Consider the following 208407-nt stretch of genomic DNA (forward strand, 5'->3'; position numbering starts at 1 on the left):
TTTATATTTGGTATATATTATTACAGAGTGTTTTATATAAGATGAAAAGGTTTTATATAAGATGAAAAGGTAAGAATATAAGGAATAAGACTTTAAAAGTGAACTGAGTGCAAAATATGAAGCAAAATTATTTTAGATCAGGGAAATTATAAATAAAAAATGAACTCAGTTCAAATAATAGACAAAATGGTTTAAATTAAACACAATCATTACAACAATAAAGAACATATGTTTTGATGTTTCATGTGAAACATTTTACAAGATATTGTGTCTGAAAGAGTTTAGTGACACAATTCTTTACTACATCACTTGAGTTATCTATGAACTAACGTTATAATTGACAGACAAATGATATTTTATGAGTTTATGAGGTTATTATGGTATTTAATTACACATACAGAATTGGTCTTGAGGACTGTGGAAGAGAAAATAAGGCAACTAATAAGGCAATTCTTACTATTCTTGAGAATATTGCCGGTTTACATTCGGCAACTGTTGGCCTTGGCCTCAATGAAATAAGTGAAACGGGCTGTGCGTGGGTAGTTCTTAACTGGCAAATGCAGATTATTAAACGTCCTGAATATAATGATGAATTAACTGTATATACATGGTCAACATCAGCTGATAAGCTCTTTGCGGAGAGAGATTTTAAGATTACGGACAAAAATGGCAAAACTATCGTTATTGCTACTTCACGCTGGATATATATGGATATGAACAGAAGGAGACCGGTAAGAATTACTCCAGAAATTATGAATAGATATGAATCTGAACCAGAAAGACGTGTATTTGCTGAGAAAATAACGAAAGTTGACCTTCCTGATACAGATTATGATGAAATTCTATATAATATTCTAAGAAGAGATGTGGATTATCTTGGACACATGCATAATATAAGTTATCTGGATGCAGCATATGACGTTATGCCAGAAGAATATTTTTATGGACCACAATTTAACTTTGTAAGTATCGAATATCGTAAAGAATTGCTGAAAAATGACGAGGTTAAGGCACATTTTTACCAGATTGACAATGGATGTATAATATCACTAAATACGGATAAGATAAATTCAGTAATTACACTGAAATATTGACAATAATTATTAAACAGGAACTTATTGCATGGAAACTGAATGTATTAAGGACATGTCAGGTACATGGAAAGGAGATTAATTATGAGTCTGATTAATAAGGAAAAGGTTTTAAATGGGGTTGGAAAGGCTGTAGATGCAACTAATAAGGCAGCTGATAAGGCTTCTTCATTTGTTAAGGAAAAGGGAATTGATAAGAAGGCTGTGAAGGTTGCAAAAACTGCTGAAAAAGGTATAAAAAAGGCAGGAAATAAGCTTGGAGAAGTAGCTGGAGAGATTGTTGCAGGTTACAAGAGTAAGGCTGGAGGAGCTTCATCTAAGGCTTCAGAAACATCTTCAAAAGGTAGAACAGCACCAGATATCATCGTAGATGCTAAAGATATTACAGAACATTCGAATGATGAGGGACTATAATGAGCAATGATTTTTCACAGGGAAAAGTCTGGAAGAATGTTATTAATCAGGCGATTCCTCTAATGGTCGCACAACTTATACAGATTCTGTATAATGTGGTGGATCGTATATATATCGGACGTCTTCCAGTTATTGGAAGCAATGCTTTGACGGGAATCGGTCTGGTTTTTCCTATTACGACACTTGTTGCGGCATTTACTAATCTGTTTTCAACAGGTGGTGTGCCGCTTTTTTCTATGGCAAGAGGTGCTAAAGAGGAAAAGAAAGCTGAGCTCATATTAGGTCAGGTTGTTTCATTGCTGACAATTACATCAATTGTTCTTATGGTTTTATGTTACATTTTTAAAAGACCTGTGCTTTTCATTTTTGGGGCAAGTGAAGAAACATATGTATATGCTGACCAGTATCTTAAAATATATCTTCTTGGTACAATGTTTTCAGTACTATCAACGGGGCTTAACGGCTTTATTAATGCACAGGGGTATCCCCAAAAAGGAATGATGACTGTTATGCTCGGCGCAGTTATTAATCTTATTCTTGATCCAATATTCATATACGGATTACATATGGGAGTCTATGGTGCAGCGATAGCTACTGTTATAAGTCAGGGAGTTTCATTTGTATGGGTTGTAAGCTTTTTTATCGGGAAGAAGACGTTTTACCATATAAAAAAAGAAAATTTGATTCTGAAGGCTGGTATGGTTGGGAAGATAACATCTCTTGGTATATCGGGATTTGTTATGCAGGGAACTAACTGCCTTGTGCAGATTGTCTGCAATAAAATGCTGTTTATGTATGGTGGAGACATGTACGTTGGAATTATGACTGTAATTAACTCTGTCAGGGAGATTCTTTCTGTTCCAGGAAGTACGCTTGGAAGTGGTGCACAACCTGTTCTTGGGTACAATTATGGAGCAAAACAGTATGAGAGAGTCAGAAAAGCTATAAGATTCACGGCGGCAATAGGATTTTTATATATGCTTGTTGTGTGGCTGGCTGTAATTATATTTCCTAAAGAAATTCTGTCGGTATTCACAACTGATAAGACTATGATAAGTTTAGGAGAACATGCATTAAAGCTGTATTTCTTTGGCTTTTTCTTTATGTCGTTCCAGTTCGTGGGACAATCAACATTTACAGCATTAGGATGTGCCAAGAGAGCAGTATTTTTTTCAATATTCAGAAAAGTAATTATTGTTGTACCACTTACAATTGTACTTCCTATGTTGGGGCTTGGCGTTGAAGGCGTGTTTATTGCTGAGCCAATTTCTAACGCAATAGGGGGTCTGGCAAGCTTCACAACTATGTATTTTACACTTTACAAAAAGCTTCCAGAATAGTATTCTAAAGATGAAGATAGCAAAGATGCCATCGCTTCCATGCAGGGAGCGATGGCTTTTTTAAGATATATTGAACATTTAGATGAACATCTGAAATAAAATGTTTTGAATTAAATAGAAAGAAGGATATTGTATGGATATATTTGACATAATAGGTCCTGTGATGGTTGGTCCGTCAAGTTCACATACTGCCGGAGCAGTACGAATCGGATATATAGCTGGCAAACTTATGGGAGAACCTATAGCAAAAGCTGAGATACTTTTATACGGGTCGTTTCTGGCAACTGGAAAGGGGCATGGAACAAGAAAGGCCCTTGTGGCAGGATTGCTTGGAATGAAGCCTGATGACATGAGAATTCCAAATAGTTTTGAGATTGCTAAGGAGCATGGCATAGAAGTTGTTTTTGGGAAATCAACATTAAGAGAGGCACATCCGAATACAGCACAGATTCTGCTTACATCAGTAACTGGGAAAAAACTTGAATTGAGATTTCATATATTCCAAGGGATTTAATAACTGTTATATTTTATTATCAAATATCTCTCAATCCCTTGAAAACACAAAGTTTATCGCAGGTGAGCTTTCCCTTATTGTTTCCCTTGCGTTATATCGTCCCACCAGTGTTTACGAACTCTGATAAGGGCAAAAACAAGGGCAAGAAAATTATATAAAACAGTATAACACAAAATAAAAGTGACATTGTGAACTGATTGAAATGCTTCTGATTTTTGCAACAAATGATTGATTTAACGATAAGGAGATTTAATACGATGAGAACAATATTTGCAGAATACAATCCCAAGCGCAACAGTATTGATGTTTACACCTCTGTTGGCTATATGCTCCGCATTGACTGTTCTCCCACCGCAAAGGATTGTATCAAGTGCCGCCCTAAATGTGTGCCGCGATCTCCGGCAGCTTCCCGCGTCCATGCAAACTCAATATCGGCGGTTTCCAGCCCGCAGCCGAAAGAGGACGCAAGCAGCTTCCCGTCTGTCTTTTCGGGATTTAAGATATAGTCTATCGCAGCCTTTAAGGTTGATTTAATAGGGTGCGTCTTTGTAACCGCCATATCTCGTCCACCGCCTTTTTAATGTCCTCTATATCCTGCCTGTAAACCGTCCCCGTCGCATTGGCGCGTTTTGCAATTTGGTTGATGTTCCGGCTCACCGCTTGCAGTTCCCGGATATATGCTTTTGTGTCGCTTCGGTCAACGACAAGAATATACCCGTCTATCGCCATTTTACGGAAGTATGCCCCATACTGCTTTATGGGAAGCTGCTTCATCTTCTCGTCGATCAGCCGCTTTTCTTCTTCCGTAACGTAAAACTTCATCTGTATATTTCTCTTTCGGTTTTCCATTTCCGCACCGCCTTTCGGTATAAGGGTTTGGGATTATCCAACAAGCATTTTCCGCAAACGGGTACTCGTTTGCTGTGCTTGCTATCTACTCCATACCCCCACCGAAAGGCGGTATTTGTTGCGCGTTCCTTTGATTTTGGACGCAAAAAAAGATTGCAGCCGCCATGCGCTGCAATCTCCCGATTTCTCATATTGTGAGGTTAATCCTCTGCTTTTTCGACTTCCGTTATCTCCCTTGCTGTTGCGGTTACAATCCGTATGCCTTTATCGCTCATACCGTCCAGCAGCGCGTCAAGCTGCCGCCGCCCGGTGGATTTCTCCGCATTGCTGTTCGGGAAGAAAAATTGATCTACCGAAATATGATACCGGGTTACAAGGTCATAGAATACCTGTAAACTCGGCTGTTGTCCCTTGTTCTCGATATTCGCAAGGTAGCGCGGGGAAATATATAACTCGTCGCTTACCTTTTTGCGGCTCTCGCCGTATTCATTTCTCGCGGCTTTTATAGCTGCCCCGAAAGCCTTAAAGTCGTACAATGGTACGGGTCTTTTTGCCATTTTCATTCACCCTGTTACATTTTACAGTTCACCTTTCTTTTTGGATATGTCCACACAATTCATATCATTAGGTTAAATACTTCCTGTTGTGTATTGACAGTAGACTGATTTTCTGATAAAATAAAATTTATGTAAAAGGAGGTGGCGTTTATGTTGCATAGCATGCGTATTAGATAAGCATTGAAAAAAAGGATTTTCCCATTTTCAACATGGGCTTTTTTGTCATGCTTATTTTGCGGATGCTATACAAAAAACTAACGACGTATAGATATAGTATAGACATAGTGCAAGCTATGCCTTAGTTTTGTTGTACTGCTCTGTGCATTATAAATGCAGGTCAATGCTCATGTTGAGGATTGACCTGCATTTTTTTGTGTAAAAAGGACGAGTGAAATATAATGCTTAAAAAATATTGGATAAAATGTCCGATTTGTAACGGAAAGACGAGAGTTCAAGTATTTCATAATACTGTATTAAAAGATTTTCCTCTTTTCTGCCCTAAATGCAAATTGACGCATATCATTGATGTAGAAAAATTAGAGATTGTAATCAAAAATACAGAAAAACAAACTTTTATTATTTAGAAGAAAGGATATAAAAATGAAACGTTTACCTAAATATACGCCTGCGGAAGTACGGAATGATCCATACGGATTTACTTACAAAGAAATGTCGGAAGTTATTGGCGAGAATGAAGCAAAAGCCTTATATGAAGAATTATATAAGCAATTACCACGCAAAAAAAATCTATCAATGTTGGTAAAAAATATTTGCAAAAGCAGTGATACTGAAAAGTATGTTTACGAACTGAAAGACAACAAATACATTGAAACGGTTTTTATCAAGCGGCGAGATGGTGGAACTGTTTGCGTGAGCACACAAGTCGGTTGTCCTGTTGGTTGTATTTTTTGTGAGTCCGGGCGAAATGGCTTTGTTCGTAATCTAACATCGTCAGAAATCGTACAACAGATTATATTGTTGCGTCGAAAAGTAAACCGTATCGTTTTTATGGGTATGGGAGAGCCTTTATTCAATTATGACAACTTGATAAAAGCAATCCATATTCTCCGAGATAGATATGGGCTCAACTTTCCAACCGACGGCATTACCATATCAACAGTTGGTCCGGTCGATCAATTAAAAAAATTGCGCGAGGAACATCTTAAAATTCAGTTGACAATATCTTTACACGCAGCAACACAATCTGCAAGAAATCGTATTATTCCTCACATGCGCATATATGCTATTGAAGATGTTGTTAAGCAAGCCTTATCCTATTCTGAAAGGCATAATCGCAAAATTGTCTTTGCGTATTTGCTTTTACCGGGTATAAATGACCGGCCCTCAGATGTAAGACAACTTGCAAAATGGTTTCGGGGCAAAAAAGTTATGATTAACGTGTTACAATACAACCCAACAAGCAATTCAAGAATTAAAGCACCACAGAAACGGGAAATAGTTGCATTCAAACATCAATTAGAGCAAGCAGGACTTGAAGTTACTATGAGAGTTTCTCATGGCAGAGAGATTAACGCGGCTTGTGGACAGTTAGCTAACACATATAATAAATTCAAAAAAAAATGATTAAAAGTGCCAGACGCATAGACGCAGAGCCGATAACGCATTAGGTCAAAAAACCTATGTGTTATCGGCTTTTTTATTTAATATTGCGCAAAAGCCGCTGTTCCCTATTATAGAATGGATTGCGGGTAGTGTATTAAAGTCGCCCTTTTTTAAGGATACGGCGGTATCGGGGAGGTATCGCCGTGTCCATTTTTATTTACTGTAACCCGCCTAATGCTTTGCGGTCAAAAAAAGCTATGCTCCGCAAGCGGGATATTCCGGCTATGAATGTGAACTGTCAATACATTTAGCTACTGCTTACATTTCCTTTGCGCCCGTCCGCGTCTTGCGGACGGGCGCATTTTGCTTTTTTCAACTTTTTTCTGAAAAGCGCACTCAAGAGCCATCTCCCGAACGGGTACGGAGCGAAAGGGGCAGAGAGGACAAGCCCTTAACTCCCGTCCTCTACTCCACGCGGGAAGGAGGTGAACTCTATGGAGCTATCTTCTTCCGACAAGGAAAGAATACAACATCAGTACGACGCATTAGCAAAGAAAACTTTGGTCGGCGAAGCGAAAAGCCACCGCCGCACTCTTGCGAAACGCGCAGCACGCGAAGTTACTTTTTCGGATTTGAGCGAAAGCGAACTCGCGCAGCTTTTCACAACGGACGAATACGAAAGCGATTATTTCCGTTTTCAAGTGTCCGGCTTTGATGTACTCGTCAAAAATGAACTGCTTGCCGAAGCCCTTAACGCTTTGCCCGAAAGGAAACGCGACATTATCCTTTTGTCCTACTTCTTGGATATGAGCGACGCGGAAATTGGCGAACTGCTGAATGTTGTACGCACGACGGTTTTCCGGCACAGGAAATCCGCGCTTGCGAAAATCAAACAGTATTTGGAGGGAAAAGCAGATGATGAATACCGTTAGGAAGTCTGAAAATCTGTTGCCGTTCCCTGTCATTTCCGCAGCGGCAAACGGCGACACAACCGCCATGTGCGCGATCTTGAAGCACTACGAGGGTTACATAGCGAAACTTTGTACCCGCACGCTGAAAGACGACGCGGGCAATACCTATTCCTATGTGGACGAGGAAATGCGTAACAGGCTGCAAGTGCGCCTTATTACCCGCACCCTTGCTTTTCATGTAGGATAATCTTTTAGCCCATGCGGGGAGCGTGTCCCCTTTCCACGCTTCCCGTTATGGGCTATTTGTCGTTCCGCAAAAGCATATCCGCTGTTGATGTGCTTTTGCAGGCCGACAAAGCCTATTGTTCTTTGACAAAGAAAGCGGCCTTTGGTGCGCAGCATAACAGGCAAACGGGTACATTCCGTCTGTACCGAGCCAGTCGGCGGGTACGCCATGACAGCTTTTCCCCATAGGGGAAAAGCCGAGCGAGAACTACCGCGCCGTAAAACAGGTTTAGCAGCTTGTGGGCGACGACATACAAGGCGGCACAATGATACTCCCGCGTTGAACACCCTCAAAGTATTGCGCGGCGCACCCATAAGCATGGGCCGGGGTGAAACTCCCGTGAGGTTGCAGCTAACAACCGCCCGTTTTTGCCTTTTGACGAATATAGTTTATCCATACAGGAAAAGGAGGTTTTTCTAATGGATAAAAAACAGACAATTACAACCGAACGCAAAATAGGGAAAATCACCTATCTTGTTCAAGCGTTGCCGAGTGAAAAGGCAACCGATACAATCCATAAAAAGATTGAGAAACTCATTGTAAAGGATTTGCAGAAAAAGCCCGGAAATCCGGGATTTTTAGCGTCCGAGTAGTGCATTAGGCGGCGGGATATGGTATAATGATAGCAACACATTATACCTGTTTATTCGGCTGTCGGAAAGGAGGACTAATGTTACAGTCGAATAAAATCACCGCCCTTTACTGCCGTTTAAGTCAAGAGGATATGCAAGCCGGAGAAAGCGGAAGCATACAGCACCAAAAAATGATACTTCAACGCTATGCGGACGAACACCATTTTTTGAACACAAAGTTTTTTGTGGACGACGGATTTTCCGGCGTGAGTTTTGAGCGCGAGGGGCTGCAAGCGATGTTGCAGGAAGTGGAAGCCGGACGAGTGGCGACGGTCATTACCAAAGACCTTTCCCGTCTTGGCAGAAACTATCTGAAAACGGGCGAACTCATAGAGATTGTATTTCCCGAAAACGGAGTACGCTATATCGCGATCAACGACGGAGTTGACACAGCGCGGGAGGATAACGAGTTTACCCCCTTGCGGAACTGGTTTAACGAGTTTTACGCCCGCGACACAAGCAAGAAAATCCGCGCAGTTAAACAGGCACAGGCGCAAAAAGGCGAGCGCGTCAACGGGGAATATCCATACGGCTATATCCCAGACCCGAACAACCGCCACCACCTTATACCCGACCCGGAAACCGCGCCGATTGTCAAACAGGTTTTCGCTATGTTTGTTAGCGGCGTGCGTATGTGCGAAATCCAAAAATGGCTTGCGGAAAACAAAGTCTTGACGATTGGAGCGTTGCGCTATCAGCGTACAGGACAGGCGCGGTATCAGCGGGCAATGATCGCCCCCTATACTTGGCCGGACAAAACGCTCTATGACATATTAGCAAGGCAGGAATATTTAGGGCATACCATAACCGCGAAAACTCACAAGGTATCCTACAAGTCGAAAAAGACCCGGAAGAACGAAGAAGAACAACGCTATTTCTTCCCAAACACCCATGAGCCGCTTGTTGACGAGGAAACCTTTGAACTTGCGCAAAAGCGGATTGCTACCCGCCACCGCCCGACAAAAGCAGCGGAGATTGATATTTTTTCCGGCTTGCTGTTTTGCGCTGGTTGCAGACATAAGATGTATTACCAACAGGGCGTAAATATCGAGCCGCGCAAGTTTTCCTATTCTTGCGGCGCATGGCGCAACAGGGCAAGGACAGGCAGCGAGTGTACCTCTCATTATATCCGCAAAAACGTACTTCTTGATTTAGTGCTGGAAGATATGCGGCGGGTTTTGCGGTATGTTAAGGAACACGAACAGGACTTTATCTGTAAAGCTACCGAGTACGGCGACATGGAAGCGAGAAAGGCATTAGCGCAGCAGCAAAAGGAACTTTTCAAAGCACAGGCGCGTATGACCGAACTTGACACGCTTTTCCGCAAGCTGTATGAGGACAACGCATTAGGCAGACTGACAGATGAACGGTTTGTGTTTCTAACTTCCGGCTATGAGGACGAAAAGAAATCCCTTGCCGCAAGGATAGACGAGTTACAACAGCAGATCGCAACCGTTACCGAGCGAAAAAGGGATATATCAAGGTTTATTCAGATTGTCGGGAAATACAGCGACATACAGGAATTGACCTATGAAAACGTCCATGAGTTTATCGACCGTATTTTGATACATGAATTAGACCGGGAAACCAACACCCGGAAAATCGAAATCCATTATAGCTTTGTCGGACAGGTTGATACCGAGCAGGAGCCGACGCAAGTTGTCAACCATGACCGCCGCAACATGGTAGATGTAAAAAGTATCGCTATCTAACCCCAGCAAATGTCAGCCCCGTTATTTTATCCGTTTCCTCAATTTTAGCCGTTAGCATTATGATTGGATAAGTGTATTTCTTTCGGATAAGCTGGCAAAGTGAAAAGCCGTTCATATCCGGGAGCATAATATCCAGAATGGCAAGATCAATGTCGCCGCTTTCAATACACGACATGGCATCCGTTGCGCAGTAAAATTTATAAACGACGTAATTTTCGTTTTTCAAGTAGACCTCCAACAGATCCGCTATATCTTGCTCGTCATCTATAATCAATATCTTTTCAGACATATTTTCAACTCCTTTGCTCATATTTCCAATTAAGTATAGCAAATACAACATCTAAATTCACAATGGATTGCCTGAGAAATTATTAAGATTTTCCTAACTTTCGAATTTAGGCAACTCAAAATGCTAACGTAATTTACATATCAGTTTTTTATGTGTCATACATATTCTCCAATATACTTCCATATAATGCACAGATTGACTTCACAATTGCATGCCATGAAATATCAGCAGCATAAGAATAATTTTTTTGATATGTTTTCCATAAGGTCTCCATAACCGGACTTGATTCAATTTCATCAAATATTTCTCTTATATCCTCAGCTTCTATCAGGTCTAATGTTCCCCTTTTTTTGGCTGTAGCCACAAGTGCAGTCCATAAAACTTGTTTTTGGAGTTGTTCTCCATACAACTTTTGTAAAATATAAATATCATAAAAATCTCTCATTCGTGTATTTGTAACGTTTCGACTAACAACAGTTTCCAATTTTTCAGCCAATACCGTTTCCAGATTATATGCCCATACCTCAATAGTGCGGTCTTCAAGCATAAGATTAAATTTGTACTTGATTTCTCTTGGTGTAATTACATCCCCTGTAGAAATATCAATCTTTAATGGTGTGATTACACCATCAAATTTCGTTTCCATGCTTACACGAACACCAGGATAATCTGCTTCTTCCATGATTTCCGATATCCGTTTGACCCGAAATGAAACACCATCGTCCAGTGGAATTGATATAATTTGGGATATAATCATTTCTACATCCTCCACACTAACATTAGTGCCTTTTATGGTAGCATCCAGATCCATAGTAGCTCTGGCATCCAGACCAACCATTGCCGCCACAAGCATTCCACCTTTTAATATAAACTGGTTTTTATACTCTGATAAAGAAATTCGTTCTAAAAAACGTTCCATCATATAATTCCGCATCAAAATCTGTGCATCTGCGGATTTTTTCTTTGACATATTACGAATTAAATCCTTTAATTGTCTTGCCGTTGTTATCATCTAAAGTAACACCTCCAAATATGGTCTAAGTATGTTTTCAACATGAAACATAGCTGCGTATTTCATAAGCATCCGTAAGTTTTTATCCTTACGTTTTGCATATTGTTTCAATGCGTCTTGAAAGACCTGCATTTCAACATTTTTTCTGCTACGAAGCAGATCACAAATTGTTCTCTCCATGTCATAAACGGGAACGGAATGTCCGAATGATGTCTGCATAGCTATGATTCCTATTTCATGTAAATCCTTTTTTACTGTGTACACTTGAAAACCGTCTTCCTGCAAACGACTTGGATTATATCCAGTTCTTACTGTTATGGTGTATTTCAAAGGCTCTCTGTCCGTTAAATCATGAAAAAACAATGCAGTTTCATGAGAAAATACAGCTTGACCACAACGTAAATGCAAAAGGTACATTGCATCTGTCCACGTATCCGGCGATACATACACACCATGAGCAGCTTGTTCTAATCCTCGTTCCTTCACATATGCATAAAACACAGACTTACTAATTCCATTATTTAGAACTTGAAATGTCTGAATTGTCCCTCCACATTCACGCAACAACAAATCTAATTTTTCAAACTGAGTCATATGCTTTCTCCTTTCGTGCTAATATGATAATATATATTAGCACGAAAGTAAAGACATATAGTACCAATAAAATATCGGTATTTTTGTTTTAATGATATCCCCTTGTTTCTCGCCATCCCTTTACATACCACCTGATTCCAACATATACCAGTTGCACGAATAATAAGAGAAATAGCAGATTGATTGGCAATGTTGTCTTTATCCACTTCCCAAAGTAGATAGCTGTTGCCATGCTTATAAGTATTACCATTATGGTAATCATATCCCAACAGCACTTCTTATATAACTCTGCAATCTTTATCTCTATAAATGCTACAAGTATTCCAGCACCCACCAAACATCCACCGCAGATCAGTATTCTTATCAGCCAATATACAATTCCGGCAACGACAGGATTGGATATTCCATTACTAATCTGTGCCATGTTCTTTCCTGTCAGTATAATCCACCCTGCAATGGTCTGTATAAAAGTGGCGATTGTATCAAAGAATACCACGCAATCAGAAATAAATATTTTTGACCGTATCATCTGAAAAAGAGTAGTTGATACGGAATACCATATCAGCAGAAACATCAATGCTTCATACATGGCTGTTTTTGTTTTATATCTGCCTGCCAGTTTTTCTCTCTGCGTATCATACTTTTCCTTGGCTTTCAGATAAGCTGTCAGGTTACAGTTCCCACACTTTTGATAGAGTACTGGCTTTTCAACCGGTATCTCTACTTTTTTCTGATGAGAGAGTGCATAGTCCCGTTCCTGTTCTGCCTGCCTTAGCTTATCTTGACATTCCTCTGTCATGATTTCGGCAGCGTGCGTTTTCTCTTTCTCTCTCTGCAACAATTCTTTTGTTTTCCTCAAGTCGTTCTTTAAGGCTTGAATGTTCCCTGCTCTGTTCTCGCTGTTTAACCTCTCGTTCAAGGTCAGCGATTCGTCGAGCTGCATTTTCAGTTCCCGGATAGTCCTGTCTTTCTGGTCGAGTTCTTCCTGCATCTGCTCTGTCAGCAGAAGCAACTCTTCCAGTTGATCGTCGCTCTTTGAGTTTCTTAATTCGTTCATCAATCGACCTTCCTTTCTCTAATTGCTGTTCAAGTTCAGTAATTCGCTGTTCTGTTTCTGCAATAGCCGGTTCTCGCTGTTTAATTTCTGTGCCAATTCCTGCCATTGCTGATTTTCGTCTGTAAGCTTCTGTATCTGGTCTGTCTTTTCTTCCAGAAGTATCAACAGTTCTTCTGTATCCGGCAAGATTTGAAGCAGTTCTGATAATTCGCTCTCTAATTGCTGCAATCGTTCTTCCTGCTCCTGAAAGCACATCAGCTTCTCGTCCTTTTCCTGTATTTCCTGAAGCATCTCTGCCATGATATTCTGCTGTTCCTCTATCTGTGTAATCATTGCTTCCATCATGGGAATTACTTCTTTGCTTTCTTCTAATGTCATTCAACCACTCCCTCCACATCGACAATGCACCGGATACCTTACCAAAGGTTTCAATTACCTTTTGCAATAGTGCATTTTGTTTTTTAATCATCTGGTTTTCCTCTACCTTCCATGAACCATTCCATATCTGTCCGGTGAGATATTTTTCCTCAATCTTTCTTGCATCCGCACCCTCATGAATCGTAGGGATTTTTAATTTGCCCTGTCTTTCATAAGAGCGGTGGTCAATCTGATTGTCTATGGATAAATGCCGGTTACACATCCCAGCCCATTCGCTTCGCCATAACTCACAATTCTTTGGATTATTCCAGCCGGTAGCATCGGTCAGAACCCGTTTCCATTGTTTTCGGTTTCTTGCCCCGACTTTCTGTACTCCGTTTTCATCAAGTACCGGAATGCGGATTCCATGCCGGTCAGGATTTTTCTTATCCTGCCACCAGTCCGGGTGGGATTCATCAACCACGATATTTCCGTCAGTATCTCTGGCAAAATCCCAGTCCTTGACTTCTTTGCTGCCCCATGAATGATCCAGATTGAATGGTCGCATGGTTACAAGTAAATGCACATGTGGGTTTCCATCGCCCTTATCGTGTATGCTCCAGTCGACACACATTCCCTTATCCACGAAAGTCTTTTGAATATATTCGGTTGTATAATCAATCTGTTCCTGTCTGCTCCATTCTTTCGGCAGGGAAAATTCAAATGAGCGTCCAAGCTGTGCATCTGCATTTTTTTCTATCTTCAATACCTCATTCCATAGACGCTGTTTCTGAAATGTGATTTTAAACTTTTCCAGTGCGGCATCTTTATCATCCGCTCTTTTATAACGGATAGACTGTTGAAACCTTTTTATATTTTCTTCCGGTACATGCAGCCATTCAGGAGGTGCATTTTCGCACATCATCAGACTGGTGTAGACGACTTCCTTTTTGGAAGTATAGTAACTGATTCTGCCTGTTTCCTCATTCTTCATCACATCTCCATTAAGATATGCCGATGCGGATATGACAGATTTTCCTTTACTGCGCCCGACAATCTTTACTGTAAAGTGAAATATCGCCATGATACGATTCCCCCTTTCTGCCGTATCCGGCATTGATTTCCGACAGCATCTTCTTCTGGTTTGGCAGAAGTGAAGCTGTCGGAACGCCCTCTGCGCAAGAGTGCCCCCTGCGGCATGAGCAGGTCTGGCTGAAAGCCCCGCCGACGGAACGAGCCCGGCAAGCGTAAGCGCAGACCGGTTGCCACTTGTGGCAAACTTATAAGGACGACCTCTGGTTGTCCATAAGTGCGCCCTTCATTCAAAGGCAATGAAGGGAATGGAAAAACCACTCCCTCCGCCATTACACTTCCTCCATATCTGTAAGTGGCTCTTTCTGCATCGCCTTTGAGAAAAACTTTCCGTTTGTTTCCTGCCTTTTTAAGAAGCCTATCAACTTTGGTAAATCTTCCTCCTCAATCGGACAGCCAAGAACCGATTCCACTGCGCCACCAATCTGACAGAGCCTATGGGTTCGTTTTTTACTTTCCTCTGCTTTCTTTCGCTTTTCCAGTTCCTTCCGCTGTGCAATGAGCTTTTTTGTAGCTTCAATGCTTTCCTGTTCCTTTTTCTCTAATGCACGTATTCTTTCTTCATAAGTCTTTGTTGATTTCGCCATATCGTCTTCATCCTTTCTTTTTCCGATAAACAACAGTTCCCGGTTGCATATCAGGAGAAGCACATGGTATAATCCTCTTGCGTGTAGGTATATCATGGCTTCGGTCTGATAGAACCTTTGGCGGTTTCTTAGGAAGCCGCCTTTTTAAGTTGCCACATTTCTTGTGACAGCTTTTACATTTCCTTTATCCCTCAGATCACGCCCCTCGTTGGCTTCCATGAACTTTTCCAGAATGTCAGTTTTAATAAGGACTTTTCTTCCGACCTTTAATACCGGAAGCTTCTTCCATTCAACCAGCTTTCTCAAAGTGTTTCTGCCAATTCCTGTATAGTCGGCTGCTTCCTCGATGGATAATGCAATCTTTCTTTCCGTCATCTTGTCACCTCCTTATAAATTGCATTATGCAATTTTTGTTGTGCTGTTAGTATAGCGGTTTTATATTGTGTTGTCAAGCGTTATGAAATTTTAAAAATAATTATTATATTGCATATTGCAATTATGTGAGGTACATGCTATAATTCATACATACCGAAAAAGGAGGCAATCAGCATGAAAGATAAAGAACTACGCAAGCTGATAGGTAGCAGGGCAAAACAGCGTCGTCTGGAATTAAATCTGACACAGCCTTATGTTGCAGAGAAGATGGGAGTTACCGCTTCCACAATCCTGCGTTATGAGAATGGTTCGATTGACAATACCAAAAAGATGGTGCTGGAAGGTCTTTCGGAAGCACTTCATGTATCTATTGAATGGCTCAAGGGGGAAACCGATGAATACGAAACCGATATTACGGATAAGAAAGAATTACAGATTCGTGATGCAATGGGCGATATTCTCAAACAGTTACCTCTCGACCTTAGTAAAAAGGAAGATGCTTTTTCCAAAGATTTACTGCTGTTGATGTTAAAGCAATATAACCTGTTTCTTGAATCATTCCAGTTTGCCTGCAAGAATTACAAGGGCAACACGAATGAAGCGGATATTGCAAAGGCAATGGGATTTGAATCGAATGATGAATATAACGAGATTATGTTTCTCCGGGAGATCACCCATACCGTTAATGCCTTTAATGATATGGCAGATATTGTAAGGCTCTATTCCAAGAAACCGGAAATGGCAGAACAAAGGCTTGAAAATCTTTTATCAGAAGTTTTGTATGAGGATTCCGATTCGGTATAGAACGACAACCGGAGTTATGATACAATGAGCACGAGCAAGTCAGGCTGTTTACAGATTTGACGAGCGGCGAATTGGCTTATGGACTTGTCCATAAGATGCCTACACGCAAGAAGCATTTCATCAGTTCCGATTGTCTGATATCGAAAGGAGACACACGATTATGGCAAAAGGATCTGTAAGAAAAAAAGGAAAGAAATGGTACTACCGCTTCTATGTAGAAGATGCAAGCGGCAATCTGGTTCAGAAAGAATACGCTGGAACAGAAAGCAAAAGTGAAACGGAAAAACTGCTCCGTCAGGCAATGGACGATTACGAAAGCAAGAAATTCATTGCAAAGTCGGAAAATATTACAGTTGGAGAATTACTTGATATATGGGCAGAGGAAGAATTAAAGACCGGTACTCTCAGTAATGGGACAGTCCAGAATTACCTTGGTGCTATTACCAACATCAAGAAGCATCCAATTTCAGAGAGAAAGTTGAAAAATGTAACATCTGAGCATTTACAAGCCTTCTTCGATCTGCTTTCCTTTGGTGGCACTTATCCAGATGGTTCAGAAAGAAAAGGTTACAGCAAAGATTACATTCGTTCTTTCTCGGCAGTATTACAGCAGTCATTCCGGTTTGCAGTATCACCAAAGCAATATATCACTTTCAATCCGATGCAGTATATTAAGCTGAAATACCAGACGGATGAGGTTGACCTGTTTTCTGATGATGACATGGATGGCGATATACAGCCAATTCCACGAGAGGATTATGAAAGACTGATTGAATTTCTACAGGATTACAATCCACCGGCAATACTTCCAATCCAGATAGCTTATTATGCAGGACTTCGTATCGGTGAAGCCTGTGGTCTGGCATGGCAGGATGTAAATCTTGAAGAACAGTGCCTTACGATCAGACGCAGTATCCGATATGATGGTTCAAGGCACAAGAATATCATCGGACCAACCAAACGAAAAAAGGTAAGGATTGTTGATTTTGGAGATACACTGGCAGAGATTCTTCGCAATGCCCGAAAGGAACAACTTAAAAACCGAATGCAGTACGGAGAACTTTACCACAAAAACTACTACAGAGAAGTAAAAGACAAAAACAGAGTTTACTATGAGTTCTATCATCTGGACGGAACAGAGAATGTTCCAGAAGATTATAAGGAAATATCCTTTGTCTGCTTAAGACCGGATGGAAGTTTGGAACTGCCAAGCACGTTAGGAATTGTTTGCAGGAAGATTGCTCAGAAACTGGATGGATTTGAAGGATTTCATTTTCACCAGTTGCGACACACCTACACAAGCAACCTTCTGGCAAATGGAGCAGCTCCGAAAGATGTACAGGAACTGTTAGGACACTCAGATGTCAGTACCACAATGAATGTCTACGCCCATTCCACAAGAAAAGCCAAGCGGGAATCCGCAAAGTTACTTGATAAAGTGGCAGGCAACGACTAAATAAAACTTTCCCTTATTTCCCTTACGATTATCTCATAAGGGCAAAAATAAGGGAAAATACATATCATTTCACTAATGAATGGGCTGAAAATCCTGTAAAATAGGGAAAGTTAGAAAGATATTTCGGCAAACTTGAAATTGTAGGGGAGTCGCTTGGTGGTTCGAGAATTAATATTGCACAGATTGACGGAATTACTACGAATTTCTCAGGAGATTACCCGACTCTGGTTGTTCATAATATGGATCAGCCAGGGCATGTTGCGGAAGTTACTTCAATGCTTGCACATAAATCTGTCAATATTGCCACAATGCAGTTATACAGGGCCAACAGGGGCGGTAATTCTGTTATGGTGCTTGAATGCGACCAGGAAGTACCAGAGGACGGAATTAACTGGTTAAGGCATGCGGAAGGGGTTGTTAAAGTGACTTATCTTGGTATGATGTGAATGCATGATATGACAATGTGATATAACATTTTAATCAAAGATAAATGTTGTAATTAAATATAGATATTGAATATAGTAATTGGAGTTATCAAAAGCAGGAGGTTTTATGGCAGAATATCATTCAATAAGTGACCTTGTAAAATTAAGCATAGATAATAATCAGGAAATCTGGCAGGTTGTTCTTACGGGACAGGCACAGGACAAAATGATGTCAGAACGTGATGTATTTGCACAGATGAAGCAGATGTACCGGGCAATGAAAAGCGCAGATGAATTATACGACTGGCAGCTAAAATCGCCCAGTGGAATGGCAGGAGGCGACGGATACAGAATGCGTCAGTATAATGAGTCGGGCAATAATATCTGTGGAGATTTCATAGGCATGGTTATGGAGAAGGCACTTAAAATGGGCGAATCCAATGCATGCATGAAAAGAATTGTTGCTGCGCCTACCGCGGGGTCGTGTGGCGTTATACCAGCCGTGTTGTTGTCTTATGAAAAATGTTTTAATGTTACAGAAGAGGAATGTGTTAAAGCACTTTTAATTGCTGCAGGAATTGGAGCAGTGATTGCTGAAAATGCATCTATTGCAGGAGCGGCAGGAGGCTGTCAGGCAGAGATTGGTTCAGCAAGTGCAATGGCAGCTGCTGGACTTGCATATATGCAGGGAGCAGACAGCAAAGGCTGTGCCAATGCGCTTGCACTTGCGTTAAAGAGCATGCTCGGACTTACATGTGATCCAGTGTGTGGTCTAGTTGAAGTTCCATGTATTAAGAGAAATGTTTCTGGGGCTGTCAATGCGATTACAGCAGCACAGATGACAATGGCAGGTATTAAAAGCGTAATTCCTGCTGATGAGGTCATAGATTCCATGAGAAGAATAGGAGATGACATGCCAGCATGTCTTAAAGAAACCGGAGAAGGAGGACTGGCAATAACACCCACTGCAAGGGGGTATAAAGAGGAAATAAATAATATTGACAACTAATGTCATAAAAATTGACAAAAATTCGACAAAAATACTGTTTTTTTTCGAAATTTAGCAAAAAATCTGTTGATTGACATAAATAATATGCTATAATATAAATGAAAGCGAGAAAAATTGAATTTGTTTGAATGAGTTTGATTGACTTTGCTGATAACATTACACAAAGATATAAGGATAACTCCATAATTCCTTATATTTGACTATATTTCTATCCCCTCTACTCATCCCCGGTTCCCCCAGAACCGGGGAAGTTTTTTATATGCTGGAATACTGTAGCAGTAAGCTATGAGAATGTACATGGAAAGTACACTGCGGAGAAATAAAATGTGTTATAATATCCCAACGTTGTTATATTTAATGATATGCACAGAATTTCTAAGATGGAGTTAATCATGACAAGAAAAGAACTTAATGAAATTAAATCACAATATACATTAGAGAATTGTGGAATATTAAGATTATGCGGCTGCTATGTTGATGGCGAGCGAAATAAAATAACACAGTTTAATGAGAATTTTCTTAATCTTCCAGAAGAAGAGAAGCACAAATATTTTGATATATTTAAGAAGACTCTTTCAGGTACACCGGGAAAGAATCTTATTGATATGAAGTTTAATGTTGATGCATATGCTGATGAAGGTGCAAGAACATTTTTAATGAACTTAAGAGACAGTGGTCTTAAAGATGAACGACTTCTTGATGAATTCTATGACAGGATTATTAATAATTACAGTTATGTTGGCAATTATCTGATTATTCTTATTAATCAGGTGTATGACATTCCAACGGTTACGACTGATAATATTGAGATGGAAGATGCATCTGATGAGGTTTACAGCTACATTTTATGCAGTATATGTCATGTTAATCTTTCTAAGCCGGGGCTTGGCTATGATGAGGAGGATAATAATTTCCACGATAAGAAGCAGAATCATATGGTTGATGCGCCTGATGTAGGATTTCTGTTTCCTGCATTTAATAAGAGAAGTGCAGATGAGGATATGACGATGTTTTATACTAAAGATGTGAGCGAGTTTGAAGACGGGCTTCTTGACTGCCTTCTTGACTGCGCAGTTCCGCTTCCTGCCAAGCAGCAGAAGGAAACATTTACATCGCTTGTAAGCGAAGCACTTGGTGAAGAAGCTGACCTTCAGGTTGTGAAGAATATCCACGAGAATCTTGAGCAGATTATAGAGGAGAAGAAGCAGGAAAGTGCGGCGCCTGTTATGCTTGATAAAAATGAGATGAAGGATCTGCTTGAAAAGAGCGGCGTTAAGGAAGAAAGGCTTGAGAATTTTGAGGAACATTTTGAAATGGCTGCTGGAGAGCATGGAAAGCTGGTTGCATCAAATGTTTCATCTGGAAAGAAATTTGAAGTAAAGACGCCAGATGTTGTAATTAAGATTAATTCAGATAAAACTGACATTGTAAGTACTCAGGTTATTGATGGAAGACAGTGTCTTGTAATCCAGATTGATGAAAGACTTGTGGTTAATGGCATTTCAGTTAATCCGGATACAGGTGAGGTTATAGACAGAAATGTGGAAGAGTATATAGAATAATGAAGATGGAAAGGATGAGGCTGTATGACATTGAAGAAGTTGCTGCATAATTTCAATGGACATCTTCACACAGTTAATGCGCACAGAAGACTGGTAAGAAAATACTGCTTTAAACTTGGAATTTACAGGCAGGGGCTGATGCATGATCTGTCAAAGTATTCGCCATCTGAATTTATACCGGGAGTGAAGTATTATCAGGATGGACACAGAAGTCCCAATAATGCACAGCGTGAAGATGAGGGGGTTTCTAAGGCATGGCTGCATCATAAAGGCAGAAATAAGCATCATTTTGAATACTGGATAGATTATGATGTTGACGGTAGCAGAACTGTACTTGCCGGTATGAAGATGCCGGTCAAATATGTTGCTGAGATGTTCTGTGACAGGATTGCTGCCAGCAGGATATATAACAAAGAAAAATATAAGGATTCAGACCCTTTGGATTATTATATTAAAGGACTTGGACATTATATTATGCATCCGGAAACAGATGCGCTTCTTCATAAGCTCCTACAGATGCTTGCAGACAAAGGTGAAGAGTATACATTTGAATATATAAAGAAAAATGTGCTTAAGAAGTAGTGTAAGAAATAAAATGATATGAAAAGATACAAGTTCCCCGGAGTGTTGTTATAGATACAATACTCCGGTTTTTTTCTAGATTTTTTCAAGTGCTGATACAAGGTCTTTTAATTGTGCATGTATTTTCTTACGATTGATATCAGAATATCCAACTCCATTGGCAATTCTGTAAAGGTATTCCTGAAAGTTCTGCACAAGCTGTGGATGATTAAAATCAAAAACCATGCTTGGGAAAGCAGTTCTTATTAAAAGTGCCTCAGAACTTTCGTTGACGATTATGCATACATTGTCGTCAGGTTTGTATTCAATCGGAACGAAATAATAATCAGGATGAGTGTCCATTATATTGATTATATTCCTAAGATGCATGGCATATGTTTTAGGAGTGTAATATACAGGAACATTCTGTTTCATAACAGGAAAAATTACAGGAACACGACCTGTCATAATCTGTCTGACGGTTGCCAGGGGACAGATATCAATATTCCGTGTGCCATCAGACAATATTTCACGCTGGTAAGCTGCTTTCATACTAACGCCGAGGCTGTCAGGATTGTCAGATAGGAATTGTGCTATAAGTTCTGAAGGCATTGCAGCAGGAGGAAGGCAGAGACCTTTCTGTATATGTGATGCATGGGTGTTTAGGAATTTCTGGAAACACGTTGAGACATCTTCAGCGGATTCGTATATATTCATTGTTGGACGACAGTATGATAAAAATGTCTTGAATTCAACTTCTTTGGTTGAGACAATTGCTGACTCTGCAGTAAGTACAGTAAATGTCTTGTCAGGAATCGAAGAAAGACAGTCTGAATATACGGCTGCATACCCTGGATATATTATGCTTATCTTAGAAAAAAGATTATCTCTCATTCTTGGATAATAATATGATTTTACATGACCTGTAAGAAATGCAGGAATCCAATAGAAGAATTCTTCAAAAAATTGTGTTGTGTTAACAGGTGATGGTGAGATAAGGCATATTTCATACCCATAATCTAACAGCTTCATAATAAGTTCCTGCAGGAAATCTATAATGTCTTTGTTGTCAAATATACTGTACACATCATCATCTACCCATACATATATTGTTGCCGGGTCTTCGAGCGTCAGAAGGTAGTTAATGAAACTGAGAATCGCCTGGCGTTTTCCGGTACAGCTGTATAATACACTTGTCGCATTAGGTACAACATCAATTGTTCTTATGCCTTGTGTTGTGTTAGTTGATGACGATGAAATATTCTCATTGAGAATGCTGTCAACGAGATTACTTGGAACGGGAAGCTCATCAGCAAGCCATTGATAAAGCATCTCTGAATATTCGGATACAGGTCTTGAATGGTAAAACGGGAGTAATCTGCTGCAAGAGCCAGTGCCTTACGCTGGTAGTTAAGTTTTATTAATCCGGCAAAATAGTCCGCCATACGTCTTAGGACGTCTTTATTGCGGGGACATTTTCTTTTGCCATTGCGGTATAGGCTGACTGCGGAATTATCAATGTTGATTGCCGTAGCAAGCGTAGTGTTATTAGTGTTGGTTATGTCCATTAGGAATTTGAATTTGTCATTAAAAGTCATAATGTCTCCTTAAGCAAATGCGTGAACGCCGGAAATAATAAGTGTTGTCAGTGTACGGGCCATATCGTCAAGTGAAGTCTGGTTAGGATTAGTTATCCACTCATAATATGCAGAAATCATTCCACCAGCAACAAAGCTGGAAATTAATGGGTATTGTTCTGGAGGAACGTTCATCTTGATGTCGTTATCAATAAGCTCTTTAAGCAGAGTTTCCTGCAATGCTTTCTGAAGTCTGTTAAATAACATATTACCATTGTCAGAGGCAAAAAGGTCTCTTGCTATATCAGCGTCAGACATAATCGTGTTAAGAAAAGCGAACAGAGTCTGTGGTGAAAGCATGTTGTAGTCCTCAGACATAGCGTACATAAGGTCTTTGAGAGATGATATAAGTTCATTGATTCCCTCATCAAGAACATCGTTAACTGTTGAGTAATATGTGTAGAATGTTTTACGGTTGATATTGGCAGCCGCAGCAAGTTCAGTAACAGTAATTGAATTGAGTTTCTTCTTCTGCATAAGTTCAACTAAAGCTTCATATATTGCTCTCTTAGTCTTTAAAATTCTGCGGTCAGGTTTAGCTTCTGTAATAGGATTAGTATCTGATAATTTCTCCATACAAACCTCCAGTCAGTTAATTATTAACTCCATATGAAATACCTATAAAAATTCGATAAAATGGGCATTTGTCAGCCAAATGTATTGTACATCAAATGATAAAAATAGTAAACAAAATGCGACAAAATGTTACATAAGTATCAAAAAAGAAATAATTGACCTTTGATAATATTTGTTAAAAAACATACAATGTTGATTGGAAGTATATTGTGTGTTATTGGAACATGTGTGTATTAATTGTTAAGCTAGTAGAGATGCACAATAAATGTTAATCACAACAAGAGGTTAATCTTATGAAAAAGAAAAATACATTTATTAATGTAACAGCCAGTATGGGAAGAGGTCTTTTATATGCTTACCTGTATATTATGTTCAGACCGAAGATATGTTATCAGAGCAGAAAGGCGAAAGAGGAGATTGAAAAGGGCGGAGTCATATTCATTGGAAATCATGTGGGACACAATGATGGTCAGATGTTTTATATGCTTTTTAGAAACAGTGTCCTCATAATAGCCAAAGACTGGGCTGACAAAAAGATTCTGAAATGGCTTACAAGTGGTGGGAAGTTCATATCGGTTGACCGTTTTGGAACAGATATCACATGGATAAGAGGGGCTTCAGAACATCTTCGTGCAGGTGATAATATGATTATATTTCCAGAAGGACATACTTCCAAGACAGGGGTTATGGACGAATTCAAGCCGGGTTTTGCGATGCTGGCAGTAATGTCAGGGGCGAAGATTGTTCCGGTATATAATAATGGGGAATATCATAAGCTGTTTGGGAAGAGACTTAAGCTGTACGTTGGCGAGCCAATGGAACTTACTAAAGAAGGTAAGGGACTTAATGCTGAGTATCTTGCAGGGGAATGCAAGAGATTCCGGGCGGTTGTGAAGCAGCTCGGAAAGTAGTGGCAGGACGGACGGGGCTGCGGCTGCCACCGGATTTCAATAAAGTAAAAAAGGAGCAAATCATGAATAATTATTTTTATAACATGGTAGATACTGATGAAATGGCTACTTTGAAATATATTCCAACTATTCCAAAGTTTCTTGAATTTATTAATAAGCAATATTCTGATTATCCAGCCATAAGTGACAAGGTTACTACATATACATATGAGGAGCTTGTTTCAAGAGTTGCTAAGAGAGTTACGTTCATTAATTCATTAGGGCTTGAGAAGGGTTCTAACATAGCAGTACTTGCAAAAAACGATCTTGATGCAATGGAACTTTTCCTTGCAATTCCGGCGGCAGGACATGTACTTATTATGCTTCCTAATGCACTTAACGATAAGGCACTTGCGGGAATCAGCATGAAGTTTGACCTTGCCGGTATGTTCGTTGGTAAGGAATTTACAGAGGTTACAGCTAATCTTCCTTGCAAGACATGGTCAAGCAATTCTATTGGTGAGAAAGAAAGTGCATTTGCAGATGTTGAAAAGGATACTACAGCAGCCATATTCTTTACAGGCGGAACTACAGGAGCACCTAAGGGTGCAGTTCATAGCCACGGCTCTATTATGAGAGGTTCATTTAACGGTGTATTCGGACCGGGTAACATTCTTCATAAGAGATATATAGCTATGCTTCCTCTTTCACACATATTTGGTGCGATTATGGGTTATATGGCTAAGCTCTACACTGGCTCACTTACATACACATGTACTGATATGAGAGCCGGTATCGGTGATATTCCTATTGTAAGACCTACAACACTTGTACTTGTTCCTGGTCTTGTTGAGATTATCCTTAACATTGCCAAGCTTAAGGGGAGAGCATTCTTAGGAGATCTTGAGCTTATTATGTGTGGAGCTGCACCTGTTCCTCCAAGACAGATGGCAGAGTGCCGTGAATTAGGAATCACATTATGCGCGGGTTATGGACTTACAGAGTGTGCCAACCTGACATCAGGCAATTGCGATACAGATAAGAAGCCTGAGTCTATGGGACACATTTATCCGGAACAGCAGGTTAAGGTTGTTGACGGAGAACTCTGGATTAAGGGTGACAATGTAATGAAGGAATATTACAAGGATCCTGAGCATACAGCAGAAGTATTAGAAGATGGATGGTTTAAGACAGGTGACCTTGTGGAGTTTGATGATAATGACTGGATATACATCACAGGACGTATCAAGAATCTTATCATTCTTCCTAATGGTGAAAATGTATCGCCAGAAGAGATAGAGGAATTGTTCTACAAGCAGCCGCTTGTAAAGGATTGTCTTGTACAGGAGATGGAAATGAATGGAAACACGGTTATCGGTGTTGAGATTATTCCATATATGCCTGAATTAGAGGGTGCATCCGAGAAAGAAATCCAGAACAGATTGCAGGAAACTGTTAATGAGGTTAATAAGGAACTTCCACCATTCAAGAGAGTGCTTAAGATGAAGGTGAGAACAGAGGATTTTAAGAGATCTGGAGCGATGAAGATATTGAGAAATCAGGGGTAGTGACCGCTGCGTCCGAAGCCGAGCGGGAGCGTGTTTTTGGAGCATAAACCCATAAACCGCAAACCGTCTGAGGACGCCGTCTGCACACCACACCCACTGGATTTCATAAAATAAATAAAAAGGAGATTTAATCATGGTATTTGAGAAGTTAAAGGAAATTTTTGGAAGGGTTATGCCACAGTGTGATCCATCAACTATTACAATGGACAGTGTTCTTACAACAGATTTAGGAGTTGATTCTCTTAATATGATGTTGCTTGCAATAACTGTTGAGGATGAGTTTAAGATTAGATTCAGTTCTGATGCCAAGCTTGAAACTGTTAAAGATATTGTCGATTATGTAGAAGCTAACGCTAAATAGAGGTCACTTATGAGTGAAGTAAAGACAGGGCTTGTACTGGAAGGCGGGGCTATGAGAGGTATTTTCTCAGCCGGAGTTCTTGATTATATGCTTAAGAAAGACATTTATTATGATTACGTTATCGGGGTGTCTGCTGGAGCAGGTAATGCTGTGAATTATGTTTCCAGACAGGAGGGAAGAACTAAAAAGATAATTACCCATGAGAATGCAGAAACCTATTATGGAGTCGGACAGCTTTTTGAGAATAAGAAGATTCTTAATCTTGAAATGCTGGTAGCCGAATATGCACTTAAAGACATTCCTTATGATTTTGACACTTTTTTCGCTTCTAAAACAGAGTGCGAGAGCGTTATTGTAAATTGTGAGACTGGAAAGGCTGAGTATAAGGGCAATTTTAAGACTAAAGATGAATTCTTGAAGTGTCAGATGGCAAGCTGCTCTGTGCCATTTATATGCGAACCTGTTGAAATTGACGGCTATCATTATCTTGATGGAAGCATCATTGATTCGATACCGGTTGAGAGAGCAGTTAAGAAGGGGTGCGACAAGATTGTTGTTGTACTTACCAAACCAGAAGGTTCAAAGCCTACAGATTATTCTAAGGTAAAGAAGCTGATTGAGTGGAGTTACAAAAAATATCCGGAGCTTTGTGAGGTTATGGTTCACAGACGACAGGCTTATGACAGACAGGATAAATTCATGAAAAAGCTTGTTGAAGAGGGCAGGGCCTTTGTTATCCGCCCAGAGGAACAGATGATAAGACATTTTGAGAGTAATAACGAGAAACTTCTTCAGTGCTATCAGTACGGATATGAAACGATGAGAAAACAGTTTAAAGCATTTGAGAAGTTTATGGAGGACTAATAATGAAGGTTTTAGTAGTAAACGGAAGCCCTAAGGGACCTAAGAGTAATACTATGCAGATGACAAATGCGGTTCTTAAGGGACTTAAGGAGACTAATCCAGAAGCAGAGATTGAGCTTCTTACAGTTAAAGATATGGATATTAAGCCATGTATGGGATGCATGAGCTGTTGGGGAAAGACAGCAGGACAGTGCGTTATCAATGATGTTATGCAGGATGTTCATGTTAAATTCATGAATGCAGATGTGATAATATACAGTTTTCCTCTGTATTTCTTTGGCATGCCAGGTCCAATGAAAACATTTGTTGACAGAATAATGCCACTTATGGAGACTTACAAGGGTAAGGTAAGAGATATCGGAGATAATGCGTTTCACGAATTCCGTTATGATGTAAGCGGTAAGAAGTTCTATGTTATATCATCATGCGGATACGGAAGGACTCAGGAGATATATGACGCACTTATCAAGGAATTTAACTTTATCTATGGCAAGGGCAGATATCAGGCTCTCCTATGTCCACAGAGTGAAATGTTTGCAATTCCACCAATGGTAAATCAGATTAATGAATATCTTAAGAGATATACTGAGATTGGTAAGGTTATGGGAAAAGGTGAGGATATCCCTCAGGATATGATTGATTATGCTTCACAGCCAATGATCCCACAGAGAGCATTAGAGAAGCTTATGAACAATTACTGGGATGCAGTTACACCAGAGAATCCTCTTCCAGCTCCTAATTTAAGATAAGAGGCGGCTTATGAAAACATATTATATGTTTGGCGACTCGCTTATGCGCGGGGTTATGCCGGATGAAGCATGGAATTATCACAGTTCAGATGCAATCGGTTTTGAGAAAATGCAGGCACAGTATAATATGAAGTTTTTAAATTTTGCAATGCCGACATTTACATCAGAGAGAGTAAAAATGTGGCTTATACAGATAATGTCAAGTCATCCGGTACCTGATGCTGCATTTCTTGAATGTGGTGGTAACGATTGCGACTATGACTGGAAGTCGATATGTGAGGGTAGATGTGACTATGAACACAGGCACAGAGTTGCCCCACAGGATTTTAAAAAGAATTATGAGGATATGATACATTTGTTGCAGGAAAAGGGAGTTGCAGTAACAGCAGTAATTGCACCTCCGATAGCTATTGAAGTGTATCTTTCACATCTGCTTAAAAGTGGAGTGGATAAAGATATTATGTCAGAATATGTGAACTCAGTTCAACAGATGGAAGATGAGTTTGCTGAATATGGTGAAATAATGAGAACCGTTGCAAAGGTAAATAATTGTGAAATATTAAGCCTTCGTGAAAGTTTTCTTGCACTTAATGACATTAAGGCATATTATAGTAAAGATGGCATGCATCCGAATGAGGCGGGATATGCTATCATTCGTGATGATTTTACAAAATATTTTTCTTTGTGTGAACGGTGATACTCACATGAGAAGATTTTGCATAATTAGTGGGGATTATATAGAAAGATGAGGAAGAAGAATGTTTAATCTGCGTTTCAAATGTACTGTTATATCAAGCTGGTACATGGTGCTTCATGCTGTACCAAAGGCCAATAAGATGATTGCTAATAAAAGCAGTCATTCTGCAGAAGAACGGTTTGTATATGCCAAGTGGATTATTAACTACATGAGAAAGCATGCCAGAACAAGAACAAAGGTATATGGCAGAGAAAATATTCCGACTGACAGTAATTACATAATGTATCCTAATCATCAGGGTAAATACGATGCATTGGGAATTATTCTCGCACAGGAGAAACCGTGTGGTGTTCTGTGGGGAAAGAAGCAGGCAGAAAGACTTATGAGCCGTCAGGTCTGTGGTCTTATTGATGCAGTAGTTATTGATCTTGACAATAACCGCGATAAAGTAAGAGCAATTATGGATGTGACCAGGCAGGTTAAATCAGGAAGAAACTTCCTTATATTTCCAGAGGGCGGCTACACTGATAATAAGAATGAACTTCAGGAATTTCAGGCTGGCTGCTTTTCATGCAGTTTACAGACTAAGACGCCGATTGTTCCTGTAGCACTTTTTGATTCATATAAATCCATGAACAGCAATACATTTGAGAAAGTTGATACCCAGGTTCATTTTCTGAAACCTATTCTATATTCTGAGTATGGTGAACTTAAGAAAAAAGAAGTCGCCGAACTTGTTAAGAACAGAATTGCGGAAAGAATGGCTCAGATTAAGGCTGGCGAGATTAATGAGAGTTACGAATTGATTGGATAAATTATTGACATATATTATATACACTGATAATCTATTTAAGATTTACTTAATAATAAAGTGGTATGAGGAATATTATGTTGTTTGGTAATAAGAAAAAAAGTGCAAAGTACATAGTAGATGTACATTGTCATATTATGCCGAGAATAGATGATGGTTCCAGAAATATGACAGAAACTATTAAGATGCTCAAGATTGCAGAGTCAGAAGGAATAACACACATGATTGCTACTCCACATTTTAAAAGTGGACATCATAATGCTGCTCCGCAGAAGATTAGTGAGCTTATAAATGCAGTTAACGATGCAGCATCTACGCTTAGAATTAATATGAATCTGTATCAGGGGAATGAAATATTGTACTTTGAGGATATGTGCAGTTATATTGATTCGGGAAAGATTAGCAGGATGAATGGTACTAATCATGTTCTTATTGAGTTCATGCCATCTGATCCATATCAGTATATAAGAAATTCAATCGATGAGATAATTGGTGAAGGATATTATCCAATTATTGCGCATATTGAGAGATATGCATGTATGGTTGCTGATATTGACAATATCAGGGAAATCAAGCATATGGGAGCACAGATTCAGGTTAATGCATCGAGTATAACAGGCAGTATGGGTAAGGACATCAAGAAATTTGTGCACAGACTTCTGAAAGAAGAGCTTGTCGATTATGTTGGAACGGACGCACACAGATGTGAGCACAGCAGAATACCTAAGATGAAGGAATGCACACAACTGCTCTATAAAAAATATGATGAAGCGTATGTAGACAGCATATTATATGGCAATGCATTTGACAGATTGTTAACTGATACTAATACGTTAAAGGAGAACGGATAATGGAACCAAGAAAAAGAACAGATAAGATTGAAGTTAATTTGGGTGATATATTCGGATTATTACTTCATAGAATGTGGATGATACTATTAGTGGGTTTTATATGTGGAGCTGTAGGATTCATATACAGTAACTTTTTCATAACACCACAGTATCAGTCAACAACTAAGGTATATATTCTTAATAAGCAGAACAGTACTTCAGTTACATATAGTGATGTACAGCTTTCAACAACTTTGTCAAAGGATTACGAGCAGCTTGTTACAAGCCGTTATGTAATTGAAGGAGTTATTAAACAGTTAAGTCTCAATGAAACATATGAGAGTCTTGTTGGAAGAGTTTCGGCAGTTAATACTAATGATACACGAATTATTGCAATAACAGTTACGGATTCGAGTGCAGAGCAGGCACAGAAGATAGCTAATGCAGTAAGAGACCTTGCAGCAAAGCATATTACGCAGGTTATGGATATTGAAGCTGTTAATGTAGTAGATTCAGCTAATCTCCCTACAGCACCGGTTTCTCCATCAATTACAAAGTGGACATTTATGGGAATTGTTATTGGTATTATAGCATCAATAATAATTATTATCGTTAAATATCTGCTTGATGATACAATCAAAAGCTCAGAGGATATAGAGAAATATCTGGGTATTAGTACACTTGCGCTTATTCCTATGAATCGTGCTGAATATGAGAATTCTGACAAAAAGAAGTCTTCAAACAATAATAATGGAAAAGTAATGAAGAGTCTGAATGATGCGAAGTCAAAGATTTTCAAATCATAATAGGAATGGAGGACCAGAGATGCAGGAGTTTTTAGTAAAGCAGAGCAATCTTGATTTCAGGACAAGAGAAGCTATAAGATGTTAAGAACTAACATTGAATTTACAGGTGATAATAATAAAGTAATATTTATAACAAGCAGTATGCCAGGTGAAGGAAAGAGTACTGTTGCATTCGAGCTTGCAATGTCATTTGCACAGAATGGAATGAACACATTACTTATAGATGCAGATACAAGAAAGTCTGTTATGAAAAACAGAGGAAAGAAAGGAAAGATTAAGTATGGACTTACACATTATCTTTCAGGCAAGAATCAGCTTAAAGATGTTATATGTATAAGCGATGTTCCTAATTTCTGCATGATATTTGCAGGACCTGTACCACCTAATCCAAGTGAACTTGTTGGTAATGAAAGATTTGCCCAGATGATAGAGGAGACAAGAAATACATTTGATATGGTTATAATTGATACACCTCCAATAGGAAGTGTTGTGGATGCAGCTGTTATATCTAAGGTGTGTGACGGTGGAATTCTTGTAATAGGAGCTGGCGATATAAGCTATAAGTTTGCAAGAAAATCATTAGAGCAGCTTGAAAAGACGGGTTGTAAGATTCTTGGAAGCGTGCTTAATAAAGTTGATGTATCAGGCAGTTCTTATTATGGCAAGTACTATGGAAAGTATTATGGGAAATATTACGGCAGCTATTATGGTAATAGTGAAAACAATAATTGATGATAAAGGAGTGACACATTATATGTGCCACTCCTTTTTGCAAAAATGTGGTAATTATTGATAAAACGAATATGGAAACTTTTATTATACTATGATATTATAAGTGTAAGTTTTTATGTTCGATTTAATAGCAGTGAAGGGGGGAAATATGAGAAAAAAGAAATTATCGATATTATTGTCAGGTGCTCTTCTGGTTGTAAGTATGATTAGTTACATTACAGTGCAAGGAGACTTATTTAATGAATCAGATGCATATATACAGACGGAAAATATAATGAATGATTCTTATGTTGGAAGTTATGTACGGAGTGGGCTTGATAATAATGCTCCGGTGTATGTATCTGATATTACAACTTATGCTGAGAAAGTAATTCCATCCATATATCCATCAGATATATCTTCTTATAAGAAGGCTCGTCCGTCACGAAACCAGAACCTATATGGAACATGTTGGGCATTCTCATCAATAGGGCTTGCAGAATCAGATTTGATTACTAAAGGACAGAGAGATTCAAGTGTAGACCTGAGTGAATTACAGCTTATACATTTTACATATAATTCAGTGACAGATCCACTTAGCGGAACAAAAGGTGACTATTCAAAGTATTACAATGATAATGCCAGCAATTCGTATCTTAACAAGGGTGGCAATTATGAGATGGCAGTCAGAAGACTCAGTCAGTGGTCAGGAGTTGTCAATGAGTCAGATGTTCCATATAGCAATGCCAGCACAGTATATAATAACGGTCTTGACGAAAAATATGCATATGGTTATGATGTGGCGCATCTGCAGAATGCTTATTTAATCAATGCGAAGAAACAGCCGGATGTGGTTAAGCAGCAGATAATGGAGCATGGTGCTGTTGGTACAAGTTATATTCATTATGACAATGCAGCAGATTATTATAATAACTCTTATTATGACTGGCAGGGAATTGTAAGTGACGGTGGTGGACATGCCATTATGATTGTTGGCTGGGATGATGATTATTCTAAAGATAATTTCACGACTTCAAGTAAACCAGCGAATAATGGCGCATGGCTTATAAGAAACAGCTGGGGTACTTATTTTGATTACTTCTGGATGTCTTATGAAACATATTCGCTTCAGGATAATGTATGGGTATTTGATATGTCAGCAGATGATGGGCTGGATAACAATTACCAGCTTGACGGTGGTCTGTATACAGCAACTATAGGTTATTCTAAGGCAGCCAATGTTTTTCATGTATCCAAGAAAGATGGCGTTGATTCAGAGACATTAAAGTCAGTATCTTTATCATGTACACAGACAGCTGATGTGGGATACACAATTGAAATATATACAGACATAACAGACACCGGTAATCCAGCAAGCGGAACTAAGCATGAAGAGGCAACTACAAGTGGAAGAACTACATATGCAGGAATATACACAATTCCTCTTGAACATGAAGTAATTCTTAATCCAGATACATATTATGCAGTTGTTGTGACTGTGGATAAGGGCGGTTTTGAAATTGAATATGGATATTCAGAAAGTACTAATCCAGGTGGCACAGATGACAAGATGGTATGGGAGAATGCTGTAAGTTACTGGGATAATTGTGAGGGAAGCTATTATTATAATGGCTATAATTTCGGAAAGTTTTATTATAATTTCAGAATTAAAGCATTTACATCTAATAATGTTGAGTTAGGAGACCGATTAGAAGGTAATACTTTAAGCATGGATGGAAAGATTGACATGAATTTTTATATGAATCTTCCAGAAAAGGTTGTCAATGATTCAGGTGCATATATGGAATTTACAATGCCAGATGGATGTGTGTCAAAGAAAATGTTATCTGATGCAAGAGTAACATCAGATGGATTGTATGTGTTTTCATGTGGAATATCGCCAAAGCAGATGTCAGATGTAATAAGTGCAAGAATTATAAGTAATGGAATTAAAGGCAATATATATACATATTCAGTAAAGCAATATGCAGAATCTGTGTTTAATGCGGCAGATGGTGTATATTCAGAAGAAGAAATAAATGCGGTCAAGGCAATGCTAAATTATGGAGCAGCAGCACAGCAATATTTTGAATATAACACAGATAATCCAGCTAACTCTATTATGTCAGAGGCAGACAGAGTTATGGATGAGGTTGCATTTGGAACATACAAAGGAAAATTTGTTAATTCAGATAAAATAGAGGGAATTGGATATTATGGAAGTTCTCTTGTGCTTCAATCAGATACTGCTTTAAGGAACTACTTCCAGTTAGACACTGGATATGATATAGCAGATTATGAGTTCTATGAGCAGCAGGCAGATGGAACGAAGAAGATTATTCAACCACAAGAAGCAGATTCTTCTTTATATTATATAGATATTGATAATGTCAAAGCGTATGAGCTTGGAGACAATTATAACATATATATTAAGAAAAAATCCGATGACGCTACAGAGATGATGGTTGAATGTGGAATGTTTGTATATGCAAGATATGTATATCAATATTCAGATGATGAAGCACTTAAGAATCTGATGAAAGCAATGTATCATTATAATAATGCGGCAATTGAATATTTTTACTTTTTTAGTTAAATTAGTGCTTGATATTTTTACCCTATGTTTATATAATGATTAGCAAGGCTCATTTCAGTGTGCGGATTGGTCAGCGTATGTTGAAATATTTTGGGCTGGCTTTAGTTATATACTATATCTATAGGAAGATATTGTACATAAAAATTAATAGAGGGGAAAGCTAACTAACTTATGATTAATGTTAATAAAACGAAAGAAAGTATTCAGAACGTTTTAATATTTTTTACCGATGCGATAGCAGTGTTTCTTGCATATTATCTTTCTGGATTCATATGGCTGACAGGTTACAGACACCAGTCATTCTGGAGAGTCATGCAGACACTTAACAGTAATATAATTACTATAATTATAGCAATTCTTATTACAGCTCTTTTCTGTAATATTAAAGGAGATGTTCTTAATAGGGGAAAGTTTGAAGAATTTGCTTCTGTTATTAAGAAGAGTCTTATTGCTTCAGCAGTCATAGCTGTATATGAACTTCTAAGTAAGACAATACATGGTGTTCCAAGAAGTGTATATGTTATAACATTTTTCCTTGGAATAGTTCTCATGTATATATTAAGAATGCTCGTTAAGATATATATGAGACACCGTAATGGGGGAATCCGTACATATAGTATTCTTGTTGTTACAATTAAAAGCCGTGCCGAAGATACACTTGCAAAGGCTGCATCAAGAAACGACTGGATGCGCCGGCTTGATGGTGTTGTAATTACAGATGAGGATATGACAGGTCAGACAATCTCAGGTGTTCCTGTCGTTGCAAATGTTCATTCTATGATGAGATATATTAAGAATGAAATTGTTGATGAAGTATTTATAGATGTTGATTATAAGACACGCGAAAGTATCAAGCCAATGGTCATGGAGCTTGAAGATATGGGTGTGGCAGTTAATCTTAAGCTTGAGATTCTTGACAGCTATAAGGATTTCGATTGTAAGCTCGGTTTCATAGGAAGTGTACCTGTCATTACATTTGCTAACAGAATATATGACTGGAAAGGGTTATTCGTTAAGAGATGTATAGATATTCTTGGTTCGCTTGTTGGTCTTGTGTTTATGGTAATTGCAATGATATTCGTTGCACCTGCAATTATGATTGAATCTCCGGGACCAATCTTTTTCAAACAGAAACGTGTTGGAAAGAATGGTCGTTATTTTGAGATATATAAGTTTCGTTCTATGTATATGGATGCTGAGGAACGAAAGAAAGATCTTATGGCACAGAATGAGATGAGTGGTCTTATGTTTAAAATGAAAGATGACCCTCGTATAACTAAGGTTGGCAAGTTTATAAGAAAGACAAGTATTGATGAGCTTCCACAGTTCATTAATGTTCTTAAGGGAGATATGAGTCTTGTTGGTACAAGACCACCAACGGTTGGAGAGTTCAAGCAGTATGAAGGACATCATAAGAGAAGACTTTCTATGAAACCAGGCATCACAGGAATGTGGCAGGCTTATGGAAGAAAGACAGTTAGTGATTTTGAAGAAATTGTTAAGATGGATCTGGATTATATTGATAACTGGAGTATCATGCTTGATATTAAGATTTTGTTTAAGACAGTTCAGTCAGTATTAACTACTGGTGGACAGTAGAATAATTACCCCCTGTGGTATCGCCAGATACTGCAGGGGGTAATTTTATCTAGACATTATGTACATTAACATAGAATAATTATAGTAAAGTTGCACAAAATCAGTTGATTATATAGAAAATATACATAAAAATTAACCATAATGCTTATTGACGCAAATCAGCGGTTGGGTTAAAATGATAGTAACTTTTGGTATAGGGGACATGCTGTAGTGCAACATGTCGAAAAGAACATGTTATATGCTGTTAATAACAGGAACTTTACTATGCCTACAATATAATAAGGAGGATTTTATGAAAAAGGGTAAAAGAATTTTAGCCGCTTTTTTAGCAGTGCTTATGGTGGTTGCTATTATGCCAACAAGCTGGGCAACTAAAAAGGTAAAAGCCGCTACAGAGACAAAAGTATATACTCTTAATGCTAATGACCTTGAAGCAGTAGCTCAGGGAACAAAGGCAGATGGAGATGTCGTAAAAGCGGGAACAGATAATTTCTTTAGCATTATCTGTAGTGCCAAGACAAAGTTTGATGCTTCAAATAAGTCATTCAGTGATGGATTTGAAGGGACACAGAGAATTAACTTTGGCGAAGGAACAACAACAGCAAAGAATGCTATCAGATTCACAACAGAAGGTACAGCCACAGTAACAGTATGGTGGGCATGTGGAGATGCTGGACGTGAAGTAACTATTCTTGATAAAGATGGTAAAGCGGTAGCAACAACATCAGAAGGTCTTGCAAAGAATGCAATGGCTATCTCAACATTAACAGTACCAGAGGCAGGAACATATTATCTTGGTAATACACCAAAGAGCAATTATATTTTTAAGGTTCAGGTATCTGATGAAGTTGAAATTAAACCAACATACAAGGAAGTAACAACAGTTCTTAATGCTAATGATCTTGAGTCAGTAGCTCAGGGAACAAAGGCAGATGGAGATGTTGTAAAGGCTGGCGAAGATGATTTCTTCAGCATTATCTGTAGTGCTAAGACAAAGTTTGATGCTTCAAATAAGTCATTCAGCGATGGATTTGAAGGAACACAGAGAATTAACTTTGGCGAAGGAACAACAACAGCAAAGAATGCTATCAGATTCACAGTTGAAAGTGCAGCAACTGTACAGGTATGGTGGGCATGTGGAGATGCTGGACGTGAAGTAACTATTCTTGATAAGGATGGTAAAGCAGTAGCTACAACATCAGAAGGTCTTGCAAAGAATGCAATGGCTATCTCAACATTAACAATTCCAGAAGCAGGAACATACTATCTTGGTAATACACCAAAGAGCAACTATATTTTCAAGGTAGCAGTTACACATACTGTTGAAGTTACAGGTGGAGATGATAAGCCAGAAAGAACAGCATGGGCTGATGTAGCAACACCTGTTATTACATCTGCAGTTCAGGATGGAGCAAATGTTAACGTAACAGCAGATGCATCAGTTGGTTACAATGGAGCTGATAAGGTTGTTATTGTAATGTCAGATGCAGCTGGAAACGAAGTAAAGAGATTAATGTCTGATAACGAGGCAGAGAATGTAACAAAGTCATTCACTCCAAGTGAATCAGGTACATATACATTTAAGGCTATCATTTCTAGAGATGGAGAAGAAGATAAGGTAAGTGAGGTAGTTAATGTTGACTATGCACTTCCTCTTTCAGCACCATCAATCAGCAGCGCAACAAGCATGGGTAATGGTACAGTAAGTCTGTATGGCAGTCAGTTAAGGAAGCTACTTCATACAATGTATATGTTGATGGAACAAAGGTTGGCTCTACAACAGAGACAAGCTATGACGTTACAGGATTAACAGTTGGTAATAAGTATGATTTTGCAGTTGAAGCAGTTAGAGAGACACCAGCTGCTGTATCTGATAAGTCAACAATATCTGCAACAGCAACATCTGATGCTAAGCAGGTATGGGGCTATATCGTATATGGTAATGGTGCAAGCGAATCTAATTCAGCATATGAAGGAAACATTAATGAAACAGGTTCCGTTACATTAAGATCTGGAGCAGTAGATGCTAATGGAGTTCTTAAGGGAAGCGGTAATAACGGAAAATTAGTTCCAGCATCATTCGATGGTCTTAATTTCTATTATACATCAGTACCTACATCACTTAACTTTACATTAAGAGCTAAAGTAACTGTAGATCAGTGGAATTTATCAAACGGTCAGGAAGGCTTCGGTCTTATGGCAGCAGACAGACTTGGCGGTTCTGGATGGAACAATTCTTATATGGCTGTAGTTTCTAAGACAGAATATTACTGGAATGAAGAAGCTGGTAAGGTTACTAATGATACAACAGCACTTAAAGTATCTCAGAAGATTGGTATTGCTTCACAGGAGAAGAAGGGTCTTACTAAGGATAACATTGCAGCAATAGAAGCTAATGATACTGAAACAGTAAAACAGTTCCAGAGTGCTATGTATCCTCTTGAGCAGAGATATGCACAGAATGTCAATGTTATTGGTAATGCTGTTAAGCCAGTTGATGCAACAATAGAGAATCCTGTTACTGAGATGTATCTTACAATTCAGAAGAATAACACAGGATATTTTGTATCATACGAATCAGTAGATGGAACATATTCAACAACTAAGAAGTATTATGATACTGAAACATTATCACAGCTTGATTCTGATAATGTATATGTAGGTTTCTTCACAAGTAGATATGCACAGGCAACATTCTCAGATGTAACATTTACAACAATTAACCCATCTGATGATGCTCCAGCAGAAGAGAAGCCAATTGAAGAATTAGTAACTAATGCAGCATTTAATTCTAAGACTGCAACAGGTACAAGCGATTATGAATTCAGATTCACAGCTAACTGTGATGGTGTTCTTTCTATCTGGGATAGTGAAGATAACGCAATTGCTACAGATGTAGCTGTTGCAGCTAATACAGTTGTTAAGCCTGCAACAACAACACTTAATGTAGGTAAGAATTCATTTAGATATGTATTTACACCAGATGCTGGCTATATTCCAGAAAAGGATATGGTTATGTCATCATATGAGCCAATTGAAGGCACATTTACTGTAACATACAGAACATATGGTGTTGAAGGACAGTCAATTTATGTAGCACCAGGTAAGTATGGTGTTGGTACTAAGGAAGATCCAATGAGCATCTATGATGCTGTTAAGTATGTACAGCCAGGACAGACTATTGTTGTTATGGAAGGTACATATTACCTTGAGAAGACAGTTAAGGTTGAGAGAGGCGTTAATGGTACAGCAGATAAGCCTATTCAGATGGTAGCTGATACAGATGCTTCTTCAAGACCAGTATTTGATTTCCAGGGATTATGTGCAGGTATGGTACTTGCAGGTGATTACTGGTACTTCCAGGGATTTGATGTAACTAATTCAGCTAATGCACAGAAGGGTATCCAGCTTTCTGGTAAGTACAATACAATGGATAACATTATGACTTACCACAATGGTAATACAGGTCTTCAGGTTAGCAGATATCTTACAACAGATGAATTTGATATGTGGCCAGCATATAACTTAATTCTTAACTGTACATCATATGGTAATGCCGATGCAGGTTATGAAGATGCTGATGGTTTTGCAGCTAAGTTAACAGTTGGTGATGGTAATGTATTTGATGGCTGTATCTCATACAACAACGCTGATGATGGATGGGATCTTTTTGCTAAGGTTCAGTCAGGTTCAATTGGTGCTGTAACAATTAAGAATTCAGTTGCTTATGGCAATGGTTACCTTGAAGATGGTACAGATGCTGGTAACGGTAATGGATTTAAGCTTGGTGGTGACAGCATGTCAGGCAAGCATGTTCTTGAGAACTGCGTAGCATTTGATAACAAGGCTAAGGGTATTGATTCTAACTCTTGTCCAGATATTAATGTAATTAACTGTACAACATTCAATAATGAGTCTTATAATATTGCTCTTTACACAAATTCAGCTAAGAATACAGATTTCTCAGCAACAGGTGTACTTTCATACAGAACATATATGAAAGATAATGTTGAGCAGTTTAAGTTACTTGGAACACAGGACAAGACAAAGGTTGATAACGATACTAACTACTTCTGGAATTATGAAGGAACAGCTAAGAATTCAGCTACAACTGTAACAGATGACTGGTTTGAATCAGTTGATACAGCAATGGATTATGCAACACATGTATATGCATCACATAAGGTAACAAGAAATGCTGATAACACAATCAACATGAATGGTCTTCTTGTACTTACAGACAAGGCAGCAGCTAATACAGGTGCAAGAATGACTGGTACTCCATCAGCTAAGATTGAAGTTCCTGAGGGAATTAAGGGACATAAGACAATATCTATAACAGGTAAAGATGTTGTTAAGGGTAATACAACAGATGTTGCAGTTATTCAGGGAACATCTACAGATATTGTGTGGACAATCGATGCAGATGCATCTACATTTGATTATATTGTGGTTGATGATGTAGTTCTTGATGCTTCTAAGTACACAGTAGTAGCTAATGGTAACACAACAGTTGTTACATTCAAGGCTTCTTACATTAAGAGCTTAAAAGCAGCAGAGCATACATTCAGAGCTTGCTTTACAGATGGTTACATTGCAGAGACTAAGCTTGAGGTTCTTCCTAAGACAGGTGATTTTGCTGGTAATATGACAGCTGTATATGCAATACTTATGCTTATGGCATTACTTGCAGGTTCAGTAGTTCTTTTCGAAAGAAGAGAAAGAGAGCTTAATAAAGCTATAATTTAATAAAACATATGACTGAGGTCTGGATTTCCAGGCCTCAGTTTTTGTATATAGATATATAACTATTATTGTATAATTATTACAAAGTAATATCTAGTTTTAACGACTTTTAGAAAAACATTTACTAAAAGTGTTATTGACTATTTGTTCTATTAGATGGTACTATTATTACAGATTTATGAAAAGGAAAAGGAGGCTTTTTTCATGAGAAAAAGAACTAAAAGAATGTTGTCTGTTCTTATGGCAGCTTTAATGGTTGTTAGTATTATGCCGGTTAACGGCTCTAATAACATTGTTGCTAAAGCATCGACAGCAAGTGAAGAGTCTTCTGTTGTGACATGGTCAGCAGCAGATATTCTTGCAGCACAAGAAGGAGACTCAGGATTAGTGTTATGTGGCTCAGGATGGGCTAATAATAATGCTACAGATGACAAGACATTTGAAGACGGTTTTAGTGCATTAGGAGATAATGCCAAGGCAGGATCTACAAAGGCACAGACTAATGGAAAGACAGCAGCAGGAACAGTACCAGATAATGGATGCTATGTAAAATATACAGCACCTGTTAATGGTGAATTAGCTATTAATACTAAGATAGGAAAGGGAAAGACTTTCTATGTAATAGCAGAAGATGGAACTAAGGTAGCAGAAGTAAAAAATGGAACTTCTGGAAGTACATATAATACTGTCAAGGCAGAAGTAGAAGCAGGAAAGACATACTATGCATACCTTGGAGGAGCAACAGCTCAGATCTGGCAGGTATACTTTACACCTGCAGAAGCAGAGTGGTTAGCTGCAGATATATTAGCTTCAACAACATATAATAATGGTTTAACATTATGTGGAACAGGCTGGGCTAATAATAATGCCACAGATGACAAGACATTTGATGATGGGTTCAGTGCATTGGGAGATAATGCAAAAGCTGGTTCAGTAAAAGCACAGACTAATGGAAAGACAGCAGCGGGAACAGTACCAGATAATGGATGTTATGTGAAGTATACAGCAGCAGCTAATGGAGAGTTAGCAATTGATACTAAGATAGGAAAGGGAAAGACTTTCTATGTAGTAGCAGAAGATGGAACCAAGGCAGCAGAGGTGAAAAATTCCACAGATGCAAGTACATATAATACTGTTAAAGCTAAGGTAGAAGCCGGTAAGACATATTATGCATACCTTGGAGGAGCAACAGCTCAGATCTGGAAAGTATATTATTCACAGTTAAATAAGAAGACTGTAGTTGACTGGGAATCAGTAGCAAAGCCAGTTATCAGTAAAGTAGAAGCGGGATCAGATGGCTTTACTGTTACTGTTGAAGGAATTGTGGATGAGTATAATGGGGCTGAAGATATTGTGGTAACAATGCTTCATAATGATGGACAGGCTGGAGAAGCTGTTATAAAGAGATCAGAAGGAACAGCAACAGTTAATTTTACAGCTCATGAAAGCGGTGATTATACATTTGTAGCAACAGCACAGAGATTAGGTTGTGCTGATAAAGCTTCAGATGTTTATGAAGTAAAAGATTTTGTGCTCGGTGTTAAGATGCCAACTATTACATGGGTTGAAAACAAGGGTAATGGAGAAGTATATCTTGACTGGGTTAATATAAGTGATGCAAAGGATTATACTTTAACATATAAGGTTAAAGGTTCTGATGAAAGCACAGCAGTTAAGATTGATGGAATCACAGAAGGTGATTATACAGTTAAGAATTTAACAGTTGGAAGTACATATGTATTCAGTGTTGTTGCAAATAGAGCAGATGGATATTGTTCATCTGTTTCAGAAAAAGAGTTATCAGTAACTGCAGATACACAGAAGAACTGGTATGTATCAACTGTTGGTTCAGCTCAGGAGACTAAGGCAACTATCACAGAGGCTGATGGTAATGCACAGGTTATAAATATTGCTAATGGTGATACAGCATCTACGAAAGTTGCTACAGTTGAAGCAAAAGATATTACTAATACAACAGGAAGTATGGAAATTCAGGCTAAGGCTTCAGGAAAGATTTCTGATGATGAAGATGGATTCTCATATTACTATACTAAGGTTAATCCAGAGAAAGAGAACTTTGAATTAACTGCAACATTTACAGTAACAGATGCATCTCTTACACCTGATAATCAGACCGGTTTTGGTGTTGTAGTTGCAGATACATTAGGTGTTAATAACTGGGGTGCACCAAGTTATGTACACAAATATTTTAACTACTTCTCATCAATGATGTACAGCTCTAAGAATAATGCACCAACAATGCGTTATATCACAGGTTATACATCAGCAGATACATCTAACAAAGATGGTGTAGACAGAGTTAATAATAATGTTAAGTTTAACCAGTTAACAGGAACAGATATGTTTAAGGTTGGTGCTGAGTATACATTTACAGTAAGAAAGACTGATGATGGATATGAAGCAGTTGCAACAACAGAGAATGGAACACAGACACAGAAGCTTACAGCTAATGATTTTACATCAGTACAGGAAGATGGAACTGTAGTTGTAGGTGTTATGGTAGCAAGAAAGATTGGTGTTAAGATTACTGATATTAAGTTTACTACATCAGAAAGTAAGGGACTTGCAACATCAGAGGTCGTAGAAGACAAGGTAACACCATCAATCAGAGTATATTCTTCTAACACATGTGGAGCAGGTGAGTATGAATACACAGTAGTTCCTAATTGTGCAGGAACTTTAAAGGTAACAGGAAGTGCTGACGGTAAGGCTATTTCTAAGGAAGTAACAGCTGATGAGGCTGTAAGAATTCCAGTTGCAGTTAATGTTGGAAGTAATACTATTAAGGCAGAATTTGAACCAGCAGCGGCAGCTAATATTACATCAACTACAACAGTAACAAGTGAAACAAATGTTACTCGTAAGGTATATGGTGAGGCTGGACAGACAATTATTGTAACTCCAGATGGTAAGACAACTGGTGACGGAACTGAAGAAAGTCCATTAGATATTAATACAGCAGTTTCATATGCACAGCCAGGACAGACTATTCTTATGAAGAATGGTGTATATGATAAATGGATTACAATTAACAGAAGTGTATGCGGAACAGCAGATAAGCCAATTAATCTTGTTGCAGAATCAATCTCAACAGATGGAACTGATGGTGTTGTATTGTCAGGCGCAGGTCTTGCAGTAATCGGAAGTTATTGGCATGTATATGGTTTATATGTAAAGGATTCATCAGGGGTAGGTATTCAGGTAAGCGGTAACTATAATACAATAGATATGTGTACAGTAAATCATGCGGCAAACAGTGGTATTCAGATAAGCAGAAACGGTGGAGCTGATAACTATGCAGGAATTCAGGGTAAGTTATGGCCAACAGGAAATCTTATCAAGAACTGTGAGTCATTTGATAACTGTGATGCAGGAAGAAATGATGCAGATGGATTTGCAGCAAAATTAACATGTGGTGAAGGCAACAGATTCTATGGTTGTATATCACATAACAATATTGATGATGGCTGGGATCTCTATGCTAAGTCAGTATCTGGTACAATTGGTTCAGTTACAATTGAAAACTGTGTAGCATACAACAATGGATGGCTTACAACAGATGATGTAACTGCAGCAGGTTATAACTATGGTGAAGGTAATGGATTTAAGTTAGGTGGAGGATACCTTAAGGGTGGACATAAGCTTATTAACTGTGTTTCATTTGGAAATCATGCAAAGGGAATAACAAGTAACAGCTGTCCTGATATTTCTATTACAAGATGTACAGCTTACAACAACGGTAATGCAGATTCATATAGCGTAGGTCTTAATACAATGGATTCTATGCTTAAGGAGTGGAAGGTTAGCGGTCTTATATCTATGTCTAAGGCAGATTTAACTGCTAAGGCAGACCTTATTCCTTTCTCACAGCATGGAGATGATAACTACATTTATAATGGATCAGAATCATACAATAATCTTGGTCAGAAGGCTACAGATGAGTGGTTCGAGAGTGTAGATACAACAATCAGACCATCAAGAAATGCAGACGGAACAATTGATATGCATAATCTCTTGGTTATTAAGAGTGGCGTATTAAGCGATAATGTTGGTGCAAGACTTGATACAACAAGTGAAGAAGCAATAAGCGTTAAGCCACAGGCTGGCGAAGTTGTATCTCATGTATTTGAGTGGACAACAACTAAGGAAGCAACATGTACAGAAAAGGGTGAAAAGCATGGAACATGTACAGTATGTGGACATGAAGAAACAAGAGAAATTGAAGCCCTTGGACATGAATTTGCTAATGAGTTCACAGTAGATAAGGAAGCTACTACTACAGAAGAAGGCTCTAAGTCACAGCACTGCTTACATGCAGGTTGTACAGAGAAGACTAATGTAACAGCCATTCCTAAACTTACAGCAGGCAGTGAAGAGGTTAATCCAACACCTTCAACACCTGATAATAAGGATGATGCAAATGTTCCATCAACAGGAACAGATACAACAGTTAAAGAGCCTTCTGCTCAGACAGGAGACACAATGCATGCAGTACCATTTGCATTGGCAATGATTATCTCAGCAGGAGTAGTTGTGATGGTTGTTTCTTCAAAGAAGAAAGTTGTAAAATAATAATTGAATAAATAATAATGGCGGCTGATAGATTTTCATATCAGCCGCCAATTTTTATTGTGTAAAGATAGTGATTAATATCATCTATCTGTAGTTCTGTAATGTAGGTGTTGAATTAACACCAAGTGGGTTAGTAACACCAGAAGCAGTAGTAACCTTGTATGTTACTGTTATGCTTGAACCAGGAGCAATTGAATTGCCAAATCTGTAGGCAACCTGAAGATTGTTGTAATTGCCAGTGTACATTGTATCTCCATTGCTCATCTCTATATCAGAGATAGTTCCGCCAGCAGGAGCAAATATATGGATATAACCAGTAATTGTTCCGCCGTAATTTCCAAGGATGTATCTACCGGCATTGATTTTGTCATTATCACTTAATGTATTGCTATATGTAGCAATTACTTCATAAGTGCTTGATCCATTGCTGTTAACAACAGGCTCACTTATCTGTGTGTCTATATTGAGGAACCATCCTAACTTACACGGATCAGAGATACTAAAGTATACTCCGGTTTCAGGATTTTGAGGATCTTCGTTAAGCCCACCGGAACAGCCTGCATTTTTAACAAGTTCCTGCTCTTCCTCATCTTCCATCCACATCATAACTGTACGGTTCTTAGCACCGTCTGAGAATACCTTATAATAATCACCAGCCTTCTTGACGTCAAAGTCAGATACAAGCTTTGCCATGGTAACCTTAGCTGTTTCTGCAAATAAATTATCAACATAATCGCCTGCGGAAGAAGAAGCATTTGCATTAAGATACTTGTAATAAAGGTCATATTGTAAAACCTGTGTAGCATTTTCACTTGTTAATTCTGTGCCATCGGAAAGTGTTACATTACCGATGTATCCAAGCATGTTCTGAATAATTGCAGGTGTAAGCGAAACAACACCATTAACGTGCTCAGAATTCTTCTGCTCGTAGGCAAGTGCCCATATATAAGCAACTCTTTCAAAGGCAGGATCAAAACATGCATCTCTTGGTGCGTTCATCCATGAACCAAAAAGCTCTTTTTCCTCATCTGTTATACCGGCAGCAGAAGGAGTGTGAGTTGAAAGAACATTATATACACTGCTGAAATCACCTATTGAAAGAATTCCATCGCGGATTCTTATGGTTCCAACTGAACCAGGGAAGCCGCCGGAAGCACGAATCTCAGAAGAGTTCTGTGCGGCAAGCAGATATGTTCTGTCAGAGCCATCTCCTATAAATGTCTTGAACAGAGGAAGGAACTCTTTGAGATTATCATATGAACCAGTCATTGAAGCAATCTGTGCAGAGTAATCAGATATCATGCTGTTAAGTCCCATAGGGAGATTAACCTGATTCATGGAATATACAATATCGTCAATCTTAGGCTCAATATCCTCGAGAAGAGACAGATATGCATTAATAACAGTAATGTTAAAACCTTCATCTACCTTCAGTTCCGATAAAGGATATTCTTCCAAAACAGCTGCTGTTGGACGTGCGATATCATTAGATGCTTCATCTACAAGAGAGAGAAGTTTCTCTACGGAGTCTATATAACCTTTGAACTTAGGAACTTTATAGACTATTTTCCATAGAGGCTTGTCTAATGTGGCATTAATATTGTCAAGTGCTATATCAAGCTCATCGCATGCTGCATATGTGGAATCAGCATCCTGTGCCTTCAGTGCAGATAATACATTTTTAAGGTCTGCTTTAAGGACTACAGCCTGATGCTTTATATCAGATATTTCTTTTTTAGCAGTAACAGCACCAAATGCTCCGCCTAATCCTAGAATAAAAATTACCGCAATTACAACGCCGATTATGATACGTTTTCGTTTATGCTTCTTTGTATGGTGCGAGTGATGATGCGAATTACCGGAATTATGTGAGTGGTGATAGTGATGTTCATGTTCGCTCCACTCAAATGACATTTCATCCATGTATATTAACCCTCCTATCATGTAAGAATAATTAATAAATTGTGTATACAAACAATATTTTAGTTTATCAGATAATAAAGGTATTTACAATAATAATGTACATAACTTATAATACTTTAAGAAATTTTAATAGAAAAGGATATTAGATATGAGTTTACTTACAGTAACCGGACTTACACACGGATTTGGCGACAGGGCGATTTTTAACAATGTATCTTTCCAGCTTAACAGGCTTGATAAGATTGGATTAGTGGGAGCCAACGGCGAAGGTAAATCCACATTTATGAATATAATAACAGGCAAGCTTATGCCTGATGAGGGAAAGGTTGAGTGGGCTAAGAATGTCAGAGTCGGATATCTCGACCAGCATGCTGTGCTTGAGAAGGGCATGACAATCCAGTCAGTGCTTGCGTCTGCATTTGACTTCCTGTATGACATGGAGAATCAGATGAATGAGATATATGCCGGGCTTGGCGACGCATCACCGGAAGAGATGGATAAGCTGATGGCGGAAGCGGGAACTATTCAGGACCTTCTTACAATGCATGATTTCTATATGATTGATGCGAAGGTTGAGGAAGTTGCAAGAGCATTGGGACTATCTGAACTTGGACTTGATAAGGATGTAACTGAGCTTTCAGGTGGACAGAGAACTAAGGTTCTGCTTGGCAAGCTGCTCCTTGAAAAGCCGGATATCCTTCTTCTTGATGAGCCGACTAACTATCTTGATAAAGAGCATATTGAGTGGCTTAAGAGATATCTGCAGGACTATGAGAACGCATTTATACTGATATCGCATGATATACCATTCCTTAACAGTGTTATAAATGTTATTTATCATATGGATAATCAGGAGCTGAACCGTTATACAGGCGATTATGATAATTTCCAGAAGGTGTATGCTGTGAAGAAGGCACAGCTTGAGGCGGCTTACAATAAGCAGCAGCAGGAGATTGCAGAGCTTAAGGATTTCGTTGCAAGAAATAAGGCGAGGGTTGCCACAAGAAATATGGCGATGTCGAGACAGAAGAAGCTTGATAATATGGATATTATAGAGCTGGCAGCAGAGAAGCCAAAGCCAGAGTTTAATTTCAAGACTGCGAGAACACCGGGAAGATATATTTTCCAGACACACGACCTTGTTATCGGTTATGATGAGCCGCTTTCAAGTCCGCTTAACTTAGAGATGGAGCGAGGCCAGAAGATTGTGCTTACTGGTGCTAACGGTATAGGTAAATCTACATTATTGAAGAGTATATTAGGACTTATCAAGCCTCTGTCAGGTGATGTTGAGCAGGGCGATTATCTTGAGATAGGATATTTCGAACAGGAGACTCCGGCTGGAATTGAAACTACGTGTCTTGAGGAGATATGGCAGGAATTTCCAGGATATACACAGTATGAGGTTCGTTCAGCCCTTGCCAAATGTGGTCTTACAACCAAGCATATCGAGAGCAAGGTTAAGGTTCTTTCTGGTGGAGAGCAGGCAAAGGTGCGTCTGTGCAAGCTGATTAACCGGGAGAGTAACATTCTTGTACTTGATGAGCCTACTAACCACCTTGATGTGGATGCCAAGGATGAATTAAAAAGAGCCCTTATGGCATATAAGGGCAGCATACTTATGGTCTGCCACGAACCAGAGTTCTACGATGGTCTTGCGACCGATGTGTGGGACTGTGGAAAGTGGACAACACGTATTTAATTGTATGATATGCGGTTGCCGCAGTTAATCATTAAAATAATCAGGAAAATGTTTTCTGATTGCATCAATATTTTCAGAATATCTGCTCATATGTCTCTGCGATATATGGGCAGCTTTTTCTTTGTCTTTCTTCTCAATGGCAGCTACAAGTTCACCATGGTCTTTTAAGATTCTTCCTGTTTCTTTACATCTGAAACTTAATATTGTAGTTCTGTCAAAATGTGGTGCCATGCTTTCGACAAGGTTATACCAAACTGTTTTGCCACACATTTTATACAGGCTTCCGTGAAATTCTTTATCAAGTATGAAAATCTTTTCTTCATCACCTCGTTTGATATACATTTCCCATAAGGCTACATTTTCATATAAGGAATCAAGCTGGTTCTTTGTCAGTATATCGCATGCTTCAACAGCAAGCTGCGCCTCAAGTACACAGCGTAAGTCGCGGAGCTGTTCTACGATATCTGTATTGACATACGAAACAAATGCTCCAATCTTAGGTTTTATCTCTATCAGCTTTGACTGTGCAAGTTCTAATTCTGCCTCGCGTAAAGGATTATTGCTGACATGCATAAGTGAGCAGAGTTCAGGTGCTTCAAGCTTCTGACCCGGCAGCAGGTTAGTGTGGACAATGTTGTAAATAAGCTGTCTGAGTACATAATCTTTAGCAGCTTCATCTTCTGATTTTTCTGTAATATTTAACATAGATACCCCCAAAATGTTAATGATATATATTTTATATCATATTTTTGTAAAATTGTCTATTTTTTAACGCTTGACATTTTTGCGACTGATATATATTATATAGCACGAAATATATAACATATAGAGTAATATAAAAGATACGGAGGTTAATGATGAGTGGCACAGTAACTAAAAACAAAAAGATAACTCTCATTCACAAGCTGGCATATGGAAGTGGTAATATGCTGGGAAGCGGAGCTTTGGCGATAAGCGGGGCATGGCTTTTATATTTTTACACGACATTTTGTAATATGTCGGTTGTTAAAGCTACACTTATATTTTCAATTGCAACATATCTCGATGTAATTCTTAATCCTTTGATGGGATTTATTACAGACAGCTTTTACAGAACTAAGCTGGGAAGGAAGTTCGGACGAAGAAGATTCTTTATTCTTACAGGTATTCCGCTTATGCTTCTTTATCCAATGCTTTGGGTAAAGAATATGAATTTTTTCTATTATCTTACAACTTATATTCTTTTTGAATTTGTGTATACAAGTATTATGATTCCTTATGATACACTTGCTGTTGAGATGACTTCGGATTTTAACCAGAGAACTTATCTTACAGGATTCAAGGCAATGTTCGGAAAGCTGGCTAACTTCTTAGGCGCAGCTATTCCGGGATTCTTCATTGGAATGCTTGGCAAGGATTCACCACTGCCATTCTTCTATACAGGTGTTACATATTGCGTAATTATGATAATTTCGCTTACATTTCTCTACTTCAATTCTTGGGAAAGACCTTATGAAGATGTAGCAGAGGAGAATATTCCTAATTTCGTTGAGGGAATTAAGAAACTTTTCGTTGATATTGCATCAACATTAAGAATCAAGACTTTCAGACAGCACCTTGGAATGTATCTGTTTGGATTCGGTGCGGAATGGCTTTTTACAGCGTGCTTTACTTATTATATAGTATTCTGTCTGAACCAGCCTTCAACACTTGTTTCAGAGCTTAACAGCTTAAGCAGTATCCTGCAGCTTATATCAACAGCTGTATTCATCGGTATTGTAGCAAAGAAGGGATTTGCAAAACCATTTATCGCAGCACTTTCAGTTGTAATCGGCGCAATCCTCTGCTTTTTTGGAATATTTGTATTCCATATAGTTCATATTACAGTTCTTGTATTTGGTGTAATGGTTATATTCGGTCTTGGAACAGGTGGAGTTTATTATATTCCTTGGACAGCGTATACATTTATGGCGGATGTTGATGAAGTCGTAACTAACAGAAGAAGAGAAGGTGTATATGCCGGAGCAATGACAATGGCTGGAAAGCTTATGAGAGCAAGCGTTGTCTTTATCTTAGGTCAGGTTCTTGCTGCATTTGGATTTGTCTCAGGTGCATCAACACAGCCACAGAGCGCAGTCAATGCGATAGCAGGTGTCCTTCTTATCGGTGTTGGCGGACTTGCAATAATCGGAATAGTCTTCTCATGCAGAATGAAGCTTAACCACAAGACTCATAAGATTGTCATTGACGAGCTTGACAGAGTCCATGCTGGCGGCAGAAAAGAAGATGTTTCTGAGGAAACAAGAAATGTTATTGAGAAATTAACAGGTATTTCTTATGATAAATGTTTTGGTAACAATAATATTGGTTATAAGGAATGAGAAATTGAATAATAATTGATAGCAAAGCCCATAGAAGCAGATTCTATGGGCTTTTGTGTTAAAAAATCATATCAGCATCATAGTCAGATATAATCCGACACATACGGAATTCTATGGAAAAGTATGTCATCCAGATGTTCAATAGCTTCATCTGATGCCTGTATCTTGTCCATGACATGAAGCTTCTCAGCAGTTTTGTAGCCAAGCATTAATGTGGTTAATGTGCCGATTGACATGGATACTTCGTAATCAGGCTGCTGTTCGGTTTCAATACATCTGCCATTATCAAAAAGGTATGTAAAGTAACCGTTGTTCCATGCCAGGAGGTCATCTTCAATGTAGAAGCGTATGCATACAGAAGGCTCGTCCGGGTCGCATGCATATTTGGCAAAGAACTGCCTGATATCAATGACTCGACCCATTGTGTATGGGCGGATTGTCTCTTTAATGTCACTGTCATCAAGTTCAAATGCGATTGGCTCACTGTAGTAATTGTTTCCACGGACCTCGTCAATCATTGAATCGTGGGCATGTATGAATTCCCACAAGCCAAGCTGTGCCTCGCGGTTAAGATAAATCATTTCTTTCACATGCATGACATCAGAACTTATCATGTATACCATATATCCGTAAGGTACATCGTCCTTAGAATAATAGATGGCAACAGATGTGTCGTCCTCGTCCCAGCGCCAGTATTCTTCCCATGCAAGGTTATTTCTATATAGACAGCCGTGTGTCTTTTCAGCAAATTTGGTATGAAGCTCCTTAAATTCTTTGTCGTCCCATGAGACTCGTCTGACATAGCCAGGCTCATTAAGCTTTCTTGGAATCTGTGTATCCTTGATTGTATAAGTCATCTTGTTAGAGATAATTTCCCAGCCAAGACCACGGTATAATGGAATTGAATATGGATACAGCAAAGCAAATGATTTGTGTGCATCTCTCATTCTAATAAGGCTCTGAATCATAAGTCTTTTCATGATTCCGTGTCCTGTGTATTCAGGGTATGTGCATACGCTTGTAACAAAGCCTACGCTGTATTTAACACCATATATATTCATATCAAGCGGGTATACTGCAAATTGTGCAATCAGATCATCACCATTGAAGCAGCCAAGTACATCAGCTCTTTGAAGAACTGGGAATTTGGATTGGGTAATCTCATCATCCTTCCATCCTGTCTCGGCAAGCTCCTGTTCAGTTACCTGAAAGGCATATCTTAAAAGTGCATTGTATTCTTCAGCGTCATCTATAGTGAGAGGGCGCAGTGTATAGTTGTTTTCATCATTTTTGCTCATTGCGTTTATTCCTTTTCTGTGTGCGCTTATTTCGTACATAATATAGCACTGGGGGCGGTTGTGGTCAAATGCTAGTTGGTGATATACTATAATAAATATAGGAAAGACCTACGAAAGAAGCAGAAATCAGCGAAATAGTAGGTTAAATGAAGCCAGGGCGAGAGGCAGGAAGTGAAAAGTAGAGTCAGATAAGAAACAAGGCAGAAAAAGGAGGCACACATGGCAATAAAATCAGAAGCAAAACTCACCACATTTGAGGCGATTAGCATGATTGTAGGAAACAGCATTGGAACGGGAATAATAGCAGTTCCGTATCTTGCAACGAAGAACAGTATGATTGATGTTATCTGGATGGTAGGAGCAGCTTACATCATTAATGTGATTCTACATCTTATAATTGCGGAACTTTCGTATAACAACGGTGGTGTACAGCTTGTAAAAAGCTTTGAGGGGGAATTGTTCCACGGAGTTATGAAGAAGGTATTCAGCTGGATTGTTTTTGTGGTGTATGGACTTGCGATTATGATAGGAGTAAGTGGCAATATTAATGGTGGAGCGCAGATATTTGTGAACTGGTTTGGACTTCCACTGTGGGCAGCGCAGATAATATATTATGTGATTGCTGGAATTGTAGTATTCATGGGAATGAAGGCGGTAGGAATTGCACAGAAATACGCTGTAATACTTCTTATGGGAATAGTTGCAGTTATGACAGTAGGAACATTTACACATCCAGTTAATGGATTCTATACAGCACCTTTCCATTGGAATAATCTGCTTGCACTGTATAGTATGGTTGTATTTGCGACATCAGCAAATCAGGCGGTTATTCAGGTTGTTAAAGGGCTTGATGGCAATCCGGGTAAGATAAGAAAATCAATATTCATAGGCTTTGGTCTGTCGTCAGCGTTCGTGCTTGTTGTGACACTTACAGTTCTTCTTGGAACTAAGGGAACAATAGATAAGGAACTTGCTTATATGCAGCTTGGAGAGAGCATCGGAAAATGGGCAGTTATTCTTGCAGGTATCTTTTCGCTTTTTGCACTGCTTACAACATTCTGGAGTAACACACTTGCTTTAAGAGATGTCGTGCATGAGCAGGTTGGAATCGGCAACCGTGTAAGCTGGCTTATAGCGACAGTTCCATGTATATTATTTGCAATATTCGGAGTAAGCAGCTTTATAATACTTACAAGAATTATGAGTGGTGTAGTTGTACTGGTGAGCATAATGCTTGTTCTTACATATGGTAAATCAAGAAAGAAAGCAGGAGCAAGTCCTATATGCGGAGTGATAGGAACGCGGCCATTTCAGATTCTTATGGTAGTATCGACGATAGTTTCGGCTATAGGAGCATTAATACCGCTCAGCTAAACATATAACCGGTATTAATTTTAGTGCCGGAAAGAAAGGCGTGAAAGTATGTATAAATCGGACAATTTAAAGCAGACAGACAATGAAACATTTACATATACAATTGATAAGAATAAAGATTTTAAGATATTGCAGCTTACAGACCTTCATCTGGGATTTGGTTTTATATCAAGAAAGAAGGATAAGCTGGCGCTAAATGCAGTAACAAAGATTATTCATAAAGCAAAGCCTGATATGATAGTGCTAACTGGAGATTCTATATTTCCATTTCTGCCAAAGGCAGGAACGCTTAATAACAGAAAGCAGGCGTACAAGCTGATGAAATTCATGGACAGCTTTGCAATTCCATATACGCTTGTTTTTGGTAATCATGATTGCGAGATGGGGTCGACATGTAATAAGGAAGAACTGGCACAGATTTATAAGAAGGGGAAATACTGCATATTTACTGAAGGCAGGAAAGAGCTTACAGGTGTAGGAAACTTCTTTATTAATCTTACCGATTCAGATGGCAATGCTTTATTGCCACTTGTCATGCTTGATTCTAATATGTATGGTGAAGGAGGCTGGTTTTACAGCGGATTTGACCGGATACATGATGATCAGGTGGAGTGGTGCATGAACAGGCTTAATGACTTGAAAAAATGTAATCCGGATATTAAGGCGATGGCATTTTTCCACATGCCGCTTGCGGAATTTAAGGAAGCATACCGTAAGATGAAGCTTGGTGATAAAAGCGTAATATATCAGCATGGCAGTATTGCTGAGAAGAATGAGCATTTTGGAATTTCAAAGTTTGAAGGAACATTTTTTAACAAAGCAGTAGAGAATGGCGTTATTAAATGGATGTTTTGCGGACATGACCATCTGAATACACTTTCACTTATATATAAGGGAATCCAGATGACATATGGAATGTCAATAGATTATCTGGGATATAAGGACATAGATAAGAGTTATATCCAGAGAGGCGGTACTATGATTACGAGAAAGCCTGATGGAAGAATATTGGTTAGCATGATACCGCTTGGAGCAGTAATTTCTACAAGGGTAAGCGGTAAGAAAAATGAAGAATAGGCTGAATAAGGCAGAAAAAGGGCCTCCCCAAGGAAGAGGGTAAGCCCTGCAATGATTTGAGCAAAAATCATCTACGCGTCTAATATAACACACAGTTTATGGGAAAACAAGGTAAAATTTGACAATATTAGAACTTTACAACTTTACTAAAAAGGTCGCAAGCCCAGTGTTTATCAGTGATTGCGTATACTAAGCTGTGTGGCGTTATACTTGTGCTTTTTAAAGTACAATTTCTTAGATATTAGTATTAAGTGCAATGTAGTTTTCGTTCATTTCAATAACGATATCCTTGCCGCTGTTAATCATGAACAGCTTAACATAGTTGGTAACAAATGCATATCCAACGGAAGTGATGAAACTATAGTCATTATCGAAGCCCTGCTCGTTAGCAGCATACTGTTTGTGGTTAGTTATGAGATAATCTAACATTCTGTCAGCAGACACACCGCGACCATTATTAGATATCAGAGGTTTGTTAATATCGTTCTTGTTTTCTCTTATATAATTCATGAACTTAATTTCATATAACACATGCTCAGACATCGGTTCTGGATACCATGAGTTATGTGGAAATGTAAAGTAATCTTCTATGTAATGTAAGGCATAGCCTAAAGACAAAAAAGAAAAACAGTTCATTTTGCCATGTCTTTCAAGACGCTGCAGCCTTCTTGAGACTTTATTGTAGGAAGAATCCCATGTATGTCCCTTAATATATGTATGCAGAAGAATATCCGGCATAATACTTCCGAGTCTTAAAGCAAGATCATGTCTTTTCTTAAGCTTAGGAGTAAGTCTTTTGGTTACGGTTACATGTCCGTACTTGTTCATTAATTTCCCTTTCATAAATGCTTTATATCCGAATAATAAATACGAATATAAATAGTCCTTTAGTCCTATAAGAAAGTAACACCTTTTAATATGTTTGTCTAGCACATTATGGAAAAGAATACATGAAATTTATGTAAATTTATTTTGATAGTCAAGCAAATACAAATCTTACGAACATATTGCAATCAGCAGCACTTGTTTATGTATATAGATTCTGGCACAGTTTAGTTCTGATTTTTACAATTTATAATATAAATGAGGTCGTACAATTCAAAGCATACAATTGTTAAGGCAAAGGCGCCCAGTACAGCGAAATCCGCTGGCTGGGCGCTTTTCCTGTATATCGTACAGATTGCAGGCAGCCAGAAAGAGATGTAGAAAGGATGGTAGTTATGGGAGCAAGAATTGAAGAACATCCAATATTGGGAAAACAAGAAAAAGGAAGGCTTGTAACATTTTATTTTGATGGGAAAGAACTGACAGGCTATGAGGGAGAACCAATTGCAGCGGCTCTTAAAGCGCAGGGCGTTATGATACACAGATATACAAAGAAAGAGCATAAGCCAAGAGGAATATTCTGTGCGATAGGAAGATGTACAGACTGCGTAATGGTTGTTAATGGAAAACCAAATATAAGGACATGTGTTACTCCTTTAGAGGAGGGCATGAAGGTCCAGACACAGTATGGAGTGAGTGACAAACCATTTGAAGAGCAGTAGATGAAAGGAAGTGTGGATATGAAGCGATATGATCTTATTATAGTTGGTGCAGGTCCGTCGGGGTTATCAGCAGCAATAGAAGCAGCTAAGAGAGGACTTGAAGTAGTTGTATTTGATGAAAATGAGAAACCAGGAGGACAGCTTTTTAAGCAGATACATAAATTCTTTGGCTCTAAGGAGCATAAGGCTAAGATAAGGGGCTTTAAGATAGGTGAAGATTTATTAATGGAAGCAGATGCAGCAGGAGTTAAGGTTGTTCTTAATGCAACAGTCTGTGGAATGTATCAGGACAAAGAGATTACAGTAAGAATTGGCGATGAGATACATCATTTTAAAGGAGATTCAATAATAATTGCTACAGGCGCAGCAGAAAATATGGTTACATTTCCAGGCTGGACATTGCCGGGGGTTATTGGTGCAGGAGCAGCACAGACAATGATGAATCTTCATGGAGTTAAGCCAGGAAGCAGAATTCTTATGCTTGGCTCAGGAAATGTAGGACTTGTTGTAAGTTATCAGCTTATACAGTGTGGCTGTGAGGTTGTGGCACTTGTTGATGCTGCACCAAGAATTGGCGGATATGGAGTGCATGCAGCAAAGGTAGCACGTACAGGAGTTCCATTTTATCTGTCACATACGATAGTAAAAGCAGAAGGAGATGACCATGTTACTGGAGTAACAATAGCAGAGGTTGATTCATCTTTCAAATTCATACCAGGTACAGAAAAACATTTTGATGTAGACACAATATGTCTGGCCGTTGGACTTTCACCTATGTCACAGCTTCTTAAAATGTCAGGCTGTAAGATGGAGGATAATCCAAAGCGTGGAGGACAGGTTCCTATATGTGATGAATATGGAAGAACTTCTATTCCTGGGGTATTCGTTGCGGGAGATGTTTCAGGAATTGAAGAGGCAAGTTCAGCTATGATTGAGGGACGTATGGCAGGAATCGCAGCAGCTGAGTATCTGGGATACATAGATAAAACAGAATTAGATGAGAATTTAAAGAGCCTTGATGTAGCACTTGATGGTTTAAGACAGGGAATGTTTGCACCAAAGAACAGAGGTAAGCTTATAGAAAAAACAGAGGAAGGAATCGATATTTCTACAACACTTCTTACTAAAGGATATGTTGCAGATGATGAGATTGAGAGATTTCCGGGTGTGACAAGAAGACCGGGAGTTCATCCTGTAATGGAATGTACCCAGAATATACCTTGTAATCCATGTCAGGATGCATGTTCTAAGAAATGTATCAAGATAGGAGAAAGGATTACTTCACTTCCGGCTGTTGATGAAAGTGCAACATGCGTTGGTTGTGGAATGTGCGTGGCTTCATGTTCAGGTCAGGCAATTTTCCTTGTTGACGAAACATATGAAGAAGGCTTTGCAAGCGTTACGATGCCGTATGAGTTCTTACCTTTGCCAAAGACGGGTGACAGAGGAATAGCTCTTGGACGTAATGGACAGAAGGTATGTGCGGCGGAGGTTATCAGTGTGAAGTCTTCACCGGCATTTGATAAAACCAATCTGCTTACTATAAAAGTTCCTTCAGAATTTGTTATGAAGGCAAGATTTTTCAAGAAAGAGGCATAATCCTCCCCTCACCAGGGGCTGGATTTTGCTACGCAAAATAAGGAGGATTGAATATGCATGAAGTAAATGACCGTTCAAGGGATATAGGAGAATTCGTTCCGGCACCAGATGACGATATGCTCATCTGCCGCTGTGAAGAGATTACAAAGGGTGAGATAAGAAAAGCTGTTCATGAGGGGATGTGGACAATGACAGAAATAAGAAGATATTTAAGAACAGGAATGGGACTATGTCAGGGACAGACCTGTGCAAAGCTTGTTAAGGGAATTGTTGCAAGGGAATTAGGAGTATCACCTGCAACACTTGAACCGGCAACAAGCAGAGCACCAATGAGACCTACAGAAATGAGAATTCTTGGTAATGAAGCAGAGGACAACAAGGAGGTGTAATTATGGCAAATACAGCAGATGTAATTATTATAGGTGGCGGAATTATAGGTAATGCTATAGCCTATTATCTGGCAAAGAAAGGCACTGATGTAATTGTTCTTGAAGGCAGCGACCATATTGGAAATGGTGGATCGTCAAGAAATGGCGGAGGTGTCCGCCAGTCAGGACGAGACCCGAGAGAACTTCCTCTTGTCATGTACGGAATAAAGAACCTGTGGCCATCACTATCAGAGGAACTTGAAGTTGACTGTGAATATCATCAGGATGGAAATTTAAGACTTGGAAAGAATGACAAACATAAACAGATTCTTGAAGGGCTTACCGAAAGGGCTGTCAAGGTGGGACTTGATGTAAGAATGATAGATGGAGATGAAGTACGCCGTATTAATCCTTATCTGTCAGATGAGGTAATATGTGCAAGCTGGTGTCCCACAGATGGTCATGCCAATCCGCTTACGACAACATTGGGTTTCTATAAGACAGCAAGAAAGCTTGGCGTAAGATTCATTACGGGTGAAAAGGTAATAGAATTAAAGAAGATAAAAGGCCGATTAAAAAAGGTAATCACCCCTAATAATATATATGAAGCAGATACAGTTGTTGTGGCAGCCGGCTATGAAAGTAAAGAAATTCTTGGTACGGTAGGAATAGATGTGCCTATGAGCAGAGTACTTATTGAAGCACTTGTAACAGAAGCTGAACCACATATGTTTGACCAGATGTTAGGAACAGCAGAAGCTGATTTTTATGGACATCAGACAAAGCATGGCTCATTCGTATTTGGTGGCTCATCAGGTTATGAGGCAGTCAATAAGGATAATGGAACCCCGATATGCAGCAGCATTACTGCTCCTTGTATATGCAGAGGTATTATGAAATATTTTCCAGATCTTGCGGATGCCAAGATAGTAAGGACGTGGGCAGGCTGGGCTGACCAGATGAAAGATGGTGTTCCTGTATTAGGAAATGTATCAGAGGTTCCGGGGCTTGTTCTTGCAACAGGATTTTGTGGCCATGGTTTTGGAATAGCACCCGCAATTGGTCATGAACTGGCAGATTTAATAGTAGATGGAAAAACATCTATAGATATAAATGCATTGCGATATGATAGATTTAAGGCTAAAATATAAATAATATGGCTTGGACTTTTGGTGGAATTATATATCTGCTAAAAGTCCAAACTTGTCGTTGGCTTAAATGTAGGGGGAAAAGAGGAGGCAATATGGAGTATAAAATAGACAAATTAAGACCAACCCAGCCTTTTCTTGTATTGGAGACGCAGGATTTTAAGCAGGAAATATATCTTAATCAGGGGATATCACATTTCTACACATTCAGACTTGAAAAAACAAAGGAAATAACTACAGTTCCTGACAGTTGTGTGGATATGCTTTTCAAATATGGAGAAAATGGAATGACTGCTTATGCAATTGGTAGTCCTATAAAAGCATTAGATGTAGAGTGGCAGGGGAAGAAAGAGTATTTTGGAGTGAGATTCATGCCTGGAAGAATGCCGGTTGGACTCAATGTGACATTGCGGGATCTTGTTGACTGCAGATTCTATCTGGAAGATATACTTCTTGATAATAATGGAACATTTGTAAGTGGGATGGAAAAAAAGAAGACATTCAAAGATAGGATTAATTATTTTCTTGAAGAATATACTAAACTGGAGATGAGACAGGAAAAGCCGTTTGGTAAGATGGAGATACTTATGGCGGTTAAAGAGCTGGCATATAATTCAGGAGGCTTGATGAGAATTTCAGAAATGGCTGACACAGTTGGATATACAGAAAGATATATTAATAAGATTTTTATTGAGCAGATGGGATTTTCTCCTAAGGTATTCTGCAAGATAATACAGTTTCAGAGAAGTCTGGAATTCCTTAATTATGGCAATGTGGATAATATGACAGAAGCAGCTGTTAATCTTGGGTATTATGACCAGCCGCAGTTTATAAGAGATTTTAAGACATATTGCGGAATGACACCTAAAAGATATCTTATGCTTACTAAGAGAATCAGATACAACAGCCTTGTTGAAAATGTGTCATAAAAAGTGACTTTCAACGTTAAATATGCTACAATATGCAGGCAAATATAAGTGAACGGGGAGATTTACATGTCACAGTTGACAAAAAAAGCAATAATGAAGTGTACACTTGAGCTTGCTGAAAAAAAATCACTAAAGAAAATCACAGTTAAAGATATAGCCGATGAATGTGGTATTACGAGGAGCACATTTTACTATCATTTTTCTGATATATATGATGTATTGGATGGTGTTGTCCAGACAAAGATTGATGAATTCAATGAAGAGTACAATGGGGAAATGGACAAGGTTCTTATGAGATTTATAGAATATAGCATAATCCATAGGAAAGTATGGGCTAATCTTTTTGATGCAAGAGGAAGAGAGTGGCTGGAAAAATATGTTAAGACACGAATTCATTATCTGGCACTTTTGCAGATTAGAAAAATGTCTGAAGGATACATACTTTCTATTAAGGATGTCGAAATTATATGCAGTTTCTATGAAGAAGCTATATTTGGATTGCTTATAAGATGGATTATTAAGGAAGAAAAAACCAAGACTGTTGATGAAATCAAGGATACCGTTGAAAGAATCGAGAAATTATTTGAGGGACAGCTTGACCTTATTATATCTAATATGAAGAAGTAATTGCCAGAGAGCGGTGAGGTTATTGATATTTCAATGCTTAGCCGATAATATTCAGACACTTTGATGAAAATGTCCGAAATTAGTACAATTATAGAACCCGTGTAGCGTTTTCGAACACTACACGGGTTTTGTTATGCCAAATTTTTACAGAATTGTATATAATGTGCAGGTGCTTTGCTTAATGGCAGCACAATATAAGTAAAGAATAAAGGATGGAATATTATAATGAGCACTAACGAAATTATGCCAAAGTTAAAAGACTTTTTATGTGAGAATTTAGGAATTGACGCAGATGTTTTAGAGTTTGATACACAGCTTTTCGGAGATGGTGAAATCGGACTTGATTCAATCGATTCGCTTGAAATCATCGCTTATGTTGATGATGAATTCGGTGTTCAGATGACAGGTGTTGGCAAAGAACACTTCTACAGCATTGAGACAATCGCTAAGTATATCGAAGAAAATGCATAATATATTCTGATTTCACAGTATATAACCTGGAGCCATTTATGACTTATAATCGCAGGATTCCTGCACCTAGTGGAAGTAAATGCCACCATATACAAAGTTTATTACGGTGTGGGAAATCAAACGCGCTACGCTTGAACGAGATTTCCCACACCGCACTTTAGTATATGGTGGCATTAACATCCACACGGTTCGGAATAATTTGATTATAAGTCATAAATGACTCCAGGTTATTAACAAACAAAATAGAATAATAATAGTAATAAGGAGTAATTATGACAGAGAATAATAACCGCGCAGTCATTACAGGTCTTGGAATGATATGTGCTATCGGTAATTCAGTAGATGAAGCATGGAATAATGCCATTAATTCGGTTTCAGGAATACATAAAACAACAACACTTGATACAACAGACTGTTACGCAGACCTTGCAGCAGAAGTTAAGTGCGACACACTTGGAGATTTTGAGGGAAGCGAAGATGCTGATCGTTCAGCACAGCTTTGTATCAAGGCAGCAGGAGAGGCAATGAAGGACGCAGGACTTGATGATTTTGCAGGAGACCCTAAGGCTTCGGTTATAATTGGAAGCTGTGTTGGTGGTGCAGTCAGCATTTCTGATTATTATGAGCATGGCAAGAAAGCAAGTGATGTAACTAAGATGCCAATCTCATCAATAGCACCTCAGGTTGCAGGTCAGTGCCATGCAGGCGGCGTTGTTACTAATATTGCAAATGCATGTGCGGCCGGAACAATCAGTATTGCATACGCATGCGAGCTTATCAGAGCAGGTAAGGCAGATGTAGTACTTGCAGGTGGTTCAGACACATTTGCAGCAGTACCATATGCCGGATTCTTATCACTTCATGCACTTGACGCAGATGGCTGCTCACCATTCAACAGATGTACAGGAATTACACTCGGTGAAGGTTCAGGTGTCGTAGTAGTAGAAAGCTACGAGCATGCTAAGGCAAGAAATGCAAAAATGTATTGTGAAGTATTAGGTGCTGGTGTCAGCAGTGACGCACACCATATCACAGCTCCAAGACCGGATGGAGAAGGTCAGATGGAAGCTATCAACAGAGCAATCAAAAATTCAGGATTGAAGAAATCGGACATCGGATATGTTAATGCACATGGAACAGGAACAGCTAAGAACGATGATGCAGAATTCTTATCATTACATACAATATTTGACGGCGAGAACGATAATCTTTCAGTAAGCTCAACAAAGGCTATGACAGGACACTGCCTCGGTGCAGCAGGAGCAATTGAAGCAGTATTTTCAATCAAGGCACTTACAACTAATACAGTAGTTCCAACACTCGGATTTAAGGACGAGGATATGGATAAGCTTGCCGAAAAGGCCGGAAAGATAGATTTCTGCCCTAATAAGGCACATGAAAAAGAGCTTACAAGCGTAATGAACAACTCATTTGCATTCGGCGGTAATAACGCAAGTATTATCTTTAGCAAAGAGGCTGGCAATGTGACAGTTAAGGAAGAGAAGAAGCCCCTTGTTATCACAGGTATTGGTGTGGTTACACCAAGCGGCAACGGTGTAGATACATATGTTGCAAATGCAGTAAAAAATGTTGCTCTGACAGAAGCTAATTTAAGAAGTTCAGTCGGCAAGGAAGATTATAATGCACTTGGACTTAAGATGTCATTCTATAGAAAGCTTGATAATTTCAGTCAGCTTCAGGCAGTATCAGGTATGGAAGCACTTAAGGACGCTGATTATACAGTAACAGACGATAATGCAACAGATATTGGAATAATTGTGGGAACGTCAGAGGGCGCACTTGGAACATGCTGTGATTTCCAGAGCATGATTACAGAGAAGGGCAATGCTTCAGGAAGCGCATTCAAATTCCCTAACACTGTATACAATGCAGCAGGCGGATATCTTTCAATCTGCTCAGGAATCAAGGGCTACAATGTAACAGTTACTAACGGTGCACAATCTGGTCTTGCAAGTATGGCATATGCAATGAGCGTACTCCGCTCAGGTCAGGAAAATGCTATGTTAGCTACAGGTTCTGATGAGAACAGCGATATAATGACAGAGCTTTTCGGTAAATTAGGTGTCACATCAGAAAAAGTTGTAGTTCCATTTGCAGGAAATGACGGATTTGTATTAAGCGATGGCAGTGCTTCAGTTCTTATTGAGGATGAGGAGGCAGCCAAAGAGCGTGGTGCAAGAATCTACTGCCATGCAGCAGGATACGGAATGGCTCATTCAAATGTTAAGTTCGGAACACTTACAGGTTCAGAGGCAGGCCTTACAAATGCAGTTAATAACGCATTAGCAGACGCAGGAATGACAATTGATGATATAGATGCAGTATTTGGTTTCGCAAACGGAATGAAGGCTGTCGATGATGTAGAAATCAAGGGATTGACAGCAGTATTTGGTGACAAACTGGCAGAAAAACCGGTTGTGGAATTAAAGGAAGTTCTTGGTGAGTCAAGAGCAGCAGCAGCTACAACAGCAGCAGCACATGCAGCACTTATGTTTGCAGGAAAGATACATTCACAGGAAGCATACAGCATTGCAGCAGACGGAAGCGTTTCTAAGACTAATGTAGAAGCTTCTAAGTTAAATAATGTACTTGTAGTTGCATATGGTGCAGGGGGTTCATACACAGCAATCGTACTCAGCAAGTAATGAAGCAGGGGCAGATGCCCATGACAAAGAACTGACATTTTCTTAAAGAAAGGATACACATATATGAAAGTAGCATTAGTTACAGGAGCTTCCCGTGGTATTGGAAAGGCTTGTGCTATACGTCTGGCAAAAGACGGATATGCCGTAGTCATCAATTACAGCCATTCAGAGGAACAGGCACAGAAGGTTCTTGATGAAATCGTGGCAGCAGGCGGAACAGCCATAACATATAAAGCAGATGTTTCAGACCTTAATCAGGTTAAGCAGATGGTTAAAGATGTAAGTAAGGAGCTTGGCGGAATAGATGTACTCGTAAACAACGCAGGAATCGTAAGAGATGAGTACCTTCTCATGCTTAACAAGGATACACTTGACACATGCATGGATCTGAATGTTAAGGGTTACTTCTACTGCGCACAGCAGGCAGTACTTAAAATGTTCAGAAAGAAGAGCGGTGTCATCATCAACATGTCATCAGTAAGCTCAAAATTCGCACTTCCAGGCCAGTCTGTATACAGCGCAACAAAGGGTGCTGTTAATTCAATGACACAGACAATGGCTAAGGAACTTGCGGGTTATGGAATCCGTGTAAATGCAGTAGCACCGGGATTTATAGAGACAGAGATGCTGGATGCAATTCCAGAAGAGAAGAAGGAAGAGTATTTAGACGCAATCCCAATGCATAAGTTAGGAAAGGCAGAAGATGTTGCAAATGTTGTATCATCACTTTGCTCAGACGCATTTTCATATGTAACAGGTCAGGTTATCGTGCTTGATGGAGGATTATCATTATGATGAACATATTTGAGATTAATAAAAGAATCGGACAGCGCCCACCTTTCCAGATGATTGAGAAGGTGTTAGAGCTTGAGCCTAATGTAAGTGCCAGAGGTATTAAAAATGTATCAATTAATGAACCATATTTTATGGGACATTTTCCTGACGCTCCTATAATGCCGGGCGTACTTATAATTGAAAGCTGTGCCCAGCTCTGTTCACTTGTAATCGATGATGGTGGAAAGAGCAGGGAAGAGGGCAAGTTATATGTGCTTCTTAAAGTAGACGGATTCAAGTTTGTAAAGCCTGTAATTCCAGGAGATACACTTGATATTACAGTTACAGCTACAAGAATCAACAAGGTTCTCGCATCATTTGATGCAGTAGTTAAGGTAGATGGCAATGTGTACGCAAAAGGAAGCATGACATTTACAACAGTAGACCGTAAGGATATATATGGAACGGAGGAATAAAGTAATGGGAAAAATAGCAGTATTATTTTCAGGTCAGGGTGCACAGTATGTAGGAATGGGCAAAGACCTATACGATTCAGATTCTGATGCAAAGAAATTATATGATTTGGGGGAGTCGCTCCGCCCGGGAACAGTTAAGGTGTGCTTTGAAGGAGAAGGCGAGGAGCTTACCAAGACAGAGAATACACAGCCAGCACTTTTCCTTACAGACCTTGCATTTGCCAATGCGCTTAAGGATGCTGGGATTAAGGCTGACGCTGTAGCAGGATTTTCGCTTGGAGAGATTCCGGCGCTTGCTTATGCAGGAGTTTTATCGACAGAGGACGCATTTAAACTGGTAGTTATCAGAGGAACCAAGATGGGTGAGCTTTCTACAAAGTATGCAGGCGGAATGGCAGCAGCACTTAAGCTTACTCCAGAAGTTGTTGAAGAGACATGTAAGGAATTCAAGGAAATCTGGCCGGTAAATTATAATTGTCCTGGACAGATTTCATGTGCAGGAAGTGCTGACGAGATAGACGCATTCTGCGCTGCAATCAAGGAAAAAGGCGGCAGGGCAGTTAAGCTTGCAGTAAGCGGTGCATTCCATACTCCTTATATGAAGGATGCAAGTGAAGAACTTGAGAAGGCACTCAAGGCAATGACAATTAATGCTCCACAGACAGAGATATATGCCAACAGAACAGGAAAGCCTTATCCACAGGATACAGCACAGATTATAGAAACAATAGCACTTCAGGCTTCTTCAAGTGTAAGGTTTGAGGACACATTAAAGAATATGTGGGCTGACGGAATAGACACATTTATCGAGGTAGGAGCAGGAAAGACACTTACAGGATTTGTTAAGAAGACACTTCCAGAAGCAAAGATGTACACAGTTACAACAGTTGATGCGTTGAATGAGGCAATTGAGAACATCAAGGCAGGAGAATAATAATGACAGTCAAATGTAACAAATGTAAAGAAGAAATCAATAAAGAAGATTTGGAGAAGAATTACTACATATGCCCGTTATGTGGGAAGCTAAACCGTATGCCGGCAAAGAACAGGCTTCAGATGCTTACAGAAAAGTTTGATGTAATGTTTAATGATCAGGAATTTACAGATCCTATTGATTTTCCATCATACAAGGAAAAGTATGAGTCTGCCAGAGAAAAGAGCGGTGAGACAGAGGGCGTTGTATGCGGCAGAGGAACTATCGGTGGGAATGATACATGTATATTCATTATGGAGCCTAACTTCATGATGGGTTCTATGGGAACAGTTGTTGGGGACAGAATTACAGCACTTTTTGAATATGCTACAAAGAACAGACTTCCGGTTATCGGATATACAGTTTCAGGTGGTGCAAGAATGCAGGAGGGCGCACTGTCACTTATGCAGATGGCAAAGGTTTCAGCAGCAGCCAGAAGACACAGTGACGCAGGACTCTTATATGTTGTATGTACAACAGACCCTACAATGGGCGGTGCTACAGCAAGCTTTGCAATGCTTGGAGATATAATCATATCTGAACCGGGTGCAATGATTGGATTTGCAGGAAAGCGAGTAGTAGAGCAGGTTACAGGTGAAGTGCTTCCGGATAATTTCCAGAGCGCAGAGTTCCAGTTAAAGAACGGATTTATAGATGATATCGTGCCAAGACAGGAACAGAGGGCATATCTTGCTAACATTCTTGCAATACATGCAGAAACAGTAAGTGCATAACAGTATTGCATTGCAATATAAGGAGAAAGATTAATCATGACAAACGAGAATTTAAGTGTTTATGACAGAATCTGCCGTACAAGAAAGAGCGGCAGAGCAACTGCATCGGATTATATAAATGCTACAATAACTGATTTTGTAGAACTTCACGGTGACAGATGCTTTGCAGATGACCATGCCATTGTCGGTGGTATCGGACGACTTAACGGAAAGCCTGTAACTGTAATCGGAATTGAAAAAGGAAGAGATTTAAACGAAAGACTTTTAAGGAATTTTGGTTGCGTTCTTCCAGAAGGATACAGAAAAGCATTAAGACTTATAAAGCAGGCTGAAAAGTTCCACAGACCGGTTATCTGTTTTGTTGATACACAGGGTGCTAACTGCGGTAAGGGCGCAGAAGAAAGAGGACAGGGACAGGCAATTGCCAACAACCTGTATGAGCTTACAGATGTTAAGACACCTATTATATCAGTAATGATTGGTGAAGGCGGGAGCGGCGGCGCACTTGCACTTGCTGTTGCGGATGAAGTATGGATGCTTGAAAATGCATATTATTCAGTAATCACACCTGAGTCATGTGCAAGTATTCTATTCAAAGATCCTAAGAGAGCGCCAGAGGCAGCAGAACATCTCAAGCTTACAGCATCAGACCTCAATAAAATGGGTATCGTAGAAAAGGTCGTTGAAGAACCGGAAGATTTTTCAGAAGAGAAAGAAACATCACATTTTATGAAAAAGCTTGCTGACGACCTTTTAAAAGAAATAAAGCAGTTAGAGAAGAAGCCGGTTGATAAGCTTCTTGATGACAGATATGAGAAATACAGAAAAATAGGCCGTTACAGCGAATACAGTGAGGCAGTAGGAGAGGTTCCTGGAGCAGCACAGTTACTTGGTGCATCACAGGCTCCTGCAAGAAAGAGAAGAGGATTATTTGGACGTGGCTAAGATATTAGTTTTAAATGGAAGTCCACATAAGAATGCCAGCACTACAATGGCGGTAACTAACGCATTTGTAAAAGGAATGTGTGAAGGCGGTGAATATGAGTCGGAGATAATCAATATCTCCGACTTAAATGTTACTCCATGCATGGGCTGTCTTTCATGCTGGGCAAGGACTGAGGGCGAGTGTGTTATCAAAAATGATGACATGCCGGCAGTTAAGAAAAGAATAGAAGAAGCAGACATTATAATTGAAAGTTATCCGTTGTATTTTTTGGCATGCCGGGACAGATGAAGCTTTTCACAGACAGACTTTTAAGCATGATGTGTACTTACAGGGGACAGAAGCCACCTGAAAATGGCGAGTCATTTCACGGCATAAGAAATCCAAAGACGGGACAGAAATTGGTTCTTATATCGGGATGTGCTTATTCGGAGTCAGAGTCAGTCTATGATTCGCTTCTTAAGGAATATGAGTGCATATGTGGTAAAAATGGATTTACAGCAATTCTATGTCCACAGTTAAAGACATTAATTGAACTGGGTGCAAGTTCAAGACTTGACAGATATTTGTCAAAGTATGAGGCGGCGGGAAAAGAGTTTGCTGCGACAAAGCATTTGTCAGAGGAAACAAAGCAGAAGCTGTCAAAAGCTCCATTTTCAGAGGCAGTGTATAAGAATCTGCTTGATAATTTCTGGCACGAGCAGAAGGAGGGCTAAATCCTCTCCTCGTCAATGGACTCGGATTTTACTTCGTAAAACAAGGAGGATTAAATTTGATAAAGATAGTTGTAGATTTGCTTGGCGCTGACAAGCCGCAGACAGAGCTTGTTTCAGGCGCAATCAGGGCAATCAGTGAGAATAAAGATTTGTATGTATATCTGATGGGAAGGAAGGCCGAGCTTGAGGATTTCCTTGCCAATGTAAATTATGATGAATCGCAGCTTGAGATAGTGGACTGCACACAGGAGATAACTAATTATGATGACCCGGTTGACGCTTACCACGATAAGACTGATTCGTCCTTAATCAAGGGACTTAAAATGTGCCGTATGAATGAGGATATTGGTGGATTCGTGACATGTGGTGCAACAGGAGTTGTGCTTATCAGCTCAATCCTGATACTTGGCAAGTTAAATGCGACAAGACCGGCACTTTCAGTAGTTCTTAATGGCCGTAATGACAAGCCATTCTGTATAGTTGACTGCGGTGCCAATATTGACTGCAAGGCAGACCGTTTTGTCGATTTTGCAAGACTCGGTGTAGCTTACATGAAGACACTCGGAATTGAGAATCCGACAGTTGCAACACTTTCTAATGGCATTGAAGCTGGAAAGGGAAGTGATGTTATTAAGGAAGCTCATGAGCTTTTAGAAAAATGTGGTTTTAATTTCACAGGTAATATTGAAGGCAAAGAAGTGTTAGACGGCAACGCAGATGTTGTTGTATGTGATGGATTTGCAGGAAATGTGCTTCTTAAATCAATCGAGGGAACAGCAAAGGTTGTGTTTGATGATATAAGAAGGGCGGCAGCAGGTGCATCTGATACCCAAAAGGCACAGCTAGAGGCATTTATTGGCAGACTTGAGCCAAAGTTTGATTACAACAATGAAGGCGGAGCAATTCTTCTAGCGTTAAGAAGCCGGTTGTTAAGGGACATGGAGCGGCAACGGACAAAACAGTGTATAATACAGTTAAGATTGCTTATGGACTTGCAAAGAATAATCTTGTGGAGAAGATAAGCGAGGAATTTGAGAAAAAGTAACATCCATTGAGGTGATTGTATAATGCAAAGAGAGAAAAACAACAATTTTATTCTTGATTTCACAGGTGTATATGATGATGAATTTGCTAAGGAAAAAACATCACTTACATGGATAGACTGCACTGATATTACAGGATGTGATATGTATGTATCAGACGAAGCTGAAAAACAGATAGGTGAAAGAGTTGATTCTGTTGGAATTCATGGAATACATTTTCTTGATTCGGGTAACTACCATTATGTTACTAAGATAATGACTGACAGAATTAAGGAACCGTTTTCTTTAGTTGTATTTGATCACCATACCGATATGCAAAAACCTATGATTGAAGGATTAACAAGCTGCGGAGACTGGGCAGGAAAGGTGATTAAAGACAATCCGTATATTTGCCAGCTTATTCTGGTGGGACCAGAGAAGAAAGATATTAATGCGATTGGGTTAAGAAGTAATAAACTTATAACATATTCAGCACAGGAGATAAGAGCCGAAGCAATGGAATCTAAAACAAACCAGATTGATTTATCAGTTCCTGTATACATATCTATTGATAAGGATGTTCTTGATGAAAGCATATGTGAAACCAATTGGAGTCAGGGACATATGAAGCTTGGTACATTAGAGCATATGCTTGGGATAATTATAAGAAACCAGAAGGTTTTAGGTATTGATATATGTGGAGAATGTGATACAGATATGCCGCTTCCTGAATATATGGAAGATGAGGAAAAGAACGGAGAACTTAATAAAGAATTATATAATTTTCTTCTGAAACGACTGAAAAAATATAGTTTATAAATATTTTATAATTCCGCAATCCCATGTAAATACTGGGATTGCGGAATTTTATAATTGGAAAATAAAAATAATTAGCACTCACCTCTTGACAGTGCTAACAAAAAGGTATATAACATAGCCAAGAACAAAGGAAGGGAACCAAAAGAGGTACGAAAGTAAAGGAAAGTACCTCAAGAGGTTACTGAAACATCCCAGTTCCAAAGAAACAAGGTAACAAGATAATGATATATGTTAAAGGAGGAATGACTTATGTTGATGCCTAGTATTTTTGGAGAGAATTTATTTAATGATGATTGGATGGACTTCGGATTTCCTGAAGTTGACAAGACTTTATATGGTAAGCATGCAAATAATGTAATGAAGACTGATGTTAAGGAAACTGATACAGGTTATGAAGTTGATATTGATCTTCCAGGATTTAAGAAGGATGAAATTAATGCACAGCTTGATAACGGTTACCTTACAATAAGTGCTGCTAAGGGACTTGATAAGGATGAAAAGGATAAGAAAGGTAAATACATCCGTAAGGAAAGATATGCTGGTGCTATGAGCCGTAGCTTCTATGTAGGTGAAGGTATCACACAGGAAGATATCAAGGCTAAGTATGAAGATGGTATCTTAAGACTTTCAGTTCCTAAGAAAGAAGCTAAAGCAGTTGAGAATAAGAAGTACATTGCTATTGAAGGCTAATGACTAATCATTTATTATTGAATTAGAAAGGGAGCGATTGTTATGGATAAGAATCCAAAGCATCCATTAAAGAAAAAGAAAGTACATCAGAAGATGAATGTTGCAGACCACAGTGTCGAGGAACAGGCAGCTTTTGGTAAGCATAAGAAACACACATATGAATAAATGATTTTAATCCCGTGGCGGTTGTATGACTGTCGCGGGATTTTTATTTAATCAGCAATTGCTAAATATGAAATTTTAAGAATATATGCCATTGGAAGCCGCGTGTGTGGTATTATAGGAATTGTTTAAAATATGTGGAAAGAAGGCAGGATAAAAATGTTTAACAGAGAAGATAACACATATAACGAAATCAGGGAAAAGTCATTATTCCAGTGGCTTGATGAGATGGAAAAACATGAAGACATAGCAGTTCGTGGAGGCGTTAAACTGACACGGGAATATATACAGCATTTAAAAGATGAAAATAAGAGGCTTGAAGAGCAGAATAAGCTGAAAAATGAATATCTTAAGAAGGTTGTGGGAAGATAAAGCATTTACAAGGTAGAATCATGAACATACAGGTAATAAAATCCAGAAGAAGAACAATAGGAATAGAGGTTCATGCAGATGGGAAAGTGATAGTAAGAACTCCATTGCGAATGTCATCAGCAGAGATTAACAGATTTATAGAAGAACATGATGAATGGATCAGGCAGAAACTGGATTTTGTCAGACAGAAATCAGATAACAGACGCGGTACAGGTGCGCCGGGTATTGAATGTCTGTCGAAGCAGGAACTTGATAATATAAAGGATACATTTGAAAAGAGAGTACAGTTTTACTGTGATATAATGAATGTGAGCGTTGGAAGAATAACTATCCGTAACCAGAAAACAAGGTGGGGGAGCTGTAGTTCTAAAGGCAATGTGAATTTCAACTACCAGTTGTATTATATGCCCCAGGAGCTGATGGATTATGTAATCGTGCATGAACTTTCGCACAGAAGATATATGAATCATTCGGCAGAATTCTGGGAGGAGGTTGAAAAATACTGTCCGGAGTATAGAACATACAGAAAGCAGTTAAAGGGATATAAACTTACTTAGAGGAGGCATTTTATGATAAGCAGATAATGATGTGTAGATTGAGCGGAAACATTAGTAATTATAATCATAGAAAAGAGGTATACATATGGAATTACAGGCAGTAATGGAGAAAAGAAGAAGCATAAGAAATTATAATCCAGAGAGAAAGGTTACTAAGGAGCAGCTTGAGGAACTTATTAAGGCTGCGTCATATGCACCTTCATGGAAGAATCTGCAGACATCAAGATATTACTGTGTTTTATCTGAAAATGCGGTAAAAGAAGTTAGAGAAAAATGTCTTCCTGAATTCAATCAAGCTAATTCAGACGGAGCAGGTGCGTATATAGTCACAACATTTGTAAAGGGAATGGTTGGTTTCGATAAGAATACAAGCAGCCCGGTTAATGAAGCTGGTGACGGCTGGGGTTATTATGACCTTGGTCTGCAGAATGAGAATCTGCTTCTTAAAGCGGCTGAACTGGGGCTTGATACTCTGGTAATGGGCATTAGAGATGGTGAGGCGTTAAGAGAATTGCTTAATATTCCAGACAGTGAAAATGTTGTGTCTGTTATTGCTGTCGGCTACAGGAGACAGGAGCCACCTGAAAGACCTAAGAGAAAAGAGCTTGATGCTGTCGCGAGATTTATATAATGATTATAAATCTAGAACTGGAGCAAGAAAGCTAATAGATAAAATGAATAAGAAACCAGTACTGAAGACAAGCATATGCACAGGGGAGCAGGTTGCGGGATTTCAGGATATCCATACCGGTAAGATAGAGGAGATAATGCTGATTAAGCAGGCCGCGGATATAGATACATTTAAACAAATGTATGGAATTGATGGAGAGATACCAAAGGTATACTAAATATTTACAGGTAAAGAGGACTATGAACATACCAGAAAGAGCAACGAAGGAACAGACAGATGCAATAACACAGACAGAAGGCAACATAAGGGTTGCGTCAGTTCCAGGTTCGGGAAAAACATTTGTACTTACATATAGAATAGCATATCTTATAACAGAACTGTTTGTTGAGCCATCATCTATTGTGGCGCTTACATTTACAAACAAGGCAGCTTCGCAAATGAAACACAGATTAAGGAATATTGTTGGTGATAACGCCAACTGTTTTACGGGAACATTTCACGGATATTGTAACATGTTTCTTAAAGAGGAGATTCACAGGCTGACATTTCCCAAGACATTCACGATTCTTGATAAGAAGGCAGAGCTGGGAAATGTTGAAAATTAAAGCAGGTTAGAGAATGGAAAAATAGGGGAATTCCCCTATTTTTTCATTCTTGACTGCAGAAAAGTAGGAATAACAAGTTCATTTTCTTTCTTTTCTGACTTAGCTAAAAGATTATTTATGTTAGAAACTTTAAGAGAAGCTAATGCGTTTGTGAGAAAGGAGTACCTGATGCGAGAATTTGATTATTCAAAACTTAAGGAAAGAATCTGGGATAATGAAATAATGGCCTATGTTGCACAGATTCACGAATTTAAGGGTAAACAGGATCTATTTTTAAGGCAGAAACCGGTTGGATTAAACAGATTAGTTGAAATTGCAAAGCTTCAGAGTACCGAAAGTTCAAATCAGATAGAAGGTATTATCACCACCAATTCAAGATTAAAACAGTTAGTTGAAAATAAGACCACTCCACGAAACAGAGATGAACAGGAAATCCTTGGTTATAGGAATGCATTAAATATAATTCACGAAAGTTATGAAGCAATTCCCGTAAGAAGCAGTTATATCTTACAGCTGCATGGTGAACTGTTAAAACATACAGCTTTTTCCTATGGTGGTAAATATAAAACTACACCTAATGAAATTGATATGGTTCTTGAAAATGGAGAAAAGATTGTATTATTAAAGCCACTTGAACCCTATGAAACTCCAAGTGCTGTAGAGCGTCTTTGTGAGGAATATAATAAGGCTTTTGGAGAAGGAATCGTTGACCCTCTTATTTTAATTCCAAATTTCATACTAGATTTCTTATGCATTCACCCATTTAACGATGGAAACGGCAGAATGAGCCGATTGCTCACATTACTGTTATTGTATCGCGCCGGCTATATAGTTGTATTTTATCGTGCTATAGAGAATTTGAATCCAGAGTATCACTTGCAGCAAAAACAGGAAAGAAGAGCAGTGCTTACGATATTGTAAAATCATTCACGGAAAATACGCTTGGAAAATTTTCAAAACAGGATGCCTTATTTTCATGTCCCAGCCTTGGCAGCTCCTCTGTTGAATCTGCACTTAAAAAACTTGTAGAAGAAGGAGCTATTATAAAAACCGGAGCCGGACGCAAAACCATGTATATGAGAAACATCAATTAATACATTTATTATATTCTTGCGTTTAGTTTATACCCATGATAACTTCATATTATATCAGTAATTCCTATTTATTCTATTGTTGAGAATTTGTCATTTGTATGGACTTGTGACATACAAATCAGGAGCTATTTATTCAGCATGTATTAGCACGGATTTTTCCGTGCTTTTTTTATTGCTTAAATCCACGCTGATATCAGGCATTTTAAAACTTGAAGATTACAAATTCAAAGAAGATACCACCCATCAGCTTAGCAGCGTGCTTAATAACGATATTATTTTTGTATGCAATACATACTACCAAAAGTTGCTTGAATATAGAAAAATGTGAAAAAAGTACTAAAAAACTTATGGGGAGGGTGAAACTTTTGTAAAAAAAATAGAATATAAAAATAGTGCCTGAAAACTGTTGACTAAAAAATATATTCTGTTATAAACATTTGAAATAAATATAACAATTGAAGAAAGGAAATAACAATCTATGACACCACATATAAATATGATGAAAAAGAAGTTGGAAGATATGCATTTGCAGGAAAGGATAAATTATGGCTACAGAAAAGTTATCATTATGATGCTGGTTTCCGGGCTGTTTTCTATAATAGTTATAGGTGTGTTATTTGCTAATATGTTTAACTATGTAGAAAATGTTTCGGCTGCAGATAAGGCGGTTAAAATGTGCAGAATAAATGTTAATGCTGCTGCAAGAAATATAAGAGAAATGGCATTAAATAATGATACATCTTCTTATAATGACTATGAACTTACAGTAGAAAAATTGCTTACGGATGTTGATTCCCAGCTTTAGATTATAAAGAAAAGCGGGGTTGTTTCGGAGGCAGATTATAATGAATATTCATCTTATCTTTCTCAGTGGGGAAACATAGGTTATTCGATTATAGAAAATATTAAAAAAGGAAACAAGGATAAAGCAACTGAAGAAATTCTTAATAAATGTACTCCTGCATTGAATAAGGTTGTTGAAAAAGCAATAAGCTTAGATGATATTGCAGATAAGGTGAGCTATAAGGCAGCTATAGTTACATTTATATTTGCGGTTGCAGGAGTTGTATGTATTATTGTCTGTCTATCGACTGCGTGGGTACTGGCAAAGAAGATAAGTAAGAAAGTGCTGGCAACGATTATTGCACCATTAAAGTCAGTAGAAAATACGGCAGATGAACTGATGAAGGGAAATCTACACAGCACATTAGACTATAAGTCTGATGATGAACTTGGCAGACTGGCACACAGCCTGCGTAACTCTATTGCTATTCTTGGAAGCTATGTAGATGATATAGACCGTGCAATGAAATTGTTTGCAGAAGGCAATTTCGATGTCAAACCGGAAGTAGAGTGGAAGGGTGATTTTGTCGGAATACTGAATTCTTTCATGTTGTTTGAGGAAAGCATGGCAGAAACTATTAAAGGAATTCAGAGAGTTTCAGATGAAGTATCAAGTGCAGCAGAGCAGGTTGCTTCAAGCTCTAATGAATTGGCAGATGGAGCAACGAATCAGGCGTCTGTTGTAGAGGAGCTTACAGCAACTGTTGAAGGTGTTGCGGAGCAGGTAGAAAGAAATTCACAGTCTGCAAAGCAAATCAGCAACAGAGTTGGAAACCTTGGAGAAGCTATTTCTGAGAGCAACAGTAAGATGCAGGAAATGGTTGCCTCTATGAAAGATATTAATGAGGCATCAGAAGAGATTGACAAGATTATTTCAACAATTAATGAAATTGCCTCACAGACTAATCTGCTTGCCTTGAATGCATCTATAGAAGCAGCAAGGGCAGGAGAGGCCGGAAAAGGCTTTGCAGTTGTAGCCAATCAGGTAAATCTTTTAGCAGACCAGAGTGCTAAGGCAGCAAAGGAATCTGCTGTACTTATTGAAACATCGGTAAGGGCTGTTAAGAAGGGTATGACGATTGCAGATGAGACTGCAACACAGTTAGAAGAGGTTGCTGGTAATTCTAAGATGATTACAGAGGAAGTTGCTGATATTGCTGATACATTAGAGCAGCAGACGGTAGAAATCCAGCAGATTAATGAAGGAATTGAGCAGATTAATGATGTTGTACAGACGAATTCAGCAACATCACAGGAATGTGCAGCAGCTAGCGAGCAGATGAGCAGCGAAGCAGAGAATCTGCGTGAAATGATACGAAGATTTAAGGTTGCAGACTTTAAGAAGAAATAACAGAGCAGATGACTTGATTATTTCTGAAAAGTATAAGACTGATGTTGTTGATAAAGGTAATGCAGTGGGAATATCCTTCACTTCGGATGTCAGCAGATTTGTAGGTAATGCAGATTCTAAAATAAGAGCATAGGTTTACAATAATCTGGCGAAGTTTGATGAAAGATTAGGAAGTCTTATTAAAGTATATGGAATTATCGAGCTTGAAAGTTTGTACGAAATGTATAATCAGTCAATATAATCAGAATCATCAAGTGTGTTGAGCTCTTCATGTTCAATTGTAACAGACTGGTGAGTTTTACGGTATTTTAAAGGGGTTACATTCATTATTTTTTTAAATATCTTTCGAAATATGACGCACTTTCAAAACCAAGCTCAGCAGCAACATCTGATATACTGAGATTAGAGGTTTCGAGAATCTGGGTGGCTTTTTTAATGCGGAGAGTGTTAACATATTCGGTGATAGTAAAGCCAGTGTATTCTTTAAATATACGGCACATGTAATATTTGCTCATAAAGAGCTCGTCTGAGATAGTATCAAGGGCGAGCTCTTTTGTGTAGTTAGCTTCAAGATAGGCACTTATGTTAGAGGCAGATAATTCTTTTGGGCTATTAATTACAGCATGTATCTGCGTACTGTCATGTTTCAGGGAGAGCAGCTTATATAGCCAGTATATAGCTGCAATTTCAACCCTTGATTGATATCCGGTGTTCTTTTTGGTTAATTCATGTCTTAAATCCCTGTATAGATTAAGAAATGCTATACGCTGGTCTTCATTGAGGTGGTATATGCCATAATTATTGTGAAAGTAATTAACAAGATTAAGACCAGGGTACTTTTTGTCAAAATCACACATTTTTTCATAATCAATGTAAAGAATAACACGGTTGTAGCCTTTATCCTCATCTGATATTGAGCATGTAGTATGAACCAGATTGGTATCAAGTATTGCAAGATCTCCAGCATAAGCATTATAGCTTTTGTTATCAAAGAAAAACTGGCGCTCTCCTTCAATTATGTAAAATATCTCATACTGGTTGTGAAAATGCTTCACATTCATATTGAATCTGCCATAACGTATAAGCTGTTCTACGGATATTCCATCACATTTGCCCCAAAAAGTAATTTTATTATCTGCCATACAATACCTCACAATTAATTATTATTAATTAAAAAGTATAGAGCAATATATTTAAAAAATCAAACATATATAGCAATATTGTTCAAGAAAAGTATTATTTTGCGGTGATATAATCCAGTTACAAGATAAGAAATGGCTTATGAAACAAGCCTTGAAATACGCGCGGATTTCAAAAATAAAAAGTAACAATAATAAAGGGGTCTCATAAGAAAGGAGAAGGTTATGAAAGCTTATAAAAAGATAATAGGCACTGCTTTTGTTGCTGTGTGTCTCATTATTGTAATAGTAACATTTATTAAAGTTAAAGGGATTAATTCATCAGATAAATTGGTTCTTCAGCTGGCGCATAATCAGTCGGCAGGTTCAGAAATAGCGGATTCAATTGCTAAGGTATCAGATTTTGCCGCAAAAGAATCTGGTGATGAAGTAAATATTAAGATATTTGCCAGTGGTGTTCTTGGTACAGAAAAAGAAGAAATAGAGATGGTTAAAGCTGGAATTATTGATATGGCAAAAGTAAGCTCTAACACATTAGGTCAGTTTGATGACAGATATGCAATATTTGCAATTCCTTATCTGTTTAAGAATCAGGAGCATTATTATAATGCAATGGAGAATAGTGAAGCAGTTAAAGAATTATTTGCTGATACAGCAGATGATGGATATATAGCTGTTGGATATTATGCTAATGGTGCAAGAAATTTCTATCTTAAAGATGATGTTCCAGTTACAGATACATCAGTTCTTAGTGGAAAGAAAATTCGTTCAATGCCAAGTTCAACATCAATGGATATGATTGAGAAAATGGGAGGAACACCGGTTCCTATGGCTGCATCAGAGACATATGCGTCATTACAGCAGGGTGTTGTTGATGGAGCAGAGAACACAGAACTTGCTCTTACTGTTGATGGACATGAAGATCTTGTTAAGTCTTATACATATACAGAGCATCAGTTTTCACCAGATATATTCATTATAAGTACTAAGACATGGAACAAGATGTCAGAGAAACAGAGACAGAGTCTTATAAAAGCACTTGAGGAAACAAATGATAACTTTAAGAGTCTTTATAATGGAATGATGGAGGATGCCATTGAACATGCAGAAAGTAAAGGCGTGCATGTATATAAGGATATAGATAAGACACCATTTATTGAGGCAGTACAGCCAATACATGCCAACTTCTATAACAAGGGCGAAGCATATAAGAAGCTATATGATGATATTCAGAAATATGCAGATTAATGCATATAAGCCTATGGTTTGCAGGAAGAAAGGAGAAAAGCATGAAGTATTTGAATAAAGTAGTTGAAATAATATTAGAGGTGCTTGTAGCCGGTATGGTACTTGGGTGCTGCTGGCAGGTAATTACAAGGTTTGTGTTACATAATCCAAGCAAATATACAGAGGAATTATTAAGATATATGCTCATATGGCTGACAATGATGGGAGTTCCTTACGCATATGGACAAAACAGTCATCTGGCTATCAATCTGATAGTTAAGAAGTTCAAGCCAAAGAATGAAACACTTGCTCAGATTGCAATAGATGTGCTTATTATGATTTTAAGTGTTTCAGTAATGATTATTGGTGGAATTATGGTTACTGCTAATGCAGCAGGACAGCTCTCACCAGCTATGCAGATTCCTATGCAGGTCTATTATGTATGTGTTCCGGTATGTGGAGTTCTCATGGTTATTTACGGAGTGTTTAAGATTGTAGATCATATTAAGAAATTAAGACAGAATTAAGATTGAATAATGCATATATATGCAGAAGGAGGCAATATGGAAATACAGGCAGCAATTGTATTGATAATAGTATTCTTTTTATTACTGGCATTTAGTGTTCCGGTATCATTCAGTATTATATCAGCATCACTTGTTACATTAATTATGTTTCTTACACCGCATTTTGGTGTGTTTATATCAGCTCAGAAAATGGTTACAGGTATTGACAGCTTCACATTACTTGCAGTTCCGTTCTTTGTACTTGCAGGTCTGCTGATGAGTAATGGTGGTATAGCAAAAAGGCTTATTAATCTGGCAATGCTTGTTTTAGGTAAGGTTCCAGGTTCTTTGGCAATGACTAACATTGCAGGTAACGCAATGTTTGGTTCTATATCAGGCTCAGGTATTGCAGCAGCAACAGCAATTGGTGGTGTTATGCAGCCACTTGAGGATGAACAGGGATATGACAGGGCATTTTCAGCAGCAGCAAATGTTGCTTCTGCACCAGTAGGACAGTTAATTCCACCAACAGCTTCATTCATTGTATTTTCAGCAGCAAGTGGTGGAGTTTCAGTTGCAGCATTACTTATGGCTGGCTGGATTCCAGGATTATTATGGGCATTACTGTGTATGGTAGTTGCTTTCGTATATGGAAAAAAGCATGGATATGTAATCAAGAGAGATCATCTTACAGCTAAGGTTGTATTAAAGACAATCTGGGATGCTATACCAAGTCTTTTCCTCATTGTAATTATTATTGGTGGTATATTATCAGGATATTTTACACCGACAGAAGCATCTGGTGTAGCTGTTGTGTATGCATTTATACTGGCCGTGTTTGTTTATAAGAGCATTAAGATTAAAGATATTCCAAGAATTTTAAAAGAAACAGCAGTTATGACAGCAATTGTTATGCTTATAATAGGAGCTTCATCAGTATTGTCATTCGTATTATCATTCACAGGTCTTCCACAGGCTATAAGTGCAGCATTACTTGGTGTGTCTGATAATAAGATTGTTATTCTGTTAATTATTAACCTGATACTTCTGATTGTAGGAACATTTATGGATATGGCTCCGGCGTTACTTATATTCACCCCTATATTCCTTCCTGTAGTTAAGGCTTTAGGCATGAATCCTATTCAGTTTGGAGTAATGATGGTTATGAACCTTTCAATTGGAACAATTACACCACCTGTAGGAAGCGTATTATTTGTAGGTTGTAGTATATCGCATCTTCAGGTAGAAGAGGTAATTAAGAAACTGGTGCCATTCTTTGTAGCGATTTTAGTAGCACTTCTTTTTGTAACATTTGTACCACAGCTTAGTATGTGGCTGCCAACAGTATTTGGATTGTTGGGATAAAAAAGATAAAAACGGAGGACATATATATGAACAATAAAAAACCTGACAAGAAAGAAATTGAGAATAAGCTTAATCTTGTAATTGATAAGCTTATGAATCTTGGCAGACCTGATAATGATGAAGAACTGGAAAAAGGCGGTGAGTCTATAGGCTTCTTTAAAAGAGACTTTGGAATAAAAGAGTGGGACTGGCCACAGGGGGTCGGTTTATATGGATTGCTTAAGATAATGCAGATTAATGGCAATGATGAGTATAGAGAATTTCTTTACAAATGGTTTAAAGAAAATATAGCAGAAGGTCTTCCATCAAAGAATATTAACACAACAACACCGTTACTTACTCTTGTTGAGTTGAATAACTATTACAATGATACACAGTTCGAGGAACTGTGTATCAAATGGGCAGAGTGGCTTATGGACTGCCTTCCAAGAACAAAGGAACGTGGATTCCAGCATGTTACAAGTGCTAATGGAGACAGACAGGGAGTAAGACTCAATGAGAATGAGATGTGGATAGATACTCTGTTTATGACAGTTTTATTCCTTAATAAAATGGGTCAGAAGTATAATCGCCAGGATTGGATAAATGAGTCAATACATCAGGTACTTATGCATATAAAGTATCTTTGCGACAACAAGACAGGATTGTTTTATCATGGCTGGACATTTAATGAAATGAATAATTTCGGTGGTATATTCTGGTGCAGAGGAAATAGCTGGTTCACGTTAGGAATTCTTGATTATGTTGATATGTTTAAGGGAACACTTAACAGTGGAGTTAAAGAGATAATAATAGATGCTTATAAAGCCCAGACAGCTGCTCTTAAGAAGCTGCAGAGTAAAAGCGGATTATGGCATACAGTACTTACAGATTCGTCAAGTTATGAAGAAGTATCAGGAAGTGCTGCAATTACAGCCGGTATATTAAAGGGAATCAGAATGGGAATACTTGATGATTCTTATATAGATGTTGCTGATAAAGCGATAAATGCAATACTTAAAAATATTGATTCAGATGGAACAGTGCTTAATGTATCTGGTGGAACTGGTATGGGATATGATGCAGAGCATTATAAGAACATACTTATAGCACCTATGGCATATGGACAGTCACTTACAATACTGGCTTTAGTGGAGGCATTACAGAATGATAAGAAAAGCATTTAAAATGTATCTTAAAGCTGGCTGTGCTGATGAATATGAAAAGCGTCACAATGAATTATGGCCTGAAATGAAGGCAATGATACACGAATATGGCGGACATAATTATTCTATATTTCTAGATGATGAAACTAACATATTATATGGATATATAGAGATTGAAGATGAAGAAAAGTGGGCACAGTCAGCAGATACTGAGATTAATAGAAAGTGGTGGAAATATATGGCGCCGCTTATGATGGTTAATCCAGATGACAGTCCTGTGAGTAATGATTTAAGGTGCGTTTTTCATCTTGATTAATACATGAATTTAAGACAGGGGGTAAGATTGTATGAAACCGGTATATTACCTTGCCGTTGATATTGGGGCTTCAAGTGGAAGACATATTCTTGCATCCATGGATAACGGCAGAATGATAATAGAAGAGGTATATCGTTTTGATAATGGCATGATTAATGATAATGGCAATAAGTTATGGGATGTTGACAGCTTGTTTGCCAATATTATTGAAGGAATGAAAAAATGTAAAGAACTCGGGAAAATTCCAGTAAGCATGTCGATTGACACATGGGCTGTTGATTATGTTCTTCTTGATGATAATGACAAATGCATAGGAAATGTATATGGATACAGGGATGAACGTACAGATGGAATGGATGAAGAAGTTTATAAGGTGATATCCGAAAAAGAATTATATAAGAGAACAGGTATTCAGAAACAGAAGTTTAATACAATTTATCAGCTCATGTCGGATAAATTCATAAGACCTGAACAGTTAAAGGAAGCGAAGACATTTATTATGCTTCCAGATTATTTTCAGTATCTTCTTACGGGTGTTAAAGCATCGGAATATACCAATGCAACATCAACACAGCTTGTTAATCCAGAAACTAAACAATGGGATTATGAATTGATTGATATGCTTGGAATCAACAGAAATATGTTTATGGAGCTTAAGCAGCCGGGAACAATACTGGGAGAATTAACTGATGGTATTAAGAAGATTGTTGGATACAATACAAGGGTTGTTATGTGTGCAAGTCATGATACAGCATCCGCAGTTATGGCTGTTCCAACAGTAGCAGATAATGTTTTGTATTTAAGTTCTGGAACATGGTCACTGATGGGGACAGAACTTCTAAAGGCAAGATGTGATGAGAAAAGCCAGGTATGTAATTTTACCAATGAAGGTGGATACGATTATAGATTCAGATATTTGAAGAATATTATGGGACTCTGGATTATACAGTCTGTAAGGCATGAATTTGGAGACAGATATACATTTGCGGAGCTTTGTAAGGAAGCAGAGGAGACAGACTATATAACATCAAGGATAGATGTTAATAATAAATGCTTTCTTGCACCAGAGAATATGACAGAGGCAATCAAATCATACTGCAATAATAATGATTTGATTATACCTGACACAGCCGGAGAGATTGCAGCAGTTGTATATAAGAGTCTGGCTGACAGTTATGCAAATACAGTTATGCAGATAGAAAAGAATCTAGACATTACATATGATGCAATATATGTAATAGGTGGAGGTGCTAATGCTGGATATCTTAATCAGCTTACGGCTGATTCGACTGGGAAAACAGTTGTAGCGGGACCAGCAGAGGCTACTGCTATTGGAAATATTATGGCGCAGATGATAGCAGATAGTGTGTTTAAGAATCTGAAGGAAGCAAGAGCGTGTGTAAGAGATTCCTTTGATATTAAACGATTTGAGCAGAAAAGATAATAAATTTCGGATTATATAAGGAGGATAATGCTATATATGACTAATGAAAGATATGAATCAGCAAGAAAGATATATCAGAGTATAGGAGTTGATACTGAGGCTGCATTAGAAAGATTAAAGAATGTGCCGGTATCAATGCACTGCTGGCAGGGCGATGATGTAATTGGTTTTGACAGCAGAGAAAGTCTGTCAGGTGGTATACAGACTACTGGAAATTATCCGGGAAGAGCAGATACTCCTGAGCAGCTTATGCAGGATATAAGCAAAGTATTGACACTTGTACCTGGAAAGAAGAAGCTAAATCTTCATGCCAGTTATGCCATTATAGATGACGGTTCAGACAGGGATTCAATTAAACCAAAACATTTTGCCAGATGGGTAGAATTTGCTAAGAAATACAATATGGGAATTGATTTTAATCCAACATTTTTCTCACATAAAATGGTTAAAGATGGACTTACATTATCCTCACCAGATGAAGAAGTAAGAAAATTCTGGATTGAACATGGCAAGAGATGTATTGAGATATCAGAATATTTTGCTAATGAAACAGGACAGCCATGTGTAATGAACATATGGATTCCGGATGGCTATAAGGATATTCCGGCAGACAGACTTGGACCAAGAAGGAGATTTAAAGAATCTTTAGATGAAATTCTTTCAATTCCATATGATAAGAGCAATGTGTTTGTGTGTCTTGAATCTAAAGTATTTGGCATAGGCGTTGAATCATACACAGTTGGTTCGTCTGAATTCTGCATGAATTATGTAGCAAGAGCAGGCATAACCCCACTTATGGATAATGGACACTATCATCCTACAGAGGTTGTATCAGATAAGGTATCATCAATGCTTTTATTTAATGACCACTTAGCATTACATATTACAAGACCTGTAAGATGGGACAGCGATCATGTAGTTTTATATGATGATGAAACCAGAGAGATTGCTAAAGAAATTGTCAGAGCAGATGCGCTTGACAAGGTATTTATAGCAACTGATTATTTCGATGCATCAATTAACAGAATATCTGCATGGATAACCGGAATGAGAAGTGTTCAGAAAGCTCTTTTGTATGCATTGTTAGAGCCAGAATCACTTCGCAATCTTCAGAACGAAGGAAGGTTCACAGAACTTATGGCAGCACAGGAAGAATTAAAGATTATGCCATTTGGAGATATATGGCAGGAATATCTTAATAGAGAAAATGTGGCAGCAGATTATATCAGTGAGGTTATGGATTACGAAAAGAAAGTATTGGAGGCACGATAATGAAAGATATATTAACAGCACCTTTTGTTAAAGAAATGTGTGATACTACAGCTAATATGTATCGTCTTGGCTGGGACGAAAGAAATGGTGGTAATATCAGCTATATGCTTGATGAAGAAGAAGTTGCACAATATCTTGATATTAATTATGTGTTAAGAGAGATTCCGACGGGTTTCAAAGCAGATGCACTTATTGGCAGAATATTTATAGTAACCGGTACAGGTAAGTACTTTAAAAATGTAAAGACAGATCCAGAGAATAATCTTGGAATAATAAGAATAGCTGAAGATGGAACAACAGCGCAGTTATTATGGGGATATAAGGATGGAGGAAAATTCACAAGTGAATTACCAGCGCATCTTATGAGTCATATGGCAAGACTTTCTGTTGATAAAGATAACAGAGTTGTTATACATTCACATCCAACTAATACACTTGCCATGAATTATATTCATGAACTTGACGAGAAGAAATTCACGCATACACTTTGGGAAATGTGTACAGAGTGTATAGTTGTGTTCCCGGATGGTGTAGGTATTCTCCCATGGAGCTTTGCGGAACTAATGAAATAGGCGAGGCAACAGCAGAAAAAATGAAAGAATTCAGACTTGTTATATGGGCAATGCATGGAATATATGGTGCTGGAAAAACTCTTGATGAGACATTTGGACTTATTGAAACTGTTGAAAAAGCGGCACAGATATATATGCTTACAGCTGGACTTGAGAGAAAGAATACAATAAAAGACGAAGATATGATTAAGCTTGCAGAATTCTTTAAGGTGGATTATAGAAAAGATTTCCTTAATATATAAAGCAGCTTCATATAAGGACAGATGCAGTGACGCAGGAAATTCCTGCGTCATTTTTAATGCGGAATAACATTTAAAGTGATATAATAAACAAATATTTACAAATCAGCAGTTTGGAGTGAATGGGATGCATTTTATAAAGAAAAATATTATTATTCCACTAGTTGTATTTATAATCGGAATGAGTGCTGTGGCAGGTATTGTATGCAGCATAAATAACGAACAGAATAAGCAGAACAGGACAATGGCGAATCTTAACGCAATGACTTATGCCGAGCGTATGAAGACAGATATTATGAAAGGCATAGGCGTTTCGGACACATTAAGACAGATAATTATAAGTGATGATGGACAGATTAATAAATTCTATGAGATAGCAGAGGAGATGATGGCAGATTCTGTTCAGAGCATCCAGATTGCACCAGATGGTGTTGTGACAGATATTTATCCTCAGGAAGGTAATGATGCTGGAAAGATTGATCTGTTAAATGATAAAGACCGTGGTGAAATATGCCGTTATGGAAGAGATAATAAAGTTGTTACAATGCAGGGACCATTTCAATTAAAGCAGGGGGGATATGGTGTAGCTGTAAGAAACCCTGTATACATTGAAGAAAACGGACATGAAGATTTCTGGGGATTTGCAATAGTTATAATCCGTGTTCCTGAGATCTTTGCTGATTCAATGAAGGCACTTTCTGATTTTGGTTATAATTATACATTATATAAAACTGCTTTTCCGTGGGGGTCTGAATTTGAAGAAGTGTATGGCTCGGAAGAAGAGTTAAAGAATCCTGTTTCGTATACATTTGATATAGGAGACAGCAAGTGGAAGCTTGATATAATGCCATATGAGACCCAGTCTGAAAGAATATATCTGTATGCGGCTGGAATAGGCGGAATTATTATTGTACTGCTTCTTACAGGGTTTACATGTGCGCTGCTTGTGCTTGACGAACATAGAAAGAAGTTTAAGAAACTGGCTATAACAGATGCTTTGACAGGAATATATAACCGACATGGATATGATGAAAGAGTGACAAGGTATCTTAAGCAGAATCCGGATAATCATTGCGTAGGAGTAGAATTTGATATTGATGATTTTAAGACTATCAATGATATGTATGGTCATGCTTATGGAGATGTGGCACTTAAAGCATTGTCTGAGGGAATGCAGAAGTTTTTTGATAAAAATGTGGTTTTAGGACGAAATGGTGGTGATGAATTCTGTATTTTCCTGCCAGACTGCACATGTGCAGATGTTAAGGAAAAACTTGAGGAATTCACAAAGTTAAAACGTTCATTTAAATATGAAGGTGAAGAGCAGCAGTTCACTATATCAGTTGGATATGCTGAATATCCGGTTCATGGTGACAAACCATCAAAACTCATGCGTTGTGCTGATACTGCACTTTATGAGGTGAAACTTCGTGGAAAGAATGGCTGTATGGCATATAAGAACGGACTCAGGATGGAGATTCGTACACAGCTTGGTTTTGTACTTAAAGATGTTTCTGAAAATCTTCCAGGAGCATTTATCATATACAAAGCAGATAAGAACGATGATGAAATTCTTTTTGCAAACCGCGAATTTATCAGATTTGCAGGCTGTAAGAATATGGATGAACTGCTTGAATATACAAAAAGAAGTTTCCGTAATATCATTAAGGTGGATGAACGGGAAGCTGTTATAGCAGATATATGGAAGCAGATAGATGAAGGACATACTAATGGTTATACGCATTTTAATATGCAGAAAGCAGATGGAGGGCATATACAGGTGTTTGACCATGGAAGAATTGTTGAGAACGGACGATATGGAAGAGTAATCTATGCATTGATAACTAATCTGGAAATAGTGAGAGAAAATTATGGAAATTCAGAATGTAACAATTGAAGATGCAGAGGAACTTCTTGATATATATGCACCATATGTTAAGTATACAGCGATAACATTTGAATATGATGTGCCTTCTGTAGAAGAATTCAGACAAAGAATTGTGAATATTTCAGACAGATATCCATATATCAAGGCAGTTGACAATGGACAGATTGTCGGTTATGCATATGCCGGATGTTTTAAGGACAGGAGAGCATATGACTGGTCTGTTGAGACAACTATTTATGTGCGACAGGACTGCAAGAGAATGGGAATTGGAAGACTTTTATATGACAGACTTGAACATGAACTTAAGAGTATGGGAATACTTAATATGAATGCATGTATTGCATGCCCTGTACAGGAAAGCAAGTATCTTAATGATGACAGTATCCGCTTCCATAGCAGATTGGGATTTTCAGAAGTTGGTCGTTTTCATGACAGTGGGTATAAGTTTAACCAGTGGTTCGATATGGTGTGGATGGAGAAGATGATTGGGGAGCATAACGCAGAACCGAAAGAAGTCTGGGGATAAATATATAAAAACATAAAACTGCCGTCCGTTTAACATTAAGTTTAGCGGATGGCAGTTTTTATATGGAATGTTTAGTTATAGGCTGTGTGTATCAAGAACTTTTCTGCCCGTTACCGGATCGGTAATACCAAGTAAAGCCATAATAAGAGCCATTCTTATGTATTTTCCATTCTGGACCTGGTCAAAATATGCAGCTCTTGAATCGTCATCGACATCAAGGGAAATCTCATCGACTCGTGGCAGAGGATGAAGAACAGGCATATCTTTATCAGCTAGCTTTAACTTTTCTTCGTCAAGAATGTAGACATCTTTTAAACGGAGATATTCTTCTTCATTGAAAAATCTTTCTTTCTGTACTCTTGTCATGTACAGAACATCAAGTTTAGGAAGAGTATCTTCAAGGCTTGACACTTCCTCATAAGTTGAATTAGATGGATTTAATACATCGTCTCTCAGATAATCCGGAATCCGTAATTCTTCGGGAGATATGAAGTAGAATTTATTATCAGAGAAACGAGTAAGGCTGCTGACAAGGGAGTGTACCGTCCGTCCGAATTTCAGGTCGCCACAGAAACCGATAGTCAGGTTATTAAGCTTTCCTTTACGCTGTCTTATAGTCATCATATCAATAAGTGTCTGTGTAGGGTGCGCATGACCGCCGTCTCCTGCGTTTATTATAGGAATGCGTGAATATATTGATGCCTGCAGTGGAGCACCTTCTTTTGGATGTCTCATCGCAATTATATCTGCATAGCAGCTTACAACTCTTGCAGTATCAGCAACGGTTTCACCTTTGGAAGCACTAGACTGAGCTGCACTTGAAAAGCCTAGCGTCTGTCCTCCAAGACTTAACATAGCAGACTCGAAAGATAAACGGGTTCTGGTACTTGGTTCGTAAAAAAGTGTAGCAAGCTGTCTGCCATCGGCAACATGCTTATATAATTGTGGTCCAATGGATATCCGCTCCGCAAGATCTAATATATTCATAGTTTCTTCAACGGAAAGATCCATAGGGGTTATCAGATGTCTCATAGCCACTCTCCTTTTAATAAATATTCATCTCTCTTAGCACCGACAGATATAAAGTTGATTTCTGCATGAAGCATATCTTCAATTGTTTTAATGTAATTTTTTGCATTAGCAGGAAGCTCGTCAAATGTCCTGCAATGTGATATATCTTCTTCCCAGCCGGGAACTTTGTATATAACAGGAGTGCATGAATCAAGGTTATCAGTTGGGTCAAATTCAACCAGAGAGCCGTTTGGGTCATTGTAGCCTGTAATTATAGGAATTTCTTTCATAGAGCTTAATACATCAAGCTTGGTTAGTGCGATTTTGTCTGCATGCTGGCATCTGAGTCCGTATCTGCTTGCAACTGCATCAAAAGGACCAACACGGCGAGGACGGCCTGTTGCAGCACCGAATTCACCACCGGCTTCTCTTAAGTCTTGCTGCCATTTTTCTGAAACAGCATTTTCAGCAACAAAAGGTCCTGCACCGACACAGGTAGAATAGGCTTTAAGCACGCCAACGACATGGTCAGCGTGTCTTCCAGGAATTCCTGCACCGATAGGACCATAGGCAGATATAGTTGATGAACTTGAAGTGTAAGGGAAGATACCGTAATCAATATCTCTTAATGCACCAAGCTGAGCCTCAAGAATAACTTTTTTACCACAGGATAATGCTTTGTCTATAAATGTGCCTGTATCGCATATGTATTTGCTGAACTTTTCAGCCTGTTCCCTGCACCAGTCAAGAAGTGCCGGATAAGACATTGGCTCCTGATGATAGCAGCCGGCAAGCTCAAGGTTCTTGGACTCAAGAATAGTTGTAAGTCTTGCCTGTACAGCTGTATCATCTAAGTGAAGAAGGTCACCAAGACGCAGAGTCTTTTTTCTGTATTTGTCACTGTAGGCATATGCTATGCCTCGTCTTGTAGAACCGAAAGCAGAGCCGGTTCGTTCTAGTCTGTTTTCTTCAAGTTCATCCTGTACCTTGTGCCATGGCATAGATATTGTAGCTTTTTTAGATAATTTCAAATGTTTTGGATTAATCTGTATTCCTCTGTCTTCAATCTGCTTTATTTCGTTGGCAAGATGTTCAAGGTCAACAACCATGCCGTCTCCAAGAATACATATAACATTGGAGTGAAGTATTCCTGATGGCAGAAGATTAAGAACGAATTTTCCCTGATTAGTCACAACAGTGTGACCGGCGTTATTGCCGCCCTGATACCTGACGACTATATCTGCATTTTCAGCAAGAAGGTCAATTACACGGCCTTTGCCCTCGTCGCCCCAGTTAATACCTGTTACAGAAGTAAGCATAATAATAATTCCTCCTTATATAAATGTATAGTTAATATTAAGTGCAATAACGGAATGTGCGGTCCGTAATAATTCTGGCAAATATAAGTCCGAGTGGAAGTGCAACAATTATCATAATTGCTGATGTAAACCATGAGACCGCTTCTGTCAGGGACATTATGCCGAAATTGTATATTGCACGATATAAATAAAGTCCGGGTACCATAATAACTATGGAAGGAACTGTAAGTGATATTCTAGGATATCCATTATAATTTTTAATAAATGAGGCAAGTAATCCGGCAGTAGCAGCACCAATAAATGCGGCAGCAGCGGCAGGCATGCCTGTAAATCAACAAGTTCAAGACGCAGCGTATTGGCGATACAACCAATAAGAGCAGCCATAGCCGCCATCGGAACAGAACTGTTAAACATGATAGAGAATCCGAATACACCGCAGAAGCTTGCAATAAGTCTTAATATCAGATGTAACATTTTTCCAATATGTAATGTAGTAAATTCTTCTGGCTGCAAATGCAGTAACAAAGCCATAATCCATGCAAATACGGTAGCAACCAGCACAATGATTATTGAATATGTCAGCCTTTCAATACCAGACCGCAGGTCGAGCTTTGCAAGGTCAATACCGCTGGTGATGAAAGGAAATCCAGGTATTATGAAAAGCATGGAACATATGTAGCCGGCTTCATGGACAGAAGGAATATTAAACATCAGGATAGCAAGTTTAAGCAGCAGTGCATATATAAGGCATGAGGCTGATATAGAAACTGCTATATTCATGAATAGTGTAAAATGATGTTTAATAAGCTTTGTCCTTATAAGATTACCTGTTCCGGCTGCAATGAATGCGAAAAGCATCTCTATAGGACCGCCGCCAAGCAGAAATGTGAATCCGCAACATGCTAGAGCGGCGGCAAGTCCAAGCTTGACTGGTGAATACAGGGTATGTATCTGTTCAATTTCATCAAGCCTTTTATGAATCATTTCACCTGTAAGGTGGGCTTCTTCATTAGGAAAATTGTCAACAAACTGTTCCATTCTGTAAAGCTTGGAGGTATTAACACCGGTATTGGCAATGCTTAACGACTGTGATACGCAGTCATTACCATCAAAGCAGTTAAATTCAATAGACATAAGGCCAACATCCACGGTACAGGTTACTCCAAGTTCCTTGGATAGCTTATTCATAGATGTACGGACACGCCATGCACCAGTGCCGCATGATAGCATAATCAGACCTACACGACCGATAACGGAGGCTTTTTCTATAAGGTCTGCATTAGCAATTAATGCATTGCTGTCGGCATTCGTATAGTCGTGCCACGGAATTTCCATATGATTTTTTTCCATAATGTCAATGTAATTAGTCCTTGGCATATATAATCGCCTCTGCTTTCTTAACATAGTGTTCAAGGTTTCGTAAGAATATAGAATTAGGAAGGAAAATTCCAAGTTCATCAAAATGTTCATTGTGTTCAACGAATGAATCCTGACCATAGAATATGTATGCCATTGGAAGATTCTTCTCAAGCTCAAGCATAAGATCCCATACAGCACTATAGGCCTCTGCTTCGGTTTCCTTCATTCTGACAGTGTCAGGCAGTTCGCGGATAAGCAGTATACCAGTGCTTCTCTCAAGAACCTGCTGCTCCACTACAGACGGGTCATCGCCATATGTGTGACTGTATCTGTAAGCCTCAGCAAGAAACATATTTTTATTATTATCAAGGTTCTTATAAATGTTATAAAAATGCTGATAGTCTTTTTCATGAACAGAATTAGCAAATTCCGGAAGCAGCATGCCTTTATCATCTGTCATAATTATAGGATTTGGTTTGCCGTCAGCGTTGAAGCGGTAGGGGATAAGAAATGAATTTCTCAGTAAATCAAACATGGTATTCTGTGTTATAGCCATTAGAAATGCGGATAAATCCTTATTAGAATAGCAGTTGAATAATGCTTCTGTGAATTGAAGCGGTGAAAGTATTGTTTCAGAATCATCATTGCAAAACAGATTGTTACAGAATGTCTGGAAAAGTTTGTTGTAAGCCCAAGGGTCATTTAAAATTTTATCAAATAAAACCTCAGATTTTTCTTCTCTTGGAAAGATAGTTTTTTCTTTCATAATCGTCAGCTCCTTCTTGTTTTTCAATTTCGGCTAGATTATACTATTGGCATAGAGATAAGTAAAAACTATAATTGATATAAATGCTATAACAATATGATATGTCAGACGTTACGGAGCGATAAGTTATGGATGTTAATTTTGAGTATTACAAGATATTTTATTATGTGGCAAGATATAAGAATTTTACGAAAGCCGCACAGGCATTAGGAAGCAGCCAGCCTAATGTTACAAGGGCAATGAACTGTCTGGAACAGCAGATTAATTCAACACTGTTTGTAAGAAATAACCGGGGAATACAGCTTACACCAGAGGGGGAAAAACTGTATATAAGGGTTACAGCGGCTATGACACAGCTTATGGCAGCAGAAGAAGAGCTTGCGGACAGTGCAAGTCTTTCACATGGCAGTATTTCCATAGGGGCAAGTGAGACTGCGCTTAATATATTTCTTCTTGATAAGTTAAAAGCATTTCACATGGTCAATCCCGGAATCCGGCTTAAGATATATAATCATTCAACGCCGGAGGCGGTTGATGCAGTAAAAAATGGACTGGTAGACTTTGCAGTGGTATCATCACCTGTGTACGCAGATTCATCACTAAAGACGGTGGTGCTGCATTCTTTTCAGGAAATACTTGTCGGAGGAACTACATTTACAGCATTGGGAAGTCAGGAATTATCAATAAGAGAATTGACGGATTATCCACTGATATGCCTTGGCAGAGAGACTATGACATTCAGATTCTATAAAGATTTATTTATGTCACATGGGGTTGAATTAGAGCCTGATACGGAGGCTGCGACAACAGACCAGATACTTCCTCTTGTAAAATGTGAATTAGGACTTGCATTCTTACCAGAGACAATGGCGCAGGAATCGATTGATAAGAAAGAGATTGTGAAGATATCTCTTAAGGATAATATTCCGAAGAGAAATATATGTCTTGTCTATGACAGCAGACACCCGGTGAGTTCGGCGGCAAGAAAGTTGAGAAAAACAATAGGGGAGATTAATTATGGGGAGAATTAAAGTATGTAACTTTGGCAGAATTATGCTGAAAATATTCTGCTGGACGACAGTAATATTATCAATATATCTGATAATAGGGTTTACAGGCTGTTATGAAAAATGGTTTGGTGGTCCGGCAGGAATAGTAAAAGCTCCAGTTTACTGGCTTATCCGGGCAGGGATAGGAATTCTTGTGGAAAGCATAATATTCTGGATAGGAATTATTATGGTGTATGCGACATCTGAGCAGCTTGGAATCAGATGGAGAGTGCTTGGAATCGTGTGCGGATGGATACCTGTTGCACATCTTGTCATGCTTCATATTATTATAAAGACAGTTGGTGAGGAAGTCCGCATGGAGAAAATGCGTGCTAAGAGAAATCTGCAGCGCAAAGAACAGCGGATATGCAGTACGAAATATCCTGTTCTTATGGTGCATGGCGTATTTTTCAGGGATTTTGAACATCTTAATTACTGGGGAAGAATACCGGCAGAGCTTAAGGCTAATGGTGCAGTGATTTACTATGGAAATCATAACAGTGCTGCGGCTGTGCGAGACAGTGCTAAAGAGCTGGCAGAAAGGATTCATCAGATTATAAGAGAGACAGGTTGTGAGAAAGTAAATGTAATTGCTCATTCAAAAGGAGGACTTGACATGAGGGCAGCGTTAGTGCTTACAGATATTGCACCTTATGTGGCTTCTCTTACAACGATAAATACACCACACAGGGGCTGTCAGTTCGCTGATTACCTTCTTGGCAAAATTCCTGAAAAACAGCAGCAGATGGTTGCCAATACATATAACGCGGGAGCAGCTAAACTCGGAGACATTAACCCTGATTTTCTTGCTGCAGTATATGACCTTACATCAGAAAAATGCAGTGAATTTAACAATGAAATAAAGGATAATCCAGACATTTATTATCAGTCAGTTGGTTCTAAACTAAACCATCCGGCTTCGGGAAGATTTCCACTTAATTTTACATATCCACTGGTGAAATATTTTGACGGACCAAATGACGGACTTGTTGGAGAAGAATCCTTTAGATGGGGACAGAACTATCAGTTTCTTACTGTCAGCGGCAAAAGAGGCATATCGCATGGTGATATGATAGATCTTAACAGGGAGAACATTAAAGGATTTGATGTTCGGGAATTTTATGTGCAGGTTGTTGCGGGACTTAAGAAGATGGGATTTTGATTTGAAATATATTGATAAATTTCTAACATTTGTATATACTAGGTATATACAAAGAAGAGAGGTGATTGTATGCAGGCACAAGTAAGAGAATGGGGAAATAGTCAGGGAATCAGATTATCTAAGGAAATATTAAAAAGTGCTGGAATAGCATTAAACGAAATGTTAGAAGTTACAGTATCAGATGGAGTGATTACATTAGCAAAACCTTTCAGACATAAAACTTTAGAAGAAAGAGCGGCAGAATATAATGGCAAGTTAATGCTTGATGGTGAATATGATTGGGGAGAACCTGTTGGAAGAGAGGTATGGTGATGGGGATTGCACATCAGGGTGACATTATTAAAGTAGAAAAAATAAAACCGCCAGTATTAGTTGTAAGTAAAAATTTTTTTAACGAAAGTGGAGAAATAATAGGCTGTCCTATTATTGCTGATTCTAATGAAGGACCACTTCACATATGGACATCAACAAAAGAAGTTGAGGGATATGTTCAGTGTGAAAAAATAGCGTTGTTGGATTTATCTGTGCGTGGATATAAAATAATAGATAGCATGCCTCTATCTGAATTGATTAATATATCTGATGCAATACAAGGAATTTTTGAGTATATATGATATTAACTATATAAAATTTAAAGATGGAGGCAAAAATAAGATGAAACTTGATAAATTTATAGGAATGATGACAGGACAATTTGATAACAAAGAACAATTTGATATTATGCAGAAGGCAGGAAAAATATATCCTTATGCAGAACACATCAATACTATATGTAATGATAAAATAAAAAACATTCCTAAGGATTTTAACGGAAAATTTGTTGTTGAAGAAAGTTATTATGAAACCAATGGAAAACGCCATGCATCACCCCACATTTTCCTTATTATGGAAACTGAGGACGGAATTGTTCTTTCTTCATATGAAATTCCAGCAGGAGAAGACAAGAATACATTTTCATATAATTCTATGAAGAATGTTGATTATGCTGAACTGAAAAAATCTGAAAAGTTTACACCGGCACTTTATCATGAAAAGAATGGAATCTGGGAGGGAGGTAGCATAAGCCAGTTTTCACCGGTAATGACATTTAAGCTTTGGGAAAAGTTTTCTGATAGCTGCCTGGAAGTATCTGAAAGCATGGAAGTTAACGGAAAAAGAACTTTTGGATATGATGAACCAATTATTTATAAGAGGATATAAACAGGGAAAATCTCACTTTTCTAGGATATATTGTTTCATAAGAGTTCCATATCAATAATTGAAGCCATGCAAAGATTAGCAGGAGAGCGGCTTAAATACGCAGTAAGCAATGATAAATCAAAAAACGCAGGATATATGGGAGTTAGTCACTATATCCTGCGTTTTGTTTATTCGTTTTTATATATTTTATTATTAATCACTTTAACAATTCCTATAACATTGTAAGTTAAGAAAATGTTGATAGGTAGCTGGATAAGATTTTTGGTAAATCTCATTGTAAGATAAAACATAAATCCTTTGCCGTACATTATGCTGCACCAGTATGTTCCAAGAAGAACATTTACAAGAAGTGTATCAATAGTAAGGGCAAGCACAACTCTGATAAGGAATTTGAAATCTATAATCTCTAAAAGACTGCGTTTTTCACCTGTTACTTTTTTCTTGGAAATTTTGATGTTGCAGTCATAGAAAAATAAACCATAGATAAGCCCAGCTAAAGCAGCACTTAATGTCCAGCCCGGAAAATAAGGACCGGTTGGCTTAATAATATACTGGATTATATCGCCAAGTCCTCCGCACATGAATCCCATAACAGGACCGAACATGTATCCAATTGCACAATTGGCGAGGAAAGATACTGAAATTCTGAGTGTCGGGGTTACATTAATAGATACAAAAACTGCTAAAACAGTGTGAAGTGCGACGAGGAGTGCCGCAGCAACAATTGACTTGAGACATTTGAACTCTTTTGCTGAAAATGCAAAATTTTTTAATAAAATTGACATAAAAATAACCTCCTTTGCAGTAGTATTCGCACTACATAAGAGGCTGTTGACCAGTATATGTAGCAGCGGGATGCGGATTATGTATCGCAAGAAATCTTTTCGTCCGTATGGCAACTCCCTGTCCATATGGCACTTAACGCACATATTCCTACTCTGCTTATATAATTGATTTGTACAGGCACTATTAAAGCACATATTCATATAAATGTAAAGCATAAAAACGTGTGAAAAACTGAGCAATTTTACATCATTGACTTAACTTCCTTTCAAATATATAATTTTATAACACCTATGGATTCGTTCATTGCTTTGCAATCCACACATTATCGTCATATGTAAGGAGTGTTATTATATGAATTCACCTCAGAAGGATACTATAAAAGCTGGTGGTATCAAAACAATAACCAGCATTCCACATATATATGCCATTATTTTAATGGGACTGTTTACATTTGTTTTCTTAAGTGTTGAATATATGTTTGTAAGCAGGATTTCACTTCTTGTATCACAGCAAAAAGCCACTCTTTCCCAGAATTATGTACTTGGAGTCAGTACAGCAGGTTTTTTATTATATCCTCTGTTTAAACATTTTTTAAACAACAGGCTTTACAAGCTTTTGATTATTATTACCGGATTACTAACTGTTTTTTTAACAATCAGCATTAGCTGCGGTAAATCCTTTGAATATATATTTGGTGCGGGAATTATTCTTTTTATACTTCTTGGTCTTGTTGGCAGTAATGCATATTATGTTTCTGCTTGTATGATTAGAAACAGACATTTGGCAAAAACGGCCGGAATTTCATATTCCCTTGGTATTCTGCTTCAGTTTATCAACCATAATGCCATTCATATAAGAACAATACAGCTTGTTATATTGTTAGTATCTATGCTGCTGCTTTTTATCTTACTGATAGAAAATGAACGTATTCTCAGCTGCTATAGCACTGACAAATATGCTGCTAAAACTATAATTGAAATCTCAGCAAAAGGTAATAAGCATAATATTTTATTATATATTAGCATTATAGTTCTTGTGATACTTATGGCGTGTTTATTCAGCACTCTCGACAGCGCAGTAACACTCGTCCATTCCGACGGTATTGCTGACATAGGACAGGGAGCCAGAATTCTGCTTGCCTTCAGTGGGCTTGCTGCTGGATTTATATTTGATATTAGTAATAGAAAGTATACTGGAATCATCATGTACTGTATAATGATTCTTTCTACCCTGTGTATTGTCCTGCTTGAATTTTCCAAGCCATTCGTGGCTGTGCTTATTGTATTCTATCTGTCTGCTGGATTTTTTGCTGTTTTCTTTACATCAGAATTCATGGAGCTTTCACAGTATGTCAGAATACCTGAGCTTTGGGCTGGAATGGGGCGGGCTGTTAACAATATTACTGCCGCTGTTATTGCCAGCTTTGTTTTACAACTGCTTTCCTCTGATAATAACCTTTTAAAGATTGTTCTTATACTTGTTTTATTTGTTTTAGTAAGTATTATGTCAGTAATATATACATTTGAAAAATATTATTTTATACAACAGTTTACTCAGCATACAGATGAAGTGACAAACGAACAGGAACAGTTACATAAATTAACTACGCAATACTCCTTTACCGAAAGAGAAGGAGAAGTATTTAGCTATCTTGTTACTACTGAGGATAATATCCAGACTATCTCGGAGCATATGCATGTATCAAGACGGACACTTGAACGATACATTTCAGCTATTTATGAAAAAACCGGTGTGAAATCACGAGTTGGACTTATTAATCTGTTTAATAAATGTGTGTGATTAATCTGTTTTCCTTTCTTTTTTAGGGTCTAAAGTAGCGTGGCGGACTTCCGCCACGCTATTTTAGTATATTGGCGGACTTCCCTTATATACTTTATTCATAATGTTATATATATTGATAACAGCTTATATGTATAAGATTTATTATATGGGTCATTTGATTCCAGACAATTATTATTAAGAAACAGGAGGAAAAGATGTATGGTTAAAAACAAAAAATGGCATATTAAAAAAATTGCCGCACTAGCAGGAGCAGTCGTGCTTGCTGTATCCTCAGCAGCTTTATATGCTGCACCACAGGTAAAAGCCGCTAATGGACCATGTGATACTGGTGATTGGGCTTATGCTTATATTAATGTGAGAATTGGAGAAGATAGTACTCTTATATTTTCTTCAAAAGGCACTAATTCCATAGCAGGAATGTCTTATGACAGAGAATCCAATACACTTACATTAAATGATTTTAAAAACAAGGCAGCAGTAATAGTTACTAATATGATGGGTGATGATTTCAAGATTAACCTTATTGGTGATAATGAAATCAGAAGTATAGGTTCATATGGTGATGCCTGGGGCGGTTCCATCAATATATGTGGAAATGGTTCTTTAGTTATTAATGCAGACAAGGCAGATGATTATAGTGTAGGCCTCTTAGCGGAGGGAACCAATTCCGTACTTTCAGTTGCAGACACCTGTAATGTCACCATATATTCCGGTACAAAGGCAGTAGTGTATACAAGTGATAATCTCACGGACAAACCAATCAGGGATAATGGAACCTTAAAGGAAAATGTAAGCTATAACGTTTCACACCCACTAGAAATATCAAGGATATGTGCTAAGTATTATGAGTACGATCCTTATACAACTAATACAGTATATAAGAGTGCAACAGATAATACTTCGTTATATTATATTAAGAAACTGACCTATGTTGAACCTGCTAAAGTAACTTATACAGTATATAAGCTTACTGCAAAGGCGGCTCTGGGTGATGTATATTACGCAGAAAAGACCGGTGAATATGACAATATCCCTGCCGGATACACAGAAACCACATTAGACCAGCCTATATCATATTATGAGTCAGATGGTGGAAGCGGCGGAACATGTCAGGTTATAATAAATACAGCAACCAAAGAAAAATATGTTTCTGCATATGCATATGAAAATAACGAGACATCTTATAGAATCTGTAAGCTTCTTGAAAAACTTGGCATAGATGAAAAAAGTAATGATGAATTATGGCTTGTTGATTATAACAATCCGGTAGCAACATACCAGCCTGTATGGGGAGATGATAAGCTGCCAGACGGCTACCAGTATGATGGAACAGAAATAGATGCTCTTTATAATGTCGAATGTATAGCTGATAAGCTTACATTTACTGCTAAATCAGCTGATGATACTATAATAGTAGATGTATCAGATGGCAACACAACTATTAAGGCTGATGAAATCAAAAAGATTATAGAAGATAACAAAGCAAATGATGTTGTTATCAAATCCAATAACGATGTTACATTTACATTTGCCAAAGGAACTATGTCAGAAGTATCACAGGTTGAAATCTATGATTTTTCAACAGTGATTACTTCTGATATAAAAGAAGCTGGAAATATACCGGAAGATGTAACAGAGGATATATTCGTATCCAAGATAGTATACAATTATTCTGGTACGCTTCCAGCCAGAGCAAGCATCAGGTTAAATGTAGGAAAAGCCTATGCAGGCCAGAGGCTTTACTACAGCCAGCTATTAGATGATGGCACCATAATCAGCATGATGTCAGCAATAGTTGATAATGATGGTTATATGACAGTAGAGCAGGATCACTGCTCAACATATCTTATAACAAGACAACAGCTTACAGGTAATTCAACAGAAAATGTAACTGAAGCGGCTGATAATAAGGTTGAAACACCACAGACTGGTGATAACAGCAATATTGTAATCTGGCTTACATTATGTATTATTCTTTGCTGTGGTATAACTCTTTATATCTTTGCTGTAAAAGCAAGAAAAATGAATAGATAATACGATAAATAAGAATAGTAAGGATACAAGGAGTGGGAAGATTAAGTTCTTCCCACTTTTTGTATTTTTATGATTTTTATAGGAAAACAATAGGGTAGGTTTATTGTATTTATGGATAGAATTAAGTATAATTAATGCAGATAAGGGGGCAATATTGAATATGAAATACAATTTACCAGACCGGATATTAAGAGAAATTGTTTCTTTTGCGAAGGAACATTCTATTACTAAAATCATACTTTTTGGTTCTCGTGCGCGAGGTACGAACACGGAACGGAGTGACATAGATATTGCTGTGTATGGTGGGGATTTTGATGGTTTTTATTGGGATGTAAAGGAAAAAACACATTCTCTGCTGATGTTCGATATTGTACAGGCAGATGTATCAATTTCAGATGAATTAAAAGGGGAGATAGAAAAGGATGGTGTAGTGATTTATGAAAAAGCTTGATAACTTTAGTAATTGTCTGACTATATTAGCTAATGCGGATTTTAAGATGGCAGAAACTAATGATATATACCGGACAGGGGTTATTGGACAATTTAATCTTACTTTTGAACTTGCATGGAAAGCGTTGCAGGAGATTATGAGAAAACATGGCGTAGAAGATTCTTCTACTGGATCACCACGAGAGATTCTGCAGCTTGGCTATAAATTTGGATTTATAAATGATTCCGAAACATGGTTGCTTATGTTAAAAAAACGCAATACCTCTGTTCATATATATAATGAGGAGGAAGTAGATGAATTGATTCTGCTGATACGCGACAGCTTTATTCCTGCGCTTACAGCTCTTAAAGATACACTTGCAAGGAAGCTGGATGAAGCAGAGAGTAACTGGGAGTAAAAAATATATCGTATAAAAACTGGTTTGATGGAAAAGATGAAATATAGATATATAATAGGGACACATACCCTTTAGGAAGGGCATGTGTCCTTTGCTTTTGACGGGATTGGGGTTGGTTATGATGTATTTTCAGGATTTGTTCAGTAGTGCATGGGTTGTCTGGGGAAAAGTATGAATAACAGCATTTATAATAAATTAATTGGAATTACATGTGAAAAAGATTATAATATAAACAGCATTTGTCTAGTTTAAAAATAATATAGAAGGAAGGGATATTTATAAGTTTATCAAAAGAATATGTAAAAATGCGAATGGAGCGCAACAAGGAAATAGCTACATCTGCGAATCTGGCTGACAGCCTGACAGAACAGCAGTGTGATGTACTTGAATGGGCCTCTGACATGAGGCATGTAATGCATAAGAACAGTGAGGCTTTATATGATGTTAATGCACCTAAGCATAAGGAAATTAAAGCATTTATAAGTGATACACATTATTCACAAAATCCGAATAACCTTAATAAAAGATTAAAAGATGCTGGTTTACCGCTTATCAAGTGGTCATTTGATGATACAAGGATTCCGACAAATGAGCTGGCAATGATTCTTGATAACAGAAGACTTGAGAAGAGCAGAAAAAGGCAGTGTATCAGGACTTTAGAAAAAGCAAATGCTGATATTGAGAATTATTTTGCCCAAATTGATGCCAAATACCTCACATTTTATTGTCCATCAGGGAATAAGAGAGTTTTTAGTAATCAAAGTAAAGGGGTCAGTGTGGAGTCAAGGAATGTTACCATTGCAGAAGGCTATACAATTATGGGAATCGAGAGTCTTAAGAATAATATAGCCTATCTGCTCCATGTGTATGCTGGTCAGATTAGTGTTGAAGATATTGTTTCATATGTCAATGAAGATATAGAAAACAGGATTTATCATATGGATGCTTCAATGGCTCCACAAAGTGTTCATAAAGCAACTAATGCCCTGGTTGAAACAGGATATATAAAACCTGATACTAAAGAACTTATTTATATTAATCTTACTAAAAGAGGCGACGCATTTGTAGGAAGCTACTGTGGGACGCTTAACAAGATAGCAGCTTCATTATCTATACTGCCATTTAATAAGGCACACAAGAATGATATTGTTTATTATAGCTATCTGATTGGATGGCAGCGTGCTAAAAGAGAGCTAAAGCCACTGATTCCTAAAACTGTCGATTTTATCAGTAATAAGATAAAAGAGAAGCAGGAGCTGATGTATACCAGTGACGATAGTAATTATGCTGTGGAGATGGAGCAGACAATTATCCAGAGCATGAATATTAATAGTTTGCCGGTTGTCTATGAGGTTAAGAAGGGTACATATGTAATAGCGGAGATAACGACATTATTTGGAAAGATTAATGTAAGTATTATTAATTCTTTATTTGTCGGAAGCGCATATACATTAACAATTCCGCAATATGAGTATACTGCAATAATCCATATGGCAGATAATATTGATTATGGAGAGATTCCTTATGAGGTACAGAAACAATTGAAGGCGGTTGTTCCTGAACTTATGAAGCTTATACAGTGAGAGGGGAGGCAGGGACAATGACTAATATATACAAGAATATTTATTTGAGAAGAGAAGAAGAAGTTTTATATAATATTAGAAAAAATGTGGATGAAACAGTGGAAACACCAACCATATCAAAGATAATAGATTATGTTCTGGCTGATCCATATGAACATATTATATATATGGATGTTAAACTTAAGATGGTAACAAGTTATGATGCAACCAATGTATTTGTTGATACCGGTTATAAAAATATGTCAGGAGAACCATTATTTCTGTCGCTTGTGTTAAAGGACGATGTATTTACCGGAAAATATGTGGGAACGATTAATCAGCTTGGCAATGCAATTCTTACCATTGTAAAGATGAGAGTCAATGAACAGGAAATATATGATAACATGGAATTTCTTAAGAACAATTATGGCAATTATAAGCAGTTTGTTGATGACTGGGATCTCAAGGCTGGAGAGAGAAAAAAAGATAATAATCTAGGGGATATGAGTACTTTGTTTGAAGGAATTGATATATCAGAATTCCCGGAGACAGCAGAAGAAATTCCTTCAAATGAGGATACAGCAGCTGCGTCAGAATCAGATTTTTATGAAGAAGATATGGATGCTGAATCAGAAGATGAGCAGGAATTATTGTTAGAAGAGATTAAGAATGATAAAATGCATGTGTATGATTACATTCCTGATAAATTATATCTGGCTGAATGTCATACAATGCTAGGAACTATCAACTTCTCACTTGTTAATAATTACATGGATGTATTTGGGAACAAAATACCTCTATACAGCCTGTTTATTGTTCAATACAATCAGGGGACAAGCCTTGGACAGCTGTTACAGGATGTAGATTTAAGACAGTATAATCTGCAGATTCCAGATAAGATTATTGATGAAATAAGTGATGCTGTGAACTATATCAGGGGGTATATGGGAAGAGGATAAAAACGAGAAATTCAAGGAGAAATAAGAGAATGTCAAAAGATGAATCAAAGGATGAATATTTAATTACAGATGCGCCCCTTAAAGCACTGACTGTTTTTGCCATGCCTATGATTCTGGGGAGTTTTTTCCAACAAGTATATAATATGGCTGACTCAATTATTGTCGGTCAGTTTGTCGGTTCATCTGCACTTGCGGCTGTCGGAGCATGCGCTGCTCTCACAAATGTATTTATTTGTGTGGCACTTGGTGCCGGGGTAGGTGCCGGAGTGCTTGTGAGCCGTTATTTTGGTGCAAGAAATTATAGTAAAATGAAGACCATTGTATCAACATCATTAATCAGTTTCCTAATTTTAAGTATACTACTGGGAATTTTTGGTTTCGGGTTATCACATTCAATGATGAGTTTATTACAGACACCAGCTGATATACTGGATGAAGCTGTACTGTATCTTCGTGTTTATTTTGTGGGATTTCCGTTTTTGTTTATGTACAACATTCTTTCAACAATGTTTACTTCAATCGGTGAATCAAAGATTCCGTTGGTGCTTCTTATATTTTCTTCCGTCTTAAATATTCTGATGGATCTTTGGATGGTTGCTGGCTTACGACTTGGCGTGTTTGGTGCAGCTCTTGCAACCTTGATTGCACAGGGTATCTCAGCGGTATTTTCATTTGTAATTTTCTTTTGCCGGATGCGTCGGTATAAAAGTCATTTTGATTGGTTTGACAGGAAGGAGTTACGTTCAATGCTTCAGATTGCCATACCATCAATTCTTCAGCAGTCTACAGTATCGATTGGCATGATGATAGTACAGGCAGTTGTAAATCCGTTTGGTACGCAGGCACTCGCAGGTTATGCAGCGACAATGAGAGTAGAAAATGTATTTTCACTTATATTTGTATCCATTGGAAACGCAGTGTCACCTTATGTTTCCCAGAATCTTGGCGCGAAGAAAATTGGGCGTATCAAAAAAGGATATCATGCTGCACTCGTGTTAGATATATGTTTTGCGGTCCTTGCTTTCATAGTCATTGAGACACTGCATACACACATTTCTTCGCTGTTCCTTGGTAAAGATGGAACAGCTTTGGCATATCAGGTGTCAGGGGATTACATGAAATGGTTAGGTTACTTTTTCATTTTCATGGGTATCAAGATGGCAACGGATGGAGTCCTTCGTGGGCTGGGAATCATGCGGCCATTTCTTATAGCTAATATGGTTAACCTTGCAATCCGTCTGTCAGTTGCTCTGATTTGTGCACCGCGTTTTGGTATAGAGTTTGTCTGGCTTGCTGTACCAGCCGGCTGGTTTGCAAATTTTCTGATTTCCTATGTGGCACTCAGAAAGTCATGGCCGGTTGAAATGGTTGATTGATGATATAATAAAAGAAAATGACTGGATTGTAGAAGGTTCTCCTAGAAAGGTTCTTAAAGAGAGCTTCGACTGCTGCGATAATGTTATTATACTAGATGAATACATAATTATAAGATTGGCAAGAGTATTTAAACGATGGATTAGGCAAAGGAGAGGAAGAGAGTCTTATAATTCAAGACCAACATGGGATTTTTTATGGTTGAACATTAAATGGGTTTTTGAATTTAATCGAATGAAAAAAGGATTATTGCAGGAACTGAGCCATTATGGGGAGAAGGTTAAAATATTTAAACATTCAAAAGATGCGTATGCATTTGTTATGGAAAACTATCTGCAAGCTTAGTTCAGATAGGGGAAGTTATTATGATAAGAGTAGTACAAAAAACAGATATAACTAAAGTAGCAGACATATGGCTGGATACTAATATAAAGGCACATAATTTTATATCTGCTAAATACTGGGAAAGTAATTATGAGCTGGTAAAAGAAATGCTGTTACAGGCGGAGGTCTATGTGTGTGAGAGTAATGGGGAAATACAGGGATTTATAGGCTTAAACGGTGATTATATTGAAGGGATTTTTGTCTGTGATAGATTGCAGTCGCATGGCATAGGAAAACTTTTGCTGGATTTTGTAAAGGAAAGCAGAACGCAATTAAGTTTAAATGTGTATCAGAAAAACACTAGAGCGATACATTTTTATCAGAGAGAGGGATTTGAGATTCAGAATGAAGGATTGGACGAAGCTACGGGCGAAAAAGATTATGTAATGACATGGCGGTAATATGTGTATATTCCCTATAATGTATTCAGAGATAAATATTTTGATGTTAAATGTTAATTTTGTTCAAGACAGCAGATGCATTCTGCATAATGGAAAATATGATTTTGCAGGCGACAGAGCTTGGAATTGCTTCGAGTATAGTTTCAAGGGGCTACGAAACATTTGAAAACCGGGATGGGTCAATATTTCCAATAAGCTAGTAGAGAACTCCTCAGGAATATGGTATAACAATAGTAATCATAATCATGTATGAAAGAGACGGATTATTTTAATGAGAAAGACTATTGCATATTACCATCTTCCGGGGCTGTTTGAATTCTATGAGTTGTATGAAGCATTTTTACCGATATATCGGGAGCACAGAGAGTATTTCTATGATTGGTGCGGGATTGGCTCAATATATGGTGCGCCTGCAGACTGTATCTGGGGCGGTGGACGAATAGGTCCCGGTGAACATGGTGTGCAGGAAGTTATGAATCTGATGAGTGAATATGGGATATCGGCAAGGCTGACATTCAGCAATTCACTGCTTCGCGAAGAACATTTAGCTGATGAAAAATGTAATGCGTTATGTAAGGCACTTAATGACAGCGAGGGCATGAGGAATGCAGTCAGCAATGGCGTGATTGTACATTCAGACCTTCTTGCCGGGTATATCAAGAAGCATTATCCGAATCTTTATCTTGTATCATCGACAACGAAGGTGCTGACGGATTTTAATGACTTTTCAAATGAGGTGAAAAGAGAAGATTTCCAGTATGTAGTGCCGGATTTCAGGTTGAATAAAGCATTTGAGAAACTGGAGAAGCTGACAGATAAAGAAAAAGATAAGGTGGAATTCTTGTGTAATGAGTGCTGCTGGTTCGGATGTTACGACAGAAAGAATTGTTATGAGATTGTGAGCCGTCAGAATCTTGGTGAGGGCTGTCCAGACCATGTATGTGTTGCACCGGATTCACAGAGTGGATACCGGTTTTCTAAGGCAATGGAGAATCCAGCATTTATCAGTGTTGATGATATAAGGAATACATATATGCCAATGGGATTTTCCAATTTCAAGATGGAAGGACGGGGACTTGGAAGCGCACTGGTGCTGGAATTCCTATTGTATTACATGATAAAGCCGGAGTATCAGATACATGTGAGAGAAGATATATATCTGGATAATATGCTGGATTTATTCTGAAAATGTTATGAAACTAATATGATTTTTAAGGCACAAAGTACATTGATTTGTGTCTTTTTTGTCTGAATGCAACTTAGCATGCTGGATGTGGTAAAATGGATTAATAAATACATGAAGTAATTCTCAATAAGGAGGGGCGTATGTCGGATATTATTAAGATAGAACATCTGAATAAATGTTTTGGCGATGTGAAGGCAGTTAATGACTTAAGTTTCCGCGTAAAGAAGGGAGAATTGTTCGCATTTTTAGGTGTAAATGGTGCTGGAAAAAGCACAACGATTTCTATTATATGCGGGCAGTTACGCAAGGACAGCGGAAATGTGTGGATTAAGGATAAAGAAGCAGACAGGGCAGGCAGTGAAACAAAGAGGCTGCTGGGAGTTGTGTTTCAGGACAGTGTTCTTGATAAACCTCTTACAGTTAAGGAGAATCTTAAAAGCAGGGCAGCGTTGTATGGAATTACTGGAAATTCATTCGAAAAAAGACTGGCAGAACTGGTGGAGATACTTGATTTCGGGGATTACATTAACAGACCGGTTGGTAAGCTGTCAGGCGGACAGAGAAGAAGAATTGATATTGCAAGGGCGCTGATTCACAGACCGGAGATACTGATTCTTGATGAGCCGACGACGGGACTTGACCCGCAGACAAGGCTTCTTATATGGAATATTATTGAGAGACTTCGTACAGAGGAGAACATGACGGTATTCCTTACAACTCATTACATGGAGGAGGCGGCAAGTGCCGGATATGTTGTGATTCTTGATAAGGGAAGCATCGTGGCAGAGGGAACACCTTTGGAATTAAAGAACGAATATGTTCAGGATACGATATCTTTGTACGGAGTTACAGAGGATGAGATTAAAACTTTGGGAACAGAGTACAAAGCAATCCGTGATGGTTACAGGATTCAGGTTAAGAACACACTTGAAGCTACGAAAATGATTGTGAAACATCAGGAGATATTCCGTGATTATGAAGTTGTAAAAGGCGGTATGGATGATGTATTTCTTGCTGTGACTGGGAAAATATTGGGAGGTGGTCAGTGATGAAAGAGATAACCGCACTTGTAAGCAGAAACAGAAAACTCTTTTTTAAGGACAAAGGAATGTTATTCTCATCAATGATAACTCCTGTAATTCTTATCGTTTTGTACGCAACATTTTTAGCAAATGTATACAAAGATTCTTTTGTTTCTGCAACTAAGGACATGATTGATTTACCAGACAAAATAATTAACGGCACAGTGGCAGCACAGTTAGCTGCGGCACTTCTTGCAGTAAGCTGTGTAACTGTTACATTCTGCGTCAATCTTACGATGGTTCAGGACAGAGCCAGCGGAGCAAGAAAAGATTTTGATGTTTCGCCTGTAAGCAAAACAAAGATTTATATAGGATATTTCTTATCAACAGTACTTAATTCGCTTATGGTTAATGGCACAGCACTTGCATTATGCCTGCTTTACATATTGAAGATGGGCTGGTATATGAGTGCATCAGATGTAATATTTGTTATATTGGATATGATTCTGCTGGTGTTATTTGGAAGCACGCTTTCAAGCATTGTAAGCTATCCGCTAAAGACGCAGGGGCAGTTGTCGGCGGTTGGAACTATTGTAAGTGCAGGGTATGGATTTGTGTGTGGTGCATACATGCCGATATCTAATTTTAGTTCAGGGCTGCAGAAAGCATTGTCCTACCTTCCGGGTACATACGGAACTTCTCTGGTTAAGAACCATATGCTAAACGGAGTGTATAAAGAGATGGCAGACACAGGGCTTCCGCCAGAAGCGGTCACAGTCATAAGGAACACTCTCGACTGTAATCCTGTATTCAGGGGACATGTCGTTGGCGTGCCACAGATGTATTTAATTATGGCTGGAAGCATAGTTGTATTCGGAGCAGCTTATCTTCTGATTATCATGATTCGGGAGAGATAATAATCTTAATATAATCTTAATATCATATAAAAATGCTTAACCCCTTTTTTAACATAATTCTGGTAGATTTCAATTATGTTAGAAAAGGGGAATTTTTTATGTTTGACAACAGGATAAGAAAACATTTGTCATCATTCCGGGTTATAACAATTGGATTTGGTGGATTAATTATATTAGGAGCATTGCTTCTTATGCTGCCGGTTTCATCAGCCAGTGGCTGTGTAACACCGTTTAGTGATGCATTATTTACTTCTACATCAGCGGTATGTGTAACCGGATTAGTAGTACTGGATACAGGAAGTTACTGGTCTTCATTTGGGCAGCTTGTAATAATTACGCTTATACAGATAGGAGGTCTTGGCGTAATTACTGTTGCCATTGCATTTTCTTTATTGTCAGGAAAGAAAGTGTCTTTAATGCAGAGAAGCTTTATGCAGGAATCTGTATCAGCACCAGTGGTTGGCGGAGTAGTCAGGCTTACCGGATTTATATTAAAAGGAACATTCATTATAGAATTATCAGGAGCATTGCTTATGATGCCGGTATTCTGCCGGGATTATGGATTGAAAGGAATCTGGTTTGCAATATTTCATTCAATATCAGCATTCTGTAATGCAGGATTTGATGTGCTGGGAACAGCGGATAATCAATTTGCTTCAATGACGACATATGCCTGTAATCCTGTTATTAATATTACATTGATGCTTCTTATTGTGATAGGTGGAATTGGATTTGTTACGTGGGAAGATATTAAGAATAATAAGTATCATTTTAAAAGATATAAGATGCAGAGCAAATTAATAATTGTTACAACAGCCGTTCTTATAACAGTACCTGCAATTATATTTATGATAAATGATATGATGACTGGAAGCGAGAAAATGCCTGTATTTAAGGCACTTTTTCAATCAGTGACATTAAGGACTGCTGGATTTAATACGGTTGACCTTAATGCAATGAAACAGGCATCTGTAATGATTATGATTGTTCTTATGCTTATAGGTGGTTCACCAGGTTCAACAGCAGGTGGTATGAAAACAACTACATTTGCAGTTCTTATGGGAAACATGGTTGCAACATTTAAGAGAAATAAGAATATTCATTTTTTTGAAAGAAGAATAGATAACGATACAGTTAAAAATGCAGCTACGATAGCTATGATGTACATTACATTATTTGTTACAGGCGCATTTATTATAAATGTCACAGATGGAATTTCATTAGGAAAATGTCTTTTTGAAACAGCATCAGCAGTAGGTACGGTCGGATTGACATTAGGTATTACTCCACAGCTTGGAATATTATCAAGAATTGTTCTTATTATTCTTATGTTTATGGGCAGAGTTGGCGGTCTTACTTTAATATATGCTGCTTTTTCTGGAAATGGAAACAGCTATTCAAAATTTCCTGAAGAAAAGATTAATATAGGATAGGAGCACAATATGAAAAAGAATGTATTACTTATAGGAGCCGGAAGATTTGGAAAACATATGGCTATGCAGCTTAATCAGCTTGGACATCAGGTGATGGCAGTTGATATTGATGAGACCAGAATTAACGATGTTATGAATATAGTCACAAATGCACAGATTGGAGACAGCACGAATGCTGAATTTTTAAAATCATTAGGTGTTGGAAATTTTGATGTGTGTATGGTGACAATTGGTGACAGTTTTCAGAATTCGCTGGAAACAACATCGCTGTTAAAGGAACTTGGCGCCAGATATGTGGTATCAAGAGCTGAGCGGGATGTACAGGAAAAATTCCTGCTGCGTAATGGTGCAGATGCGGTTGTATATCCTGAAAAACACGAAGCAAAGTGGGCTGCAGTACGCTATACTGCGGACCATATTCTTGATTTAATACAACTGGATAATACTCATGCAATTCTTGAAGTGGAAGTTCCTGAGTCGTGGTTAGGAAAAAGTATTATTGAACTTGATATAAGAAAAAAATATGGAGTAAACATAATGGCTATAAAGCATAATGACTCAATAAATGTAAATGTTGAACCAGATATTGTACTTACAGAAGATATTACATTACTTGTGTTAGGAGATTATAAAAATCTGAAAAAATGCTTTAAGGTTTAAGATTAGGGGGCATGAGCATGAAGACGGGATTAATTATAATAATACTGATAGTTGTGATATTATTATTTATGGCAGCAGGATGGTATGTTATGAATAAAATAGACGGATTTATGAACAGAACAAGAAGAACCAATGACAAAGATACAATGAATGCTGTATTGAATGAAAGTGATGATAACGAAAAAAAGAGATATTAAATTGAAAATGTGTTATTATATACAAAATAAAATAAGGTGGTAATTATAACGGAAAAGACATTGAAAAAACTTGTAAAAGAATTCTTAATAACAATAGGCTATTTAAGCATTGCAACAGTAATAGGAATGCTGCTTATATATATTGGATTTACAGAATCAAATGTTACTATGGTATATCTTCTGTGCGTGCTTTTGCTTTCGATATTCACTAATGGATATATCTGGAGTGTGGCGGGTTCGCTTGTAAGTGTTGTTCTGATGAATTTCTTCCTGACAGAACCAAGATTTACTTTTCATACATATGACACAGGATATCCGCTCACATGTGTTATTATGCTTGCTGCGTCAATGCTTACAGGAACTTTGGCATCTAAACTGAAAAAACATGTTCGTATGTCAGAACAGGCTGCTTACAGGGAAAAGACACTACAGTTAAGGGCTAATCTTTTAAGGACGATTTCACACGATTTAAGAACACCACTCACATCAATATCAGGTAATGCCAATAATCTTATGTACAATTATGATAAGCTTGATAATGATACGAGAGAGCAGATATTTACAGATATATATGATGATTCAGAATGGTTAATCAGTCTTGTAGAGAATATATTGTTTGTAACAAGATTTGAGGATGGAACAGTAACTCTTAATATGTCTGACCAGCTGATAGATGAAGTTATTGCTGAAGCGTTAAAACATATCAACAGAAAAAGCTGTGAACATAAAATACATGTGGATTGCGGCAAAGAACTGCTTCTTGTGAAAATGGACGCCAGACTTATAATACAGGTTATTATTAATATAGTCGATAATGCGATAAAGTATACACAGGAAGGCTCTGATATATATATTAAAGCAAGAAAAGAAGGCAGATATGTAATTATATCCATTGAAGATAATGGCGCGGGAATACCTGATGACATGAAAGAAAATGTATTTGATACATTTTTTACCTGTAACAATGAAATCGCAGATAACAGAAGAAGTCTCGGACTTGGGTTATCTTTATGTAAAACTATTATAAATGCACATGGAAGTGAACTGGAATTAAGGGATAATACACCACATGGATGCATTTTTGAATTCAAGCTGCAGTTAAGTGAGGTACATTTAAATGAATAAAACACAGGTTCTTGTAGTTGAGGATGATTCACCAATAAGAAATCTTATAACAACAACATTAAAAACTAATAATTACAGGTATTTAACTGCTGTGAATGGAGAGAGTGCTATTTCACAGACCGCATCACATAATCCTGATATAATTCTGCTAGACTTAGGACTTCCTGATATAGATGGGGTGGAAGTTATAAAAAAGATAAGAACATGGACTAATATACCAATAATTGTTATAAGCGCAAGAACTGAAGATGCGGATAAGATAGAAGCACTTGATGCAGGGGCAGACGATTATCTTACAAAGCCATTTTCAGTAGATGAGCTTCTTGCAAGGCTGCGTGTAACAGTAAGAAGACTGTCACTTATGCAGACGGATATGACTCAGAATACAAGTGTATTCGAGAATGGAGATTTAAAAATTGACTATGCAGCTGGCTGTGCATATCTGAATGGAGAGGAGCTGCATCTTACACCTATTGAATATAAGCTTCTCATATTATTATCAAGAAATGTCGGAAGAGTGCTGACATACACTTATATTACTAAGAATATATGGGGCAGTTCATGGGAAAATGATCTGGCATCACTTAGAGTATTTATGGCAACATTAAGAAAGAAAATTGAAAAAGATGTCAATTCCCCGCAGTATATACAGACGCATATTGGTATAGGATACAGAATGCTAAGAGTATAATTATGGATTTCCTCATAAAAGTGTAAAACGGTGTATAATATAACCATAAAATATATGGAGGTTAATTATATTGGATATTTAACCAGATAAGCAGATTTATTTTTAAATGAATGGAAAAATAATGCTCACAGATATCCTTTAATTATAAAAGGGGCATACGTTAAAATAGGACTAAATCAAGAGAAACCTTATAAAACAAGGGCTTGAATGATTTAAGTCCTATTTTTTCATATCAATTTTGAGGTAAGAGGACTCAATACTATAATTGAAATTGAACGTTTACATGGTGTAAAATGAAAGAAAACAGATAAAGGAGATTTGAATTATATGAATTATATTACATTAAATAATGGAGTTAAAATTCCACAGATAGGTCTTGGTGTTTTTAGAACACCAGACGGAGCTGATACAGCTAATGCAGTAAAATGGGCGATTGAGGCTGGATACAGACATATTGATACAGCTAAGGTTTACGGCAATGAAAAAAGCGTAGGCGAAGGCATACGTATGAGTGGCATTGACAGAAGGGATATATTTGTTACAACTAAGCTTTGGAATGAGGATATTAGACAGGGAAGAACTAAAGAAGCATTTTTACAGAGCTTGGAAGACATGGGACTTGATTACATAGACTTGTATCTTATTCACTGGCCAGCTAACGGTTATGAGAAGGCGTGGGCAGATATGGAGGACTTGTACAAGGCTGGCAAAATCAAGGCAATCGGTGTAAGTAACTTCAATGTTCATCATCTTGAGACTCTCAGTGAAAACTGGACAGTTGTACCAGCGGTTAACCAGATTGAGATTCATCCTTATTACGCTAATATTGAAAATGTTGAATATGCTAAGAAGAATGGTATTGCAATAGAAGCCTACAGCCCACTTGGAGGCAACGGAGCAGGAACACTTGAAAATGAGGTGATTATTGCACTGGCTGACAAGTATGGTAAGACACCTGCACAGATTGTTTTAAGATGGGAGCTTCAGAGAGGAATAATTGTACTTCCAAAGTCAACGCATCAGGAAAGAATTATTTCTAATTTTGACGTGTTTGATTTTGAATTGTCTGAGGATGATATGAACGCCATAAATAAGCTTAACAAGAACGAAAAACACGGTTCTGACCCAGAAACATTTAATTTTTAAGAGGAACTTGACTTTTGAATCGGTTTCACAAATCGAAACACAGCACAAAGCACCGAATATGGATAAACGGGTAAAAATATATTAAAATTCGGCGTGATTACGGTTGATTAATGTTTGTAATAGGTGTATTCTATATATAGAATAAGTACAGAGGCGGTAGATATAATAATTATCTACCTCATACCCAATCGGATAAATATGATAGATGTTATAATGTGAAAAGATAAATGCGAAACATGCGCTATACTAGCAAAAGTTGTTAATTATATAAAGGTGGGAGAAATTTGACAAAAAGTAAAAAGACAAAAATACATAAAAAGGTAGATGGTCAGCTTTTACAAGAGTATTGTTGAGCAGGACAGGGCATCCGTTGTTATATGCAATCTTAAACATGAGATTATCTACATGAATCCGGCAGCTGTTACCAGCTATGCGAAGCGAGGCGGCGACAAACTTATCGGAAGAAGCCTGTTAGACTGCCATAATCCGGAATCAAGAGATAAAATACAGCAGGTAGTGGACTGGTTTGCAGCAGATGAAAGCCATAATATCGTTTATACTTTTCATAATGAGAAACAGAATAAAGATGTTTACATGGTGGCACTCAGAGATGAGAGTAAGCTGATAGGATATTATGAGAAACATGAATATCGAAATTCAGAAACCATGAAACCATACGATTTGTGGTGATGATATGACGAAGGATGAATGGTATAAGCAGTTGTTTGATAGATTGGATAATTCCAAGTTCCGAAGCAGTTTTCATCTGAAGCAGAAAGATATTGATTACATAAATGAAAAAGGTTGCGGTCGTCCAGTGGACGACCCTGCGTAGCAGGAGCAACGACCGAGTCTGGAGACGAGACCTTGATACAATAAGACAACATGCTAAGGACTTTATTGCAAAGAGAGAAGCTCCGGCATATATAGCAAATGATGGCAAGCAGACACCAATGCGTGGTTATCCGGCATTTATTGCTCAGCACGCAACAGCTACATGCTGTAGGGAGTGCATCCGAAAGTGGCATAAAATGCAGCCCGGCAAGGAACTAAGTCAGGTGCAGCAGGATTATCTTGTAGATGTAATTATGACATGGATTCAACGAGAAATGGAGAGGCAGGTACATAAATCATGAGTTTGAAAAATGTATTGATTATTGTTGATAACATTGACGAATCAATTGATTTTTATGAAGAACTGTTTGGACTGCGTGTGATTACAAGGCTGGAAGGCAATGTGATAATGTCTGAGGGGCTTGTGTTGCAGGATGTAGATGTATGGTATGATAGTACCCAAATACATACAATTCCACATAACAATATGACAGAACTTTATTTTGAAGATAATGATATAGAAGGTATTATTGAAAAACTGGAGTCTGGCAAGTATGTTGTAAGTTATGTTACGGAATTAACGGAACTTGAAGGTGGACAGAAACTTGTAAGATTCTATGATCCGTCAGGAAATCTTATAGAAGTACGAACACCAATTAACTATAACTGATATGAAATGGATTTAAGGAGAAAATGCAGATATTTGTAGATGCAGATGCGTGTCCGGTAGTGGATATTGTCGAGACAATAGCAGAGAAATACAATATTTCCACCACATTGCTGTGTGATACAAATCACATTTTGTATTCTGATTACAGCGATGTGATTGTTGTAGGTGCAGGAGCAGATACAGTAGATTATAAACTGATCAGCATTTGTCATAAAGGGGATGTAGTGGTGTCGCAGGATTATGGCGTTGCTGCAATGGCACTTGGTAAGGGTGCCTATGCAATTCATCAGTCCGGCAAGTGGTACACGGATGAAAATATTGACAGGATGCTTATGGAAAGACACCTTAATAAGAAAGCAAGACGAGGTTCGGCTAAGAATCATATAAAAGGACCTAAGAAGCGGACAAATGAAGATGATGAGCGTTTTGCACAGTCATTTGAGAAGCTTGTGCTGATGGCACAGGCGAAGGAAGGTGAGCAAAATGGGACTGTTTAAGAAGAAAGGTGTAATACAGTCATATGATAAGCAAAACAAAAAGCCTGTGATTAAAGCGAGCATTTGCAATGGCGAGCAGGTAGCAGGCTTTAAGGATATACATACAGGTAAGGTAGAAGAGGTAATGCTGATGAAAAGTCCAGCAGATCTCGAACATTTTAAGGCTATGTATGGAATAGATGAAGAGATAGCAAAGGAATACTGATTATGAATATACAGATATTTGGAACTAAGAAATGTAATGATACTAAGAAGGCGGAGCGTTTCTTCAAAGAGCGTGGCATCAAGTACCAGTTTATAGATATGAAAGAAAAAGGCATGAGTAAAGGTGAATTTAATTCAGTAGCTCAGGCAAATGGGGGATTAGAAAATATGGTTAACTGGGATGGAAAAGATAAAGACCTGCTTGCACTCATTAAATATACTGCTGATGAAGACAAGCTGGAAAAGGTGCTTGAGAATCCACAGGTAATCAAAACTCCTGTAGTAAGAAACGGAAAGCAGTCTACACTTGGATATCAGCCGGATGTTTGGAAAGGATGGAACTAATGGTAAAGAAAATAGTAAAAGATCCATTATTTCTTGCACAGAAATCGGTGGATGCGACAGAAGTAGATAAGCAGGTGGTAACAGATTTGCTAGACACACTGCGAGCCAATCTTGACCATTGTGTTGGAATGGCTGCAAATATGATAGGTGTTAAGAAGAATATTATTGTTGTGGCAGCAGGACCATTTCAGTTTGCAATGATTAATCCAGTGATTACAAAGAAGTCAGGGGCATATCAGACAGAGGAAGGATGTCTTTCATTGGAAGGTGTCCGTCCATGCAAAAGATATCAGGAGATTGAGGTAGATTACCTTGACCAGAGCTTTAAAAAGCAGCATGGGAAATATTCCGGCTGGACGGCACAGATAATTCAGCATGAGATTGATCATTGTAATGGTATTGTGATATAAAAAGCTGTCTATGGGGCAGGCAACGTTACAGGAATTATATAAGATTTGTGAAGAACAAGGGGTAAAGCTGCGCAGTGTATAAGAGCTGAATGATCGGGAACATGGAGTCAGATTTGATGACTTCCTATGTATGGATGCATTTAGAATGGGGATAAATGCAAAGATTATTTGAGAAGATATAGTCTTGAGGAACTTGAAAAGTTAAATAAAAGAAAGCTACGAAAAATCTGATTATAAAATCGAAGTTTGGAGAAATAGACTATTGAGAACATACGAGAATAAAGATGAACTTAAAAAAGAGATAAATAAAAGCTTTGCAAAGTATATTATTGAATTTAATGATATTCCAGAATCTTTAAAGGATAAGAGGGTTGATGAAGTTGACCGAACTCCGGCAGAAAATCTCGCTTACCAAGTTGGATGGACAACGCTCGTCCTTAAATGGGAAGCAGATGAAAGAAAATGTCTTCATGTCAAAACTCCTTCAGATGATTTTAAATGGAATCAGCTTGGTGAATTATATCAATGGTTCACAGATACATATGCGTATCTGTCACTGCAGGAGTTGAAAGATATGTTGAATGATAATATTAATTCTATTTATGCAATGATCGATTCGCTAAGTGAGGAAGAATTATTTAAACCACATATGAGAAAATGGGCTGACGAAGCAACTAAGACAGCTGTCTGGGAAGTATATAAGTTCATACATGTTAACACAGTTGCTCCATTCGGAACATTTAGAACTAAGATTAGAAAATGGAAAAAATTGCACTATAACTCAGAAGTTGTATTATTGAATAAAATGGAGATTTTGATATGAAAAACAAGGCAAACAAGGGTTATTGGCAACGACTTGCAAAAATATATGCACCTTTGATGGAGTCAGATAAGAAATTTTATAATGCAATCTGCGGATATATTAAAGATTATCTCAAATCTGATATGAATGTATTAGAATTAGCTTGTGGAACAGGGCAGCTATCTTTCCCATTGTCTGATTGTACTAATAGCTGGACGGCAACCGATTTTTCGGAAAATATGATTAAGCAAGCGAAAAGGAGAGGTACAACAGAAAAACTTAGTTTTTGCGTAGCCGATGCAACGGCACTTTCATATGAGAATGAAAATTTTGATTGTGTAGTAATTTCAAATGCACTGCATATTATGCCAGAGCCTGAAAAAGCAATGCAGGAAATTCGTAGAGTATTAAAAAAAGACGGTATTTTGTACGCACCAACCTTCTTATGGGCAGAGAAAAAATCAAGTGGTTTACGAAAGCGATTAATGTCTATTACAGGATTTAAAGCATACAAAGAATGGAACAAGGAAAATTTTTGTGAGTTTATTACGGATTATGGCTTTACAGTCGTCAAAGTGAATTTAGTGGATGGCGGTTTAGCTCCTGTTGGAGTCTTGATTGCAAAAAAAACTAATTATTAAATTCCAATTTCATTAGACAGTGTATGATTTTTAATTTCATTAGACCGTGGAATCAGGATATTTGATCAGTTCGTATAATTTACTGCCGTTTTTGCAGGTACGGACGCCTGCCAGTTCCATGCCAAGATGTCTGTATTTATCACTTTTCAGTTTGGCATCGGTATCCAGTACGACTGGGAGTCCCAGTCTGTTGCCCTCGGCAAACGCAAGCTCCAGCGCTTTCCTCATATAGCCTTGCCCTTGGTATTCTTCCCGCACACATACCAATCCGACAAACAGGTATTTTTGTTTTTTCTTTTTCAGTTTCTTTTCAATTGAAGATGTTCCACCGCTTCCGAGAATGCTGAGCATCCGTACCACTTCACCAAAGGATGATCCTGCAAACATCCCTTTTATCAGCTTTTGACCTGCCTTCAGTCCCACTTTTTCATCACAGCGCTTATAGGCAATAAATGCTTCCTGCTGCGGACCGGTTGTATAAAGCATACCTGCCTGCAGTACCATTTCCACATATCCGTTGATATAACTGACGACTGCGTCTTTGCTGCTGTATGCGGAAACAAGCCCCTTCTCGCCCTGAGCATATTCATAATAACCGAATGCATGCCCGATCGCATTGATATCTTTTTCTGATAATGTTTCAACCTTCATGATTTTCCGCTCACATCTTTTTCATATATCGTTACTCTATAGTGGCTCAGTTGTCAAGACAAAAATCTAAGATTTTTATAATGAACTGATATTGTGGATAAGTTACAAGGGAACATGCGGAAACGGAGCGTGAAAAATATGAATAGCGGACAGTTCGCCTTAATAAAGAAAGATATTCGTGGTATTACATCAAATAAGCAGATTTTCGCAGTTCTTCTTATCGTGCTGCTTGTGCTAACTATTGTCCTGCCGTCGATTTTTGTGCTTGTTCTGACACAGGCACCCGATGCTGCTTCGGATTTTCAAAAACTGCTGGATATGCTACTTGTTGCAGATGGGGAGTACAGTCAGCAGCAGAGAATATTGGGACTTATATTGAATAACATTATGCCGCCCTTTTTTCTGATTGTTCCCATCATGGCATCCTCTGTTATGGCAGCAAGCTCCTTTGTGGGAGAAAAAGAAAAGCATACCTTAGAAACATTGCTTTATTCGCCGCTGTCCCTGCGACAACTGTTCCAATCCAAAATACTGGCTGGATTTTCTGTTGGGATGATGGTTTCCTATATCTCGTTTGCTGCCATGCTGTTGGTTGTAGAGGTGGAAGTCTTCTTTCTGACCGGCAATCTGATTATCCCAGGTATAAGCTGGCTGATCATTATGCTTCTGATTGCTCCGACATTCTCGCTTGTTGCGATTGCTGTGACAGTGCGTAGTTCTGCAAAGGCTAAAGCCATCGAAGAAGCACAGCAGCGGGCTGTATTTCTGATTTTCCCAATCCTCGCACTGGTTATTGGACAATTTACTGGCATCCTTTTGATCAATCTGTGGCTTCTTTTGGGATTGGGTGCCGTCTTGGCGGTGCTTGATGTGTTGCTTATGAGGGGTGCTGCCGGAAACTTCACCTATGAGAAATTGCTGAAATAAAGGGCTATATTATACAGAATTCTTCCAAGAGGCTATCGTGTATGGGCATCTCCAGCAGAACTTTATGATGCGATGATTTATGTTTCGGATGCTCATCCGATAGAAGTGATAGAAGATTAGAAAAAGATTGACAAGTTACCGTTTGGTTACTATAATGTAAGTTACCAAATGGTAACTTACAGAAGAATGGAGGTAAGATAAGTATATGAGAGAATTTATTATGGCAGCAATGTCATTTGTAACATTTGGAATTGTGTTAGCAATTGTCTGTGTATATCATAATTGGAAAGGGCAGAAGAAAGCACAGGGGGAGGATTAGAAGATGAAGTGTTCAAAATGTGGTAAAGAAATGAGAAAAGGATATTTATTCAGCAGTAAGGACGGAGCTTTCAGCTTTGCAAATGAAGTACCTGGAGTTTTTGAGAATGCAAAAAATGCAGAGGGTTTTGTAGAAATAACAAAACTCAAACCAAGTCACAGGACAAGAGTGGAAGCGAACTGCTGTGAAGAATGCAGAATGATAGTGATTAATTACTAAGAGTGACAGACGCCAGACGCTAAGACGCAGAGCAGCACTTTTATTGCCTACGTCTTTTGTGATTATATTAGGAAAGAGAGGAACAACAGGCAGTGAGTAATATTGTTGTTTTATCAGGAAGCAAAAGCACTTATTGACAGACTACATACACCTATGCGTAATGAGTTTAAGCTTAAAAAGCTTGCACTGATATTAGTTGGTGCAGCAACATTACCAGAGTTGTTTGATGCAATTAAGGTGCAGTATCGACTTGTATTAAATTATTTCAAGCTGGAAGATGCGGGAACAGTATTTGTGAGAGGCGCAAAAGATAAGGGCGATGTGAAAAATACAGATGGCTTGGAAAAAGCATATCAATTAGGAACTGCTATTTAATGATGGAATACATGTTGGACAATTTGTGAACGGATTACAGGCGTATTTTAATATAATGGATTAACATAATTGAGGAAATGATGATGAGTAAAAGAACAAGGCAATATATAGGCATTCTATTTGCAATAATAGTTTATTACATAGTGCATGAAGGTGCACACTTGATCGTGGCGCTCGCATTACATGCATTTAAGAAAATTAACTTTATGGGTATTGGAATACAGATTGATATATATCGTGACAGATTAACAGATATGCAACTGGGAATATTTTGTATTGCCGGAGTGACAGCAACATTAATTACTGCTTATGCATTGGTATACTTTAAGGATAAAATTTGTGAAATAAAGAATAAGCTTGTGAAAGCTATTTTTTATATGGAGTAATTGGAGAAGAAGGTCCCAGATTTGTTTACAGAGGAAAAGAAAATGAACGATAATCTGGAAACATAATTGAATTGGAGGAAATTAGTGATGAACAGGGATGGCATTAACAAAACAATATTCTGGTTATTGTTATACATATTCTTGTATTCTGCATGTACTGTAATCGCAAATCTATATTTGCCAAATTTATTATTGATTACTGTAGGAGTTAGTGGAATAATCTACATAATATTCAATCTGTTTTTCATTCCATATAAGAGAGAAAAACTGTTTGTCAATGGGATTTTTGGAGCTTTGGCTGTTATGTTTATTGGAATATGGCTTGGAAAACAGCTTGATCTTGAGAGTACGATATCTATCGGAGCTGTTGTGACTACGATGGATATTATCAGTTTTACAAAAATTGGAAAAAGAACTGTTAATGCAAAAGCTATGTCAAATAAAACTGTAGCAGCAAAGTTGTTTGTATATGGATTGGAAAAGAATGGTATGCTCATACCGACTTGTGGGTTTGGAGATTATTTGTATTATGCTATGTGGATTTCAGGAACGCATGTATTAAGTTCGTCTGGAATATCTTATGTATTTGTAGCGTTTATGGTATGTGTTGGAACAATAATACAGTCAATTACCGTAAAATCACTTTCAAAAAAAGATGGATTTAAGGGATTCCCAGGCACAGTATTTCCTTTTTTATGTACGGTATTGGCATATTTTGTATTGTACTATCAGGTTTTATAAATTTATTTGATATGGAGGGGAAGAAGAATGGCGCAACAGGAAATAAATCCGCAGGTACAACAAGAGCAAAGGCATTTGAATTGTGGATGAATGCACCAAACCCAATGGTGACTTTTTTAAGAAAATTGATGTGACAAATCTGGTATATATTAGCAGAAAACACAAAATGAAGTTTAATATGTTGTTATGTTGGTGCATTGGCAGGGCTGCTTTGTATGGTATTACAGGAAATGCCTTTGATAAGAGATTGCAGGAGCTGGTCGAGATTTTGAATTTTGACGAGTTTTTAAACAGACCTGTAGGTAAGCTGTCGGGAGGTCAGAGAAGAAGAATTGACATTGCCCGTGCATTATTGCACAGACCGAAGATTTTGATTCTTGACAAAGGAAGTATTGCAGCGGAAGGTACACCATTTGAACTTAAAAATGATTATGTACAGGATATCGTGTCTGTTTATGGTATTTCCGAAGATGAAATAAAGTCATTGAACAGAGAATATAAAAAAATACGTGATGGATATCAGTTAAAAGTAAGAAATACGAAGGAAGCAACAAGACTTATTGTAGAGCATTGATGAGAACAGTATTGGCATTAATGAACAGGAAACTATTTTTTAAAGATAAAAGTATGTTGTTTACATCGATGATCACACCAGTTATTCTGATTGTTCTGTATGCTACATTTCTTGCAAAGGTTTTCAAAGATTCTTTTACAGCGGCGATTCCGGATATGATTACGATTTCGGATAAGCTCATCAATGGAACCGTGGCGGCACAGCTGACAGCATCACTTATGGCAGTAAGCTGTATTACTGTAACATTTTGTGTAAATCTGACTATGGTGCAGGACAAGGCAAATGGAACAAGGAAGGATTTTAATGTTTCGCCTGTCAGCAAGGGAAAAATATATTTGGGATATTTTCTGTCAACAGTAGCTAATTCATTGATGGTCAATGGACTTGCGTTTGTATTATGTCTGGGATATCTGCTTAAAATGGGTTGGTATATGAATGCAGCAGACGTATTATGGGTTTTATTTGATATGATATTGCTCGTCCTGTTTGGAAGTACGCTTTCAAGTATCATTAGCTTTCCATTGACAACACAGGGACAGCTTTCGGCTGTGGGTACAATTGTCAGTGCAGGATATGGTTTTATATGTGGTGCTTATATGCCGATTTCAAATGATAGGAGACACTCTTGATTGCAATTCGGTATTTCATGGAAATGTGGTGAGTATAAATCAGATGATTGGCATTATGATGGGAAGTATAGCTGTATTTGGAATTATTTACTATGTGGTTACATTGCTGCCAGATGGTGAAGGCAGACGATAACCGTTACAAGCACTCCGATTTGGTTGCATTACAGTGGGGAAGGAGGAGAAAACACATGAATAAAGAAATGGCCGTAAATGGGAAAAGCTATACAATAATTAAATTGCTAGGAAAGGGTAAAGGTGGATATTCGTATTTGGTAGAGTCTGGGAATAACAGGTATGTTTTGAAGCAGATACATCATGAACCTTGTGATTATTATCAGTTCGGAAACAAGCTTGAGGCAGAAATCAGGGATTACAAAAAATTAAAAGAAATCGGAATAAAGATGCCTGCCATGCTTGAAACAGATGTGAAAAATGAACGCATCTTGAAGGAATTTATTGATGGTGACACTATTTATCAGTTGGTTTTAGAAGACAAGATGAAAACTGACTATATTGAGCAATTGCATAAAATGTGTGCATTGTTATATGCTGCCAATACAAATATTGATTATTTTCCAACGAATTTTGTTGTACATAATGAAGAAATATATTATGTGGATTTCGAGTGCAACGATTACATGGAAGAATGGAATTTTGAAAACTGGGGTGTAAAATACTGGTCAAAGACACCGGAATTTTTGCAGTATGTGAAAGAACATTCATGATACGTCTATATGAAACGGATGTGTTTTATAAAATTGGAAGTTGAAGGAGAAATTTATGCAATGAAAGAGAAAATATCTACCAACAAAATATTGGCTTCGACATCACTTGTGTTTGGCATACTCTCATTATTTTCATTTGTGCTTTACTTTTACAGCGCAAATCATGCACCGTATACCTATATTGATGTCATATTTTGGGGACCATTATGCTCGTTTATTGGTATCGTGATTTCTATTATTACACGAAAGACTCGAAAAATATATCCTGCGCTATGGATATCAGGGATTATTAGTTGCATGCTTGGTTTTATTGTATGTATGTTTGTTTTTAGTATGTTGATAGTGCTAATGGCAGCTAAATAGTTATTAAAATCACGAGATATTTCTCTGTATCAATTGATGATTTGTTATCCGGAGAACAATTGATTTTAATAGCAGAAAAAGAAAACAAATCAAATCTCAATAGTGTATGCGATTTGCTGTTTTGTTTTTGGCTATGGCGAAAGAGCCGTATGCGATAACCGTAACATTCCTGTTATTGCTTATCAAAGGCATTTTGCTTTATAAGCAAGCTAAGGCAGGTTGAGAAGTTTGTAAGATCTCTTTCTATTACCATTCCGGCAAAATATGAGGATGAGATCTACAAATTATATCCAACAGATATATATTAAAAGGTAACTTAATGACAGATTTAAATTAGGAGATAGACATGGAAAGCAAGGAAAAGAACACAAAGGAAAAAATATTGGAAGAAGCCTTGAAGTTATTTGCACAGAGTGGATATATGGGAACATCCATGAATGATATTGCTTCAAAACTTGGAGTAACAAAGGCTGCATTGTATAAGCATTATAAAAGCAAGCAGGAGATATTGGACAGTATTATTGAAAAAATGAATGAATTGGATATTGAGAGAGTAAAGCTGTATGAAATGCCGGAGGGTGATTTGGAAAAGGTTACAGCCGAGTATAAAGAAACGGCATTTGATAAGATTAAGCAGTTCACAAAGGTGCAGTTCCTTCATTGGACAGAGGAAGAGTTTTCAAGCTGTTTTCGTAAGATGCTGACATTGGAACAGTACAGAGAGCCACAGATGGCACAGCTATATCAGAATTATCTTGCAAGCGGACCATTAGCTTATATGGAAGCTTTGTTTTCAGGAATGCTGGGTGATGCAGAAAAAGCCAGACAGACAGCACTTGATTTTTATGGACCTATATTTTTGCTTTACAGCATATATGATGGAGCAGAAAACAAAAGTCATGTGATAAAGTTACTGGAAGAGCATATGGATCACTTTTTACAGAAAATGCAGATAAGTTGAAAGGGTGAAGTGATTTGAATGATGAATCAGAACATCAGGAATGGATTCTTTGCCCAAAATGCGGAAATAAAACAAGATTGAAATTAAGGAAAGATACGGTATTAACAAATTTTCCTTTGTTTTGTCCAAAGTGTAAAGAAGAAAGCCTGATTGATGCAGAAAAATTTATAGTAAAGGAAGCCAGACGCTAAGACGCAGTGCAGATTGTAATATTACAGTTTTGCACTGCGTCATTTATATTATGGGAGGAGGAAAAAAGGATGAAACTCTATTTTGGAAATATGGTAACAACAGTTACTACACTTATGATTGTATCGCTGGTTGGGCTTGTTGGATACTCAATCGGTAACAGAAGCAACATTAATTTCTGGGGCAGAAGGAGCCTGATTGTTTTGGCATATGGTCTTGTTATATGCTGCTTTGCAGCCGCAAGAGACGGACTGGATAAAACAATTCAGTATACGATAGATGGAAGCTGTAATCCCGGAATATTTTCACTTGTGAGTGTTCCAAACATCGTCGGATGTGTCGGAGCTGCAATCATAATTATTGCAGCAATAGCAACACCAATTGCAAAGTCACAGCATATGCGTGAGATATGGTTTTATGTGATGTCCGGTGGAGTGATGCTAAAGATTGTAGTTATGGAGATTGCAAGAATTATACAGATGTTTTAGGAGTGTTTTCATGAGAGTAGAGACTGAAAGAATGGGAGGTGACATTACCGCAGAATATAAAGATGGGCAGTTATACATCATGGAACGAATAATAATGTAGAATGAAAGGAACAAAAAAGATATGAAGAATAAGTTATTTTTGATGATTATGGTAGTTATGGTATGTTCATTGACCGCATGTGGGCAGCAGGAAAACGGAAGTATGACTAATACCGGAAACAGTACAGAGCAGGTCGTTACGAGCGAAGATAATAGTGAGCTGGCAACAGCAGAAGATAATAATATGGAGCAAACAGAGACGAAGAAACAAAATCAATTACAGGATGTGAAGCCGTCATATAAAGAATTCAGAGGTGTATTAGATGAAATTGATTCGAATATTCAGCCGGGAACAGCCGGAAATGGAATGAATTCTATTAAAACTGCAACACATTTGCTTAACTGGGGAGTTGGAACCAGTATGACCACAGATGAGATTAAAAAAGAGACAGTATCATGGCTTTCTGATAAAGGAAACTCTGAACAGGTGGAATTTTCGAATAAGCTTGCATCTGTGTATGATGTATATCAGAAATTATTAGGTCCTAATGCAAAAGAATTACTTGAGCAGGCAGGCTGTGATGATGCGGCATATCCATGGAGCGATGCTCCGGTTGAAACAATTGAAGCAATTGTAGAGGTAGTACAGCTCCCGGATGAACCGTAAATGAAAAGTTTTGTTAATCCCCCATTTGAAATGGGGGCCGAGGCAAAGCCGTAGCGTTACCTAGAGTGCTAGAAAATAAAACCTCCCGTGTTATAATGATATTGGTTTCGCAGGCCATATCAAAACACAGGAGGTATCCAAATGGATAATTAAAGTATAACACACACACGCTGGAATTGCACATATCACATTGTTTTTATTCCAAAGTTTAGAAGAAAAATAATGTATGGTGAAACAAAGAGAGATTTAGTAGAAATAATCAAAAAATTGTGTGAGATGAAACAGGTAACACTAACAGATGGAAAAGTATGTATTGATCATGTACATATGTACATTGCAATTCCACCGAAACTATGTGTTTCAGAGTTTATGTCATATCTGAAGGGAAAAAGCACATTGATGTTGTTTGACCGACATCCGGAATATAGGAGCAAGTGGGGAGATAGACATTTTTGGGCGAGAGGATATTACGTATCGACAGTAGGAAATGTGAATGAAGAAACGGTAAGAAAATACATACAGGAACAGGAAGAAAACGATAAGTAAGAAGATGGAAGGAAGTAATGAGCTTCCTTTAGGAAGCAACAAGTAATTATGGTGTTGCGAAACCCCGCCTTTGGTGGAACCAGTATAATACCCTGGAGGGGGCAAAATTAAACCCCCATTTGAAATAACTTTTTCCGCATTGAATATTAAGAGACTTGTTGGTGTACGTCTTTTGCTGTTTTATTATATTCTTTCAAAAAATGAAAGCTAATCTTTGAATAAATATTTTTTGAATTTAAGTGACGCTTGACACATTTTTCTCGTCTATTAGGGTGAAAGACCTTAATACAAGGGGAAGGAGGAGAAGCTTATGGATGATAAGCAGATATTAGATTTATATTGGGAGCGCTCCGAAGCTGCTATATCCGAAACTTCAAAAAAATACGGAAAGTATTGCAGATATATAGCCTCTAATATTCTTCACAATGACGAAGATAGCGAGGAATGTGTAAATGATACTTATTTAAGAGCTTGGAACAGCATACCGCCTAACCGTCCATCTGTCCTAAAAACTTTTTTGGGGAAGATTACTCGCAACTTATCTTTGGACAGGTACGAACTGCTCAATGCAAAGAAACGTAATGGCGGGCAAATGTCATTGATTTTTGATGAAATACAAGAGTGCATACCATCGTTGGATAGTACAGAAAACATTGTTGAAGAAATTGCTCTAACGGATATTCTCAACCGCTTTCTTTCTTCCCTGTCATTAGAACAGCGAAAAATCTTTATGAGAAGATATTGGTATTTATCGCCCATTAAAGAAATTGCAACGGAATATGGTATGAGTGAGAGCAAAATCAAGATGTCATTATTTCGTTCAAGGAACGAACTTAAAAAATTATTAGAGAAAGAAGGTATCTCTGTATGAAAGAAAAGAAACTTTTAAGGGCATTGGGAAATGTCGATAATCAGTATATTAAGGAGGCTGAACCTATGAAAAAAACAAGTAAAATTACTAATCGGCAAAAATGGGTGTCGGTTGCTGCTTGCTTCGTACTCGTTGTTGTGATTGGAGTGGGAGTTTTTCAAAGCAATCTGTTTGGTACAAAAAACGATATTGCCACGCTGGATGGTGGAGAAACAATTACTTTTGTTAAAAATGACTTATCACAATCTTCAATTAACTTAAATGTAACAACAAGACCTTTGAGCAATGCTGAGATTGAAATGCTTTTTGCAGACCTGCCTGTTACCGCAGATGCTTACTTTGATGCTGACAATCATAATATTCTGGGTTTTGAGGGAAAAATTGGTGATACAAGAATGGTAGTATCTAAACAGGGTGTAAATCTATTAGATACTATCATTGATGGAAATACAATCACTTCAAGTGTAGACGGCGTTGATATCGATGCAGGATATTTCGTAACAAAGTCAAATAGTCAAGGTATCAAAACCGTAATATATTATGCAACCTTTGATATGGGAGAGAACACTATTTACGTAGAGTATTCTGGCGTTGAAAATGAAAGTGAAACTGTAAAAAACAACTTGGTAGACACAATTTTGAAGTTGATTGAGAACGGTGCATTTGATTTGAGCCAAATCCAAGAATAATTTGCAAATTTCATATACTAAGAACTTGATGTAACGTCTATACCCTTAAAAATATTTGGCTTCGGTATGTCAATATCGCTATGTTATTATAATGTGTATGCAAATTTGTACGACAAGGCAAAGCTAACAGCATTGTATTATTCATTATCAGGAAGAGTGGCTATCAGGCTTGATGAACTGATTGGGGGCTAAGTTATGAACGACGACAATGAAAATGTGTTGATTATTGCATATAACTTGTTCTGCACCATACTAATACCAGCAGTAATAGTATTGATAGGAATTTGGTCTTTGGAGTCGGAGAGCGATTTCACACATGGACGAACAGGAGGATTGCCGATGGGGGCATTGACTGTATTCGTTCCAGAGGTTATATTTGGTTTGAAGTGGAAAATGAAAAGGGCGTTTACAATTTCATGCTGTATTGCGTGGTGTATCTTCCTTCTTAAGATGGCACATTATTTCTTTGCTGTGGTTACAAATGCATCAATTACATATTATGGAACGGTGTGCATTGTGCTATTTGGATTAATGTGGAGTATAGTCATGGAATTGAAGCAGGAATTAAAAGAATACATTTTGGAGTTTCCACAGGAATATTGGCTTGTTCCTTGTTCTAATAGTTCGAGATATAACAAGGTGTTTCGCTTTATATGGTTAGTAGGCGTCGTTTTAGGAACGATATTTTTATTAATGATTAAATGGGGGATGAGTCTTTGATAAAAGTTATATTTTATTTTTTGCTTGTAAGTATAGGAGCAGGTTTGGTGCAGATGAAAATACCGCTGTTTGGTCGTCATAGCAAGCGGTGGGAAGAACAAAATTATGCACAGCGGTTTGGCGGTATCTTTTTTCCGGCATTCATTGCGCTTGTAGTTATCTTTTTATTTAATGAGTATAAGACGGCTCAATTACCCACTTTGAATGAAGAAATGCTGATGAATGGAGCGGAGTATTGTTTGGTAACTGATCTGAATGAGATAGGAGATGCGGATTATGCTTATGAGATAAAAAGCGGAAGCTCACAAGAGGAGATTTGCGGAATTATATCAAGTATATGTATAGACTTAAAAGGGGAAGATGATTTGGTAAATGCCAGATATGAAAACGGAGAATATATTATCATCAGCAATGGCATAACAATAGGACGGGCCGTCATAAATGACAAAGCAACAATAGATTTATTGAAGATATACTTTTATAACCAATAAAATGAAACTGTTTGTAAATATGAAACGATATTAATCAATTCAGGAGGATTACATCATGGAACGAGTAGCTAAATTTTTAAAAGAAGCAGAGACATATTATTTGGCAACAGTAGAAGGCGACCAGCCAAGGGTAAGACCTTTTGGAACAGCACACATTTTTGAAGGAAAGTTGTATATTCAGACTGGCAAGGTAAAGGATGTTTCAAAGCAGATTCACGCAAACCCGAAGGTAGAAATTTGTGCATTTAAAAATGGCGAGTGGCTTCGTGTAGCCGGAGAACTTGTAGAAGATGACAGAAGAGAAGCAAGACAGTCTATGCTTGATGCTTATCCATCTTTACAGAATATGTACTCAGCAGATGATGGAAATACCGAGGTATTCTATTTCAAGAATGCAACAGTCACATTCTCATCATTTACCCATGAACCGGAAATAGTGAAGTTTTAAAGGATAGCTGAAGATGGCAAAAAGTAAGAAAACTAAAATACATAAAAAGATTGATGGTCAGATTTTACAGATGAACAAACAATTTAGTAATCTAAAGATGAAGCAGAAGGATAAGATTACAGAATGGGTGTATGAAGAATACAAAAAGTATGTAACAGAGCATGATAAAGTACCTGATTTACTGGCAGATGAACAGATTGTTGAAGCTGTACTTGATAAGATAAATGAGGCACAAATCTGGATACCTGATGGAGAGATATACGATTATTATCGAAAAAAGAAACCACAACTTCAAAAGAGGCTGGATAATGAAAAGGTAATTAAGTTTAAATCCTATGTCAGCTTTTATAAGAGTATTGTTGATCAGGACAGGGCATCCGTTGTTATATGCAATCTCAAACATGAGATTATCTACATGAATCCGGCAGCTGTTACCAGCTATGCGAAGCGAGGCGGAGATAAACTTATTGGAAGAAGTTTGTTAGATTGTCATAGTCCGGAATCAAGAGATAAAATACAGCAGGTAGTGGACTGGTTTGCAGCAGATGAAAGCCATAATATCGTTTATACTTTTCATAATGAGAAACAGAATAAAGATGTTTACATGGTGGCACTCAGAGATGAGAGTAAGCTGATAGGATATTATGAGAAACATGAATATCGAAATTCAGAAACCATGAAACCATACAATTTGTGGTGATGATATGACGAAGGATGAATGGTATAGGCAGTTGTTATACTGATGGCAAAGTCAAAAGAAGGTGCTCAGAGTGGGATTCTTTAAGAAAAAGACAGTTATAAAGACATATGATAAAGAAAATAAGAAACCAGTAATCAAGGCAAGCATATGTAATGGTGAGCAGGTTGCAGGCTTTAAGGACATTCATACAGGTAAGATAGAGGAGGTTATGCTGATTAAAAATCAGGCAGACCTTGATGCGTTCAAGAAAATGTATGGAATATATGGAGAGATAGAGAAGGAATATTGATATGAGCATATTAGGAAATATACTTTGGTTTATATGTGGTGGATTGTTGAGTGGACTGTCGTGGGTTTTGGCAGGTCTGATATGTTGTATAACAATTATCGGAATTCCTTTCGGAAAGCAGTTTTTCAAAATTGCTAAATTGTCTCTGATGCCATTTGGGGCAGAGGTAATATAATAAACAGGCAGGTAAGAAAGATGTATTTGATTAAGACAGTAAAAGGAGATATAACAAAAGTAACAGATGTGCAGGCAATTGTTAATGCAGCAAATAACTCTCTTCTTGGCGGAGGCGGTGTAGATGGTGCGATTCATAGAGCCGCAGGACCGGAACTTCTGGCTGAGTGTAGGACACTTCACGGATGCGTGACTGGAGAAGCAAAGATAACAAAAGCCTATAATTTACCATGCGATTATGTTATTCATACTGTAGGACCGATATGGAATGGAGGCAGAGATAGAGAAGAGGAGCTTCTTGCTAACTGCTATTTTAATTCTATGAAGCTGGCAATGGATAATGGAATCAGGTCTATTGCATTTCCTTCAATATCAACGGGAATATATAGTTTTCCTGTTGAGTTGGCAGCAAAGATTGCGGTACATACAGTAAACCGGTTCTTGCAGGATAATCCAGATTGTTTTGATCTGGTGGAATGGGTGCTATTTGATACTCATACTGAATCAGTGTATGAAGATGAGGTTGATAAGATATATTAAAAGATTAATCGGTTTAAGATTGGTTTAATAGGGTCAAATATAAAACTTCATGGACGAAGGAGGAAACAGAGATTGAGCTGTCTGACCTGGCAGTAAATGATATGGTTTCAATAACAATTGCAGGAGAAATTCAGGAAACATACCCGGCACGCATAATGAACGTGATAAAGGTGCAGCTGCTGGGGGAAAATTTACATTGACATATCCAGAAAAATACTTATAATAGACATATCGCATAAAAATGCGCGACAGTTCGTTTGTACCATCCTGTCGTTAAATAAAACCAGGGCTGCTAAGAAGACTTTTTATGTAATTTAGCCCTGTAGGTGTGTATACATTTACAGGGCTTTCTATATGTGCTCACAGTGGGGCACGTTCTTTTCTAAGCAATTCTGTTTTTATTCCCAATAAATTAGAGGAGAAACTAAAATGTATTATTTAAAAACCGAGAGCAGCTTTGATTCTGCACATTTTCTGAAGGGGTATGACGGAAAATGCAGGAATCTTCATGGTCACCGCTGGAGAGTTGTTGTTGAAATAGCAGCAGACCAGTTAAAGGATGAGGGTCAGACAAGAGGAATGCTTGTGGATTTTTCTGATTTAAAAAATGCTTTGAAGGATATCTGTGATGATTTTGACCACAGCCTGATTTATGAAAAAGGTTCTCTAAAAGGTGCGACAATTGCTGCATTACAGGCGGAGGAGTTTCGTATGATTGAAGTTGGCTTCAGACCTACTGCGGAGCATTTTTCAAAATATTTCTATGAGCTGATGAGTGCAAAAGGCTTTCCAATCCACAGAGTGGAAGTATACGAGACACCTAATAATGTAGCAGCATACGAAGAATAAAGGAAAGAAACTAATATGAAAGTTGTTGAGAAATTTATAAGTATTAATGGAGAGGGAAGAAGAGCCGGAGAATTGGCGGTGTTTATCAGATTCAAGGGTTGTAACCTGAATTGCTCCTACTGTGATACAAAGTGGGCCAATGAGCCAGCTTGTGATTACGAGGAGCTGTCACCAGATGAGATTTGTGAATATGTCAGTGAGACAGGCATTAAAAATGTGACGCTGACAGGGGGAGAGCCTCTATTACAGAAGGATATCAGGAGTCTAGTAGAAAAATTATTGAACAAATCGGACATTCGAGTAGAGATTGAAACTAATGGAGCGGTTGATATTGCTCCCCTTGCCAATGCATTTTCAAAAGAAAAACTTAGCCTTACTATGGATTACAAGCTGCCATCCAGCGGCTGTGAGGAGAAAATGCTTCTCTCCAATATGGAAGCTCTAAGAAAGCAGGACACAGTCAAGTTCGTTTCGGGCAGCATTAATGATTTGGAATGTGCAGAGAAAATAATTGAAAAATTTCATCTGACAGAAAGATGCCAGGTATTCATAAGCTCAGTGTTTGGTTCAATTGAGCCAGTGGAAATCGTGAATTTCATGACCGGTAAAAGGATGAATGATTTGCGTCTTCAGATTCAGATGCACAAGGTAATCTGGAACCCAGAGGAAAGGGGCGTATAATGTGAAAAATCCTAATATCAAAGATTTTTCACATGCAAATTTGTGCTTTCAGCCCAAAGTTTGCGGGGTGAAGCAAGAATGGAGATTATGATGATAGATACGAAAGCGATTGAGGAGCATATTAGAGGGATTCTTGTTGCATTGGGCGACGACCCGGAGAGAGAGGGCTTAAAGGATACACCAAAGCGAGTTGCGAAGATGTACGAGGAGGTCTTTCTTGGGATGAATTACTCCAATCACGAAATTGCGCAGATGTTTGATAAGACATTTGAGGATGAAATTGAGGAGCTTGATACTTCTAAGGTTGTAGTTATGAAGGACATCGACCTGTTTTCTTACTGCGAGCACCATATGGCACTTATGTATGATATGAAGGCGACAGTTGCGTACATTCCTAATGGGAAGGTTATAGGCTTATCAAAGATTGCAAGAATATGCGATATGGTTGGAAGAAGACTGCAGTTACAGGAAAGAATCGGTCAGGATATTGCGGACATTATGGCAGAGATAACAGGAAGCGAGGATGTTGCGGTGGTGCTTGAAGGATATCACAGCTGTGTGTCGGCAAGAGGAATTAAGAAAAACAACACGAGAACAATGACTGTAGAGTTAAGAGGAAGCTTTAAGGACGATGCAGCATTACAAATGTATCTAAGATAGGAGAGATGAGTTATGAAAGCATTAGTATTATCAAGCGGTGGCGTGGATTCCACTACGGCACTGGCATTGGCAGTGAGCCGATATGGAAAGGACAATGTAATTGCTCTGTCAGTTTCTTATGGACAGAAGCACGATAAAGAAATTCAGGCGGCAAAGGCTGTTTCTGCATTTTACGGAGTGGAGCAGTTATTCCTGGATCTGAGTAAGATTTTTCAATATAGCAACTGCTCTTTATTGCAGCAGTCTACAGAGGAAATTCCAGAGGAGAGCTATGCCAGGCAGATTGAAAAGACGGAGGGCGAAAAGCCTGTAAGCACCTATGTGCCATTTCGAAATGGACTGTTTCTTTCATCGGCGGCAAGCATTGCACTAAGCAAGGACTGTAGCGTGATTCTTTATGGCGCACATGCAGATGATTCAGCCGGTTTTGCCTATCCAGACTGTTCACCGATGTTTAATGATGCTATGAATCAGGCGATTTTTGAGGGCTCAGGACATCAGTTAAAGGTGGAGGCGCCATTTGTGAATATGACTAAGGCGGAGGTGGTGAAGATGGGCTTAGAGCTTAACGCACCATACGAGCTTACATGGTCCTGCTATGAAGGAAAGGATGTGCCTTGCGGCAAATGTGGAACCTGTATCGACAGAGCGGCTGCATTTGCAGCAAATGGGGTAAGTGACCCTGCAATAAAATAAAAATTGGAGAAAGCTATGAGAGAAAAAGAGAATTTAACATTATTAGGCAACCAGCAGAACAATTACGAGACAGATTACAACCCTGGCCTGCTTGAAACATTTGTAAACAAACATCCAGAAAATGATTATTTCGTGAAGTTTAACTGCCCGGAATTCACAAGTCTCTGTCCAATTACAGGGCAGCCTGATTTCGCAAACATTATTATTTCGTATGTCCCAGGCGAGAGAATGGTGGAAAGCAAGAGCTTAAAGCTGTACCTGTTTTCATTCCGTAATCATGGGGATTTTCACGAGGACTGCGTGAACGTGATTATGAAGGATTTGATTAAGCTGATGGAGCCAAAGTATATTGAAGTGTGGGGCAAATTCACACCACGTGGTGGAATTTCCATTGATCCATACTGCAATTATGGAAAGCCAGGAACTAAGTGGGAAGATGTGGCATTCAACCGTATGGCAAATCATGATATGTATCCGGAGAAGGTGGATAATAGGTAAAATAACATTACTAAATTTCGTGCAATGCACAAAAACCAGAAGAGTGTTGTAAGGTAATAAAAGATTAAGCGATATTGTATGAATTTACTTTTATACAATATCGCTTTTATATGTTAGAAGAATCATCCGACGGAATTATTTATCCCAGTTAAATGAATAAGAAACAGCTTTTTTCCACATTCTGACTTTGGAATCACGCTCATTCTGGGTAATTTCAGGGTCAAATGTTCTGTCTACAGACCAGTTCTTTCTTATGTCATCGGTACTTTTCCAGTAACCAACTGAAAGTCCGGCAAGGTAAGCCGCACCCATGGCAGTTGTTTCAACACATACAGGTCTGTTTACAGGAGCACCGGATATATCAGCCTGCATCTGCATAAGAAGATTGTTAGCACTAGCTCCACCATCGACCTTAAGAGAAGAAAGTTCTATGCCTGAATCTGCTTTCATTGCAGTAAGAACATCGTTTACCTGATAAGCGATTGATTCAAGAGTGGCGCGTATAATGTGATATTTGTTGACACCACGGGTTATTCCTAAGATAGTACCTCTTGCGTACTGGTCCCAGTATGGCGCGCCAAGTCCTGTAAATGCGGGAACAACATAGCATCCATTGGTATCGGGAACCTTTCTTGCCATATATTCTGAATCCTGTGAAGAATCTATAAAATGCATTTCATCACGAAGCCACTGGATGGCAGCTCCGGCTACATATATTGAGCCTTCAAGGGCATAGTTCACTTTACCGTCAAGTCCCCATGCAATAGTAGTAACAAGACCATTCTTGGAAAAAATAGGTTTTTCTCCTGTATTCATAAGAAGAAAGCAGCCTGTCCCGTATGTATTCTTGGCCTCTCCTGCATCAAAACAAGTCTGTCCGAAAAGCGCAGCCTGCTGGTCGCCGGCAGCGCCTCCGATTGGAATAGGACAGCCGAAGAATTCAGCGGAGGTCTCACCGAATATACTGCTTGATGGGACTGCCTTTGGAAGCATGCATTTTGGAATATCAAGCTGGGCTAATATATCGTCATCCCATTCAAGCGTGTTAATATTAAAAAGCATTGTTCTTGATGCATTGGAATAATCTGTGGCATGAACCTGACCTTTAGTAAGTTTCCAGATTAACCATGTTTCAACTGTTCCAAAAAGAAGATCTCCTTTTTCGGCACGCTCACGGACACCTTTAACATTATCAAGAATCCATTTTAACTTGGTTCCAGAGAAATATGCATCAATAACAAGACCGGTTTTATTACGGATTGTTTCGGTAAGCCCTTTCTCTTTAAGAGAATCTGCGTATTCTGAAGTTCTTCTGCACTGCCACACAATAGCATTGTATACGGGTTCACCAGAATGTCTGTCCCATACAACTGTTGTTTCACGCTGGTTGGTTATTCCTATTGAGGCAATATCTGACGCATTAGCACCTACATTTGCAAGAGCCTGCCTGGCAACTTCCAGAATTGTTGACCAGATTTCATCTGCATCATGTTCGACCCAGCCGGGTTTTGGAAAATATTGTGTAAATTCTTTCTGTGCAATACTGCACATCTCACCACTTCTGTTGAAAAGAATACAGCGGTTGCTTGTTGTTCCGGCATCAAGAGCCATTATGTATTTTGCCATGTTAAAGTCTCCTTTATATAATTTTTTAAACATATCCGGTTGATAGTTATTTTATATTTAAATTATTGTTTTATCAATGTAATAATGATAAAATGAAAAAGGTATTTTGAGCAACGTGGGTTTATAAGATATTGAGGGTATAAAGGAGGCAGCTATGGTAGACATGAGCAGGTACAATAAGTTAAGGATTAACCCTGATAGATATAATTATGATCTGACTACAAATCTTCCATTAAGAAGAACTTTCTGGAGAATAGCTGATAAAACAGTACTTTTTGATAACAAAACATATTGCATACTGGCGATAGATATAGAGAATTTTCACCTTATTAATAAGTGGTATGGTCGTGAAACTGGTGATGAGCTTCTTATAGAGATTGGAGAAGCTCTTAAGAGTATAGATGCCGGGTATGGAACAATTTCCGGATATATGGGTGGAGATAATTTCTGTGTTATATTTGAAGAGAACGATGATGTGATTAATCTAATCAGAAAAAGAATATCAGGTATTGTTAACGGATACAGGGGGCATGATATTACAAGGGCATATTATGGTGCATATAAGACTGCAGATAAGGATATAACAACAGGAGAGATGTGTGATTATGCGTATGGTGCACTAGAGATAGCAAAACAGCGCCCTGATAAGGATATCTGCTGGTATGATGAGAGTATGACAAGGGAACAGGAAGCAGAAGCTAAGCTTATGCCAGAGATATGCAGCGCAATGGATAATGGAGAATTTACATTTTATCTTCAACCCAAATGTATATTAGAGACAGGTAAGATTATTGGTTCTGAGGCACTTGTGAGATGGATAAGTCCTGAGAAAGGATTTATTTCACCAGGACAGTTTATACCAATGCTTGAAAAAAACGGATTCATAAATAAACTTGATGTGTATATATGGGATAAAGTATGTCAGACTATAAGAAGATGGCTTGATGAGGGAAGAACAGTACTGCCAATATCAATAAATGTTTCGAGAGCAGATATATACTCTATGGATGTTGTAACAATACTTAAAGACATGATTGAAAAATATAATATTTCAACAGAGTATATTGAAATAGAGATTACAGAGAGTGCATATGTGGAGAATGGTTCAGTAATTAAGGATACGGAGAAGGCATTTAAGAATGCGGGCTTTAAGATTCTTATTGATGATTTTGGAAGCGGATATTCATCACTTAACATGCTTAAAGATATTGATGCAGATGTTCTGAAACTGGATATGAAATTTCTAGACCTTAATCCGGAAAATAATGATAAAGGTGTAAGCATTATAACGGCAGTTCTTGATATGGCAAGACAGCTGGATCTTCCTGCTATTGCTGAGGGGGTTGAGACTGATGAACAGCTCAAGCTGCTTGAACTTTTAGGCTGTGAATATGCACAGGGATTTTATTACTACAGACCTATGTCTATAAGTGACTATGAGAAGCTTGTTGATAATAAGGATAACGTAGCTGATAAGCTTATTATTTTAAGAACAAGAAAGAATGATAAGTCTTATCTTAAGGAGATAACTGATTACTTCTGGAAGATTGCAGATGTTGATCTGGATACGGGAGCATATCACTTTATAAGAAGGGCAGATGAGCCTGATTATGTTATGATACCAAGACCTAAGACTATTGCAGAATATGCAGACAGATATATTAAGTATGGTGTTATTCACCCGGATGATGTTTCACTTTACAAGGAAGCTATTAATCTTGACAGAATTAAGAAACAGCTTGATGATGGGAAAGAAAGAGGAACATATCAGATAAGATATAATATGGATGGAGCATACAAATGGTATGTATTTGAGGTTACTAAGCCAACAAATTATTCTGAGGATAACAGGAGAGTGCTTTTCACATGGAAAGAAGCTGATTATCAGGCAGGTGCAAGAGAAGATGCAATGGATATTGTATATGATACATTTATTAAGATACTCAGGGCTGATTTTCTGCATGACAGATATGAACTTATAAAGTCAACCCAGGAGGACATAATAAGAGATGCCGGATTATCAGGCAGTATTAAGGAATATATTGACAAATATATTGATATGGGAGTAGTTCACCCTGAGGATGCCGGGGCATATAGAGATTTTGTCAATCCGGACAAGGTGCTTGAACATTTCAGAAATAATAAAAAATCACTGAGATTGAGACACAGACGGCTTCTTGATGGCGAGTATAAGTGGGTGGAGCTGGTAGTATCAAAGAGTAAGGATTACAGTGAAGATATACCCGTGTTTATATTTTATCTCAGGGAAGTAAGATATATATATGAAGATACGATGGTTTCCGAAATAGAGAAAAAGAAACCGACGATATATTCGCAAGGGAAATAGTAAGCAATATTAATGATGCAAAGAAACGGGAGATGGAATTGTGGGTTCAAGCCGCAAAAGAGAAGTAACTATGTTAAACAATAGTAACAATTGTTATTATGAATAACTTTACAACCTTTTCTTTCAATGATATTATGTGTGTTGCTAAAAGAATGTACAGCTAAGGAGGCATTATGGCACAGGAAATATTAAATGTGAGCCAGCTTAAGGTTGGTGTTGAAGATAAAGAAATACTTCATGGGGTTGATCTTTCTCTTAATAAGGGAGAGACTCATGTACTTATGGGACCTAACGGAGCAGGTAAGTCTACTCTTGGTTATGCTCTTATGGGTAACCCAAGATATGAGATATTAGGGGGTAAGGTTACATTTAACGGAGAAGATTTACTTTCTAAGAATGTCGCAGAGAGATCACAGGCAGGTCTTTTTCTGTCATTCCAGAATCCTATTGAGGTTCCTGGTATTACACTCGGTAATTTTATAAGAAGTTCTATGGAGCAGCGTGGAAAGAAGATGACATACTTCAAGTTCAAGAAGCTCCTTCAGGAGAAGATGGAATTCCTTCAGATGGATCCATCATATATGGACAGAGACCTTAATGTTGGTTTCTCAGGTGGTGAGAAGAAGAAAGCTGAGATATTACAGCTTCTTATGCTTGAGCCTTCTCTTGCTATTCTTGATGAGACTGACTCAGGACTTGATGTAGATGCTGTTAAGACAGTATCGCTAGGTGTTGAAGAGTATCAGAAGACTCAGAACGGAGCACTTCTTATTATCACTCACAGCACCCGTATCTTAGAGGCACTTAAGGTGGATTATACTCATGTTCTTGTCAATGGTAATGTTGTTGCAACAGGCGACAGTGCTATGATTGATGATATCAATGAGAATGGTTTCGAAAGATTCATCAGGTAATTAAGGCTCGGAGGCTTGTAATGGAAGAAAAGACATTTGTAGATGACATAAACAGAAGTGTTTATGATATTAAGAACGAAGAGAACGACTCTTACAGAATAAAGCAGGGACTTACTCCTGAAATCGTTGAGAAGATATCAGAAGAGAAGCATGATCCTGCTTGGATGAGAGAGTTCAGACTTAAGTCATTAGAGATATATAATAATATGCAGGTGCCTGACTGGGGTCCGTCTATTGATGGACTCAATATGGATAATATTGCTACTTATGTTCGTGCCAATACGAATATGAAGGGTGACTGGAATGATGTACCAGAAGAGATTAAGGATACATTTGACAGATTAGGTATTCCTAAGGCGGAGAGAGAGTCGTTAGCCGGAGTTGGAGCACAGTACGACTCAGAGCTTGTATACCATAATGTCCGTAAGGAGGTTGCTGACCAGGGTGTTGTATACACTGATATGGAAAGTGCACTTACAGGTGAATATGCAGATATGGTACACGAGCATTTTATGAAGCTTATTACACCACAGGATCATAAGTTCGCAGCACTTCACGGAGCTGTATGGTCTGGTGGTTCATTTGTGTATGTACCAAAGGGAGTTAATCTTGAGATTCCTCTGCAGTCATATTTCAGACTTAATGCTGCAGGAGCAGGTCAGTTTGAGCATACACTTATTATTGTTGATGAGGGTGCAAGTCTTCACTTTATTGAAGGATGTTCAGCACCTAAATATAACGTTGCCAATCTTCATGCAGGTGCGGTTGAACTTTTTGTGGCTAAGAATGCAAAGCTTCGTTACTCAACAATTGAGAACTGGAGCAAGAATATGTATAACCTTAACACTAAGAGAGCTACTGTTGCTGAGGGTGGTAAGATTGAATGGGTTTCAGGCTCATTTGGTTCGCATGTATCATATCTGTATCCTATGAGTATCCTTAATGGTGAGCGTTCAAGCTGTGAATTCACAGGAATTACATTTGCAGGAGCAGGACAGAACCTTGATACAGGTATGAAGGTAGTTCATAACGCACCAGCTACAACATCAGTTGTAAGTACTAAGTCAATATCTAAGGGTGGCGGAATCAGTACTTTCAGAAGTGCGGTAACAATGACTACCAAGGCTAAGAAGAGTAAATCATCAGTTTCATGTCAGTCACTTATGATAGATGATATTTCAAGATCTGATACAATTCCGGCTATGGATATCCGTGTTAATGATGCGGATGTAGGACATGAGGCAACAATTGGACGAATCAGTGATGATGCTGTATTTTATCTTATGTCAAGAGGAATTCCGGAGGATGATGCGAGAGCAATGATTGTTTCAGGATTTGCTGATAATGTATCTAAGGAGCTTCCGCTTGAGTATGCAATGGAGATGAATAATCTTATTAAGCTTGAGATGAAGGGCAGCATTGGTTAAGTTAATCAGAGTGAGGAATATGATATGATAGGTATCGAAGAAAAGGACATGATAATAAACCGTATCCCAGCCAAGACATGGAATCATCTTCATATGAACCAGAGCAAGGTTGGAGAGGTTGTAATTAACCGTACAGGTGAGTTAAATGCTTCTGTTAATGATGTCAGTCTTATAGATGATGGAAAGCTTAACAATGGGGAGCTTGACAATATCATTGGTGGATGTGGTCAGGAGATTACAGAGGCAGCTAAGAAGTCACAGACTGAACCTGTATATTATATAACAGATAAGAAGAATGCAGGTTTTGTAAGACTCAACTTCAATTATGGAAAGAGTAATGCAGACATCAATGTTGTTGGTATTGAAACTAAAGAGAATGCCAGCATTGATGTTTATATGGATTTTAACGGAGATAAGGACGGGGAAGGTTTTGCAGCAGTACAGACAAGATTATATGCTGCGAAGGATTCGGTTATCCGTCTTATCCAGATTCAGAGGGTAGGCGCAGAGACAACATTTATTAATGATATCGGTGGTTACTGCGAAGACGGTGCAAGAATTGAGCTTGTGCAGCTTTACTTAAGCGGTAAGAACAGATACGAAGGCTGTGAGATTAAGCTTGCAGGTAATGGAAGCTCTATGTCTGCAGAGATTGGATATGTTGCAGCAGGTAAAGAAAGACTTGATATGAACTACTGCATAAGACATATTGGCAAGAAGACAGAATGTGCAATCAATGCGGCAGGTGCATTGAGAGATACAGCATTTAAGCTGTTCAGAGGAACTATTGATTTCGTTAAGGGTTCAGCAGGTTCTGTAGGTAATGAGAAGGAAGAAGTTCTTCTTATTGATGAAAAATGTGTCAACCAGACTATTCCTATTATTCTATGTGCAGAAGAAGATGTTGTCGGTAATCACGGTGCAACTATAGGAAAGCCTGATGAGGAGCTTTTATTCTATCTTGAATCAAGAGGAATACCGGCACAAGAATGTTATAATATGCTGGCAGCAGCTAAGCTTTTAGCTGTATGCGGCAAAATCCCTGATGATGGTATCAGGAACGAGATACATGACTACATTAAAGAGGTTTATTAATGAGTGAGTTAAGTAAGACGATTGAGTCTATAAGAAAAGATTTCCCACTTATTTCGGGAAGCAATATTGCATATCTTGATAATGCAGCGACTACACAGAAGCCACAGGCTGTTCTTGATGCAGTTAATAAGTATTATCAGGAGATGAACGCCAATCCGTTCAGAGGTGTATACGAATTAAGTGAGATTGCTACAGAAAGCTATGAGAATGCAAGAAAGGCAGTAGCACAGTTTATTGGTGCTAAAGATGCAAGCCAGATAGTATTTACAAGAAATGCTACAGAGAGTCTTAACTTAATTGCATACAGTTATGGAATGAATTTCATTAAAGAGGGTGATGAGATTGTTGTTAGTGTTATGGAACACCACAGCAATTTCCTTCCATGGAAGCAGGTTGCAGAAAAATGTGGAGCGGTATTAAAGCAGCTTATACCTGATGAGAATGGAGAGATTACAGACAAGTCTTTAGAGGTTATCACAGATAAGACCAGGCTTGTAGCAGTTACCCAGGTTTCTAATGTATTAGGAAGAGTTAATGATATAAAGCATATTGCAGAGGTTGCACATGCACATGGTGCGGTTATTGTGGCTGACGGAGCACAGAGTGTTCCTCATATGCCGGTTAATGTAACAGACCTTGATGTTGACTTCCTTGTATTTTCTGGACATAAGATGTTAGCACCTATGGGAATCGGAGCATTATATGGCAAGAAAGAGCTTCTTGACAAGATGCCACCATTCTTAAGCGGTGGTGAGATGATTGAGATTGTTCACTGGGACAGAGTTAAATATGCAGAGGTTCCACATAAGTTCGAGGCAGGAACTGTTAATACAGGCGGTGCAGTAGGACTTCATGCGGCAATTGATTATATTAACAATGTTGGATTTGACACAATTATGGCACAGGAGCGAAAGCTTACTAAGATTGCTGTAGATGCAATTAAGGACATGAAGGGAGTCAATTTAATAGGTTCTTCGAAGGCAGAAGACCATGAGGGTATAGTCACATTTACAATTGACGGAGTACACCCACATGATGTTGCTTCTATACTTGATTCACAGCATATTGCAGTAAGAGCAGGGCATCACTGCGCACAGCCATTAATGGATTTCCTTAAGGTTAATTCAACAACGAGAGCAAGCTTTGCTTTCTATAACACAGAAGAAGAAGTACAGCATTTTGTAGAAGAACTATCTAAGATCAGGGGGCTTATGGGATATGGAGACTAAAACTTTTTATAATGAGGTTCTTACGGACCACAACATGCATCCATATCATAAGCATGATATAGACAATGCAGACTTAGAGCTTGAGGGTGTTAATCCAAGCTGTGGAGATGACATTATCTTAAAGCTTAAGTTTGATGATGCTAAGAAACTATTGTTGATGGGGCATTTACAGGAGATGGCTGTGCAATATCGCAGGCATCAGCAGATATAATGCTTGAGCTTATCATTGGAAAGCCTGTTGATGAGGCTGTACATCTCTCAGAACTTTTCCTTAAGATGATTAAGGATGAGGCAACTGAGGAAGAGATTGATGAGCTTGATGAAGCCGGAGCATTAAGAGATATCTCTCATATGCCAGCAAGAGTTAAATGTGCAGTACTTGGCTGGCACACAATGGAAGAGATGGTAGAGAACCTTAAGAATGTTTAGAATGTAACCCAATCACTTATAATATGGTGATTGGGTTTTAATGTTTGTAGATAAGAATGGAGTAAATATGGAAAAGAAATTAGTTAAGCAGCAGCTTCTTACAGGAGAACGTGCTCTTTTTGCAAGCAAAGACCTTCGTATTGAAGATTCTATATTTGATGATGGTGAGTCTCCATTAAAGGAGAGCAGTAATATAGAGCTTGTAAACAGCAGTTTTAAGTGGAAATATCCACTCTGGTACTGCAACAATGTCAATGTAAAGGACTGTTATTTCTTTGAGATGGGAAGAGCAGGAGTATGGTACACTAACGATATTAATGTTGAGGATACAATTATTGAAGCACCTAAGAATTTCAGAAGATGCAACAGATTAGGCCTTAAGAATGTAGAGTTCGTCAATGCCGAGGAAACTCTCTGGAGCTGTGATAATGTTACTATGACAAATGTAGTGGCAAAGGGGAATTATTTTGCAATGAACAGCAACGATATGAAGATTGACGGTCTTAAGCTTGTCGGCAATTATCCATTTGATGGAAGTAAGAATCTTGAGATAAGAAATTCAAGACTTATGAGCAAGGATGCTTTCTGGAATGCTGAAAATATAACAGTGTATGATTCATACATTTCAGGTGAGTACCTTGGCTGGAATTCAAAGAATCTTACGTTTATTAACTGTACAATAGAGAGCCTTCAGGGATTATGCTACATTGATAATCTTGTTATGAAGAACTGCAAGCTTATTAATACAACACTTGCTTTCGAGTATTCAACTGTAGATGCTGATATCACAAGCAGGGTTGACAGTGTGTTAAATCCAACTTCAGGAACTATCATAGCGGACAGCATAGATAAGCTTATAATTGAGAAGGATAAGGTTGATCCTTCACTTACTAAGATATTATGCAGGAATTAATTAAGGTGTGTTATCAGGGAGGAAGCTGATTATGAAATATGATTTTGATACGGTGGTAAACCGCCGCGGAACTGATTCGCTGAAATGGGATGTTGCAGACAATGAGCTTCCTATGTGGGTTGCAGACATGGATTTTAAGACAGCACCAGAGATAACAGAAGCTATCAAGGCAAAGGCTGACCTTGGAATATATGGATATTCAGACGTTCCAAAAGGCTGGTATGACGCGTACACAGGCTGGTGGGAAAGACGCCATAATTTCAGGATGGAAGACGACTGGCTTATGTTTGTAACAGGGGTTATTCCTGCAATATCAAGCTCTGTAAGAAAGCTTACAACACCAGCTGAGAATGTTGTTATCATGACACCTGTATACAACATTTTCTTTAACAGTATTCTTAATAATGGCAGAAATGTGTTACAGAGCCAGCTTGTATACGATAATGGCAGATATGTGATAGATTTTGAAGACCTTGAAGCTAAGCTTAAGAACCCACAGACCACGCTTCTTATTCTGTGCAACCCACAGAATCCGGGTGGAAATGTATGGAGTAAGGAAGAACTTGCGCGGATTGGAGAGCTTGCTTATAAATATGGAGTTGTTGTTATATCTGATGAGATTCACTGCGAGCTTACAGACCCAGGAGTAGGATATGTGCCATTTGCAAGTGTTTCGGAGGTATGTAAGAAGATATCTGTAACATGCATAGCACCTACTAAGACATTTAACATGGCAGGTTTACAGACAGCAGCAATATGTGTGCCGGACGAACGACTACGTCACAAGGTATGGCGTGCAATCAATACCGATGAGGTAGCTGAGCCAAATGTGTTCGCAGTAGATGCGGCTATAGCTGCATTTACAAAGGGCGAAGAATGGCTTGAGCAGTTAAGAGCATATATCTATGAGAATAAACAGATTACGAAGAATTATGTGGATGCAGAGATTGATGGAGTTTCGATGACAGAATCCAAGGCAACATATTTATGCTGGCTTGATGTAAGTAATATTACAGATGACTCAACAAAGCTTGCTGCATATATACGAAAAGAGACAGGTCTGTATATGTCAGCCGGAAAAGGCTTTGGTGGTGACGGAAGGAGCTTTTTAAGGCTTAATGTGGCGTGCCCTAAGGCAACATTGATGGATGGTCTGGAAAGACTTAAATGTGGGGTGGCTGGATTTGTGAATTGTCATTAAATACGCTAAGCCAACATTATATGCCAGAAATAGATAAGAATAATTACAAAAGAATAATGTAGGATATATCCAGCAATTTATCTACACAAATCATATTGAGTTTTATGCCATCCTAGAGTAAAATATAATAGAATTTGGTTATATATCAGATTGTGAAGGAGATTGAATTATGAATATTGTATGTTTAGACCTTGAGGGCGTTCTTGTACCAGAGATATGGATTGCATTTGCGCAGGCAAGCGGAATCCCAGAACTTAAGAGAACAACAAGAGACGAACCAGATTATGATAAGCTTATGAACTGGAGACTTGGTATTCTTAAGGAGCATGGTCTTGGACTTAAGGAGATTCAGGATACTATTGCTAAGATTGATCCAATTCCAGGTGCTAAGGAATTTCTTGATGAATTAAGAAGCATAACACAGGTTATCATTATTTCAGATACATTTACACAGTTTGCTACTCCACTTATGAAGAAGCTGGGCTGGCCAACTATTTTCTGTAATTCTCTTGAGGTAGCTGATAATGGCGAGATTACAGGTTTCAAGATGCGTTGTGAGCAGTCGAAGCTTACAACAGTTAAGGCTTTACAGTCTATTGGCTATGACACTATTGCATCAGGAGACAGTCACAATGATTTAGGAATGATTAAGGCAAGCAAGGCAGGTTTCCTCTTTAAGAGTACAGAGCAGATTAAGGCTGATAATCCTGAATTAGAGGCATTTGATACATATGATGAGCTTTTAGCTGCTATTAAGAAGGCACTTTAAGATATATCGAAGGTAAAAGAGGTTACTATGTTATTAGAAGAGATACTCAAGCAGGAGCAGGAAAGATTCATTAAAGAGAATCTTCTTTCTGATGAAATGCTTGAGTTATTAAAAGAAAATATTATGCCGTTTAACACACTGATGCTTATTACAGATGCGCCATTATGGAGGTTGAGACTAAGTTCAAGGTGCTTAATGAGGAGTTCTCATTACAGTATGACAGAAATCCTATTGAGAGTATCAAGAGCAGAATTAAGTCTATGGATGGCATATTTAAGAAGGCGAAGAAGAAAAATATTCCTATAACAATGAAAGGCATTGAGGAAGGCATAAGAGATATTGCGGGAGTAAGGGTAATATGTTCTTTTCCGGAAGATATCTATATGCTTGCCGACTGCCTGTTAAAGCAGGATGATGTAGTGCTTGTTGAGAGAAAGGATTATATCAAGAATCCTAAGCCAAGTGGTTACAGAAGTCTTCACCTTATAATTGAGATACCGATATTCCTTCAGAATGAAAAGAAGATGATGAAGGTTGAGGTTCAGCTCCGTACAATTGCCATGGATTTCTGGGCGAGCGTGGAGCATAAGGTTCGTTATAAGAAGAATATTCCAGATTCTGAAGCAGAACAGCTGGCAGCAGAATTGTCTTCATGTGCAGAGCAGATTGCTGCAATGGACAATAAGATGGAAGAAATTCGCCGCAGAATTGCAGAAGCGGAGGAAAGAGAAGCTGAGAATAATCCGCCTAAGCAGCCACAGACTATCGGTGGCGTGATGCTTAAGAAGAGGCTGGAATCGGGGAAGTTTCCCTTTAAGAAGTAGGTAAAAAATGGCTCCCCGGAGAGGGGGCTGGGGATGGCTGTATGGTTTAATTGAAAACGCGCTCCCGCTCGGGCGAAGACGCAGCGGGTACTAAGTTTGTGGGGATTTGCCGCCTTTCGGCGGCTCTCCCCACGCACTAAGTACCGGCGTCTTCACACGGTTTTCAATTAAACCACACAACCACACCCAGCCCACCAACCCGGGGAGTTTTTACCTGCCAGCGTTGGGTGTTTGCATACCCTCGCTGTAGTGGTGGGGTGAGATGTGTGGTTCAGTTTTGGTCGCGTTGCTCCCTCGCTGGGAATATAAAAGGAGGATTTTTTATGAAGGTTATATCTATTGTTGATGATGATTATGGAATTATGTTTAATAACAGACGTGTTTCTAAGGACAGTGTTCTGAATGAGCATATTATTAAGATGCTTGATGGCGGGAAGTTATGGCTTTCTTTATATAGTAAGCAGCTTTTTGGTGGTTATGAAAATATTGAGGTTAATCAGGAGTTTGGTTTTGCTGGAAAGGACGATTTCTGTTTTGTTGAGGACTCTGAGATTGTTTCTTATGAGGATATGGTGGATGAGGTTTACCTGTATAAATGGAATAGGAAGTATCCTTCTGATGTGAAGTTTCCTAAGGACATGCTTAATAATTTTAAGCTGGAGGGTTCTACTGATTTTGAGGGTAATTCTCACGAGAAAATTACTGAAGAAAGATATGTAAGAAAGAAATAAGGAGTTATGATACATGCATAATATAAAGTTAGAAGTGCTAAGGAGAGTAACCGCATTTTTACTGGTGTTCTTTATTGTAGGAAGCGGATTTGGGTTAAGCGGATGCTCTTCTAAGAAGGATAATCAGGCTGGTACTGTGGGTAGTACTGAGGTTCAGAGTACGGCTGTTGCAGATGATATGGCATCTTTAGTATATCAGGGTGAACCGTATGTTGTAATTAATGACAATAATCCTGATTTTACTGAAACAGATATGACAACTGCCTCATTTGAAAGTTATGGTGAGCTTGACGGGCTTGGAAGATGTACCACAGCATATGCTAATATTGGTAAAGACCTTATGCCTGCGGAAAAGCGCGGCTCTATTGGTGAGGTCAAGCCGACAGGCTGGCAGACGGCTAAGTATGATAATGTTGATGGCAAATATCTGTATAATCGGTGTCATCTGATTGGATATCAGCTTACTGGAGAGAATGCCAATGCAAAGAATCTGATTACAGGAACAAGATATCTTAATGTTGATGGTATGCTGCCATTTGAGAATATGGTGGCAGATTACATAAAGGAAACTGGTAATCATGTTCTGTACCGCGTAACACCTGTATTTTTTGGCGATAATCTTGTTGCTAGCGGTGTGCAGATGGAGGCTAAGTCAGTTGAGGATAATGGCGATGGAGTTCTTTTCAATGTGTATTGTTTTAATGCACAGCCGGGAATTGCTATTGATTATGCAACAGGCAGCAGCCATGCCGATGATTCGGTAGCGGAGAGTGGTTCACAGACGGTCTCAGACTCTGCAAATGTACAGACTTATGTGCTTAACACGAATACCAAGAAGTTTCATAAGGAGTCGTGCAGCAGCGCAAAGAGTATGGAGGCTTCCAACAGAAAGACTTATACGGGAAGCAGGCATGAGCTTATTGATATGGGATATGAGGCTTGTGGAGTGTGCAAGCCGTGATAATAAAGAAACAGCCGTGAAGTCTTGCGTATTACATAAGACCATACGGCTGTTTTGATTATATGAGCATATTATTCGATAAATGTTTCAACCAATTTAACAAGCATAGCAACTGTCATATCCATGCCTTCAACAGTAATATGCTCATAGGGACCGTGGTAAGCGTGTCCGCCAGTTCCCAAGTTAGGGCATGGAAGTCCTTTGAAGCTTAGCTGGCATCCGTCTGTTCCTCCACGGATGGGAAGGACGAGCGGCTCTATTCCGGCATGCTCACAGGCTGTCTTTGCATTTTCAATAAGATTCATGCAGCCTGCAATGATTTCGGACATATTCTTATATTGGTCTTTAATGGTGAGTGTGACAGTTCCCCCGCCCCATTTCTCATTCAGATTCTTTTCGATTAAGCGGAGAGTATTTTTCTTTGCCTCAAATAAATTCTTATCATGGTCTCTGACTATATAATTAATAGAAGCCTCGCTGACATCGCCTGACATGCTGACAAGATGGTAGAAGCCCTCATAATCCTCAGTTCCGCGAGGCGTTTCCATGGCTGGAAGTGCGTTGTTAATCTCCATTGCAACAAGACTGGCATTAATCATTGTGTCTTTGGCAGAACCAGGGTGTACATTGAAGCCTTTAATGTGAAAATCTGCCTTGCAGGCATTGAAATTTTCATACTGAATCTCGCCTTCTGTGTCGCCGTCAATTGTATAGGCATATTTGGCACCAAATTGTTCTATGTTAAAATGCTCAGCTCCCCTGCCAATTTCTTCATCAGGTGTGAATGCCACACATATTGTTCCATGAGGTATATTGTTTTTCTGCAAATGTTCTATCATAGTCAGGATTTCAGCAATACCTGCTTTGTCATCAGCGCCAAGAACAGTGCTTCCGTCAGATGTGATAATTGTGCGTCCTTTAAGAGTACTAAGATGAGGGAAATCATGCACAGACAGAGTTATCCCGGCAGGAAGTGTAAGTGATTCACCATTGAAATTCTCTGTTATAACAGGTGTAATATCATGATTGCAATAATCGGACACAGTATCCATATGTGCAATAAATCCAATAGCAGGTACATTTTCATAACCGCTTGTTGCTGGAAGCTTACCATACAGGTAACACATATTATCAAGTACAATGTCCGATAAATTCAATCCTTCCATCTCGTCTTTAAGATATCTGGCTAATTCAAACTGGCATGCAGATGAGGGAGTTGTTTCACTGTTTTCGTCACTTGGTGTACGGAAAGTGACATATTTTAATAATCGTTCATAGGCTTTCATGATAATTCTCCATTCTTTGGATTGATATTCATATAATAACACATTTTCTATCTGAATATCCGTAATATATAAAAAAGCAGGAGAAAATCTCCTGCCTGGTAATTAATATTATTCTGCTTCTGCAGCACCCATGTTCTCTAGGGCATCAGCATTTTTTCTGACAAATATTGCCCTGAATATAAGCCTTACAAGTGGTCCGCAATAGAACATCTGATAGCAGATTGCCATAGGGAAGTTCATTGCCCATGTTTTAACCCACATGCCAAAGGATGGCTCTTTGAAAAGGAATGTAGCTACAAGACTCATAATCGGACACATAATGCAGCAGATACATATTGATATTGCATATGTGATGAACTGTGGTCTGTCAGTTGGACGCATAACAGTGAAAGCAAGCATTTTAGCTATCTTTCCTACAACGAAGAACTCGAGCACGAACGCAATTGGAACCATGATTGGGAGCTCGTGTGTTGCAGCTAAGAAAGTAGTACCATTCACAGTACCTGTGTTAAGGGCAACATTGTATACGACCATGCCATAGACCATAATTGTTGCCATAATAATTGTGAAAATAACATCCTGAAACTTGTTTTTTGGCATAAAAAATCCTCCTTAATAATAACTTAAGCAAAACATGTGTTGTTCGTTATCATCCGGAGGATGTGTCGTTTCCAATATAACCATATTTAATTGCGCCGAAGTATAGTATCATAATATTAATAAATGTGTCAAGTACTTGATTTTTTAAAAATCAGGTCCAGAACTTTATAAATAAATTGCGATTAAAAAGTGAAGAATAAACATTCATTTTAATATCGTTCATGTCGAAAAAATGTCATTTCATGTAAATGACATTTTTTTTGATGCCTTTTATTGTATAATACCACTAAGATAGAATGTATTTTTGTAATGCTTTATGGTATTGCATAGATACATTGAGTACAATAAAAGGAGGGAGAGTTTATGAAGTATTTAAACTTAAAAAAGATTACTGCGGTGGTATTGTCAATCGGAATGGTATTTTCAAGCAGTGCCGTTACCGGGTTTGCGGCAGATAACAGTAAAAAGATAGCTACGATTCCTAACAGCTATATTAATAAAGTGGCAGAAGATATTGATAATAAATATTTTTATGATGGAACATATGTTGATAATTGGGGGCATACGCGTAAGGGCAGGCAGCTTGGAGCGACATATACAAAGCAGTCAACTGAATTTTTGTTATGGGCACCTGCGGCAATAGATGTAAAAGTTAATATTTATGCAACAGGTGATGATAATGACAGCAATGCACGTGATATAGGAACTTATGTATTAGAGAAAATGCTTGTAAATGGGGAATGGAATGGAATCTGGACTATAACGATTGTTGGTGAGTGTGGTGGATTGTATTATGACTATACGATTACCACAACAGATATTACCCATATTGGCAGCGACAGAACAACAAAATATAAAATTCAGGACCCATATTCGGTTGCGGTAAGCAAAGACGGAAAGCGTTCGTATATAACAGATACATCTTCAGTATCTCCTGAGGGTTGGGACAGCGACAGACATGTGTATGTTGATTCGACAAAAGCAAATACTGTTTATAAAATAAGTGTTAAAGATTTCTCATCAGATACCGCATCGGGCATGACTGCGGGCGGAAAGTACAGTGCTTTTACGGAAAGGGGTGCAAAAGTAAACAGTGCGGGAGAGCTTGTATCGGGTATTGATTATCTGAAGGAACTTGGTGTTACGACAGTACAGCTTGCACCGTTTGCGGATTTTGATGGCGACAGTGAGTATGAGATTTTAAATTATAATGTACCTGAGGCAAGTTATGCTTCCAATCCGTCGGATAGCAAGACTGTTATAAAAGAATGTAAAGAGATGATTCAGGCACTTCACAGTGCGGGATTTTCTGTTGTGATGGAGATGCCGTATACGCATGCCTCAGAGGAAAATCCTCTTGAAAAGTCAGTTCCGTGGTTTTATTACAGATTGAATACTAATGGTACAAGGTATACGACAAATACGGGATATGACAATGAGTTTTCTACAGAGCGGAAGATGTATCGTAATTATATGGTTAATTCCATGAGATACTGGGCAGAGGAATATCATATTGATGGATTTTCACTGGATTTGATTGACTGTGTCAATGTAAAGTACAAAGGTTCTTCGTATGTATATAAATGGCTTGACGAGATAAAGACATCATTGGCAAAGGAAGATGCCAATCTGGTTATATGGGGAGATAATTATACAAAGGAAGAAAGACAGAATAAAACTTCCTTATATGATGAAATAATCGGCAGCACAGGTGGCGCTTATGGCGAAAGAAATGAAAAAGCTGTAAAAATATACAAGCAGAAAGCGGCAATGAAATATGCTAAACCGGGAAGATTGTTTATGGATGGCGGAGAAGAAATGTGTAACAGCGTTGAGGGAACAACTCTTGCAGACAGCAGTTACATTGAATGGAAGGATTCCGCAGAGTACGCAGATGTAGTCTCATATTATAGAGGACTTATGGAGATACGAAAAGCATTTTCACCGCTTGCGAAAAGCCAGACAATAAAAAATTCTGAAGCTTATGTGCTTGCAGGTACAAAAGACGACGAGTGGAATACTATGGCAGTATTAAATAATGAGTCAGATGTGTCAAAAGAAATTACAATTCCTGTTCAAGGAAGAGCTGCTACGGACTGGGTTGTTATTGCAAATGGCGAAAGTGCAGGAGTTGTATCACTTGGTGAAGTCTCAGGCTCCGTTATAACTGTACCTGCGTATACTACAATGATTTTTGTAGATAAGGAAAGCTTTGATGATGTGGCTGTAACATCAGGCAAAGGAAAAGTAATTGTTAATTATGTGATAAAAGACAGTGAGCAGAAGTTACGTGAATCGATTACACTTCAGGGCACATCGGGAACGAATTATGTGGTACCTGAAAATATTAAGATTCCATCAGGATATACTTTTTTAAGCAAGACAGGCGATGAAAAGGGTGTGTATACATCAGAAACACAGACAGTTACATATTATTATAATGAGATTAATCCGGATACAGTGGTAGACGGTATTAAAAATAATGGAGTATACTGCGAGAAGGCACAGTTTAAAGTAACTTCTTTAGATTATACACAGGTAATGGCAGGAAATAAAACGCTTACACCTGATGCGGCCGGTATTTATACTGTATCTGCAGCAGATGGCACACAGACAATAACATTGACAGATAATGAAGGATACAGCATTTATCTGTCTATTACGGTAAATGCGGATCATATAATGGATAACAGCGACTGTACGAAAGAATCAATATGTTCTGTCTGCCAGAAAATATTTCCGGCACAGACAAATCATAAGTTTAGTGACACATGGACAAAAGACGATACTTATCATTGGAAAGTGTGCGAGAATGACGGCTGTACGGTAACAACAACAAAGACAAAACATAGTGGTACAGATGATGGTGATTGTACAACACCTGTAATTTGTGAATGTGGTGAGATTGTTACAGCAGCAAAGGCAGAACATACATATGGTGAATGGAAGTCAAATGGTAACGGCACACATACACACAAATGTACAACAGCAGGCTGTACAATAGAAGAAACAGAAAGCTGTGTAGGCGGAGCGGCAACATGTAAAAAGAGAGCCGTCTGCACGGAGTGTAATGCTGAATATGGTACTTTAAATCCTGTAAACCACAGTGGAAAACAGGTATGGGTACAGACAGAAAAAACTCATCAGAAAAAATATGACTGTTGTGGTGCAGAGGTAACTAATATAGCAGATCATATCTGGGAGAATGGACACTGCACGGTATGTGGATATGATTGTATTCATAAAGGCGGAAAAGCAACCTGCACGCAGAAAGCGGTTTGCAATATCTGCCACAGTGAATATGGAGAAATAAATGCAGACAATCATTCAGGTGTGGAAAAATGGATACAGACAGCAACAACACATGAAAAGAAATATGATTGCTGTGGTAAAGTGACGATAGCACAAGAAAATCATAACTGGAAAGACGGTGCTTGTGAAACATGTGGTTATGTATGCGTACACAGCGGCGGAGAAGCAACATGTACAAAAGGTGCGGTTTGCGAAACATGTGGCAAGGAGTATACAGATAAAGATATGGCAAATCACAGTGGAAAGTTAGTATGGGTACAGACAGAAAAAACTCATAAGCAGGCATATGATTGCTGTGATAAGGAAGTATCGACAAGTGAAGCACATGGTTGGAAAAACGGTGTATGCACGGTTTGTGGTTATCAGTGTAAACACGCAGGCGGAAGTGCAACATGTGTGAAGAAAGCGGTGTGTACGATCTGCAGCGAAGAATATGGCACTTACAATATGAGTATGCATGAAGGCTTGCAGTCAGTAGCGGCAAAGGCGGCTACCAGGACAGATGAAGGAAATATTGAATACTGGTATTGTAAAGATTGTGACAGATATTACATCAAGCAGGATGGGCTTGTTGAGATTGAAAAATCACAGACTGTGGTTGCAAAGATTACAGATACAACATCATTGGACGATACGTGTAAAGACGATAATACAGAGACAGTAAAAGAACAGGCGCCTGATACGGGAGATAATAAACATGTATTTGCATGGCTTCTTATGCTTGTAATAGGAGGATCGGCAGCAGGATTAACGGTTAAAGGTAAAAAGACAGAAAATTAATATTTAAGGAGACCGGAATTTCGCTTACTGTGTGGGTGCGAGGTTCCGGTTTTTACATGTTTTGGTTTTATTCATTTCCTTATATTAATAAATGTGTCAAGTACTTGATTTTTTAAAAATCAGGTGTATACTATAAATAATTTAATACATATGGAACTTCAGGCAGGGTGCAATTCCCTACCGGTGGTAAAGCCCACGAGCCGAGGCGCGAGCCAGAGCATGATTCGGTGTAATTCCGAGGCCGACAGTAAAGTCTGGATGGAAGAAGTAATTGACGGTTTATCCTGTGTTATGAACATAGCAAGAGACACTGATATGTGGATGATACATGGAGAGCCTTAATTGATTGGATATCAGCTCTGAGATGAATTAATTATCTCAGAGTTTTTTATTGCTTTAAATGCTGGAAAGATGCCAGCGAATTATAAGCCCCTGAAGTAGAGATGCTTTGGGGGCTTTTTCGTATTCTCTGTCTGTGATGGGAAGATTAAGCGGCTGGAGAGATATATATGGGATGAACTGATTTTTTTGTCAAGCAGTTGATATCGGCGATAAGCGGAAAACCTACTAAATGCTAATATTCTAAGAAATAGTAGGTTTTTTTCAAGATAAAATTGAAGAAAATCAAAGAGAATGAAGAAAATTGCCTACTAAACTTGCAATATGTGGGCGATTAGTAGGTTTTTTAGATGACAAACAATGCCTATCAGTATAGACATATAGAGAAATGACCTACTAAATTGAAGAAATATGATGAATGAGTGGGTTTCTGAATTCAGAAAGAGCATATGAAATCATTTATTGATGCGAAAAAGACCTACTCAAATGAGCAAAATGCGGCTATGTGTAGGTATCACGACGGGGGAGCAGGTCAGATACAAGTAGTCATGGAAAGAAGGTGTAAATATGCAGCAGGATGAATTATATATGAAGCGGGCAATTGAGCTTGCAAAGAGAGGAACAGGCTGGGTTAATCCTAATCCGCTGGTTGGAGCTGTAATTGTAAAGGATGACAGAATTATAGGTGAAGGCTGGCACAGGAAATATGGTGAACTTCATGCAGAAAGAGATGCACTTTCAAGATGTAAGGAAGATACCAATGGAGCAACCATATATGTGACACTTGAGCCATGCTGCCATCATGGGAAACAGCCGCCTTGCACTGAAGCACTTGTGCAGGCAGGAATAAGCCGGGTTGTGATAGGTTCGATGGATCCTAATCCCCTGGTAAGTGGAAAAGGTGTTAAATATCTGGAAGAACACGGGATTAAAGTTGAAGGTTGTGTATGCAATGAAGAATGTCTGGCAATGAATTATGTATTCTTTCATTACATAAGGAATAAAGAGCCATATGTTGTGATGAAAACAGCACAGACACTTGATGGGAAAATTGCCACATATAAGGGACTTTCCAAGTGGATTACAGGTGAGCAGGCAAGAGAAAATGTGCATGCAGACCGTCACAGATACGCGGCAATTATGGTTGGTGTCGGTACAGTGCTTGCAGACGACCCGATGCTCGACTGCAGAAGCAAAGAAATAGGTAATCCACACAATCCAGTAAGAATCATATGCGACAGCAGATTGAGAACTCCGCTGGACAGCAGAATTGTAAAAAGTGCAGGGCAGATACCAACAATAATTGCTACATGTAGTACCGACAGCGACAGGAAATCTTTATATGAAAATGCAGGCTGTGAAGTGATAATTACAAAAGAATCGGAGCAGCATGTTGACCTTAAAGAGCTTATGCACGTGCTTGGAGAAAAAGGTATCGACAGCATAATTCTAGAGGGAGGCGGAACACTTAACTTCTCGGCATTGCAGGCTGGAATTGTGAACCGGGTTCAGACTTACATTGCACCTAAGATATTTGGCGGGGCGGATAGTAAAACAGCAGTTGAAGGTCAGGGTGTTGCAAATGTAGATGAAGCATATCAGTTGAGAAACAAGACCGTTCGTCTTCTTGGTGAGGATATTCTGATTGAAGGAGAGTTGTAATGTTTACGGGAATTATTGAAGAAATCGGACATGTAAATAATGTAAAAAAAGGAACGGCGTCAGCAATTCTTACAATACAGGCAGAAAAAGTCCTTGAGGGGATACATATAGGAGACAGCATTGCTGTCAATGGTGTGTGCCTTACAGTGACAGGGATATATGATAATACATTTACTGCTGATGTAATGCACGAGACGTTGAACCGCTCATCACTTGGAAAGCTGGTGAGTGGAAGTGCTGTTAATCTTGAAAGGGCAATGGCGGCTGACGGAAGGTTCGGAGGACATATAGTTTCAGGACATATTGATGGAATAGGAAAAGTTGCAGCGATAACCAGGGACGATAACGCGATATGGTATCAGATTAAGACAGACAGCGGAATATTAAAATATATCGTTGAAAAAGGTTCGGTTGCCATAGATGGAATAAGTCTTACGGTTGCCAAGACGGACAGTCATAGCTTTTCAGTGTCGATAATACCGCATACGGCAAAGGAAACAACATTGTCACTAAAAAGATGCGGCGATGTAGTTAATCTTGAAAATGACATTGTCGGAAAATATATTGAGAGGTTTCTTGCTCTGCGGGAAGAAGAACCCCAGACGGGAATCACAAGAGAATTCCTGCTAAAGAATGGATTTTAAAATATCAAAGGGAAAGGAAGGTAAAAGAAAATGTTTGAGTATAACACAGTAGAAGAGGCAGTTAAGGATTTACAGGAAGGAAAGCTGATACTTGTTTCAGATGATGAAAGCAGAGAGAATGAGGGCGACCTTATATGTGCTGCAGAATTTGCAACTACTGAAAATGTGAACTTTATGGCGACATATGGAAAAGGACTTATATGTATGCCTATGAGTGGAGATTTGTGCAGGAAGTTAGGCCTTACACAGATGGTTGCTGACAATACTGATAACCATGAAACTGCATTTACAGTGTCAATAGACCATGTTAAGACGACAACAGGAATATCGGCAGAGGAGAGAGGCTTTACTGCGAGAGAATGTGTGTCAGATGAAGCTAAGCCTGAGGATTTCAGAAGACCTGGACATATGTTTCCACTACGTTCAAAGCCTAATGGAGTTCTTGAAAGAAACGGACATACAGAGGCAACAGTAGACCTTATGAGAATAGCAGGACTTAAGGAGTGCGGTCTGTGCTGTGAGATAATGAAAGAGGACGGAACAATGATGAGAAAAGAAGACCTCATAGAAATGTCCGGAAAATTCAATCTCAAATTCATAACAATTAAAGCGATTCAGGAATACAGAAAGAGACATGACAACCTGGTTGAGTGTGTGGCAGTTACAAGAATGCCTACAAAATACGGGGAATTTACAGCACACTGTTATGTCAATAAGTTAAATGGCGAGCATCATGTTGCATTGGTAAAAGGCGACATTGGTGATGGCGGCAATCTTTTGTGCAGGGTACATTCAGAGTGCCTGACTGGAGACGCATTTGGCTCAATGAAATGTGACTGCGGTCAGCAGTTAGCGTCAGCAATGACACAGATTAACAATGAAGGCAGGGGTGTGCTTCTTTATATGAGACAGGAGGGCAGAGGAATCGGGCTTGTCAACAAGCTTAAGGCATATGCACTTCAGGATCAGGGAATGGATACACTTGAGGCTAATCTGGCGCTTGGTCTGCCGGGAGACGCGCGCGAGTACTACATAGGAGCACAGATATTGAAAGACTTAGGTGCTAAGAGCTTAAGGCTTCTTACTAACAATCCCGATAAGGTATACCAGCTTGCAGATTTTGGAATCGAAATCAGTGAGAGAGTGCCTATTGAGATAGATGCAACCAGCTTTGACAGGTTCTATCTTAAGACAAAGCAGACAAAGATGGGACACATTTTAAATGTGGTGTAAAAAAATGAAATATTTATAAGGAGGAATTGATGATGAGAGTTTTAGAAGGTAAGTTAGTTGACAGTGGAATTAAGGTAGGTATTGTAGCAGCAAGATTTAATGAGTTTATTGTGTCTAAGCTTGTTGCAGGAGCAAAGGACGGACTTGTAAGACATGATGTTTCAGAGGAAAATATTGACCTTGCATGGGTACCGGGCGCATTTGAGATACCATTGATAGCTTCAAAGATGGCAAAAAGCGGCAAGTATGACGCTGTTATATGTCTTGGTGCAGTTATAAGAGGTGCGACAAGCCATTACGATTATGTGTGCAGCGAGGTTTCCAAGGGCATTGCAAATGTATCACTTGCAAGCGACATTCCAGTTATGTTCGGAGTGCTTACTACAGATACAATCGAGCAGGCAATTGAGCGTGCCGGAACAAAGGCAGGCAATAAGGGATTTGAGTGTGCCGAAGGTGCTATTGAGATGGTTAACCTAATTAAAGAGATTGAAGGGTAATATATAATTTTTTGTAATTGTAAAAGGTCAGATTCGTCAGGAACTATTAGTATTGGCGGGGCTGGCCTTTTGTATTATAAAATATGGTAGAAAATGGATATGCGAAGGTGATGATATAAGGTATAATGGATTAGGTTAATTTAACAAATGGATTAATTTATAATATGTTTGGGGATGGAGTATTAGGTGAATCTAAACCAGAGGAGAAAGATATAAGGGTAAAGTTAGTCATGAATTTGTTGAATCTATAGATAATTTTAATCCTTTATAAAAATTTGTGCTATTTGAAAGGATAAAGTAAAAAATATTTTATTTGGAAGAGGTGAGATTGATATGAAACTTATTCTGGATAACTACTCAGTACAGTTGATGTAAACTGTTGGCAGATTGTGCTGAGGTTAAAAGAAACTTGCTAGCAGTCGTTGACTGTACTGTTCTAATGTTTGAAATACATTATATAAAGGAGTACAGTTATGCGCTATATAAAAGAAGTATTAAAGAAAAACAGAATATGGGTATTTGTCTACATAGGACTAGGTATATTCAATGCATTTATGGCTAATTACAAGGCTGACTATTTTCAAAAAGTCATTGATGGATTGGCTGAGGGAACACTTACATTTGCAGGAGTTGTGACATATGGCTTTATTTTGCTGATAAACTATTGTATGAATTATCTGGATAATTATCCAAATAAGAAATTAGAACAGGGGATTTATCTGGATTTTAAGCTTTTGTCACTTGGAAAAATAAGTACGGTTGATTACACAGAGTATCAGAAAATAGGTACTGGAAAACTTGTTCAAAGGATTGAAAACGGTTCATCAGCAGGAAGAAATGTGGTATTCAATTTCTGGTTATGTTTGATTCGCAATCTGATTCCTACTATTGTTTTTAGTGTATACTTTATTTGGAAAATTGATAAAAAAGTCACCTATGTGTTGTTTGCTGGATATATGTTTATTTTTATAATAACCAACATTCTTCTGAATTTTCTGTACAAAATAAAAGAAAAAATTTTGGACAGTGAAGAAATGTTAAATCATTATTTGGTCAGAGGTTTTATGGAAATGGTGGTATTCCGTATAAGCAGACAGTTTCCGAATGAAATAAAGAAAACTCATGATGCCAAAGAAGATATTGTTTCATCAAAAATAAAAATGTATATGATTCATGAGGCATTTTTTACAATATTTGCGTTGCTTGTTGCAATGTTGGATATTGGTATTCTTTTTTACGCATGGAAAACGCAAAACATTACAGTAGGTTCAGTAGTTGCATTAATTACACTGATTGAAAATGCTTATACGCCAATTGCTGTTTTTAATGTAATTTATGTCCAATATAAATTGGATAAAGAGTCTTACAACAGATTGAAACAATTTCTGGATTTGAAGGACGATAATCAATTGATAAATGGTAACATAATAAATACCGATGTTGGTGAAATATCGATAAAAAACTTATCGTTCCGATATGAGGAACGAAAAATCATTGATAATTTGAGTCTGTCGGTAAAAAAGGGGGAAAAGATAGCATTTGTAGGAGAAAGCGGTTCTGGGAAATCGACTTTGATAAAGATATTATTGGGGCTGTTGAAATACAATCAGGGTGAGGTCCGTTTGGGAGACATGGAGTTAAGTGAGCTTTGTCTTAATGATTTATATGACAAAGTTAGTTATATATCACAGGATGCTCCTGTTTTTGACGGAACGATAAAAGAAAATTTGGTATTCGACAAAGATGTGACAGGAGAGCAAATGGTGGACGCATTGAATAAGGTGCAGTTATCGTATTTGGTTGAGAGTCTTGAGAAAGGTTTGGATACTGAAATTGGAGAGAAAGGTACTTGTTTATCAGGTGGAGAGAAACAAAAACTTGCATTAGCCCGCTTGTGGTTTGAAAATCCTGAGCTTGTCATTTTGGATGAAGCAACATCTGCAATGGATAACTTAACAGAAGAAAATTTGATGAAATCTGTTATACAAAAGGTAAAAGATAAAACGGTTATAGCAGTTGTGCATAGATTAAATTTCATTTCCAATTTTGACAGAATCGTTGTGTTTAGAGAAGGAAAGATTGTTGGACAAGGGACTTTTGAAGAACTGTTACATACACATTCTTATTTTATGGACTTATATAATGCGAGGGTTCAATAATTGAGGAAAATTCTTACTTTCTATGGAGGTGAATTGGTAATGATAAAATTAAAAATGTCTATTGAAGATATAAGTGAGTATCAGACAGGTATTTTACCAAAGAATGCTGTTAAAATAGAAACACCTCAGAGCATTGAAGAGATGATGAAAAAAGCGGCACCTATTGCAGCGGTATTATGTGTTTTAATGTTTGTAACGATGCTGTGTAAAACAGTTATGAACAAGACAGTTGTTATTTCGCATGTATTTATTTTGATTGGTTTTTGCCTGGGGTATATTTGTTTGGTGATACACGAGTGGTTACATGGAATTGTTTATCCGAGGGAAGCACTAGTTACGATAGGTAAAATAAAGGGTAAGATAACATTTGTTGCATTAGCATCATATCCTCTGAAGCGTAGCAGGTTTATAGTAATGTGTCTGTTATCATTTGTGCTTGGAATAATACCATTATTGATTTTTATTGTTAGTCCGGCAGAATGTAGAGAACTAAATGGACTAATGTTTGGTATGTCATGTATGGGTATGGTTTCGCCATTTCCTGATGTATATAATGTTATTATTGTCTTAAGGAATGCAAATAAAAAAGACGCAATAATGTTTTATAAAAATGATATGTATAAGGTATCGTAAATTCAAGTTTGTAGAATTAAGGAAATCGGTATTTAACGGGGAATATTTTAGCTGGATAAAATAGACACAAAAGTGCTTTAGATGAACAGGAAAAACTTGCATTATGGAAAATAGAGCTGCTGTACTTAATAGACTGCCTACCGTTTCGTGGTCATCGATAGCATAAAATGTGCAAATACACATAAAATAGTAATGAATATTGATTAAGTAATCATTAAATGATACAATTTAACTACTAAAAAATGTGTATATACACAAAATAAGGGGATAAACTTATGGAGATTAAAAGAGATGTATATCTTGAACAGTTAAAGATAAGAAAGATAATGGGATGATAAAGATTATCACTGGAATCAGGAGATGCGGAAAATCATTTCTACTATTTGTATTGTTTAAAAAATATTTATTGGAGAGTGGTGTGGATAATGACCATATTATTGAGATTGCTTTAGATGGCATTGAAAATGAGGAGTTGAGAGATCCAAAGAAGTGTTACCAGCATATTAAAGATGCAATGAAAGATGACAAGAAGTATTATTTGCTTTTGGATGAAGTACAGTTTATGTCACGATTTGAGGAAGTACTGAACAGCCTGCTTCGTATCAGTAATATTGATATATATGTGACTGGAAGTAACTCTAAATTTTTATCTAGTGATATTGTAACTGAATTTAGAGGAAGAGGAGATGAGATAAGAATATATCCGTTGTCATTTGCAGAGTTCTATGCAACTTTCGGTGGAGATTATGATGATGCTTGGGAAGAATATATGATATATGGTGGTTTACCACAGGTGGTACAGTTTTCTGTGGAACGCCAAAAGGCTGAATATCTAAAAAACATTTTCACAAATGTTTATATTAAGGATGTTGTAGAACGAAACAAGCTTCAAAATGTTGATGAGATTGGTACTTTAATAGATATTCTTGCTTCTGCGATAGGAGCTCCAACTAATCCAACTAAAATATCAAATACTTTTAAAAGTGAACGTGGTATCAATTACAGCAACAAGACCATATCCAACCATATAGATTATCTTGTGGAGGCGTTTTTAATTTCTAAAGCTGACAGATATGATATTAAAGGCAGAAAATATGTGGGAGCAAATCGGAAATATTATTTTTCAGATGTGGGACTTAGAAATGCCAGATTGAATTTTAGACAGCAGGAACCTACTCATATTATGGAAAATATTGTTTATAATGAGCTGCTTATCAGGGGCTATAATGTGGATGTTGGTATTGTAGAGGTATATGCAAGAAATAATGAAGGAAAAACGACTCGAAAGCAGTTTGAAGTTGATTTTGTAGTCAATCAGGGTAGTCAGAGATATTATATTCAGGTGGCTTATGATATGACTTCTGAGGAAAAGCAGACGCAGGAACTTAATTCATTTAGAAATATTCCAGATTCATTTAAAAAGATTGTGATAGTAAATGGAACAAAAAAGCCTTGGAGAAATGAGGAAGGCTTTGTAATCATGGGAATGAAGTATTTTCTGCTTAATGCGGATAGTTTGGAGTTTTAGTATGAGAAATTGAGGTTATAAAGCAAAAAACAGCCATAGCCTAAAACTATGGCTAACCACAATTAAAATGTATTATAAATATCAAATCACATCTGATACAATTATCCTCACAATTGATTTATAACAGGAGGATACATATGAGTAAATTACATACACCTTTCAGATATGATTATGTGGGAAGCTTTTTAAGACCAGAAAGATTAAAGAAGGCAAGAGCTGATTATGAGAGTGGAAAGATTAACAAGGCAGAGCTTACAGCAGTTGAAGACGACTGCATAAGAGAGCTTGTAGCAAAGGTTAAGAAACTTGGTTATCATGTTATTACAGATGGCGAGTTCAGAAGATCTACATGGCATCTTGATTTTATGTGGGGTTTCAACGGAGTTGAGCATAGAAAGACAGTTGACGGCAACACAACATTTGACGCAGAAGCAGCAATGATTGATGATACATATATGGTTGGTAAAATATCAGTAAAGAACCATCCATTTGTTGAACATTTTAAATTCGTTAAGGCATTAGAGGACGAGAACACTGTTGCAAAACAGACAATTCCTTCACCGGGACAGTTCTATGCATATTTTACAGGTGCAGAACTTTTAGCAGATACACTTGCAATCTATGGAACAGAGGAAGCATTTGCAGATGATGTAATTAAGGCTTACAACGAATTTGTTGCAGAGATATATGTGGCAGGATGCAGAAATCTTCAGTTTGACGACTGCGTATGGGGCGGAATGGTTAATCCCAAACTTGCTGTTGCACTTACAGGAAGAAGCGGCGAGGCGCTTGAAGATTATAAGAAACTCATGCTTAAGTTAAACAACGAGGTTGCTGCGGCTGCGCCAGAAGACCTGCTTATCAGTACACATGTGTGCAGAGGTAATTATCATTCAACATTCTTCAGTTCTGGAGCATATGACAGTGTTGCAGACCTGCTTTTCGGTGAAGAAAATGTTAATGCATATTATCTGGAATATGATGATGAGCGTTCAGGCGGATTTGCACCGTTAGCAAAGGTATCTGGGGATAAGAAGGTTGTTCTCGGACTTGTTACAACCAAGACGCCAGCACTTGAGAATAAGGAACTTGTTATAAACAGAATTCATGAGGCGGCAAAATATGTTTCTCTTGACAGACTGTATCTGAGCCCACAGTGTGGATTTGCTTCTTGCGAGATTGGAAATAAGCTACTGAGGAAGAGCAGTGGGCTAAGTTAAAGCTTGTAAAAGAAATCGCAGAAGAAGTGTGGGGATAAGTCTTAGAAAATGAATATATGATTATTTAGAAGGATTGGAGATTGTGAGAAGTCTCCAATCCTTTTTTGATTTTTATCAGTTATAACTTATAGAATGCAAAATTAAAAATATTTTATCAGTTATAACTGATAAAACTGTCAAACTTTTTTCCGCATGATTTCGTATATAAATATAGAAAAGCAAGTGCGATTAAAAAAAGGGAGGGGTTTTATGAGAAAGAAATGGTTTGTTGGCATATTTGTAGCATTGATAAGTATGACATGTATATCAGGTTGTGGAGTTTCTTATAAAGATTATACGGATATACAGCAGACGGAGACTGAAACTGAGCAGACTGATGGAATTGAAATGAATCGTGAATATATTATGGAAGAGGATGTTATGAAGTTGCCATCAGATGCAGTAATTATAGATGATTATTCTAAAGAGGGAACAATTCTTACAAGTCCACACTTAAACTATAATATTAGTATAAAGGTTAATAAGGCTATACTGGCTGATAATATGGATGTGTATAAAGAAATTGGTGGTACAGACAGTGATTTTATAGAATGGATAAAAAAGGTTAATTCAAGAGAAGCAGGATTTACTAACACATACAATGAAGCAGACGGGACATTTGACAGCAGATATGATGGAGTTGGTACTAAGATTTTTATGATATCGGCAGAACTTGTTAATAACTCAGATTCAGAAGCTGCAATTAATATTGCTGGAATAAAGCCATATAGTCTGGACAGGGAGAATGGGGAGATTACCAGATTGAGTATATGTGAATCAATATTTTATGATTATGCAGAATCAACAGGTGCAGATTATGGGAATATGACACTTAAGGCTGGGGAACACCGCAATATAGTTTTATGTATGGTTGAGCCGGACAAGATAGTAAAAAAATATTATAGAAATGAGAATGGCAGAAATGTTGCGACAGACACTGACGATATTAATTATGACAATATTTATCTGAGGTTAAGCCTTTTAGGGGTTCAGCAGGTCGCTAACGGGGAAAACTTTATAAAGTTTAATATTGAGTAAGAAGGTGATGTATATGGGGCGAATGATAAGAATAGAACTTTACAGAGCTTTTCATGGGAAAGAACTTAAAACTGCAATGTTATTAGGAGGGTTGCTGGGACTGGCACATTTTGTATTAGAAGTTATACCATCAGTCAGTCATATATTTGATGGATATCATCCGGATATTGCGTCTTCTGTTGTTGGAAATGTTACGGAAAGCTGGATGGGTGGAATGATTAATCCAGAGATTAATATATACCAGATGGTGGTATTTTTATTAATAACTATTCCGTATGCAGCATCATTTTACACAGACAGGAAGGCCGGAATACTTAAGAATATAGCTGTAAGAGGTGAAAAAAGAGAATATCTGGCAGCCAAATCTGTAGCGGTGTTTATGACTGCCGGGGTTTCAGCAGTATTTCCGTTGTTACTTAATCTTATGCTTACAATGACAATGTTTCCGGTAATTAATTATGACTGGTACCAGCTGCCGAATTATAAGGCATTGTTTATGAATCTTGCTGTTAAAAATGTGATTGCATATTGCATTGTATATATGGCACTGATATTTGTATTTGCAGGACTTATAGCGGGACTGGCATTATCACTGTCATTATATGCTAATAACAGATTTGTTGTATTATCGCTGCCTTTTCTTATATGTATAGTATCGGGAAGGCTGGTCGCATATTCGGGTAATCCGGTTATAAGAGGGCTTGCAATACAGAAGGTGTTTTATGTTCCACAGAGTTCGCCAACAACATTAGTTTCTTTATGCATATTGTTTGTTGTGCTTGTTTTATGCGGATATGTGCATTTTATGGTAAGGGGCGTGAAAATGGATGTTTTATAATGACAGATTATCGGGAAAGGAAAGAAAGCAGAAAATTGCATTGATAGTATGTGCAGTAGTTGTTCTGGCAGTATGGCTTATGCTTACAATCAGAATTAATACGATTTTTCCATCCAAAAAGATTGAAAAATGCGGATATGGAGAATGGATTAATTATACACCTGACATAGCGGATATTATTACAGTAGATGTGAGTATCTCACCGGTATCATGCAAAATGTATGACAGGGCAGGTATTTTAAAAGATTACACAAAAGAACAGCTTGGAATATTTTCAGAAGGAAAAGACGATGCAGATTATCTTGTATTTACTGTTGATATAAAAAATAACGGACAGGAGGCTGTAAACATAAACCGTCTAGCATCATTACTTATCTATTGTACAGAATTTAATGGTGACAGCAACTCTCTGGAAAGGATGAATACTGATATTAAGACAGTGGCATCAGGTGAAACACAGAGAGTACAATTTGTAACCAACATAAAGTATAAGGATGCATGGATGGTTAATAGCAGACAGAGATATGCAGAGTCTGATGTTTACATAGTTATGTCACAGTATCCATTAGAGAGAAGAATGGTATTTTCTATTGAATAATTAATAAAGGGGGATTTTATGAAGTGGAGAATCTGGAAAAGACCACCGGAGTGGAAAAAGATATCATTGTATGCTGTTGTTATTTTAGTTTCATTATTTGTGTGTGAATTCGCATTTGCAGCAAGAAAGGCAAAGGGCGTCACATGCGTGAAAGATTTTATTATTACATATAATTACAGGGTTGTTCCTTATATAGCAATTCCTGTTATTATGGTTCTTTTAATATCGTATTTTAGAAGAATGTATGATGATAACAGAATGGTGCGGTATGTTAATATAAGAAATTTTTACATTTCTGTAATTGGTGGGGGAATTGGCAGGATTGTATTATATGTAGTTATTATGACCGTCTGGATGTTTATAGGCGGTGTTGTATCGACACATGGAATTATTGACAACTGGCAGTCAAAAAATGCGATGGCAAAGAGAGTTTATGGAGCATATCTTACAGACACAAAGTTTATCACAGTGTTTTCAGGAATTTTCATAACATTAATTTTAATGATGATTATAAACATGGAAATGCTGATGATAATACACAGATATATACATAGCTGGATTGCCGGATATTTTATATGCATAGTACTTAATCTGTATATGCTGGTTGAGCAGGGAAATGCCAGAGTGCTGAAAACATTTATAACATACAGGGTATACCAGAATGGATGGAGATACAGCAGTCTTGTGTATATGGCTGTGATAGTGGCTGTACTGCTTATGGTTATATTATTGATGGGAAAATGTGACAGTTTAAGGAGAAATCGATGATGTTTTGGAATATTTTAAAAAATGATATAGCGCGTGGGATATTTAAAAGAAAATATTTATACATAATATCGACTGTTGTAATAGCTGCACTGGTAATTATTGCTGATATGAGTCTGGGAAGAAAAACCGGTTCACATGGATATACAGGTCAGGTATCAGTGGGGGATTTGTTTCAGGTGTTTTACAGGGGCAGCAGAATAATTAAACCAGACAATATGGCAGAATTTTATATATCAGAACAGTATCTGTTTATGGTTCTTGGCATTGCATTTATTGTAGGAAACTATTGCGTCAGGGATTTTGGCAGTGTGGGTATGCAGATAATAATCAGATGTGGAAGCATTGGCAAATGGTTTGCAGGTAAAGTTATGTGGTGTTTTGCAAGTGCTTTATATATGACAGCGTTGACGGATATATTAATTGTAATTATAAGTGTAATTCATGGATATGAACAGGGACTGGATGTGCATATGGAAGTGCTTCGTATATATGGATATCCAGAGAATGTAACAAATGTGGCAGCAGGTAAAATAGTGGTTATGAGTCTGGTTCTTCCGTTGCTTTCATTATTTGCCATAGCACTGGTGCAGATGTTTTTATCAATGATATGTTCGTCTGTAATAGCACTTTTACTTATATCAACAGGAATGATAATAACGATATTTTCAGGAAATGTATTACTGGTATTCAATGGTCTTATGTGTATGAGAAATAATATATATACTGCTGGAGGAACAGACAGTATTCATATGATGATTGCTGATGTTGTAATAATACTTATATCCATAATAGCAGTATATATATATGTCAGCAGGATGGATATATTAAATGCAAAGGAGATATAGTGTATGAGGGTTGTATTAAGAAATGTGTGTAAAGATATAAAAGGAGCAAGAGTTCTTGATAATGTTAATCTTGAACTTGAAAGTGGCATGGTATATGGTTTTAAGGGAAAGAACGGTTCTGGAAAAACCATGCTTATGCGTGCTATAAGTGGGCTTATAAAAGTGAAGGGTGAAATTGAGATTGATGGGAAAATACTGGGAAAAGATTTTACATTTCCACCAAGCATAGGAATTCTTATAGAGAATCCTTCGTTTGTGGCGGAATATACGGGATTGAAGAACCTTGAGATGCTGGCATGTATTAAGAATAAGATTGAAATTGAAGATATAAGACATGCAATGGAGCAGGTGGGACTGGATCCTGGCGATAAGAGAACCTATAAAAAATATTCACTTGGAATGAAGCAGAAGCTTGGAATAGCAGCGGCATTTATGGAAAAACCTGATATCATAATTCTTGATGAGCCTATAAATGCGCTCGATGAAGCGGGTGCAAAACAGGTTCACAAGATACTTGAGGAGCAGAAAAAGAGAGGAGCACTTATTATAATTGCCTGCCATGACAAGGAAGAACTTGAAATGCTGTCAGATGAGATAATTGAGATTTATGAGGCAGGATTGTTGCCGGGGAAAAAGAGTGATTATGAAATGGACTTAAAAACTAAGGCAGTTAATTCTTATATAAGGGATTAACTGCCTTTAAGTTTTTTATATGAATAATAAATTATCTCTGACTTCGTTACCAGCGTCAGAGAAAGCGAGCTTCATAACTTCGTCAACTGTAACTAAGTTGTAATCTCCGCTTACAGTGTGCTTTAAGCAGCTTGCAGCGTTAGAGAATTCAACTGCCTTCTGAGGGTCGAAGTTGTTGATAAGGCTGTAGATAAGACCAGCACAGTAAGCGTCTCCGGCACCGATGTAATCAAGAATGTGCATGAAGAATTCCTTGCTGTAGTAAGCCTTGCCTTCTGTGTAAATCATAGACTGGAGCTTAAATGTTGTGATAGAAGTTTCTGTTCTCCACACTGAAGCAACCATCTTGAATGGGAATTTCTTCATAAGTTCCCTGGCAATGTAAGCATTTTTCTCCTCGCCATTAGCGTCGGCAGGATTCATAGAGAAGATACCGATAGCGTCATCTTCGTTAGCGATACATACATCAACATACTGGCAGATACGAGACATTGCCTCGCAAGCCTTTTCACTTGACCAGAGCTTGCTTCTGTAGTTTAAGTCACAGCTTACAGTCATGCCTTTTTCCTTAGCCTTCTGGCAGGCTGTGATACAGATGTTAGTCATCTCATCAGAGATTGCAGGTGTGATTCCTGAAAAATGGAACCATGTTGCACCATCAAATATCTCGTCCCAGTCAAAGTCATCAGCAGTAGCGAGAGCAAATGCAGAACCTGCTCTGTTATAGATAACGTTAGTTGGACGCTGGCTTGTCTTCTTCTCAAGGAAGTAGATACCAATCTGGTCGCCGCCACGCACGATATGGTCTACGCCTACGCCGTACTGACGGAGTGAGTTGATTGCAGCCTGTCCGATTATATGTTTTGGAAGCTTTGTTACATAATTAGCATCAACATCAAAGTTAGCAAGGGACACAGCAGTATTGGCTTCTCCACCTCCATAAACAGCCTCAAATGCATTGCACTGAGTAAATCTTGCGTTGTTCTCAGGAGAGAGACGAAGCATAATTTCACCAAATGTAACAATCTTATCTTTCATTTTTCTTAATCCTTTCTCAATATCAGATTTCCTAAAATAAATATACAAGAATGTATTTTAGCACATTATGGCGAAAAATGGGAGTAAAATGTTCTTGATTTGATACATATTTTTTACTATAGTTACATGTGAAGTAAATATGTGCGTGAAGATTTATAATCTTTTGTACACGTTTGAAAGGATTGAATAATGTTAAGAAATGTTTCATTAGAAGATATATCGGATGGCAGACTGTATACTGAGAATGACCTTGTGCGTGTTGATACTAACTCGTGTAAGGGCTGTCAGACTGTATGCTGCCAGAATATGGGAAGTACGATTGTGCTTGATCCATATGACTGTTATAAGCTCACAACCGGGTTGGGCAAAACATTTGAACAGCTTACGATGAATGAGCTTGAGTTAAATGTTGTGGATGGTATTATTATGCCTAATCTTAAAATGCAGAAATCAGACGGAAGATGTGCTTTTCTTCGTGAAGATAATCTGTGCAATATACATACGATAAGACCGGGAATATGCAGAATGTTCCCACTTGGAAGATACTGGGAGGATGAGACACATTTTAAATATATTGTGCAGAAGGGCGAGTGTAATAAGGATAATCTATCGAAGATTAAACTGAAAAAATGGCTTGGCATCGATGGACTTGCGGAGTATGATTCTTATATTGTCAGATGGCATGAGTATGTGAAGCAGCTTCAGGTGGCACTACCGGGACTTTCAGAGGATAATGTGAAGATTCTTAATACATTTAACTTAAGAGTGTTCTATATGACGACATATGCCGGATGTGTTGATGATAAGGCATTTTATGCGGAATTTGACAGAAGACTTGTGATGGCTAAGGAAAAGCTGGGACTGATGTAGGAATGGTTCGCAGGTGACAGAAAGGAAGATTGATTTTATGAAGACAGATTTATTTCATATAGGAAAGTTCGTGATTCATGGATACGGACTTATGATTGGTATAGGTTTTGTGTTGGCACTGCTTGTTGGCGAGTACAGGGCTAAGAAGATGGGGATGAAAGAGGAGGCTCTTATTGATATTGCGATAATTGCGGGGGTATCGGGATTTCTCGGAGCAAAGCTGTTGTATATAATAGTGAGTTTTAAGGATTTTATAAAAGATCCTATAGGTGTGCTTGGCTCATCGGGATTCGTTGTTTATGGCGGACTTATTGCAGGTGTGCTGTGTAACCTTATATATGTAAAGATTAAGAAGTTATCATTCCTTGAATATTTTGACCTGGTAATGCCAGAGATAGCGCTGGCACAGGGCTTTGGACGAATCGGCTGTTTCCTTGCAGGGTGCTGTTACGGAAGACAGACAGATGCAGCCTGGGGAGTTGTTTTCCCGGCTGGTTCACTTGCACCATCAGGAGTTAAACTGATTCCTACACAGCTTATATCATCGGGGGCAGATTTCCTTAATATGGCGTTTCTTATGATAATAGCAGCTAAGTTTTCTTATACTGCTGTTATGAAGCGCAAGGCTGACGGTAAGGAAACTGCCGGAAAGCATATGGCAGCAGGTAATATCGGATTCTTATATTGCATAACCTATGGACTTGGAAGATTTGCAATTGAGTTTTTAAGAAACGATTATAGAGGTGAGGTCGGAATATTCTCTACATCGCAGTTTATCTCTCTTTTCATTGTATTACTTGGAGTTGCTGCAATGGCTGTTAATCATAAGTTGAAAAATGCGGACAGATAGAAATACTAATATGGACTAATCAGCGTTGTATTATAAATTACACTGGCTGGTTAGTCTTTTTTATTGCCTTTTAATCCATAATGTATTAATAAAAATACAAGAATTATTAAAATGTAACAAATAATGCTGGACAATTTGTTAAAAAATTGTTAATATGTAAACATAATAAAGCGAACGACAATTTAATACATGGAAATCAGTACATTTTAGTTAATATAATAAATATTTGTATATCTGGGGAATGTTTATTATTAGAATCTGAGATGGTAGAATATGTGAAATGGGGTGATAAGTGATGAAAATATATAAAGCAAAAGATTATGCTGATATGAGCAGAAAGGCGGCTAATATTATATCAGCACAGATTATTATGAAGCCGGAATGTGTACTTGGACTTGCGACTGGTTCAACGCCGGTTGGGTTATATAAGCAGTTAGTAGAATGGTATAAAAAAGGTGACTTAGATTTTTCAGCAGTTAAGACTGTTAATCTTGATGAGTATAAGGGACTCAGTCAGGACAATGATCAGAGTTATTATTATTTTATGCATAAGAATTTATTTGATAATGTGAATATATCAGATGATAATACTCATATTCCTAATGGAATGGAGCAGGATTCGGAAAAAGAATGTAACAGATACTCTGCACTGATTAAGTCTCTTGGTGGTATTGATTTACAACTTCTTGGAATAGGTCATAATGGACACATAGGATTTAATGAACCATCAGATTCATTTGAAAAACAGGTTCATTGTGTTGATTTAACAGAATCTACAATAGAAGCTAATAAGAGGTTTTTTGAATCAGCAGAAGATGTTCCACGACAGGCATACACAATGGGAATCAAGACAATAATGCAGGCAAAGAAGATTCTGGTTGTTGCAAGTGGGGAAGATAAAGCACAGATTGTGAAAGAAGCTTTTTTTGGACATATTACACCATATGTTCCTGCATCAGTTCTGCAGCTGCATAATGATGTAACACTGGTAGCGGATGAAGCAGCTCTTAGTAAGATTTATTAAAGCATATTAACTTGGTGGATAGAAGGTTGAGAACATATGATTATAAAGAATGCTGATGTTTATACACAGGACAATGTATTTGTTAAGGGAGATGTCGTTGTAGATAACGGTACATTCACCAAAGTGCTGGATGTACATAATTATGTTGGCGATGAAGTTGTAGATGCTACAGGACTTAAGATGATTCCAGGACTTGTAGATATTCACTTTCATGGATGCAAGGGTGCAGATATGTGTGATGGAACTAAAGAGGCACTTGATATAATTTCCAGGTATGAGGCTTCTGTCGGGGTGACGAGTATATGTCCGGCAACCATGACGATAGCTAAGGAGGAACTCGTTGAAGTTATGAAGAATGCCGGAGAGTATTCATATAATGGTGGAGCCCATCTGGTAGGAATTAATATGGAGGGACCTTTTATAAGTCCACAAAAAAAGGGTGCACAGGCAGCAGAGAATATTATGCATTGTAATTATGAGTATTTCTGTGAACTCCAGAAAGCTGCACATGATTTAATAAAGATTGTTGATATTGCACCAGAAGAGCCGGGTGCGATGGATTTCATAGATAAAGTAAAAGATAATGTTGTGGTGTCGATTGCTCATACAGCAGCGGATTATGATACTGCGATGGAGGCAATTCAACATGGTGTAACTCATGCAACACATTTATACAATGCAATGCCCCCTATGAATCATAGAAAGCCTGGTGTTATAGGTGCAATAAGAGATTCATATCAATGTCATGCAGAACTGATATGTGATGGAGTTCATATTCATCCATCAGTAATACGGGCAACATTTGCCATGTTGGGTGCGGGACGCATAATACTAATCAGTGACAGCATGAGAGCAACAGGATTAGAGGATGGCGAATATACTCTTGGAGGACAGCCTGTAGTGGTAAAAGGTAATCTGGCAACCTTACATGATGGAACAATTGCTGGCTCAGCAACTAATTTAATGGATTGTCTTCGATATGTCGTTAAAAAAGCAGGGATTTCATTAGAAACAGCTGTTATGTGTGCAACAGAGAATCCGGCAAAGGAAATTGGTATATATGATAAAGTCGGAAGTATTTCTGTAGGAAAACAAGCAGATTTCGTGCTTATTGATGATGAATTGAATATTAAGAGAGTATATATTGATGGAAAGGAGATAATATGCTAGGTTTTTCAAAGGAAAGTCAAAGGATAATATTATTTATTCTCCATGTAAAGGAAAAGTGGTGCCAATTACTGAAGTTTCAGATCCAACATTTTCAGAAAAGGTTCTTGGAGATGGATTTGCAGTAATTCCTTCTGAAGGAAAGATATATGCTCCGGCAGATGGTGAGATTTCAATGGTGTTTGATACTCTTCATGCTGTGACAATGACAACCAGTCAGGGAACGGAATTATTGATACATATTGGGCTGGATACGGTAACGCTCAAGGGAGAACCATTTATTTCACATGTTTCAGGTGGTCAGCAGGTAAAAAAGGGTGATTTACTTTTAGAGGCTGATCTTGAAAAAATAAAGTCGGCAGGATTGGATACGATTACACCAGTCCTTATATGCAATACCGACGATTATAATAAAATTAATCTAATAAAGGAGGGTGAGGTATCTATTGATGATGAAGTCCTGAAAATATCATAATTACTAAGGACTTCACAATGTGCGTGATTGGGATTACCCCGATTAATAATGATGTAAAGGAGGAGAAAAGTATGAAATTTCTTCAAAAACTGGGAAAAGCGTTAATGCTTCCTGTGGCAGTACTGCCTATATGTGGTATCCTTATGGGTATCGGTTATATGCTGTGTCCAGAAACTATGCAGGGTGGAGATATTAAGGGCGCAGCTGATATGATTGGTCTGTTTCTTGTAAAAGCTGGTGGAGCTTTAATTGATAACATGGCAATCCTTTTTGTAATTGGTGTCGGTGTAGGTATGTCAGATAAAAATGATGGTACCGGAGGAATTGCGGCACTTGCTTCGTGGCTTATGATGACAACACTTCTTTCTACAAAGTTTGTTACAGTAATTATACCTTCTATAGCAGACAGTGCAACTAAAACTCTTGCATTTAACAAGATTGAGAATCCATTTATTGGTATTCTTGCTGGTATAATCGGTGCTATGTGTTATAACAAGTTTAAAGATACAAAATTACCAAACTGGTTATCTTTCTTTAGTGGAAAACGATGCGTAGCAATTGTTTCAGGAGTAGTATCAATTCTTGTATCTGTTGTTTTATTATTTGTATGGCCATTACTGTTCGGCGCATTAGTAAGCGTTGGTAAGGCAATTGTAAAGCTTGATATTGTTGGTGCAGGTATCTATGCATTCTTGAACAGATTGTTAATTCCTACCGGATTACACCATGCGTTGAACAACGTATTCTGGTTTGACACTATCGGACTTGGAGATTTACAGCACTTCTGGGCAGGACAAACATCAAGTGATGTTTCATGGAGTCTTGGAATGTATATGTCAGGCTTCTTCCCATGTATGATGTTTGGTATTCCAGGTGCAGCTTTAGCTATGATTAAATGTGCAAAGCCAGCTAAGAAAAAAGTAGCTATAGGACTTGTTGCTTCTGCAGCATTATGTGCATTTATCTGTGGTGTTACAGAACCATTTGAATTTGGTTTCATGTTCCTTGCTCCTGGACTCTATGTTATCTATGCACTTCTTTATGGTATATTTACAATGATTACAGTTGCATTAGGCTTCAGAGCAGGATTTAGTTTCTCAGCAGGTGCTACTGACCTGTTATTCTCATCATCTCTTCCGGCAGCACAGAAGACATGGTTGATAATTCCTCTTGGTATAGCAGCATTCTTCGTATTCTATTTCGTATTCTTATTTGCCATTAAGAAATGGGATTTAAAGACTCCTGGCAGAGAAGATGATGATATAGAAGCAGAAAAGAAAGTTGAACTTGCAAGTGACGATTATACAACAATTGCAAAGACAATTCTTGAAGGCTGTGGCGGAAAAGAGAATATTGCAAGCATAGATAATTGTATTACAAGACTGAGACTTGAAGTAAAGGATATTACACTTGTTAATGATAAGGTTATTAAATCAGCTGGTGTTGCTGGTGTTATGAAACCTGGAAAGACATCTGTACAGGTTATTATAGGAACTAAGGTACAGTTTGTTGCAGATGCATTTTCTAAGCTTTGTGAATAATTAAAATGTAAAAATAAATATAATATAAAAAATCCCCGGTAAGACTGCCAGAACTGCAGCTTATCGGGGATTATTTCATGTATTACTTTACCATGCTTAAAAATTCTTCATCAGATATCTTAGAATTCATTACAGCATTCTTAATTGCAGCGGACATAACGCGGGCAGCAAGTGTTCCTGCGAAGTTGATATCAACACGTACTGCTTCGCTGTCGCCTCGTTTTGCAGTGCTTGCAGCATATATTGTATCTCCGTCTGCCATTGTACCGACTGGGTTAATGCAGCGTGCATACGCATTTCTTGCCATAGATGCAATTTTGTTAAGTTCAGCCTTGTTAAATGCAGCGTTAGTTATAACCGCACCGATTGTTGTGTTGCCTGTGAACATATCGCGAGGTGCCATGAACTGATAGAGTGCTTCTTCACAGCTTATATACTCTGTTCTGTCAGCGTTCTTAAGTCCGGCAAGCTTCTTACCGGTTTCATAATCTGATATATCGCCGAGTGCATTTACAACAACAATTGCTGTCATTATAAATGTGCCGGCTTTCACTGAATATATTCCAAGTCCTGACTTTTCAGCCTGCTTCATTCCCATAATCTTTCCGACAGTTGCACCTGTTCCGGCACCGATACAGCCCTGAACGGGGTCGTTTCTATCCGAATTGGCAGCGGTGGAAGCATCAGTATTGACAACACCGGCTTCATAAGTGCCTGAATGCAGGCCTCATATCCCATAGTACTGTCCGGGCGTACTTTAGAGCTTCCATATCCAAGATCAAATATGCATGACTGGCATACAAGCGGAACAAGTGAAACGCCTGTGTCATATCCTATACCATGTTCTTCAAGACATGTCATAACTCCGTCAGATGCGGCAAGACCGTATGCTGAACCGCCTGACAGTACAATGGCATTAATCGGATTGTCAGCAGTCATAGGCATAGTAAGAGGTGTTTCTCTTGATGCCGGACCGCCGCCGCTAATGTCACAGCCTGCCGTCGCGCCGTCTGGAAAATATATAACAGTTACACCTGTGCCAGCTTCCTTATTGGAAGCATGACCTAATCTAAAATCATTAATATCATTAACTGAAATCTCTGTAAACAAAACTAATCCTCCGTTGATTAATGTCCGATTTATTCAATCAAAGTGACTGGTTAATTCTGGTTAAGCTTAAGTGCAGCATATAATGCACGGGAAACCACACTGGCAACAATAAAGCAGATACCTGCCTCTATAAGTCCCTGAACACCAACAAATAATACTACGAATATAAGTGGGTTCTTAGCTCCGAGTGCAGTAACGAAGGCCTGTACATAATCTGTATTATAGAAGAAGAGAACAAGTGAACTCATGAATAATAAAGTATTAAGTAAAGGACAGCAAAGACTTGCTATATAATAAGAAAATTTCTTAACTCCCTTAATACTATGAAGTCCCTTGAATATAAGTCCTGTAAGGAAGCCTTCAAGAGTTCTTGTTACTACTGTTGTTACAAATGTACCAAATGGATTGATTCCGAGAAGAACAGTTCCCATTGCGCCTCCAACGAAGCACTGATAAAAGCTTGTAAGTCCGAATGCCAGACCACAGATTAAACCGCCGACAGGTCCTAAGATGATAGCACCTACAGCTACAGGAACAGTTAAAAGGGTGATAGAAAGTCCAGGGGTACGGATGTAGCCTAATGGGGTCAGTGACATAACGAGTATGACCGCAACCATAAGTGCCAGCTCCACCATGTACTTAGTGTTGAACTTCGTTGCAGAAGTTCGAGTTGCATTAATAGTATTCATATTGTCTCCTTTGCGGAAAGGTATGCAGCCCTTCCGGCTTGTTAAGATACATCTCCGAAAAACGGATGACGTTCGCGCGTATAATAACATATATATTGTTATTATTCAAACATTCTTTATAAATTATTTATAAAATACATTTGACATTAATTTACTATGATGAAAATCAGTGATATTATAAAAAACGCTTATTTATTATTGAAAGCAGATTTTTTGAAAATATTTATCAATAAAGATGGGAGAATGTTTATGAGCAGAATTATTAAAAATGTGCTGCCATACTGGAAGTCGATAGTGCTGGTATTTGCGCTGCTTATCGTTCAGGCAGTGTGTGACTTGTCGCTTCCTGCGTATACTTCAGATATCATTGATACAGGTATACAGAATGGAGGCATAGAGCATACTGTGCCAGAAAAGATTACCAAGGAAGAATATGACACTGCGAAGCTTTTTATGACAGAGGAAGAAGCACAGCTGTGGGAACAGTCGTATTCTTATAATGAAGATGATAATGTCTATGAATTAAGTGTCAAAGGTTCTAAGAATAAGACTGATTTAGATGACACGCTTTTTACCGCACTTATAATTAATAATCAGATGTCTTCAGTGACTGAAAGTGCATTCAAAAGCCGTATGGCAGAGCAGATGCATGTAAGTGAAGAACAGCTTGCAAATGTTTCGGTAGAAGATATTGGAAAATCTATGGGTGTGGAACTCATTACATTTACACAGATGATGGAAGATTCGGATGGTAATGAGGTTGAAACTATATGTGTGGATATGAGACAGATAGTGAAGGCAATGTATAGTGCAGGGGCTATGAGTAAAGACGATATCCTTTCTATGCGAAGCGAATTCCAGAAGACTATTGATACCATGGGAAAGACTCTTGTTTCGTCTATGGGCGTTGCTTATGCAAAGAGCATGGATGCCAAGGCAGGAATGGACATGGATTCTATCCAGACTAAGTATCTGTGGGCAGCTGGTCTTAAGATGGTTGCCATGGCACTTCTTATGGCGGTTACTTCTGTATGTATAGGTTTCCTTGCATCAAGAGTTGGTGCAGGCGTTGCAAGAGATATGAGAGGAAAACTGTATTCTAATGTCATGGGATTCTCTAATGCTGAGATGGACAAATTCTCTACAGCGTCACTTATCACAAGGACAACTAATGATGTACAGCAGGTTCAGATGGTTACGGTTATTATGCTGAGAATGATTCTGTATGCACCAATTCTTGGCGTCGGAGGAATTATAAAGGTTGTTGGAACAGGAGCCGGCATGGGCTGGGTTATAGTTATGGCTGTTGTTGTTATCATTGCATTTGTAATGCTTCTTATGGTAATTGCGATGCCTAAGTTCAAGCTTATGCAGAAGCTGGTTGATAATGTCAATCTTGTATCCAGAGAGATTCTTACTGGTCTTTCTGTAATAAGAGCCTTTGGAAGAGAGAAGAAGGAAGAGGAAAGATTTGACGAAGCTAATAAAAAGCTTACTAATACAATGCTCTTTACTAACAGAACAATGACATTCATGATGCCAAGCATGATGCTTATTATGAATGGTTTATCAGTTCTTATCGTGTGGGTTGCCGCACACAGAATTGATGCCGGAGTTATGCAGGTAGGTTCTATGACTGCATTTATAACATATTCGATGCTTATAGTTATGTCATTCCTTATGCTTACAATGATGTCTGTAATGCTTCCAAGAGCGATGGTTGCAGCTGACCGTATAGATGAAGTTATTAATACACATTCTTCAATAGAAGACTCTGAGAATCCTGAGACAATTGAGTCTGCAAAGGGTGTAGTTGAGTTTAATCATGTAAATTTCATGTATCCGGGTGCTAAAGCGAACGCACTTGAGGATATTACATTTAAAGCAGAGCCGGGTAAGACTACAGCAATTATAGGAAGTACGGGCTGTGGAAAGTCAACGCTCGTTAATCTTATTCCAAGATTGTATGATGTTACAGGAGGAAGCATTACTATTGATGGTCATGATATAAGAAATATCTCTATGCATGACTTAAGAAGTGAGCTTGGTTACGTGCCTCAGAAGGGAATGCTTTTCTCTGGTACTATTGCAAGTAATTTAAGATTCGGTAATCCTGATGCAAGCGATGAAGATGTCGTTAAGGCAGCACAGATTGCACAGGCAACTGAGTTCATTGATAATAAGGCTGAGAAGTATGACAGTCCTATAGCACAGGGCGGTACTAATGTTTCAGGCGGTCAGAAGCAGAGACTTTCGATTGCAAGAGCAATAGCAAAGCACCCAAGAGTGTTTATATTTGATGACAGTTTTTCAGCACTTGATTTAAAGACTGACGCAATTCTTCGTAAGGAGCTTGCTGCAAATGTGTCTGATGCCACTGTTATTATTGTAGCTCAGCGAATCAGCACAATCCTTCATGCAGATCAGATTCTTGTTATGGATGATGGTAAGATTGTTGGCAAGGGAACGCATGAAGAACTTATGAAGACATGTGAGACATATCAGCAGATTGCAAGTTCACAGCTTTCTGCTAAAGAGCTTGGAAAGGAGGCCTAGTCAGTATGGAAGATAATAAAAATATCAAAATGCCACCGAAAAGAAGAATGGGACCTCCGGGAAGAGGAATGGCACCTGTTGAGAAAGCCAAGGATTTCAAAGGATCCATAGGAAAGCTTATAAGATATATTGGAAGCTATAAGATTGCGATAATATTTGTTGCAGTTATGGCTGTATGCTCAACAGTATTTTCTGTTGTAGGTCCGAAGGTTCTTGGTAAGGCGACAACAGCTTTGTCAGAAGGTCTTGTGAAGAAAATCGGCGGAACTGGCGGAATTGACTTTGGAAAGATTGGAACAATTCTTATATTCGTGCTTTGTCTGTATGCCGCAAGTGCAGTATTTAACTTTGTACAGGGCTGGATAATGACAGGCATTACACAGAAGGTCTGCTACAGATTAAGAAAAGAAATCAGTGAGAAAATCAACCGTATGCCAATGAAGTATTTCGAGAGCAGGACATATGGTGAGGTGTTATCAAGAATTACTAACGATGTTGATACACTTGGAATGGGACTTAACCAGAGTATTACAACAATCATTACATCTTTAACTACTATGATTGGTGTTCTTGTTATGATGTTAAGCATTTCACCACTTATGACACTTATTGCGGTTATAATTCTGCCAATATCAGTCGGACTTGTTTCTTTCGTTGTTAAGAAGTCACAGGGATATTTCAAAACACAGCAGGAGTACCTTGGACATATTAACGGACAGATTGAGGAGACTTATGGCGGACACATGATTGTTAAGTCATTTAATAAAGAAAAGGATATGGTTGATTCATTTAACAAGACTAATGATGTCCTCTATGGTTCAGCATGGAAGTCACAGTTTCTTTCAGGAATGATGCAGCCAATCATGATGTTTGTAGGTAACTTAGGTTACGCATGCGTCGCATTAACCGGCGGTCTTCTTGCTATTAAAAATGTTATAACAATCGGTGATATTCAGGCATTTATCCAGTATGTGAAGAATTTCACTCAGCCAATCCAGCAGATTGCCCAGGTTATCAATCAGGTACAGTCTATGGCAGCAGCTTCTGAGAGAGTATTTGAATTTCTTGATGAAGAAGAGGAAGACCAGACTGTTAAGAATCCTGTTTCTACAGAAGGAATTAAGGGTGAGGTTGATTTCGAGCATGTAAGATTCGGATACAATGAGAACCAGACTATCATCAAGAATTTCAGTGTAAATGTTAAGCCTGGACAGAAGGTTGCTATCGTAGGACCGACAGGTGCAGGTAAGACCACTATTGTTAAGCTGCTTATGCGATTCTATGATGTTAATGATGGAGCTATTCTTGTTGACGGACATAATGTTAAGGATTTCAACAGAAGAGAACTAAGAGACGCATTTGGAATGGTTCTTCAGGATACATGGCTCTATAAGGGTACAATTATGGAGAATATCAGATACGGAAAGCTTGATGCAACTGATGAAGAGGTTATTGCAGCAGCCAAGGCAGCTAACGCCCATCACTTTATTGAGACTCTTCCGGGTGGTTATGATTGTGAGCTTAACGAGGACGCAAGCAATGTCTCACAGGGACAGAAGCAGCTTCTTACAATTGCAAGAGCAATCCTTGCAGATAATCCAATCCTTATTCTTGATGAAGCAACATCTTCTGTTGATACAAGAACAGAGGAGCGAATCCAGAAGGCTATGGATAACCTGATGAAGGGCAGAACAAGCTTCGTTATTGCACACAGACTTTCAACCATCAAAGATGCTGATGTGATACTTGTTATGAAGGATGGAGATATTGTTGAGCAGGGAACTCATGATGAACTTCTTGCCAGGAACGGTTTCTATGCTGACCTTTATAATTCGCAGTTTGAGCAGGCTTCTTAGATTGATAATATATATGTTAAGAAAAACGGCAGAAAGAAATTTCTGTCGTTTTTTTAAACATTTTGATATAATAAAATTATTAATTAGTTGAGTGAAGAGGATAATGCATGAATATATTAATATGTGATGACGATAAGCTTTATGTTGATATGATAAGAAAATATGTGGATGAATTCTTTGCTGAGCATAAGATAACAGATTACAAAGTCTATGAATATAACAGCGGTGATGAAGCGGCTAAGAATAATGAAAAGATTGACATTGCATTTCTTGATGTTGAGATGGACGGAATTAATGGAATTGAAGCTGGAAAATGTTTAAGAAATAATAACAAGAATATTGTGTTATTCATAATAACTTCGTATATGGGCTATCTTGATGATGCAATGGACGAGGGAGTTTTCAGGTATATTAATAAACCACTGGAAAGACCTGTGATTATGCGCGGTCTTCAGAAAGCGTTATTATTGTGCAATAAGCATCAGAGTAAGAAAGTCAATATAGAATATAACGGTAACAATACAATTATTGAACAGGATTCGATTATATGCATAGAGTCACTGGTAAGAAAAAGATACATACGCACAGACACAGAATTATATACAAGTCTTAAAAGCCTTTCATATTGGCAAAATGTTCTTGATGAAGATAAGTTTTTTCTTGTTAACAAGTCATGTATTGTTAATATTGACAGGGTAGTCAGATTTACTGATAAACGTGTAGAACTTAAGGGAAGAGAAGAACCGATTGATATATCAAGAGAGAAGAGAACAGATTTTAAGCAGAAGGTATTATTATATCTTGCTGGACAGGAGTAATTGTATATGGAAATAGTTATAAGTTATGCATTTGCTCACATTGTAGAAGCAATAATATTATGGATGAGCATGTCACAAATGTATGAACGCAGATATAAGAACTGGATTACGGGACTTATAATGCTGTCAGGCCATGCTGTAATGTTTGGGGTATTTCTGACAGATAATATATATGTTGTTACAACAGTTAATAATGTGGTTTATTTTTTGCTTATAGTATGGTTGTTTAATATAAGTAAGAAAGTAGCAGTGTTTTGGGCGTTGATATATAATGCAATGATGGCATTATCAGAACTAACAGTATTTTATATTATCCAATATCTTGTAGGAGTCTGTGATGTAAAAGGAAATGGAGTTGTAACTAATATTATTGTAGTATGTTTATGTAAAACAGTATTTTTCCTGTTTATTCAGGTAATGGTCCTTATAAAGAACAGAAGTAATGTAGGAAAAGATTTATATAAAGACGATTTGCCAATAGTCTTATTCATAGTATCATTAATTTCATCGTTAATGGTTTTTATTACATATTATGTTGTAGGAATGAATTCTTTGATTAGTCAGACAGAAGCAGTCTGTATGGTAATGAGTATGATAATATTGATTCTGGCAGATATTTTAGTGCTATTTGTTAATATTAAAGTTAATGAAAGAAATGCTGAAAATGCGATGATAAAAATACAGCTTGAAAAAGAAAGGGCAGATGCAAGATATTACAAACTTGAATATGAAAAGAATGAGAGTTTGGAAATATTAAGGCATGATATGAATAATCATCTTAATACTATGTTGGACATAGGTAGTGATAATGAGCTGAAGAAATATATTATTGATATTATGAATCAATATAAAATGCGAAGGCGGACAAGCTTCTCCAACAGTAATATTCTTAATGGACTTGTCAGTCAATATATGGAATCATGTGAGAAAAATAACATAGATTTAATTGCAGATATAAGACCTGATACAGTAGAGGTTATGGACTCAACAGATATAGTAGCTTTATTTGGAAATCTATTGTCGAATGCATTTGAGGCTGCTGAATATTGCAAAAAAGATATAAAACCATATATTGAATTTATTGTGAAAAGAAAAAATGATTTTATCATAATTATTGTACGAAATTCAGCGGTTAAAGCACCGCGTAAGATTAATGGAAGATATATTTCTTCAAAGAAAGATACAGAGAAAAAGCATGGTTATGGAATGAAAAGTATATACAATATTGTTGATAAATATAAAGGAAGTCATATTGAAGAATATGATGAAACAAAAAGAGAGTTTACTATAAAAATCATATTGCTTAATGAAAAAAATATAGCGTAACCTGAAAGGGTTACACTATATTGATAAAGAAATTAGCCTTAATAATATAATGATTTATTCTTCCCAAACATACATATAATATGGGAAACTGAACATATAATTATAACTATAGCCAGACAGCTTGCAAAGTGCTCTAACCCAATCATCCATAATACAAAGAACAAAATATTATAACTACATAATATTAATAACATGAACTTGTGATAGTGTGTTATTTCTTTAGATGATACATAATGATTCTTTGATATTACAGGTCCTTTTATACTTAATTCCAGATCGCATAATAACAAAATAATAAGAACAAGCAAAGAAGGACGCAATTGTGAAGACATCCATGCCATAAATATTAACATAATAGTAGATAATATAAGACAACTGGTTGAAGATTGACAATGATAACCACCACTATATTTTCTTATGAGCAGAAAAGAAAACATTTCTAAAAGTCCAAGGAGAATTTTATGTGATGCTATACAGTATATTGTGAAAATAATTGTCGGATTAATAATCAAAAATAAATTTTTAATTGCATAACTGTATAAATCTATGTCAGTTTCAACCAGCAGTCCTATATTAATTAACCATACTGCGGCGTTTCTAGAAAACTTTTCAAGCATTATTTTGTTTTCTTAAACTTCTTCAAGGATGCAGGTTCAACAGGCTGGTTGTATACATAGCTTGATGAAGCATTAGCACTAGAAGTTAATGTGCGATTAAGCACAGCTGTAACGCCTTTGCTTAATGTGGATTTAATTGCTCTCTTCATAATTTTTCCTCCTTCCTGAGATAGTTATTATTATATTTTGTTGTTAAATATTTTTAAATACACTATGTCTCAACTGTTGTTTTGAATGTCTTAAATGTATTTTAGATTAAAAACGGAATAAAATTATAAACTGTGATGAATATTATTTTAAGCACTAACAAAAAACAATTAATATGGTAAAATTAAAATATTATCATTAATCATACATAAACATTTATACTATTCTAATTCGCAACAAACGATATATATGTGCGAAAGATGCGTATACTAAAATTAAATAGTAATCATACTAATGTATAGGGGTTGCTATGGAGTATACGGATTATTACAAAGCATTTTGCAAAAGAATGAGCATAGATAGAAAAATGAAGAATTATGACCAGAGTGCAATGGCTGAAAGAGTTGGCATGACGACACCAGAATATTCCAATAGGGAATCCGGAAGAAGTATGGTATCAGGGACTGATTTAAAGAAGTTGTGGGATTCAGGAGCTGATATAGATAAACTATTGGTCGATGTGGATGAAAAGCCTTGCAGACATGTGATTTCTTCTGAAATAGATACATTTGGAGACGAATCCAAGAAGGAATATGTCAGAGAAGTGGTAAGCGAACATGTACTCTATATGTGTGAGCAGAAGTTAGATAGTTTTTCAGATGAAATAGTAAAGGATATACAGCTGCTGAGAGCTGTTGATAAAGATTCTACTAAAGATTCAATGTTAAAATGTATAAGAGATGTTAACGATATAACAGACCAACAGGTCATATCAGATAATCTTGGTATATCAAGATACAAATATAGTAAAATTGAGAATAACAAAGAGTTTCCAGATGCAATGGTTTTGATAAGACTTTATCAGCAGTATGGATGTTTACCATCAATGTTTCTTAATCTGTATGATGTCAGAGACAGACTTCTTGATTATATTTTTGACAGTATGTCAGAGAAAGATCAGAAAATAATATTAAGTTTTATCAGTAATTTGAGAAAATTCGTATGAGGAAGTTATGGAAGAACGAATTATTAATATTGGAACAAGACTTAAACAAAGAAGAAAAGAAATGCACATCAAACAGACAGAGATGGCTAAGGAACTGGGCGTGTCGCAGACATATCTTTCTAATATTGAAGGTGGCAAGGCCAACTGCAGTATAACGTTGCTGGTTGATATATGTAATTATCTTAATGTTACACCGGATTACCTTATGCTGGGGAATATGAGAGGAAATAAAGCAAGCATAGATATTATTGACGCATTGAAGATGTGTGACCCGGAAGAACTGGCCACAATAAGGAAAATAGTAGATGCATTTGTTATGAAAAAGGCGGAGCGTACTAAATTAAGTGCGCCCGTCTTTTTTATTAAAAACATATTGACATTACGAACAAATGTTTTATAATGAACGTATGTTCGAATTAATATCTGATTTAACAACTATGGAGAAGTTACAGATTCTGGCAGATGCGGCCAAGTATGATGTTGCATGTACGTCAAGTGGAGTAGACAGGAAGGGAAAGGAAGGCTTCCTTGGAAACAGTGTGGCATGCGGCGTGTGTCATAGTTTTGGGACAGATGGCAGATGCATTTCTCTTTTGAAGGTTCTGATGACTAATCATTGTGTATATGACTGCAAGTATTGTATGAATAGATGTTCTAATGATGTGCCAAGGGCTACCTTTGAACCGGATGAGCTGTGCCAGCTTGTTATAGAATTTTATAAGCGTAATTACATTGAAGGATTGTTTTTAAGTTCTGGAGTATTAAAGAATCCAGCGTTTACAATGGAAAGAATATGTGAGACACTATTATGTTTAAGAACTAAGTATAGGTTTAATGGATATATTCATGTTAAGGCAATACCAGGAGCTCCGGATGAATTATTGTCAAGGGCGGGATATCTGGCAGACAGGGTGAGTATTAATCTTGAACTGCCTACAGCGCAGAGTCTATCAAAGCTTGCTCCTAATAAGAATTTTAAGACTATTCTTGAACCTATGGAGAAGATGACAGGGACAATTGCGGCTAACAGGATTGCTATGGGAAAAGATGCAAGGATGGAAAGAAGCAGTATCAACAGATATCTGTCTGGAAGTATATTTAACTCTCAGACAGGTTCAGGACAGTCTGCTTTATCTGGAACAGAAAGAGCTGCATTGGAATCAGGAGATAAGCTTTCGTTACCAGCGGTTGCACGAGGTATGGGGATTAACAGACCGTTTGCACCGGCAGGGCAGAGTACCCAGATGATAATAGGGGCAACACCAGAAACTGATCTTACACTTATAAGAACAACACAGCATTTGTACAAGAATTATGACTTGAAGAGGGTGTTTTACTCTGCTTATATACCACTTAATGAGGATTCGGCGTTGCCGAAGCTTGACGCGGCAGTTCCGCTTCTCAGAGAACATAGATTGTATCAGGCAGACTGGCTTCTCAGATTTTATGGATTTCAGGCAGATGAATTACTGTCTGAGAGCAGACCGAATTTCAATGAACAATTAGACCCTAAGTGTGACTGGGCTATAAGACATCTTGGACAGTTTCCTGTTGAGGTGCAGAATGCATCATATGACATGCTTTTGAGAATACCAGGGGTTGGACCTAAGTCTGCTAAGAGAATTGTGCAGACAAGAAGATATGCACATCTTGATTTTGATATATTAAAGAAACTGGGCGTTGTACTTAAGAGGGCACATTATTTTATAACATGCAATGGAAGAATGATGTATAGAATACCGATAGAGGAATCATATATTACAAAGTGTTTGACAGAGGATAATCATAAAGATAATTGGAAGGTGGTTCATCAGAATGAAAGATATGAACAGTTGTCACTTTTTTGAATGTGGAGGATGACAGTATGTATATATTTACATGTGAAGACAGATTTGAAGATATGATGTGTTGTATATATCAGGCGTGGGAGAAGGCTTTGAAAGTGGGACATGGATGTGTTAGACTTGAGAAGCGTGGAGAAGAACAGCCATCTTTATTTGACGAATATGTTCATGTAGAGTATGACGAGGAAGAATATAAGAAGGTAGTTCGTTCAATAAAGAAAAAGATTTCCAACGAGGCTTATGCATGTGTATATTACGCCTGTTTATCATATGAGAAGGATGCATTGGATGCGGCATACAGATTTCTTATAAGCGGATTCAAAGCTGGCTCAGATATAGCATATATGAGAACGGATCTGGCAGTTACAAGAATTAAGGATATACGGAGAAGGGTTGTGCATGAAACAAGATATTTTACAGAATTCGCAAGATTTAATTCTATTCAGGGAAAGGTATACGTATGTCATCTTGAACCTAAGAGTGATGTGATATATGAGGTTTCGTTGCACTTTGCTGACAGAATGCCATCGGAGAACTGGATGATTATTGATGATAACAGAAAGAAAGCAGTAGTTCATCCGGTTAATAATAGTATGTATATCAGGAATTTCACAGACGAAGATATGCTTTTGTTACAGAAAACAGAGAATATGGAAGATGAATACACAGATATGTGGAAGACTTTTTTTGAGGCTATTGCAATTAAGCAGAGGCGTAATACAGAATGTCAGAGAAATCTGATGCCTTTATGGATGAGAAAGCATGTAACAGAGTTTCAGTAACACGCAATATTATTAAGGAATGTGTATTTGATGGATTATATATTGGAAGATGTATTTAAAGATGTAAGAGAGAATGACTATGATACATTTGTGAAATTGGAACAGATATTTCAATTGAACGTATTTTATCCTGTGCATATAGAAGATGATAATGACTGGTCTGTGGCATATCTTATGAATGATGCTGTAGAAAGTTTTCTTACATTCACAGATTCAATTATGACAGGCAATTATATTAATACTGATGCAGAGCAGATTCCAGATTTGCAGCGCCTTGAGGATGGATATATGCTTATAGTTAATCAGGGTGGAGAGAATACATTTACTATAAGATTTAAAGAGTTAAAGCTCAGAACGCATTTATTTAATTATGGGAGTATGGGGCATTTTTGGATAGATGGGTATGAGTATCTTAGACAGTTAGAGTATCAGCTTGCAGATATAAGGGATAAATACAGATATCTCGGTGATGAAGTATGCAGTGACAAGGAAATGCTTCTTATGAAACTGGCAGACTTTCCGCCGATTAAGCAGTACAGGTCTGTACCAGAAAGATATTATGTGCCTTATCCTGATTGTGTTTATGAGGAAGCTGTTGATTATCTTATAGAACTTGCAGATGCGACAGAGGATTATTCAATGGAGAGAATGCTTATTTCTTATAAAAGAAAGCCAACGTCAATTAAAAGCAGGGTAATTGCCAGAATGTTATGTGGTAAGAAGCATGCCGAATTGGTAGATGCAATAATAAGTGAGTTAAGAGAAGCTGCGTCAATATATCCGGACAGGACATTTACAACAGAGGAAGATATACAACGTGATGTTATTCATAAAAAGGCTTTATCGTCGTTGTCTGAATATATTAAGCAGGGATATAAGTGTCTGTTGTACAGGGAAGAACCATTTATGTATTCAAGGGATTCTATTACATATAAGGAGCATGTACTTGTATTTGTTAATGGATTATTTCGAAGAAAGTCCAAGATAGTTACTTTTGAGTGACACACAGAGCAGTTATGATGTATAATAAACAATATATCTATAATAAGGCTATAATATTAGAAAGTGAGGATTTATTATGGGGAAAGTAAGGGTTGTTTCCAAGAATAATCAGGTAAGTGTCAAAGTTAAGAGTACTAAAGGTGAACAGCTTAATCATAGTATGGCTGAATTACTTTCAAAAACAGAAGTTGAAGGATTTCTGCCTTTTTATATAACATCAGATGGAAGCAGTTTCTCTGCTGAATATGGTATAGCAGGATATGAAACAGCTAAGGAATTTTTTAAGAACAGAGTTATTGACCAGCATACATTTTCAGTATTTATGAAAAGCAGCGTTAAGGCGTTATCCGGAATGTCTGCATATAACATGGAATATGGTAATGTGTTAGTTTCTATGGATACTGTTCTTGTTGAATCAACGACAGGAAAAGCTTTGTTCATGTATTATCCTGTGGATGGATACCAGAATGGATTGTTTTTTAATATGTTTCTGGAGGATGTTCTTAGCATGATGAGAATACCAGCGAATACAGATGTGTCATTCATGGTGAAACTTAGAGAGTTTCTGAAGCATCCAGAGAATATGACATGGGATATATTAGATGAGTATGCAGATTCTATAGATATAGCACCAGTAAACAGAGGCGTTATACCACAGCAGGTATATCAGCAGGTCCCATTTTCACCAGTATCTGTGCAGCCTGCTCCTGCTATGTATGAAACACCAGTATATTCACAGCCATCAGTTTATTCAGATCCGGTTCAGCCATCTGTTCAAGAACAGAATAATACATATGTGAATAATAACCAGCCAGAAAAGATATGTCCTGTATGTGGAATGCATAGCACAACACCAGATGCATTATTCTGCATAGGATGTGGCTCAAGACTTGAGGCTGTTGTTAATACAGAAGAACAGAATATAGAGAGCAAAGAAGAGAATATTCAGGTAAAGATATGCCCGTCATGTGGTGCTGATAATAATTTGGATTCACTATTCTGTTCAGAATGTGGAACAAGACTTAATCAGGAAGCAGACCGTGTTGAAGCTGGGAAATCCGATGAAAATGTGAATCTTGATGAGAATGTAGGAGCAGATGAAGATGAAAAGTCAGAAGCTTCACCAACTATGTTTATAAAGAATGGACGTGTAGTTGATTCTGTAACAGGAACTGATGAGATTATGAATATTATTATTAAAGATAATATTATTGAAGAAGTTGGACATGATATTAGTATTGATGAGACAGATAATGTTACAGTTATAGATGCAACTGGACTGGTGGTTGCGCCTGGTCTTATGGATACGCATGTTCATTTCAGAGATCCTGGATTTACTTATAAAGAGGATATAATAACAGGTGCTGCTGCAGCGGCAAGAGGTGGTTTTACAAGTGTAGTATGTATGGCTAATACTAAACCTGCTGTAGATAATATAGAGACTCTTGACTATATACAGAAGAAGGGTGAGACTACAGGAATACATGTTATGCAGACAGCTGCTGTAACCAAGGAATTAAAAGGAACAGAGCTTGTAGATATGGATGCTCTTGCAGATGCAGGTGCAGTTGGTTTCACAGATGATGGAATTCCAATTATGGATGAGCATGTACTTATTATGGCCATGAAGAAGGCAGCAGAGCTTGATTTACCAATAAGTCTTCATGAAGAAGATCCAGAGTTTATCATAAAATCTGGGGTTAATCAGGGTAAAGTTGCAGAGCAGCTCGGATATGGTGGTGCCTCATCAACAGCAGAAGATGTAATGGTTGCAAGGGATTGTGTGCTTGCATTACACACAGGAGCATCAGTATGTATACAGCATATAAGCTCAGGAAATTCTGTTGAACTTGTAAGAACTGCTAAGAAATTAGGAGCAGATGTACATGCAGAGGCAACACCACATCATTTTACCCTTACAGAAGATGCTGTTCTTAAGTATGGAACTAACGCAAGAATGAATCCTCCATTAAGGACAGAAGACGACAGAGCTAAGATAATTGAAGGAATAAAAGATGGTACAATAGATATGATTGTGACTGATCATGCACCACACAGTGAGGAGGAAAAAGCAAAACCATTAGAGAGTGCTCCTAGTGGAATAATAGGTCTTGAGACATCTCTGGCTTTGGGAATTAAATCTCTTGTAGAACCTGGACATATATCTCTTATGAAGCTGATGGAATTAATGAGTAAGAACCCGGCAGAGTTCTATAGAATGGTTCCAGGAAGTGTAACAAAGGGAGCCCCGGCAGATCTTGTTATTTTTGGAGAAAAAGAAACATGGACAGTAAGAAAAGAAGATTTTGCTTCAAAAGCTTCTAATAGTCCATTTATTGGATGGGAACTTCCGGGTAAAGTGCATTATACTATATGCTCAGGAAAGATTGTTTACCAGATGTAGATTTTTAGACCTAATTAGGTATATAGACACCGAATTATTCCATTGAAATAATTTGTATATCATATATAATTAACGTATGCATTTTATGAAGATGTTAATTACATATGAGAGGAGAATATTTACTTGAGGATAAGTGTGGTTAAGAACCAGGAGGGAATTTATTTTGTATACCGTTCAACAAGACAGGTATATAAGGTGAGAATTACAGATATTATGTATTTTGCAAGAAGTGGCAGAAGGGTTACTATGTATTCAAGAGAGTTGGGAGCTGTTGAGTTATACTGTAGTTTATCTGAGATTTATGAGCTGCTTTTTTCAGATGGATTTTATTATATTAATAAGTCTGTTATTGTCAATTTATTCCATATAACTAATATTAAGAATAACTTTGCAAGAATTGCGGATGGTAATTGTATTGAGATTAGCAGGGCAAGAAGAACCTTTATAATGCATAAATTCTGTGAAACCCTGAAGTAACCTGTCTGGACGCATTCTTGTCTGGTTAAACTGGAGGTATGCGTATGAGATATTACACTGTTTCACAGTGGCTGATTTTTTTCTTTATATATTGTTTCCTTGGCTGGGTATGGGAATGCTGTTATGTCTCTGTCAGAAAAAGGAAATGGGTAAACAGAGGTTTTTTACACGGCCCATTCCTGCCAATATATGGTTCAGGTGCAATTGTTATATTGATTAGTACGATTGCAGTGAAAGATATTGTGCCATTGGTGTTTCTTTTTGGCATGGTTTCATCTACAATACTTGAATTCTGCACAGGATGCTGTATGGAAAAGCTTTTTGGAGTAAGATATTGGGACTATAGTAATCTTCCGCTTAATTTTAAAGGACATATATGTTTCTTTATATCTCTTGCGTGGGGGGCTTTTTCAATCCTGCTTGTATGTGTAATTCATAAGCCTATTGAAGCAGTTGTACTTATGATACCTAAGACTATTGCAGATATTATTGCTGTAGTTTTGGCGATATACATGGCAGCAGACTTTGCTGTTTCTATTAATGAAGCTATGGATCTCAAGGCTACACTGGAGAAGTTTACTAAAGAGAATGAGCAGCTCCAGATGTATGCAAGACGAATGGAGATTACAGCTACATTTGCGGAAGAAGAGTTTAACAAGAAAAAAGAACAGTTTATGGAAGCAGTTGCTGAAGAAAGAAAACAGCTTTCAGAAAAGGCAGACAGAAGATACAGACATATTACAAGTATTATTAAGAGAAATCCTAATGCCGTTTCAAGGGTACATAAAGAATCTATTAACGAGATTAAAGAGATTATTGTTAGCAGAAAGGCAAAGAGGGATAAATAATGCCAGAAAAGATATTATTGTATAATGTTAAAGAACCACAGTATATTATTAAAGCAGCATCTAATATGCGGATTGTTTCTGGATTTATTAATGAATCCGATTCATATAAGACATTGGCGGAGCTTGCTGCGGAGGTAAAAGGCATACCATCAGATGTGGCAGGATATCATTCACAGGAGGATAAGGAAAGCCTTGTCATATTCTGTGATGTAACAGATAAGCATATGGACAGGCTTCTTTTTGAAATGAGGCAGAAGAATACTGGTGTAACATTCAAGGCAGTATTAACAGATGCTAATAAGAAATGGAATATTAGCCAGATGCTTGTAGAGATGAGAAGAGAAAGATTTGAATATATGCGAAGAAATATGAAATAATTATTATTAAAGTCTGCAAATAAAAGATAAGGAGAGATATACTATGGAAATTAAGCATGTTAAAGCAAGTGAATTTAATAATGAGGTACTTAAGTCAGATAAGCCTGTGCTTGTAGATTTCTGGGCAGACTGGTGTGGCCCATGCAAGATGTTAGGACCAGTTCTTGAACAGGTTGCAGCGAAGGTTGACGATGTACAGATTGTTAAGATTAATGTGGATGAAGAATCATCAGTAGCAGAGAAATATAATATTATGTCTATCCCTACGCTTCTTTTATTCAAGAATGGTGAATGCGTTGCAAAGAGCGTAGGTTTTATAAGTGAAGGACAGGTGATGGAATTTATTGGTAAATAAGTATCAAAATCGCTGGAATAGCGCTTGGATACTGTATTGTTTTAAGGAGAATATTCAAAAAGTATTCTCCTTAAATTGTACAAAATTAAATACTCTTGACAAATCTATTGATTTATTATCTGAAGCATGTTAGAGTAATCATGGTTGAATTGTTATGGATTTGTCAATGTATATTTATAGGAACAATAAGTATCCTATAAAGCATGGCAATTTTTATTTTAACCAAAATTGTATACAGTGTACAAAAGAAAATACAATACATTTTCTTAAAGAGTACATTGAAATATATTATATTTAAGGAGGATCAATTCAAATGGTTGAGAAGACACAGTGGGCTGGATTCAAGGGAAGACTTTGGAAAGAAGAAATCAATGTAAGAGATTTCATTCAGAACAATTACACACCTTATGATGGAGATGAGAGTTTCCTTGCAGGTCCAACAGAAGCAACTAATAAGCTTTGGGGAAAATTACAGGAGCTTCAGAAGGAAGAGAGAGCTAAGGGCGGAGTTTTAGACATGGAAACTAAGGTAGTTACAGGTCTTACAGCTTATGGCCCAGGATATATAGATGAATCAATGAAGGATCTCGAGCAGGTAGTAGGTCTTCAGACAGATAAGCCACTTAAGAGAGCATTTATGCCATATGGTGGTATTAAGATGGCTGAGGAATCTTGCGAGAACTATGGTTATACACCAGATCCTGAATTACACAAGGTTTTCACAGAATATCATAAGACACATAACCAGGGTGTATTCGATGCTTATACACCAGAGATGAGAGCTGCAAGAAGATCTCATATCATCACAGGTCTTCCAGACACATATGGTCGTGGACGTATCGTAGGTGATTACAGAAGAGTTGCTCTTTATGGTATTGATTATCTTATTAAGTGCAAGGAAGAGGATAAGGCTAACTGTGGATGCGGAGTTATGACTAACGATGTTATCCAGTTAAGAGAAGAGCTTTCAGATCAGATTAATGCTCTTAAGGGAATGAAGGCTATGGCTGCTGCATATGGCTATGATATTTCTGAGCCAGCTACAACAGCTAAGGAAGCTGTTCAGTGGTTATACTTTGGTTACCTTGCTGCTATCAAGACACAGAACGGTGCTGCTATGTCAGTAGGTCGTGTTTCTACATTCCTTGATATCTATATCAATAAGGATCTTGAAGCTGGTAAGATTACAGAGGCTGAGGCACAGGAACTTATCGATCATTTTGTTATGAAGTGCAGAATGGTTAAGTTCGCAAGAATTACATCATACAATGAATTATTCTCAGGAGATCCTACATGGGCTACTCTTGAGGTTGGTGGTACAGGTATTGATGGACGTTCTATGGTTACTAAGAACGATTACAGATTCCTTCATACTCTTGAGAACATGGGACCTTCACCAGAACCAAACCTTACAGTATTATATTCATCAAGACTTCCTGAGAACTTCAAGAAGTATGCTGCTCATATCTCAGTTACAACATCTTCTATCCAGTATGAGAACGATGATGTTATGAAGGTAACATGGGGAGATGATTATTCAATCTGCTGTTGTGTATCTGCTACACAGACAGGTAAGGAAATGCAGTTCTTCGGAGCTAGAGCTAACCTTGCTAAGTGCTTACTTTACGCTATCAATGGTGGTGTAGATATGAAGTCTAAGGTTCAGGTTGGACCAGCTTATAAGCCAGTTACTTCAGATGTTCTTGAATATGACGAAGTTGTTGCTAAGTTTGATAAGATGATGGATTGGTTAGCAGATCTTTATGTTAATGTACTTAACCTTATCCATTATATGCATGATAAGTACTACTATGAAGCTGCTGAGATGGCTCTTATCGATACAGATGTTAAGAGAACATTTGCAACAGGTATTGCAGGATTCTCACATGTAGTAGATTCACTTTCAGCTATTAAGTATGCTAAGGTTACTGTATCAGAGAGAGATCCTGAGACAGGTATCGCTATGGCATTTAAGACAGAGGGAGACTTCCCTAAGTATGGTAATGATGATGACAGAGCTGATGATATCGCTGTATGGCTTCTTAAGTCATTCCTTGACAAGATTAAGAAGAGACATACTTACAGAAATTCTGAGCCAACAACATCTATCCTTACTATTACATCTAATGTAGTATATGGTAAGTTTACAGGTAACATGCCAGATGGACGTAAGGCTGGTACACCACTTGCTCCAGGTGCAAACCCAAGCTACGGTGCAGAGCAGAACGGACTTCTTGCTTCACTTAACTCTCTTACAAAGCTTCCATATGAGTGGGCTCTTGATGGTATCTCTAATACACAGACAATGAACCCAGATGCTCTTGGACATGATGATTCAGAGAGAGTTAACAACCTTGTTAACGTAATGGACGGATACTTCGATCAGGGTGCTCATCACCTTAACGTTAATGTATTTGGTAAGGATAAGCTTCTTGATGCTATGGAGCATCCAGAAAAGCCAGAGTACGCTAACTTCACAATTCGTGTATCTGGATACGCTGTTAAGTTCATCGACCTTACAAAGGAACAGCAGATGGATGTTATCAGCAGAACATTCCACGACAGAATGTAATTGCTGTTTTTGAGTTTTTTCAGATTTTATAATACAGTGTTTATGCGGGTTTGAGAGATTTGAAGAAAATCAGTTTAATGTAAATTACCATAAAATAGTATATTTTCATTTATAAACTGGACCAAATCTGGACCAAATCGAGAAAAAAACTGGACCAGCTATAATAATCTGAACAAAAAAGGAGTGCAGATTCTAACTGAATCTGCACTTTATTTTTTTTATTAGCTGTTAAATTTTCACGACATCAAATTTGGCTTGAAGACATGATATATGCAAATTAACATTTTGCGACAAGTTTAATTAAAATATATGTTGTTGTAAGAAATTATATAGAAAATAAATAGTTAGTAATTACTTTAGACTGTTGTTGATAAGCATAAGTCTGGTTAAAGTTGCTTCAGAATCAGAAGATTCATTTTCTATATTAATATCTTTACATCTATAATCTAAGGCGTAATCTTTGAGACTATTGTTTATATCCTCGTTTTTAAATGAAATACTTACCTTTTCATTATCTATATCCCATTCAATTTCAGTAGCATTATTCATTTTATTTACCAGTGAAATTATGTCACTTATAGATTTGACTTCTATTCTTCTGGTAAAAATCCGGTATATTACCCGACAGATATCAGTCAGTGCTTCGCGATGAGAATTGATGGATCGAGAGATGAAGGTGCTTAGCGGCAAGGTAAGTTATTATAGCGGATGGATAATAAACCACAAGAGAACTTTTGCAGATGTACAAGGATGATTCTTTTCATTCGACAAAATTCTCCACAGACAGGGGATATGCGACGAGTCTTGATATGAACATCTATTTATGGAAAGAGGATATTGAACAGGCAGAACTACAATATCCTTGCAGGAGAAGGAGATATTCTGCGGATTTTAAAAGAAATTGACAAAGCCGAAAATAGAGAGAGTATTGGAGCAGGAATTCAGAAACTACTTGAAGTTCTTGGCAATTATGGAAATGCAGATCGAACTTATCTTTTTGAAACGGTTCATACACCAGAGATATTTACAAATACCTATGAGTGGTGTGCAGATGGAATTACAGCTCAAAGAGATAATCTTCAGGATGTGAAATTTGAAGAATAAGCACACAGGATCTTGTTGAGGATATAGTCAATATCAGCAATAAAATGATAGAAAACAAGAGTATTGCCCAGAATCTTAAGAATAGTACTAATATATTTGCAAAGTTCTGATTGCAGGAATTGCATAGGAATAAAGCTATGTTTACTATTTACGGTTTACAATTTATATCTGAAAGATATTTGACATTTTTATATTTTTTTAATAATATTATATTATATGCGATTTTTGCATAAGAATATTAAGAAAGAGAGAAAGAGTATGAACGAAAAGAAAGAGTTCAAGCCTTATATTCCAGCTGATAAGGTTATGCCTGAGTTAACAGTTACATCTGTTATTATAGGTGTTTTATTAGCTATATTATTTGGCGGTGCTAACGCATATTTAGGACTTAGAGTTGGTATGACAGTTTCTGCATCCATACCAGCAGCGGTTATCTCAATGGGAATTATCCGCTTTATATTAAGAAGAGATTCCATATTAGAGAATAACATGGTACAGACTATTGGCTCTGCTGGTGAATCGGTTGCAGCAGGTGCTATATTTACACTTCCAGCATTATTTATGTGGGCGCAGGAGGAAGGTACAGCTATGCCTTCTTTAGTTGAGATAGCGCTTATTGCATTAATTGGTGGTTTCCTTGGGGTATTATTCATGATTCCACTTCGTAGTGCATTGATAGTCCAGGAGCATGGTGTGTTACCTTATCCAGAAGGACAGGCATGTGCTGAGGTATTAGTTGCAGGTGAAGAAGGTGGTGCTAAGGCTGGCACAGTATTTGCAGGTCTTGGTATTGCTGCTGTTTATAAGTTTATAGCAGATGGACTTAAGGTGTTCCCAAGTGAGGTTGATTTTACAATTAAACCATATAAGGGTTCAGCAGTAGGTGCAGATGTATTACCTGCACTTTTAGGAGTTGGTTATATATGTGGACCTAAGGTATCATCATACCTTCTTGCAGGTGGTTCTGTTGCATGGTTTATGATTATGCCATTAATCGCATTATTCGGTGGAGATAATATCATTGGACCAGCACTTATTCCAGTTTCACAGATGAGTCCATCACAGATATGGTCTAATTATGTACGTTATATTGGAGCCGGTGCAGTTGCAGCTGGTGGTATTTTAAGCTTAATTAAGTCATTACCACTTATTGTAAGGACATTTAAGCAGGCACTTAAGGGATATGGTAAGAAGGCAGATGGAGTAGAATCAAGATTAACTAAGGATATTCCTATGATGTTTGTTGTATTAGGAATCGGAGTACTTGCTATTATTATGTGGTTAATCCCAGCTATTCCTGTAAATCTTCTTAGTGCAATTATCATTATCATATTTGGTTTCTTTTTTGCAACAGTATCATCTCGTATGGTTGGATTAGTAGGTAGTTCCAATAACCCTGTATCAGGTATGGCTATTGCGACACTTCTTATTTCATCAGCGATTCTTAAGGCAACAGGTACTATTGGAATGAAGGGTATGGTTGCGGCTATAAGTATTGGTTCTGTAATATGTATAATTGCTGCTATAGCAGGAGATACATCACAGGATTTAAAGACAGGTTATATAGTAGGTGCAACACCTTACAAGCAGCAGGCTGGTGAACTTATTGGTGTAGCTGTATCAGCTATTACAGTTGGTGGAGTACTTTATTTACTTAATGCAGCATGGGGCTATGGTTCAACAGAATTACCAGCACCACAGGCAACTCTTATGAAGATGGTTGTTGAAGGTGTTATGGGTAACAGCCTTCCATGGTCACTTGTATTTGCAGGAGTTGCAATTGCAATAGTAGTTGAGATTCTTCAGATACCTGTGCTTCCATTTGCAGTAGGACTTTATCTTCCAATCTATTTAAGTACACCTATTATGGTTGGTGGACTTGTAAGACTTTACTTTGATAAGAAGAAAGGTATTACAGAAGAAGAGCGTAAGACTAAGGTTAATCAGGGAATACTTTATTCATCAGGTCTTATTGCCGGTGAAGGACTGGTTGGTATCCTTTTAGCGGTATTCGCTATTATTCCTGTTGGTGCAGATACTCTTGGCGATGTTATTAATATATCAAAGATTATTAATCTTGGTAATATCGGAGGACTTGTATTCTTTGCATGTCTTGTTGCAACATTAGTAGCATTTATTAACAAAAAAGAAAAGAAGACAAAATAATAAATAATATGTTATAATGAGTCTGCCGGTTATTTTGCCGGCAGATTTTTATTTTCTAGGATTAAAGGAGAAGGCTTGATTTATGGCTAAGCAGAAGGATAATTACTTAGACTATGTTCCAAAGCATAATTCGTTGTTCGAATGCAGGGAAAACAAAAAAGGTCATGTAGAAGTCAAAGTACACAATAAGGGGATTTTTAACAGAATAGCGCAGCTTATTGCACGAAAGCCCAGATATAGTTACATCGAACTAGATGATTTCGGTACATTTGTATGGCATAGCATAGATGGTGTAAGAAGTATTTATGATATAGGACAGCTTGTGAAAGAGCATTTTGGAGATAAAGCGGAGCCGCTGTATGAGAGATTGTGTTATTTTATAAAGCTGCTTCATAAGAATCAGTTTATTGTATATATGAACAAGATAAATAAGTAGCTAAATAGGCAAATAAATAAGCAGATAAACAAATGAATAAAATAGATTTGTAGATTATAAATATTTTAAAGGAGACATTGTTATGAGAGTATTATCTGAATTAGAACCTAAAAATGTATTTTCTTTTTTTGAGGATATATGTAATATCCCACATCCATCATATAAGGAAGAAAAAATCAGCAATTATCTTGTTGATTTCGCTAAGGAAAGAAAGCTTGAATATTATCAGGATTCACTTAACAATGTAATCATAATAAAGGAAGCCTCAAAGGGTTATGAGGATGCAGCACCTATAATACTTCAGGGACATATGGATATGGTATGCGAGAAGACACCTGATTGTGATAAGAATATGGATGAGGATGGACTGGATCTTGAGGTAAATGGTGATTTCATATCTGCTAAGGGAACAACGCTTGGTGGTGATGATGGAATAGCTGTTGCCTATGCACTTGCAATACTTGATGACGACAGTATCGCACATCCACGTCTTGAGTTCGTGTGTACAGTATCTGAGGAAGTAGGCATGGAAGGTGCTTCTTCCATAGATGTATCTATGTTAAAGGGCAAAAAGCTTCTTAATATGGATAGTGAAGAAGAAGGAATCATGCTTGCAAGCTGTGCAGGTGGCTGCAGTAGCAGAGTTACACTAAAACTTGATAAAAATAAGGTTACTGGAACAAAGCTTAGTATTACTTTATCAGGACTGACAGGAGGCCATTCAGGTGTTGAAATAGATAAAGGCAGAGGTAATGCGAATGTTCTTATGTCAAGAATATTAAGGGATGTTATCACAGACAATAATGTATATCTTGCAGCGTTTAACGGTGGAAGAAAGGATAACGCTATTCCAAGAGAATGTATGGCTGAGATTATTGTAGCAGCAGACAAGACAGCAGAGGTTAAAGCAGCTATTGAGAATGCAGCAAAAGAGATAAAAGAAGAGTTTGCTACATCTGATGCAGACTTAAAGTGTGTTGTAGATATATCAGAAGGCTGCAGCACAGAGGCAGTAACATATGAAGATAGCACAAGGGCAGTTTCACTTATACAGGCATTACCTAACGGAATAATGAGAATGAGCCAGGATATAGATAATCTTGTGGAAACATCGCTTAATCTTGGTGTGATTTCACTAGATGAATCAGGTATATGTCTTAGATTCTCACTTAGAAGTTCTGTAGGGGCTGCTTTAAAGAATCTTAAGAGCCAGATCAAATTCATTAGTGAAGCATTCAGGGCAAATGCTGAATTTACAGGTGAATATCCAGCATGGGAATATAAGAAAGATTCTAAGCTGCGTGATGACATGGTAAGGATATTTGAACAGATGTATGGTAAAAAGCCAACTATTGAGGCTATTCATGCAGGTGTTGAATGTGGTATACTTGCAGGCAAAATAGAAGGACTTGACTGCATATCAATGGGGCCTGATATTTTTGATATTCATACAACTGAGGAACACTTAAGCATATCTTCAACTAAGAGAATGTATGAATATATACTTAACGTAATAGCTTGTAAATAATAATACAATAATGAAGCACATTGAAGCAGGGTGAGTCTATGTATAATATATCAAAGGTGCCAGTTATATTTATGTCATCAATGTCTGATAATATGAACATAGTTATGGCTATTAATATGGGTGGAGATGACTTTATTGTAAAGCCCTTTGATATCAATGTGCTTATAGCTAAGGTGCAGGCAATGCTAAGACGGACATATTCATTTGCAGAGAGTACGAATATCCATAGAACATAACGGTTGTATACTTAACCTGAATGACCAGACATTTACGTATAATGGGAAAAAGATTGAACTTACTAAGAATGAGTACCGTATACTGCAGAGTCTTCTTGAGAATATAGGTAAAGTAGTCTCGCGTGATAATATTATGATGAAGCTTTGGGAAAGTGATGACTTTATTGATGATAACACGCTGACTGTTAATGTTACAAGATTAAGGAAAAAGCTTGAACAGGCGGGGCTCATAGATTATATAAAGACTAAAAAGGTGCCGGAATACAGGCAGATATAAAGACAATGACAGCTAATCGTGTATATGCGATGAGTGCAATCACAGCCCTGACTGCACAGAACACTACTGGTGTAACAGATATAATGGAGGTATCTCCTAAGTTTTTATCAGAGCAGCTGGATGGTATATTTACAGATATATATCCGGATGCTGTCAAGACAGGAATGGTTGCTTCAGGTAATAGCAGATAAGCTTACAGAGTATAAAGCAGGAAATATAGTTGTTGATCCAGTTATGGTGGCGACAAGTGGTGCAAGACTTATAAGTGAAGATGCTATCAGCATATTAAAGAGCAGATTATTACCACTTGCAACAGTTATTACTAGAACATTCCACGATAGAATGTAATCGGAGTGCTTGAAAACGCCGAAAATACAGTGTTTATGCGACTTTGAGAGATTACCAAGTTATCGTAAATTGGTGTAGTAAATGGTGTACTAAATGGTGTAGTAATTCTAAATAGGATTTAAGTACAAAGATAAAATAAATTTCAGAAAAGAGAGATGTACAGTAATGTATGTCTCTCTTTTTTGATATTCAAAAATCGTAAAAAATAGGGAACACTTCTGATTAATATAACTAGGAATGTTCCATAAAATTATATAAAGCATAAAAAGTTAAATTTGAGCCATATACACATTTTAAAGCTGTATATAGAAGGCTAATTTGAAATGGTGATTTCATGGTATTAATTAAAGGAGGACAAATGAAACAGTTGATATATGTTTTACCAAGCAGCATACACGAACTTATATTAGTTCCTGATAATGGTGATATGAATAAAAATTATATGATGCAGATGGTGCGTGAAGTTAATTCAACAGAAGTCAGACCAGATGAAATATAATGGTAAGAAATAATTGACGTTTAGCACTATGTGAGTTAGCATTGAGGTAGACAATTACTTCTTTGTATCACGCAAATCTAATTTTCCGAAATTCTTCATAAAAAAGGAAATATAATTTTTCAAAAAGAAGCAAGGTGAAAAGAAGAAAATGAATTTATTTAATGCAAAACTGGGGAAAAGAAAGTGAAAAATAAATTCCATTTTGGGGGCTAAAAAATGGAAAATAGTTTCCCCTGATACAAAAGCCTGTTTAGAACATATATCCATAAGAACCTTAAATATATCGTCCTGTTTTGGATATTGTAAAACTATGAGTGATTTATATGACAGAAAGAAGGTTAAATATGATAATTGAAAAGGAATATTTTGATTCAGAAGAAGTCAGGAAAGCGAATGCCATGAATGATAAGACGATGGCACCACCAAGAAGAATACGTCTTGCGACAACGGACAGTAACAAATATTATGCCAAAGCTGTATTTGTAGCCGATAAAGAAAATATAATTACCGGTGAGCTTCTTTACAGACCAGATTTTCAGGAGTCAGAAGAGGGAGTGGCATTCAGTGAGGTTGTTGTTAAGCAGACAGCAGATGTGGAAGAATATTTCAAGAATCTTATAAGGTTTGAAGGCTATAAAGTGATTTCAGAAGAATATGATGAGAGTGATATGCTTATGCATTATGATGAGCTGAGCATACAGGCTAATAAGCTTTTGTTTCTTGAGAGCAGGGAGGAGTAGATATGACAGATACGCAGAATGAGGTGTTTAAGACACCAGTAAACAAGATAAGACTGTTTGAGCATGGGGCTCCGGGTTCGCAGAACCTTAAGCTTACAAGAAAATATTACACTGAAGATATGCCTGATGGAAGAGTAAAGCATATAGTGCAGAACATTACAGATCCGGATATTGTTCCTTATATACCTGATGGTATTGGTAACAGTACAGACAGACAAAGGATTCCGGCAGTATTGATTATTCCAGGCGGTGCGTTCAGACGCCTTGTATACAACTTTGAAGGTGAAGATGTTGCAAAGTGGCTTAATAGTATGGGAATAGCTGCATTTGTTCTTGAATGCAGACTTCCATCAGATGAACATGATAATGCAGAGGATGTCCCACTTATAGATGCTATGCGCGCAATGAGAGTTATAAGAGGAAGGGCGCAGGAATTCGGTATAGATGAAGCTAAGATAGGCGTTATGGGCTTTTCAGCAGGAGGCTTTATGGCAGCGTTATTATCAACAGCGTATGAAAGTGATGTGTATGCGGATTATAAGTATAAGGATGAATATGATAAACTATCAGCAAGACCAGATTTTGCTGTTTGTTCATATCCGGTTATAAGTATTGACGATTGTATTGAAGCAGGCAAAAGATATATGTCTGAGGAACAGGTGCTTGAGAGAATCAGTGACAGTAAGGCAAAGATACTGCATAAGTATAATCCGGATAAGCTTGTAAGACCGGATATGCCGCCAATATTTATATGTGAAACGGATGATGACAGAACAACATTGTCTGAGAACAGTGTGGGCTTTTATATGGCAGCAAGAAAAGCCGGGGTAAGTGCTGAACTTCATATATTCAGAACAGGTGGACATGGTTATGGCTGTGGTGATGATTTTGCACAGACTGGTGAGTGGAAAGTACTTTTTACAAAGTGGATTAAGAGTATTGGAATTATTAGTTAAGATGGATATATTATACGAAGATAAAGATAAGATTATATTAAACAAGCCGGTTGCTGGTGATGGAAAGTATGGTGGAAATATGGCTGTCCAGGCAGCTGAAAGGATAAAAGGCATACGTATTAAGCGTGGATGTATAGCGTTATGTGCGGTTAGTCTTAAGGTTGATGGCAAGTTATACGAAGTGAAACCAGGATTTTATTTTTGTATTTATGTGAGCAACGAGTTAATATCCGCGCTTGCACGAGAATTTGGTCACTGTTGCAATGATTTATTTTTATCTGAGCTTGTCATTTATAAGCATAAGTCTTGTAAGTGTAGATTCATAATTAGTTTCTGTTTTTTCAATTAATATATTGTCTTTTTTGTAATCTACAGCGTATTCTTTTAAACAATTATTGATTTCTTTATTCTTAAAAGAAATACATACTTTATCATTATCAATATCCCAATCAATATCAGTAGCTATATTCATTTTATTAACAAGAGATATAATATCGTTTACAGATTTTACCTCTATGTCTAAAAATTCAAATACACTTACTTCTAATGCTTCTGCAATTTTAGAGAGTTGTTCTAGTTTAGGATTTCTATTATCAGTTTCATATTTCTTTAATGTTGATAAATTTATTCCACTTTTTTCACTTAATTGCTCCATAGTAAGTTTTCGAGCTTTTCTATATTTTTTTTATTGTTCTAGCTAGATTTGATCT

General features: G+C 37.8%; 218 protein-coding genes, 11 pseudogenes and 2 riboswitches. Of the genes and pseudogenes, 193 read left to right on the forward strand and 36 right to left on the reverse strand.

The window, feature by feature from the left end:
- Nucleotides 1-377 precede the first annotated feature (377 nt).
- The 5 genes and pseudogenes from DW963_RS02405 to DW963_RS14115 form a co-directional block, all read left to right on the forward strand.
- A complete protein-coding gene (locus DW963_RS02405; RefSeq protein ID WP_117913713.1) occupies nucleotides 378-1094 on the forward strand; it encodes an acyl-[acyl-carrier-protein] thioesterase in 717 nt (238 codons plus the stop codon).
- A gap of 81 nt (nucleotides 1095-1175) precedes the next feature.
- Entirely contained in the window at nucleotides 1176-1505 is a 330-nt protein-coding gene (locus DW963_RS02410) for a 2-oxoacid:acceptor oxidoreductase family protein (RefSeq protein ID WP_286168941.1), read from the forward strand.
- Nucleotides 1505-2845 (forward strand): MATE family efflux transporter, encoded by a 1341-nt coding sequence (locus tag DW963_RS02415; protein WP_117913715.1) that lies wholly within the window; start codon nucleotides 1505-1507, stop codon nucleotides 2843-2845. The genes DW963_RS02410 and DW963_RS02415 overlap by 1 nt, the downstream gene beginning before the upstream one ends.
- 133 nt (nucleotides 2846-2978) lie before the next feature.
- Nucleotides 2979-3359: a serine dehydratase beta chain gene (locus DW963_RS02420; RefSeq protein ID WP_353652752.1), complete on the forward strand. Its 381-nt coding sequence runs from the start codon at nucleotides 2979-2981 to the stop codon at nucleotides 3357-3359.
- Nucleotides 3360-3583: 224 nt separating this feature from the next.
- Nucleotides 3584-3721: pseudogene (locus tag DW963_RS14115) on the forward strand (DUF6061 family protein); the annotation flags it as partial.
- Here DW963_RS14115 and DW963_RS02430 read toward each other — a convergent pair.
- The 3 genes and pseudogenes from DW963_RS02430 to DW963_RS02440 form a co-directional block, all read right to left on the reverse strand.
- A pseudogene (locus tag DW963_RS02430) lies at nucleotides 3703-3918 on the reverse strand (relaxase/mobilization nuclease domain-containing protein); the annotation flags it as partial. The pseudogenes DW963_RS14115 and DW963_RS02430 sit on opposite strands and share 19 nt — an antisense overlap.
- Nucleotides 3879-4208, reverse strand: a complete 330-nt coding sequence (locus DW963_RS02435; RefSeq protein WP_002584958.1) for a plasmid mobilization protein — start codon at nucleotides 4206-4208, stop codon at nucleotides 3879-3881. The gene DW963_RS02435 and the pseudogene DW963_RS02430, both read right to left, overlap by 40 nt.
- 200 nt (nucleotides 4209-4408) lie before the next feature.
- On the reverse strand, nucleotides 4409-4765 hold the full coding sequence (locus DW963_RS02440) for a helix-turn-helix transcriptional regulator (protein ID WP_002584957.1): 357 nt from the start codon (nucleotides 4763-4765) through the stop codon (nucleotides 4409-4411).
- 398 nt (nucleotides 4766-5163) lie between these two features.
- Here DW963_RS02440 and DW963_RS02445 point away from each other — a divergent pair, with 398 nt between their 5' ends.
- From DW963_RS02445 to DW963_RS02475, 6 genes are all read left to right on the forward strand, one after another.
- Nucleotides 5164-5349: a cysteine-rich KTR domain-containing protein gene (locus DW963_RS02445; RefSeq protein WP_003431289.1), complete on the forward strand. Its 186-nt coding sequence runs from the start codon at nucleotides 5164-5166 to the stop codon at nucleotides 5347-5349.
- A 16-nt stretch (nucleotides 5350-5365) separates the two neighbouring features.
- Entirely contained in the window at nucleotides 5366-6349 is a 984-nt protein-coding gene (rlmN, locus tag DW963_RS02450) for a 23S rRNA (adenine(2503)-C(2))-methyltransferase RlmN (protein WP_002584956.1), read from the forward strand.
- Between the two features lie 473 nt (nucleotides 6350-6822).
- Nucleotides 6823-7260, forward strand: a complete 438-nt coding sequence (locus DW963_RS02455) for a sigma-70 family RNA polymerase sigma factor (protein WP_002604474.1) — start codon at nucleotides 6823-6825, stop codon at nucleotides 7258-7260.
- On the forward strand, nucleotides 7244-7486 hold the full coding sequence (locus DW963_RS02460) for a helix-turn-helix domain-containing protein (RefSeq protein WP_002604473.1): 243 nt from the start codon (nucleotides 7244-7246) through the stop codon (nucleotides 7484-7486). Before DW963_RS02455 ends, DW963_RS02460 begins: the two co-directional genes overlap by 17 nt.
- Before the next feature lie 458 nt (nucleotides 7487-7944).
- Nucleotides 7945-8118 (forward strand): transposon-encoded TnpW family protein, encoded by a 174-nt coding sequence (locus DW963_RS02470; protein ID WP_002604472.1) that lies wholly within the window; start codon nucleotides 7945-7947, stop codon nucleotides 8116-8118.
- 77 nt (nucleotides 8119-8195) lie between these two features.
- Nucleotides 8196-9869: a recombinase family protein gene (locus DW963_RS02475; RefSeq protein WP_002604471.1), complete on the forward strand. Its 1674-nt coding sequence runs from the start codon at nucleotides 8196-8198 to the stop codon at nucleotides 9867-9869.
- Nucleotides 9870-9879: 10 nt separating this feature from the next.
- Here DW963_RS02475 and DW963_RS02480 read toward each other — a convergent pair.
- The 8 genes and pseudogenes from DW963_RS02480 to DW963_RS02515 form a co-directional block, all read right to left on the reverse strand.
- Nucleotides 9880-10158: pseudogene (locus DW963_RS02480) on the reverse strand (response regulator); the annotation flags it as partial.
- Nucleotides 10159-10306: 148 nt separating this feature from the next.
- Entirely contained in the window at nucleotides 10307-11170 is an 864-nt protein-coding gene (locus DW963_RS02485) for a nucleotidyl transferase AbiEii/AbiGii toxin family protein (protein ID WP_003505363.1), read from the reverse strand.
- The gene (locus DW963_RS02490) at nucleotides 11171-11764 is read right to left on the reverse strand and encodes a type IV toxin-antitoxin system AbiEi family antitoxin domain-containing protein (RefSeq protein ID WP_003505367.1); all 594 of its coding nucleotides are present in this window, start codon (nucleotides 11762-11764) and stop codon (nucleotides 11171-11173) included.
- A gap of 88 nt (nucleotides 11765-11852) precedes the next feature.
- A complete protein-coding gene (locus DW963_RS02495; RefSeq protein WP_003505369.1) occupies nucleotides 11853-12563 on the reverse strand; it encodes a DUF6040 family protein in 711 nt (236 codons plus the stop codon).
- Nucleotides 12541-14262: a MobA/MobL family protein gene (locus DW963_RS02500; protein WP_117607065.1), complete on the reverse strand. Its 1722-nt coding sequence runs from the start codon at nucleotides 14260-14262 to the stop codon at nucleotides 12541-12543. The genes DW963_RS02495 and DW963_RS02500 overlap by 23 nt, the downstream gene beginning before the upstream one ends.
- On the reverse strand, nucleotides 14238-14543 hold the full coding sequence (locus DW963_RS02505) for a hypothetical protein (protein WP_005345966.1): 306 nt from the start codon (nucleotides 14541-14543) through the stop codon (nucleotides 14238-14240). Before DW963_RS02505 ends, DW963_RS02500 begins: the two co-directional genes overlap by 25 nt.
- A complete protein-coding gene (locus DW963_RS02510) occupies nucleotides 14543-14857 on the reverse strand; it encodes a hypothetical protein (protein ID WP_014080633.1) in 315 nt (104 codons plus the stop codon). Before DW963_RS02510 ends, DW963_RS02505 begins: the two co-directional genes overlap by 1 nt.
- 144 nt (nucleotides 14858-15001) lie before the next feature.
- Nucleotides 15002-15232: a helix-turn-helix domain-containing protein gene (locus DW963_RS02515; RefSeq protein ID WP_003505382.1), complete on the reverse strand. Its 231-nt coding sequence runs from the start codon at nucleotides 15230-15232 to the stop codon at nucleotides 15002-15004.
- Between the two features lie 174 nt (nucleotides 15233-15406).
- Between DW963_RS02515 and DW963_RS02520 the strand changes: the two genes are divergently transcribed.
- From DW963_RS02520 to DW963_RS02545, 6 genes are all read left to right on the forward strand, one after another.
- Nucleotides 15407-16036 (forward strand): helix-turn-helix domain-containing protein, encoded by a 630-nt coding sequence (locus DW963_RS02520; RefSeq protein ID WP_012744229.1) that lies wholly within the window; start codon nucleotides 15407-15409, stop codon nucleotides 16034-16036.
- 160 nt (nucleotides 16037-16196) lie between these two features.
- The gene (locus DW963_RS02525; protein WP_015530038.1) at nucleotides 16197-17492 is read left to right on the forward strand and encodes a tyrosine-type recombinase/integrase; all 1296 of its coding nucleotides are present in this window, start codon (nucleotides 16197-16199) and stop codon (nucleotides 17490-17492) included.
- 239 nt (nucleotides 17493-17731) lie between these two features.
- Complete coding sequence (locus tag DW963_RS02530; protein WP_353652753.1) at nucleotides 17732-17938, forward strand: ACT domain-containing protein; 207 nt, start codon at nucleotides 17732-17734, stop codon at nucleotides 17936-17938.
- 106 nt (nucleotides 17939-18044) lie between these two features.
- Entirely contained in the window at nucleotides 18045-18926 is an 882-nt protein-coding gene (gene sdaAA, locus DW963_RS02535) for an L-serine ammonia-lyase, iron-sulfur-dependent, subunit alpha (RefSeq protein ID WP_117913716.1), read from the forward strand.
- A 392-nt stretch (nucleotides 18927-19318) separates the two neighbouring features.
- Nucleotides 19319-20488: a DUF4317 domain-containing protein gene (locus DW963_RS02540; RefSeq protein ID WP_243004195.1), complete on the forward strand. Its 1170-nt coding sequence runs from the start codon at nucleotides 19319-19321 to the stop codon at nucleotides 20486-20488.
- A 24-nt stretch (nucleotides 20489-20512) separates the two neighbouring features.
- Nucleotides 20513-21070: a DUF5662 family protein gene (locus DW963_RS02545; RefSeq protein ID WP_117913718.1), complete on the forward strand. Its 558-nt coding sequence runs from the start codon at nucleotides 20513-20515 to the stop codon at nucleotides 21068-21070.
- A gap of 75 nt (nucleotides 21071-21145) precedes the next feature.
- Here DW963_RS02545 and DW963_RS02550 read toward each other — a convergent pair whose 3' ends face one another.
- Nucleotides 21146-22381 carry a hypothetical protein gene (locus DW963_RS02550; RefSeq protein WP_117913719.1) on the reverse strand — a complete coding sequence of 412 codons (1236 nt, stop codon included), beginning with the start codon at nucleotides 22379-22381 and terminating at the stop codon, nucleotides 21146-21148.
- 275 nt (nucleotides 22382-22656) lie between these two features.
- Nucleotides 22657-23262 (reverse strand): TetR/AcrR family transcriptional regulator, encoded by a 606-nt coding sequence (locus tag DW963_RS02555; RefSeq protein ID WP_117913720.1) that lies wholly within the window; start codon nucleotides 23260-23262, stop codon nucleotides 22657-22659.
- Between the two features lie 293 nt (nucleotides 23263-23555).
- Here DW963_RS02555 and DW963_RS02560 point away from each other — a divergent pair, with 293 nt between their 5' ends.
- The 15 genes from DW963_RS02560 (at nucleotide 23556) to DW963_RS02635 (ending at nucleotide 45083) form a co-directional block, all read left to right on the forward strand.
- Entirely contained in the window at nucleotides 23556-24173 is a 618-nt protein-coding gene (locus tag DW963_RS02560) for a lysophospholipid acyltransferase family protein (RefSeq protein ID WP_117913721.1), read from the forward strand.
- Between the two features lie 62 nt (nucleotides 24174-24235).
- The gene (locus DW963_RS02565) at nucleotides 24236-25720 is read left to right on the forward strand and encodes a class I adenylate-forming enzyme family protein (RefSeq protein WP_286168954.1); all 1485 of its coding nucleotides are present in this window, start codon (nucleotides 24236-24238) and stop codon (nucleotides 25718-25720) included.
- Nucleotides 25721-25853: 133 nt separating this feature from the next.
- Nucleotides 25854-26081 (forward strand): acyl carrier protein, encoded by a 228-nt coding sequence (locus DW963_RS02570; protein WP_117913722.1) that lies wholly within the window; start codon nucleotides 25854-25856, stop codon nucleotides 26079-26081.
- Nucleotides 26082-26090: 9 nt separating this feature from the next.
- Complete coding sequence (locus DW963_RS02575; RefSeq protein ID WP_117913723.1) at nucleotides 26091-26945, forward strand: patatin-like phospholipase family protein; 855 nt, start codon at nucleotides 26091-26093, stop codon at nucleotides 26943-26945.
- 2 nt (nucleotides 26946-26947) lie between these two features.
- Entirely contained in the window at nucleotides 26948-27694 is a 747-nt protein-coding gene (locus tag DW963_RS02580) for a flavodoxin family protein (protein WP_022097590.1), read from the forward strand.
- 10 nt (nucleotides 27695-27704) lie between these two features.
- Nucleotides 27705-28391 (forward strand): SGNH/GDSL hydrolase family protein, encoded by a 687-nt coding sequence (locus tag DW963_RS02585; RefSeq protein WP_117913724.1) that lies wholly within the window; start codon nucleotides 27705-27707, stop codon nucleotides 28389-28391.
- A gap of 61 nt (nucleotides 28392-28452) precedes the next feature.
- Nucleotides 28453-29205, forward strand: a complete 753-nt coding sequence (locus DW963_RS02590) for a lysophospholipid acyltransferase family protein (RefSeq protein WP_243269301.1) — start codon at nucleotides 28453-28455, stop codon at nucleotides 29203-29205.
- 74 nt (nucleotides 29206-29279) lie between these two features.
- Nucleotides 29280-30053 (forward strand): CpsB/CapC family capsule biosynthesis tyrosine phosphatase, encoded by a 774-nt coding sequence (locus DW963_RS02595; RefSeq protein ID WP_117913725.1) that lies wholly within the window; start codon nucleotides 29280-29282, stop codon nucleotides 30051-30053.
- Nucleotides 30053-30838, forward strand: coding sequence for a YveK family protein (locus DW963_RS02600; RefSeq protein ID WP_207740266.1), 786 nt, complete (start codon nucleotides 30053-30055; stop codon nucleotides 30836-30838). The genes DW963_RS02595 and DW963_RS02600 overlap by 1 nt, the downstream gene beginning before the upstream one ends.
- A 78-nt stretch (nucleotides 30839-30916) precedes the next feature.
- A complete protein-coding gene (locus tag DW963_RS02605) occupies nucleotides 30917-31570 on the forward strand; it encodes a polysaccharide biosynthesis tyrosine autokinase (RefSeq protein ID WP_117913727.1) in 654 nt (217 codons plus the stop codon).
- Nucleotides 31571-31718: 148 nt separating this feature from the next.
- The gene (locus DW963_RS02610; protein ID WP_158568607.1) at nucleotides 31719-34145 is read left to right on the forward strand and encodes a C1 family peptidase; all 2427 of its coding nucleotides are present in this window, start codon (nucleotides 31719-31721) and stop codon (nucleotides 34143-34145) included.
- Between the two features lie 171 nt (nucleotides 34146-34316).
- Nucleotides 34317-35744: a sugar transferase gene (locus DW963_RS02615; RefSeq protein WP_117913729.1), complete on the forward strand. Its 1428-nt coding sequence runs from the start codon at nucleotides 34317-34319 to the stop codon at nucleotides 35742-35744.
- 292 nt (nucleotides 35745-36036) lie between these two features.
- Nucleotides 36037-37554, forward strand: a complete 1518-nt coding sequence (locus tag DW963_RS02620) for a hypothetical protein (protein WP_117913730.1) — start codon at nucleotides 36037-36039, stop codon at nucleotides 37552-37554.
- Between the two features lie 170 nt (nucleotides 37555-37724).
- Nucleotides 37725-40493 carry a right-handed parallel beta-helix repeat-containing protein gene (locus tag DW963_RS02630; protein ID WP_502694399.1) on the forward strand — a complete coding sequence of 923 codons (2769 nt, stop codon included), beginning with the start codon at nucleotides 37725-37727 and terminating at the stop codon, nucleotides 40491-40493.
- A gap of 201 nt (nucleotides 40494-40694) precedes the next feature.
- Nucleotides 40695-45083 (forward strand): right-handed parallel beta-helix repeat-containing protein, encoded by a 4389-nt coding sequence (locus DW963_RS02635; RefSeq protein ID WP_117913733.1) that lies wholly within the window; start codon nucleotides 40695-40697, stop codon nucleotides 45081-45083.
- An 84-nt stretch (nucleotides 45084-45167) separates the two neighbouring features.
- Here DW963_RS02635 and DW963_RS02640 read toward each other — a convergent pair whose 3' ends face one another.
- Nucleotides 45168-47006 (reverse strand): DUF4012 domain-containing protein, encoded by a 1839-nt coding sequence (locus DW963_RS02640; RefSeq protein WP_286168956.1) that lies wholly within the window; start codon nucleotides 47004-47006, stop codon nucleotides 45168-45170.
- Nucleotides 47007-47154: 148 nt separating this feature from the next.
- On the opposite strand from DW963_RS02640, the gene DW963_RS02645 reads away from it, so the two are divergent.
- Nucleotides 47155-48708, forward strand: coding sequence for an ABC-F family ATP-binding cassette domain-containing protein (locus DW963_RS02645; protein ID WP_012740569.1), 1554 nt, complete (start codon nucleotides 47155-47157; stop codon nucleotides 48706-48708).
- Between the two features lie 24 nt (nucleotides 48709-48732).
- Here DW963_RS02645 and DW963_RS02650 read toward each other — a convergent pair whose 3' ends face one another.
- Nucleotides 48733-49413 (reverse strand): GntR family transcriptional regulator, encoded by a 681-nt coding sequence (locus DW963_RS02650; RefSeq protein ID WP_117913735.1) that lies wholly within the window; start codon nucleotides 49411-49413, stop codon nucleotides 48733-48735.
- Between the two features lie 152 nt (nucleotides 49414-49565).
- On the opposite strand from DW963_RS02650, the gene DW963_RS02655 reads away from it, so the two are divergent.
- Entirely contained in the window at nucleotides 49566-51068 is a 1503-nt protein-coding gene (locus tag DW963_RS02655) for an MFS transporter (protein ID WP_117913736.1), read from the forward strand.
- An 83-nt stretch (nucleotides 51069-51151) separates the two neighbouring features.
- On the opposite strand, the gene DW963_RS02660 is transcribed toward DW963_RS02655, so the two are convergent.
- Complete coding sequence (locus tag DW963_RS02660; protein WP_117913737.1) at nucleotides 51152-52366, reverse strand: GNAT family N-acetyltransferase; 1215 nt, start codon at nucleotides 52364-52366, stop codon at nucleotides 51152-51154.
- 219 nt (nucleotides 52367-52585) lie between these two features.
- Between DW963_RS02660 and DW963_RS02665 the strand changes: the two genes are divergently transcribed.
- A complete protein-coding gene (locus DW963_RS02665; RefSeq protein ID WP_117913738.1) occupies nucleotides 52586-53740 on the forward strand; it encodes an APC family permease in 1155 nt (384 codons plus the stop codon).
- 48 nt (nucleotides 53741-53788) lie between these two features.
- Entirely contained in the window at nucleotides 53789-54817 is a 1029-nt protein-coding gene (locus DW963_RS02670) for a metallophosphoesterase (RefSeq protein WP_117913739.1), read from the forward strand.
- Between the two features lie 234 nt (nucleotides 54818-55051).
- Here DW963_RS02670 and DW963_RS02675 read toward each other — a convergent pair whose 3' ends face one another.
- A complete protein-coding gene (locus tag DW963_RS02675) occupies nucleotides 55052-55660 on the reverse strand; it encodes a zinc dependent phospholipase C family protein (RefSeq protein ID WP_243004190.1) in 609 nt (202 codons plus the stop codon).
- A gap of 377 nt (nucleotides 55661-56037) precedes the next feature.
- Here DW963_RS02675 and DW963_RS02680 point away from each other — a divergent pair, with 377 nt between their 5' ends.
- The 27 genes and pseudogenes from DW963_RS02680 (at nucleotide 56038) to DW963_RS02800 (ending at nucleotide 76934) form a co-directional block, all read left to right on the forward strand.
- Nucleotides 56038-56364: a (2Fe-2S)-binding protein gene (locus DW963_RS02680; RefSeq protein WP_022097569.1), complete on the forward strand. Its 327-nt coding sequence runs from the start codon at nucleotides 56038-56040 to the stop codon at nucleotides 56362-56364.
- An 18-nt stretch (nucleotides 56365-56382) separates the two neighbouring features.
- Nucleotides 56383-57963: an FAD-dependent oxidoreductase gene (locus tag DW963_RS02685; RefSeq protein ID WP_117913862.1), complete on the forward strand. Its 1581-nt coding sequence runs from the start codon at nucleotides 56383-56385 to the stop codon at nucleotides 57961-57963.
- Between the two features lie 53 nt (nucleotides 57964-58016).
- The gene (locus DW963_RS02690) at nucleotides 58017-58352 is read left to right on the forward strand and encodes a (2Fe-2S)-binding protein (RefSeq protein ID WP_022097567.1); all 336 of its coding nucleotides are present in this window, start codon (nucleotides 58017-58019) and stop codon (nucleotides 58350-58352) included.
- 2 nt (nucleotides 58353-58354) lie between these two features.
- Nucleotides 58355-59482: an NAD(P)/FAD-dependent oxidoreductase gene (locus DW963_RS02695; RefSeq protein WP_117913741.1), complete on the forward strand. Its 1128-nt coding sequence runs from the start codon at nucleotides 58355-58357 to the stop codon at nucleotides 59480-59482.
- A gap of 92 nt (nucleotides 59483-59574) precedes the next feature.
- Complete coding sequence (locus DW963_RS02700) at nucleotides 59575-60408, forward strand: helix-turn-helix domain-containing protein (protein WP_158568608.1); 834 nt, start codon at nucleotides 59575-59577, stop codon at nucleotides 60406-60408.
- A 66-nt stretch (nucleotides 60409-60474) separates the two neighbouring features.
- Nucleotides 60475-61035 (forward strand): TetR/AcrR family transcriptional regulator C-terminal domain-containing protein, encoded by a 561-nt coding sequence (locus DW963_RS02705; protein ID WP_117913743.1) that lies wholly within the window; start codon nucleotides 60475-60477, stop codon nucleotides 61033-61035.
- A gap of 225 nt (nucleotides 61036-61260) precedes the next feature.
- On the forward strand, nucleotides 61261-61506 hold the full coding sequence (locus tag DW963_RS02710; protein WP_041689069.1) for an acyl carrier protein: 246 nt from the start codon (nucleotides 61261-61263) through the stop codon (nucleotides 61504-61506).
- A gap of 272 nt (nucleotides 61507-61778) precedes the next feature.
- On the forward strand, nucleotides 61779-64172 hold the full coding sequence (locus DW963_RS02715; RefSeq protein WP_117913744.1) for a beta-ketoacyl-[acyl-carrier-protein] synthase family protein: 2394 nt from the start codon (nucleotides 61779-61781) through the stop codon (nucleotides 64170-64172).
- A gap of 63 nt (nucleotides 64173-64235) precedes the next feature.
- Nucleotides 64236-64967, forward strand: a complete 732-nt coding sequence (locus DW963_RS02720) for an SDR family NAD(P)-dependent oxidoreductase (RefSeq protein WP_117913745.1) — start codon at nucleotides 64236-64238, stop codon at nucleotides 64965-64967.
- Nucleotides 64964-65422 (forward strand): 3-hydroxyacyl-ACP dehydratase FabZ, encoded by a 459-nt coding sequence (gene fabZ / locus DW963_RS02725; protein ID WP_012740552.1) that lies wholly within the window; start codon nucleotides 64964-64966, stop codon nucleotides 65420-65422. Before DW963_RS02720 ends, fabZ begins: the two co-directional genes overlap by 4 nt.
- A gap of 4 nt (nucleotides 65423-65426) precedes the next feature.
- A complete protein-coding gene (locus DW963_RS02730) occupies nucleotides 65427-66356 on the forward strand; it encodes an ACP S-malonyltransferase (protein ID WP_286168962.1) in 930 nt (309 codons plus the stop codon).
- Between the two features lie 2 nt (nucleotides 66357-66358).
- The gene (locus DW963_RS02735; RefSeq protein WP_117913747.1) at nucleotides 66359-67129 is read left to right on the forward strand and encodes an acetyl-CoA carboxylase carboxyltransferase subunit beta; all 771 of its coding nucleotides are present in this window, start codon (nucleotides 66359-66361) and stop codon (nucleotides 67127-67129) included.
- Between the two features lie 33 nt (nucleotides 67130-67162).
- A pseudogene (locus DW963_RS02740) lies at nucleotides 67163-67987 on the forward strand (acetyl-CoA carboxylase carboxyltransferase subunit alpha); the annotation flags it as partial.
- A 79-nt stretch (nucleotides 67988-68066) separates the two neighbouring features.
- The gene (locus DW963_RS02745) at nucleotides 68067-68363 is read left to right on the forward strand and encodes a flavodoxin family protein (RefSeq protein ID WP_158568609.1); all 297 of its coding nucleotides are present in this window, start codon (nucleotides 68067-68069) and stop codon (nucleotides 68361-68363) included.
- Nucleotides 68360-68788: a hypothetical protein gene (locus tag DW963_RS02750; RefSeq protein WP_117913750.1), complete on the forward strand. Its 429-nt coding sequence runs from the start codon at nucleotides 68360-68362 to the stop codon at nucleotides 68786-68788. The genes DW963_RS02745 and DW963_RS02750 overlap by 4 nt, the downstream gene beginning before the upstream one ends.
- Before the next feature lie 56 nt (nucleotides 68789-68844).
- Nucleotides 68845-69810: a phosphate acyltransferase gene (locus tag DW963_RS02755; RefSeq protein ID WP_158568610.1), complete on the forward strand. Its 966-nt coding sequence runs from the start codon at nucleotides 68845-68847 to the stop codon at nucleotides 69808-69810.
- Nucleotides 69811-69855: 45 nt separating this feature from the next.
- Nucleotides 69856-70629, forward strand: coding sequence for an arginase family protein (locus DW963_RS02760; RefSeq protein WP_117913752.1), 774 nt, complete (start codon nucleotides 69856-69858; stop codon nucleotides 70627-70629).
- Between the two features lie 249 nt (nucleotides 70630-70878).
- The gene (locus tag DW963_RS02765; RefSeq protein ID WP_022097554.1) at nucleotides 70879-71319 is read left to right on the forward strand and encodes an Hsp20/alpha crystallin family protein; all 441 of its coding nucleotides are present in this window, start codon (nucleotides 70879-70881) and stop codon (nucleotides 71317-71319) included.
- Between the two features lie 42 nt (nucleotides 71320-71361).
- The gene (locus DW963_RS13535) at nucleotides 71362-71484 is read left to right on the forward strand and encodes a hypothetical protein (protein WP_012740544.1); all 123 of its coding nucleotides are present in this window, start codon (nucleotides 71362-71364) and stop codon (nucleotides 71482-71484) included.
- 156 nt (nucleotides 71485-71640) lie between these two features.
- The gene (locus tag DW963_RS02770; protein ID WP_012740542.1) at nucleotides 71641-71853 is read left to right on the forward strand and encodes a hypothetical protein; all 213 of its coding nucleotides are present in this window, start codon (nucleotides 71641-71643) and stop codon (nucleotides 71851-71853) included.
- A 20-nt stretch (nucleotides 71854-71873) separates the two neighbouring features.
- Nucleotides 71874-72410 (forward strand): M48 family metallopeptidase, encoded by a 537-nt coding sequence (locus DW963_RS02775; RefSeq protein ID WP_117913753.1) that lies wholly within the window; start codon nucleotides 71874-71876, stop codon nucleotides 72408-72410.
- Between the two features lie 85 nt (nucleotides 72411-72495).
- On the forward strand, nucleotides 72496-73041 hold the full coding sequence (locus tag DW963_RS02780; protein ID WP_117913754.1) for a nitroreductase family protein: 546 nt from the start codon (nucleotides 72496-72498) through the stop codon (nucleotides 73039-73041).
- Nucleotides 73042-73084: 43 nt separating this feature from the next.
- Complete coding sequence (locus tag DW963_RS02785; RefSeq protein ID WP_154300664.1) at nucleotides 73085-73258, forward strand: aspartate dehydrogenase; 174 nt, start codon at nucleotides 73085-73087, stop codon at nucleotides 73256-73258.
- 22 nt (nucleotides 73259-73280) lie between these two features.
- Nucleotides 73281-73646, forward strand: a complete 366-nt coding sequence (locus DW963_RS02790) for a UvrD-helicase domain-containing protein (protein WP_286168966.1) — start codon at nucleotides 73281-73283, stop codon at nucleotides 73644-73646.
- Between the two features lie 117 nt (nucleotides 73647-73763).
- Nucleotides 73764-74567 carry a Fic family protein gene (locus DW963_RS02795; RefSeq protein WP_353652754.1) on the forward strand — a complete coding sequence of 268 codons (804 nt, stop codon included), beginning with the start codon at nucleotides 73764-73766 and terminating at the stop codon, nucleotides 74565-74567.
- Between the two features lie 651 nt (nucleotides 74568-75218).
- The gene (locus DW963_RS13540) at nucleotides 75219-75545 is read left to right on the forward strand and encodes a hypothetical protein (protein WP_286168967.1); all 327 of its coding nucleotides are present in this window, start codon (nucleotides 75219-75221) and stop codon (nucleotides 75543-75545) included.
- A 159-nt stretch (nucleotides 75546-75704) separates the two neighbouring features.
- Complete coding sequence (locus DW963_RS02800; protein ID WP_353652755.1) at nucleotides 75705-76934, forward strand: methyl-accepting chemotaxis protein; 1230 nt, start codon at nucleotides 75705-75707, stop codon at nucleotides 76932-76934.
- A 326-nt stretch (nucleotides 76935-77260) separates the two neighbouring features.
- On the opposite strand, the gene DW963_RS02805 is transcribed toward DW963_RS02800, so the two are convergent.
- Nucleotides 77261-78076, reverse strand: a complete 816-nt coding sequence (locus DW963_RS02805) for an AraC family transcriptional regulator (protein WP_286168968.1) — start codon at nucleotides 78074-78076, stop codon at nucleotides 77261-77263.
- Between the two features lie 222 nt (nucleotides 78077-78298).
- Between DW963_RS02805 and dctP the strand changes: the two genes are divergently transcribed.
- The 11 genes from dctP to DW963_RS02855 all read left to right on the forward strand — a co-directional run bounded on the left by dctP (nucleotide 78299) and on the right by DW963_RS02855 (nucleotide 88573).
- Complete coding sequence (dctP, locus tag DW963_RS02810) at nucleotides 78299-79321, forward strand: TRAP transporter substrate-binding protein DctP (protein WP_012740506.1); 1023 nt, start codon at nucleotides 78299-78301, stop codon at nucleotides 79319-79321.
- A gap of 41 nt (nucleotides 79322-79362) precedes the next feature.
- Nucleotides 79363-79827 (forward strand): TRAP transporter small permease, encoded by a 465-nt coding sequence (locus DW963_RS02815; RefSeq protein ID WP_117913756.1) that lies wholly within the window; start codon nucleotides 79363-79365, stop codon nucleotides 79825-79827.
- A 36-nt stretch (nucleotides 79828-79863) separates the two neighbouring features.
- On the forward strand, nucleotides 79864-81171 hold the full coding sequence (locus tag DW963_RS02820) for a TRAP transporter large permease (protein WP_117913757.1): 1308 nt from the start codon (nucleotides 79864-79866) through the stop codon (nucleotides 81169-81171).
- Between the two features lie 26 nt (nucleotides 81172-81197).
- On the forward strand, nucleotides 81198-82337 hold the full coding sequence (locus tag DW963_RS02825) for a glycoside hydrolase family 88/105 protein (protein ID WP_117913758.1): 1140 nt from the start codon (nucleotides 81198-81200) through the stop codon (nucleotides 82335-82337).
- Nucleotides 82318-82632, forward strand: coding sequence for an L-rhamnose mutarotase (gene rhaM, locus DW963_RS02830; RefSeq protein WP_117913759.1), 315 nt, complete (start codon nucleotides 82318-82320; stop codon nucleotides 82630-82632). Before DW963_RS02825 ends, rhaM begins: the two co-directional genes overlap by 20 nt.
- Nucleotides 82633-82663: 31 nt before the next feature.
- Nucleotides 82664-84076, forward strand: coding sequence for a rhamnulokinase (rhaB, locus tag DW963_RS02835; protein WP_117913760.1), 1413 nt, complete (start codon nucleotides 82664-82666; stop codon nucleotides 84074-84076).
- Nucleotides 84077-84112: 36 nt separating this feature from the next.
- Nucleotides 84113-85348: an L-rhamnose isomerase gene (locus DW963_RS02840; protein WP_286168969.1), complete on the forward strand. Its 1236-nt coding sequence runs from the start codon at nucleotides 84113-84115 to the stop codon at nucleotides 85346-85348.
- Nucleotides 85348-85920, forward strand: coding sequence for a rhamnulose-1-phosphate aldolase (rhaD, locus tag DW963_RS02845; RefSeq protein ID WP_353652756.1), 573 nt, complete (start codon nucleotides 85348-85350; stop codon nucleotides 85918-85920). The genes DW963_RS02840 and rhaD overlap by 1 nt, the downstream gene beginning before the upstream one ends.
- Nucleotides 85893-86162, forward strand: a complete 270-nt coding sequence (locus DW963_RS13895) for a class II aldolase/adducin family protein (RefSeq protein WP_353652757.1) — start codon at nucleotides 85893-85895, stop codon at nucleotides 86160-86162. The genes rhaD and DW963_RS13895 overlap by 28 nt, the downstream gene beginning before the upstream one ends.
- 124 nt (nucleotides 86163-86286) lie before the next feature.
- Nucleotides 86287-88056 carry a diguanylate cyclase domain-containing protein gene (locus DW963_RS02850; protein ID WP_117913762.1) on the forward strand — a complete coding sequence of 590 codons (1770 nt, stop codon included), beginning with the start codon at nucleotides 86287-86289 and terminating at the stop codon, nucleotides 88054-88056.
- A complete protein-coding gene (locus DW963_RS02855; protein ID WP_117913763.1) occupies nucleotides 88031-88573 on the forward strand; it encodes a GNAT family N-acetyltransferase in 543 nt (180 codons plus the stop codon). Before DW963_RS02850 ends, DW963_RS02855 begins: the two co-directional genes overlap by 26 nt.
- Before the next feature lie 75 nt (nucleotides 88574-88648).
- On the opposite strand, the gene pyrB is transcribed toward DW963_RS02855, so the two are convergent.
- Genes pyrB through DW963_RS02875 form a run of 5 tightly spaced genes read right to left on the reverse strand, consistent with a single transcriptional unit; the run spans nucleotide 88649 to nucleotide 93028 of the window.
- Nucleotides 88649-89605 carry an aspartate carbamoyltransferase gene (gene pyrB, locus DW963_RS02860; RefSeq protein ID WP_117913764.1) on the reverse strand — a complete coding sequence of 319 codons (957 nt, stop codon included), beginning with the start codon at nucleotides 89603-89605 and terminating at the stop codon, nucleotides 88649-88651.
- Nucleotides 89602-90903, reverse strand: a complete 1302-nt coding sequence (locus tag DW963_RS02865) for an adenylosuccinate synthase (RefSeq protein WP_117913765.1) — start codon at nucleotides 90901-90903, stop codon at nucleotides 89602-89604. The genes pyrB and DW963_RS02865 overlap by 4 nt, the downstream gene beginning before the upstream one ends.
- 37 nt (nucleotides 90904-90940) lie before the next feature.
- Complete coding sequence (locus tag DW963_RS13900; protein WP_353652538.1) at nucleotides 90941-91225, reverse strand: threonine/serine exporter family protein; 285 nt, start codon at nucleotides 91223-91225, stop codon at nucleotides 90941-90943.
- On the reverse strand, nucleotides 91114-92280 hold the full coding sequence (locus DW963_RS02870; RefSeq protein WP_353652758.1) for a threonine/serine exporter family protein: 1167 nt from the start codon (nucleotides 92278-92280) through the stop codon (nucleotides 91114-91116). The genes DW963_RS13900 and DW963_RS02870 overlap by 112 nt, the downstream gene beginning before the upstream one ends.
- On the reverse strand, nucleotides 92267-93028 hold the full coding sequence (locus DW963_RS02875) for a DUF4866 domain-containing protein (protein ID WP_117913766.1): 762 nt from the start codon (nucleotides 93026-93028) through the stop codon (nucleotides 92267-92269). The genes DW963_RS02870 and DW963_RS02875 overlap by 14 nt, the downstream gene beginning before the upstream one ends.
- A 128-nt stretch (nucleotides 93029-93156) precedes the next feature.
- Between DW963_RS02875 and DW963_RS02880 the strand changes: the two genes are divergently transcribed.
- From DW963_RS02880 to DW963_RS02900, 5 genes are all read left to right on the forward strand, one after another.
- On the forward strand, nucleotides 93157-94059 hold the full coding sequence (locus DW963_RS02880) for a LysR family transcriptional regulator (protein WP_117913767.1): 903 nt from the start codon (nucleotides 93157-93159) through the stop codon (nucleotides 94057-94059).
- Complete coding sequence (locus DW963_RS02885; RefSeq protein ID WP_117913768.1) at nucleotides 94046-95239, forward strand: esterase/lipase family protein; 1194 nt, start codon at nucleotides 94046-94048, stop codon at nucleotides 95237-95239. Before DW963_RS02880 ends, DW963_RS02885 begins: the two co-directional genes overlap by 14 nt.
- A 69-nt stretch (nucleotides 95240-95308) precedes the next feature.
- Nucleotides 95309-95551, forward strand: coding sequence for an AbrB/MazE/SpoVT family DNA-binding domain-containing protein (locus DW963_RS02890; protein ID WP_117913769.1), 243 nt, complete (start codon nucleotides 95309-95311; stop codon nucleotides 95549-95551).
- Nucleotides 95551-95853: a type II toxin-antitoxin system PemK/MazF family toxin gene (locus DW963_RS02895; protein ID WP_117913770.1), complete on the forward strand. Its 303-nt coding sequence runs from the start codon at nucleotides 95551-95553 to the stop codon at nucleotides 95851-95853. Before DW963_RS02890 ends, DW963_RS02895 begins: the two co-directional genes overlap by 1 nt.
- Nucleotides 95854-95893: 40 nt before the next feature.
- The gene (locus DW963_RS02900; RefSeq protein WP_117913864.1) at nucleotides 95894-96439 is read left to right on the forward strand and encodes a hypothetical protein; all 546 of its coding nucleotides are present in this window, start codon (nucleotides 95894-95896) and stop codon (nucleotides 96437-96439) included.
- Nucleotides 96440-96606: 167 nt separating this feature from the next.
- Here the strand turns inward: DW963_RS02900 and DW963_RS02905 are convergent, their stop codons facing one another.
- Entirely contained in the window at nucleotides 96607-97224 is a 618-nt protein-coding gene (locus tag DW963_RS02905; protein ID WP_207659010.1) for a folate family ECF transporter S component, read from the reverse strand.
- A 61-nt stretch (nucleotides 97225-97285) separates the two neighbouring features.
- Nucleotides 97286-97382: riboswitch (THF riboswitch) on the reverse strand.
- Between the two features lie 194 nt (nucleotides 97383-97576).
- Between DW963_RS02905 and DW963_RS02910 the strand changes: the two genes are divergently transcribed.
- The 28 genes from DW963_RS02910 (at nucleotide 97577) to DW963_RS03045 (ending at nucleotide 119370) form a co-directional block, all read left to right on the forward strand.
- Nucleotides 97577-99025, forward strand: a complete 1449-nt coding sequence (locus tag DW963_RS02910; RefSeq protein ID WP_117913771.1) for a helix-turn-helix domain-containing protein — start codon at nucleotides 97577-97579, stop codon at nucleotides 99023-99025.
- Between the two features lie 201 nt (nucleotides 99026-99226).
- Nucleotides 99227-101062, forward strand: a complete 1836-nt coding sequence (locus tag DW963_RS02915; RefSeq protein ID WP_117913772.1) for a hypothetical protein — start codon at nucleotides 99227-99229, stop codon at nucleotides 101060-101062.
- 160 nt (nucleotides 101063-101222) lie between these two features.
- Nucleotides 101223-101513, forward strand: coding sequence for a nucleotidyltransferase family protein (locus DW963_RS02920; RefSeq protein WP_117913773.1), 291 nt, complete (start codon nucleotides 101223-101225; stop codon nucleotides 101511-101513).
- Complete coding sequence (locus DW963_RS02925; RefSeq protein ID WP_117913774.1) at nucleotides 101500-101910, forward strand: HI0074 family nucleotidyltransferase substrate-binding subunit; 411 nt, start codon at nucleotides 101500-101502, stop codon at nucleotides 101908-101910. Before DW963_RS02920 ends, DW963_RS02925 begins: the two co-directional genes overlap by 14 nt.
- A 311-nt stretch (nucleotides 101911-102221) precedes the next feature.
- Nucleotides 102222-103493, forward strand: a complete 1272-nt coding sequence (locus DW963_RS02930; protein WP_117913866.1) for a hypothetical protein — start codon at nucleotides 102222-102224, stop codon at nucleotides 103491-103493.
- 17 nt (nucleotides 103494-103510) lie between these two features.
- A complete protein-coding gene (locus DW963_RS02935; protein ID WP_286168972.1) occupies nucleotides 103511-104431 on the forward strand; it encodes a hypothetical protein in 921 nt (306 codons plus the stop codon).
- Between the two features lie 29 nt (nucleotides 104432-104460).
- Nucleotides 104461-105807: an MATE family efflux transporter gene (locus tag DW963_RS02940; protein ID WP_117913776.1), complete on the forward strand. Its 1347-nt coding sequence runs from the start codon at nucleotides 104461-104463 to the stop codon at nucleotides 105805-105807.
- The gene (locus DW963_RS02945) at nucleotides 105800-106150 is read left to right on the forward strand and encodes a P-loop NTPase family protein (protein ID WP_117913777.1); all 351 of its coding nucleotides are present in this window, start codon (nucleotides 105800-105802) and stop codon (nucleotides 106148-106150) included. Before DW963_RS02940 ends, DW963_RS02945 begins: the two co-directional genes overlap by 8 nt.
- A 20-nt stretch (nucleotides 106151-106170) precedes the next feature.
- Nucleotides 106171-106590, forward strand: a complete 420-nt coding sequence (locus DW963_RS02950; protein WP_117913778.1) for an N-acetyltransferase — start codon at nucleotides 106171-106173, stop codon at nucleotides 106588-106590.
- A gap of 271 nt (nucleotides 106591-106861) precedes the next feature.
- Entirely contained in the window at nucleotides 106862-107776 is a 915-nt protein-coding gene (locus DW963_RS02955) for a hypothetical protein (RefSeq protein ID WP_117913779.1), read from the forward strand.
- Nucleotides 107777-107916: 140 nt separating this feature from the next.
- The gene (locus tag DW963_RS02960) at nucleotides 107917-108825 is read left to right on the forward strand and encodes an ABC transporter ATP-binding protein (protein WP_117913780.1); all 909 of its coding nucleotides are present in this window, start codon (nucleotides 107917-107919) and stop codon (nucleotides 108823-108825) included.
- On the forward strand, nucleotides 108825-109715 hold the full coding sequence (locus tag DW963_RS02965; RefSeq protein WP_117913781.1) for an ABC transporter permease: 891 nt from the start codon (nucleotides 108825-108827) through the stop codon (nucleotides 109713-109715). The genes DW963_RS02960 and DW963_RS02965 overlap by 1 nt, the downstream gene beginning before the upstream one ends.
- 98 nt (nucleotides 109716-109813) lie before the next feature.
- Complete coding sequence (locus DW963_RS02970) at nucleotides 109814-111148, forward strand: TrkH family potassium uptake protein (protein ID WP_117913782.1); 1335 nt, start codon at nucleotides 109814-109816, stop codon at nucleotides 111146-111148.
- A 9-nt stretch (nucleotides 111149-111157) separates the two neighbouring features.
- Nucleotides 111158-111808, forward strand: a complete 651-nt coding sequence (locus DW963_RS02975) for a potassium channel family protein (protein WP_117913783.1) — start codon at nucleotides 111158-111160, stop codon at nucleotides 111806-111808.
- 17 nt (nucleotides 111809-111825) lie between these two features.
- Nucleotides 111826-112005: a hypothetical protein gene (locus DW963_RS02980; protein WP_022098252.1), complete on the forward strand. Its 180-nt coding sequence runs from the start codon at nucleotides 111826-111828 to the stop codon at nucleotides 112003-112005.
- Between the two features lie 60 nt (nucleotides 112006-112065).
- Nucleotides 112066-113130: a sensor histidine kinase gene (locus DW963_RS02985; protein WP_243006524.1), complete on the forward strand. Its 1065-nt coding sequence runs from the start codon at nucleotides 112066-112068 to the stop codon at nucleotides 113128-113130.
- Complete coding sequence (locus DW963_RS02990) at nucleotides 113123-113821, forward strand: response regulator (RefSeq protein WP_117913785.1); 699 nt, start codon at nucleotides 113123-113125, stop codon at nucleotides 113819-113821. Before DW963_RS02985 ends, DW963_RS02990 begins: the two co-directional genes overlap by 8 nt.
- A 327-nt stretch (nucleotides 113822-114148) precedes the next feature.
- Entirely contained in the window at nucleotides 114149-114967 is an 819-nt protein-coding gene (locus DW963_RS02995) for an aldo/keto reductase (RefSeq protein WP_117913786.1), read from the forward strand.
- Between the two features lie 324 nt (nucleotides 114968-115291).
- Nucleotides 115292-115657 (forward strand): PAS domain-containing protein, encoded by a 366-nt coding sequence (locus DW963_RS03000; protein WP_117913787.1) that lies wholly within the window; start codon nucleotides 115292-115294, stop codon nucleotides 115655-115657.
- A 4-nt stretch (nucleotides 115658-115661) separates the two neighbouring features.
- Nucleotides 115662-115802, forward strand: a complete 141-nt coding sequence (locus DW963_RS14120; protein ID WP_502694396.1) for a DUF4186 family protein — start codon at nucleotides 115662-115664, stop codon at nucleotides 115800-115802.
- Nucleotides 115762-116103, forward strand: a complete 342-nt coding sequence (locus tag DW963_RS03010) for a DUF4186 family protein (RefSeq protein WP_243004233.1) — start codon at nucleotides 115762-115764, stop codon at nucleotides 116101-116103. The genes DW963_RS14120 and DW963_RS03010 overlap by 41 nt, the downstream gene beginning before the upstream one ends.
- On the forward strand, nucleotides 116100-116471 hold the full coding sequence (locus tag DW963_RS03015) for a VOC family protein (RefSeq protein WP_117913788.1): 372 nt from the start codon (nucleotides 116100-116102) through the stop codon (nucleotides 116469-116471). The genes DW963_RS03010 and DW963_RS03015 overlap by 4 nt, the downstream gene beginning before the upstream one ends.
- 23 nt (nucleotides 116472-116494) lie before the next feature.
- Nucleotides 116495-116968 carry a YaiI/YqxD family protein gene (locus DW963_RS03020; protein WP_117913789.1) on the forward strand — a complete coding sequence of 158 codons (474 nt, stop codon included), beginning with the start codon at nucleotides 116495-116497 and terminating at the stop codon, nucleotides 116966-116968.
- Nucleotides 116955-117173: an aspartate dehydrogenase gene (locus tag DW963_RS03025; RefSeq protein WP_117913790.1), complete on the forward strand. Its 219-nt coding sequence runs from the start codon at nucleotides 116955-116957 to the stop codon at nucleotides 117171-117173. The genes DW963_RS03020 and DW963_RS03025 overlap by 14 nt, the downstream gene beginning before the upstream one ends.
- Nucleotides 117174-117175: 2 nt before the next feature.
- Nucleotides 117176-117517: an arsenate reductase family protein gene (locus tag DW963_RS03030; RefSeq protein ID WP_117913791.1), complete on the forward strand. Its 342-nt coding sequence runs from the start codon at nucleotides 117176-117178 to the stop codon at nucleotides 117515-117517.
- Nucleotides 117517-117927: a peptide deformylase gene (locus tag DW963_RS03035; RefSeq protein WP_117913792.1), complete on the forward strand. Its 411-nt coding sequence runs from the start codon at nucleotides 117517-117519 to the stop codon at nucleotides 117925-117927. The genes DW963_RS03030 and DW963_RS03035 overlap by 1 nt, the downstream gene beginning before the upstream one ends.
- Before the next feature lie 262 nt (nucleotides 117928-118189).
- Nucleotides 118190-118750 carry a ClbS/DfsB family four-helix bundle protein gene (locus tag DW963_RS03040; protein ID WP_117913793.1) on the forward strand — a complete coding sequence of 187 codons (561 nt, stop codon included), beginning with the start codon at nucleotides 118190-118192 and terminating at the stop codon, nucleotides 118748-118750.
- Complete coding sequence (locus DW963_RS03045; protein ID WP_117913794.1) at nucleotides 118747-119370, forward strand: class I SAM-dependent methyltransferase; 624 nt, start codon at nucleotides 118747-118749, stop codon at nucleotides 119368-119370. The genes DW963_RS03040 and DW963_RS03045 overlap by 4 nt, the downstream gene beginning before the upstream one ends.
- A gap of 39 nt (nucleotides 119371-119409) precedes the next feature.
- On the opposite strand, the gene DW963_RS03050 is transcribed toward DW963_RS03045, so the two are convergent.
- The gene (locus DW963_RS03050; RefSeq protein WP_117913795.1) at nucleotides 119410-120021 is read right to left on the reverse strand and encodes a GNAT family N-acetyltransferase; all 612 of its coding nucleotides are present in this window, start codon (nucleotides 120019-120021) and stop codon (nucleotides 119410-119412) included.
- Between the two features lie 138 nt (nucleotides 120022-120159).
- On the opposite strand from DW963_RS03050, the gene DW963_RS03055 reads away from it, so the two are divergent.
- From DW963_RS03055 to queF, 27 genes and pseudogenes are all read left to right on the forward strand, one after another.
- Complete coding sequence (locus DW963_RS03055; protein WP_117913796.1) at nucleotides 120160-120948, forward strand: ABC transporter permease subunit; 789 nt, start codon at nucleotides 120160-120162, stop codon at nucleotides 120946-120948.
- Between the two features lie 322 nt (nucleotides 120949-121270).
- Nucleotides 121271-121486, forward strand: a complete 216-nt coding sequence (locus DW963_RS03060) for a PF20097 family protein (RefSeq protein ID WP_117913797.1) — start codon at nucleotides 121271-121273, stop codon at nucleotides 121484-121486.
- Between the two features lie 102 nt (nucleotides 121487-121588).
- Complete coding sequence (locus DW963_RS03065; protein WP_199669353.1) at nucleotides 121589-121861, forward strand: hypothetical protein; 273 nt, start codon at nucleotides 121589-121591, stop codon at nucleotides 121859-121861.
- Between the two features lie 83 nt (nucleotides 121862-121944).
- Nucleotides 121945-122247: a hypothetical protein gene (locus DW963_RS03070; RefSeq protein ID WP_147344568.1), complete on the forward strand. Its 303-nt coding sequence runs from the start codon at nucleotides 121945-121947 to the stop codon at nucleotides 122245-122247.
- 87 nt (nucleotides 122248-122334) lie between these two features.
- Complete coding sequence (locus DW963_RS03075) at nucleotides 122335-122988, forward strand: hypothetical protein (protein ID WP_117913799.1); 654 nt, start codon at nucleotides 122335-122337, stop codon at nucleotides 122986-122988.
- Nucleotides 122989-123154: 166 nt separating this feature from the next.
- Entirely contained in the window at nucleotides 123155-123562 is a 408-nt protein-coding gene (locus tag DW963_RS03080) for an ATP-binding cassette domain-containing protein (protein WP_353652759.1), read from the forward strand.
- 53 nt (nucleotides 123563-123615) lie between these two features.
- Nucleotides 123616-124191 carry an ABC transporter permease gene (locus tag DW963_RS03085; protein WP_353652760.1) on the forward strand — a complete coding sequence of 192 codons (576 nt, stop codon included), beginning with the start codon at nucleotides 123616-123618 and terminating at the stop codon, nucleotides 124189-124191.
- Between the two features lie 188 nt (nucleotides 124192-124379).
- Nucleotides 124380-124916, forward strand: a complete 537-nt coding sequence (locus DW963_RS03090) for a BUD32 family EKC/KEOPS complex subunit (RefSeq protein ID WP_117913800.1) — start codon at nucleotides 124380-124382, stop codon at nucleotides 124914-124916.
- 709 nt (nucleotides 124917-125625) lie between these two features.
- Complete coding sequence (locus tag DW963_RS03105; protein ID WP_117913802.1) at nucleotides 125626-126240, forward strand: TetR/AcrR family transcriptional regulator; 615 nt, start codon at nucleotides 125626-125628, stop codon at nucleotides 126238-126240.
- A gap of 14 nt (nucleotides 126241-126254) precedes the next feature.
- Nucleotides 126255-126450: pseudogene (locus tag DW963_RS03110) on the forward strand (cysteine-rich KTR domain-containing protein).
- 50 nt (nucleotides 126451-126500) lie between these two features.
- Nucleotides 126501-126917 (forward strand): hypothetical protein, encoded by a 417-nt coding sequence (locus DW963_RS03115; RefSeq protein ID WP_117913803.1) that lies wholly within the window; start codon nucleotides 126501-126503, stop codon nucleotides 126915-126917.
- 121 nt (nucleotides 126918-127038) lie between these two features.
- Nucleotides 127039-127623, forward strand: coding sequence for a hypothetical protein (locus tag DW963_RS03120; protein ID WP_055214011.1), 585 nt, complete (start codon nucleotides 127039-127041; stop codon nucleotides 127621-127623).
- A 156-nt stretch (nucleotides 127624-127779) separates the two neighbouring features.
- Nucleotides 127780-128169: an IS200/IS605 family transposase gene (gene tnpA, locus DW963_RS03125; RefSeq protein WP_117913804.1), complete on the forward strand. Its 390-nt coding sequence runs from the start codon at nucleotides 127780-127782 to the stop codon at nucleotides 128167-128169.
- Nucleotides 128170-128479: 310 nt separating this feature from the next.
- The gene (locus tag DW963_RS03130) at nucleotides 128480-129040 is read left to right on the forward strand and encodes an RNA polymerase sigma factor (RefSeq protein WP_012740429.1); all 561 of its coding nucleotides are present in this window, start codon (nucleotides 128480-128482) and stop codon (nucleotides 129038-129040) included.
- Nucleotides 129037-129729, forward strand: a complete 693-nt coding sequence (locus DW963_RS03135; RefSeq protein ID WP_117913805.1) for a hypothetical protein — start codon at nucleotides 129037-129039, stop codon at nucleotides 129727-129729. Before DW963_RS03130 ends, DW963_RS03135 begins: the two co-directional genes overlap by 4 nt.
- A 195-nt stretch (nucleotides 129730-129924) precedes the next feature.
- Nucleotides 129925-130449, forward strand: coding sequence for a hypothetical protein (locus DW963_RS03140; protein ID WP_012740426.1), 525 nt, complete (start codon nucleotides 129925-129927; stop codon nucleotides 130447-130449).
- Nucleotides 130446-130940 (forward strand): hypothetical protein, encoded by a 495-nt coding sequence (locus DW963_RS03145; protein WP_242865558.1) that lies wholly within the window; start codon nucleotides 130446-130448, stop codon nucleotides 130938-130940. The genes DW963_RS03140 and DW963_RS03145 overlap by 4 nt, the downstream gene beginning before the upstream one ends.
- Before the next feature lie 55 nt (nucleotides 130941-130995).
- Nucleotides 130996-131388, forward strand: a complete 393-nt coding sequence (locus DW963_RS03150) for a pyridoxamine 5'-phosphate oxidase family protein (RefSeq protein WP_022098304.1) — start codon at nucleotides 130996-130998, stop codon at nucleotides 131386-131388.
- 13 nt (nucleotides 131389-131401) lie between these two features.
- Nucleotides 131402-132088 carry a PAS domain-containing protein gene (locus DW963_RS03155; RefSeq protein ID WP_117913806.1) on the forward strand — a complete coding sequence of 229 codons (687 nt, stop codon included), beginning with the start codon at nucleotides 131402-131404 and terminating at the stop codon, nucleotides 132086-132088.
- Nucleotides 132089-132158: 70 nt separating this feature from the next.
- Nucleotides 132159-132377, forward strand: a complete 219-nt coding sequence (locus DW963_RS03160; protein ID WP_022098306.1) for a hypothetical protein — start codon at nucleotides 132159-132161, stop codon at nucleotides 132375-132377.
- 1 nt (nucleotide 132378) lies between these two features.
- Nucleotides 132379-132552, forward strand: a complete 174-nt coding sequence (locus DW963_RS03165) for a YccF domain-containing protein (protein WP_012740421.1) — start codon at nucleotides 132379-132381, stop codon at nucleotides 132550-132552.
- Nucleotides 132553-132572: 20 nt separating this feature from the next.
- Nucleotides 132573-133091 (forward strand): O-acetyl-ADP-ribose deacetylase, encoded by a 519-nt coding sequence (locus DW963_RS03170; RefSeq protein ID WP_012740420.1) that lies wholly within the window; start codon nucleotides 132573-132575, stop codon nucleotides 133089-133091.
- A gap of 429 nt (nucleotides 133092-133520) precedes the next feature.
- Nucleotides 133521-133940: a 6-carboxytetrahydropterin synthase QueD gene (gene queD / locus DW963_RS03180; protein ID WP_012740419.1), complete on the forward strand. Its 420-nt coding sequence runs from the start codon at nucleotides 133521-133523 to the stop codon at nucleotides 133938-133940.
- 15 nt (nucleotides 133941-133955) lie between these two features.
- A complete protein-coding gene (gene queE, locus DW963_RS03185) occupies nucleotides 133956-134621 on the forward strand; it encodes a putative 7-carboxy-7-deazaguanine synthase QueE (protein WP_117913807.1) in 666 nt (221 codons plus the stop codon).
- Nucleotides 134622-134708: 87 nt separating this feature from the next.
- Nucleotides 134709-135281, forward strand: a complete 573-nt coding sequence (folE, locus tag DW963_RS03190; RefSeq protein ID WP_041689039.1) for a GTP cyclohydrolase I FolE — start codon at nucleotides 134709-134711, stop codon at nucleotides 135279-135281.
- A gap of 12 nt (nucleotides 135282-135293) precedes the next feature.
- Nucleotides 135294-135977: a 7-cyano-7-deazaguanine synthase QueC gene (gene queC, locus DW963_RS03195; protein WP_012740416.1), complete on the forward strand. Its 684-nt coding sequence runs from the start codon at nucleotides 135294-135296 to the stop codon at nucleotides 135975-135977.
- Nucleotides 135978-135992: 15 nt separating this feature from the next.
- Nucleotides 135993-136475, forward strand: a complete 483-nt coding sequence (gene queF, locus DW963_RS03200) for a preQ(1) synthase (RefSeq protein WP_022098312.1) — start codon at nucleotides 135993-135995, stop codon at nucleotides 136473-136475.
- A gap of 135 nt (nucleotides 136476-136610) precedes the next feature.
- On the opposite strand, the gene glpK is transcribed toward queF, so the two are convergent.
- Nucleotides 136611-138101 carry a glycerol kinase GlpK gene (gene glpK, locus DW963_RS03205; RefSeq protein WP_117913808.1) on the reverse strand — a complete coding sequence of 497 codons (1491 nt, stop codon included), beginning with the start codon at nucleotides 138099-138101 and terminating at the stop codon, nucleotides 136611-136613.
- A 154-nt stretch (nucleotides 138102-138255) separates the two neighbouring features.
- Between glpK and DW963_RS03210 the strand changes: the two genes are divergently transcribed.
- From DW963_RS03210 to DW963_RS03265, 13 genes are all read left to right on the forward strand, one after another.
- Nucleotides 138256-140448, forward strand: a complete 2193-nt coding sequence (locus DW963_RS03210; protein ID WP_117913809.1) for a putative bifunctional diguanylate cyclase/phosphodiesterase — start codon at nucleotides 138256-138258, stop codon at nucleotides 140446-140448.
- A gap of 173 nt (nucleotides 140449-140621) precedes the next feature.
- On the forward strand, nucleotides 140622-141362 hold the full coding sequence (gene sufC / locus DW963_RS03215; RefSeq protein ID WP_022098315.1) for a Fe-S cluster assembly ATPase SufC: 741 nt from the start codon (nucleotides 140622-140624) through the stop codon (nucleotides 141360-141362).
- Nucleotides 141363-141382: 20 nt separating this feature from the next.
- Nucleotides 141383-142789, forward strand: a complete 1407-nt coding sequence (sufB, locus tag DW963_RS03220) for a Fe-S cluster assembly protein SufB (RefSeq protein WP_117913811.1) — start codon at nucleotides 141383-141385, stop codon at nucleotides 142787-142789.
- Between the two features lie 24 nt (nucleotides 142790-142813).
- Entirely contained in the window at nucleotides 142814-143884 is a 1071-nt protein-coding gene (locus DW963_RS03225; protein WP_117913812.1) for a SufB/SufD family protein, read from the forward strand.
- The gene (locus DW963_RS03230; protein WP_117913813.1) at nucleotides 143884-145113 is read left to right on the forward strand and encodes an aminotransferase class V-fold PLP-dependent enzyme; all 1230 of its coding nucleotides are present in this window, start codon (nucleotides 143884-143886) and stop codon (nucleotides 145111-145113) included. Before DW963_RS03225 ends, DW963_RS03230 begins: the two co-directional genes overlap by 1 nt.
- Nucleotides 145103-145324 (forward strand): iron-sulfur cluster assembly scaffold protein, encoded by a 222-nt coding sequence (locus tag DW963_RS14125; protein ID WP_330419585.1) that lies wholly within the window; start codon nucleotides 145103-145105, stop codon nucleotides 145322-145324. Before DW963_RS03230 ends, DW963_RS14125 begins: the two co-directional genes overlap by 11 nt.
- Nucleotides 145321-145542: an iron-sulfur cluster assembly scaffold protein gene (locus DW963_RS14130; RefSeq protein WP_502694400.1), complete on the forward strand. Its 222-nt coding sequence runs from the start codon at nucleotides 145321-145323 to the stop codon at nucleotides 145540-145542. The genes DW963_RS14125 and DW963_RS14130 overlap by 4 nt, the downstream gene beginning before the upstream one ends.
- Nucleotides 145543-145609: 67 nt before the next feature.
- Nucleotides 145610-146455 carry a DUF3737 family protein gene (locus DW963_RS03240; protein WP_286168982.1) on the forward strand — a complete coding sequence of 282 codons (846 nt, stop codon included), beginning with the start codon at nucleotides 145610-145612 and terminating at the stop codon, nucleotides 146453-146455.
- Nucleotides 146456-146486: 31 nt separating this feature from the next.
- Nucleotides 146487-147656, forward strand: a complete 1170-nt coding sequence (locus DW963_RS03245; RefSeq protein ID WP_117913815.1) for a MalY/PatB family protein — start codon at nucleotides 146487-146489, stop codon at nucleotides 147654-147656.
- 169 nt (nucleotides 147657-147825) lie between these two features.
- Nucleotides 147826-148425, forward strand: a complete 600-nt coding sequence (gene thrH, locus DW963_RS03250; RefSeq protein ID WP_117913816.1) for a bifunctional phosphoserine phosphatase/homoserine phosphotransferase ThrH — start codon at nucleotides 147826-147828, stop codon at nucleotides 148423-148425.
- 164 nt (nucleotides 148426-148589) lie between these two features.
- The gene (locus DW963_RS03255; RefSeq protein ID WP_353652761.1) at nucleotides 148590-149249 is read left to right on the forward strand and encodes a GTP pyrophosphokinase; all 660 of its coding nucleotides are present in this window, start codon (nucleotides 148590-148592) and stop codon (nucleotides 149247-149249) included.
- Between the two features lie 323 nt (nucleotides 149250-149572).
- The gene (locus DW963_RS03260) at nucleotides 149573-149980 is read left to right on the forward strand and encodes a hypothetical protein (RefSeq protein WP_117913817.1); all 408 of its coding nucleotides are present in this window, start codon (nucleotides 149573-149575) and stop codon (nucleotides 149978-149980) included.
- A 13-nt stretch (nucleotides 149981-149993) separates the two neighbouring features.
- On the forward strand, nucleotides 149994-150941 hold the full coding sequence (locus tag DW963_RS03265; RefSeq protein ID WP_117913818.1) for a DNA/RNA non-specific endonuclease: 948 nt from the start codon (nucleotides 149994-149996) through the stop codon (nucleotides 150939-150941).
- A gap of 71 nt (nucleotides 150942-151012) precedes the next feature.
- Here DW963_RS03265 and pepT read toward each other — a convergent pair whose 3' ends face one another.
- Both pepT and DW963_RS03275 read right to left on the reverse strand, forming a co-directional pair.
- The gene (pepT, locus tag DW963_RS03270) at nucleotides 151013-152227 is read right to left on the reverse strand and encodes a peptidase T (protein ID WP_117913819.1); all 1215 of its coding nucleotides are present in this window, start codon (nucleotides 152225-152227) and stop codon (nucleotides 151013-151015) included.
- Nucleotides 152228-152335: 108 nt separating this feature from the next.
- A complete protein-coding gene (locus DW963_RS03275) occupies nucleotides 152336-152827 on the reverse strand; it encodes a DUF2798 domain-containing protein (protein WP_117913820.1) in 492 nt (163 codons plus the stop codon).
- Nucleotides 152828-153190: 363 nt separating this feature from the next.
- Here DW963_RS03275 and DW963_RS03280 point away from each other — a divergent pair, with 363 nt between their 5' ends.
- From DW963_RS03280 to DW963_RS03350, 15 genes and pseudogenes are all read left to right on the forward strand, one after another.
- Nucleotides 153191-156919 carry a MucBP domain-containing protein gene (locus tag DW963_RS03280; RefSeq protein ID WP_117913821.1) on the forward strand — a complete coding sequence of 1243 codons (3729 nt, stop codon included), beginning with the start codon at nucleotides 153191-153193 and terminating at the stop codon, nucleotides 156917-156919.
- Between the two features lie 150 nt (nucleotides 156920-157069).
- Nucleotides 157070-157193: riboswitch (FMN riboswitch) on the forward strand.
- Nucleotides 157194-157825: 632 nt separating this feature from the next.
- Nucleotides 157826-158920 carry a bifunctional diaminohydroxyphosphoribosylaminopyrimidine deaminase/5-amino-6-(5-phosphoribosylamino)uracil reductase RibD gene (gene ribD / locus DW963_RS03285; protein WP_117913822.1) on the forward strand — a complete coding sequence of 365 codons (1095 nt, stop codon included), beginning with the start codon at nucleotides 157826-157828 and terminating at the stop codon, nucleotides 158918-158920.
- On the forward strand, nucleotides 158920-159564 hold the full coding sequence (gene ribE, locus DW963_RS03290) for a riboflavin synthase (RefSeq protein WP_117913823.1): 645 nt from the start codon (nucleotides 158920-158922) through the stop codon (nucleotides 159562-159564). The genes ribD and ribE overlap by 1 nt, the downstream gene beginning before the upstream one ends.
- Before the next feature lie 30 nt (nucleotides 159565-159594).
- A complete protein-coding gene (locus DW963_RS03295; RefSeq protein WP_117913824.1) occupies nucleotides 159595-160797 on the forward strand; it encodes a bifunctional 3,4-dihydroxy-2-butanone-4-phosphate synthase/GTP cyclohydrolase II in 1203 nt (400 codons plus the stop codon).
- A 32-nt stretch (nucleotides 160798-160829) separates the two neighbouring features.
- Nucleotides 160830-161297, forward strand: coding sequence for a 6,7-dimethyl-8-ribityllumazine synthase (gene ribH / locus DW963_RS03300; RefSeq protein WP_022097602.1), 468 nt, complete (start codon nucleotides 160830-160832; stop codon nucleotides 161295-161297).
- 473 nt (nucleotides 161298-161770) lie between these two features.
- A complete protein-coding gene (locus DW963_RS03305; RefSeq protein ID WP_117913825.1) occupies nucleotides 161771-163456 on the forward strand; it encodes an ABC transporter ATP-binding protein in 1686 nt (561 codons plus the stop codon).
- A 39-nt stretch (nucleotides 163457-163495) separates the two neighbouring features.
- Nucleotides 163496-164089: a DUF3267 domain-containing protein gene (locus DW963_RS03310; protein WP_117913826.1), complete on the forward strand. Its 594-nt coding sequence runs from the start codon at nucleotides 163496-163498 to the stop codon at nucleotides 164087-164089.
- A gap of 275 nt (nucleotides 164090-164364) precedes the next feature.
- Nucleotides 164365-165617 (forward strand): annotated as a pseudogene (locus DW963_RS03315) (ATP-binding protein).
- 137 nt (nucleotides 165618-165754) lie between these two features.
- Nucleotides 165755-166875, forward strand: a pseudogene (locus tag DW963_RS03320) (5-methyltetrahydropteroyltriglutamate--homocysteine S-methyltransferase).
- Between the two features lie 211 nt (nucleotides 166876-167086).
- Nucleotides 167087-167914 carry a hypothetical protein gene (locus tag DW963_RS03325; RefSeq protein WP_117913827.1) on the forward strand — a complete coding sequence of 276 codons (828 nt, stop codon included), beginning with the start codon at nucleotides 167087-167089 and terminating at the stop codon, nucleotides 167912-167914.
- Between the two features lie 13 nt (nucleotides 167915-167927).
- Nucleotides 167928-168752, forward strand: coding sequence for a hypothetical protein (locus tag DW963_RS03330; protein ID WP_117913828.1), 825 nt, complete (start codon nucleotides 167928-167930; stop codon nucleotides 168750-168752).
- A complete protein-coding gene (locus tag DW963_RS03335) occupies nucleotides 168742-169350 on the forward strand; it encodes a hypothetical protein (protein WP_117913829.1) in 609 nt (202 codons plus the stop codon). The genes DW963_RS03330 and DW963_RS03335 overlap by 11 nt, the downstream gene beginning before the upstream one ends.
- A gap of 18 nt (nucleotides 169351-169368) precedes the next feature.
- Nucleotides 169369-170118 (forward strand): hypothetical protein, encoded by a 750-nt coding sequence (locus DW963_RS03340; protein WP_117913830.1) that lies wholly within the window; start codon nucleotides 169369-169371, stop codon nucleotides 170116-170118.
- Nucleotides 170115-170963, forward strand: coding sequence for a DUF2705 family protein (locus DW963_RS03345; protein ID WP_117913831.1), 849 nt, complete (start codon nucleotides 170115-170117; stop codon nucleotides 170961-170963). Before DW963_RS03340 ends, DW963_RS03345 begins: the two co-directional genes overlap by 4 nt.
- 3 nt (nucleotides 170964-170966) lie before the next feature.
- Nucleotides 170967-171656 carry an ATP-binding cassette domain-containing protein gene (locus DW963_RS03350; RefSeq protein WP_117913832.1) on the forward strand — a complete coding sequence of 230 codons (690 nt, stop codon included), beginning with the start codon at nucleotides 170967-170969 and terminating at the stop codon, nucleotides 171654-171656.
- 15 nt (nucleotides 171657-171671) lie between these two features.
- Here DW963_RS03350 and DW963_RS03355 read toward each other — a convergent pair whose 3' ends face one another.
- Nucleotides 171672-172694, reverse strand: a complete 1023-nt coding sequence (locus DW963_RS03355) for a sugar kinase (protein WP_117913833.1) — start codon at nucleotides 172692-172694, stop codon at nucleotides 171672-171674.
- Nucleotides 172695-172883: 189 nt separating this feature from the next.
- On the opposite strand from DW963_RS03355, the gene DW963_RS03360 reads away from it, so the two are divergent.
- The 6 genes from DW963_RS03360 to DW963_RS03385 all read left to right on the forward strand — a co-directional run bounded on the left by DW963_RS03360 (nucleotide 172884) and on the right by DW963_RS03385 (nucleotide 178621).
- On the forward strand, nucleotides 172884-173564 hold the full coding sequence (locus tag DW963_RS03360; RefSeq protein WP_117913834.1) for a YkgJ family cysteine cluster protein: 681 nt from the start codon (nucleotides 172884-172886) through the stop codon (nucleotides 173562-173564).
- A gap of 37 nt (nucleotides 173565-173601) precedes the next feature.
- Nucleotides 173602-174414 carry a prolipoprotein diacylglyceryl transferase gene (locus DW963_RS03365; RefSeq protein WP_117913835.1) on the forward strand — a complete coding sequence of 271 codons (813 nt, stop codon included), beginning with the start codon at nucleotides 173602-173604 and terminating at the stop codon, nucleotides 174412-174414.
- A 295-nt stretch (nucleotides 174415-174709) separates the two neighbouring features.
- Nucleotides 174710-175438, forward strand: coding sequence for a glucosamine-6-phosphate deaminase (gene nagB, locus DW963_RS03370; protein ID WP_117913836.1), 729 nt, complete (start codon nucleotides 174710-174712; stop codon nucleotides 175436-175438).
- Between the two features lie 36 nt (nucleotides 175439-175474).
- Complete coding sequence (nagA, locus tag DW963_RS03375) at nucleotides 175475-176608, forward strand: N-acetylglucosamine-6-phosphate deacetylase (RefSeq protein WP_117913837.1); 1134 nt, start codon at nucleotides 175475-175477, stop codon at nucleotides 176606-176608.
- Nucleotides 176609-176639: 31 nt separating this feature from the next.
- Entirely contained in the window at nucleotides 176640-177080 is a 441-nt protein-coding gene (locus DW963_RS03380) for a PTS sugar transporter subunit IIA (RefSeq protein WP_353652764.1), read from the forward strand.
- 71 nt (nucleotides 177081-177151) lie between these two features.
- The gene (locus DW963_RS03385; protein ID WP_117913839.1) at nucleotides 177152-178621 is read left to right on the forward strand and encodes a PTS transporter subunit EIIC; all 1470 of its coding nucleotides are present in this window, start codon (nucleotides 177152-177154) and stop codon (nucleotides 178619-178621) included.
- A gap of 82 nt (nucleotides 178622-178703) precedes the next feature.
- Here the strand turns inward: DW963_RS03385 and DW963_RS13905 are convergent, their stop codons facing one another.
- The 3 genes from DW963_RS13905 to DW963_RS03395 are packed head-to-tail and all read right to left on the reverse strand — an operon-like array spanning nucleotide 178704 to nucleotide 180420.
- A complete protein-coding gene (locus DW963_RS13905; protein WP_353652765.1) occupies nucleotides 178704-179255 on the reverse strand; it encodes a P1 family peptidase in 552 nt (183 codons plus the stop codon).
- Nucleotides 179210-179731, reverse strand: a complete 522-nt coding sequence (locus tag DW963_RS13910; protein WP_353652763.1) for a P1 family peptidase — start codon at nucleotides 179729-179731, stop codon at nucleotides 179210-179212. Before DW963_RS13910 ends, DW963_RS13905 begins: the two co-directional genes overlap by 46 nt.
- 50 nt (nucleotides 179732-179781) lie before the next feature.
- The gene (locus tag DW963_RS03395) at nucleotides 179782-180420 is read right to left on the reverse strand and encodes an ECF transporter S component (RefSeq protein ID WP_117913840.1); all 639 of its coding nucleotides are present in this window, start codon (nucleotides 180418-180420) and stop codon (nucleotides 179782-179784) included.
- 249 nt (nucleotides 180421-180669) lie between these two features.
- On the opposite strand from DW963_RS03395, the gene DW963_RS03400 reads away from it, so the two are divergent.
- From DW963_RS03400 to DW963_RS03415, 4 genes are all read left to right on the forward strand, one after another.
- Nucleotides 180670-182976: an ABC transporter ATP-binding protein gene (locus tag DW963_RS03400; RefSeq protein ID WP_117913841.1), complete on the forward strand. Its 2307-nt coding sequence runs from the start codon at nucleotides 180670-180672 to the stop codon at nucleotides 182974-182976.
- Between the two features lie 5 nt (nucleotides 182977-182981).
- On the forward strand, nucleotides 182982-184832 hold the full coding sequence (locus DW963_RS03405; RefSeq protein ID WP_022098358.1) for an ABC transporter ATP-binding protein: 1851 nt from the start codon (nucleotides 182982-182984) through the stop codon (nucleotides 184830-184832).
- Between the two features lie 107 nt (nucleotides 184833-184939).
- Nucleotides 184940-185650, forward strand: a complete 711-nt coding sequence (locus tag DW963_RS03410) for a LytR/AlgR family response regulator transcription factor (RefSeq protein ID WP_117913842.1) — start codon at nucleotides 184940-184942, stop codon at nucleotides 185648-185650.
- A gap of 6 nt (nucleotides 185651-185656) precedes the next feature.
- Nucleotides 185657-186976 carry a sensor histidine kinase gene (locus tag DW963_RS03415; RefSeq protein ID WP_117913843.1) on the forward strand — a complete coding sequence of 440 codons (1320 nt, stop codon included), beginning with the start codon at nucleotides 185657-185659 and terminating at the stop codon, nucleotides 186974-186976.
- Nucleotides 186977-187014: 38 nt separating this feature from the next.
- Here the strand turns inward: DW963_RS03415 and DW963_RS03420 are convergent, their stop codons facing one another.
- Nucleotides 187015-187593 carry an accessory gene regulator B family protein gene (locus DW963_RS03420; RefSeq protein ID WP_117913844.1) on the reverse strand — a complete coding sequence of 193 codons (579 nt, stop codon included), beginning with the start codon at nucleotides 187591-187593 and terminating at the stop codon, nucleotides 187015-187017.
- Nucleotides 187593-187742 (reverse strand): AgrD family cyclic lactone autoinducer peptide, encoded by a 150-nt coding sequence (locus DW963_RS03425; protein WP_117913845.1) that lies wholly within the window; start codon nucleotides 187740-187742, stop codon nucleotides 187593-187595. The genes DW963_RS03420 and DW963_RS03425 overlap by 1 nt, the downstream gene beginning before the upstream one ends.
- 308 nt (nucleotides 187743-188050) lie before the next feature.
- On the opposite strand from DW963_RS03425, the gene DW963_RS03430 reads away from it, so the two are divergent.
- From DW963_RS03430 to pflB, 12 genes and pseudogenes are all read left to right on the forward strand, one after another.
- The gene (locus tag DW963_RS03430) at nucleotides 188051-188746 is read left to right on the forward strand and encodes a helix-turn-helix transcriptional regulator (protein WP_117913846.1); all 696 of its coding nucleotides are present in this window, start codon (nucleotides 188051-188053) and stop codon (nucleotides 188744-188746) included.
- 7 nt (nucleotides 188747-188753) lie between these two features.
- On the forward strand, nucleotides 188754-189146 hold the full coding sequence (locus tag DW963_RS03435; protein WP_117913847.1) for a helix-turn-helix domain-containing protein: 393 nt from the start codon (nucleotides 188754-188756) through the stop codon (nucleotides 189144-189146).
- Between the two features lie 7 nt (nucleotides 189147-189153).
- A complete protein-coding gene (locus DW963_RS03440) occupies nucleotides 189154-190593 on the forward strand; it encodes a putative DNA modification/repair radical SAM protein (RefSeq protein WP_243004317.1) in 1440 nt (479 codons plus the stop codon).
- A 17-nt stretch (nucleotides 190594-190610) separates the two neighbouring features.
- The gene (locus tag DW963_RS03445; protein WP_117913849.1) at nucleotides 190611-191372 is read left to right on the forward strand and encodes a TIGR03915 family putative DNA repair protein; all 762 of its coding nucleotides are present in this window, start codon (nucleotides 190611-190613) and stop codon (nucleotides 191370-191372) included.
- A 30-nt stretch (nucleotides 191373-191402) separates the two neighbouring features.
- Nucleotides 191403-192374: a DUF3878 family protein gene (locus DW963_RS03450; RefSeq protein WP_117913850.1), complete on the forward strand. Its 972-nt coding sequence runs from the start codon at nucleotides 191403-191405 to the stop codon at nucleotides 192372-192374.
- A 160-nt stretch (nucleotides 192375-192534) separates the two neighbouring features.
- Nucleotides 192535-193392: pseudogene (locus DW963_RS13545) on the forward strand (DUF6382 domain-containing protein); the annotation flags it as partial.
- Nucleotides 193393-193503: 111 nt separating this feature from the next.
- Complete coding sequence (locus tag DW963_RS13550) at nucleotides 193504-194778, forward strand: dihydroorotase (protein WP_243004318.1); 1275 nt, start codon at nucleotides 193504-193506, stop codon at nucleotides 194776-194778.
- A gap of 135 nt (nucleotides 194779-194913) precedes the next feature.
- Nucleotides 194914-195255, forward strand: a complete 342-nt coding sequence (locus tag DW963_RS03460) for a LytTR family transcriptional regulator DNA-binding domain-containing protein (protein WP_243004316.1) — start codon at nucleotides 194914-194916, stop codon at nucleotides 195253-195255.
- Nucleotides 195256-195299: 44 nt separating this feature from the next.
- On the forward strand, nucleotides 195300-196103 hold the full coding sequence (locus DW963_RS03465; protein ID WP_243004315.1) for a putative ABC transporter permease: 804 nt from the start codon (nucleotides 195300-195302) through the stop codon (nucleotides 196101-196103).
- On the forward strand, nucleotides 196103-196480 hold the full coding sequence (locus DW963_RS03470; protein WP_117913852.1) for a DUF3783 domain-containing protein: 378 nt from the start codon (nucleotides 196103-196105) through the stop codon (nucleotides 196478-196480). The genes DW963_RS03465 and DW963_RS03470 overlap by 1 nt, the downstream gene beginning before the upstream one ends.
- A 19-nt stretch (nucleotides 196481-196499) precedes the next feature.
- Nucleotides 196500-196835 (forward strand): thioredoxin, encoded by a 336-nt coding sequence (gene trxA / locus DW963_RS03475; protein ID WP_278286724.1) that lies wholly within the window; start codon nucleotides 196500-196502, stop codon nucleotides 196833-196835.
- A gap of 313 nt (nucleotides 196836-197148) precedes the next feature.
- Entirely contained in the window at nucleotides 197149-199407 is a 2259-nt protein-coding gene (gene pflB / locus DW963_RS03480; protein ID WP_117913854.1) for a formate C-acetyltransferase, read from the forward strand.
- A 351-nt stretch (nucleotides 199408-199758) separates the two neighbouring features.
- Here the strand turns inward: pflB and DW963_RS03485 are convergent, their stop codons facing one another.
- Nucleotides 199759-199956: a hypothetical protein gene (locus tag DW963_RS03485; RefSeq protein ID WP_243002054.1), complete on the reverse strand. Its 198-nt coding sequence runs from the start codon at nucleotides 199954-199956 to the stop codon at nucleotides 199759-199761.
- 288 nt (nucleotides 199957-200244) lie between these two features.
- Between DW963_RS03485 and DW963_RS03490 the strand changes: the two genes are divergently transcribed.
- The 9 genes and pseudogenes from DW963_RS03490 to DW963_RS03525 all read left to right on the forward strand — a co-directional run bounded on the left by DW963_RS03490 (nucleotide 200245) and on the right by DW963_RS03525 (nucleotide 207697).
- The gene (locus DW963_RS03490; RefSeq protein ID WP_117913855.1) at nucleotides 200245-200511 is read left to right on the forward strand and encodes a hypothetical protein; all 267 of its coding nucleotides are present in this window, start codon (nucleotides 200245-200247) and stop codon (nucleotides 200509-200511) included.
- Between the two features lie 258 nt (nucleotides 200512-200769).
- Entirely contained in the window at nucleotides 200770-202677 is a 1908-nt protein-coding gene (locus DW963_RS03495; protein WP_117913856.1) for an OPT family oligopeptide transporter, read from the forward strand.
- Nucleotides 202678-202759: 82 nt separating this feature from the next.
- Complete coding sequence (locus DW963_RS03500; RefSeq protein WP_022203845.1) at nucleotides 202760-203113, forward strand: PqqD family protein; 354 nt, start codon at nucleotides 202760-202762, stop codon at nucleotides 203111-203113.
- A gap of 82 nt (nucleotides 203114-203195) precedes the next feature.
- Nucleotides 203196-204641, forward strand: a complete 1446-nt coding sequence (locus DW963_RS03505; RefSeq protein WP_012740331.1) for an aminoacyl-histidine dipeptidase — start codon at nucleotides 203196-203198, stop codon at nucleotides 204639-204641.
- Nucleotides 204642-204688: 47 nt separating this feature from the next.
- Nucleotides 204689-205154, forward strand: a pseudogene (locus tag DW963_RS03510) (response regulator transcription factor); the annotation flags it as partial.
- A 29-nt stretch (nucleotides 205155-205183) separates the two neighbouring features.
- A pseudogene (locus DW963_RS03515) lies at nucleotides 205184-205502 on the forward strand (bifunctional hydroxymethylpyrimidine kinase/phosphomethylpyrimidine kinase).
- A gap of 358 nt (nucleotides 205503-205860) precedes the next feature.
- A complete protein-coding gene (locus DW963_RS13245; RefSeq protein ID WP_158567492.1) occupies nucleotides 205861-206001 on the forward strand; it encodes a DUF5688 family protein in 141 nt (46 codons plus the stop codon).
- 344 nt (nucleotides 206002-206345) lie between these two features.
- Nucleotides 206346-206741, forward strand: a complete 396-nt coding sequence (locus DW963_RS03520) for a hypothetical protein (RefSeq protein WP_012740326.1) — start codon at nucleotides 206346-206348, stop codon at nucleotides 206739-206741.
- A 2-nt stretch (nucleotides 206742-206743) separates the two neighbouring features.
- Nucleotides 206744-207697, forward strand: coding sequence for an alpha/beta hydrolase (locus DW963_RS03525; protein WP_117913858.1), 954 nt, complete (start codon nucleotides 206744-206746; stop codon nucleotides 207695-207697).
- 274 nt (nucleotides 207698-207971) lie between these two features.
- Here DW963_RS03525 and DW963_RS03530 read toward each other — a convergent pair.
- A pseudogene (locus tag DW963_RS03530) lies at nucleotides 207972-208370 on the reverse strand (helix-turn-helix domain-containing protein); the annotation flags it as partial.
- Between the last annotated feature and the right edge of the window lie 37 nt (nucleotides 208371-208407).

Origin of the sequence: Eubacterium sp. AM46-8, assembly GCF_003466705.1 — a bacterium.
Classification (GTDB): domain Bacteria; phylum Bacillota; class Clostridia; order Lachnospirales; family Lachnospiraceae; genus Lachnospira.

What these genes read in the sequence shown, in the direction of transcription:
- DW963_RS02825 (WP_117913758.1), top strand. Translation starts at nt 81,198, where the DNA reads ATGAACAATAAAAAACCTGACAAGAAAGAAATTGAGAATAAGCTTAAT.
- DW963_RS02795 (WP_353652754.1), top strand. Translation starts at nt 73,764, where the DNA reads ATGTTAGAAACTTTAAGAGAAGCTAATGCGTTTGTGAGAAAGGAGTAC.
- DW963_RS03465 (WP_243004315.1), top strand. Translation starts at nt 195,300, where the DNA reads ATGAGATATTACACTGTTTCACAGTGGCTGATTTTTTTCTTTATATAT.
- DW963_RS02815 (WP_117913756.1), top strand. Translation starts at nt 79,363, where the DNA reads ATGAAGTATTTGAATAAAGTAGTTGAAATAATATTAGAGGTGCTTGTA.
- DW963_RS02855 (WP_117913763.1), top strand. Translation starts at nt 88,031, where the DNA reads ATGGAAATTCAGAATGTAACAATTGAAGATGCAGAGGAACTTCTTGAT.
- DW963_RS03030 (WP_117913791.1), top strand. Translation starts at nt 117,176, where the DNA reads ATGAATATACAGATATTTGGAACTAAGAAATGTAATGATACTAAGAAG.
- DW963_RS03085 (WP_353652760.1), top strand. Translation starts at nt 123,616, where the DNA reads ATGTTGTTTACATCGATGATCACACCAGTTATTCTGATTGTTCTGTAT.
- DW963_RS02875 (WP_117913766.1), bottom strand. Translation starts at nt 93,028, where the DNA reads ATGAAAGAAAAAACTATCTTTCCAAGAGAAGAAAAATCTGAGGTTTTA.
- DW963_RS02685 (WP_117913862.1), top strand. Translation starts at nt 56,383, where the DNA reads ATGAAGCGATATGATCTTATTATAGTTGGTGCAGGTCCGTCGGGGTTA.
- DW963_RS02415 (WP_117913715.1), top strand. Translation starts at nt 1,505, where the DNA reads ATGAGCAATGATTTTTCACAGGGAAAAGTCTGGAAGAATGTTATTAAT.
- DW963_RS03050 (WP_117913795.1), bottom strand. Translation starts at nt 120,021, where the DNA reads ATGAAGGTTGAAACATTATCAGAAAAAGATATCAATGCGATCGGGCAT.
- DW963_RS02890 (WP_117913769.1), top strand. Translation starts at nt 95,309, where the DNA reads ATGCAGGCACAAGTAAGAGAATGGGGAAATAGTCAGGGAATCAGATTA.
- DW963_RS03170 (WP_012740420.1), top strand. Translation starts at nt 132,573, where the DNA reads ATGTATTTGATTAAGACAGTAAAAGGAGATATAACAAAAGTAACAGAT.
- DW963_RS02870 (WP_353652758.1), bottom strand. Translation starts at nt 92,280, where the DNA reads ATGCCAAGGACTAATTACATTGACATTATGGAAAAAAATCATATGGAA.
- DW963_RS02790 (WP_286168966.1), top strand. Translation starts at nt 73,281, where the DNA reads ATGAACATACCAGAAAGAGCAACGAAGGAACAGACAGATGCAATAACA.
- DW963_RS02850 (WP_117913762.1), top strand. Translation starts at nt 86,287, where the DNA reads ATGCATTTTATAAAGAAAAATATTATTATTCCACTAGTTGTATTTATA.
- DW963_RS03155 (WP_117913806.1), top strand. Translation starts at nt 131,402, where the DNA reads ATGGCAAAAAGTAAGAAAACTAAAATACATAAAAAGATTGATGGTCAG.
- DW963_RS02445 (WP_003431289.1), top strand. Translation starts at nt 5,164, where the DNA reads ATGCTTAAAAAATATTGGATAAAATGTCCGATTTGTAACGGAAAGACG.
- DW963_RS02605 (WP_117913727.1), top strand. Translation starts at nt 30,917, where the DNA reads ATGTTAAGAACTAACATTGAATTTACAGGTGATAATAATAAAGTAATA.
- pyrB (WP_117913764.1), bottom strand. Translation starts at nt 89,605, where the DNA reads ATGAGACATCTGATAACCCCTATGGATCTTTCCGTTGAAGAAACTATG.
- DW963_RS02620 (WP_117913730.1), top strand. Translation starts at nt 36,037, where the DNA reads ATGAAAAAGGGTAAAAGAATTTTAGCCGCTTTTTTAGCAGTGCTTATG.
- DW963_RS13245 (WP_158567492.1), top strand. Translation starts at nt 205,861, where the DNA reads ATGAAACAGTTGATATATGTTTTACCAAGCAGCATACACGAACTTATA.
- DW963_RS03260 (WP_117913817.1), top strand. Translation starts at nt 149,573, where the DNA reads ATGAAGGTTATATCTATTGTTGATGATGATTATGGAATTATGTTTAAT.
- DW963_RS02460 (WP_002604473.1), top strand. Translation starts at nt 7,244, where the DNA reads ATGATGAATACCGTTAGGAAGTCTGAAAATCTGTTGCCGTTCCCTGTC.
- DW963_RS02700 (WP_158568608.1), top strand. Translation starts at nt 59,575, where the DNA reads ATGGAGTATAAAATAGACAAATTAAGACCAACCCAGCCTTTTCTTGTA.
- DW963_RS02820 (WP_117913757.1), top strand. Translation starts at nt 79,864, where the DNA reads ATGGAAATACAGGCAGCAATTGTATTGATAATAGTATTCTTTTTATTA.
- DW963_RS03495 (WP_117913856.1), top strand. Translation starts at nt 200,770, where the DNA reads ATGAACGAAAAGAAAGAGTTCAAGCCTTATATTCCAGCTGATAAGGTT.
- DW963_RS02655 (WP_117913736.1), top strand. Translation starts at nt 49,566, where the DNA reads ATGAGTGGCACAGTAACTAAAAACAAAAAGATAACTCTCATTCACAAG.
- sufC (WP_022098315.1), top strand. Translation starts at nt 140,622, where the DNA reads ATGGCACAGGAAATATTAAATGTGAGCCAGCTTAAGGTTGGTGTTGAA.
- DW963_RS03365 (WP_117913835.1), top strand. Translation starts at nt 173,602, where the DNA reads ATGAAGACAGATTTATTTCATATAGGAAAGTTCGTGATTCATGGATAC.
- DW963_RS02580 (WP_022097590.1), top strand. Translation starts at nt 26,948, where the DNA reads ATGAAGGTTTTAGTAGTAAACGGAAGCCCTAAGGGACCTAAGAGTAAT.
- queE (WP_117913807.1), top strand. Translation starts at nt 133,956, where the DNA reads ATGAAAGTTGTTGAGAAATTTATAAGTATTAATGGAGAGGGAAGAAGA.
- DW963_RS03395 (WP_117913840.1), bottom strand. Translation starts at nt 180,420, where the DNA reads ATGAATACTATTAATGCAACTCGAACTTCTGCAACGAAGTTCAACACT.
- DW963_RS03345 (WP_117913831.1), top strand. Translation starts at nt 170,115, where the DNA reads ATGATGTTTTGGAATATTTTAAAAAATGATATAGCGCGTGGGATATTT.
- DW963_RS02550 (WP_117913719.1), bottom strand. Translation starts at nt 22,381, where the DNA reads ATGCTTTATCAATGGCTTGCTGATGAGCTTCCCGTTCCAAGTAATCTC.
- DW963_RS02965 (WP_117913781.1), top strand. Translation starts at nt 108,825, where the DNA reads ATGAAAGAGATAACCGCACTTGTAAGCAGAAACAGAAAACTCTTTTTT.
- DW963_RS02485 (WP_003505363.1), bottom strand. Translation starts at nt 11,170, where the DNA reads ATGATAACAACGGCAAGACAATTAAAGGATTTAATTCGTAATATGTCA.
- DW963_RS03505 (WP_012740331.1), top strand. Translation starts at nt 203,196, where the DNA reads ATGAGAGTATTATCTGAATTAGAACCTAAAAATGTATTTTCTTTTTTT.
- ribE (WP_117913823.1), top strand. Translation starts at nt 158,920, where the DNA reads ATGTTTACGGGAATTATTGAAGAAATCGGACATGTAAATAATGTAAAA.
- DW963_RS02540 (WP_243004195.1), top strand. Translation starts at nt 19,319, where the DNA reads ATGACAAGAAAAGAACTTAATGAAATTAAATCACAATATACATTAGAG.
- DW963_RS03525 (WP_117913858.1), top strand. Translation starts at nt 206,744, where the DNA reads ATGACAGATACGCAGAATGAGGTGTTTAAGACACCAGTAAACAAGATA.
- DW963_RS02765 (WP_022097554.1), top strand. Translation starts at nt 70,879, where the DNA reads ATGTTGATGCCTAGTATTTTTGGAGAGAATTTATTTAATGATGATTGG.
- DW963_RS02925 (WP_117913774.1), top strand. Translation starts at nt 101,500, where the DNA reads ATGAAAAAGCTTGATAACTTTAGTAATTGTCTGACTATATTAGCTAAT.
- DW963_RS03105 (WP_117913802.1), top strand. Translation starts at nt 125,626, where the DNA reads ATGGAAAGCAAGGAAAAGAACACAAAGGAAAAAATATTGGAAGAAGCC.
- queC (WP_012740416.1), top strand. Translation starts at nt 135,294, where the DNA reads ATGAAAGCATTAGTATTATCAAGCGGTGGCGTGGATTCCACTACGGCA.
- DW963_RS03055 (WP_117913796.1), top strand. Translation starts at nt 120,160, where the DNA reads ATGAATAGCGGACAGTTCGCCTTAATAAAGAAAGATATTCGTGGTATT.
- DW963_RS02720 (WP_117913745.1), top strand. Translation starts at nt 64,236, where the DNA reads ATGAAAGTAGCATTAGTTACAGGAGCTTCCCGTGGTATTGGAAAGGCT.
- DW963_RS03355 (WP_117913833.1), bottom strand. Translation starts at nt 172,694, where the DNA reads ATGAAAGATAAGATTGTTACATTTGGTGAAATTATGCTTCGTCTCTCT.
- DW963_RS02805 (WP_286168968.1), bottom strand. Translation starts at nt 78,076, where the DNA reads ATGGCAGATAATAAAATTACTTTTTGGGGCAAATGTGATGGAATATCC.
- DW963_RS02555 (WP_117913720.1), bottom strand. Translation starts at nt 23,262, where the DNA reads ATGGAGAAATTATCAGATACTAATCCTATTACAGAAGCTAAACCTGAC.
- DW963_RS02440 (WP_002584957.1), bottom strand. Translation starts at nt 4,765, where the DNA reads ATGGCAAAAAGACCCGTACCATTGTACGACTTTAAGGCTTTCGGGGCA.
- DW963_RS02650 (WP_117913735.1), bottom strand. Translation starts at nt 49,413, where the DNA reads ATGTTAAATATTACAGAAAAATCAGAAGATGAAGCTGCTAAAGATTAT.
- DW963_RS03140 (WP_012740426.1), top strand. Translation starts at nt 129,925, where the DNA reads ATGAACGACGACAATGAAAATGTGTTGATTATTGCATATAACTTGTTC.
- DW963_RS03210 (WP_117913809.1), top strand. Translation starts at nt 138,256, where the DNA reads ATGGTAGACATGAGCAGGTACAATAAGTTAAGGATTAACCCTGATAGA.
- DW963_RS02880 (WP_117913767.1), top strand. Translation starts at nt 93,157, where the DNA reads ATGGATGTTAATTTTGAGTATTACAAGATATTTTATTATGTGGCAAGA.
- DW963_RS02970 (WP_117913782.1), top strand. Translation starts at nt 109,814, where the DNA reads ATGTTTGACAACAGGATAAGAAAACATTTGTCATCATTCCGGGTTATA.
- DW963_RS02615 (WP_117913729.1), top strand. Translation starts at nt 34,317, where the DNA reads ATGATTAATGTTAATAAAACGAAAGAAAGTATTCAGAACGTTTTAATA.
- DW963_RS02750 (WP_117913750.1), top strand. Translation starts at nt 68,360, where the DNA reads ATGAAGCTTTTCACAGACAGACTTTTAAGCATGATGTGTACTTACAGG.
- DW963_RS02545 (WP_117913718.1), top strand. Translation starts at nt 20,513, where the DNA reads ATGACATTGAAGAAGTTGCTGCATAATTTCAATGGACATCTTCACACA.
- DW963_RS02915 (WP_117913772.1), top strand. Translation starts at nt 99,227, where the DNA reads ATGGTTAAAAACAAAAAATGGCATATTAAAAAAATTGCCGCACTAGCA.
- DW963_RS03520 (WP_012740326.1), top strand. Translation starts at nt 206,346, where the DNA reads ATGATAATTGAAAAGGAATATTTTGATTCAGAAGAAGTCAGGAAAGCG.
- DW963_RS03295 (WP_117913824.1), top strand. Translation starts at nt 159,595, where the DNA reads ATGTTTGAGTATAACACAGTAGAAGAGGCAGTTAAGGATTTACAGGAA.
- DW963_RS02730 (WP_286168962.1), top strand. Translation starts at nt 65,427, where the DNA reads ATGGGAAAAATAGCAGTATTATTTTCAGGTCAGGGTGCACAGTATGTA.
- DW963_RS02705 (WP_117913743.1), top strand. Translation starts at nt 60,475, where the DNA reads ATGTCACAGTTGACAAAAAAAGCAATAATGAAGTGTACACTTGAGCTT.
- DW963_RS03305 (WP_117913825.1), top strand. Translation starts at nt 161,771, where the DNA reads ATGCGCTATATAAAAGAAGTATTAAAGAAAAACAGAATATGGGTATTT.
- DW963_RS02635 (WP_117913733.1), top strand. Translation starts at nt 40,695, where the DNA reads ATGAGAAAAAGAACTAAAAGAATGTTGTCTGTTCTTATGGCAGCTTTA.
- DW963_RS02585 (WP_117913724.1), top strand. Translation starts at nt 27,705, where the DNA reads ATGAAAACATATTATATGTTTGGCGACTCGCTTATGCGCGGGGTTATG.
- DW963_RS13540 (WP_286168967.1), top strand. Translation starts at nt 75,219, where the DNA reads ATGACACCACATATAAATATGATGAAAAAGAAGTTGGAAGATATGCAT.
- DW963_RS02495 (WP_003505369.1), bottom strand. Translation starts at nt 12,563, where the DNA reads ATGACAGAGGAATGTCAAGATAAGCTAAGGCAGGCAGAACAGGAACGG.
- DW963_RS02560 (WP_117913721.1), top strand. Translation starts at nt 23,556, where the DNA reads ATGAAAAAGAAAAATACATTTATTAATGTAACAGCCAGTATGGGAAGA.
- DW963_RS03150 (WP_022098304.1), top strand. Translation starts at nt 130,996, where the DNA reads ATGGAACGAGTAGCTAAATTTTTAAAAGAAGCAGAGACATATTATTTG.
- DW963_RS02405 (WP_117913713.1), top strand. Translation starts at nt 378, where the DNA reads ATGGTATTTAATTACACATACAGAATTGGTCTTGAGGACTGTGGAAGA.
- DW963_RS03400 (WP_117913841.1), top strand. Translation starts at nt 180,670, where the DNA reads ATGAGCAGAATTATTAAAAATGTGCTGCCATACTGGAAGTCGATAGTG.
- ribH (WP_022097602.1), top strand. Translation starts at nt 160,830, where the DNA reads ATGAGAGTTTTAGAAGGTAAGTTAGTTGACAGTGGAATTAAGGTAGGT.
- pflB (WP_117913854.1), top strand. Translation starts at nt 197,149, where the DNA reads ATGGTTGAGAAGACACAGTGGGCTGGATTCAAGGGAAGACTTTGGAAA.
- DW963_RS03360 (WP_117913834.1), top strand. Translation starts at nt 172,884, where the DNA reads ATGTTAAGAAATGTTTCATTAGAAGATATATCGGATGGCAGACTGTAT.
- DW963_RS03440 (WP_243004317.1), top strand. Translation starts at nt 189,154, where the DNA reads ATGTTCGAATTAATATCTGATTTAACAACTATGGAGAAGTTACAGATT.
- DW963_RS02895 (WP_117913770.1), top strand. Translation starts at nt 95,551, where the DNA reads ATGGGGATTGCACATCAGGGTGACATTATTAAAGTAGAAAAAATAAAA.
- DW963_RS13900 (WP_353652538.1), bottom strand. Translation starts at nt 91,225, where the DNA reads ATGCCTGCCGCTGCTGCCGCATTTATTGGTGCTGCTACTGCCGGATTA.
- DW963_RS02530 (WP_353652753.1), top strand. Translation starts at nt 17,732, where the DNA reads ATGGATCAGCCAGGGCATGTTGCGGAAGTTACTTCAATGCTTGCACAT.
- DW963_RS02785 (WP_154300664.1), top strand. Translation starts at nt 73,085, where the DNA reads ATGAATAAGAAACCAGTACTGAAGACAAGCATATGCACAGGGGAGCAG.
- DW963_RS02510 (WP_014080633.1), bottom strand. Translation starts at nt 14,857, where the DNA reads ATGGCGAAATCAACAAAGACTTATGAAGAAAGAATACGTGCATTAGAG.
- DW963_RS03010 (WP_243004233.1), top strand. Translation starts at nt 115,762, where the DNA reads ATGAAAAAGGTTGCGGTCGTCCAGTGGACGACCCTGCGTAGCAGGAGC.
- DW963_RS02490 (WP_003505367.1), bottom strand. Translation starts at nt 11,764, where the DNA reads ATGACTCAGTTTGAAAAATTAGATTTGTTGTTGCGTGAATGTGGAGGG.
- DW963_RS02640 (WP_286168956.1), bottom strand. Translation starts at nt 47,006, where the DNA reads ATGGATGAAATGTCATTTGAGTGGAGCGAACATGAACATCACTATCAC.
- DW963_RS02665 (WP_117913738.1), top strand. Translation starts at nt 52,586, where the DNA reads ATGGCAATAAAATCAGAAGCAAAACTCACCACATTTGAGGCGATTAGC.
- DW963_RS03500 (WP_022203845.1), top strand. Translation starts at nt 202,760, where the DNA reads ATGGCTAAGCAGAAGGATAATTACTTAGACTATGTTCCAAAGCATAAT.
- sufB (WP_117913811.1), top strand. Translation starts at nt 141,383, where the DNA reads ATGGAAGAAAAGACATTTGTAGATGACATAAACAGAAGTGTTTATGAT.
- DW963_RS03435 (WP_117913847.1), top strand. Translation starts at nt 188,754, where the DNA reads ATGGAAGAACGAATTATTAATATTGGAACAAGACTTAAACAAAGAAGA.
- DW963_RS02645 (WP_012740569.1), top strand. Translation starts at nt 47,155, where the DNA reads ATGAGTTTACTTACAGTAACCGGACTTACACACGGATTTGGCGACAGG.
- DW963_RS02775 (WP_117913753.1), top strand. Translation starts at nt 71,874, where the DNA reads ATGAACATACAGGTAATAAAATCCAGAAGAAGAACAATAGGAATAGAG.
- DW963_RS02525 (WP_015530038.1), top strand. Translation starts at nt 16,197, where the DNA reads ATGGCAAAAGGATCTGTAAGAAAAAAAGGAAAGAAATGGTACTACCGC.
- DW963_RS03130 (WP_012740429.1), top strand. Translation starts at nt 128,480, where the DNA reads ATGGATGATAAGCAGATATTAGATTTATATTGGGAGCGCTCCGAAGCT.
- DW963_RS02515 (WP_003505382.1), bottom strand. Translation starts at nt 15,232, where the DNA reads ATGACGGAAAGAAAGATTGCATTATCCATCGAGGAAGCAGCCGACTAT.
- DW963_RS02675 (WP_243004190.1), bottom strand. Translation starts at nt 55,660, where the DNA reads ATGAAAGGGAAATTAATGAACAAGTACGGACATGTAACCGTAACCAAA.
- DW963_RS03255 (WP_353652761.1), top strand. Translation starts at nt 148,590, where the DNA reads ATGGAGGTTGAGACTAAGTTCAAGGTGCTTAATGAGGAGTTCTCATTA.
- DW963_RS02900 (WP_117913864.1), top strand. Translation starts at nt 95,894, where the DNA reads ATGAAACTTGATAAATTTATAGGAATGATGACAGGACAATTTGATAAC.
- DW963_RS02770 (WP_012740542.1), top strand. Translation starts at nt 71,641, where the DNA reads ATGTTTAACAGAGAAGATAACACATATAACGAAATCAGGGAAAAGTCA.
- DW963_RS03385 (WP_117913839.1), top strand. Translation starts at nt 177,152, where the DNA reads ATGAAATTTCTTCAAAAACTGGGAAAAGCGTTAATGCTTCCTGTGGCA.
- DW963_RS03015 (WP_117913788.1), top strand. Translation starts at nt 116,100, where the DNA reads ATGAGTTTGAAAAATGTATTGATTATTGTTGATAACATTGACGAATCA.
- folE (WP_041689039.1), top strand. Translation starts at nt 134,709, where the DNA reads ATGATGATAGATACGAAAGCGATTGAGGAGCATATTAGAGGGATTCTT.
- rhaD (WP_353652756.1), top strand. Translation starts at nt 85,348, where the DNA reads ATGAAAGATATATTAACAGCACCTTTTGTTAAAGAAATGTGTGATACT.
- DW963_RS02990 (WP_117913785.1), top strand. Translation starts at nt 113,123, where the DNA reads ATGAATAAAACACAGGTTCTTGTAGTTGAGGATGATTCACCAATAAGA.
- DW963_RS02595 (WP_117913725.1), top strand. Translation starts at nt 29,280, where the DNA reads ATGTTGTTTGGTAATAAGAAAAAAAGTGCAAAGTACATAGTAGATGTA.
- DW963_RS02760 (WP_117913752.1), top strand. Translation starts at nt 69,856, where the DNA reads ATGCAAAGAGAGAAAAACAACAATTTTATTCTTGATTTCACAGGTGTA.
- DW963_RS02660 (WP_117913737.1), bottom strand. Translation starts at nt 52,366, where the DNA reads ATGAGCAAAAATGATGAAAACAACTATACACTGCGCCCTCTCACTATA.
- DW963_RS02930 (WP_117913866.1), top strand. Translation starts at nt 102,222, where the DNA reads ATGGAGCGCAACAAGGAAATAGCTACATCTGCGAATCTGGCTGACAGC.
- DW963_RS02500 (WP_117607065.1), bottom strand. Translation starts at nt 14,262, where the DNA reads ATGGCGATATTTCACTTTACAGTAAAGATTGTCGGGCGCAGTAAAGGA.
- DW963_RS02420 (WP_353652752.1), top strand. Translation starts at nt 2,979, where the DNA reads ATGGATATATTTGACATAATAGGTCCTGTGATGGTTGGTCCGTCAAGT.
- nagB (WP_117913836.1), top strand. Translation starts at nt 174,710, where the DNA reads ATGAAAATATATAAAGCAAAAGATTATGCTGATATGAGCAGAAAGGCG.
- DW963_RS03415 (WP_117913843.1), top strand. Translation starts at nt 185,657, where the DNA reads ATGGAAATAGTTATAAGTTATGCATTTGCTCACATTGTAGAAGCAATA.
- DW963_RS02905 (WP_207659010.1), bottom strand. Translation starts at nt 97,224, where the DNA reads ATGTCAATTTTATTAAAAAATTTTGCATTTTCAGCAAAAGAGTTCAAA.
- DW963_RS03230 (WP_117913813.1), top strand. Translation starts at nt 143,884, where the DNA reads ATGAGTGAGTTAAGTAAGACGATTGAGTCTATAAGAAAAGATTTCCCA.
- DW963_RS03405 (WP_022098358.1), top strand. Translation starts at nt 182,982, where the DNA reads ATGGAAGATAATAAAAATATCAAAATGCCACCGAAAAGAAGAATGGGA.
- DW963_RS03025 (WP_117913790.1), top strand. Translation starts at nt 116,955, where the DNA reads ATGGGACTGTTTAAGAAGAAAGGTGTAATACAGTCATATGATAAGCAA.
- DW963_RS03115 (WP_117913803.1), top strand. Translation starts at nt 126,501, where the DNA reads ATGAAACTCTATTTTGGAAATATGGTAACAACAGTTACTACACTTATG.
- DW963_RS02690 (WP_022097567.1), top strand. Translation starts at nt 58,017, where the DNA reads ATGCATGAAGTAAATGACCGTTCAAGGGATATAGGAGAATTCGTTCCG.
- DW963_RS02940 (WP_117913776.1), top strand. Translation starts at nt 104,461, where the DNA reads ATGTCAAAAGATGAATCAAAGGATGAATATTTAATTACAGATGCGCCC.
- fabZ (WP_012740552.1), top strand. Translation starts at nt 64,964, where the DNA reads ATGATGAACATATTTGAGATTAATAAAAGAATCGGACAGCGCCCACCT.
- DW963_RS03265 (WP_117913818.1), top strand. Translation starts at nt 149,994, where the DNA reads ATGCATAATATAAAGTTAGAAGTGCTAAGGAGAGTAACCGCATTTTTA.
- DW963_RS03350 (WP_117913832.1), top strand. Translation starts at nt 170,967, where the DNA reads ATGAGGGTTGTATTAAGAAATGTGTGTAAAGATATAAAAGGAGCAAGA.
- DW963_RS02975 (WP_117913783.1), top strand. Translation starts at nt 111,158, where the DNA reads ATGAAAAAGAATGTATTACTTATAGGAGCCGGAAGATTTGGAAAACAT.
- DW963_RS03445 (WP_117913849.1), top strand. Translation starts at nt 190,611, where the DNA reads ATGTATATATTTACATGTGAAGACAGATTTGAAGATATGATGTGTTGT.
- DW963_RS02780 (WP_117913754.1), top strand. Translation starts at nt 72,496, where the DNA reads ATGGAATTACAGGCAGTAATGGAGAAAAGAAGAAGCATAAGAAATTAT.
- DW963_RS02910 (WP_117913771.1), top strand. Translation starts at nt 97,577, where the DNA reads ATGAATTCACCTCAGAAGGATACTATAAAAGCTGGTGGTATCAAAACA.
- DW963_RS02715 (WP_117913744.1), top strand. Translation starts at nt 61,779, where the DNA reads ATGACAGAGAATAATAACCGCGCAGTCATTACAGGTCTTGGAATGATA.
- dctP (WP_012740506.1), top strand. Translation starts at nt 78,299, where the DNA reads ATGAAAGCTTATAAAAAGATAATAGGCACTGCTTTTGTTGCTGTGTGT.
- DW963_RS02600 (WP_207740266.1), top strand. Translation starts at nt 30,053, where the DNA reads ATGGAACCAAGAAAAAGAACAGATAAGATTGAAGTTAATTTGGGTGAT.
- DW963_RS14125 (WP_330419585.1), top strand. Translation starts at nt 145,103, where the DNA reads ATGGAGACTAAAACTTTTTATAATGAGGTTCTTACGGACCACAACATG.
- DW963_RS03020 (WP_117913789.1), top strand. Translation starts at nt 116,495, where the DNA reads ATGCAGATATTTGTAGATGCAGATGCGTGTCCGGTAGTGGATATTGTC.
- DW963_RS02410 (WP_286168941.1), top strand. Translation starts at nt 1,176, where the DNA reads ATGAGTCTGATTAATAAGGAAAAGGTTTTAAATGGGGTTGGAAAGGCT.
- DW963_RS03075 (WP_117913799.1), top strand. Translation starts at nt 122,335, where the DNA reads ATGAACAGGGATGGCATTAACAAAACAATATTCTGGTTATTGTTATAC.
- DW963_RS03000 (WP_117913787.1), top strand. Translation starts at nt 115,292, where the DNA reads ATGGTCAGCTTTTACAAGAGTATTGTTGAGCAGGACAGGGCATCCGTT.
- DW963_RS03470 (WP_117913852.1), top strand. Translation starts at nt 196,103, where the DNA reads ATGCCAGAAAAGATATTATTGTATAATGTTAAAGAACCACAGTATATT.
- DW963_RS03330 (WP_117913828.1), top strand. Translation starts at nt 167,928, where the DNA reads ATGGGGCGAATGATAAGAATAGAACTTTACAGAGCTTTTCATGGGAAA.
- DW963_RS02565 (WP_286168954.1), top strand. Translation starts at nt 24,236, where the DNA reads ATGAATAATTATTTTTATAACATGGTAGATACTGATGAAATGGCTACT.
- DW963_RS02735 (WP_117913747.1), top strand. Translation starts at nt 66,359, where the DNA reads ATGACAGTCAAATGTAACAAATGTAAAGAAGAAATCAATAAAGAAGAT.
- DW963_RS02610 (WP_158568607.1), top strand. Translation starts at nt 31,719, where the DNA reads ATGAGAAAAAAGAAATTATCGATATTATTGTCAGGTGCTCTTCTGGTT.
- DW963_RS02475 (WP_002604471.1), top strand. Translation starts at nt 8,196, where the DNA reads ATGTTACAGTCGAATAAAATCACCGCCCTTTACTGCCGTTTAAGTCAA.
- ribD (WP_117913822.1), top strand. Translation starts at nt 157,826, where the DNA reads ATGCAGCAGGATGAATTATATATGAAGCGGGCAATTGAGCTTGCAAAG.
- DW963_RS02505 (WP_005345966.1), bottom strand. Translation starts at nt 14,543, where the DNA reads ATGGCGGAGGGAGTGGTTTTTCCATTCCCTTCATTGCCTTTGAATGAA.
- DW963_RS02455 (WP_002604474.1), top strand. Translation starts at nt 6,823, where the DNA reads ATGGAGCTATCTTCTTCCGACAAGGAAAGAATACAACATCAGTACGAC.
- rhaB (WP_117913760.1), top strand. Translation starts at nt 82,664, where the DNA reads ATGAAACCGGTATATTACCTTGCCGTTGATATTGGGGCTTCAAGTGGA.
- DW963_RS03280 (WP_117913821.1), top strand. Translation starts at nt 153,191, where the DNA reads ATGAAGTATTTAAACTTAAAAAAGATTACTGCGGTGGTATTGTCAATC.
- DW963_RS02955 (WP_117913779.1), top strand. Translation starts at nt 106,862, where the DNA reads ATGAGAAAGACTATTGCATATTACCATCTTCCGGGGCTGTTTGAATTC.
- DW963_RS02960 (WP_117913780.1), top strand. Translation starts at nt 107,917, where the DNA reads ATGTCGGATATTATTAAGATAGAACATCTGAATAAATGTTTTGGCGAT.
- DW963_RS13895 (WP_353652757.1), top strand. Translation starts at nt 85,893, where the DNA reads ATGGAGCTTTGCGGAACTAATGAAATAGGCGAGGCAACAGCAGAAAAA.
- DW963_RS02520 (WP_012744229.1), top strand. Translation starts at nt 15,407, where the DNA reads ATGAAAGATAAAGAACTACGCAAGCTGATAGGTAGCAGGGCAAAACAG.
- DW963_RS03070 (WP_147344568.1), top strand. Translation starts at nt 121,945, where the DNA reads ATGAGTAAAAGAACAAGGCAATATATAGGCATTCTATTTGCAATAATA.
- DW963_RS02435 (WP_002584958.1), bottom strand. Translation starts at nt 4,208, where the DNA reads ATGGAAAACCGAAAGAGAAATATACAGATGAAGTTTTACGTTACGGAA.
- DW963_RS03165 (WP_012740421.1), top strand. Translation starts at nt 132,379, where the DNA reads ATGAGCATATTAGGAAATATACTTTGGTTTATATGTGGTGGATTGTTG.
- queF (WP_022098312.1), top strand. Translation starts at nt 135,993, where the DNA reads ATGAGAGAAAAAGAGAATTTAACATTATTAGGCAACCAGCAGAACAAT.
- DW963_RS03080 (WP_353652759.1), top strand. Translation starts at nt 123,155, where the DNA reads ATGAAGTTTAATATGTTGTTATGTTGGTGCATTGGCAGGGCTGCTTTG.
- DW963_RS03310 (WP_117913826.1), top strand. Translation starts at nt 163,496, where the DNA reads ATGATAAAATTAAAAATGTCTATTGAAGATATAAGTGAGTATCAGACA.
- DW963_RS03425 (WP_117913845.1), bottom strand. Translation starts at nt 187,742, where the DNA reads ATGAAGAGAGCAATTAAATCCACATTAAGCAAAGGCGTTACAGCTGTG.
- DW963_RS02570 (WP_117913722.1), top strand. Translation starts at nt 25,854, where the DNA reads ATGGTATTTGAGAAGTTAAAGGAAATTTTTGGAAGGGTTATGCCACAG.
- DW963_RS03485 (WP_243002054.1), bottom strand. Translation starts at nt 199,956, where the DNA reads ATGAATAATGCTACTGAAATTGAATGGGATATAGATAATGAAAAGGTA.
- DW963_RS02710 (WP_041689069.1), top strand. Translation starts at nt 61,261, where the DNA reads ATGAGCACTAACGAAATTATGCCAAAGTTAAAAGACTTTTTATGTGAG.
- pepT (WP_117913819.1), bottom strand. Translation starts at nt 152,227, where the DNA reads ATGAAAGCCTATGAACGATTATTAAAATATGTCACTTTCCGTACACCA.
- DW963_RS03045 (WP_117913794.1), top strand. Translation starts at nt 118,747, where the DNA reads ATGAAAAACAAGGCAAACAAGGGTTATTGGCAACGACTTGCAAAAATA.
- DW963_RS02670 (WP_117913739.1), top strand. Translation starts at nt 53,789, where the DNA reads ATGTATAAATCGGACAATTTAAAGCAGACAGACAATGAAACATTTACA.
- DW963_RS02935 (WP_286168972.1), top strand. Translation starts at nt 103,511, where the DNA reads ATGACTAATATATACAAGAATATTTATTTGAGAAGAGAAGAAGAAGTT.
- DW963_RS03035 (WP_117913792.1), top strand. Translation starts at nt 117,517, where the DNA reads ATGGTAAAGAAAATAGTAAAAGATCCATTATTTCTTGCACAGAAATCG.
- DW963_RS03335 (WP_117913829.1), top strand. Translation starts at nt 168,742, where the DNA reads ATGTTTTATAATGACAGATTATCGGGAAAGGAAAGAAAGCAGAAAATT.
- DW963_RS02575 (WP_117913723.1), top strand. Translation starts at nt 26,091, where the DNA reads ATGAGTGAAGTAAAGACAGGGCTTGTACTGGAAGGCGGGGCTATGAGA.
- DW963_RS03225 (WP_117913812.1), top strand. Translation starts at nt 142,814, where the DNA reads ATGATAGGTATCGAAGAAAAGGACATGATAATAAACCGTATCCCAGCC.
- DW963_RS03245 (WP_117913815.1), top strand. Translation starts at nt 146,487, where the DNA reads ATGAAATATGATTTTGATACGGTGGTAAACCGCCGCGGAACTGATTCG.
- DW963_RS02680 (WP_022097569.1), top strand. Translation starts at nt 56,038, where the DNA reads ATGGGAGCAAGAATTGAAGAACATCCAATATTGGGAAAACAAGAAAAA.
- DW963_RS02590 (WP_243269301.1), top strand. Translation starts at nt 28,453, where the DNA reads ATGTTTAATCTGCGTTTCAAATGTACTGTTATATCAAGCTGGTACATG.
- DW963_RS02980 (WP_022098252.1), top strand. Translation starts at nt 111,826, where the DNA reads ATGAAGACGGGATTAATTATAATAATACTGATAGTTGTGATATTATTA.
- nagA (WP_117913837.1), top strand. Translation starts at nt 175,475, where the DNA reads ATGATTATAAAGAATGCTGATGTTTATACACAGGACAATGTATTTGTT.
- rlmN (WP_002584956.1), top strand. Translation starts at nt 5,366, where the DNA reads ATGAAACGTTTACCTAAATATACGCCTGCGGAAGTACGGAATGATCCA.
- DW963_RS13535 (WP_012740544.1), top strand. Translation starts at nt 71,362, where the DNA reads ATGGATAAGAATCCAAAGCATCCATTAAAGAAAAAGAAAGTACATCAG.
- DW963_RS13550 (WP_243004318.1), top strand. Translation starts at nt 193,504, where the DNA reads ATGTTTATAAAGAATGGACGTGTAGTTGATTCTGTAACAGGAACTGAT.
- DW963_RS03120 (WP_055214011.1), top strand. Translation starts at nt 127,039, where the DNA reads ATGAAGAATAAGTTATTTTTGATGATTATGGTAGTTATGGTATGTTCA.
- DW963_RS03325 (WP_117913827.1), top strand. Translation starts at nt 167,087, where the DNA reads ATGAGAAAGAAATGGTTTGTTGGCATATTTGTAGCATTGATAAGTATG.
- DW963_RS02695 (WP_117913741.1), top strand. Translation starts at nt 58,355, where the DNA reads ATGGCAAATACAGCAGATGTAATTATTATAGGTGGCGGAATTATAGGT.
- DW963_RS02470 (WP_002604472.1), top strand. Translation starts at nt 7,945, where the DNA reads ATGGATAAAAAACAGACAATTACAACCGAACGCAAAATAGGGAAAATC.
- DW963_RS02840 (WP_286168969.1), top strand. Translation starts at nt 84,113, where the DNA reads ATGACTAATGAAAGATATGAATCAGCAAGAAAGATATATCAGAGTATA.
- DW963_RS03275 (WP_117913820.1), bottom strand. Translation starts at nt 152,827, where the DNA reads ATGCCAAAAAACAAGTTTCAGGATGTTATTTTCACAATTATTATGGCA.
- DW963_RS02920 (WP_117913773.1), top strand. Translation starts at nt 101,223, where the DNA reads ATGAAATACAATTTACCAGACCGGATATTAAGAGAAATTGTTTCTTTT.
- DW963_RS03090 (WP_117913800.1), top strand. Translation starts at nt 124,380, where the DNA reads ATGAATAAAGAAATGGCCGTAAATGGGAAAAGCTATACAATAATTAAA.
- DW963_RS02950 (WP_117913778.1), top strand. Translation starts at nt 106,171, where the DNA reads ATGATAAGAGTAGTACAAAAAACAGATATAACTAAAGTAGCAGACATA.
- glpK (WP_117913808.1), bottom strand. Translation starts at nt 138,101, where the DNA reads ATGGCAAAATACATAATGGCTCTTGATGCCGGAACAACAAGCAACCGC.
- DW963_RS02885 (WP_117913768.1), top strand. Translation starts at nt 94,046, where the DNA reads ATGGGGAGAATTAAAGTATGTAACTTTGGCAGAATTATGCTGAAAATA.
- DW963_RS14120 (WP_502694396.1), top strand. Translation starts at nt 115,662, where the DNA reads ATGACGAAGGATGAATGGTATAAGCAGTTGTTTGATAGATTGGATAAT.
- DW963_RS03340 (WP_117913830.1), top strand. Translation starts at nt 169,369, where the DNA reads ATGAAGTGGAGAATCTGGAAAAGACCACCGGAGTGGAAAAAGATATCA.
- thrH (WP_117913816.1), top strand. Translation starts at nt 147,826, where the DNA reads ATGAATATTGTATGTTTAGACCTTGAGGGCGTTCTTGTACCAGAGATA.
- DW963_RS03430 (WP_117913846.1), top strand. Translation starts at nt 188,051, where the DNA reads ATGGAGTATACGGATTATTACAAAGCATTTTGCAAAAGAATGAGCATA.
- DW963_RS03240 (WP_286168982.1), top strand. Translation starts at nt 145,610, where the DNA reads ATGGAAAAGAAATTAGTTAAGCAGCAGCTTCTTACAGGAGAACGTGCT.
- DW963_RS02865 (WP_117913765.1), bottom strand. Translation starts at nt 90,903, where the DNA reads ATGCTTACTTCTGTAACAGGTATTAACTGGGGCGACGAGGGCAAAGGC.
- queD (WP_012740419.1), top strand. Translation starts at nt 133,521, where the DNA reads ATGTATTATTTAAAAACCGAGAGCAGCTTTGATTCTGCACATTTTCTG.
- DW963_RS03135 (WP_117913805.1), top strand. Translation starts at nt 129,037, where the DNA reads ATGAAAGAAAAGAAACTTTTAAGGGCATTGGGAAATGTCGATAATCAG.
- sdaAA (WP_117913716.1), top strand. Translation starts at nt 18,045, where the DNA reads ATGGCAGAATATCATTCAATAAGTGACCTTGTAAAATTAAGCATAGAT.
- DW963_RS03450 (WP_117913850.1), top strand. Translation starts at nt 191,403, where the DNA reads ATGGATTATATATTGGAAGATGTATTTAAAGATGTAAGAGAGAATGAC.
- DW963_RS03420 (WP_117913844.1), bottom strand. Translation starts at nt 187,593, where the DNA reads ATGCTTGAAAAGTTTTCTAGAAACGCCGCAGTATGGTTAATTAATATA.
- DW963_RS02995 (WP_117913786.1), top strand. Translation starts at nt 114,149, where the DNA reads ATGAATTATATTACATTAAATAATGGAGTTAAAATTCCACAGATAGGT.
- DW963_RS03410 (WP_117913842.1), top strand. Translation starts at nt 184,940, where the DNA reads ATGAATATATTAATATGTGATGACGATAAGCTTTATGTTGATATGATA.
- rhaM (WP_117913759.1), top strand. Translation starts at nt 82,318, where the DNA reads ATGATAAGAAAAGCATTTAAAATGTATCTTAAAGCTGGCTGTGCTGAT.
- DW963_RS03060 (WP_117913797.1), top strand. Translation starts at nt 121,271, where the DNA reads ATGAAGTGTTCAAAATGTGGTAAAGAAATGAGAAAAGGATATTTATTC.